This is a genomic window from Pseudomonas danubii (assembly GCF_042980055.1).
Lineage (GTDB): Bacteria > Pseudomonadota > Gammaproteobacteria > Pseudomonadales > Pseudomonadaceae > Aquipseudomonas > Aquipseudomonas danubii.
This window is the reverse complement of sequence record NZ_CP116502.1, coordinates 6341862-6569309: the sequence shown is the minus strand read 5'-3', so window position 1 is coordinate 6569309 and position 227448 is coordinate 6341862. Positions and strand designations below refer to the sequence as shown.

Genomic DNA, 227448 nt, shown 5'->3' with positions numbered 1-227448 from the left:
TTGGGCCTGAGCTACCTGGAAAAGCCCGATCGCCGTGGTGCCCACAATGGCTGGGCGATCACCACCCAGCATGTGCAGAAAGATTTTTTCGGCGGCAAGAACAAACTGGCCCTGCAATACGGTGAGGGCCCCGGTACCGGCCTGGGCTACACCGGCAATCCCTACCTGGATGACGGCAACAAGAGCTATCGCCTGGTGGAGTTCTTCGACTGGCAGGTCACCCCGCGCTTCGGCGGCCAGGTCGAGGCGGTCTATCAGAAGGACATACGCCCCGACGGCCAGGACCAGAACTGGATCTCCCTGGGCGTGCGCCCGGCCTATGCCATCACCGAGCAGTTCAAGCTGGTGGCCGAGTTTGGCCACGATCAGGTGGAAGCGCCCGGGGGCACCCGCAAGCTCAGTAAATTTACCTTCGCGCCCACCTGGTCACCCAAGGGACCTGAGTTCTGGGCCCGGCCGGAGGTGCGCCTGTACTACACCTATGCCAGCTGGAACGAGGCCGCCAAACGCGCGGCCAATGAGCTGGCGGCCGGTTCCGCGCTGTCCGACAGCGGTGTGTTCGGCAGCGCCCGGCACGGTGCGAACGTCGGTTTGCAGGTCGAGTACTGGTGGAAATAAGCGATGCTGTCGGGGCTCGCGCTCCATCGGCACTTCAAGGAATCATTAGCAGGTGACGTCATGGCCATAACCCAACCCTTGCAATTGCTCGCGCCCCTGTCCGGGGTGCTGCTGCCCCTGGATCAGGTCCCGGACCCGGTGTTTTCCAGCCGGGTGATCGGTGACGGGCTGTGCATCGACCCGACTTCCCAGATCCTCTGCGCGCCGCTGTCCGGGGTGGTCAGCAACCTGCAGCGTAGCGGCCATGCGCTGAGCATTACCGGCGAGCAGGGCCAGCAGGTGCTGATGCACATCGGGCTGGACACGGTGAACCTGGCGGGCAAGGGCTTCACCTGCCTGATCGAGGAAGGTCAGCAGGTCTCGGCTGGCCAGCCGCTGATCGAGTTCGACGCTGACTACCTGGCCCTGCATGCCCGCAGCCTGTTGACCCTGATGCTGGTGGTCAGTGGCGAAGCGGTGACGGGGCTGGTGTCCGACAGCCTGCTGGTGGAGCTGGGTCAGCCGGTGTTGCAGATCGAACCCGCCTCCGCAGAGGAAGGTGCCAAGGCCGAGGACGCTGAAGCTGAGGCGCTGTTTTCCAAACCGCTGATCCTCGGCAACCCCCAGGGCCTGCATGCGCGCCCGGCGGCTTTGCTGGCCCAGGCCGCCAAGGGCTTTGCCGCGAACATCTGCCTGCACCGGCGCCAGGACTCGGCCAATGCCAAGTCCCTGGTGTCGATCATGGCCTTGCAGACGGTGCAGGGCGATGTCTTGCAGGTCAGTGCCGCAGGTGCGGATGCCGAGCAGGCGATCCAGGTTCTGGTGGAACTGTTGGCCTCAGGTTGTGGCGAGAAAGTCAGTGCTGCGGCGCCGAGTCTTGCGCCGCTAGCGGCGCGGGATGAGTCGTTGGAGACGGTTCTGCGGGGAGTCTGTGCGTCACCGGGTTCGGCGGTCGGCCAGGTGCTGCAGGTGGCTGAACAGCGCCTGCAGATAAAGGAGTGGGCGGTGAACCCGCAGCAGGAGCGCGAAGTGCTTGAGCGCGCTTTGGGGGAGGCGGTCCGGGACCTGCAGCAGCTGCGGGACAATGCCCGGGGTGGCGCGCAGCAGGAAATCTTTCGGGCCCATCAGGAGCTCCTCGACGATCCGAGTCTGTTGCAGCAGGCCGAGGCCCTGATCGTCACCGGCAAGAGCGCTGCCTTTGCCTGGAACCGTGCCATCGAGGCCACCGCCGAGCTGTTCAAGGGCCTGGGCAGTACGCTGCTGGCTGAGCGCGCGGTGGATCTGGCGGACGTCGGCCAACGGGTGCTCAAGCGGATGCTCGGGGTGCAAGAGCATGCCCTGAGCTTGCCGGATCAGGCCATTCTGATTGCCGAACAACTGACCCCCTCGCAGACCGCCAGCCTGGACACGGCCAAGGTGCTGGGGTTTGCCACCGTTGGCGGCGGCGCCACCAGCCACGTGGCGATCCTCGCCCGGGCCCTGGGCCTGCCGGCGATCTGTGGCCTGTCGTCCCGGGTCCTGTCCCTGGCCAACGGCACCCGGGTTCTGCTGGATGCAGATCGCGGCGAACTGCATACGGACCCGGACCCTCAGCGTCTGCAGCAACTGGAGGCCCTGCGTCAGCAGCAACGCCTGCGCCAGCGTCAGGACCTGGCCCAGGCGGCGCAACCGGCGGTGACCCGCGATGGTCATCATCTGGAGGTCACGGCCAACATTGCCTCTCTGGCGGAGGCCGAGCAGGCAATGAGCCTGGGCGGCGAAGGCGTCGGCCTGTTGCGTTCGGAGTTCCTCTACCAGGACCGCAGCCACGCCCCGAGCGCCGAGGAGCAGGCCGAAACCTATCTGGCCATTGCCCAGGCCCTGGGGCCGACGCGCAATCTGGTGGTGCGGACCCTGGACGTGGGCGGCGACAAGCCTCTGGCCTATGTGCCCATGGACAGCGAAGCCAACCCCTTTCTCGGCCTGCGGGGCATCCGCCTGTGCCTGGAGCGTCCCGAACTGCTGCGGGAGCAGTTCCGGGCGATTCTCGCCAGCGCCGGGCAGGCCCGCCTGCACATCATGTTGCCGATGGTCAGCCAGCTGGTGGAGCTGCGTCAGGCGCGCCAATTGCTCGATGACGAGGTTCAGGCCCTGGGCCTGGCGGAGCGGCCCAAGTTGGGCATCATGATCGAGGTGCCTTCGGCGGCCCTGATGGCAGACCGCTTTGCTCCAGAGGTGGATTTCTTCTCCATCGGCACCAACGACCTGACCCAGTACACCCTGGCTATGGACCGTGATCATCCGCGCCTGGCCAGCCAGGCCGACAGCTTCCATCCGTCAGTGCTGCGCCTGATCGCGCGCACGGTGCAGGCCGCCCATGCCCACGGCAAGTGGGTCGGCGTCTGTGGTGCACTGGCTTCCGAGACCCTGGCGGTGCCGCTGTTGCTGGGCCTGGGAGTAGACGAGCTGTCGGTGAGCGTGCCGCTGATTCCCGCCATCAAGGCCCGGGTGCGGGAGTTGGATCTGAGCGAGTGCCAGGCCTTGGCAGCGCGGATCATCGATCTGGAAGACGCGGTTCAGGTACGTGAATGCCTGCAAAGGCAGCAAGTCGCCGCCGACTCACTGGTTCTGGAGAACTGAAGATGTTCGAGAAATTGCAACGGGCGTTCTGGAAGGCCCTGACTCCAGACCTGATCCCTGATCAGCCGAAGGCCCCCCAGGCCAAGGGCAGTGTTCTGAATGACGCGATGCTGGCGGCGCTGGGTGGCAGCGCCAACATCAAGAGCCAGCAACCATTGGCCCTGACCCGCCTGCGCCTGGAACTGCATGATCCGCAGTTGCTGGACCGCAGCGCCCTGCGCGTGGCAGGGGTGCCAGCAGTGATGCCCCTGGCCGGTGGTGTGGTGCATCTGCTGTTGGGATTGCAGGACTGAGGGGCTTGTTCGCTGGCAAGCCGGCTCCTGCAAGAGTAACGGGCTTGCCAGCGAGCGCACCCTCGAAAACACCCATCGTTTCCCCGTCCCGCCTGCGTCCGGTCGCCGCGCCGGCCTTACTGTTTCTCAACTGCGGGTGTATCGTATTCGCCTTTTGCGGGCCTGGGCCCGCCGCGGATACGTGAGGTAGTTGAGTCCATGTCCTTTACCCGTCGACAAATACTCGGTGGTCTGGCCGGTCTGGTAGTGGTGGGCGTGGGAGCGGGTGGCGCCTCGCGTTACTGGCTGGGGAAGATGGCCGACGCCGAGGCGGGCCACGACTACGAGCTGATCGCCGCGCCGCTGGATGTGGAACTGGTGCCAGGGCACAAGACTGAAGCCTGGGCTTTCGGGCCATCGGCACCGGGCACCGAACTGCGGGTACGCCAGGGCGAGTGGCTGCGGGTTCGCTTCATCAACCACCTGCCCGTGGCCACCACCATCCACTGGCACGGCATCCGCCTGCCCCTGGAAATGGACGGTGTGCCTTATGTCTCGCAACTGCCGGTGCTGCCCGGCGAATACTTTGACTACAAATTCCGCGTACCGGATGCCGGTAGCTACTGGTATCACCCCCATGTGAACAGCAGCGAAGAACTGGGCCGCGGCCTGGTGGGCCCGCTGATCATCGAAGAACGCGAACCCACCGGTTTCCAGTACGAGCGCACCCTGAGCCTGAAAAGCTGGCACGTGGACGAAGAGGGCGCGTTCGTCTCCTTCAGCATCCCCCGGGAAGCGGCGCGGGGCGGCACGGCCGGGCGCCTGTCCACCATCAATGGCGTGTCCCAGGCGGTGATCGACCTGCCGGCCGGGCAGATTACTCGGGTGCGTCTACTCAACCTGGACAACACCCTGACCTACCGCATCAACATCCCTGATGTCGAAGCGCAGATCTATGCACTGGATGGCAACCCCATCGAGCCGCGTCCTTTGGGCAAGGAATACTGGCTGGGGCCGGGCATGCGTATCTGCCTGGCGATCAAGGCGCCGGCGGCGGGGCAGGAACTGTCCCTGCGCAACGGTCCGGTGCGCCTGGGCACCTTGCGTTCGGTGGCCAACAACGATGCGCCGACCCAGTGGCCGCCAGCCCTGCCGGCCAACCCGGTGGCCGAGCCGGATCTCGACAACGCCGAGAAGCTCAACTTCAATTTCGAGTGGGTTGGCTCGGTCTCGGTGAACGTGGACAATGGCCAGCCGCCGAGCCTGTGGCAGATCAACGGCCAGGCCTGGGACATTACCGACAAGACCTGCGCCGACCGCCCGATTGCCACGTTGAAAAAGGGCAAGAGCTACATTTTCGAATTGAAGAACATGACTCAGTACCAACACCCGATCCACTTGCACGGCATGAGCTTCAAGGTCATCGCCTCGAACCGCAAGAAGATCACTCCCTACTTCACCGACACCTACCTGCTGGGCAAGAACGAGCGTGCCCGCGTGGCGCTGGTGGCGGATAACCCTGGGGTCTGGATGTTCCACTGCCACGTGATCGACCACATGGAAACCGGTCTGATGGCCGCCATCGAGGTGGCGTGATGCGTCAGATACGCCCGGCGCCGATCATCGACCGCAGCCGCGACCAGGACTTCATGCGCGAAGCCCTGGCCCTGGCCGCCCAAGGCGCAGCCCTGGGGGAAGTGCCGGTGGGCGCGGTGCTGGTATTGGATGGTGAGATTATCGGCCGCGGTTACAACTGCCCCATCAGCGGCAGCGACCCCAGCGCCCACGCCGAGATGGTGGCGATCCGCGCGGCGGCCCAGGCGGTGAGCAATTACCGGCTGCCCGGCAGCACCCTGTACGTGACCCTGGAGCCTTGCAGCATGTGCGCCGGGTTGATCGTCCATTCGCGCATTGCCCGCGTGGTGTACGGCGCGTTGGAACCCAAGGCGGGCATCGTGCAGAGCCAGGGTCAGTTCTTCACCCAGGGCTTTCTCAATCATCGAGTGCTGTACGAGGGCGGGGTGTTGGCCGAAGAGTGCGGCACGGTGCTGAGCGAGTTCTTCAAGGCGCGTCGAGCGCGCTGATCGCAAACCGGTTCGCGGCCTACACAAAACCGTAGGAGCCGGCTTGCCGGCGAACAGGCCCTTGAGCCTTGCGCCGCTCTGGCGGGCGCCTTCGCTGGCAAGCGGAACGCCGCCCGGCCAGCGCCTACAGGGGGAAGGCGGCGTTATTTTTTGGCGACAATCACCGCGCGCATCGGCGCCGGCAGGCCTTCGATGGTTTTGCTGTGGTCATTGGGGTCGAGGAAGTCGCTGAGGGACTGGTACTTCATCCACTCGGTGCCGCGCTGCTCCTCGATGCTGGTCACGCTCACATCCACGCAGCGCACGTCGCTGAACCCGGCGCGCCGCAGCCACAGCTCCAGAGCCGGCACCGAGGGCAGGAACCACACATTGCGCATCTGCGCGTAGCGGTCTTCCGGCACCAGCACCTGATGCTGATCGCCTTCCACCACCAGGGTTTCCAGCACCAGTTCGCCACCCTTGACCAGGCAGTCCTTGAGCGCCAGCAGATGCTCGATGGGCGAACGCCGGTGGTAGAACACCCCCATGGAAAACACCGTGTCGAAACCTTCCAGGTTGGCCGGCAGGTCTTCGAAAGGAAACGGCAAGTGCCACACCGAGGGCTCCGACAGGTAGCGCTGCACCGCCTGGAACTGGCAGAAGAACAGCCAGTTGGGGTCGACGCCAATCACGCTATGGGCGCCGGCGCCGAGCATGCGCCACATGTAGTAGCCATTGCCGCAGCCGACATCGAGGATGCGTTTGCCTTCAAGGTTCAGGTGCGGTGCGACCCGCGACCACTTCCAGTCCGAACGCCATTCGGTATCCACGTGCACGCCGAACAGGTCGAACGGGCCCTTGCGCCACGGTGACAGGCCCATCAGTGCGGTACGCATCTGCGCCCGGGTGGCGTCGTCGCAGTCGGTGTCCAGGCGCAGGCCGTTGATCAGGTCGACTTCGCTGGGCTGGATGTTCGGCAATGCGTCGAGGGCGCTCTGCCAGCGCTCCAGGTCGCCATGGCCCTTTTCCATCTTGGCATCGAGCTGGGCTTGCAGGCCGTTGGCCCATTCGGCCAGGGGCGTGCCCGCCAGACGGCGAGCGAGGGGAGACAGATCAATCATGGCAGGGCAATCAACGAGGCAAAATTAAGACACTGGAACCACGGCACGACTTTCGAGAACCCGGCGGCCAGCAGGCGTTCGCGGTGTTCTTCGAGGCTGTCGGGCTTCATGACGTTTTCGATGGCGCTGCGCTTCTGGGCAATTTCCAGTTCGCTGTAGCCGTTGGCGCGTTTGAAGGCGATGTGCAGGTCGGTGAGCAGGGCGTGTTCCTCGGTGTCGTTGAAGCGCAGCTTCTCCGAGAGGATCAGCGCGCCGCCGGGCAGCAGCGACTGGCGGATGCGCCCGAGCAGGGCCAGGCGCTGCTCGGGGGCGATGAACTGCAGGGTGAAGTTCAAGGCCACCACCGAGGCCGGCTGGAACTCCAGGGCCAGGATATCGCCTTCGATCACCTGCACCGGCAGCAACTCCTGGAACATCGAATCCTGGCCGTTGAGGTATTCCCGGCAACGCTCGACCATGGCCGCCGAATTGTCCACGGCGATCACCCGGCAACCGTCGCTGCGCACATGGCGGCGCAGGGCCTGGGTCACCGCGCCCAGGGATGAGCCCAGGTCGTAGAGCACGCTGTTGGGCTGAGCGAACTGCGCGGCCAGCACCCCGAGGTTCTCGACAATGGTCGGGTAACCCGGCACCGAGCGCTTGATCATGTCCGGGAACACCCGCACCACATCCTCGTTAAAGGCGAAGTCGGGCACCTGGGCCAGGGGCTGGGCGAATAGGCGGTCGGGTTCTTTGCTCACGGCATTTCCAGCGATGGAGATAAAAAGAGGGCGGCATTGTAGCCGCTGCCGCAGGCTGCGATAAGGCCCGCAGGGCCTTCAGGAGCGCAAGGGCGACGCAAGGTGTGATGCTGTTCGCCGGCAAGCCGGCTCCTACAGATTGTAGGGACCGGCCTGTCGGCGAAGGTAGGTCAGCGCGGCTTCTGGCTGAACGCCGAAGCGGCGATACCCCACTGGCCCAGCCAGTAGAAAATGATGATCAAGTAGGGCGCGGCATCGAAGGCCACCACGAAGCGGCTGATGCCAATCAGGCTGTCGGAGAAGGCAAAGCTCAAGGCGCCCACCGCGGCCAGGGCCGCCGAGCGCGCAGGCACTGTCGAGCCCAGGCGTGCCAGGGCGCGCCAGAGCATGGCGCTGATGGTCAGGGCGTAGACGATCACCGGGATCAGCAGCGGGCCCAGGCCGTGGGAAATCAGGATGCTCAACAGCCCCGCGCCAATGGCCAGTGCCACCACCAGCGGCAACAGCGCCAGGCGCCGACAGTCGCAGAGATAGGCCTTGAGGTAGGCCAGGTGCGCCACCAGAAACGCCCCGAGGCCGAACACGAACAGGTCCGAAGGCCAGGCCAACAGCACGTCCCCCAGCACTGAGAACAACAGGCCAATGGCGATCCAGCGGCGATAGTCCCCCGGCGGCGCATCGTGCAACCAGCCCAGCAGGGCCAGTACCGGCAACGGCTTGACCAACAGGCAGAGCAACGTGGCGTGCACGCTGATCCCGTAGATGAAGGTGGCGGCGCCCATTAGCGCAAGAATCAGCCAGCCCATGTCAGTTGACCGTGATCGAGCAGTCGAAGGCTTTTACCGGTGCTTCTTCCGGTGCCCAGGGTTGCTGATAGGTCAGCAGCAGTCGGCCCTGGCCGCTGGCGAACGCCTGGAAACGCCAGGTGGATTGACCACCGCTGCCCACCAGACCGGTGTTCTCGGGATTGCTGTAGACCTCGGGGCTGACCTTGCGCAGGATGCCGCCGGCCGAATCCTGGATTGCCCAGCGATAGCCCGTGGTGGGATTACTGGGCAGGGTCAGGGTCAGGGTTTGCCCGTTGTGCAATTGCAGGGGGCATTGGCTCTGGTTTTCCACGGTGACGTTTTGCTTGGGCTGGCTGGCGCAGGCGGCCAGCAGGGCGAGGCTGAGCAGGGCAAGCAGGCGAGGTGCGGACATGGGTCAGGAAGCTCCGATCATTCGTGACGAACGGCGAGCATAACTGAAGATGATGGGCGGTGTGGGCCGGGGGACGGAGGTTGGCGCTTATGGCCTGTTCGCCGGCAAGCCGGCTCCTACAAGGGACAACCTGTAGGAGCCGGCGTGCCGGCGAAGGGATTTAGAACAGTACCTTGGCCACGTCGGCAAAACGCTTGGCGAAATGCACGGTGATGCCTTCCTTGAGGTAGTCCGGCAGCTCCTCGAAATGCCCGCGGTTGGGCTCCGGCAGGATCAGCTCAAAGATCTTCTGGCGCCGCGCCGCGATGACTTTCTCCCGCACCCCGCCAATGGGCAGCACGTGGCCGGTGAGGGTCAGCTCGCCGGTCATGGCCACGCCTTTTTTCGGCGGCTGGTTGCGCGCCAGGGACAGCAGGGCGCTGGCCATGGTCACCCCGGCACTCGGGCCATCCTTGGGCGTGGCACCTTCAGGAACGTGCAGGTGGACGAAGGCTTCGTCGAAGAACTTGCTGTCGCCGCCGAACTGCTTGAGGTGCGAACTGACGTAACTGTAGGCGATCTCCGCCGACTCCTTCATCACATCCCCCAACTGACCGGTGAGCTTGAAACCACGGTTGTGGGTATGAATCCGCGTCGCCTCGATGGGCAGGGTCGCGCCGCCCATGCTGGTCCAGGCCAGGCCGGTGATGACCCCGGTGCCGCTCAGGACCTGCTCGTTGCGGAACACCGGCATGCCCAGGGAGGCCTCCAGGTCCTTGGGCCCGATCTTGATGTTTGCATCCGGCTCGTCCAGCAGCTTGACCACCGCTTTGCGCACCAGTTTGCCCAGTTGTTTCTCCAGTTGGCGCACCCCGGCTTCCCGGGCGTAACTGTCGATCACGGCGCGCAGGGCACTGTCGCTGATGCTCAGGCTGCTCTTGGCCACACCGGCTTTTGTCAACTGCTTGGGCCACAGGTGGCGCTTGGCGATGGCGAGTTTTTCCTCGGTGATGTAACCCGACAGGCGAATCACTTCCATGCGGTCGAGCAGCGGCCCGGGGATCGAGTCCAGGGTGTTGGCGGTGCACACGAACAGGACCTTGGACAGGTCCATGCGCAGGTCCAGGTAATGGTCGAGGAAGTCGACGTTCTGCTCCGGATCGAGGGTCTCCAGCAGGGCCGAGGCCGGGTCGCCCTGGTAGCTCTGGCCCATCTTGTCGATCTCGTCGAGCATGATCACCGGGTTCATCACCTCCACTTCCTTGAGGGCCTGCACCAGCTTGCCCGGCTGGGCGCCGATGTAGGTGCGGCGGTGCCCCTTGATCTCGGCTTCGTCGCGCATGCCGCCGACACTGAAGCGATAGAACGGCCGCCCCAGGGATTCGGCAATGGACTTGCCGACACTGGTCTTGCCCACGCCCGGCGGGCCCACCAGCAGTACGATGGAGCCGCTGATCTCGCCCTTGTAGGCGCCCACCGCGAGGAATTCGAGGATGCGGGTCTTGATGTCATCGAGCCCGGCGTGGTGCTGGTCGAGCACTTTGCGCGCGTGCTTGAGGTCGAGCTTGTCTTCGCCATAGACGCCCCAGGGCACAGCGGTGGCCCATTCCAGGTAGTTGCGGGTCACGGCGTATTCCGGCGAGCCGGTTTCGAGGATCGACAGCTTGTTCATTTCCTCGGTGATGCGCTTCTGCGCCTGGGCCGGCAGGACCTTGCCGCTCAGTCGCTGCTCGAACTGTTCCAGGTCGGCGCTGCGGTCATCCTTGGTCAGCCCCAGCTCCTGCTGGATCACCTTGAGCTGTTCCTTGAGGAAGAATTCGCGCTGGTGCTCGCCGATCTTGCGGTTGACCTCGGCGGAGATCTCTTTCTGCAGGCGCGCGACCTCGACTTCCTTGCGCAGCATCGGCAGGACTTTCTCCATGCGCTTGAGCATCGGCACGCAGTCCAGCACCTCCTGCAACTCGTTGCCGGTGGCGGAAGTCAGGGCGGCGGCGAAGTCGGTCAGGGGCGAAGGGTCGTTGGGGCTGAAGCGGTTGAGGTAGTTCTTCAGTTCTTCGCTGTACAGCGGATTGAGGGGCAGCAGCTCCTTGATCGCGTTGATCAGCGCCATGCCGTAGGCCTTGACCTCATCGGTGGGTTCGCTGGGCTGGTGCGGGTATTCGACTTCCACCAGGTAGGGCGGCCGGTGGTGTTTGAGCCAGGTGCGGATGCGTACCCGGGTCAGGCCCTGGGCGACGAATTGCAGCTTGCCGTTCTCGCGGCTGGCGTGGTGGACCTTGACCAGGGTGCCGTACTCCGGCAACGCGGATGTATCGAAGTGGCGCGGATCTTCCTGGGGGGTATCCATGAAAAACAGGGCCAGGGAGTGGTGGTCGGATTGGCTTACCAGCTCCAGGGTTTCGGCCCAGGGTTCTTCGTTGACAATCACCGGCAGCACCTGCGCCGGGAAGAAGGGACGATTGTGAATCGGCATGATGTAGACCTTGTCCGGCAGATTCTGCCCGGGCAGGGCCAGGCCGGTGCCATGGGCACTGGGCTGTTCGGTATTTTCCGGATCGAGGTACTCACGTGGATCTTCGGGAAATGCTTGCTGGTCGCTCATGAAGGCTCCTGCGCGATGGGCTATGCAGGTTAGATGGGGCAGGTCGAGACGGGTTTCAATGGGAAACTGGTTTCAGCTTTTTTCCGAGCGGCCCTCAACTGTCCGTTGAGGCTCTGTCCAGACGTGTGGTGTGGACGCTGTGGACGTATTGGACGGCGTTGACGGACATCAAATGTCAATAAAATGACTTGGATGTCACCTGTTTTATTGCGTGATCTTCTACAGTTTGAGGATTAATCTGAGTGTCCGGAATGTCGGAGTGAAATCGGCATTTATTTGACGCGCGCATTCAGCTTCTTAGAGGGATGGGTATGAAGAACGGATTTTTCAGCTCCCGGCGGCCGTCACCCGCGCAGGTGCTTTTCCGGCCCGGCGGGCGATCGGAGTGGATGAGAGCAGCCCTATGAAGTGGCGCCGAACCTTTCAGGCAAGGATTGTCGGGGTGCTGGCGCTGTTGCTGTTGGTGCTGATTGGCGCGGTGTACTTTGCGGTGAAGACCGCCACTACTCACGCAGTGGAGAAGCAGGCGCAATTGCAATTGAAGATCGGCACTCGCGTGTTCGAGCGCCTGCTCGACCTGCGGGGTCGCAATCTGCAATACGGTATCGACTGGCTGGTGGTGGATTCGGAGTTTCACCGCGCGGTGGTCAGCGGCAAGCCGGTGGACATCCTCGCGTCCCTGGCGCAGTACCGTGGGGGTATTCGTTCCAGCGAGATGTTCGTGCTCAGTCCCGAGGGACGGGTAATCGCCAGTACGCTGGCGGACATTGCCAGGGGGCAGCCGTTTCCCTATGACCGGGCGTTGCGCCGAGCGCAGCGGCACGACACTCACATGCTGTTCGTTGCGATCAAAGGCCGCCCCTATCTGTTGGTGCAAGGTGAAGTGCTGGATTCGCTGCCCGTTGCCCGGGTGGTGATGGGCTTTCCCATGGATGAGTTGTTCGCCCGGGAACTGCGTTCCATGAGCAACCTGGAAGTCTCATTCCTGACCGTTGACGGCGAGCACCCCGGAGAGTTGTTCAGCACCCAGCCGGAGTTCTTCTGGTCGCCGATCATCAATGTCCTGCGTGACTCGTTGTGGCAGTCCCTGCCGCAGATGAGCGAAACCCATGGCCAACGCTTTCTCAACCAGGCACTGCAACTGGCCAATACCGGGGATGCCCACGATCCACGGGTCATGGTCTTGTTGCAGAGCCCCCTGGAACAGGCACTGCAAGCCTTTGCGCCACTGGACCGGGAGTTCCTGTGGATCGCTATGGTGGCGCTGGTGATTTCCCTGGTCTTCGCCCTGTTGATGGCTCGGCGGGTTTCGCGGCCCCTGGAAGACCTGGCCCAGGCTGCCCGACGTATCGGTGCCGGCAACTATCAGGCCACGGTGGCCATCAAGCGCAGCGACGAGTTCGGTGTGCTGGCGGATGCCTTCAACGCCATGCAGAGCGCCATTGCCACCCGTGAGCGGCAACTGGCCCACAACGCCCTGCATGATCCCCTGACCGGGCTGCCCAATCGGGCCCTGGCCATCGAGCGCCTGAGCCAGGCCATCGCTGCCCGGCGCAACGTGGTGTTGCTGTACCTGGGGATCGACAACTATCGGGCGATCAACGAAGGCTTTGGCAATGAAGGGCTGGAGCAGATGATGGGGGAACTGAGCCGGCGGCTGCGTGATGTGCTGTCCCAGGGCGATACCGCGGCGCGGATCACCGCCAGCGAGTTCCTCCTGCTGCTGGAAAACACCGAGCTCGATGGCGCCATTGCCATGGCCGACCGCCTCCATGACCTGTTGAGCCGACCCCAGCTGATTCAGGGGGATGAGGTACGGCGCCAGATCTGCATGGGCATGGCGGTGTATCCCGCCGACGGCAAGTCCGCCGAAGAGCTGATCAGCCGTGCCGCGATCGCCCGCCACGATGCAGCGCTCAACCCCGGTTACCTGCAGGTCTACCAGCAAGACCGCGACCTGGCTCATCAGCGCCAGATCAGCCTGATCCGTGACCTGCGTCGCGCCGCCGCCGATGGCGAGCTGTTCCTGCTGTATCAGCCCAAGCTGGATCTGCGCCGGGATTACCTGCACCAGGCCGAAGCCCTGCTGCGCTGGCGGCATCCGGTATTTGGCGTGGTGTCGCCAGCGGAGTTCATTCCCCTGGCCGAGCGCACCGGCAGCATGCACAGCCTGACCTCCTGGGTCATCGAGGCTTGCATTCGCCAGTTGGCGGAGTGGAACCGCCGGGCTTTGCCCGTGCGCCTGTCGCTGAACATCTCCGCCAGCGACCTGGAGGACGACGGCCTGGAAGTCCGGGTCAGCCAGTGCCTGGAGCGCTATCAGGTGGCCGCTGAGCAACTGGTGTTCGAGATCACCGAGAGCGCGATCATGCGCCATCCGGAACAGTCGCTGGCGGTGCTGCAGCGCTTGCGTGGCTGCGGCATCAGTCTGTCGGTGGATGATTTTGGCACCGGCTATTCATCCCTGGCCCAGTTGCAGCGTCTACCGGTGCAGGAGTTGAAGATCGACCAGTCCTTTATCCGCAACCTGGACGAAACCAGCGGTGATGCGGTGATCGTGCGCTCAACCATCGAAATGAGTCACAAGCTGGGGCTCAAGGTGGTGGCCGAAGGGGTGGAGTACGAGCATTGCCTGAAACTGCTGGAAAGCTGGGGCTGCGACACGGTCCAGGGTTACCTGATCAGCCGGCCGTTGCCCGCCGAGGCCTTCGAGCATTGGATGTTGAAGTCTCGGGTGTCCAGCTGAAGGGGCTGGATGGCCGGCGGGGAGCCGGCATCCAGGGTTGGGGCTTTCAGAGGGTGGCCGACTCGGCCTTGGTCAGCAGGCTGTGCAGCTCCGGCTCGATGCCTTCTTCACTGAGGTTGTCCATGATTTCCAGGATACAGGGCGCATAGCGCTGCTCGATGGCAGCTTGCGCCCAGTCCAGCTCATAGACCGCCATGACCCGTACATCCAGGTAAGGCGAGTCTGCCAGCAGGCGTTTCAACAAGGCGATGGCCGGTGCCGTTCGCAACTCGCCCAGGGAGACGGCGCAGCGGTGCTGCCAGTACTCGGGCCGGGACAGCAGTGTCTCGCCGAGCCGTTGCCATTGCGCCGGGGTAAAGGCGTGAAGCACGCCCTTGGCCACCTGTTCGGTGGTGTATTCGTTCCAGTTGGTGGCTTCCGAGTCACCGAACCAGTGGTGCAACCGATCAAATAGTTCATCACGTTCATCCGTATTCATGATGTTTTTCTCCTGCGTGGGGCGGCCGCGCCAGCACGCTGTTCCTGGCGTGCCGCCCAATGCCATGGCGTTTATACAGGCGTGCCAGGACCGATGCTGCCTCATTTGCGCCAAGCTTCCCAGCGTTAAAGGTGCAACCGGGGCAAACAGCCGGTGCAGCGCCGGAGGCGACTCTCTGGCATGGGTGCGCGAGCCTGTCCCGGGTTACCAGGCCCCGGCGAACTTCACCGCAGCCGCTGCCCGTGAGGGCACTTTCAGGGTGTGCAGCAGGGACGAGACATGGATGCGTACGGTGAACGGCGAGATATCCAGCTCCCGGGCGATTTCCTTGTTGGTCTTGCCCTGGGCGATCAGGCGCAGCACTTCTTGCTGGCGGGTGGTTAGCTGGCTGATCTCGGCGCCGGCATCCAGGGGCAGCAGCAAGCCGGAAGGTGCGTACTTGACCACCACTTCGCCCTGGCGAATGGCCTGGATTGCCTGGCCGATCTCCTCCGGGCTGATGCTCTTGCCGATAAAACCGTCGGCACCGGCGGCCATGACTTCGCCGATCAGGTCCTGGTTGTCCACCATCGATACCACGATGAGCGAGGTTCGGGGCAGCTGTCGGCGCAGGTCGGCAATCAGGCTGACCGAGGTCAATCCGGGGAAACGCAGGTCCAGAATCAGCGAGTCCGGCTCCTCGCCGGTCAGGGCCAGGGCCAGTACCGCCGCCAGGTCGCCAGCCTCTTCGAGCAGGGCGTCGGGCAGCAGGCGCTGGAGGGTGCGCAGCATGCCCTCGCGGAATAGCGGGTGGTCGTCGGCGACGATAATCCGGCATGTCATGTCGTGAAACTCCTTGAAACATCCAGTCCTGCGCGCATGCTAACTTGACGCGCGGCGTTGTAACTGGCCGCTGGTCGTGTTCGATACGCGGTATTGCCGAGCGGCAAAAGACCACGGCAACACAGATTGCACAAGGAGGTGATTGCATGAACGTTGAGAAGGACAGCGAACTCGACCAGGCCACCCTGCGGATTATCGTGGCCGGGTGCGCCCTGGTCTGGTTTACCGTGATCGGCTTTCTCCCGGGGCAGCAGGTCGACCCTTATGTGCCGGTGATGATCTACATTGCCCTGTTCATGTTGGGTTCGATCCTGCTGCGCATGGCCATTGCCCGCTGGCCCGGGCATTACCCGGCGCGGCGCATCCTGGGCATGGTCTACGACTACACCGGCACCTGTTACGGCTTGGTGGTAGGCGGCGAGGGGGCGCTACCGATTTATGCGGTGATGGTCTGGGTGAACCTGGGCAATGGCATGCGTTTTGGCTCGCGCTACCTGGCCATTGCCACCGTGCTGGCGCTGTTTGCGCTGTTCATGGTCTATCTGCTGACCCCGTATTGGCAGGCCCAGCCCTACATGGTGCTGATGCTGATGATCACCAGCACGGTGATTCCGGTGTACGCCCACATCCTGCTCAAGCGCACCCGTCTGGCTTCGGAAGAGGCGATTGCCGCCAACCTGGAAAAGTCCCGGTTCCTGGCCCAGGCCAGCCACGACCTGCGCCAGCCGATCCATTCCATCGGCCTGTTCACTGCTTGCCTGCGCGAGGCCAACCTGGGGGGCGAAGAGCGGCGGCTGGTGGACAACATCGACCGTTCGCTGCTCAACGTGTCGCAGTTGTTCCGTTCGATCCTCGACCTTTACACCCTGGACAACGGACGCGTGCAGCCCAAGTACGAAACCGTGCACCTGGGGGAGTTACTGCGGGATCTGGTGCGCCAGAACGCCGAAGCGGCGCGCTGGGCGCGGGTCGAACTGCGCTTGCGCCCCTGCAGTTACTGGGTGCGGGTTGATCCGGGGCTGTTGGCGACCATGGTGCAGAACGTGCTGTCCAACTGCTTCAAGTACGCCGCAGAACGGCCGGTGCTGATCGGTGTGCGCCGTCGTGGACAGGGCCTGGCCATTGTCATTTATGACCAGGGCCGGGGCATCGCCGAGGAGCATCTGCCAAAGATCTTCGATGAGTTCTACCGGGTCCGCCAGGTGCGCGACAAGGACGTCGAAGGCGTTGGCCTGGGCCTGTCCATCGTCAAGCGCCTGGGGCAGATGACCGACCTGCAGGTGACGATTCGTTCGCGGGTCGATCACGGTACTACCGTCAGCCTGCATGGCTTGGTATTGGCTGCGCCGCAGCGTTTGCACAGCCGTGACGAAGCGGTGCAGAGCGGCTTGCTGACCGGGTTGCGAGTCTGTCTGGTGGAAGATGATCGTAACGTCCTGCTGGCCACCTCGGCGTTGCTGGAACGCTGGGGCTGTGTGGTCCAGGCCGAATCGAGCGGGGAGAATCTACTGACCGATTGCGACATTATCGTCGCCGACTATGACCTGGGCACCCGCGCCTCGGGTATCGAATGCATCGACAGCATCCGCCAACAACGGGGTTGGGAAGTACCAGCCTTGATCATCACCGGACACGACCTCGAGAAAATCCACGCCGCCCTGCACGACCGCAACATCGCCATCCTCTCCAAGCCGGTGCGTCCGGTGGAACTGCGGGGCACCTTGCGGGCCCTGCGCGAGACGCCGCTGGCGTCCAGTCACAGGGCCGTGACGCAAGGGGCTGCTACCAGGTCCGGCACGGGATAAGCAGGGGATAGTTGGTCATGGTCAGCTTCTTGTTCTCGCCACTGGCGAGTTCGACGAAGTCATCCAGCATGCCTGAGTACGAAGAGATCGAACTGCGCTCGGTGTAGTAGTGGGTGGTCACCGGCCCGTAGTTGGTGTTGCTCTGGCCGGTGCCCACGTACTCATTCCAGCGGCTGGTGCCGTACACCATGTCTTGGCCCTGGACGAAGTAGCGGCCCGGTTGCAGCCCCGTGAACTGGAAGATGCCGTTGCCGTCGGTCCGGGTCACCCGGTGCACGGCCACGGCCTCGGGGGCCATGCTCACCGGCGCGCCCTCGGGCTGGGACCTGCGCAAGTCATGCCAGGCCTGCAAGTGCGGGGTGACCGGGTAGAGATAGATCTCCACATTGCCGCTGTTCTCGATGCCGTCGTTGCCGACGATGCAGAACTTGCCGGTGAGCGTTGCGTTGCCGGGTTGCAGGGCGGCGCGCGCGGCCTGGGTATCGAAGGGGACGGTGGGGTACTGCACGGTGGGGATTTTTACCGGCGGGTATTCGTCCAGGGTTCGTCCCTGGCGCGGCGCGCAGGCACTCAAGGCACAGGCGAGCAGGACTGTGCCTGCCACCATGAATAAGCGGGAGTTCATGGGTTCAGAACCTTTGCAGAGGTTGCAGTGTTCGCGCGACACAGCCCTGCCATGGCGCAGAGGCCGGTGGTCGCCGCGAACCTGGGTAGTCAGGGACTGCCGGCTTACTGCTTGGTGCACTGGGCGGGGAGCGCTACTGCGCCGCCCATGGTGGCGAAGGCGACCATGCCGCCGCTGGGCAATACGCAGTCATATTCGCCGTTGCTGGTGCTGGCAGTGAAGTAGGTCTGGGACGCGTCGCTGCGTACGTTCGAGACCGTGCTCACGGGCTTGCCGAGGGTGGTCTGGGCGCGGTTCTTGAGGTCGTCGTTGCTCGGTTTGGCAATGGCGCAACCGCCCAGGGCGAGGGCCAGGACGCTGAGCAGGGTGAGAGGACGGACGCTGGAATGGAGTTTCATGATGAATCTTCCTTGGTGTTGTTGTGTTTTCAACGGCGCAGCCGCTCCCGACACCGCAGAACGGCAGTGTTGGGGGAGAGCGGGTGGTTGCTCGGCACTATAGCCCCGGCCTGGGGGAGGGTCGATTAGCACAAATGGGCTAATGTCGCTTTGCAATTACGGGGCGCAGGGGGCGGTTATCGGGGCGGCTTGATGGGCCCGGCGGGGCGCGCCGGGCCCGGATCAGGGGTCAGGTGAGCAGTTGTTCCTGCAGGCGCCGGCCCAGTACATCGAGCAGGTCGCAGCCGTCGCGCAGGGGGATGACGCACAGCTGGGCGAAGTCCTGGAGCAGGGCCGGGTTGCTCTGCAGGTTGTCGTGGCTGGCGATGTTTTCCAGCAACTGGGTGGCCGCGCGGATGCGGTGGGCGGCGGCTTCGTGGAGGGCGTCCAGCGGGGCCTGGGTGTCCACCAGCAGGGCGGGGATGTTGTAGTCGTTGCTGGTGAGGGGCATGTAGTGCTCCACGTTTTTATCCACTGTATCGATGGGTGGATCGGGTGTGATTTTCTTCATTGGTCTGCTTCCTAACGTATGAGTCGGAGTCGCCAAAAATCACTTCCACGTAATTAGGTGGCGGCTGTACGCAGGTGTGGAAGACCGGGACGTTAGGCACCCGGCGCACTCAAGAGTGCCCCGCGCACAGCCACCATAAAGTGCAGGCTACAAACATGCCTGACGGTTGCTGGTGCTTTGCGCGCCTAACGATATAGGGGCTTCCACACCCCTGTCACTGAATTTGCAATGACCCCCAGACCTTAAGGGCATCGCCTTGGAGGGACAAGGTGATGCAATTGGACGCGAGTTGTAGGAATTTTCGGTGATCGCGGTTTGAGGGGAAGGGGGGGAGGGTTTGGTCTTGAGCGGTGGGGAAGCTAGTCGTAAAACTGGGATCTTTTTGTGTACATATCCGTTGCTGCGGGTGTGGCTACTGGCGGTTTCGCCCTTACGGCGAGTCCCTTTTTACAAACGCCTAAAAAGGAACCAAAAACGCTTGCCCCTCCATGGGCCCCTCGCTGGGGCTCGGGGTTCCCTCACTTCGGCATTGCTCCGGGGGCCCGCCGCCAACCGGCCATCCATGGCCGGGTGGCGGCTAGCTCGGCATCCATGCCGAGCTGCCCCCTACGCAACGCCTACGCTCGGCCTGCTGGGAAGGGGCCTGAAGATCAAGATCAAAAGCCAAGCGCGTGTTACGCGCTGTTCGTAGGAGCCGGCTTGCCGGCGAAAGGGCTTGTGAGACATGCAGCACCTGGGCGGACGCCTTCGCTGGCAAGCCAGCTCCTACGGTGGCCCAAACACCGCATCTCGCTGTAGGAGCCGGCTTGCCGGCGAAGAGGCCCGTGAGACATGCATCGCCTGGGCTGACGCCTTCGCTGGCAAGCCAGCTCCTACACGGGAGGCGCTACACACCGCCCCATCTTCAGGCCGGCCGCAAGGCCGCCGTCGCGCTCTTGATTTTGATCTTGATCTGAACGCCCCGTTAACCACGATGGCCGAACGCAGGCATTGAGCCGTGGGTAACCCGGCAGGACGCCGGGTTAGCCGCCACCCGGCCATGGATGGCCGGTGGCGGCGGCCCACGGATCAATGCCGGAGTGAGGGCATGCCGAGCCTAGGCGAGGCACCGAGTGGAGGGGCAGAGCGTTTTGCTTACTTTTGCGCTCTTCAAAAGTGAGTCGCTGTAAGAGCGAAACCATAAGCCGCCACACCCGCAGCAACGGATATGTACCCAAACCCCCGCTGTAAAAGCGCAACCACAAATGGCCCCCCCCGTATCACCGGATATTCACACCATCCCCCTCTACCCTGAACACAAAAAAAGGCGGCTACCCCAAGGTAGCCGCCTTTTTCATGCCTGCCGGTAAAGCTTATTCCGCCAGTTTGTAGGCAATGATGTAGTCGCCCATCTTGGTGCCCAGAGAGCCGTGGCCGCCCACCACCACCAGGACGTACTGCTGGCCGTCCTTGCCGGTGTAGCTCATCGGCGTGGCCTGGCCGCCTGCTGGCAAGCGGGATTTCCACAGTTCCTTGCCGTTTTTCACGTCATAGGCGCGGATGTACTGGTCCAGGGTGCCGCTGAGGAAGCCCACGCCACCGCCAGTAACCATGGAGCCGCCCATGCTCGGTACGCCGATTGGCAGGCCGATGGGGATCGGCGAGCTGTCGCGGCTGGTGCCGTTCTTGTGCTTCCACACCACTTTATTGGTGGTCAGGTCGATACCGGCCACGTAGCCCCAGGCCGGTGCTTGGCAAGGTACGCCCAGAGGCGACATGAACGGGTGCATGATCACCGCGTAAGGCGCGCCGGTGTTGGGTTGCACGCCCGAGGTTTCGCTTTCGCGCTTGCTGCCGGCGGCGACTTCGGCGCGCGGCACCAGCTTGGAAACGAAGGCCATGTAGTTCGGGCTGGTGAACAGCAACTGGCGCACCGGGTCCAGCGAGACGCTGCCCCAGTTGAACACGCCGACGTTACCCGGGTAGATCAGGCTGCCCTGCACCGACGGCGGGGTGTACTGACCTTCATAGCGCAGTTCCTTGAACTGGATGCGGCACAGCATCTGGTCGAACGGCGTGGCGCCCCACATGGCTTTCTCGTCCAGTGGCGGCGGCAGCAGGTTCAGGTCCGAACGGGCCTGGGTCGGTGCGGTGTGGTCGCCTTCGACAGCGCCGGTCGGGGCCGGTACTTCACGGATCGGCACGATCGGGGTGCCGTCGCGACGGTCCAGTACGTACAGGCTGCCTTGCTTGGTCGGCTGGATCAGCGCCGGCTTGACGCCGTCCGCGGTCTTCATGTCCAGCAGGGTCGGCTGGCTGCCCACGTCCATGTCCCACAGGTCGTGGTGGGTGAACTGGTAGTTCCAGCGCAGCTTGCCGGTGTCGATGTCCAGGGCCACGGTGCCGGCGCTGAATTTCTCGGCGCCTGCGGTGCGGTTGCCGCCCCACTGGTCAGGCATCTGGTTGCCCAGTGGCAGGTAGACCATGCCCAGTTTCTCGTCGACGCTGGCCAGGGACCACATGTTCGGCGAGTTGCGGGTGTAGGTCTGGCCTTCTGGCAGGGGAGCGGTTTCGTCGGGGTTGCCCGAATCCCAGTTCCACACCAGGTGACCGTCGTGCGCGTCGAAGGCGCGGATCACGCCGGACGGCTCGTTGGTCGATTCGTTGTCGGTGACGTGGCCGCCGATGATCACCAGGTTGCGGGTGATGGCCGCTGGCGAGGTGGAGTAGTAGCCACCCGGAGTGAACGGGCCGATACCGGCCTTGAGGTCCACGGCGCCCTTGTTGCCGAAGTCTTCACAGACTTTGCCGGTGTCGGCGTTGATGGCAATCAGGCGCGCATCGGCGGTAGGCAGGAACAGGCGACGCGGGCAGCTGGCGGCGATGGCCTGGCCCGCTGGGGACAGGGTGGCCGGCTGGCTGATGGCGTCGGCGTTCTTGAAGTTGGCTTCGTCGTAGTACGACACGCCACGGCAGGTCATGTGCGCCCAGCCACGGAAGTCGTCGCCGTTGGGGCCCTGGATCTGCGGGTCGAAGCGCCAGATTTCCTTGCCGGTATCCGGGTCCAGAGCCAGCACCTGGCTGTGGGCGGTGCAGGCATAGAGCTTGCCGTTGACCTTCAGCGGGGTGTTCTGGTTGGTGATCTCCACCGGGTCCTTGGCGGTCGGCATGTCGCCAGTGCGGATGCGCCAGGCTTCCTGCAGCTTGCCGATGTTGGCCGGGGTGATCTGTTTCAGCGGCGAGTAGCGGTCGCCGAACTCGGTGCGACCGTAGGCCTGCCAGTCACCATCAGGCATGGCCGGTGCAGTGCTGGCCATGTCGGTGCTGTCGCGGCCCAGGTCGCCGGAGATTTCCCCAGGGTTGGTGAACTGGCTGCCAATGGCGGCGCCACCGGCCAGGACCACGGCCACGCTCAAGGCCGCGGTGCCGATCGGAGCCGGGCCATCGCGCAGCAGCGGACGACGGAACCAGGGCAGCAGCAGGACCACGCCCAGGGCGAACCACAGGGACAGACGTGGCACCAGTTGCCACCAGTCCAGGCCGATTTCCCACAGCGACCAGAGGGTACTGGCGAACAGTACCAAAGCATAAAGGCCTAGCGCGGCGCGTTTGCCGGCCAGCAGCAGAAGGCCGGTCAGCGTCAGGCCGATACCGGCCAGGACGTAGTACAGCGAGCCGCCGAGCATGCTCAGCTTGATCCCCCCGGCCAGCAAGGCCAGGCCCATTAGCAGCAGCAAGACTCCGAGCAGGCTTGGCAGCCGGCGGCTCGGACTTGAAGCACCCTCAGTGCTCATAGTGTGGTTCTCCGTGACGTTAAGAGTGTTCCCGCGCTTTTTCACTGTAGATGACGATCAGGCGCGGGCTTGGTTCAGCTGAAAACTGTGAATGGCGTCGTTTTTTGCCTCGCGGCTTTAGAACGAACTCTGGATCTTGATCCCGCCGATCAGCGCGTCGTCCACCTGGCTGACGCCACCGGGATGACGGATGTATTGCAGGTTGGGGCGCACGGTCAGCCAGTTGGCCAGGTGCACGCCGTAGTACAGCTCGGCGCTGTATTCGGTGTCCTGGGGCGGCAGGTAGCCGGGGTTGTCGTAGTCGTAGATCGCGCGGGCCTGGTTGCGGGCCTGGGCGTTCTTGCGGTACGCCGGGTTGACGTGGACCCGGGCCAGGGCAAAGCCGATGTCGTCCTTGGCCCGGGCATCGAACAGGCCCTTGTAGACCAGGCCGGCCTGGACGTAGTTGTCGATGGCGTTGGTCTTCTTGTCATGGGCGGTGACGTTGGCGAACAGGCTCAGGCCGCGGGAATGGTCGCTGGCCAGGCTGGTGACTTGCTGTTGCGCGCCGAACCACAGGCCGTGCTTGCTCGAGCTGCTGCGGTAGGCTTCGCCGCTCAGGGCCGCGCTCTGGCCGTTGCTGTCCTTGTACACGTCGCTGGCCTTGGCGCTGCTGTAGTAGTAGCCGGCGCGGTACTCACCGGCCAGGCCGTTGAGCTTGGGTGTCCACACCAGTTCCACCGGCAACAGGGTGCCCTGGGTGCCGCTGCCGCTGAGCTTGAAGCCGTTGTCGCGGTCCAGGTTCGACGGGTTCTGCTCATAGGCGCCGATCTGTGCGTAGACCTCTGGGGTCAGGTGATACTTGACCCGCAGCGCCCACTGGCTGACTGGCCAGTTGTACCAGACGCTGCCGGCCCAGTTGCCCACCTGGGAGCCGCAGAATGCCAGGTTCTGGAAGTCGCAGGGGAAGCTGTTGAAATCTTCGCCCTGGCCGAAGCGGCCGGCCTTGATGTCGAGCTTCTGGTCGAAGAATTTCTGCTGGTACCACATCTGCGTCAGGCGCCAGGTCTGGCCACGGCCCCAGACTTCCTGGGCCGAGGTGAAGCCGCCGACCCGTGGATCGTTGATCCGGTCGTTGCTGATGTTGTCGCCGTCGCGCTTGGTCACGGTCAGTTGGAACTCGGCGTCATCCCAGCCAAGGATCTTCTGCAGGTCCAGGTGGCTGCCGAAGGCGAACTGGTCGCTGTAGCGTGCGGTGCGGTCGTGGTCGTAGCCACCATGCAGGTTCGAACCCATTTCGCCGACGTAGTCGACCTTGAAGTCGTAGCCCTTGTTCGCCAGTTCCGTGCGCGTGCCGTTCCAGTCGCCGAGCATCCAGGGCGAGTCGCTGTCGAAGGCCGGGGCGGCCTGGGCGCAGGCGGCAAACCCCAGGGCGCCGAGCAGGCTCAGGGTCTTGGGCAGGGCAACGGGAGTCAGGACAGCGCTGTCTTTTAGGCGCTGAAAAGTAGGCATAGGCATTCGAGTCAGGTCTTTTTCTAGGAATAGGCAGAAGCAAGGGCGCGGCACGTGGCATCGATACGAGTTGATCGAGGACGGCAGGCCACTGATTTCAAGGGGAAAGATGAAACGGTTCAGCTTTATTAGGGGGCTAAGGATAAAGCGCCGTCTCATCAAGAGAAAGCGCTTTTATTGACATGAACCGTTTCGGATTCGGTAACAGTCACCGGGCCCGGGCAGGTTCAGCGCGGGGCGGTGGCCCCGGCGAGGGATTGTTTCTGCCGGGTGTAGCTCAGGGCGAAGTGCGCCACCAGGCCGAAGATCAACCCCCAGAACGCGGCGGCCAGGCCGAGAAAACTCATGCCCGAGGCGGTGACCAGGAAGGTGATCAGCGCGGCTTCACGCTGTTTCTCATCGGCCATGGCGCCGCTGAGCCCGGCGCTGATGGCGCCGAACAGGGCGAGGCCGGCCAGGGCCGCGATCAGCTCCTTGGGCAGGGCGGCGAACACCGAGGCCAGGGTCGCGCCGAAAATCCCCATGAGGATGTAGAACAGGCCGCAGGCGATCCCGGCGATGTAGCGTTTGTCCTTGTCTTCGTGGGCTTCGCGACCGGTGCAGATGGCGGCGGTGATGGCCGCGAGGTTGATGCCATGGGAACCGAAGGGGGCCAGCAGCGCCGAAGTGATGGCGGTCCAGGACACGATCGAGCGCGCCGGGGTGGTGTAGCCGGCGCTGCGCATCACCGCCATGCCCGGCACGTATTGCCCGGTGAGGGTCACCAGGGCCAGGGGCAGGCCGATGTTGACGATGGCGTGCCAGTTCCACTCGGGGGCGATGAAGATCGGTTCGGCCAGCGCCAGGGTGATGGAGCCGCGATTGAAATTGCCGAGGCCGGCGGCCATGGCGCAGCCCACCAGCAGCACCGCGAGAATGGCGTAGCGTGGCGAGAAACGTTTGCCCAGCAGATAGGCCGCGATCATCGCCAGCACCAGGGCCGGTTGCAGGGTGACCGAAGTGAACAGCTCGGCGCCGAAGCGGAACAGGATGCCCGCCAGCATGGCCGCGGCAATGGCCTTGGGCAGGCGGCTCATGAGCTTGTCGAAGGCCCCGGACAGCCCGACCACGGCAATGATCAGCGAGGCGACTATATAGGCGCCGATGGCCTGGGGCAGCGACACCGTGGGCAGCATCGACACCAGCAGCGCCGCGCCGGGCGTTGACCAGGCGGTGATCACCGGCACCTTCAGGCGCCAGCTCAGCAGCAGGCCGGTGAGGCCGCTGCCGATGGAGATGGCCCAGATCCAGGACGACACCTGGTCACTGGGCAAGTGGGCTTCGCGGGCAGCCTGGAACACGATGATCAAGGGGCCGGCGTAGGAAATGATCACGGCGATCAGGCCGGCGATCACGGCGGAGAGGGACAGGTCCTTGCTGAGACTGTGCATGGCATCTCGACTGGCGTGGGTGAGAGAAAAATTGAGTCGATTGGGTTGGTGCTGGCTGAGTGTATTTCAATGAATTGGATCGATTCAATTGTTTCTCAAGAAGGATTTGCCAGGGGCTTTTGGGTTTGTGTATAAATTATTGATTTATAAGTATTTATCTTGATCATGAATAAAGTGTTCGAGTCGCTTGCGGTTATTTCATTTGCCTGATGATCGAATCAATAGGTCGATTGAGTCGATGTTAAGGGGCCATGCTGGCCTGTGATATGCTCCGGCCCACTTCAATGCAGCCGATGGTGATCAGCCTCCATGTGGGTTCCCCAGTTAAGCGAGTTCAATCAGCCGGTCTACCTGTCCATTGCCGACGCCTTGGCGCGGGATATCAGCAGCGGCCTGTTGAACGACGGTGACCGCTTGCCGACCTTGCGCGAGCTGGCGGTGACCCTCAATGTCACCCCCGGCACCATCAGCCGCGCCTACAGCGAAGCTCAGCGGCGCGGGCTGGTGCAGGGCGAAGTCGGGCGCGGCACTTATGTGCTGGCGCAGCCGCCGCTGGTGTTGCCGGAAGGTTCCAGCGCACCGTCGCTGTCCCTGGGGCAGTCCGAAGCCCTGGATCTGTCGATCATCAAGCCTTACAGCGAAACCCTGGAGTACTGGTTGCGCGGCGCGTTGGTGGGCATGGCCCGCAGCAGCGATTTCGGTCGTGCCCTGGACTACGCCCCCGACGGTGGCCATCCGGCCCATCGTGAAGCCGGTGCCCAGTGGTTGCGGCACTCCTTGCCCGAAGCCCATTGGCAGCAGTTGGTGATGACTGCCGGTGCCCAGCACGGGTTGATGGTGGCCATCAGCGCCTTGAGCAATGCCGGCGATCTGCTGCTCTGCGAATCCTTGACCTACCCGGGCATCATCTCCGTGGCCCACGGCCTGGAGCGGCGCCTGCGGGGCGTGGCGATGGACGAGCAGGGGATGATTCCCGAGGCCTTGCGCGAGCAGTGCCTGCGGGAAAAACCGGCGCTGCTGGTGTGCGTCGCCAGCTGCCAGAACCCCACCACGGCGATCATGTCACCCCAGCGCCGGGCGCAGATTGCGGCGATTGCCGAAGAGTTCGACTTTTTGATCATCGACGACGATATCTACGGCTTTCTCGCCACCGATCCGTCGATCAAACCGCTTTCCAGCTATGCGCCGCAGCGTTCGGTGTACCTCACCAGCCTGTCCAAGGCGATCATGCCGGCGTTGCGCGTGGGCTATCTCTACAGCCCGCCGAAGTTGCTGTCGCGCCTGAGCTCGATGGTCCGCAGCAGTGTGTGGATGCCCTCGCCCCTGACCGCGCAATTGGCCAGCAACGTGATTGTCGAGGGATTGGACCGCAAGCTGGTGCAGACCCAGCGCAACGAAGCGGCGGCGCGTCAGGCGATTGCCCGGGAAGTGTTTGCCGGCTTGGAGATTCAGACTCAGCCCCACAGCTATCACCTGTGGCTGACCTTGCCGGAGCCCTGGACTGGCGATGAGTTCGCCACCCTGGCCCGAGCCAATGGCGTGCTGGTGATGAGCGGCAGCCAGTTCCAGGTGGAGCGTGGTGCCAGCTCCCGTTGTGTGCGGGTGGTGCTGATGTCGCCGACGACCCAGGACGAGTTGCGTTTTGCCCTGACGCAGTTGGCCAGTTTGATCGAGGCTGATCCGCGACGTTATTGCTGAGAACCGCTTTCGCCGGCAAGCCGGCTCCTACACAGATCTGTAGGAGCCGGCTTGCCGGCGAACGGTTTAAAAGGTGGTACGCAACCCCACTTCCACACTGCGCCCGGCGGCCGGGGCGATATCCCGCAGGATCGAGCTGGCGTAGCGCACGGTCTGGTTGGTCAGGTTCTCGCCCTTGACGAAGGCCAGCCACTGGCTACGGCCAATATCGAAGCGATAACCGGCACTGGCGCCAAAGGTGGTGTAGCCATCGGTGCTGCTTTCGTGGTCCGGCACTCGGCCCTGGCCGGCGGCATGCTGCACATCCAGGCGCGCCTGCCAGCGATCCAGTTCCCAGAGCAGGCCGCTGTTCAGGCGCAGCGGGGCAATGCGCGGCAGGTACTGGCCATTGTCGAGGTTCTTGGCCCGGGTGTAGTCGCCGGACAGATCCAGGGCGAACTTGCCGTAGGCGCTTTCTCCCAGGCTCCAGCGATCCTGGGCTTCGATCCCGGTGAAGCGTGCTCGTACTCCGCTGTAGGCGTATTCCGGAATCCCGCCTGCCTCTTCTTCGCCTTCATCGTTGAGGGTCCGGCCCGTGCCCAGCAGGCCGATGTAGTTGGAGAAGTGGCTGTAGAACACCCCGACGCTGCCTTTGTGGGTGCCGTTGTCAAAGCGCAGGGCCAGGTCGCTGGACACGGCCTTTTCCTTGGACAGCTTGGCGTTGCCCAGCTCATAGGTGCCGGTGGCGACGTGGGCGCCGTTGGCATATAGCTCATAGAAGGTCGGGGCGCGTTCGGTGTAGCCCAGGGTCGCGGCCAGGGACCAGACCGGCGTCAGGGTATAGACCGCGCCGGAGGACAGGCTGCCGGCAGTGAAGCTGCTGGACTTGTCGGCCTGGGCAAAACGCTCGTTGCCTTTGCCGTCCGGGTCCACGGTGGTGTGTTCCAGGCGTCCGCCGAGGCTGAGTTTCAGGCGCTCGGTGGCTTGCAGTTCTTCAAGAATGAACAGGGCGCCGCTGTTGGTATCGGTCTTCGGCACGAAGGCTTCTTCACCCAGGGCGGAAAACTCGTTGCGATTGACCTGGGCACCGATCACGCCTTCCAGCGGGCCGATGGGCAGGTGCCGGGCCTCGACCCGCGCCTCGTAGCCCTTGTTCTTGAAGGTGGTGCCGGTTTCACCGCCTTCGATCTCCCGGTGTTCATAGTCGGTGTAGCCGGCGTTGAACTTGAGCGAGCTGAACGGGCCCTGCAGGTTGCGCAGCTCCGAGGCAAAGGCGTAATGATCCTGCTTCATGCGGATACGCACGTCGTCTTCGGCGGGGGAGCCGTAGTTGGCGTCGTAGTTGCTGTAGGACAGGCCGGCATAACCGTCGTCCCAGGTGTAGGAACCGCCGATGGCGCCGCCGTCCTGGCGACCGTCGCTGTTGCCCAGGCGGCCTTTCTTGCCGTCGCCATCTTCGCTCGCTGGCGCGTGGCGGCTGCGGGCGTAGCCGGGAATCTTCAGGTCATTGAACTGCCGGGAGTTGGCGTCCAGGTGCAGGGCGAAGGTGCCGTCGCCGGCTTCCAGTTTGCCGGCGCTGCTGCGGGTGGTGTCGGCGCCGCCGTAGCGCAGTTCACCGGCCCCGTGAATGCCCTCGATGGCTTCGGTGGGAATGCGGTTGTCGAAGCTGTTGATGACTCCGCCAATGGCGTTACCGCCGTACAGCAAGGCCGCCGGGCCACGAACGATTTCGATGCGTTCAACGTTGACCGGGTCCAGAGGCACGGCGTGGTCGTAGGACAGCGACGAGGCATCCAGGGCGCCGACGCCATTTTGCAGGATGCGGATGCGGTCACCGTCCAGGCCACGAATCACCGGGCGGCTGGCACCGGGACCGAAGTAGGACGAAGACACACCCGGCTGCTTGTTCAGGGTTTCACCGAGGCTGCCTTTCTGTTGCAGGGTCAGTTGATCGCCTTCCAGCACGGTGGTGGGGGCGGCCAGCTCAGTGCTGCCCAGAGGATTGGCGGTGATGACTTGCTGGGGCAAATCCAGGGCCTGGGCCTGGGAGGCAATCAGCAAGGCGGCGGACAGCGGCGACAGGCGCCACAGTAAAGAGCGGGAAGGGCGAGGGACTGAAAGGGACATCGGTCATTCCTTGGCAAGCGTTGCGCAGCGCGCTTTGAGTCAGAAAACAGGCAGGACACGGGGGTGCCCAGGATGCGGGTGAGTTGTTATTGATTGATACAATATAACATCTCTTTTATCGCGAAAAGCCAGGAACTTTTTGCTTCTCATGCTCAATCGCCGTGGTTGTCTACGGCGGCTACAGTTAAAACAGCGCTCTGGCGCGGGCGCATGCCCTCGGCTAAGGTGCGCGGCTTTCCCTATTTTCTTCCCGCAAAGGCCTGGCATGACCGACACCCACACCGACCCGCTGCATGGCGTAACCCTGGAACAGATCCTCAAGGCGCTGGTGGAACACTACGAATGGTCGGGGTTGGCCGAGCGCATCGATATCCGTTGCTTCAAAAGTGACCCGAGCATCAAGTCGAGCCTGACCTTCCTGCGCAAGACGCCCTGGGCACGAGAAAAGGTCGAGAAGCTCTACGTGAAGTTGCAGCGCACCAAGCGTCCGCTCTGAGGAATTCCATGGCCGGTGTATCGCTGCAGGGGCTGCTCAGCCGACGCTGGCTGATTGCCATTGCCGCAGTGCTGGGTTGGCTGGGGCTGACGGTTCAGCTGTACCTGATTCTGTTGTTGCGCTGGGAGGCCGGGGCCAGCCTGCTGGGTGGGCTGGTGAACTTCTTCAGCTTCTTCACCGTACTCAGCAATACCTTGGTGGCCAGTGTGCTGACCTGTGCCCTGAATCTGCGGATTTCCCGGGGGCAGGCGTTCATGCTGCATCCGGCGGTCAGTGGCGCGGTAGCGGCGAGCATTGTCCTGGTGGGGTTGGCTTACAGCCTGCTGTTGCGTCATCTGTGGCATCCCCAGGGCTGGCAATGGCTGGCGGATGAGTTGCTGCATGACGTGATGCCGGTGCTGTTCCTGATCTACTGGTGGTGCTGTGTGCCCAAGGGGGGGCTGCGGCTGAGGCACGTCGGCTTATGGATGCTTTATCCGATACTGTATTTCGCCTATCTGCTCTTGCGCGGGAATGTGCTGGGGCTGTACCCCTATCCCTTTATCGCCGTGGACAAGCTCGGCTATCCCCAAGTACTGCTCAATGCCCTGGGCATATTGGCGGGATTCGTCCTGGTGTCGTTGTTGTTGCTGGGCCTGGATCGCTGGCTGGGCAAGCGCCCGGCGCCACCCCGGTAGGCCCCGGCTTGCCGGCGAAGGGGGCCTTGAGATCGCCTTCGCTGGTGTGCCAGTTCCTACCGTGAGGCGGAGTTATTCTGCTTCGCTGCCGTCCAGGCGCCAGTAACCGGCAGCCTTGACGAATTCGTCGTTGAGCCGGTGCTCATCCAGCAGCACTCGACGAACCTGGCGCGAAACCTTGCTCTCGGTGGCCACCCAGGCATACAGCTTGCCTTGCGGGACCTGCAACTGACGCACAGTGCTGATCAGGTCCTGCGCGCCGCCATCACGCTCCACCCAGATCACCTCGACCTCGGCGGCGCTATGCAGTGCCTGGCGCTCCGCTCGATCCTGAACCTCGATCACCGCCAATACCCGGCGTCCGGCCGGCAGTTCTTCCAGGCGTCGGGCTATGGCGGGCAGGGCCGTTTCATCGCCGATCAACAAGTAGCTGTCGAAGATGTCCGGCACGATCATCGACCCCCGCGGTCCGCCGATGTGCAGGTACTGCCCCGGCTTGGCCTGCTCGGCCCAGGTCGAAGCGGGGCCGTCGCCATGGAGCACGAAGTCGATGTCCAGTTCGCCCTGTTCCAGGTCGTAGCGGCGCGGGGTGTAGTCGCGCATGGCGGGCATCGGTCCGCTGTCCTTGCCCGGGCCCAGCACCAGGGTTTCCAGGGCGGCTTGCTGTTCGGCGTTCTGCGGGAACAGCAGCTTTACATGGTCGTCGCTGCCCAGGCTGATGAAACCGGCCAGCTCAGGCCCGCCGAGGGTGATGCGGCGCATGCGCGGGGTCAGGTCGACGACGCGCAAGACTTCCAGGCGCCGGCGCTTGATCTCGTGCATGACCCGGTGAATGGATGGCTCTGGGGTTGCAGTCATTCGGATTTCTCCTGGGCAGTGTGGCTGAAAGGACCATCGACAATGGCCTTGGCGGTGTTGTTCAGCAGGTCACGCACCCGGAGGATTTCTTCCGGGCTCCAGCGCCCATGGTGCATTTGCAGGGCGTGGCGCAGGTTGTGCACCGCCTCATGGATTTCTGCAGGGCGGTCGTGGCCGCGCAGGGAGCGCTTGCTGACCTCGATGCGCATGTGCACACCGTCCAGGGCAATGGCCTGCTCCTGAAGGGAAAGACGACCGGCGTCGGTGACGCTGTAGCGCTTTTTTCCGCCTTCGGCGTCGCCCTGGATCATTTCGCTTTCTTCCAGAAAGGTCAGGGTCGGGTAGATCACACCGGGGCTCGGGCTGTAGGCGCCGTCGAACATGCCTTCGATCTGGCGGATCAGGTCGTAGCCGTGGCAGGGCTGCTCGGCGATCAACGCCAGCAGCAGCAACTTCAAGTCGCCGGGGGCAAACACCCGGGGGCCGCGGCCGCCGCGTTCGCGAGCGGGACGGCGCTCGAAACTGTCGTGGCCGTCACCCTGTTCGCGGTGGTGAGGGGGCTCTCTCATTTTCTCTTTCTCCTGTTCGGTTCAGATATAACTTAAGATATATCTTAACGATTGCGCAAGCACTTCTACGCCATCCAAAGCTGCCGTTGGTCTGAGATGGAAAATCACAATGGGCGGGCGATCCACGCCATGGAGTGGCGTGGAGGGGCGGGTCAGCGGATGGATTCAGCGTTGGGCGAGGCTGCCCAGGCACAGGGTGCTGCTGCCGGGCTGCAGATAGGGCATGAGAATCGGCGCCATGCCCTTGAGCACCTGCACCGGCAAGGCCGAGGTGAACTTGAAGCCCTGGGCCGAAGCCCCCGGCACGTAGGCTGTGAGGGTGCCGAAGTGGTGGTCGCCGATGTAGAACACAAAGGTTGCGGTGCGGTTGATGGACTTGGAGCTCAGCACCCGGCCGCCGGCACCAGTGGCCTCGATGCGGTTGTCGCCAGTACCGGTTTTGCCGCCCATGGCCAGTGGCGTGCCGTCCGCCAGTTTGAAACTGCCGGATACCCGTTTCGCGGTACCGGCATCCACCACCTGTGACAGGGCCCCGCGCAGCGCCGTGGCGACCTCCGAAGGCATCACGCGCTTGCCCTTGCCAGGGTCGTTGCTCAGGCGGGTTTCGTAAGGCGTGCCGGCGGCAAAGTGCAGGCTGTCGATGCGCAGGGACGGCAGGCGCACGCCGTCGTTGAGGATGGTGCCCACCAGTTCGGCGAGCGCCGCCGGACGATCGCCGGAGCTGCCAATGGCGGTGGCCAGGGAGGGCACCAGGTGGTCGAACGGGTAACCGACGCTCTGCCAGCGCTGGTGAATATCCAGGAACGCTTCGACTTCCAGCATGGTGCGGATGCGGCTGTCCCGGGCGCTGCGATGGCGACTCTTGAACAGCCAGCTGTAGACCTCCTGGCGTTCGAATTCACTGGCCTTGACGATCTGGCTGAAGGTCGCGTCGGGGTTGTTCATCAGGTAGCCCAGTAGCCACAGGTCCAGGGGATGGACCTTGGCGATGTAGCCCTGGTCCGGCAGGTCATAGGCTCCCGGGCCATAGCCGGCATAGAGCTTGTCCAGGCGCTCGTCGGTGAGTTTTTCGGCGGTCTTGGCGTTTTTCATATGGGCCCGGACAAAGCGATTGAAACTGTCCTGGCTGGCGTCCGGCAGCAGGTAGCGGTGCACGGCAGCCAGGCGGATCGCCGTGGGGTGCATGCCGTCGAGAAAGGTGTCCAGGCGTGCCTGGGTGTCCTTGTTGCGGTACTTCTTCCAGAACCGCAGCAGGAACGAGGTGCCTTCGTGGTCGGCGAAGCGTGCCAGGTATTCCTGGCGCCGCGGGTTGGCGTCGTCCTTGAGCAACTCGGCACTGCTGCTGTCGCCGCCGTAGGTGCTGTAGCGCACCAGGTCACGCATCAGGCGAATGAACGGCAGGTTGATGGATTCGCGCAGGGCATCGCGCAGGGTCGGGCTGCGGCCGTTGTCCTCTTTGCGGAAGTTGTTGAAGTGATGCAACCCGCCGCCGGTGAAGAAGGCTTCGCCGGGGCTGGCGGAGTAGGTGCGGTCCAGGGCCGCGTCGAGCATTTTCGGCAAGCTGCGGTCGCTGTTCTGCATCAGGTAGTCGAGGGCCCAGCGGCTCAGTCGGTCCTGGTCGTTGACCACAAACTTCTTCAGCTCGGCCGGGGTTTTCCCAGCGTGCTTGTCGTGCAACTCGGCAATGATCTGCAGGTAGGTGGTCAGCACCCGCAGCTTGGCGGTGGAGCCCAATTCCAGCTTGCTGCCTTCGTTGATGTCGAAAGGCTGGTCGGTGCTGTCGGTCTGCACCCGCACCCGCGAGCCGTCGGGGGTGAGTTCGAACAGGGTGAAGCTGTAGCGCACTTGCGTGGTGCTGGTAGGGGTCAGCAGGCGCTCGCCAAGCACACCGATCTGCGCGGCGAAAGCCGGGTCGGCGAGCTGCTTGAGGTACTCGGTGGCCTGGCGCTGCAGGTCGCTCTGCAAGGTGCTGGTGGCCGACAGGTCAAGGCGGTCCAGGTCGTACAAGGGGCGGTTGAGCAGCGCTGCCAAACGGCGGCGGGCCACGCTGATGCCCTTGTTGGTTTCGATCGGCTGGATCGTCGGTTGCTGCTGCCAGTCGCGGTAGCTGACCTTGCTGGCCAGGGCCGCGGCGGTCAGGGCGGGATCGATGACATTGTTCTGCGCCAGCAGGCGGATATGGCTGTCGGTGAGGTCCGCCAGCTCGGCGTGCCCCTTGACCAGATAATAGGAAGGGCGGCGTTGCGCGATCATCAGCGACAGCACCTGGCGCAGGGCCAGGCCGCGCTGGGCCAGGCTCCTGGCATCGGTGGCGTTGCTGGACAGGGCCTGGTTGACCTGATCGAAATCGGCGCCGTACCAGACCCGCAGGCCCTCGGCCATGCCATGAACCTCGCCGTGGCCCGGAACCGCCGACAGCGGCACGCTGTTGAGGTAATCGCGGACGATCCGGCGTCGGGCCTCCAGGGTTTGCGGGCCATCCTGATAGGCGCGCACGCTGGCGGAAATCATCTGGCGGATCTTTTCGCCGCCGGACACCGTCAAGCCATCGGGGGAGTGGCGGTACTTTTCCAACTGGGTGGCCAGGGTGCTGCCGCCGGCGGTCTGCCCGGGCAGGTGCAGAAGCTTGGCCACCTGGGACCAGGCGGCCTTGGCGAAGCGCGGCCAGTCCACTGCCGGGTTGGCCTGGGCCAGCTTGGGGTCCAGCAGGTCGCGGTTTTCGATGAACAGCAGGCTGTGCACCATCAGGGGCGGGATATGGGTGAAGCTGGCATACAGCTGTTGTGGGTAATTGAATTGATACAGGGGCGCGGCGCGGCAATCGGTGATGGACAGGCCGGCCTGGATTTTTTCGGTATAGGGCACGAAAAAACCGTTTTTGCTGTAGTCCATCAATGCCGGGGAAAACCGTGTCTGAGCGTCGATCAGGTAGCCGCGCTTGAGCAGACGCGGCAGGAACTCGCCCAGGGCGCTATAGCCCAGACGCCGGTCGAAGGGGCCGGCGCCGGGATAGAGCATGGCGTCGCTGGGGCCTGGTTGCAGGGAATAGCTCAAGTCTTGAGCCAGCTTGCTGAATTCCCGGGCCTGGAGCTTGGAGGTGCGCATTTCCCGGGTGGCGGCGACACCCAGGGCGATCAGCGTGATCAGCAGTAGCAGCCAGAACAGGCGCCAGGCATAACGGTGGGCCCTGGGTTTTTTGGGTAAAGGCGCTTCGTCCTCGCTGTGGTTTGGCACTGCGTTTTTACGCGAATCGGTCTGCCACAGAGCGCCCATAGTCGATTGATCCATTCACGCAGATTGATCGGACTTGTCTGAAGCTTAGTCGGTGGTAGCCGCGGCAGAAGAAATTGTGAAAGCAATGGGGCCTGGAACCGGGCCGTGGCCGCAGGGCTGATCAGGAACCGGTGGGAAAGGGCTGTGATAGAGCCTTCTTCCAGGTAAATACGCCCTAGGTAGGGGCATGACGATGCACCAGGGCTGTGCAATACTCCGGGCCCTTTCCGAGTGAGGTTTAAGGGCAAAAAGCAGGTAATGCTTCTCCGCGAAAGCGGTATTTGCCGAGATTTCTCTCTGAATTTAGCTGCTTATAGAGTGAAAAGCCCTGTCGGGAGCTTTTTATACTGCGCACCCCGCTGATCTGGCAGGTCTTGTCCTACAGACGCGCCGCCCCACAAGGCCGGTACGGTTGAGCAAGCTGCGGCTATCCGCCATGGCTTCGCAGACTCGGTGGTTCATATCCAATAACAAAATGAGGTTGTATCTCTATGTCAGTTGGCAACCAACTGCCCCACGGCGAGACCGCTCAGGGCGGCCCGCTGAAACGCGAACTGGGCGAACGGCATATTCGCTTGATGGCCCTGGGCGCCTGTATCGGCGTCGGCCTGTTCCTGGGCTCGGCCAAGGCCATCGAAATGGCCGGTCCGGCCATCATGCTGTCCTACATCATCGGCGGCCTGGCGATCCTGGTGATTATGCGCGCCCTCGGCGAGATGGCGGTGCATAACCCGGTCGCCGGTTCCTTCAGCCGTTACGCACAAGACTACCTGGGCCCGTTGGCGGGTTTTCTGACCGGCTGGAACTACTGGTTCCTGTGGCTGGTGACTTGTGTCGCGGAGATCACGGCGGTGGCGGTGTACATGGGCATCTGGTTCCCCGATGTGCCGCGCTGGATCTGGGCCCTGGCGGCCCTGGTGAGCATGGGCTCGATCAACCTGATCGCGGTCAAGGCCTTCGGTGAGTTCGAGTTCTGGTTCGCCCTGATCAAGATCGTCACCATCATCGCCATGGTGATCGGCGGCGTCGGCATCATTGCCTTCGGCTTCGGCAACGACGGCGTGGCCCTGGGCATCTCCAACCTGTGGACCCATGGCGGCTTCATGCCCAATGGCGTGACCGGCGTGCTGATGTCGCTGCAGATGGTGATGTTCGCCTACCTGGGCGTAGAGATGATCGGCCTCACCGCCGGTGAAGCGCGCAACCCGCAGAAGACCATTCCCAACGCCATCGGCTCGGTGTTCTGGCGCATCCTGCTGTTCTACGTGGGCGCGCTGTTCGTGATCCTGTCGATCTACCCGTGGAATGAGATCGGCACCCAGGGCAGTCCGTTCGTGATGACCTTCGAGCGTCTGGGCATCAAGACCGCCGCCGGCATCATCAACTTCGTGGTGATCACTGCCGCGCTGTCCTCCTGCAACGGCGGCATCTTCAGCACCGGGCGCATGCTCTACAGCCTGGCGCAGAACGGCCAGGCCCCGGCCGGCTTCGCCAAGACCTCGAACAACGGCGTGCCGCGTCGCGCGCTGCTGCTGTCGATCTTCGCCTTGCTGCTGGGGGTACTGCTGAATTATCTGGTGCCGGAGAAAGTGTTCGTCTGGGTGACCTCGATCGCCACCTTCGGTGCGATCTGGACCTGGGTGATGATCCTGCTGGCCCAGCTCAAGTTCCGCAAAGGCCTGAGCCCGAGCGAGCGGGCTGCGCTGAAATACCGCATGTGGCTGTACCCGGTCAGTTCCTACTTCGCCCTGGCGTTCCTGGTACTGGTGGTGGGGCTGATGGCCTATTTCCCGGACACCCGCGTGGCGCTGTATGTCGGCCCGGCGTTCCTGGTGCTGCTGACTGTGCTGTTCTACCTGTTCAAGCTGCAACCGACCAATGTCCAGCAAGGGGCGGTGCGTTCGGCGTCGTGATCCCTCGCTCGGCAAGCTCTTGTCTTGAGCATCCCGGGCCAACGACCTGAACAGAAGAATCCGGCGTCCCGCCAGGGCCGCCGGATTTTTTTTGCCTCGGTTCAGCCTCCCAGGGTGCCGCTGGTATCGGCATCGAAAACTGCCTTGGCTTGTCGGGCCAAGGGGCTCAGCAGGCTCAACAGCGTCGCTGCGTCATAGAGCTGGTGGGCTGCCAGGTTCGCCGGGGTGGGGTCGATGGGAATCAGCACTTCGGCATCGGCTGCGTGCAGCCAGATCGCCGTCACCTGCAACGCCGGGATGAACAGCAACCTCAACTCGCAGGATTTCCCCTGCAGCAGGGGGGCCTGTTCCGCCAGGTTCAGGGCACTGATGGTGGACGCCGCCAGAGCGCCGTGATTGAGCGCCGCGAACTCGACCTTGCCGGCCACTTCCGTCAGTTGCGCGTCGGCGATGGATACACCGCCGGCGAACACCAGGTAATGCCAGTCCCCCGTCGTGGCCTGGTCCAGGCCCTTGCCGTTGGCCAGGTCCTCCAGGCTGAGGGCGTAGCCGCGAAATGCCTGGGACAGGCTCAGGGTGCCGGCATTGGCAAAGGCGCGGTTGACGCCGAAACCCTGGGTGCGCAGGGCTGCCTGCAGTGCCGGGTGCAAGGTCTGGACGCCGTGGGTGGGCGCCTTGGGGTAAGTCAGTTGCATGACGCCTCCTAGTTTTTCCGGGTGAAGTAGGTGTGGGTCCAATTGCCGCCGCCGTTGTAGGAACCGGGGAAGCTGTTAAGGGCACGGGTCGAGTAACCGAAGATGGAGTCGGCGACCAGGATGTAGCTGCCATCGGTGCCGTAGATCGTCAGGAAATGCGCGCCGCCGCCATACCAGGCGCAACGCAGGCCGACGGGACGGCCCATGCCGAGCTGGTTTTCGATGGCCGGCATCTGCATCCGGTTTTCCCGCATGCCGCCATAACTGCGGGTGGTTCTGAGGGCCGAGTCCAGGTAGCCGTAGACGTTGCACGGTCCGGGCTGGCTGCAGCAGGAGTTGCGGCCCAATTCGGCATTGGCCACCCCGCACTGGGTCCAGGAGCCGGTGCCGTAGTAGTTGCCGACCGATGCCGACAGTGCCGCCCAGCACCAGTTGCTCTGGGTTTGCGGCTGCACGCTGAAATTGAGTCGGGCGCCGGCCTGGGGTGCCGCCTCGGCGCGTGGGTCGATTTCAGCCAGTTGCGGATCGATCAGCGTACCGGCCAGGCATTGGGGCAGGGCCTGCGGGTTGCCGGTGGGAGTCAAGGTGGTGCTTAACATGTTCATCCTCCATGAGTGAAAACCAGCCTCCGGCTGGTGTCGCTGTGGCATCTGGGCTACAGCAAGTTGCCGGACCCGGCGCTGGGTGCTGCGCGGCGCCAGCCTCGATGGCGTGCGCTGGCCGGGTCTGCAAGCAACCTTAGATGAGATATGCGTCAATGCAATTTAATTATGCGTTTGTGCATTGTGGCGGGCGTGAATGTCCCTGATAAAGGGGGCGTCCACAGTCGGCCCCGGTTCGGGTTGTGAACCCTTGTCGAGTGCCGAGTGAGGCTAGACGTCGATGATCACCAGGGTGCCGTGGCTGCCGGGCAGTTGCTGGGACAGTTGCTCGAAAGACAGCAAGGGCATGCTGGAACTGCGAAAGGTCAGTGGTGGTTCGGTCTGCTTTCGGTGGTCCGGTCAAGCATCGGGAGGATGTCGGCTTCTAGAATTCGTCCATCAGCAGCACGCGGCATTCGCGGGCTTGAAAGGCGTTGATCTGTGGTACCAGGCGGGTGAAGTGTTCGGTGTTGCAATGAGCGTCGAGGGCGGCGCGGTCCGGCCACTGTTCGACGAAGATGAAGTGCCCGGGGTCTTTCTGATCGACGAACAGATCGTAGGCGATGCACAGCGGTTCCTGGCGGGTTTTTTCCACCAGTTCGGCGTACCACGGGCGCACGGTTTCCAGGTGTTCGGGCTTGATGAAATCTTCAGCGATAACCTTGAGCATTCCAATCTTCCTTGTGAGTCGCCAGGCTCCCCAGGTAGCCGGGGAGGCCTGGACAGACGTGCTTAAGCGGCGGCTTGGGTATTGGGTTCGAAGCTGTCGGCCCGGGCCAGTTGCCACATGCGCGAGTAGAACTCGCCGTTGACTTCGCCGGTGAGCAATTCGCCGGGCTTGAGGAACACATGCAGTTGGGAGAACAGCTTGATCTCGGTGGCCGACATGCGTCGCACCAGGTGCTTGGCTTCCAGTTGCGACGGGTGCTGCAGGCCGGCGGCGGCCAGCATCTCGGCCAGGGCCTTGAGGGTGTTGCGGTGGAAGCTGTACACCCGCTGGGCCTTGTCCGGCACCACCAGGGCACGCTGGCGCAGGTTGTCCTGGGTGGCGACACCGGTGGGACATTTGTTGGTGTGGCAGCTTTGTGACTGGATGCAGCCGATGGCGAACATGAAGCCGCGGGCCGAGTTGGCCCAGTCGGCGCCGATGGCCAGGACGCTGGCGATGTCGAAGGCACTGACGATCTTGCCGCTGGCACCGAGCTTGATCTTGTCCCGCAGGTTCAGGCCCACCAGGGTGTTGTGGACGAACAGCAGGCCTTCGCGCATGGGCGCGCCGATGTGGTCGGTGAACTCCACGGGGGCTGCGCCGGTGCCGCCTTCCTTGCCGTCGACCACGATGAAATCCGGGAGGATGCCGGTTTCCAGCATGGCCTTGGCAATGCCCATGAATTCCCACGGGTGGCCCAGGCAGAACTTGAAGCCGACCGGCTTGCCGCCGGACAGCTCACGCAGTTGCTGGATGAAATGCATCATTTCGATCGGGGTGGAAAATGCACTGTGGCTCGACGGCGAAATGCAGTCCTCGCCCATGCGGATGCCGCGGGTGTCGGCAATTTCCTGGGTCACCTTGTGCTTGGGCAGGATGCCGCCATGGCCCGGCTTGGCGCCCTGGCTCATCTTGATCTCGATCATCCGCACTTGCGGGTTCTGCGCCTGGGTGGCGAAGCGCTCGGGGTCGAAGCGACCGTCGGCGGTGCGGCAGCCAAAGTAGCCACTGCCCAGTTCCCAGGTCAGGTCGCCGCCGTGTTCACGGTGATAGGGGCTGATGCTGCCTTCACCGGTGTCGTGGGCGAAGTTGCCGAGCTTGGCACCCTGGTTCAGGGCACGGATGGCGTTGGCACTCAGGGAGCCGAAGCTCATCGCCGAGATGTTGAATACCGAGGCCGAATAGGGCTGGGTGCATTGCGGGCCGCCGACGGTGACCCGAAAGCTGCTGGGGTCGCTCAAGGGCGCCGGGCGCATGGAATGGCCGATGAACTCGAAGCCCGACTGGTAGACATCGATCAGGGTGCCGAAGGGTTTGTCGGCGCTTTCATTCTTGGCTCGCGAGTACACCAGGGAGCGCTGGGCGCGGGAAAAGGGCAGGGCGTCGCTGTCGGATTCCAGCAGGTATTGGCGGATCTCCGGACGGATGCCTTCCACCAGGTAACGGATGTTGCCCAGGATCGGGTAGTTGCGGCGTACCGCGTGGGGACTTTGCAGCAGATCGAAGATCCCCAGCAGGCTCAGCAGGCCGGTGACCAGGGTGAATGGCCAGAGCCAGTCGTGTTCGAGAAAGGGCAGGCTGGCGAGGGTGAATATCACGCAGGCAGCAAAGAAGGCGTAGCGGCTCAGAAGTGACAGGCTCATACGGTTTCCTTGGTTCGGACTCATCAGGTCAATCAGGCACCGGGTGCCTTGATAACGGGTAATCGACAGCGACACCGAACGGCTGGGACGGTGGGCTGCACAGGCATTTCTTATAGGAATTCACGGCTGTGTCAGAGCGTTGCAGCCCAGCATACTGGCCCGCTGGGGCCTTACGGGCAAGCCTGAATCGGGGGAACGAGGCAGGAGTCAGATCATTGTTGTAGAAGCTTATTGCGATAAGTTCTCGTTTAAAGAGGATTTTATTGTTACTGTATAACATTGTTTTTCACCCCCAGCCGCTGGAGACTCCGATGAAACCCAACATCCACCCTGACTACCGCCCCGTGCTGTTTCACGATACTGCCGCCGACGTGTTTTTCCTCATTGGCTCTACCGTCGATACCGACCGCACTTACCAGCACAGTGATGGCCAGACCTATCCCTACGTGACCCTGGATGTGTCCAGCGCTTCGCACCCGGTGTACACCGGCCAGCAACGCAAGACCCAGTCCGAAGGCCGTATCGCTGGCTTCAACAAACGTTTTGCCTCCTTCGGTTCCAGCGGTAAAGCCGCTGCCAAGTGAGGTCATTGGCCTCCATTCTCGCCGCCGTCCGTTGGAGCTCTTTCAGCGGACGGATGGTATTAAAAAGCCATCATTCCCCTCGGAAATGCTTCTACGCTTGAATCAGGCAACAAGGATCAGTGTTGCCAGTGAAAAGAATGAAGGACATGTGCATCGATGTTGACCCGAGGTGTCTCATGGGTGAGCTGAACGTTGCCACAGTCACACGCCAGCCCGAGGTTCTGTTGGTGGACAGCCAGGACGTGATCCTGCAACGCCTGCACCAACTGCTCAGTGCCCATTCCTACGTGCTGCACCTTGCCCACGACGCCAGCGAAGCCCTGAAGGTCATGGCCACCCGGGAGGTGGACCTGATAATCAGCGCCGCCCATCTGCCGCAGATGGATGGCCCGTCCCTGCTGGCGCGCATTCATCAGCACTATCCGGACACTACGCGCATCCTGCTGACCGGTGACCCGGACCTGAAACTGATCGCCAAGGCGATCAATGAAGGGGAAATCTACCGTTACCTGAGCAAGCCCTGGGATGATCAGGAACTGTTGCTGACCTTGCGCCAGGCGCTGGAGCATCAGCATTCCGTGCGTGAGCGACAGCGCCTGGAGGCTCTGGCGCAAGAGCAGAACACTCAGCTCAAGGCCCTCAATGCCGAGCTGGAAAAACGCGTCGCGTCGCGCACCGCGGAGCTGCAACAAACCGCTGACATGCTGGACCTGGCCTATGAGGAGCTCAAGCACAGCTATGCCACGGGCGCCGAGCTGTTCTCGCTGCTGGTGAACCAACGTCTGCCGAACGACAAGCAGACCAACCGCCGGATCATCGATTTGGTGCGTGCCTACTGCAAGATCCACGGCATCGACGCCGTGGCGCAGCGCGACCTGGCCATGGCCGCGGCCCTGCACAACATCGGCAAGCTGAGCTGGAGCGACAGCATGATGATCACCCCGGCCGATTGGTTGCACCACCATGAGCGTGAACGCTATCGGGCTTATCCGGCGCAAAGCGAATCGCTGCTGATGACCCTGGAACCGGTGCAGGATGCGGCGCGCCTGATCCGCCATCACCAGGAACACTGGGATGGCAGCGGCTTTCCCGATCACCTCAAGGGCGAGGCGATTCCCCTGGGCTCGCGGCTGCTCAAGCTGGCGGTGGATTTTATCGAACTGCAGTGCGGGCTGATTCTCGAACGGCACATGAACAGCGACGAGGCCCTGGTGTTCATCCGTAAATACGCCGGCCGGCTGTACGACCCCGAGTTGGTGGAGGGGTTTATCCAAGTGTGTTCTGTGTACCTCAGCGATGTGACCCTGGGCGACCCTTCGGTCAAGGTCCTGGGCACCCGGGAGCTGGCGGCGGGCATGCTGCTGGCGCGCAACCTGAATGCCGACAACGGCATGCTTCTGCTCAACGCCGGCAAGGTGCTGAGCCAGCCTCTGGTGGACAAACTGATCGCCTTTGAAACCATGGAAGGCGCCCGTTACAGCGTGTTCGTCAAGCTGGCGCGAGAGCCGCAGTCGGGCACCTGAGAAACGCCCTGGAACGACGGGAAATATACCGCTGGCGGATGACGACCCGCTGCCGGGCATGTGATCCTTGCGCCTTCGTTCTCAAGGTGTCCAGGTCCCCATGTCGCTGCCCTCCGCCGTTGCACCCTCCGTCATCCGTATCGCCGCCGCCCTGTTGCTGGGGGCCGATGGCCAGACCCTGCTGGTGCGCAAACGCGGCACCCAGGCCTTCATGCAGCCTGGCGGCAAGATCGAAGCCGGCGAGCCGCCGGTGCTGGCCCTGGCCCGAGAGTTGGAAGAGGAACTCGGCCTGCGCATCGATCCGAGCCAGGCCCGCTATCTGCAACAGTTTTGCGCACCGGCCGCCAACGAGCCCGGCCATGTGGTGCAGGCGGAGGTCTTTCTTGTTCGCATCGACACTGCGGTGACGCCGGCGGCGGAGATCGAGGAGGTGCGCTGGATCGATCCGGCCAGCGATGGTGATTTGTTTCTGGCGCCGTTGACACGGGATCTGATCTTGCCGTTTTATCGCAAGGCCCAGGCGAGCCTCGCCTGACCTCCCGTTGCCAAGGACTGCCATGATCCCACTTCACGACTACCTGATTTTCGCCGCGGCCTCGTTGCTGATGGTGCTGACCCCAGGCCCGAACATGATCTACCTGATTTCCCGTTCGATCTGCCAGGGGCGCAAGGCCGGGGTGACGTCGTTACTGGGCGTCGTGGCGGGCTTTTTCGTCCACCTGTTTGCCGCTGCACTGGGCCTGACCGCGATCTTCATGGCGGTGCCCATGGCCTATGAAGTGCTCAAGTGGGCCGGTGCCCTGTATCTGCTGTGGCTGGCCTGGCAGGCGCTCAAGCCTGGCGCGCGATCGCCGTTCGAAGCCCAGCAGTTGCCGGTGGACTCGCCCCGCAAGCTGGTGATCATGGGGTTTCTGACCAGCGCCCTGAACCCCAAGATCGCGGTGTTCTACCTGTCGATCTTTCCGCAGTTCATTCATCCCGAGCACGGTTCGGTGTTCTCCCAGAGCCTCATTCTCGGCCTGACCCAGATCAGCGTGAGCTTTTCGGTGAACCTGCTGATTGCCCTGTTCGCTGCAGGCATTGCCTCCTGGTTCGCCAGCAACCCCACCTGGCTTTCGGTCCAGCGTTACTTCATGGGGTTCGTGCTGGCGGGGCTGGCGGTGCGCTTGATGTTCGAACAACGCCGTACCAACTGAACATGACGGACTGACGATCTCGCATGAGCCTGCAGATCCAACACCTGACTCCTGACGATGCCGCGCAATACCGGGCCTTGATGCTCGAAGCCTATGAGCGCCATCCCCAGGCGTTCACTTCCAGCGTCAGGGAGCGGGAAAAGCTGCCACTGGCCTGGTGGGCCGCACGCCTGGATGGCGAACTGGACTTGCTGCTGGGGGCCTTTTCCGAGGGGCGTTTGCTGGGGATTGTCGGCCTGGCCTTTGAACTTCGCGAGAAAGCCCGGCACAAGGCGACCCTTTTCGGGCTCTACGTCACGGGCGAGCAGCGTAGCTGCGGCCTGGGTTATCAACTGGTGCAGAGGTTACTGGCAGAGGCGGCCGATTATGAAGGGCTGCGCCTGGTGCAACTGACGGTGACGGCGGGCAATGACGCAGCGCTGTCCGTGTACCAGCGCTGCGGCTTTGTCCAGTTCGGGCTCGAACCCCAGGCGGTGTGCGTGGGGGAGGACTATCTCGACAAGATCCACATGTGGCGCGAAGTGCCACGCTGATCCTGCTCGCTGGCCAGCCGGCGCCTGCGTGAGGGTGGCGCTCAGCGTACAGCGCTGACGCCGTCCAGGGTCGAGAACGAGGTGTCCTTGGCGGTCAGCAGGAAGTCACGCATGTAGGGCGCGTCCAGCATGTCGGCGCGAATCGCTGCGTACAGGGTGGCGAACAGTCCCTTTTCACCCAGTCGCTTGGCCTTCACATAACCCCGTGAGCTGTATTCATGCAGGGCCCAATGGGGCATGCCGCACACCCCGCGGCCACTGGCCACCAGCTGCATCATCATCACCGTCAGTTCCGAAGTGCGGACCTGCGCCGGTTCGATGTCCGCCGGTTCCAGGAAGCGGGTGAAGATGTCCAGACGATCCCGCTCCACCGGATAGGTGATCAGGGTTTCGTTCAGCAGATCTTCCGGAACTATGTAGGGCTTGCTTGCCAGGGGATGCTGGTTGGCCACTGCAAGCATGGCTTCGTAGGTGAACAGCGGCACATAGGTGATGCCGGCCAGTTCCAGGGGATCGGAGGTCACCACCAGGTCCAGGTCACCCCGGGCCAGCGCCGGCAGCGGTGCAAAGGAGAAGCCCGAGGCCAGGTCCAGCTCCACTTCCGGCCAGGCGTCGCGGAACTGGTCGATGGTGGGCATCAGCCACTGGAAGCAGCTATGGCACTCGATGGCCATGTGCAAGCGGCCGGCGGTGCCGCCGGCCAGGCGGGCAATGTCCCGTTCGGCGCCGCGCAGCAGCGGCAGGGTGGCATCGGCCAGTTGCAGCAGGCGCAGGCCGGCGCTGGTGAAGCGCACCGGCTTGGTCTTGCGCACGAACAGTGGCATGCCCAGGCGTTCTTCAAGTTCCTTGAACTGGTGGGACAGGGCGGACTGGGTCAGGTGCAGGCGTTCGGCGGCTTCAACCAGGCTGTCGGCTTCGCGCAGGGCGTGCAGGGTCTTCAGGTGACGGATTTCGAGCACCAGGATCTCCATGAGTAAATTTTGTGATCAACACGAAAAGGTTGAGTTTGTCTCATGTTGCCCGGGCTGTCGACAATAGCGCCATCTTTGACAAGGAGGCGCTTTCCCATGGCTCTGGCCCACACCCTCGGTTTTCCCCGCATCGGCGCTGACCGCGAACTGAAAAAAGCCCTCGAAGCCTACTGGAAGGGCGCCCTCGATCAGGCTGCATTGCAAGAGGTCGGTCGCGAGCTGCGGGCTCGGCACTGGCAAGTGCAAAAAGACGCCGGCATCGACCTGCTGCCAGTGGGCGACTTTGCCTGGTACGACCAGGTGCTCGGCCACTCCCTGACCTTCGGGGTGATTCCCGAGCGTTTCGACGGTCTTCGCGATGCCCAGGGCCGCCCGACCCTGGACACTCTGTTCGCCATGGCCCGTGGCGCCAGTGCTGGCTGCTGCGGTGAGCAGGGCCAGGCGCAATACGCCCAGGAACTGACCAAGTGGTTCGACACCAACTACCACTACCTGGTCCCCGAGTTCAGCGCCGACCAGCCGTTCCAACTGAGCTGGGAGCAACTGTTCGACGAAGTCGAGGAAGCCCATGCCCTGGGTCATCAGGTCAAGCCGGTGATCATCGGCCCCTTGACCTACCTGTGGCTGGGCAAGGCCAAGGGCAATGGATTCAACAAGCTCGACCTGCTGGAGCGCCTGCTGCCGCTGTACGGCGAGATCCTCAACCGGCTCAAGACCCAGGGCGTGGAGTGGGTGCAGATCGACGAGCCGATCCTGACCCTCGACCTGCCCCAGGAGTGGAAGAGCGCCTTCGAGCGGGCCTACCACATCCTCCAGTACTCGCCGCTGAAAAAACTGGTGGCCACTTACTTCAGCGGTTTGGAAGACAACCTTGGCCTGGCGGTGGGCCTGCCGGTGGACGGTTTGCACATCGATGCGGTGCGGGCTCCGGAACAACTGGGCCAGGTCCTGGACCGGCTGCCGACCTACAAGATTCTTTCCGTGGGCCTGGTCAATGGGCGCAACGTCTGGCGCTGCGAACTGGAACAGGCCCTGCAGCAGTTGCAGGTGGCCCAGGAGCGTTTCGGCGACAACCTTTGGGTCAGCAGCTCCTGCTCCCTGCTGCACAGCCCGGTGGACCTGTCCCGGGAAGACCAGCTGGATGCCGAACTGAAAAGCTGGCTGGCCTTTGCCGTGCAGAAGTGCGGCGAGATCTCGGTCCTGCGTGATGCCCTGAACGATCCCCAGGCCCCGGCGGTGCAAGCGGCCCTGGCGCAAAGCCGGAAGGTCCAGGCCAGTCGTGCCCAGTCCCCGCGGATTCACAAGGCCCAGGTCCAGGCCCGGATCAAGGCCATCAGCGCCGCCGACAGTCAGCGTCAGTCACCCTTTGCGCAACGTATCGAACAGCAGCGAGCGCGCCTGCAATTGCCGGTCTTTCCCACCACCACCATCGGCTCTTTCCCGCAGACTGCATCGATTCGCCTGGCGCGCCAGGCCTACCGGCAGGGCAAGCTGTCGCTCAACGACTACACCGATGCCATGCACAGCGAGATCCGCCACGCAGTGCAGATCCAGGAGAGCCTTGGCCTGGACGTGCTGGTCCACGGTGAAGCCGAGCGCAACGACATGGTGGAGTACTTTGCCGAGCAACTGGACGGCTACCTGTTCACCCGTTTTGGCTGGGTCCAGAGCTACGGCTCGCGCTGCGTCAAGCCGGCCATCATCTACGGCGACCTGAGCCGGCCCCGGGCCATGACCGTGGACTGGATCCAGTACGCCCAGAGCCTCACCGACAAGGTCATGAAAGGCATGCTGACTGGCCCTGTGACCATGCTCATGTGGTCCTTCCCGCGGGAAGACGTATCGCGCAAGGTCCAGGCCCAGCAACTGGCCCTGGCCCTGCGCGATGAAGTGCAGGACCTGGAACAGGCCGGGATCAAGATCGTGCAGATCGACGAGGCGGCGTTCCGCGAAGGCCTGCCCCTGCGCCGCGCGCAATGGCAGGAATACCTGGACTGGGCGGTGCAGGCCTTCCGCCTGAGCGCTTCGGGTGTGCGGGACGAAACCCAGATCCATACCCACATGTGCTACAGCGAGTTCAACGATGTGATCCAGTCCATCGCTGCCATGGATGCCGACGTGATCACCATCGAGACTTCCCGCTCGGACATGGAGTTGCTGCAAGCCTTCGAAGCCTTCGACTACCCCAACGACATCGGCCCGGGGGTGTATGACATCCACTCGCCACGGGTACCGGACACTGCCGAGATGGTCAAGTTGATGAGCAAGGCGGTCAAACGCATTCCCGCCGAGCGACTGTGGGTCAACCCCGACTGCGGCTTGAAGACCCGCGCCTGGCCGGAAACCGAAGCGGCCCTGGTGAACATGGTGGCCGCGGCCCGCCAGCTGCGCAGCCAGTTGGCCTGAAAGCCGGTAGAAACCTGCTTGCCGACGAAGGCGATCATCAGTTCCACCTCGTCGGCAAACGAGGCGCCGCTCGAGCGCCCCTAAGCGATGACCGCTGGGCGGGCTTCATCAAACTGTCACGCAACTGTGGCAGCGCGAAACATCGAAGTTCATCAGACTCGCGCTCTACTGGGGTTCTGCGTTTCGGTGTTTTCCATGCGGGCAAGATTGTTTTCCACTGTCATCCTGCTGGCCGGGCTTTTGCTCGGCCAGCTGTCTTTTGCGGCCTCGCGCTGCGATGTCAACGTACCCACGCAACGGGTCGACCTGGCGCAGGTGAGCCTGGCCTACCAAAGCATCGGTCGAAGTTCCGATCCGGCATTGCTGCTGGTCATGGGCCTGGGCGGACAATTGATCCACTGGCCGGACGAAGTGGTGGAGGCCTTGTGTCAGCAAGGGTTTCGGGTGATTCGATATGACAATCGCGACGTCGGCCTGTCCACCTGGCGCCAGGCTCCGGCCAGCGCCAACCTGACCTTCGAAGTACTGCGCTACAAGCTCGGCCTGCCCGTGGCTGCGCCTTATACCCTGAGCGACATGGCCGATGATGCCCTGGGGTTGATGGATGCCCTGCACATCGAGCAGTTCCATGTGCTGGGGGCGAGCATGGGCGGCATGATTGCCCAGCATCTGGCGGCCATGGCGCCACAACGAATCGAGAGCCTGACGCTGATCATGACCAGTTCCGGGGCCGAAGGCCTGCCGGCGCCGAACGAGGCGCTGGTGCAATTGCTGTCCCGGCGCAATGCGCCGAACCGTGAAGCGGCCCTGGAGCAGCAGGCGGATCTGCTGGCGGCCCTGGGCAGCCCGAAGATTACGGATGACCGTCAGGTCCTGCTGCATCAGGCTGCGTTGTCCTATGACCGGGCGTTCAACCCGGAGGGCGTCAAGCGTCAGATCATGGCGATCCTCGCCGAGCCGAGTCGGGTGGCCTTGCTCAAGCAACTGCGGGTGCCGGCCCTGGTGGTGCACGGCACCGCCGATCCGCTGTTGCCGGTGATGCATGGGGTGCACCTGGCGGCGCAGATCCAGGGCAGCCAGCTGAAGCTGATTCCGGGGTTGGCCCATCGTTTCCAGGACGCCTTCAAGGCGCCTTTGCTGGCGGCGGTGCTGCCATACCTGCAAAACCATCGCGAAGACACTTCCCACTGGGCGCAGATCGAGCCGGTGGATAGCGCGAATGTGCTGTGAGGTCATGCGCCAGTAGGAGCCGGCTTGCCGGCGAATGAGGCAACCCCCGCTCAACGAATGATCTTGTCTACCTGAATGCCGAGCTTTTTCAGGCGGTACCAGAAGCTGCGTTCGGAAATGCCGATCATCTGCGCCGCTGCCGCCTGGACGCCGTTGCTCTGGTGCAGGGCCGCGAGAATGTAGGCCCGCTCCACTTCGGCCAGGGCCGCGTCCAGGTCGCTGGGCACTTGTGGGCCGACGCTGAGGGCCACGCTGCCCTCGGTTCCTGCTGGTGGGGTGTCGAACAGATAGCCTGGCAGGTCACTTTCTTCGATGACCGATGCGCGGGCGACGATGGTGGCCCGCTCCACGCAGTTCTGCAGTTCGCGGATGTTCCCTGGCCAGGTGTAGGAGGCCATGGCCTGCAAGGCTTGGGGGCTGAAGCCCGTGATGCGCTTGCCGGCGGTGGCCCCCAGGCTGTGGGCGAAGTGGCGGGCCAGTGGAGCGATGTCCTCGACCCGCTCGCGCAGCGCCGGCAAGGGAATGGGGAAGACGTTGAGGCGGTAGTACAGGTCCTCGCGGAACTCCTTGTTGGCCACGGCTTCCAGCAGGTTCTTGTTGGTCGCGGCGATCACCCGCACATCGACCTTGCGCTCCCGGGGATCGCCCACCGGCTCGATCACGCGTTCCTGCAGGGCGCGGAGGATCTTGGCCTGCAAGGCCAGGGGCATGTCGCCCACTTCATCGAGAAACAGGGTGCCCTTGTCGGCCTGCTGGAAGCGTCCGACCCGGTCCGCCACGGCGCCGGTGAAGGCGCCCTTGCGGTGGCCGAACATCTCGCTTTCCAGCAAGCCTTCGGGAATGGCCGCGCAATTGACGGCGACAAAGGGTTTGTCCGCGCGATTGCCGTGCTTGTGGATGGCCCGGGCGACCATCTCCTTGCCGGTGCCGCTTTCTCCGGTCAGGAGAATGGTGGCGCTGCTCTCGCGTACCGAGTCCACCGCCTGCAGTACCTGGCGAAAGGCCGGGCTGTCGCCCACCAGGCTGTCGAACTGCTGGTGCTCGTCGAGCTCGGCGCGCATGCGCTGGTTGTCTTTGAGGATGTCGCGAAACTGCAGGGCCTTGCTGACGGTGATGTCCAGCTCATCGATATCGAAGGGCTTGGCAATGTAGTCGTAGGCGCCGTTGCGCATGGACTGCACAGCGTTCTTCACCGTGCTGTAGGCGGTCATCACGATCACCGGCAGGTTCGGGTAGCGCTGCTTGATTTCCGCCAGCAGTTGCGGCCCGTCCATGCCCGGCATGCGCCAGTCGCTGATCACCAGGTCGATGTCTTCCTGCTCCAGCACCTTGAGGGCGTGCAGGCCATTGCTTGCCGTGAACACCTGGATGTCGTTCTGGCTCAAGGCCGAAGACAGCAGGTCACAGAGTTTGGGTTCGTCATCGACCACTAGCAGGTTATGCGTCATCAGTGTCCTCGTCGTCCTCTTCACCGTTGGCCGGAATGTACAGGCTGAAGGTGGCGCCGGCATCTTTTTCGCTGACGCACTCGATGTGGCCGTCATGGCTTTCCATGATCGAAAAGACTTTCGCCAGGCCCAGGCCGGTGCCCGAGGCCTTGGTGGTGACGAAGGGGGTGAAGATGCGTTCCAGCATGTCCGGCTCGATGCCCTGGCCGGTATCGCTGACGCTGAGGATGGTTTCGTCTTCCTGCTGGGCGATGCCCAGGGTCAGGCGGCCGCCCTCGGGCATGGCGTCGATGGCGTTGAGGATCAGGTTCAGGCAGGCCTGCTTGAGCTGCCGGGCATCGGCATGGATGGTCGCACCCGGTGCCTGGTCGTCGATCCGCGCTTCGATATTGTGGGTCGCCAGTTCCGGGGTGCAGAAGCCCAGCAGTTCCTCGACCAGCGGGCGTGCCGCCTGGGTGGCACGAATGGGCGCGCTGGGCTTGGCGAAGTCGAGAAAGTCGGTGATCAGGTCGTTGATCCGGCTGACTTCACTGATCACGTATTCCAGGTGGCGCTTGTCGTTTTCCGGCAGGTTGGCCCGACGGTGCAGCAACTGGGTGGCGGTCTTGATGATGCCCAGCGGATTGCGGATTTCATGGGCCAGGCCCATGGCCACCTCGCCCAGGGCGTGCAGGCGATCGCGACGGCGCAACTGGCCCTCCAGGTGCTGCAGTTCTCCCAGGCGCTCGCTCATGTGGTTGAAGGTGCTGCTCAGCTCCGCCAGTTCGTCGCCACCGATCACCGGCACCCGCTGCCGGTAGTCGCCGGCGATCACCGCCTGGACGCCTTTGGACAGGCCCCGCAGCGGGCGCGTCAGGCGTTGCGACACCAGCCAGCCGACACACAGCGAGGCGGCCGAGCTGAGGAGGAAGATCAGGATGAACAGGTTGCTCTGGTTAACCAGGCCCACCAGGCTGCTGTGGCGCAGCAGGCCACTGAAAATCACCCCCACCAGGTCGCCGCTGTCGTTGAAGATCGGCCGGTACAGGCCGCTGTAGCGGCTGGTGAACTGCTCGGTGGGTTGGCGGGTGGCGCGCAGGATGTCTTCGATCTTGTGCGGCACTCGGGGGGGATGGTCCTCGAAGCGCTGCGTGGCGAAGATCTCCGAAAAATCATCGGCCTTGGCCAGGTACAGGCGCAGGTCCAGGGAGTGCACATCGGCCACGCTGGTGAGGAAGCTGGCGTCCAGGTAGGTGGCGATCAACAGCTGATAGTCGACCCCGTCGAGCTGGGTCTGGAAGGTCGAGACCACCGCCCCGGTGGCCACGCCACCCACCTGGATGGTCTGCAGGACGGCGTTGGAAGCGGTGCTGATCTGCCCTACCACGTCGTCCGCGGCGGTGGTGAACATCACCTTGTGGTCGCTCTTGCGGATCAGCGCCACCACGTCGATGCCCATGGAGTCGGCAATGTCGGCGGTGAGCTTGTCATGCTTGGCTGCATTGCGGTCCGTGGGCGGGCGCGTATAGCGCAGGAACAGCTGGGCGATCCGCGCGTTGTCATGGAGGATCTCGGTGATCTCGTCCTCGACGATCTTGGTGGATTCCTGCAGCCAGATGCGCACGTTGCTGTCGAAAATCTCCGACAACGTGGTGGCCGCCAGCTCCGCGGCAATCATGGTGGGAATCACACTGACCAGCCAGAACGCCAACACCAGCTTGCGCTGCAGGCTCCAGCGGGAGATGGCAAAAGGGCGGGGCGGGCGACGATCTTTTCTGGTCATGTACTTTCGCTTATTGCAGCAGCCATGGCGGGGTCGGAGCGATCCGGACGGACAAAGCGTTTTATCACCTTGAGCAGGGCATTGAGCAAGGGATTGCGATGTCGGAAAAACAACATGTTACCGGTGAACTGGCAACCCAGGCGCAACTTGCTGGCGTAACCGGCCTGACCACACTCGTACAGGGGAATGTGCTGCTGGATACAGTAGTCGACGTTGGCCAGCCAACTGCGGAAGTACAGATTGTGCTCACGGGTGACGTTCAAGTCGTGGGCGAAGAATTTGTCGATCAGCCGATGCTGGTCGATGAGTACCAGGTTGAAGGCCACCAGTTGGTCCTGGACCCAGTACAGGACGCAGGCGGCGCGCTGGTCCAGTTGTTCGAGAATGCCGGTGAAATAGGCCGCCGGCAGGCGCTCGAACTGCAGGTCGCTGCGTTCCAGGGTGGCTTCGTAGAGGCGCATGATCTCGGGCAGCACGTCGTCGATCTGCCGCCGCCACTCGATGCGCGGCGCCGGGGCGCGCAGCTTGCGCCGCAGGTCCTTGCGAGTGGACTTGCCCAGGGTGCCAAGATAGGCGTCGATCGAGGCGAAGGGCACCGGCAGCAGCGCGCTGGGCAGGCTCGGCATCGCCTGCAGGCCGGCGGCCCGGCAACTGGCGGCCCATTGCGGGTCGCTGCTGGGGGCATCCTTGACCGCCATCAGGCCGATGCCGAAGCGGTCGGCGTCGCGCCGGGCCAGTTGCAACAACTGCTCCAGCAACGCCTGACGACGTTCCAGGGGAACATGGCTGGCGGTGCCGGCACTGCACTGTTCGGCCACGGGCGAGCCGATGGCGTACAGGCGCAGCTCCAGGGCACCTGGCCACTGGCGTGCCAGGCGTTCGGTGAAGCGTTTGGCCAGGCCGGAGACCGTGGTGTCGAGCCGATACTGAGTCGTGAAGGCCGGCGCTACCGCCACCAGGGTCGAGCCCTCGTAGATCGCCAGGTAGCGCCACTGGAAGTCGGCGATGGCGGCTTTTTCCACGGCCAGGTAGTAGTCCCAATCCTCCAGGGCGTCTGGAAAACAGTCATTCCAGGCGCTGCGTTCAATGGCCTGGATGGTGGAAAAGGCTTGGGCGGTAATCACGTATCTTCCTTAAGTCATGCCAGCTGGCGATAGTCTTCGCGCACCGCAGGTGCAACCACTCGCTGCTGGATGAAGTCCACGCTCAACTCGATCACCCGCTGGTATTGCAGGTCCACGGTGATCATGTGATAGCAGTTGTCGAGGAGGATCTTGGTCACCGGGCCGCCGAGCTTGCGCTCCACGTAGTCGGCATTCCACGGACTGGTGATGTCGTCCTCGCTGGAGTGCAGTACCAGGGCCGGGGTCATGATCGAAGGCATGCGTTTCTTGACCACGGCGTTCATCCGGTGCAACTCGCGCACCGTCACGCCCTCCATGGTCAAGAGGCCTGCATCGCTGCTCTGGCCGGCCTTCATCTGTTTCTCGACAATGGCCCGCAGGCGTTCGTTCTTGATGCCGTAGGGCGGCTTTTCCTCGAAGCGGCAGATGTGCACGCCGAAGGGAATCTTCATCAGCAACGGGGTGAGGAACGCCAGCTTGTTGATGCTCCAACCGTCGTACTTGAGGGTGGTGGAATACATCAGCAGGCCGCTGATCTGCCCCGGATGCTCGGACGCCAGGTACATGGACATCACGGCGCCCATGGACAGACCGCCGACGAACACTTGCTCGTGACGCTGTTGCACGCCGACAAAGGTCTTGCGCACGCCCTCGTACCAGTCCTGCCAGCCGGTGGCCTGCAGGTCGCTGTTGTCCCCGCAGTGCCCGGGCAGGGTCGGAACGTACACCGTGCACGTTCCGTCCTTGGCCAGGCCCTGGGCCACCCGACGGAGTTCCGTCGGGGTGCCGGTCAGGCCGTGGATCAACAAGACCCCGACCGGACCCGTGCCGAGAACGAAGCCGGCGTCGCCTTCGCCCAGATCGATCTCAGCGGCGCTCATCGCTTCATGGCCCGATCCAGCAGGCGGTCCAGCAGTGCGATGCCCAGATCGATTTCCGCGTAGCTGATTTCCAGCGACGGGGCCAGGGTGATGACGTTCTTGTAGTAGCCGCCCACGTCGAGGATCAGGCCCAGGCGCTGGCCGTCGATCTCGATGTCGCCCTTCATGCCTTCCTCGACCATGAAGTCCAGGGTCGCCTTGTCCGGGGTGAAGCCGTCGGTGGTGCAGATTTCGCAGCGCAGCGCCAGGCCCAGGCCGTCGACATCGCCGATGATCGGGTAGCGCTTCTGCAGGTCTTGCAGGCCGGCCAGGAAGTACTTGCCCTTTTCCATGACCATCGCGCCGTAGTCGATCTCGCTGGTCATCTTGAACATTTCCAGGCCCACAGCGGTGCCCAGCGGGTTGGAGGCGAAGGTGGAGTGAGTCGAGCCTGGCGGGAACACGCCCGGGTTGATCAGCTCTTCACGGGCCCAGATGCCGCCCAGTGGGTTGAGGCCGTTGGTCAGCGCCTTGCCGAACACGATCACGTCGGGTTGGACGTCGAAGTGCTCGATGGACCACAGCTTGCCGGTGCGATAGAAGCCCATCTGGATTTCGTCCACCACCATCAGGATGCCGTGCTGGTCCAGCACCTGCTTGAGCTCGCTGTAGAAGTTCATCGGCGGGATCACGTAGCCGCCGGTGCCCTGGATCGGCTCGACGTAGAAGGCGGCGTATTCGCTCTGGCCGACTTTCGGGTCCCACACACCGTTGTATTCGGTCTCGAACAGGCGGGCGAACTGCTGCACGCAGTGGCTGCCGTACTCTTCCTTGGTCATGCCTTTAGGGCCGCGGAAGTGGTACGGGAACGGGATGAACTGCGCGCGCTCGCCGAAGTGGCCGTAGCGGCGACGGTAGCGGTAGCTGGAGGTGATCGACGAGGCGCCCAGGGTACGACCGTGGTAGCCGCCTTCGAAGGCGAACATCAGGCTCTTGCCGTTGGTGGCGTTACGCACCACTTTCAGCGAGTCCTCGACCGACTGCGAACCGCCGACGTTGAAGTGCACGCGACCGTCGAGGCCGAACTTCTTCTTGGCGTCCACGGCAATCATTTCCGACAGCTCGATCTTGCCTTTGTGCAGGTACTGGCTGGCAATCTGCGGCAGGGTGTCGATCTGTTGCTTGAGGGCATTGTTCAGGCGCGGGTTGGCGTAGCCGAAGTTCACCGCCGAGTACCACATCTGCAGGTCGAGGTAGGCCTGGTCGCTGGTGTCCCAGACGTAGGAACCTTCGCAGCGGCTGAAGATGCGCGGGGGTTCGATGTAGTGAACGGTATCGCCGTAGGAGCAGTACTTGGCTTCTTTTTCCAGAAGGATCTGGTCTTCGGCGGTAGCGATGCGGATATCAGACATGGTGGAAGAGTTCCTGGGTTTCAAGGGAGAAATGGGTGGCGTTGGCCGCGTTGTTCGGCAGTTTTGCCAACAGCGCCGGCAGTTCGGCGAAGGAGTCGAACCGAGCGTGAGGAATCTTGTTGCGTTCGCAGTAGTCGGCCAGGCGATCCTTGGCGAAGACGAAGTCGGCGGTGGTAGCCACGCACATGTCCGACTGGCCATCACCGATCACCAGCACCCGTTTGCCCCGTGGCGTGGATTTGCACTTGCAGTTGCCCGAGGCGGCGCGGCAGGCGTCGCTGGCGTAGGGAAAGTCGATGCGCCAGCTGTTGTGGTCGACCTGGCGCAGGCGGTTGGCGAGGATCGGCAGCAGGGTCACGTAGTTGCGTGCCAGGATGCGGGCGATGCCTTGCTCGATGCCGTCACTGACCACTTCAATGGAAGCGCCCAGGCCGATCACGTGATCGACGAAGTCGGGGAAGTCCGGGTCGATTTCGACACTGTCGAAGTAGCCCAGCAGTTCGGCGGGCGAAGCCTTGACCAGGGCCAGTTGGCGACTGAGGCATTCTCGGGAGCCGATGTGACCGTCCAGCCATTCCTGTTCTATGCCTTCCCAGCTCGGGTCGGCGAAGCGTTGGAGAACGTTATCGATCACGTCGGCGCGGGAGATGGTCCCGTCGAAGTCACATACGATATGCCAGTGCATCATCTGCTGTTACCTGTTGAATAAGAGCGCTGTTTGCGCTTGCGACAGGGGTAGAGCAGGGACTGTGCCAAGTTGCGAAAACCCAGCAGGGCTGGGCCTCTGGCGAGGGCGGCGGGAGATTTGTAGCGTTCTTGCTACAAATTTTGTAGGTCGCTACAAACAACATCAGTGCTTGCGTTCCAGGGGCGCTCTGATGATTGATGCGCGCATGTTCAGACAAGGAAACTCATTCATGCCTCGGCTTTCTTCCCCTGCTTTACTCGCCGGCCTGCTGTCGCTGACCGTTGCCTGTAGTGCCTTTGCCGATTCCGACATCACGGGCGAACTCGGTCTGGGCGTCGGCTATCAACCCCATGACCCCACGGGCAGCCGCTATGACACGGTGCCGCTGCCGTACCTGGATCTGGACTGGGGCGATGTCAGCCTCAGTACCGACGACGGCCTGACCTGGGATGCGTTCAAGGGCAATGGTTTCAGCGCCGGCCCCTATATCAACTACCTGCAGGGACGTAACGCCGATGGTGAGCTGCGCGGCTTGCGGGATGTGCGCGACATGGCCGATGTCGGGGCTTTCGTGCAATACGCCCCGGACGACTTCTGGCGGGTGTTCGCCGCCGTGGGCCAGGCCGTCGGCGGTGCCGGTGGCCAGGGCGGCATGCTGGGCAAGGTCGGAGGGGAGATCGGCTATCCCTTGGGCATGGGCATCATCGGCAGCAATAACCTGACCCTGCACTTTGCCGACGCCCGCCAGAGTCAGACCTTCTTTGGCGTCAACGCCAAGGAAGCCCTGGCTTCGGGTATCGATCGCTACAGTGCCGGCGGTGGCCTGCAGAACTTCAGCCTGAGCCAGAACATCCAGGTGCCGCTGGGCAACAATTGGTCGCTGGTGGCCAGCGCCAGTTGGATCCGTCTGGTCAACTCCGCAGCGAACAGCTCCATTGTTCGTCAGCGGGGCGAAGTCAACCAGGGCCAGGTGCAGACCGCCGTCAGCTACAAGTTCTGAGGCGCGTTGCTGCAGGTCGCCCCCCGGCCTGCGGCGCTTCCAGGGAAAACTGGTCTGGCCTTTGCAATGACGGCCATGCACTCAATTTCTTAGGAAGTTTTTCATGGCTCGACCTGCCTACCGTCTACTGGCCTATTCCCTTTGGGACCTGATTCCGATTGTCATGGCCGTGGCGCATTTCGCCTTCGTCCTGTGGCTGGTGCTGGATTTCCACGCCCTGTCCTGGTGGTTCATCGTCCCGGCAGCGCTGCTGTATTCAGTCAGCCTGTCGTGGAGCATCAACAGCATTTCCCACAACCAGATCCACAACGCCTATTTCACCCCCGGGTGGATGAACCGCGCCTTCGATCTGCTGCTGTCGGTGACCATAGGTTTCTCCCAGACCCTGTACCGCGATATCCACAACCGCCATCACCGGGGCAACTCCGACCTGCCGGACGCCCACGGCAAGACTGTGGACCCGCTATCGATCTACCTGCATGGCAAGAATGGCCAACCGGACAATCCCTGGGCCTACACTTTTCTGAGCTTTTTCCGTGACGATCCCAAGGAGATCTATCAGGAAATGCAGCGCAAACGGCCTGACGATGCTCGTTGGGTAAAAGTGGAAATCGGCGTCACAGTGGCGTTCTATCTGGCCCTGGCGCTGTATGACTGGCATGCGGTGCTGGTGCTGCTGCCGTTCTGGTACCTGGGGCAGTCGCTGTCTTCGCTCAATGGCTACTACGAGCACCTGGGGGGCAATCCGGACCTGCCGATTGCCTGGGGCGTGAGTTCCTACAGCCCGCTGTACAACCTGATCTGGATGAACAACGGCTATCACGCCGAGCACCATTACCGGCCGAAAATGCATTGGACCAAGGTCAAGGCCTTCCACCGTGAGATCCGCGAACAGCAGCGGGCGGCGGGGGTGAAAGTGATTCCCGTGTCCCACGGCCTGGGATTCCTGGTTGCCCACCGCAAGGCCTAAACCCCGTGGCTGTAGGAGCTGGCTTGCCAGCGAAGGGGTCGGCAAGATCGCCTTCGCCGGCAAGCCGGCTCCCACACAACATCCCTTCGCTGTAGCAAAGAGGCCCTCAGGCCTCCTCGCCCTCCGCCAAGAGGGCAATCCCGCCGATGATCACCAAGACCCCGACCCAGTGCAGCAGGCTGATCTGTTCGCCCAGGCCCAGCCAGGAGCCCAGCAGCACCACGACAAAGACCAGGGAGCTCAAGGGGAACGCCAGGGACAGGCTGCTGCGACGCAAGATCAGCATCCACACGAAAAACGCGCCGATATAGCAGGCAATTGCCAGCAACACGCCCGGATTGACCGCTACCGCCGCCAGCCATTGCAGGTTGAAATCCATCTGCCCCAATTGGTCGCCGCCAACTTTGGTAGCGATCTGGCCGGCGCTCTCGAAGCCGATCAGCAGGGCCCAGAGCACGATGGTGCCCAGACGCTCGTGCAGCCAGCCGTGGGAGGTGTTCGAACTCATGAAAGGTTTCCTTCTATTCGTTGAATAAGGCTCAGGTACTGGCCACGCACACCAGCATCACTCCGGCGGTGATCACCAGCGTGCCCATCCAGCGCCGACGGCTGACGGTCTCGCCCAGCACCAGCTTGCCCGCCAGTACCACGCCGCAATAGGCCAGGGCCGCAGCCGGAAACAGCAGGCTCAGAGGGGCCCGGGACAGGGCTTCGAGCCAGACGAAAAACTCGATCACATAGGCCCCGATACCGCACCACAGCAGGGGCGCGTTGAACACCTGGCCCCAGAAGGCATTCAGGCGAAAGCCGCCGTCCAGCTCCGGCAGGCGGTCCAGGCCGAGCTTGAAACAGAGCTGGCCGATGACGTCCAGCACAATGGAAAAAGCGACTAGCAGAACAACGGTCAAGGTCACGGGAACAGCTCCTCGAACAGCGAGATCAGGGCTTCATTGGTCACTGAGTTGCGCAGCAGGTCGTCCTGGCTCCAGCGCTCGGCCGGAGGTTGGTCCGACTTGGCTTCCCAGCGTTTGAAGGCATTGCTGAAGGCGGGTTTGGCGAACTCGCCGCAGACATCGATGCCCAGCACCCGCTTGCGCGCCGCCAGTTCGCGTATCGCTTGCAGCAAGTGGGTCAGGCGCATGCCGCCCTGGTCCCAGTTGGTGGCGGCGTCTTCGCTGGCCAGCACGTCCTTGTCGATGGTGATCCACACCGCTGCGGTGGGCAGGCTGTCGATCATTTGCGCGAGGAAGGCGGCCCAGTCCTGCTCCGCCAGATTGCGCCAGTGCAGGTGGTTTTCCTGTTGCTGGTGCCCGGCGCCATCGCCGACTCGGCCCCAGACCTTGGACGGCGCGTGCTGCCAGGGAAACAGCTGCAGCTTGCCGTGCTTCAGGGCGCCGAGGTTGCCGCCTCGCAGTTGCGGGTTGTGCAGGTCTTCACTGCACGGGCCCAGGGTGACAATGCGCTGGATATTGGGCAGCTGCAGCGCCCGGTTGACCCAGGAGCCGCAGTGCCGGCGGGGGGCGAAGCGTACCCAATCCGGGTGATTGTCGAAGTGGATCAGGCTGATCGGTTCGGGCAGATCGTAGAGAAAGGCCGGGGTCAGGTGGTGATAGTCGCCGGAGCCGACAAAGAAGATTTCCGGTTGCGGGCCGCTGTGCCGGGGGCGTTGGCCCAGGCGTTCGCGGAAATGACGGTAGGTGCGTTCGGTGGACCAGAGTCGCAGCTTGGGGCCCAGGTCCAGCAGGTCCAGGCGTCGCGCCTGGCCGCTTTTCAGGCGCCGGACTATGGGCTCCTGGGCGGTCAGGCTGTGGTCGAGATCTAAGATGTTCAAGGTGTTCTTTACCCATGGCAGCGCCCTCCAGAAAACTGCGTGATCAGGCGAAAACGCAGGCTGGGCGGGCTTTACAGGGTAAATGCAAGGGTCGGGCCAGGGTCGTGGCCGGGTTGCCGGCGAGAGACCGCGGCGCAGGCTTCGCGAGCAAGCTCGTTCCTACGGGAATGCTAGGGCTCAGGCGTGGAGGCGGACCCAGACGCTGACCAGCAGGGTGGCGGCAATCAACCAGGCCACGGCGGCCACCGCCAGGGAGGCTTCCAGGCGCAGGCGATCGACCATTACATAGAGCGTCGCCAGGTAGACGAAGTAGGGAATGATCGACCACATGCCGAACAGGATGGTGGTCTTCAGGTCATCCAGAGAACGGCCCTTGCCGACGATGTAGTGGGCAATCAGGGCAAAGGTCGGGAACAGCGGCACCAGGCCGGCGATGTAGTAGTTCCGGGTTTTGGCCAGGGCCGCCAGAATCACCACCACCGCCGCGCCCAGGGCGGCCTTCAATAATAGATCCATAAATGTTTGCGCCTTGGGTTAGGCTCTGTACGAAAAGCCTTGATACTCGGTGATGCTGCGTTGAAAACGGTCTCGGAATGCTCATTTACAACCCGTAAACTCCGCTTCCTCGACCGTTTTCGCCTTGCCTGACCTTCGTCTCAAAACTTTTCGTACAGAGCCTAGTGGCTCAGGCCGTATTTCTTGACCTTGTCGAACAGCGTGGTCTTGGCCATGCCCAGTTCCTGGCTGGCCTGGGTCAGGTTGCCACCGCTGCGCTGCAAGGCATCGTTCAGCAGGTTGCGTTCAAAGGCTTCCACCGCTTCGGCGAAACCCAGGCCCTGGGCGTTGCTGCTGCCGGACTTCTTGAACGCCGGCAGACCGAGGGCAAAGCGCTCGGCGACGTTGCGTAACTCGCGCACGTTGCCCGGCCAGTCGTGGCTCATGAGGGTCGACAGGGTCTGGTTGTCCAGCTCTGGCACGGTGCGGTCGAAACGCAGGGACGACTGCTGCAGGAAGTGTTCGAACAGTTGCAGGATGTCCTCGCGGCGTTCGCGCAGGGGCGGTAGTTCCAGGGTCACCACGTTGAGGCGGTAATACAGGTCGCTGCGAAATGCCTTGGCCCGGCTCAGTTCGTCCAGGTCCGACTTGGTGGCCGCGATCACCCGGCAATCCACGGCCACGCTCTGGTTCGATCCGAGGCGCTCCAGGGTCCGCTCCTGCAATACCCGCAACAGCTTGATCTGCAGATTGATCGGCATGCTTTCCACTTCATCAAGGAACAGCGTGCCTTGGTGGGCGTGCTCGATCTTGCCGATACGGCGCTTGCCGGCGCCGGTGAAGGCGTTGGCCTCATGGCCGAAGATTTCACTTTCGAAGAGGTTTTCCGGCAGGCCGCCGCAGTTCAGGGCGACGAACTGTTGTTGGTGGCGGCGGCTGAAGTCGTGCAGGCAGCGGGCGACCAGTTCCTTGCCGGTACCGGTTTCGCCCTCGATCAGCACGTTGGCCGAAGTGTCGGCGACATTGGCGATCAGCTCCCGCAGGTTCTGCATGGCCGGCGAGCGGCCGATGATCCGTCCCTCCAAGGAACTGCGTTCGGCCAATTGGCGGCGCAGGGAGGTCACTTCCCGGGCCAGTCCCCGTTGTTCCAGGGCGCGGCGGGCCACGTCCACCAGACGCTCGGGAGAAAAGGGTTTCTCCATGAAGTCGTAGGCGCCTTTCTGCATTGCCCCCACGGCCATGGAAATATCCCCGTGACCGGTGATCAGCACCACCGGCAGGCTGCGATCCCGGGCCTTGAGTTGGGTCAGCAGTTCCAGGCCATCGATGCCCGGCAGGCGGATATCACTGACCACGATGCCGGGAAAGTTCTCCCCGACCTGGGCCAGGGCTTCTTCGGCGCTGCCCACGCCGATGCAGGGAATGTCTTCCAGGGCCAGGGCCTGTTGGCAACCCAGCAGGACATGGGGGTCGTCTTCGACGATCAGCACGGTCAGCTCGTTGTTCATATCGGCTCGGCTTGATTGGGGCTTGCCAGGGGCAAGCTGAGGACAAAGGCGGTGCCGCCGCTTGCCGGATGTTCCACCCCCAGGCTGCCGCCGGTGGCGGCGGCGAGGCTGGCGGACAGGGTCAGGCCCAGGCCCAGGCCCTGCTCGCCGGGTTTGGTGGTGAAGAAGGGTTCGAACAGGTGCTTGCGCGCCTCAAGATCGATGCCATGGCCGTTGTCGCGGACCCGCAGGCGATACTTGCCGTCGCCGAGCTCGCCTTCCAGCCACAGCTCCGGCGCCGGTTGGGCCTGCATGGCGTCCAGGGCGTTGCCGATCAGGTTGACCAGGATCTGTTCCAGGCGGGTCTGGTCGATCTGCAGGGTCTGCTCGCTGAAGGCCCGGTGCAGTTGCAGGGGCAAGGGTTCGATGCGCGCGTTGAGGAGTTGCAGGGCGGCGTCCACAGCCTTGTCCAGGCTGGCCTGGCCCTGGTCGTCGCCGCGGCGGGCGAAGGAGCGCAGGCTGGCGGTGATGCGGCCCATGCGGTCGATCAGTTCATTGATGGTCTTGAGGTTGGCGCTGGCGGTGTCCAGGGCGCCGCGCTCAAGAAAGCGCACGGTGTTGCCGGACAAGGTGCGCAACGCCGCCAGCGGCTGGTTCAGCTCGTGGGCGATGCTGGTGGACATCTGGCCGATGGCCGCCAGCTTGCCGGCCTGGACCAGTTCGTCCTGGGCCCGGCGCAGGGTCTCTTCGGCCTGGCGGCGTTCGCGGATCTGCCCCTTGAGGCGCTCGTTGCTGGCCCGCAGGTCGGCGGTGCGTTCGGTGATCCGCCGCTCCAGCTGGCTGTTGGCTTCCTGCAGGGCTTCTCGGGCGGCCAGGCGGGTGGCGATGACCTTGCGCCGTTCATTCCAGGCGATCAGCAGGAAGGCCACCAGGGCAAAGGCCACGGCCACCAGGATGCCCTGGTTGATGGCTTCCCGGCGCAGGTCCTGCAACGGGGTGAGCAGGGTGAAGTTCCACGGGGTGTCGCTCAGCGGCCGGGTCTGGGACAGGTAGCTGATGGCCTTGTCGTCGGATACCAGTTCGGTATTGGCGGGAAAGGTCAGCTTCTCCACGCCTTCGGCCAGGCGTTCCCGGGCCAGGGGTTCCAGTTCGTTGAGGGGGAACCAGTAGTACTGCAGGCTGCGGGCCAGGCGTTCCTTGGTGTCGTCGCTGAGCGGGCGGACCGACTTGAGCCGTCGCGCCGGGTCGCTGGAGAGAATGATGATGCCGTTCTCGTCACTGACGAAGGCTTCCAGGCGGGCCCTTTGCCACCGTTCCTCCAGGGCCTCCAGGCGCACTTTGACTACCGCCACGCCAATGATCTTGCCGTGTTCTTCCAGGCCGTGGGCCAGGTAGTAGCCGGGCTCGCCGCTGGTGCTGCCGATGCCGTAGAAACGTCCGGGCTGGCCACGTACGGCGTTCTGGTAGTAGGCGCGGAAGGACAGGTCTTCACCCAGGTAGCTGTCGACATCGCGCCAGTTGCTGGTGGCCAGCACCCGGCCGGTGGTGTCCATGACATAGATGGCCCGGCTGCGGCTGCGCCGATTCAGGCCTTCGAGGTATTGGTTGACGGTTTGCCGGTGCTCCGGCGAGGGATCGGCCAGCAGCCTGGAGACACTGGACTCCAGTTCCAGGAGGCTGGGCAGATAGGTGTATTTGCTGATCTCGCTTTCTACGGCGCGGGCGTGCAGTTCCAGCTGGCGTTCGCCATTTTCACTGAGGCTGCGAATGCCATTGTGTTCGCTGATCCAGAAGCCGACGTAGCCCAGGCCGATCATCAGCAGGATGACCAGGGGCGGCAGGAACAGGTGACGGATCAGGCGGGGTTTCACGGCGAGTGATGGCGGCGCGGCGCGATAGAGAGTGGGGTCGCATTTCATCACAGATGCCTTGGGTCAACCACTGTGCGGTGTCCATAGGAGCCGGCTGGCCGGCAAAGCGGGCGAACCTGGCGATAGGGGAGCCCGGTGCGTCCCCTTCGCCGGCCAGCCGGCTCCTACAGAAGCACAGGTTTAGTGCTGCAGGATCTTCTCGAGGAAGTGCTGGGCACGTTCGGAGCGGGCGCTGATGTCACCGAAGAATTCCTCTTTCTGGCAGTCTTCGATGATCTGGCCCTTGTCCATGAAGATCACCCGGTTCGCCACTTTGCGGGCAAAGCCCATTTCGTGGGTCACGCACATCATGGTCATGCCTTCCTGGGCCAGTTGCACCATCACGTCCAGCACCTCGTTGACCATTTCCGGGTCCAGGGCCGAAGTGGGTTCGTCAAACAGCATGACGATCGGGTCCATGGCCAGGGCGCGGGCGATGGCCACACGCTGTTGCTGGCCGCCGGACAGCTGGCCCGGGTGCTTGTGGGCATGGGCGGAGAGGCCGACGCGATCCAGCAGTTGCAGGCCTTTCTTGGTGGCCTCTTCCTTGCTGCGGCCCAGGACCTTGATCTGCGCGATGGTCAGGTTCTCGGTGATGGTCAGGTGCGGGAACAGCTCGAAATGCTGGAACACCATGCCCACGCGAGAACGCAGTTTCGGCAGGTTGGTCTTCGGGTCGGCGATGGAGGTGCCATCGACCACGATGTCGCCCTTCTGGAAGGGTTCCAGGGCGTTGACGCATTTGATCAGGGTGGATTTACCCGAGCCGGACGGCCCGCAGACCACCACCACTTCACCTTTCTTGACCTCGGTGCTGCAATCAGTCAGCACCTGGAAGTCCCCATACCACTTGTTGATGTTCTTGATAGAGATCATACGGCGAACCTTTTTTGCAGACGCTTGACCAGCAGCGAGGCGGCAAAGCTGATTGTGAAATACACCAGACCGGCAACGATCAGGAATTCATTGGAGCGGCCGATGATGTCGCCGCTGGAACGCGAGGCGTTGAGGAAGTCCACCAGGCCCACGGTGTACACCAGGGAGGTGTCCTGGAACAGGATGATGCTCTGCTGCAGCAGCAGCGGAGTCATCTTGCGGAACGCCTGAGGCAGGATGATCAGGCGCATGGTCTGGCCGTAGCTCATGCCCAGTGCCTGGGCAGCGCCCATCTGGCCCTTGGGAATGGACTGCACGCCGGCACGGACGATTTCGCAGAAGTACGCCGCTTCGAACATCATGAAGGCCACGATGCAGGAGGTGAACGCACCGATCGGGGTGTCTTCGCCGGTGATCCAGCGCAGCACGAACGGCACCGCCAGGTAGAACCAGGTGATCACCAGCAGCAGCGGAATCGAGCGGAAGTAGTTGACGTAGGCACCGGCCAGGTTCGACAGCAGCTTGTTGTGGGACAAGCGCATCAGTGCCAGCAAGGTGCCGAGGATGATCCCGCCCACCACGCCCATGACCATCAGCTTGAGGGTCATCAGCATGCCGTTCCACAGGCCGGGAATGGCCGGGATGATGCCCGAGAAGTCGAATTCCATTATTTACCTCCCACGGAGATCAGGCCGGGGACCGATACTTTTTTCTCGACCAGGCGCATCAGCAGCATCAGGCTCATGTTCAAGGTGAAGTAGATCAGGGTAGCCAGGGTGAAGGCTTCGAACAGGTTGGCCGAGAATTCGGCGGTCTGTTTGGTCTGGGCCAGCAGTTCCATCAAGCCGATCAGCGACGCCACGGAGGAGTTCTTGAAGACGTTGAGGAATTCCGAGGTGAGCGGCGGAATGATGATCCGGTAGGCCTGGGGCAGCAGCACGTTCCAGTAGATCTGCGGCAGCGAGAAGCCCATGGCACGAGCAGCGGATTCCTGGCCACGTGGCAGCGCCTGGATGCCGGTACGCACCTGCTCGCAAACCCGTGCGGCGGTGAACAGGCCCAGGCACACGACAACGCTCAGGTAGGCCGAGGTGGTCGGGTTGAGGTCCTGCTTGTACCACTCCTGGAGGTTGGCCGGCAGCAGATCCGGCACCAGGAAGTACCAGATGAACAGCTGCACCAGCAGCGGCACGTTACGGAAAATCTCCACGTAGACCGTGGCAATGCCCGACACCAGACGGTTCGGTATGGTGCGCATGACGCCCAGGATCGACCCCAGCAGCAGCGCGATGATCCAGGCCACCACGGCGATGGCGATGGTCCAGCCCAAACCGCTGATGAACCAGTCGAGATAGGTCTCGCTGCCCACACCGGTGGACTTGAAGAATACGCCCCAGTCCCAGTTGTAATTCATTAGGGTTACCCCTCAGATCGTTCGATGTACAAGCACCCGCCTGGGGACGTCCGTTCCCGCCTGATCATGACGATCAGGCACACACGAGCGGCTCGACAACCACCGGTTCGAGTGTTTCCAAAAAATGCCAGCAGGTAGTGACAGGCTCCTGAAAGGGCAGGACCCCTTCAGGAGATAAGGTTAGTCAGGAATCAGGACTTCTTGTCGTCAGCCGCTTTGTCGGTCGGGTTGGCGATCAGGGCCTTGAGCTCGTCGCTCATCGGGAACATCAGGTTCAGGCCTTTTGGCGGGATCGGCGATTGGAACCATTTGTCGTAGATCTTGTTGATCTCGCCCGACTTGTAGGTGGCGACGATGGCGTCATCCACGGCTTTCTTGAACGGGGCATCGCCCTTGCGCACCATGCAGCCGTAGATTTCGTAGGACTGAGGAGTGCCGGTCACGGCCCAGTCGGCAGGCTTCTTGGCCTTGGCCATTTCACCGGCCAACAGCGCGTCGTCCATCATGAAGGCCACGGCGCGGCCCGATTCCAGCATCTGGAACGACTCACCGTGGTCCTTGGCGGAGATCACGTTCATGCCCATCTGCTTGTCGGCGTTCATCGCCTTGAGGATGCGCTCGGAAGTGGTGCCAGCGGTGGTCACCACGTTCTTGCCTTTGAGGTCAGCGAAATCTTTGTAGGTCGAGTCCTTTTTGGACAGCAGACGGGTACCGATTTCGAAGATGCCGACGGAGAAGTCGACCTGTTGCTGACGCTCGACGTTGTTGGTGGTGGAACCACACTCGACGTCTACGGTGCCGTTCTGCACCAGTGGGATACGGGTCTGGGAGGTGACCAGGTTGTACTTGACCTTGAGGTCAGGCATGTCGAGGTCTTTCTTGATCGCTTCGACGATTTTCAGCTGGATGTCGTGGGAGTAGCCCACTGGCACGCCGGAAGCGTCAGCGATGTAGGAAAACGGAATGGAAGCGTCGCGATGTCCGAGGGTGATGGTGCCGGATTCTTTGATTTTCTTCAGTGTGCCGGTGAGTTCGGCTGCGAAAACTGGAGTGCTAATCAGAGCGGCAGCGATAGCTGCGCCCAACAGATGGGGAACGATGCGCATCAATATTTCCTCGACATTTGTTTTTTTTATGAAGCCAGTTCGACGGCTCTTTTATACAGCGAATGCCTTGACGGCTCCTGTTGTGTTGGCACGACAGGCATTCGTCGCACAGTGTAGAGCATGAGTCGTGCCAGACCCATTGTTCATGGGCAACGCCTTGATTTTAAAGGCTATTAAATATTTGTTGCGAAGGTTTTTGCAGCAGATTATCCGGTTATCCGAATCATTTTCGGTGCTGCGTTCGGAAAACCGAATGCGCATCCGGCACCTGTAGGGGCCGGCGTGCTGGCGAAACGTTCAATGCGTCGCCCACAAAAAAGCCCCTGAACCTTAGGGCGCAGGGGCTTTGTCTATCCGAGCTACTCAGGCGGCCTTGATCTTGCCGCGGTTGTGCTCGACCTTCTGCAAGTAGTCTTCCAGTTGCTGCTGTTGCGCCACGGTGGTGAACAGGCCGAGTTTGCTCCGGCGCCAGAGGATGTCCTGGGCTTTCAGTGCCCATTCTTCCGCGCACAGATAATCCACTTCACGAGTATAGAGGCCGCCACCCAGGTGCTCGCCCAGGTCGCTGAGGCTGTGTACGCCCTCCAGCAGGCGCCAGGTGCGGCTGCCATAGGTGCTGGCCCAGCGCTGGGCGATCTGGCTGGGCACCCAGTCGAATTTCTTGCGGATGGCTTCTGCCAGGGCCTGTGGCGTGCTCATGTTCTCGCCGCCGGGCAGGGTGGCTGTGGCAGTCCAGCTGGGCTTGGCCTGCTTGAAGTAAGGCGCCAGTTGCGCCATGGCCGATTCCGCCAGCTTGCGATAGGTGGTCAGCTTGCCGCCGAACACCGAGAGCAGCGGAGCTTCCTCGCCAGTGCCGGAAAGGGCCAGGGTGTAGTCGCGAGTCACTGCTGAAGGGTTGTCGGATTCGTCGTTGCACAGTGGGCGAACCCCGGAGTAGCTGTGCTGGATGTCGCTGCGGCTCAGTTGCTTCTTGAAGTGCGCATTGACCACTTGCAGCAGGTAATCGGTTTCCGCTTCGGTAATCGCCACCTTGGCCGGATCACCGGTGTATTCGCGGTCGGTAGTGCCGATCAGGGTGAACTGGTCGAGGTAGGGGATGGTGAAGACGATGCGCTGGTCTTCGTTCTGCAGAATGTGCGCGTGATCGCCTTCGTACAGCTTGGGCACGATCAGGTGGCTGCCCTGGATCAGGCGGATGCCGTAAGGCGATTCCAGCTTCAGATCATCCTTGATGAACTTGGCGACCCAGGGGCCGGCTGCGTTCACCAGGGCTTTGGCGCTGATGGAGAACAGGCTGCCGTCGGCACGCTCCAGTTCCAGCTGCCACAGGCCCTTGCTGCGCCGGGCGCTGACGCAACGGGTCTGGGTATGCACGTGGGCGCCGTGCTCCCGGGCGGCCATGGCATTGAGCACCACCAGGCGGGCATCGTCGACCCAGCAATCGGAGTATTCGAAGCCTTTGGTGATCTCGGCCTTCAGGGCGCTGTCGGCGCCGAACTTCAGGCTGCGCGAGCCGGCGAGTTTTTCGCGCTTGCCCAGGTGGTCATACAGGAACAGGCCGGCACGAATCATCCAGGCCGGGCGCAGGTGCGGCCGGTGCGGCAGGACAAAACGCATGGGCTTGACGATGTGCGGGGCCTTGGCCAGCAGGACTTCACGTTCGGCCAGGGCTTCGCGCACCAGGCGAAACTCGTAATGTTCGAGGTAGCGCAGGCCGCCGTGGATCAGCTTGCTGCTGGCCGACGAGGTGTGGCTGGCCAGATCGTCTTTTTCGCAAAGGAACACGGACAAGCCGCGACCTGCCGCATCCGCGGCAATTCCAACACCATTGATCCCACCGCCGATGACGGCGATATCGTAAACCTCGGAGAGAGGGCGCGCGGGCAAGGTAGAAGTGGGCATCGACAGGCCTCGTGTTGCTTTGATATTTGAATTCGAACATTAATGTTCATTTTCGAAAATACTAGCGCATAAAGAAGGGCGTATCCAGCAAGTTTCGATTGAAAAAACTGATCGAAATGCCCTGAAAGGAAAGTTTACGAACATTAACGAGGGGTAACTGTAGTCGCTGCTGCGGGCTTTGACTGTGTGCGAGTGATCGGCCGTGTCGATTCCGAAAACGATGCAGCCCTTGCGGGGCGGCGTTCGGACACAGCCGGATCCGGGAGGGGAGGAGGGGATCAGACCACTTCGAGGCGGATCTTGTGCTGGTTGAGCAGTTGGGTCAGGGCCGGTACCGGTTGCTGGTCGGTGACCAGGCAATCGATCAGGCTGATGGGACCCAGGCGGATCATGGCGTTGCGCCCGAACTTGCTGGAGTCGGCGGCGAGGATCACTTGTCGGGCGTTGGCGATGATCGCCTGAGATACCCGTACTTCCTGATAATCGAAGTCCAGCAGGCTACCGTCTTCGTCGATACCGCTGATGCCCACCAGGGCGAAATCCACTTTGAACTGATTGATGAAGTCGACGCTGGCCTGGCCGACCACGCCGCCGTCACGGCGCACATTGCCGCCAGTGAGCAGCACATCGAAATCGTCCTTGGCGCTGAGCATCGAGGCCACGTGCAGGTTGTTGGTGATGATCTTCAGGTGGCTGTGGTTGAGCAGGGCGCGGGCGATGGACTCGGTGGTGGTGCCGATGTTGATGAACAACGAGGCGTGATCGGGGATCTGCGCGGCAACGGCTTCACCGATGCGTTGCTTTTCGTCGCGCATCTGATCGGCGCGCATGGCGTAGGCGGTGTTTTCGACGCTGGAATCATAGGCCGCGCCGCCGTGATAGCGGCGCAGCAGATTGGCTTCCGCCAGCTGGTTGATGTCGCGGCGGATGGTTTGCGGGGTAACAACGAACAGCTGGGCCAATTCCTCGATGCTGACGTACCCGCGTTCGCGGACCAGATCGAGGATTTGTTGCTGACGGGGAGGCAGATTCATGGGGCTTCCTTTGGGCTGCCGTGCAAAATTTGCCCATGATGCCGCAGGAATCCCCTCCCGACCAGTTACAAGCGGTTACCAATCCACGGCTTGGCTTATTTGGCCTCGTCGTGGGGTTCCCAGTCGCGGGTGCGGCTCACCGCTTTCTTCCAGCCTGCATACAGGCCTTCTTTTTCCTCTTGCGCCAGCTGTGGTTCGAACTCGCGCTCGATCACCGCTTTGCCTCGCAGCTCTTCCAGGCTGCCCCAGAAACCGCAGGCCAGGCCCGCCAGGTAGGCCGCGCCCAAGGCTGTGGTTTCGCGCATTTGCGGGCGCTCCACCTGAGTGCCGAGAATGTCCGCCTGGAACTGCATGAGGAAATTGTTGGCCACTGCGCCGCCGTCAACCCGCAGGGCTTTCAGGCGTTCGCCGGAATCCTGCTGCATGGCGTCGAGCACATCGCGGGTCTGATAGGCAATGGACTCCAGGGCGGCGCGGATGATGTGGTCCACGCGTACGCCACGGGTCAGGCCAAACAGCGCGCCGCGGGCGTAGGGGTCCCAGTAGGGAGCGCCCAGACCGGTAAAGGCGGGTACCAGGTACACGCCGTTGCTGTCCTTGACCTTGCCGGCGAAGTATTCGGTGTCATGGGCGTCGTTGATGATTTTCAGTTCATCACGCAGCCACTGCACAGTGGAGCCGCCGTTGAACACGGCGCCTTCCAGGGCATAGGCCACTTCGCCGCGGGGGCCACAGGCGATGGTGGTGAGCATGCCGTGCTGGGACTTCACCGCCTTGTCGCCGGTGTTCATCAGCAGGAAGCAACCCGTGCCGTAGGTGTTCTTGGCCTGGCCCGGCTCGACGCACATCTGGCCAAACAATGCAGCTTGCTGGTCGCCGGCGATGCCGCCGATGGCGATGCCACTCTTGGTACGGCCGTAGATTTCCGACGAGGACTTCACTTCCGGGAGCATCTCCCGCGGGATGTCCAGCACCTCCAGCATCTTCGCGTCCCACTCCAGAGTGTGGATGTTGAAGAGCATGGTGCGCGAGGCGTTGGTGTAGTCGGTGACGTGGGTCTTGCCGCCAGTGAATTTCCAGATCAGCCAGCTGTCGATGGTGCCGAACAGCAGTTCGCCGCTACGGGCGCGCTCACGGCTGCCTTCGACATTGTCGAGGATCCACTTGAGCTTGGTGCCGGAGAAGTAGGGGTCGGTGACCAGGCCGGTGGTGTCGCGGATGTAGTCTTCCAGGCCGTCGCGCTTGAGCTGCTGGCAGATCTCGGTGCTGCGGCGGCACTGCCAGACGATGGCGTTGTAGATCGGGCGGCCGGTGGTCTTGTCCCAGACCACTGTGGTTTCACGCTGGTTGGTGATGCCGATGGCCGCTACCTGATCGTGATGCAGGCCGGCCTGCGCCAGGGCCTCCACCATCACCGCGCTCTGGGTGGCGAAGATTTCCATCGGGTCATGTTCGACCCAGCCGGCCTGAGGGTAATGCTGGGCGAATTCACGCTGGGCAGTGCAGACCACGTTGGCATCGCGGTCGAAAATGATCGCCCGGGAGCTGGTCGTACCCTGATCAAGGGCAATGATGTAGTTCTTATTCTGAATGTCGGTCATGTCGATTGCCTTGGACGAAATAAGGGAGTGAGAACAGGCGCGTGATCGATTTGGGCAGGATCACGCGCCGCGAGAATCAAGAAACTTTGACCTTGCCCTCTATGGCCGGTTCGGCCTCGGAGGCGGCAACAGCGCTGGGCAGATGCCGGGCAATCAGCCCGCGATAGGCCGCAGCACCGAGGCAGGCCCCCAGAATCGGGGCAAAGATCGGTACCAGGAAATACGGAATGTCACGGCCGCCGGTGAAGGAGATTTCACCCCAGCCAGTCATGAACGTCATCAGTTTAGGGCCGAAGTCCCGTGCCGGGTTCATGGCGAAGCCGGTCAGGGGACCCATTGCGCTGCCGATCACGGCAATCAGCAGGCCGATCAGCAGCGGCGCCATCGGGCCGCGTGGCAGGCCGTTGTTGTCATCGGTCAGGGACATGATCACCCCCATGAGAATCGCTGTGATCACCACTTCCACCAGGAACGCCTGGGCAGTGGACAGTGCCGGGTTGGGGAAGGTGGAGAACACCGAGGCCAGTTCCAGGCTGGCCTGGGAGCCACGGATCATTTGGTGGGATTGTTCGAAATCGAAGAAAAGGTTGCTGTACAGCGTGTAAACCAACAGCGCCGCGCAGAAGGCGCCGGCGACCTGGGCCAGGATATAGAACGGCAGTTTGCGTTTATCAAAGTCGGCGAACAGCCACAGAGCGATACTCACGGCCGGATTCAGGTGTGCGCCGGAGACCCCGGCAGTCAGGTAGATCGCCATGCTCACGCCGATCCCCCAGATGATGCTGATTTCCCACAGACCGAAGCTGGCGCCCGCGACCTTGAGCGCGGCGACACAGCCGGTGCCGAAGAAGATCAATAGCGCAGTACCCAGGAACTCGGCCATGCATTGGCCCGATAGCGACGGTTGTTGCAGAGCAGTTGTCATTGTGAACCTCGATTTTTGTTGTTGTCTGGCGCTGCTGCAAAAGGCATGGAGCGCGACTTCCAACGAAGACAGAATCCCCATTCCGGCCTCGTCTTGCTACTGGGTGCAACCTTGGATCTACCGCAGGATATTCAGAAACGAAAAAATATAGACAAGAAACACCGCTGTCAAAGGTCGAAAGTGAACGATTGGTCATTTTATAGATATCAATCAGATGAATGATCCTGGGTGGCAGTCTCGGGAGTGACAGAGAACGTTGTGCTGGCAGCTCTCAGGGCGCGTTATCAAGGCTTGGAATAGAGCCTTTTGTTGATGAATGGCCTAAAATTCGTCCGCTCGGTTTTGCCTTTTCGTCCCCCTTGGAGCTGCCATGACCCCTGCACTGGACCTGCTGAAAAAAGTTCGCGCCGAACATCGCATCCACAGTTACGAACATGACCCCAAGGCAGCGTCCTACGGCCTGGAGGCGGCGGAGAAGCTCAATCTCGATCCGGCGCAAGTGTTCAAGACCCTGCTGGCCAGCAGTGAAAAGGGCGAATTGCTGGTGGCGGTGGTGCCGGTCGTCGGAAGTCTTGATCTGAAGGCCCTGGCCCATGCTGCGGGGGTGAAGAAGGCTGAGATGGCTGATCCGGCCGCTGCCCAGCGTGCCACCGGTTATCTGCTGGGGGGCATCAGTCCGCTGGGGCAGAAAAAACGACTGCGGACCTTTATCGACAACAGTGCCCAGCCGTTGGCCAGTATTTTCGTCAGTGCCGGTCGCCGTGGCCTGGAGGTGGAGTTGGCGGCGGCCGTGCTGGCCGAGCACACCCAGGCGAAGTTCGCCGACATCGGTCGCTCTTGAGCCCAGGCGTCGGCAGCGGCCCGGGCTGCTGCTGTATGCCGGAAAATCTTCCCTTCTGTGTCTGTCGGGTTCCTTGTTCCGGGCCTCATGCTGGCGGCCGACTATCCAAGGAGCACAGTTATGCCGCTTGAGTTCCAGCAGATCGATGCCTTCAGTGATCGCCCCTTCGCCGGCAATCCGGCCATGGTTTACCGGCTTGATGCGTGGCTTGACGAGGCGCTGATGCAGCAGATCGCCGCCGAGCACAACCTGGCGGAAACCGCTTTTGTGGTGCGCGAGGCGCAAGGCTGGCGAATCCGCTGGTTTACTCCGACCACTGAAGTACCCCTGTGCGGGCATGCCACCCTGGCCAGTGCTTATGTGTTGTTCGAGGTCTACGACGAGCCGACGCAACGCATCGATTTTCAGAGCCGTTCCGGGCCCTTGAGTGTCACCCGCGAAGACGGGCTGCTATGGCTTGATTTCCCTTTGCGCAGCCCCAGCAGCCAGGCTGGGCTGGAAGACGTGGCGCAGATACTGGGTGCTCGAGTCATCGAGCTGCTGGGCGCCAATGAGCTGTTGGCGGTGCTGGAGTCGGAGCAGGCGGTACGCGATTGCCAGCCGGATATGGCAGCGTTGGCGAATCTGCCCTGGCCTGGAGTGATTGTCACGGCGCGTGGAGACCGGCATGACTTTGTCTCGCGGTATTTTGCCCCGGCCATTGGCATCGACGAGGACCCGGTGACCGGTTCGACCCATTGCTGCCTGACGCCTTACTGGGCACGGCAATTGGATAAACAGCAGTTGAGCGCTTATCAGTGTTCGGCGCGAGGTGGAGCCTTGTTCTGTCGGTTGGAGGGAGAGCGGGTGAAGATCGGTGGCCATGCGCGGCTGATTGCCAGCGGACATTTGCACCTGGAATGACTGTGCCGGGTGTTTCGCCGTCAAGCCGGCTCCTACAGTTCGTTGCGATCTTGTAGGGGCCGGTTGGCCAGGGGAAGCGTTATCAGTGCGCGCTGCTGTAGCGGCGTACCCCTGATTCACTGTGTGGAATCTGCGCGGCGGTGCTGCCCGAGGCTTGGAACAGCACCAGGTGTTCTGCGGCGACCCGAATCCCCACGTCCGCTCCAACCTGATGATCGGCATGGCTGGGGAAGATCGACTCCAGCAGGCTGCCAGTCGGCAGTTGCAGGCGATACAGGGTCGAGGCACCGAGAAAGGTCTTGCCGACGATCCGCGCTTTCAGAGTGCTGTCCGGCGCATAAACGATATCGTCGGGGCGCAGCAGTACGTCCACCGCTCCACCGGACGGCCAGGTGTAGGCCCGGTTGCCCTGCAGCACACCCAGTTCGGTCTGCACCGATTCCGGGCTGCTCAACTGGCCACGAATGAAGTAGCCCTGGCCAATGAAACTGGCGACAAAGGGCGTCTGCGGTTCGTGATAGAGGTTGTAGGGGGTATCCCACTGCTCCAGGCGGCCTTCCTTGAATACCCCGACCTGATCGCTCACGGCAAAGGCTTCTTCCTGGTCGTGGGTGACCAGGATGGCACTGGTACCCCGAGCCTTGAGGATGTCACGCACCTCATGGCTGAGCTTGCGGCGCAATTCGCCATCGAGATTGGAGAAGGGCTCGTCCAGCAGCAGCAGTTGGGGTTCCGGTGCCAGGGCGCGGGCCAGAGCCACCCGTTGTTGTTGGCCGCCAGACAGTTCGTGGGGGAAGCGCTGACCGAGGTTCTTCAGGTTGACCAGTTCCAGCAATTCAGCGACCACACGGTCTTTCTGTGGGTGCTTGCGAATGCCGAAGGCAATGTTGTCCGCCACACACAGATGTGGGAACAGGGCGTAGTCCTGGAACACCATGCCGATCCGGCGTTTCTCCGGCGCCAGGGTGAAGCCGGCGCTGGAGATGGTTTCGCCGGCCAACTGGATCTCGCCCTCGTGTACGGGCTCGAATCCGGCGATGGCCCGCAGGGTGGTGGTCTTGCCGCAGCCGGATGAACCCAGCAGGCAACCGATATCACCGGCATTGAGGTGCAGATTGAGGTTCTGCACCACCCGTTGGTTCTGATAGCCGCATGCCAGATTGCGCAGGTTGAGCAGTAATGGCTGGCTCATGCGTGGTGGTACGCCGGTTCGACAAGAAACTCGAGCAGGGCCTTTTGCGCATGGAGACGGTTTTCCGCCTGGTCCCAAGCCACCGAACGTGGGTCGTCCAGCAGGTCGAGGCTGATTTCCTCACCGCGGTGGGCGGGCAGGCAATGCATGAACAGTACGTCCGGCGCGGCCAGGTCGAGCAGGGCGCGGTTTACCTGGAATGGCGCGAACAGCTTGAGGCGTTTGGCGGTTTCCTCTTCCTGGCCCATGGAGGTCCAGACGTCGGTGCTCACCAGGTGGGCGCCGGTTACCGCTTCGCGAGGATCGCGGACGATGGTCACGCGATCGCCGGCCAGAGCGACAAACTCCGGGTTGGGCTCGTAGCCTTCAGGGCAAGCGACGCGCAGTTGGAAATCGAACTGCATGGCCGCTTCTATATAGCTGTTGCACATGTTGTTGCCATCGCCGATCCAGGCCACGGTCTTGCCTTGGATCGAACCGCGATGTTCAAGGAAAGTCTGCATGTCCGCCAACAGTTGGCAGGGGTGCAGGTCATCGGACAGGCCGTTGATCACCGGTACCCGGGAGTTGGCCGCAAATTCGGTCAGGGTGCTATGGGCAAAGGTACGGATCATCACTGCGTCGAGCATGCGCGACATGACGATGGCGCAGTCGCCGATGGGCTCGCCGCGTCCCAGTTGGGTATCCCGTGGCGAAAGGAAGATGGCCTGGCCGCCCAGTTGGATCATGCCGGCTTCGAAAGACAGTCGGGTACGGGTCGACGACTTCTCGAAAATCATGCCGAGCACACGATTTTTCAAGGGCTCGAAGAGTACGCCGCGGTTACGCAGGTCCTTCAGCTCGATGCCTCGACGAATCACACTGACCAGCTCTTCGGGCGTGCAATCCATCAGGGAGAGAAAGTGCCTTGCGCTCATCATTAACTACCTTTTTGCAACGGACCGCAGATTCTCAAAGCCTTGTTTAATCGAACAACGGGCTGGACCTGCGGCGAAAGCCGCACGGGGCGACGAAATAGGGGAAGGCGCGATCTTATAATTAAATGTCGCGTCTTACCAATAGTGCTACGGCAATTACGGGCAAGAGAGGTCAGGACGCGATTGCGCTGACGCTTTTGAGACCAGTTTCCAGACAGCAGCCGGGCATTTGTACACTGCCCTGGCGCGCCTTGGCAATCCAGCGGGGCGCCGGCTGTTCGCTTGCAGTCGTTTTCTGACCTGTGGGCCGAGGTCGCTGCCATGGGCATGCCGAGGGGGTGTCAGTCTGAAACATTTCCTAATGCAAAGTACTGCGGTTACCAAGGCGAATCTGCGGCCGGGATAGATGCGCGATGGAATCCAAGGAGCAGCAACTGATGGCGCTTTTGGGGGAGGAGATGGCCCGGACGCTCACTGACATGACCGCCTCAGTGACAGCCCTTTTTTTGAATTGCTGCTCAATTGCTGCCGATGGCCTGCCGCGCTTGGCGCCGAACTGACAGCACTGATCATGGCTGGGGCTGATGGCCCTGAATTCATGGGGCGAACGTCGCTGGTGTCAGCAGCGGTCAGCCGCCATAGTTTTTGCTTCCAGCGGCCCCCTATGGGTTGCCTTCAAACAATAGAGACTGGCCATGACCAAGACTCTCCATCACCGTGCCTGCCACTTGTGCGAAGCGATCTGCGGCCTGACCCTGGAAGTCACCGAGGAAGAGGGTGGCGCTCCGCGCATTACCTCGATCAAGGGGGACGCTCAGGACAGCTTCAGTCGCGGCCACATCTGCCCCAAGGCTGTGGCCCTGCAGGATATTCAGAATGACCCCGATCGCCTGCGTCAGCCGGTGCGGCGCGTGGGCAATGAATGGCAGCCGATCGAGTGGGACGAGGCTTTCGCCCTGGTAGCCGAGAGGCTGGCGAGCATCCAGCAGCGTCATGGCAATAATGCGGTGGCGGTCTATCAGGGCAACCCCAGCGTTCACAACTACGGGCTGATGACTCACAGCAACTACTTCCTTGGCCAGCTCAAGACCCGTAACCGTTTCTCGGCCACGTCGGTCGACCAGTTGCCCCAGCACCTGACCGGCTACCTGATGTATGGCCACGGTCTGCTGCTGCCGATTCCGGACATCGACCACACCGACTTCATGCTGATCCTCGGCGGTAATCCCTTGGCGTCCAACGGCAGCATCATGACGGTGCCGGACGTGGAAAAGCGTTTGAGGGCAATCCAGGCTCGTGGTGGCAAGGTGGTGGTGGTCGATCCTCGGCGCAGTGAAACGGCGGCCATGGCCGATCAGCATCTGTTCGTCCGTCCTGGAGGCGATGTGGCCTTGCTGTTTGGCCTGTTGAACACGATTCTTGAGGAAGGGCTGATTCGCGACAGTCATCTGCAAGTCGATGGATTGGCAGAGGTGCGCCAGGCGATTTCCCGCTTCACCGCAGAGGCCATGAGCCCGCTGTGTGCGATTGCGGCGCCGCAGATTCGGCAGTTGGCCTGGGAGTTCGCCTCGGCGGAGCGAGCGGTCTGTTATGGACGCATGGGGGTTTCGACCCAAGCCTTCGGTACGTTGTGCCATTGGTTGCTGCAACTGCTCAATCTGATCACCGGCAACCTTGACCGGGTAGGTGGGGCCCTGTGTACCGAGCCGGCGGTGGATCTGGTAGCGGCGACTTCGGGGGGGCATTTCAACCTTTGGCAGAGTCGGGTTTCCGGGCTTCCGGAGTATGGCGGCGAGCTGCCTGTATCGGCCCTGGCCGAAGAGATGCTCACTGAGGGCGAGGGGCAGGTTCGGGCATTGATCACCGTGGCAGGCAACCCGGTGTTGTCCACACCCAATGGCCGGCAGTTGGAGCAGGCACTGGACGGGTTGGAGTTCATGCTCAGCATCGACTTGTACATCAATGAAACGACCCGTTATGCCGACTTGATCCTGCCGTCCACCTCGGCTCTGGAGAACGATCACTACGACACCACGTTCAATCTCCTTGCAGTACGCAATGTCAGTCGCTTCAACCGGGCGATCCTGCCCAAGCCTGCGGGTGCGCTGCACGACTGGGAGATCTTTGTCGGCCTGGCCAAAGCGTTTGCCGCGAAAACCGAACAACCGCTGAAGCCGACCATCCCCCCTGCGCAGATGATTGACATGGGTTTGCGAGCCGGTGCCTACGGCGATGCATCGCCGCTCAAACTGTCCTTGGCAACACTGGACCAGTATCCCCACGGTATTGATCTGGGGGCGCTGCAGCCGAATCTGGCGGCACGCTTGAAAACCGAGAATCGGCGGATTCAGGCGGCGCCAGCGCCGATCATGGCGGATCTGGCGCGATTTGCCGCCTTGAGCGTGCCGCCGTTGGATGAGTTGCTGCTGATTGGCCGTCGCCATGTACGCAGTAACAACTCGTGGATGCACAACTATCACCGCCTGGTGAAGGGCAAGCCCCGTCACCAGTTGCTGATGCATCCGGATGACCTGGCCAGCCGCGGGCTGAATGACGGTCAGCGGGTGCGAATCAGCTCTCGGGTTGGTGCGGTGGAGGTAGAGGTGCTGGCCAGCACTGAAATGATGCCGGGGGTGGTGAGCTTGCCTCATGGTTGGGGGCACGGGCGCCCAGGGGTGCAACTGAGCATTGCCATGGCGCAGCCCGGTTGCAGCGCCAATGACCTGACCGATGAGCGTCAGCTTGATGCGTTGTCTGGGAATGCGGCGTTGAACGGGGTGCCAGTCAAGGTGGAAGCGGCCTGAGATGTCTGTCGGAGAGGCCGAGCAGGGCGCTCAGGTTTCCGTTACAATGCGCCACCGTGCCGACAACAGCGTCGGAAAGTTCAGCCGAGGTGTTCCATGGATATCATCGAAACTATTAAAGAGCAGATTGCCAACAACACCATTCTGCTTTACATGAAAGGCTCGCCGAATGCCCCGCAGTGTGGCTTCTCCGCGAAAGCCGCCCAGGCCGTAATGGGCTGTGGTGAGAAGTTCGCTTATGTGGACATCCTGCAGAACCCGGAAATTCGCGCCAACCTGCCTAAGTACGCCAACTGGCCGACCTTCCCACAGCTGTGGGTGGCAGGTGAGCTGGTCGGTGGTAGCGACATCATGGCTGAGATGTTTGCCAACGGTGAATTGCAGACTCTGATCAAGGACGCAGCCGAAAAAGCCGCGGCCAAGACTGAAGCCTGACGCGAATATATCCGCGTAATAAAAAGCCCCGCCTCTCTTTCGAGGGCGGGGCTTTTTATTGCTTGAGTATTACGAGTTAAGTTACTCGTCACCCATTTGCGATTGCAGATAGTTCTCGATGCCGACTTTATCGATCAGGCCCAATTGGGTTTCCAGCCAGTCGATGTGTTCTTCTTCGGATTCAAGAATATCTTCCAGCAGTTCACGGCTGCCGAAGTCGCTCACCGACTCACAATGGGCGATGGCTGCCTTGAGGTCTGCATGGCCGGTGCGTTCGATACGCAGGTCGCACTCGAGCATTTCCTTGGTGTGTTCGCCGATGTGCAGCTTGCCCAGGTCCTGAACGTTCGGCAGGCCTTCGAGGAAGAGAATGCGCTTGATTAGCTTGTCCGCATGCTTCATCTCGTCGATGGACTCGTGGTACTCGTGCTTGCCCAGCTTGTTCAGGCCCCAATCTTCATACATGCGTGCATGCAAGAAGTACTGATTGATCGCGACCAGTTCATTGGCAAGGATTTTATTGAGATGCTGGATGACTGTAATGTCGCCTTTCATGATGGGGTCCTGCCCTTTAATTAGTGGAATAAGGACAGAGTCTGAGCCGCGCAAACATTACTGTCAAACCTAAGTTATTGAATAATATATGAAAATTAATCGGAATAAGAATGTTTGTGTTCCGCGTTTTGACCCTAAGCGATTGAATTACAGGCATAAAAAAACCGGACGCTAGGTCCGGTTGTTTAAAACAGTGCTATTTATCCGAGAAATCAGGCGACATTAAATTCTACTGGATAGGGAATTGCTGCCTGGCTGCTCTGCAGTTCGGTCAGGGTCTCGCGGACCACTTGCTTGGCCAGGCATGCGCATTTACCACATTGGCTGGCGACGCCGGTTGCCTGACGCACATCGCGGTAGCTGCAACAACCTTCATAGATGGCTTCGCGAATTTGTCCGTCGGTGACACCGGTGCAGAGGCAGACATACATAGGATGAGAACCGTCGCTGGTTAGGGCTCAATTGCGATGGATCTTAATGTTAACGAGAATGATTGTCAAAGTGGTTTCGGCGACCTTTGTTGCAGTTTCCTACCAGGGTGACGAACGGTTTTGTTCGCGATAGTGACAGATGATTCGCATTTTTCGCTTTGTGAGCCGGGCTGATGAAAAACCGTTAAGGACAGCTCAAAGACGCGGTGTATGATGGCCGGTCCTTGCGAAGCGGGGTCAGGTCACGGAGCTGTCGCATCCGCGTGGCAGACTCAAGGCCAATCCCCTTCTTCATTACTACGTCCACACCAGGAGATATCCAATGAGCGTACTCGTAGGCAAACAAGCCCCTGACTTCACCGTACCGGCCGTTCTCGGCAATGGCGAAATCGTTGACAGCTTCACCCTGTCCTCGGCCATCAAAGGCAAATACGGCCTGGTGTTCTTCTATCCACTGGACTTCACCTTCGTTTGCCCGTCCGAGCTGATCGCCCTGGACCACCGCATGGCTGACTTCAAGGCACGTAACGTGGAAGTGATCGCTGTTTCGATCGACTCGCACTTCACCCACAACGCCTGGCGTAACACCCCGATCAATGCCGGTGGCATCGGTCAGGTTCAATACATCATGGCGGCTGACATGAAGCACGACATCGCCAAGGCCTACGACGTTGAGTCCGAAGGCGGCGTGGCTTTCCGTGGCGCGTTCCTGATCGACGACAAAGGCGTTGTTCGTTCGCAGATCGTCAACGACCTGCCACTGGGCCGTAACATGGAAGAGCTGATCCGTCTGGTTGACGCTCTGCAATTCCACGAAGAGCACGGCGAAGTCTGCCCTGCCAACTGGAAAAAAGGTGACAAAGGCATGACCGCTTCGCCAGAAGGCGTTGCTGCTTACCTGAGCGAGAACGCTGGCAAGCTGTAAGCCAGGCGTCACGCATAAAAAAAACCGGCCTCAGGGCCGGTTTTTTTATGCAGGCAATTCAACCCGACGATGAATTGATCAGTCGTCGAAATCCTGCCAGCCGCCCATTTGTTTCCAGCGGTTGACGATGCCGCAGAACAGCTCGGCAGTCTTCTCGGTGTCGTAGCGGGCCGAGTGAGCCTCGCGACCGTCGAAGTCGATATCCGCGCTCTGACAGGCCTTGGCCAAAACGGTCTGTCCATAAGCCAGGCCAGCCAGGGTGGCGGTGTCGAAGCTGGAGAACGGGTGGAACGGATTGCGCTTCATATCCAGGCGCGCCACAGCGGCGTTGAGGAAGCCCAGGTCGAAACTGCTGTTGTGGCCCACCAGGATGGCGCGTTTGCAACCATTGGCTTTCAGCGCCTTGCGCACCCCACGGAAAATATCGGTCAGTGCAGTTTCCTCGCTGACGGCCATGCGCAGCGGGTGGTCGAGCTTGATCCCGGTGAACTCCAGGGCCGCGGCTTCGATGTTCGCGCCTTCAAAAGGCTCGACCCGGAAGAAATAGGTGTGTTCCGGGAACACGAAGCCTTTTTCATCCATGCCGATAGTGGTGGCGGCAATCTCCAGCAGGGCGTCGGTGGCCGAGTTGAAGCCGCCGGTTTCAACGTCGACGACTACCGGCAGGTAACCGCGAAAACGAGCTGCCATCGGGTGTCGAGGGCCGCCGCCGTTACCTTCTTGTTCGTCGTCGAAATGGTCGTCACTCACGAGTGATCCTCCAGCAGGCGCCAGCGCAGTTTTTCACCGGCGCGCAGCGGAATGACAGTCAGCTCACCGAACGGCAGGCTGGCGGGGGCGGTCCATTCTTCACGAACCAGGGTGATGTGATCGGTGTTGGTCGGCAGGCCGTAGAAGCGCGGGCCGTTGAGGCTGGCAAAGGCTTCCAGTTTGTCCAGGGCATTGCGCTGTTCGAACGCTTCAGCGTACAGCTCGATCGCGGCATAGGCGCTGTAGCAGCCGGCGCAACCGCAAGCGGCTTCCTTGGCGTGCTGGGCATGAGGCGCCGAGTCGGTGCCGAGGAAGAACTTCTCGCTGCCACTGGTGGCCGCATCCAGCAGAGCTTCCTGGTGGGTGTTGCGCTTGAGAATCGGCAGGCAATAGAAGTGCGGGCGAATACCGCCCACCAGCATGTGGTTGCGGTTGTACAGCAGGTGGTGCGCGGTGATGGTTGCGCCGACGTTGGCCGAAGCCTCCTTGACGAACTGCACGGCTTCACCGGTGGTGATGTGTTCGAACACCACTTTCAGACTGGGGAAGCGCTCGACCACGCGACGCATATGCTCGTCGATGAAGATTTTCTCGCGGTCGAAGACGTCGACGTCGCCGCGGGTCACTTCACCGTGAATCAGCAGCGGCAGGCCGACTTCGGCCATCGCTTCGAGCACCGGGAAGATCTTGTCGATGCTGGTCACGCCCGAGTCCGAGTTGGTGGTCGCGCCGGCCGGGTACAGCTTGGCGGCGTGCACGAAACCGCTGGCCTTGGCTGCGCGGATCTCGTCCGGCTGGGTGCGGTCGGTCAGGTAGAGCACCATCAGCGGCTCGAAGCGGCTGCCGGCCGGGCGCGCAGCTAGAATACGCTGGCGATAGGCGTCGGCTTCCGCGGCGTTGCGCACCGGAGGTACCAGGTTGGGCATGATGATGGCGCGGCCAAAGGTGCGCGCGACATCTGCGACTGTATTGGGCAACACGGCACCATCGCGAAGATGAATATGCCAGTCGTCGGGACGCAGCAGGGTCAGGCGGTCGGACATTGGAGGTTCCAGGCGGGTAAAACTCGGGGGGAATGCTACCGGAAAAGACTCTTCCAGGCACTCGCTATCAAGTTTTGCGACGAGCAACCGATATCCCGAAGGTATGGCGTATTAACGCCTGTCGATTTTTCTGTTGTACACGTCAGTGGAGCCTCCCGTGCGCCAGCGTTATCTAGCCTTGCTCAGTGTGTTTGCCAGCCTGCCCGCGATGGCTCTCACTTTCCAGACCCGTCTGGAGAGCATTGAGTGGACGGTCGAAGGTGACAAATTCGAGTGCCGCTTGATCCAGCCCGTCACCGATTTCGGTTCCGGCGAATTCGTTCGCCGCGCCGGTGAGCAGGCGATTTTTCGCCTCAAGAGTTTCAACCCGATGCAGGCAGGTGGCTCGGCGACGCTGCTTGCGGCCGCGGCGCCCTGGCAGCCGGGGCGTGGCGACATCAACCTCGGGGCGGTCAAGGCCGGCACGGATGGGGTGCTGTACAACAGCAATCAGATGCAGGCCGGTCGCCTGATCATCGGTTTGCTGGAGGGGCGTAGTCCGGTGGTCCGGCATTTTTCCCGCGAGGGTGGGGTTTCCGAGGTGCGCCTGCTTCCGGTGAAATTCAGCAAGGCCTACAGCGACTATCAAAGCTGCATGACCAAACTGCTGCCGATGAACTACGAACAGGTGAAACAGGGCGAGATCGGGTTCCCGGGCGGCGGTATCGAACTCGATGCTCGAGCCAAGGCGAAGTTGCAGGTGATGGTGGACTTCATCAAGGCCGATCCGACGGTCAATCACGTCGAACTGGATGGCCACTCTGACAACAGCGGCAATCGCTTGACCAACCGCGACCTGTCCCGCCGCCGGGCCTTGGCGGTGATGGAGTTCTTCAAGGCCAACGGTTTGGCGGAAAACCAGATTGTGGTGCGCTTCCATGGTGAGCGTTATCCCCTGGCTCCCAACACCAATCCTGCCAACCGAGCGAAGAATCGCCGGGTCAATGTGCATCTGGAACGGGTCGCCCCCACCGAAAAACCGGCTCCGGCGCCTCAGGCCACCTCCGGTTCCAGCGCTGCGGCGACTTCCTGATACGGCTGTCGTCGTCGCGCGCTCGACATAATCTGTCGCTTGGTCGTCATAAGCTGTCGCGCCTCTGTAAATTATCCTCGTGGATCGGTAGACTCGACGGCTTTCCGTACAACCCCGTGGAGTGATGGCATGGCGGACGTAAACAAGGTCGTTCTGGCGTATTCGGGCGGCCTGGACACTTCGGTGATCCTCAAGTGGCTGCAGGATACTTACAACTGTGAAGTAGTGACTTTCACTGCTGACCTGGGCCAAGGCGAAGAGGTCGAGCCGGCCCGCGCCAAGGCGCAAGCCATGGGCGTCAAAGAGATCTACATCGACGATCTGCGCGAAGAGTTCGTGCGTGATTTCGTTTTCCCGATGTTCCGCGCCAACACCGTCTACGAAGGCGAGTACCTGCTGGGTACTTCCATCGCTCGTCCGTTGATCGCCAAGCGTTTGATCGAAATCGCCAACGAGACTGGCGCGGATGCCATTTCCCATGGCGCCACCGGCAAGGGCAACGATCAGGTGCGTTTCGAGCTGGGCGCCTATGCCCTCAAGCCAGGGGTCAAAGTGATCGCCCCTTGGCGTGAGTGGGACCTGCTGTCCCGCGAGAAACTGATGGACTACGCCGAGAAGCACGGTATCCCGATCGAGCGTCACGGCAAGAAGAAGTCGCCGTACTCGATGGATGCCAACCTGCTGCACATTTCCTATGAAGGCGGCGTGCTGGAAGACACCTGGACCGAGCACGAAGAAGACATGTGGCGCTGGACCGTCTCCCCGGAGAAGGCTCCTGACACCCCGCAATACCTGGAGCTGACCTACCGCAACGGTGACATCGTCGCCATCGACGGCGTGGAAATGACTCCGGCTACCGTGCTGGCGACCCTGAACCGCATCGGTGGTGAACACGGCATCGGTCGTCTGGACATCGTCGAGAACCGTTACGTGGGCATGAAGTCCCGTGGCTGCTACGAGACCCCGGGTGGCACCATCATGCTGCGCGCCCACCGCGCCATCGAGTCCATTACCCTGGACCGCGAAGTGGCTCACCTCAAAGACGAGTTGATGCCCAAGTACGCCAGCCTGATCTACACCGGCTACTGGTGGAGCCCTGAGCGTCTGATGCTGCAACAGATGATCGACGCCTCCCAGGCCCACGTGAACGGTGTAGTGCGCCTGAAGCTGTACAAGGGCAACGTGATCGTTACCGGTCGCAAGTCCGATGAGTCGCTGTTCGACGCCAACATCGCCACCTTCGAAGAAGACGGTGGTGCTTACAACCAGGCGGACGCAGCAGGCTTTATCAAGCTCAACGCATTGCGCATGCGCATCGCTGCAAACAAGGGCCGGACCCTGGTCTGATACCTTGAGTTGCTAAAAGAACCCCGCGATAAGCGGGGTTTTTTTTGCTTCTGATTAATGGTGCCTACGGGCAGAGGCTGAGTAGGGCAGTTGATTGAACGAAGAAGTGCTATTGAGTGCAGTTTGTTAATCACCCTCCCGCTGCTGAAAGTGCTGCCTGATGATGTGGCTTTTAGTACGAAAAGTAGCTGCTCTAGCGATTAATCTTAAGCGCTTTTCCAGTTAAGTGACCTTTATCTAAATTTTTTTGTAAGGTAAATCGGTATTGTTTGTAAGGATCGTCCTCGTAGGGTCGTAGCCCCTGGTAGCACGGTGTCAGAGTCAATTCTCTGGGGTATTGTGCGGGCTCTAAAAAACTCTAAGGACTTGGATGGACCTATGAAAAGAGTATTGATCGTGGATGATCATCCTGTTATTCGCCTGGCTGTGCGCATGTTGATGGAACGCCATGGTTTTGAAGTAGTAGCAGAAGCAGATAACGGCACGGACGCTTTAAAGTTGGCTCTTGAATATGTTCCCGATATTTTGATTTTGGATATTGGTATCCCACAACTTGATGGGCTTGAAGTTATAACCCGCCTGATGTCCAGAGGCATGCCGATCAAAATTCTAGTGTTGACCCTGCAAGTTCCCGGACCCTTTTCCATGCGTTGCATGCAGGCCGGGGCCGCCGGCTACGTGTGCAAGCAGCAGGACATTACCGAACTGATCAGTGCGGTGCGGGCGGTGCTGGCAGGTTACAGCTACTTTCCCAACGAGGCGTTGCACACCTTTCGTTCCAGTCAGGGCATCAGCAGCGAGGAAGAAATGATCGAGCTTCTTTCAGGGCGTGAGTTGATCGTATTGAAGCAGCTCACCAATGGCATGAGTAACAAGGAAATCGCCGAGGGCTTGTGTTTGAGCAACAAGACCGTCAGCACTTACAAGCGGCGGTTGTTGGCCAAGCTCAATGCTCGTTCATTGGTTGACCTGATCGAATTTGCCCAGCGCCATCAGTTGGTATGAGTGTGGGTGACTGAAGCGACAGCCTTGAGTGGAGCAATCTGCTAATTCGGAACGGACCGGTCATGCCGAGGGGCTGACCGGTCGAGTTTCAGGGCGAGAGAGTCACAAAAAAACCTCCGTCTGGAGGTTCTTTTGTGACTAGAGGTCAAAGTCGTAATCGGCCAGTTGTTTCTGCAGCCGTCGTTCTTCCAGAAGATTGTCGATGGTTCTGCGCTTGCTCAGATTGGTTTTCGCCACCTCGACCACCGGTTCAGCATCGTCTGTGTCTGCTGCGATGAAGTCTTCTTCCACGTCCAGTTGTTCTTTGCCAGTGCTCATAAGGTCAACTCCAGGCTAAGACTGCCATTGGCGCTCCTTATATCGATATTCTCCTGGCGGGTAAAAAAGATTTTTTCAATCGACTCATCAACAAAATCAATGCTGCCTCAATCGTCAGAAGTCTTTTGCTTGTACTCGCACAGGTCTTCGATTCGACAGCTACCGCAACGTGGCTTACGGGCCAGGCAGACGTAGCGACCGTGAAGGATCAGCCAGTGATGGGAGTCCAGCAGAAACTCCTTGGGTACAAACTTCAGCAGTTTTTTTTCCACTTCTACTACATTCTTGCCCGGGGCCAGCCCGGTGCGGTTGCTGACCCGGAAGATGTGGGTGTCCACGGCCATGGTCAATTGCCGGAAAGCGGTGTTGAGGACCACATTGGCGGTCTTGCGGCCGACGCCGGGCAAGGCTTCCAGCTCCTCCCGGGTCTGTGGCACTTCACTGTTGTGGCGTTCCACCAGCAGGCGGCAGGTCTCGATGACGTTCTTGGCCTTGCTGTTGTACAGGCCAATGGTCTTGATGTATTCGGACAGGCCCTCGACCCCCAGTGCATGGATAGCTGCCGGTGTATTGGCCACGGGGAAGAGTTTGGCGGTCGCCTTGTTGACCCCGACGTCGGTCGATTGCGCCGAAAGAATCACCGCGATCAGCAACTCGAACGGCGAGGAGTAGGCCAGTTCGGTTTTTGGTTCGGGGTTGTCTTCGTGAAGTCGGCGAAATATTTCCAGGCGTTTGGCGGCATTCATCGGTGGTTCATTTCCTCGAAGGCGGTCGGTTGAAGGATGAAGAGGTGGTCCAGGCCCGCTTTGCCGCCAGCAGCAGGCCAAGCAGGATAAAACCCCCAGGGGCCAGAGTCAGCAGGCGCAATCCGCCTTGGGGCAGCAACACCCAACCGGCGCTATCACCGGGCAGGCCGGCGAGCCAGCCCAGATGGCTGCCCAGGGCGCCGGTGCCCAGCAATTCGCGCAGCGCGCCCACCAGCACCAGCGCGCCACAGAAACCTGCAGTTAGGCGTAGCCGGTCGCGGTGCTGGAAGAAGCCCGCCTGTTCCAATATCACGCATTGCAGGGGCAGCAGGCCCAGGTACAGGCTCAACTGCTGGTGCAACTCATAACTCCAGGCTTGCACCGCCAGCCACAGCCAACTGCCGAGAGTGGCGGCGAGCAACAGGCTGGCCAGCCACTGCTGACGGCTTTGCAAATGTGGCCGCAGCAGGCCCATGCCGGCCCCGAAGGTCCCGATCAGCAGCGTGGACGCCAGAGCCAGGCCCAGGGCCTTGACCCAGGAATCCGTGGCCCCGATCAACGGCGTCAGCATCAGCAGGCCCGGAAATGACAGTGGCTTACTCATCGGCGGCTCCCGAAAGCAGTTGCTGACGATGCTCATCGAAGTAGCGCAGGGCATCGTGCAGGGCGCTGATCACCGCGCGGGAGGTGATGGTGGCGCCGGCGATCTGATCGAACTGGCCATTGTCCTTTTTCAGGGCCCAGGCAGCATCGTCCGGGGACGTGCGGGATTTGCCGGAAAACCCCTGCAGCCAGGCGTTGGGCTGTTCGGCGATGCGGCCTCCCAGGCCTGGGGTTTCATCCTGCTTGAGCGTCTTGCTGCCCTGCAGGCGGCCATGGCTGTCGATGGCGATCAGCAGCTCGATGGGGCCAGCGTAACCGTTCACTCGAGTGCGTAGCAGCACGGCACTGGGCTGACCCGCGCGGGTGGCCAGGTAGCCATCCAGCAAGCGGCTGTTGTCCAGTTGCACATCCCTCAAGGGCAGTGGTTGCTCCAGTGGCTGGTTGTCGTAGCTTGCCGCAGGCAGCAGGTCGAGTAACTTGCGGGCCTGCAACGCCCGTTGCTCGGCGGCGATGCGCGGTGCGCCAGCGTATTGCAGCCACAGGGTGGCGCCCACGCCGAGAACGCCGAGCAGCACCAGCAGGAGCAGACCTCGCGTTCTCTTCATGCTCAAGCTTTCTCCTGTTCCGAGAGGCACAGGCGTTCCAGCCCCGGTACCGCCAGATTCATCAGTAGTACGGCGAAGGCAACGCCGTCGGGGTAGCCGCCCCAGGTGCGGATCAGGTAGGTCAGCAGGCCGACGCCGACGCCGAACAGCAGCCTGGCTTTCGCTGCCTTGGGGCCGGATACCGGTTCGGTGACGATAAAGAATGCGCCCAGCATGCTGGCGCCGCTGAGCAGGTGAAACAGCGGTGAGCCATGGGAGTCGGAGCCCGAGCCGTTCCAGCACAGCAGGCTGATGACAAAGAGGCTGCCCAGCATGCCCACGGGCGCCTGCCAACTGATGACCCGCTGCTGCAGCAGAAACAGCCCCCCGGCAAGAAATCCCAGGCTGATCCATTCGGCGCCACGGCCGCCGAAGTGCCCGAAGGCGGGGTTGCCGGCAAAGAGTTCGTCGAGGGTCAGGCTCTTGTTGATCCGCAGGCTGTCCAGTGCCGTGGCTTGAGCCCAGGCGTCCGCATGCAGGCCGTCCGCGACACCGAATACCTGTTGCAGGCCACCGAGCAGGTCCATGGCGTGGGGCGCAGGCCAATGGGTCATCGACTGGGGAAAACACAACAAGGCCAGGGCGTAGCCGAGCATGGCCGGATTGAACGGGTTCTGGCCCACACCGCCGTACAAGTGCTTGCCCAGGACAATGGCGGCGGCGGCCGCGCTCAGCGGCAGCCACCAGGGGCAGTAAGCTGGCAAGGCCAGGGCCAGTAGCGTGGCGCTGACCAAGGCACTGCCATCGCCTAGGTTGGGCGGCAGCGGGCGTCTTCTGAGGTACAGGACCAGGGCTTCCATGGCCAGGGCGCCGCTGACGGTCAGCAGCAGATTGAGCAGCACGCCCCATCCGTACAGCCACAGCATCACCAACAGGCCCGGCAGCGTGGCCAGCAGCACTCGCTGCATGGCCTGGCGCAGGCGCTGGTCGACGCCGTCAGCTATCAGCATGGGCCTTCACCTGGCGCTCGGCCTCGTACAAGCGTGCCTGAGCCTGGGCCAGCTGTTCTGCTCGGGTGTCGGGCTGGCGCTGTAGTTTGTTCAGATCGGCGCGGGCGTAGGCCAGTTCGGTTTTCAGTTGCCGCAGCTGTGGATCGATCGGGCGTTTTTCGATACGAGTCAGTGTCGGCGCCGGTTTCGCACTGGCGTCCTCGGCGGCATGCAGGGCCTGTTCGGCCGCCGCCAGGGCTGCGCTCAGGGTTTCCAGTTCAGCACTGGACGCTTCAGCCGCCTGAGCTTTCTTCAGTTCGGCGCGGCGCGTCGCCAACTGGATCTTCGCGCGCTTGAGATCAGCATCCTTGCCCACTGGCGGCGGAGCAGGTGGCGCCTGGGACTCCAGCTGGGCCAAGGCCTGCTCGGCGGTTTCGAACTGACGCTGCAGGACGATCAATTGCATTTGCTGCTCGAAGGTCGGTGGATGGCCGAAAGCCTTGAGCGACTTGTGCAACTGGGCCCGGCTCATGGCCAGCTCGATCTTGGCTTTCTTCAGTGCTGCATCGGCCGCCGCGGCCTTCTGCGCACGGACTCGTTCGATGGCGGCCTGCACCGGGTTCTGGCTGTCGTCAGTGTTTTGCGCGGCTCGTTGTGCGCGGGCCTGGCGCTCGGCCAGGCGCCGGGCGTCTTCCCGTTGCAAGCGTTCGTTGCGTTGTTCGAAGCGTCGTCGCGCCTGCTCGCGCTTGCTGCTGCGGGCTTGCAGCTGCTCGGGGCTGGTGGCCAGGCCGCCGACGATCGGTACCACCTTGCTCTCGTGCAGCGGCAGCATATCGATACAGTCCACCGGACAGGGCGCCACGCACAGGTCGCAGCCGGTGCACTCGTCCACAAGCACGGTATGCATCAATTTGGCCGCGCCGACGATGGCGTCCACTGGACAGGCCTGGATGCATTTGGTGCAGCCGATGCATTCGGCCTCGCGAATATAAGCGATCTGGGCCGGAGCTTCGCCGCGGCTGCGATCCAGCTCCAGCACCGGTAACTGCAGGAGTTGCGCCAGGCCGGCGATGGTTTCCTCGCCGCCGGGTGGACACTTGTTGATGGCCTCGCCGTTGGCGATGCCCTGGGCGTAGGGTTTGCATCCGGGGTGGCCGCACTTGCCGCACTGGGTCTGGGGCAGGAGGGCATCGATGCGTTGAATCAGACTCATGTTTTGATCAGTCCGTTGAAGCCGAAAAACGCTACTGCCAGCAGGCCGGCGCTGATCAGGTCGATCGGCAGGCCGCGCCAGGGCAGGGGAATATCGTTGTTGGAGATACGCTGGCGCAGATCGCTGAACAGGCTCAGTACCAGCCAGAAGCCCAGTCCGGCCCCCAGGCTCATGGCGCTGAGGGTCGCGAGCCCGAGGTTTTCCCCAGTGGCGATCAGCAGCAGGCCGAGCGCACTGGCATTGCCCAGCAGCAGCGGCCAAAGGCCGTCGAATGGAACATTGGGCAAGGCCCGGGATAGCAACTGCAACAGCGGTTTGATCAGCAGCACGCTCAGGGGCAGCCAGAGAAACAACTGCAAGGATTCCAGCCCCCAAGGCAGCAGCGCGCCACGATAAAGGACATGGCCGAGCACGCAACTGACCAGCATCAGGACCGTGGTCGCCAGGCCCAGCGCGTGAATCCGCTGCCGAGCGCTATCGGTTGGGGCCTGCAGCAGTGGATCGACGCCCAGCGGCCACTGCAACACGAAGTTGTTGATCAGGGCAGTGCTGACAAGGGCGAGGAGGAAGTGGGTCATGGTTGGGCCGGTACGGGCAGGCGGTCTCTCAAGAGTAGGCAAACTCCGGCGCGGGCGCAGGGCCGCCAGATATGCAAATCCCCCCGTTGCGCCGGGCACAACGGGGGGACGGGGTCCAGCCTGCAGCCTTACTTGATCCGCTGGCCCGGCTTGGCGCCGCTGTCCGGGCTCAGCAGGTAGATCTCTTCACCGCCAGGGCCGGCGGCCATCACCATGCCCTCGGAGATGCCGAATTTCATTTTTCGCGGCTTGAGGTTGGCGATCATCATGGTCAGGCGACCATCGAGCTTGGACGGATCCGGGTAGGCACTCTTGATTCCGGAGAACACGTTGCGCTGCTCATCACCGATATCCAGGGTCAGGCGCAGCAGCTTGTCGGCACCTTCCACGGCTTCGGCCTTGACGATCAAGGCGACGCGCAGGTCGATGGCGGCGAAGGTGTCGAAGTCGATTTCCGGCGACAGCGGATCCTTGGCCAGTTCGCCGTTGCCTGCTGGCGCGGCTGCGCCGGTGTCGGTCTGGCTGGCGGTCAGGTCTTCTTTCGAGGCGTCGGTCATGGCTTGTACTTTTACCGGGTCGATCCGCGTCATCAGCGGCTTGAATTCGTTGAGTTGATGGTTGGCCAGCAGGTGCAGGTGATCGTTCCAGGTCAGCGGTGCAACGTTGAGGAACGCCTCGGCATCGGCGGCCAGCAGCGGTAGCACCGGCTTGAGGAAAATCACCAGCTGGCGGAACAGGTTGATACCGGTGGCGCAGATGGCCTGCACCTCGGCTTGCTTGCCTTCCTGCTTGTTCAGCGACCATGGGGCCTTGTCGGCGATCCAGGCGTTGGCGCGGTCGGCCAGGGCCATGATCTCGCGCATGGCACGGGCAAAGTCGCGGGCTTCATAGGCGTCGGCGATGCTTGGCGCGGCCGCCAGGAAGGCCTCGGTCAGCTCGGGAGCGGCATTGCTGTCGACCATCAGCCCGGCATTGCCCTTGTGGATGAAGCCGGCGCAACGGCTGGCGATGTTCACCACCTTGCCCACCAGGTCGGAGTTGACCTTCTGTACGAAGTCTTCGAGGTTCAGGTCCAGATCGTCGACACCACGGCCCAGCTTGGAGGCGTAGTAGTAGCGCAGGTATTCCGGCGACAGGTGCTCCAGGTAGGTGCGGGCCTTGATGAAGGTGCCCCGGGACTTGGACATCTTCTGGCCATTGACCGTCAGGTAGCCGTGGACGTTGATGCCGCTCGGCTTGCGGTAGCCGGCGCCTTCGAGCATGGCGGGCCAGAACAGGGCGTGGAAGTTGACGATGTCCTTGCCGATGAAGTGGTACAGCTCGGCGGTGGAGTCCTTGCCCCAGAACGCGTCGAAATCCAGCTCCGGACGACGGGCGCAGAGGTTCTTGAAGCTGGCCATGTAGCCGATTGGCGCGTCCAGCCACACGTAGAAGTACTTGCCCGGCTCGTCCGGGATCTCGAAGCCGAAGTACGGCGCGTCGCGGGAGATGTCCCACTGCTGCAGGCCGGCATCCAGCCACTCGGCGATCTTGTTGGCCACGGCGTCTTGCAGGGTGCCGCTGCGGGTCCAGCTTTGCAGCATCTGCTGGAAGTCCGGCAGCTTGAAGAAGAAGTGCTGGGAATCCTTGAGCACCGGGGTGGCGCCGGAGATCGCCGACTTTGGATCTTTCAGGTCGGTCGGGGCATAGGTGGCGCCGCATTTTTCGCAGTTGTCGCCGTACTGGTCCTCAGTGCCGCACTTCGGGCAGGTGCCCTTGATGAAGCGGTCGGCCAGGAACATTTTCTTTTCCGGGTCGAAATACTGCGTGATGGAGCGCGTGGCGATGTGCCCGGCGTCCCGCAGCTTGAGGTAGATCTGGCTCGACAGCTCACGGTTTTCTTCGGCGTGGGTCGAGTGGAAGTTGTCGAAGTCCACCAGGAAGTCGGCAAAGTCGGCGCTGTGTTCGGCCTGGACGTTGGCGATCAGTTGTTCCGGGGTGATGCCTTCCTTTTCCGCGCGCAGCATGATGGCCGAGCCGTGTGCGTCGTCGGCGCAAACATAGATGCATTGGTTGCCGCGATGCTTCTGGAAGCGCACCCACATGTCGGTCTGGATGTACTCAAGCATGTGGCCAAGGTGAATGGAACCATTGGCATAGGGCAGGGCGCTGGTGACGAGGATCTTGCGTGGCTCGGACATGGGGCTCGGCTACTTGATGAAACGGAGGTCGGCCACTATAAAGCGCCAGCGCGGATTTTTCACCCTTCCGGGCACATTGTGCACAGCAAGCTTTCTCGCCACGAAGGAGTCGGCGGCGTAGGATAGCCGCCTGATTTTCCAGTCTTGTTATCGGAGTTGCCCATGAGCGCCGTCAATCGCGCAGCGGTGGAAGCCGTCCTTCGCCAATACACCGACCCTTACCTGAACCAGGACCCGGTCAGCGCCGGCTGCGTGCGCGACATCGACGTCCAGGGCGACCGGGTCACGGTCCGCATGGAACTGGGTTATGCCGCCGGCCTGTTCAAGAGCGGCTGGGCGCAGATGCTGCAACTGGCCATCGAGGGCCTGGACGGCGTGAGCTCGGCCAAGGTCGAGATCACCAGCGTGATCGCCGCGCACAAGGCCCAGGCGCAGATTCCGGGCCTGGCCAACGTCAAGAATGTGGTGGCGGTGGCGTCCGGCAAGGGCGGCGTGGGCAAGTCCACCACTGCGGCCAACCTGGCCCTGGCCCTGGCCCGGGAAGGCGCCAAGGTGGGGATTCTCGACGCTGATATCTATGGTCCGAGCCAGGGCATCATGTTTGGCATTGCCGAAGGCACCCGGCCGAAGATCAAGGACCAGAAGTGGTTCGTGCCCATCGAGTCCCATGGGGTCGAGGTCATGTCCATGGCCTTCCTTACCGACGACAACACGCCGATGGTCTGGCGCGGCCCGATGGTCTCCGGCGCCTTGCTGCAACTGGTGACCCAGACCGACTGGGGCAATCTCGATTACCTGGTGATCGACATGCCGCCGGGCACTGGCGATATCCAACTGACCCTGGCGCAGAAAGTCCCGGTGGCCGGTGCGGTGATCGTCACCACGCCGCAGGACCTGGCGTTGCTGGATGCGCGCAAGGGCGTCGAGATGTTCCGCAAGGTCAACATCCCGGTGCTGGGCGTGGTGGAGAACATGGCGGTGCACATCTGCTCGAACTGTGGCCATGCCGAGCATCTGTTTGGCGAAGGCGGTGGCGAGAAGCTGGCCAGTCAATACGATGTTGAACTGCTGGCTTCGTTGCCGTTGTCGATGCTGATCCGCGAACAGGCCGATGGTGGCAAGCCGACGGTGATCGCCGAGCCGGAAAGCCAGATCGCCATGGTCTATCAGGAACTGGCGCGGCATGTCGGCGCGCGCATCGTCTTGCAGGAAGCCAGCGCTCCGGCGATGCCCAGCATCACTGTCAGCGATGACTGATTCGCCGTACTTCTAGGTGCCGGCACCCCGCAAGAAAAAGCCCGATGTGCAAACACCGGGCTTTTTCTTGGGGGCTCAGACTCGCAGGCCGCCGTCCATTTCCAGGATGCGTCCGGTGTAGTAGTCGTTCTCGAAGATGTACGCCGCTGAATGGGCGATCTCTTCCGGTTTGCCCATGCGCTTGAGCGGAATGCCGGAAGTCATCTTCTCCAGGGCCTCAGGCTTCATGCCCAGGGTCATCTCGGTTTCGATAAAGCCCGGGGCAATGCCGGCCACGCGGATGCCATAGCGCGCCAGTTCCTTGGCCCAGGTCACGGTAGCTGCCGCTACGCCGGCCTTGGCCGCGGAATAGTTGGTCTGGCCGATATTGCCTGCGCGCGAGATTGACGAGATGTTGATGATCGCGCCGCTGTTGTTCAGCTCGATCATTTTCGCCGCCACCTCACGGGTGCAGAGGAAGACACCGGTCAGGTTGACGTCGATCACTGCCTGCCACTGGGCCAGGCTCATCTTGGTCATCTCGCCGTCCTTGACCTTGACCAGCAGGCCGTCGCGCAGGATCCCGGCATTGTTGATCAGGCCGTGGATGGCACCGAAGTCCTCGGCGACCTGGGCCACCATGTGGTTGACCTGTTCTTCATTGGCGACGTTGCACAGATAGGCTCGGGCTTCTACGCCGTGGGCCTTGCAGGCCGCGACCGCCTGGTCGAGTTTTTCCTGGTTCAGGTCCACCAGGGCCAGCCGTGCGCCCTTGGCGGCGAAATACTCGGCCATGGAGCGGCCCAGACCTTGGCAACCGCCGGTGATAATGATTACTTTGTCAGTGAGTTGCATTCGCATGTCCCGCTAGCAGGTCTTGAGGGGTGGTCCTTTTGGGGGAACCTCGGCTGGCTGCCGGACCTGGCCTGGCTGCAGAAGAGAATTGCCCCGTTGGCGTAGCTGGAACAATGCTCCAGGCGCCCGTCCGTTTTCGACGGATTCTAAAGAAGGAGTCATAAAGTGAGCGTTGAAGCTGCCAAGAATGCACGAGAATTGCTGCTCAAGGAATACCGCGGCGTGTTGTCGACGCACTCCAAGGCCATGCCGGGTTTTCCCTTTGGGTCCGTAGTGCCTTATTGCCTGGATGCCGAGGGGCGACCGCTGATTCTTATCAGCCGCATTGCCCAGCACACCCACAATCTGCAGAAGGATTCCAAGTGTTCGCTGCTGGTGGGCGAGCGCGATGCCGACGACGTGCAAGCAGTGGGGCGCCTGACCTACCTGGCCGAAGCCGAGAAGCTTGAGGACCAGGACGCCATCGAGGCCGCCGCCGAGCGCTACTACCGCTATTTCCCGGAATCCCAGAACTACCATAAGGCCCATGACTTCGATTTCTGGGTGCTCAAGCCCGTGCGTCACCGCTATATCGGCGGTTTCGGCGCCATTCACTGGGTGGATCAAGTGGCCCTGGCCAACCCGTTCGCCGGCAAGGCTGAGCTGAGCATGGTGGAACATATGAACAGCGACCACGCCAAAGCTATTGCCCACTATGTGGAGTTGGCCGGACTGCCGCACAGCGAGCCCGCGCAACTGGCCGGAATCGACAGTGAAGGCATGCACCTGCGCATTGGCCAGGCTCTTTACTGGCTGCCCTTTCCAAGCCTTTGCAACACGCCGACACAAGTGCGCGAAGCCCTGGTTTTTCTGGCCCACGCCGATCAATGGCCGAAAAATCCGGCACCGGGTGCTTGAATTCACGAATTGGCGACGTCATTTACGGTCTACTGGAAGGCATTCTTCCGCAGAGGAAACCATTTGATGCGCCCTTTTCTGTTGCTCTTTTTACTGTTCCCGGTGCTGGAGCTGTTCGTCTTCGTCAAGGTCAGCGCGGCCATCGGGTTTTTCCCGGCACTGCTGCTGATCATTCTCGGTTCGATGCTCGGTGTGCTGGTGTTGCGCGTGGCCGGTCTGGCCACGGCACTGCGTGCTCGTGAAAGTCTCAATCGCGGCGAGCTGCCGGCCCAGCAAATGCTCGAAGGGCTGATGCTGGCCCTGGGTGGCGGCCTGTTGATCCTGCCGGGTTTCATCAGTGATGTGTTCGGTCTGCTGATGCTGTTGCCGATCAGTCGTCGCTTGCTGGCCAATAAGATGCGCCAGCGCGCCGAGGAGCAGGCCCTGCGCCAACGTGCCTTCGCCGATGACATGCGTGCGGCCCGTGGCGGCCCGGCGCCGCAACAGCCGTTGGGCCGTGAGCCCAATGTCATTGAAGGTGAGTTCGAGCACCGAGATTCTTGATAACTGGCCTCAAACACACGGCACCTTCGGGTGCCGTGTTCGTTTTAACCCGGGTGATGTAAAAAATTTCATCAGCCAGCCCTTGTAATAACCTTATGCGCCCTTATGTAACGGTCACCGCAAGGTTTCTGGTGCTGACACCAGACAGACTTCCGCGGCTCGCTCGTCGAGCCGCACCCGGCAAAGCCGGATTTGCTAACCCGCCGGTATCGACACCGGCCGTTGAAAACCACAATTAGGAGAGATCGACAATGAAGCTTCGTCCTCTGCATGACCGCGTCGTCATCCGTCGCAGCGAAGAAGAATCGAAAACTGCTGGCGGCATCGTTCTGCCTGGTTCGGCTGCTGAAAAACCTAACCGTGGCGAAATCGTCGCTGTAGGTACCGGCCGTGTGCTGGACAACGGTGAAGTACGTGCGCTGGCCGTGAAAGTGGGTGACAAAGTGGTGTTTGGCCCGTACTCCGGCAGCAACACCGTGAAAGTCGATGGCGAAGATCTGCTGGTAATGGCTGAGAACGAGATTCTCGCCGTTATCGAAGGCTGATTTCCCACGTATTTCCCCGCTACTACACAGTATTTAAGGAATATCGATCATGGCTGCTAAAGAAGTTAAATTCGGCGATTCCGCCCGCAAGAAAATGCTCACTGGTGTCAACGTTCTGGCTGACGCAGTAAAAGCGACCCTGGGCCCGAAAGGCCGTAACGTGATCATCGAGAAGAGCTTCGGCGCTCCGACCATCACCAAGGACGGCGTTTCCGTAGCCAAAGAAATCGAGCTGAAAGATCGCTTCGAAAACATGGGCGCGCAGCTGGTCAAAGACGTTGCCTCCCGTGCCAACGATGACGCTGGCGACGGCACCACCACCGCCACCGTTCTGGCTCAGTCGATTGTCAACGAAGGCCTGAAAGCCGTCGCTGCCGGCATGAACCCGATGGACCTGAAACGCGGTATCGACAAGGCCACCATCGCCATCGTCAAAGAGCTGAAAGGTCTGTCCAAGCCATGCGCTGACTCCAAAGCCATCGCTCAGGTCGGCACCATCTCCGCCAACTCCGACAACTCCATCGGCGACATCATTGCCGAAGCCATGGAAAAAGTCGGTAAAGAAGGCGTGATCACCGTTGAAGAAGGCTCGGGCCTGGAAAACGAACTGTCGGTTGTAGAAGGCATGCAGTTCGACCGTGGCTACCTGTCCCCTTACTTCATCAACAAGCCGGACACCATGGTCGCCGAACTCGACGGCCCGCTGATCCTGCTGGTGGACAAGAAGATCTCCAACATTCGCGAAATGCTGCCAGTGCTGGAAGCCGTTGCCAAAGCCGGCCGCCCACTGCTGATCGTGGCTGAAGACGTTGAAGGCGAAGCCCTGGCGACTCTGGTTGTGAACAACATGCGTGGCATCGTCAAAGTCGCTGCCGTCAAGGCACCGGGCTTCGGCGACCGTCGCAAGGCCATGCTGCAGGACATCGCCGTTCTGACCGGCGGTACCGTGATCTCCGAAGAGATCGGCCTGAGCCTGGAAAGCACCACTCTGGAGCACCTGGGTAACGCCAAGCGCGTGATCCTGTCCAAAGAAAACACCACCATCATCGACGGTGCTGGCGTTGAAGCGGACATCCAGGCTCGTGTGACTCAGATCCGTCAACAAGTGGCCGACACTTCGTCCGACTACGACCGTGAAAAACTGCAAGAGCGTCTGGCCAAGCTGTCCGGCGGCGTTGCAGTGATCAAGGTTGGCGCTGGCTCCGAAGTTGAAATGAAAGAGAAGAAAGCCCGCGTTGAAGACGCCCTGCACGCGACCCGTGCAGCCGTTGAAGAAGGCGTGGTACCTGGCGGTGGCGTAGCCCTGATCCGTGCTCTGCAAGGCATCAAGGACCTCAAAGGCGACAACGCCGATCAGGACGTGGGTATCGCTGTTCTGCGTCGCGCGATCGAAGCCCCACTGCGTCAGATCGTTGCCAACTCCGGCGACGAGCCAAGCGTGGTGGTGGACAAGGTCAAGCAGGGCGCTGGTAACTTCGGTTACAACGCTGCCACCAGCGAATACGGCGACATGATCGAAATGGGCATCCTGGACCCAACCAAGGTGACCCGTTCCGCGCTGCAAGCTGCATCGTCCATCGGCGGTCTGATTCTGACCACCGAAGCCGCTGTTGCTGAAATCGTGGAAGACAAGCCTGCAGCTGGCGGCATGCCAGACATGGGCGGCATGGGTGGCATGGGCGGCATGATGTAAGCCAGCCTTACCCCCGTACTGAAAAAGCCCCGCCGGTGAAAACCGGCGGGGCTTTTTTGTGCCTGAAATTGAGGGGCGCCTGTCGGTGCCGCCTTTGGCATGGACTGAGAATGGCCAGGCCCTTGCCGTCGAACAGTCCCAGGTGTTGGTGGTTGCCCACCAGGACCGCAGTGGCCGTGGGGTGTCTTGCAACAGTTCCAGGACGCTCGATTCGTCGTTCAGGTTCAACAACCCAACAGCGCTTGCCCGGCGAACATCCATTGAGTTCTGGCCAATGAAACGCATTGGCTCATTCTGCTCGGCGGGCAAGCCAGGAAGTGGCTGTTCCGGTCTGTTTCTTGTCGGCAAACGGTCGGCAGTCTGGGCTTGCCCCTGTAGTCAGGTTGTGAGCCAGCGGTGAAAAATTTGTTAAGCCATTGAAGGGGTGAAAAGTGCCCCAGGAGCGGTCAGACAAGGCTGGCGGCGAGTCGGACTTGGCCTTAAGCTGCGCGAGCCAAGACGGCCCTAACTGTGTGCGGAGAGAGTGCCGATGCGAATTCTACTGGTCGAAGACAACCGCGATATTCTCGCCAACCTGGCGGATTACTTGGGACTCAAGGGCTATACCGTGGACTGCGCCCAGGATGGTCTGTCGGGGTTGCACCTGGCTGCCACCGAGCATTACGACCTGATCGTGCTCGACATCATGCTGCCAGGGATCGACGGCTACACCCTGTGCAAGCGCCTGCGCGAAGATGCCCGGCGCGATACCCCAGTGATCATGCTCACGGCCCGCGACCAGTTGGATGACCGGCTTCAGGGCTTCAAGTCCGGGGCCGACGACTATCTGCTCAAGCCATTTGCCCTGTCCGAACTGGCCGCGAGGATCGAGGCGGTGATGCGCCGTACCCAGGGCGGTGGTCGTCGAGCGCTGCAGGTCGGTGACCTCAGCTATGACCTCGATACCCTGGAAGTCACCCGCGAAGGGCGTCTGCTCAAGCTCAACCCGGTGGGCCTCAAGCTGCTGGCAGTGTTGATGCAGAAGAGCCCCCATGTGTTGCGCCGGGAAATCCTCGAAGAGGCCCTGTGGGGCGATGACTGTCCGGACAGTGACAGCCTGCGCAGCCATGTCCACCAACTGCGCCAGGTGATCGACAAGCCGTTCGCCAAGCCGTTGCTGCACACCGTGCACGGTGTCGGCTACCGGTTGGCCGAGGGTCGTGATGGAGTTTAAGCAGAGCCTTGCCCAGCGCATCATCATCGCCTTTGCCTTGATGAGCGCACTGGTGGCGGGGGCTTTCGCCATGGGCATCGTGGCGACCGTGCATCTGGTGGAGGAGAAACTCATCTCCGCCGGCCTTGGCGGCGATCTGCAACGCCTGTTGCTGATGGATAACGTTGCCGACTGGAATCACCGCCCCGAGCCCGACCAGCTGTTCTACTACAGTGGCGGGCGCGGCGACTTCGAGTTGCCCAAGGACCTGAGGCATCTGGACCCAGGCTTCCATGAAGTGTTTCGCGAGCAGCTGTCCTATCACGCCATGGTTGAAGTGGTGGATGGCCGGCGTTATGTGCTGCTGCAGGATCAGAGTGATTTCGAAGAGCGCGAGCGGGTGCTGTTCGCGGTGGTGCTGGTGGGCTTTGTCCTCAGCCTGGCGCTGGCGGTGTTCCTGGGTTGGGTCTTGGCGCGTAGGGTGATGGCACCGGTGGTTCGTCTGGCTCGCCAGGTCCGTCACCGCGATCAATTGCTGGGCCTGGCCCCGCCCCTGGCGCCGGATTATGCGGCGGATGAGGTGGGCGAGTTGGCGATCGCCTTCGATGCGACGCTGGGACGTCTGCGCCAAGCTTTGAGCCGTGAGCGCCTGTTCACCAGTGACGTCAGCCATGAACTGCGAACGCCGCTGATGGTCCTGGCTACGTCCTGCGAGCTGCTCCTGGAAAACCCTGGGCTTGATCCCCGTGGACGATCCCAGGTCGAACGTATTGCCCGGGCCTGCGACGAAATGCGTGAGCTGGTGCAGACGTTCCTGATGCTGGCCCGGGCCCAGCGAGAAGATGCCAGCATGTCGCCGCAACTGACGTTGACCCAGGCTGCCAAGGACCTGATCGGGGTGTGGCGCGAATTCATCGAAGCCAAGGGTATCGAGCTGATCTTCGAGCCGGGGCAACCGGGTGAAACTCGCTACAACGCCACCTTCCTGCATGCGGTGATGGGCAACCTGTTGCGCAATGCCTTGCACTACACCGAACAGGGATTCATTCGCTTGAGCCTGGTGGCGGATGGATTTGTCGTCGAGGACAGCGGCGTGGGCATTCCCGAGGAAAAACGCGAGGCGATGTTCCAGCCCTTTGTCCGTGGCGATGAAAAACGCGGTGAGGGCCTGGGGCTGGGCCTGTCCCTGGTCCAGCGCATCTGCGAGAACCAGGGCTGGAGCGTCGCTCTCAGTACCATGACCCCCAATGGCTGTCGTTTTCACGTTCAGCTCCCCCCTTCCAAGGCTTGAATACTCTTGCCAGGCCCTGTTTTGCAGGGCCACTCGCTTGTCGATTTTTCTTCTGAAGTGGCCCCAGGCCATTGCCTGCTGCCTGTAAAACTCTGAAATATTTCATCGTTGGACGGTACGAAGTTTTCACAAGGGGATGACCTGTCGCTGACACGTCGCTGCCTAAGGTGGCGCCATCAGTTGCAGGAGACTTTGATGATGGCGACACCGATCAAGCTGGAATTTTCCGACAAGTACGATGCCCAACATGCGCAGCAATACCTGCTCAAGCACCAGCAAGGACTGGCACGACAGTTGTCCCACAAGCGTGATGAACAATTGGCTCGCGCTGCGCTGGCCCTGGCGGGAGAGCCGGGCCTGGTGCTGGACCTGCCGTGTGGCGCGGGCCGTTTCTGGCCGCTGCTGACCGAAAAGGCCAATCGAGTCATTGTTGGCGCTGACAATTCAGCGGCTATGCTCAGCACCGCTACGGTGGCGCAACCGGCCGACGTGGTGAAACGGGTACGAGCCTTGCAGACGTCTGCGTTTGCCATCGATTTACCGGACAACGCTGTGGACTGCATTTTTTCCATGCGGTTGCTGCACCACATCGGCGAGGTCGAGCATCGGATGGCGCTGCTACGGGAGTTTCAGCGGGTTACCCGTGACAGCGTGATTATCTCGCTATGGGTCGATGGCAATTTCAAGGCCTGGAAGCGCAAGCGTATGGAGCGCAAGCGGCTGTCCGAAGGTGGGCAGGAGGGTTACCAGAATCGTTTCGTGTTACCGGCGGCTACGGTCGAAGAAGAGTTCAGGCAAGCCGGTTTTCGTGTCCAGGAGCATCTGGACTTCTTTCCGCTCTACGCCATGTGGCGAGTCTACGTATTACGCAAGAGGTAAGAGGATGGCTGTTGAATGTGCTTCGGAAATGGATGCCGTGCCCACAGATTGCTTCGAATACTTCTGGGACCAACAAGGTGAATGGGTCGAGCAACCCAATAAGCGTCGAGGCGGTGAGAGCGGCGTGCAGCGCCTGATCAGCGGCGGTCGTTTGCTCTATGCCAAGCGGCAGATCGGGCATATTCATCGCAGTTTTCTGCATCCTTTTGGCCGTCCGACTGTCCTGCGTGAGCGGGATGCCCTGCAAAGCTTGCGTTCGCTGGATATAGAGGTGCCGGAACTGGTGTTCTGCGGCGCCCGGCGCGGCCCCGAGCACCAGTGGCAGGCCCTACTGGTGACCGCTGCGCTCGACGGCTTCGTGGAAATCGACAACTGGTATGCCGCAGGTGAGCGTGAACGCCACGGCGAAGCGTTGCACGAACGAGTGTTGCAGACACTGGCGCAGACCCTGGCGCGCATGCACAAGGGCCGTTGGCAGCATGGCTGCCTGTATTCCAAACATGTTTTCGTGCGAGTAGATGGCGAGGGCGAGCAGGCCCAGGTGAGGATTGCATTGCTGGATTTCGAGAAGTGCCGCCAGCGCCTGAGCAGCCGCCGGGCGGCGGCCCACGACCTTAAGCAACTGCGCCGCCATTCGTCGTGGAATGACACCGACTGGCAAAAGCTCTACTACCTTTATAGAACGGTGTTTGGCAGCCCCATCAAAGGTTTATAGCTATGAAGCTAGAAATTGCACGAGGTTTGTTCCTGGCAGGAGCCTTGGCAGTTGCTTCCTTGGCGATGGTTGTCTGGGAGCAGCCGCGAACGCAGGTTCTCAGCGCCGCTCAGGGTGAACATTGCCCATTGCCACGGGGGGCCAAGAGCTCGGTGGCGGTCAAGCCGGATCATGAACTGCTGCTGTTCATGTTCGGCATGAGCCAGGCGTTGAAGCCCCAGAGTTGAAGACCTGAAACTGCCACCTGAAGGCCTCGCATTGCGAGGCCTTTTGTTTGTCCCCGGCTCAGGCGTCCGGCTTGGCTAGCAGGGTGTAGATGCAGGGCAGGACGAAGAGGGTGAACAGGGTGCCGATGGACATGCCTGTGGCAATCACCGTGCCGATATCGAAGCGGCTGACTGCTCCGGCACCGCTGGCCAGGATCAGTGGCACCATGCCGAACACCATCGCCGCTGTGGTCATCAGCACTGGGCGCAGGCGAATGGACGCGGCTTGCTCCACCGCCTGTCGGGCGCTGAGTCCCTGGTCCCGGCGCAGTTGGTTGGCGAATTCGACAATCAGGATCCCATGCTTGCTGATCAGGCCGATCAGCGTCACCAGGCCGACCTGGGTGTAGATGTTCATGCTCGACCAGCCGAGAAACAGCGGGATCAGGGCGCCGCAGATCGACAGCGGCACGGTCACCAGAATCACCACCGGGTCGCGGAAGCTTTCGAACTGCGCCGCCAGTACCAGGAAAATGATCGCCAGGGCCAGGCCGAAGGTGACCCAGAGCGCGCTGCCTTCCTGGACGTACTGGCGGGCGGCGCTGGCATAGTCGAACGCATAGCCGGCGGGGGCCTCTTGCGTGGCGATCTGGCGCATGGTGTCGATGGCTTCGCCCATGCTGACCACGGGCACACCGGAAATGGTCGCGGCATTGAGTTGCTGGAACTGGTTCAACTGCCGAGGGCGGGCGCGGTCGCTGACTTTGATCAGGGTCGACAGCGGCAAGGCCTCACCCTTGCTGTTCTTCACGTAGTAGTTGTTCAGCCAGTCAGGGTTGTCCCGATAGGCGCGCTCCACTTGGGCGATCACTTTATAGCTGCGTCCGTCGATGGTGAAACGGTTGATTTCCGCCTCGCCGAGCAAGGTCGCCAGCGTACCCCCCAGGTCCTGCATGGTAACGCCCATCTGCGCCGCCTTGGCCCGATCGATGTCGACCACTACCTCGGGCTTGTCGAAGGCCAGGTCAATGTCGACAAAGGCGAATTTCCCCGACTCCATGGCACGTTTCTTTACCCGGTTGGCCACCTCCAACAGGGACTCGTAATCGTTGGGGGTGTTGATCACGAAGGCAAAGGGCAGGCCCTCGCCGGTGCCGGGCAAGGCTGGCAGGTTGAAACCGAAGACTTGCAGGCCGGCAATGCCTGCCAGTTTCTCCTGGACCTGAGGCAGGATTTGCATCTGGGTCTGTTGGCGCTGGTCCCAGGGCTTGAGCAGAAAGCCGCCGATCCCTGACTGCACTCCGTTGAAACCGTTGATCTGGAATGAGGAGTAGTACTCGGGGAACTCCTTGAAGATCGCCAGGAACTCATCGGTGTAGGCATTGAGGTACTCCAGGTTGGCCGGTTGCGGCGCCGTGGCCAGCATGAAAATGATGCCCTGGTCTTCGTCCGGAGCCAGCTCCGCCTTGGTGAACTTGAGCAGCAGGGGAATCAGGCACAGCACGATCAGTGCGAACACCAGTACGACGGGGCGGGTATCAAGGGTGCCGTGGAGCAGGCGCTGGTAGCGCTGCTTCAGGCTGTCGAAAATCCGGTCCAGGCGATGGGACAGGCCGCTGGGGTTTTCCTCGCGGCGCAGCAACAGTGCACACATCATCGGTGACAGGGTCAGGGCGACGACCCCGGAAATCACCACGGCCCCGGCCAGCGTCAGGGCGAACTCCTTGAACAGGGCCCCGGTGAGTCCCTGGAGAAAACCAATGGGGGCGTAAACCGCCGCCAGGGTGATGGTCATCGATACCACCGGCATGGCGATTTCCCGCGCTCCTTCGATGGCCGCGTCCAGGGGGGACTTGCCCTCTTCGATGTGCCGATGGATGTTCTCCACCACCACGATGGCGTCGTCCACCACCAGGCCAATGGCCAGGACCATGGCCAGCAAGGTCAGCAGGTTGATCGAGTAGCCCATCAACTGCATGAAGAACATCACGCCGATCATCGACAGTGGAATGGTCACTACCGGGATCACCACCGAACGCAAGGCGCCAAGAAACAGGAACACCACCACAATCACGATCAATACTGCCTCGAACAGGGTCTTGAGCACCTCGTCGATGGAGGCTTGGATAAACAGCGTGGCGTCGTAGGCAATGTCTAATTTGAGGGTCGGGGGTAGTTGCGCTTCCAGTTCCGGGAGCAGCTTGCGCACCTCCTTGATCACGTCCAGAGGGTTGGCTCCGGGGGTGGCCTTGATGCCGATGTAGACCGAGGGGACGCCGCCGAAGGAACTGATTGCGTTGTAGTTTTCCGCACCCATTTCCACCCGCGCCACATCCTTGAGCAGGACCCGGCTGTCGCCATCGGTTTTCAACGGGATAGCGGCGAACGCCTCGGCGGATTTCAGTTCGGTGTTGGCATTGATACTGGTGACGACGTACTCGCCCTTGACCTCGCCGGCGGCGGACAGAAAGTTGTATTGGCGCACGGCATTGCTCACGTCGCTGGCCGCCAGGCCATAGGCCGCCAGCTTCACCGGGTCCAGCCACAGGCGCATGGCGAACACCTGATTACCGAGGATCTCCGCCTCGGCCATGCCCGGCAGGGTCGCCAGCTTGGGCTGGATCACGCGCGACAGGTAGTCGGTGATCTGTGGGTTGTTCAGTTGCGGGCTGGAGAAGCTGATGTACATCAGCACCGAGGCGTCGGCTGCTTCTTTGCTCAGCACCGGGTCTTCGGCTTGCTGGGGCAGCTTGTTCTTGACCTCGTTGGCCTTGGCCAGCAGTTCGGTGAACAGGCGGTCGCTGTTGGAGCCGATCCGGGCGTAGATCGAGATCACCGAGAAGTTCTGCCGGCTCACCGAGGTCATGTAGTCGATGCCTTCGGCGCTAGCCAGGCTCTGCTGCATGGGCTGGGTGATATAGCCCTGGATGGTTTCGGCATTGGCCCCGGGGTAGGCGGTGGTCACCGTGATCAGGGCGTTCTCCATCTGCGGGTACTGGCGCAAGGGCAGCTTGCTCCAGGCCTGGAACCCCAACAGCACAATCAGCAGGCTGACCACGGTCGCGAGCACCGGGCGGCGAATGAACGGATCGGTAAAGGCCATGGGGATTCCTTGATCAGTCGGCGCGGGGCTGGCTGTTCGGCTGTTCCGGTTGCAGCTTGTCCGGAGTGATGCTGATGTCGGCGCCGTTATCCAGTTTGATCTGACCGGCACTGACCACCTGTTCGCCCTTTTTCACGCCCTTGTTGATCATCACCAGGCCGCCGCGATGCTCGCCCGTGTCGACGAAGCGCCGCTCGGCGACCAGCAGCGGCTGGCCCTTGGGGTCTTTCTCCAGGCTGCCGTCGGCGGCTTTCTTTTGCGTTACCACATACACCGAGTTGCCGTAGAGGGAGTAGGTGAGGGTGCTTTCCGGCACCACGACCTTGAGCTGCGGATCGGGGAGCAATACTTGCAGGTCGGCGAACATGCCTGGCAGCAAGCGGCCTCCGGGGTTGGCCAGGGTGGCGCGTACCAGCACGTTGCGGGTGCTGTTCTCGACCTTGGGGTTGATGGCGCTGATGCTGCCGGGGAACGACTCTCCGGGGAACGCCGCAACGCTGAGTTCCACGGTCTGGCCCAGGCGGATCTTGGGCACCGATTGTTCCGGGATGTAGAAGTCCACGTACAGGCTGCTCAGGTCCTGCAGGGTGGCGATCACTGTGCCGCTGGCCAGGAAGTCGCCGATATCCACCTGGCGGATGCCGATCGTGCCAGCAAAGGGGGCGAGAATGCGTTTCTTGGCCAGGGCGGCCTTGAGCTGGTTGACCGTGGCCTTGTTTTTTTGCAGCTGTGCCGAGAGTCGGTCGTACTCGCCCTTGGAAATCGCCTGGCTGCCCACCAGTTGGCTGCCGCGTCCGAAATCCAGCTGGGCCAGGCCGAGGTCGGCCTGGGCGGTTTCCAGCAGGGCGCTTTCCACCGCGCTGTCCAGGGTCAGCAACGGCTGGCCGGCCTTGACCTGCTGCCCGGATTCGAACTGCAGGTCCTTGACCGTACCGGCGACTTCCAGGCTGAGGTTGACCCCTTGCAGGGCCTTGAGGCTGCCGACACTGGGCAGCCGGCTTTGCCAGGGGCGCTCGTCGGCGGTAATCACCGCCACGCTGATGGGCGGCTTGGGGGCCGAGTAGACCTGGACCATCTTGTAGATCGAAAACGCCTTGTAGCCGGCCAGCAACAGCACGACCAACAGGACCACACCTAGCATGATCAGCATGCGGCGACGCAGCATATTCCGCTTCCTTGGAAAGCCCGGTAAACAAGCCCGGTAGACATTACTCCGAGTCGCGTGTGGGTTCCAGATGAGCGTCCTGTCGTTCAGCGAAGCTCCCGGCGCCAAGGCCGGGGAGGTTTTTTCAGATCAGATGCAGATGGTTGTCCCAGAGCCCTGCGGGCAGATCCAGCGGCTTTGCCACAATCTGTGTCTGACGACAGTCGTAGAAGCGGCAACGGCCTTGTCCCGACGTCACCACGAAGCCGTCGGCCACGGCGCCGACGCCGGCACAGTCTGGCAGGGGCGCATCGACCCGCACTGCGCCGCTGTCCAGGTCCCAGATGAAGAAGCGGTTGCCCCGGGGGGCGGTCAGGGCCACCAGGCGCAGGTCGCTGTGCACCGCGACGCTGGCGGTGTAGTGCCCCATGGCTTGCAGCTGCTGTTCGGGCACCGGGAAGGCCGCGAAGGGCTGGCCCGGACGCTTGATTGCCAGGAGTTCCGAGGGCTCGTGGGCGGCGCCCATGAACTGCTGGCCGGTGACGATGGTGCCGTCGCTGGCGATGCCCATGTGGCGCACGCTGTTCATCTGCTGGGCCAGGGTTTCCTTGCTCAACAGGGTGCCGTCGCGCTGCATCAGCACCAGGCTGGGCTCCATGGCATCGAGGTTCATCTCCACCCGGCTCTCGGCTTCAGTGCGGATGCCGCCATTGGCTACCACCAGGGTTTCACCGTCGGGCATCCACGACACCTGGTGCGGGCCGATACCGTGGGTGGACAGCTCAGCGCTGTGCACCAGGCGCTCGCCTTCGAAGCGATACACCCCGAGCAGGCCGCGGCCGGGGTCCCGGGTGTCGTTCTCGGTGGCGTACAACCACTGGCCATCCTTGTGGATCACCGCGTGACCGTAGAAGTGCCGGTCAGGTTGCGAGGTCACGGTCTGCAGCAGCGCGCCGTTGCGCAGGTCGATCAGGTAACTCTCGGTGCCCGGGCGCCGGGCCACGAACAGGGCGATCGGCAACTGCGGGTGATTGATGATGTCATGGCAACGCTGGCCGACCTGGGTGGCAAACACCTGTTTACCGTCCAGCTGATAACCGACGGCGTAATGCTTGCCGTCACCATCGTCCCTGGCCGAAAGCAGCAAGGGCTGTTTGCCCTTTTGCTTGAACAGCGTCCAGCCGCCCAAGGTCACCGCACTGAGCAGCAGGCTGCCCAGAACCAAAGCCTGACGTCGCAGCATCATCAGTCACCGTCGTTGGCGTTGAAGCCCAGTTGGATACCCAGCGCCTTGGCCAGTTCGCCTTCGTGCAGGCGGTGGACCACGTTGAGGCTGTCGTACAGATCATTGAGCTGCTGGCGCCCGGCGTCGTCACCGAGCATTTCGGTCAGCGAGCGCTGGGTGCTGGCGAAGAGTTTCAGCGAGGCGGCGTATGCAGCGTCGATCTTGTCGGCCAGGGGCTTCTGATCGGCTGGCAACAGGCCGCGCAGGCCCTTGTTGTCGACTCCGGCCCAGACCGTCTGAGCAGCGCTGAGGCTGGCCTCAAGGCCTTGCAGGGACGACTGGCTGCGCCAGGCGTCGGCCTGGAACGGCTGGGGAATGCCCTTTGTCTGGCGGCCCATCGGCGTGCCGAGTTTCTTCTTCAGGGTATCCAGGGCAGTGACCTGGACCCGCAGCAAATCAGCGATGGCTTCATGGGAGTCGGCGTAGCGCTGGTTGGGGAACTTGCTCATCTGCGCGAGCATGCCGTCGTTGGTATTCCAGCCCGCCAGGATTTCTTCCGCCAGTTGTTTCTGACGTTCACCGATGGCGGTCAACAGTGGGCAGTAGCGAGCTTTCTGTGCGCTGTCGGCCATGTCGATCTTGCTGTCGAACAGGATGTACTCGTAGGCCGATAGGCCTTGCACCACCACACTGGACTTGGCCAGGGCCGCGGCATCGATCTGCGTATTGGCGCTGACCAGTTGTTCGACCTGGCGGCCTACCAGGTTTTTCTTGTCCGGCCAGAACTGCACTTGCCAGGCGCGGTTGCCCTCGGCCAGCGGGCCGATCAGCAGCGGTTGTAGCTCGGCCCAGGCCTTTTGTGCGTGGAGGAAGTCGGCACGGGCGGTGTCCAGGCTTTCCTTGCCTTCGCAGAAGGCCAGGGCGCTGATGGCCAGCTGGCGGTCAGCGTCGACCCAACGGCTGTAGGTCGGCAGGATCACCTGCTTGGCGATAGCGGCCGAGGTCACGGCTTGTGGGTCCTGGGGCGAGCAGGCGCCCAGGGCGAGTGCGGCAAGGCTGGTGAACAGCAGTTTGGGGCGGAACATGTTCGGGCTCCCTTTATTGTGGAGAAAGCAGATAAGACGAATGTTTATAGCGAATTCAAAAAGGCCAGCAGCGCGGCACGCTGCTCGGCATTGAAGGCGAGAACCTGTTGCTTCGCGCCCTCGGCTTCGCCGCCATGCCACAGCACCGCCTCCATCAGGTTGCGGGCGCGGCCGTCATGCAGGAACTGGGTGTGGCCACTGACGGTTTCCGTCAGGCCGATGCCCCACAGGGGCGCAGTGCGCCAGTCGCGGCCACTGGCCTTGAACTCAGTGCGGTGGTCCGCCAGGCCCTCCCCCATGTCGTGCAGCAGCAGGTCGCTGTAGGGGCGTATCACCTGATTGGCCAGTTCGGGCTCGGCGGCGTTGGCCGCGGTGGTGAAACTTGGGGTGTGGCAAGACTGGCAGCGGGCCTGGAAGAACAGGTTCTTGCCGGCCAGGACCTGGGGCGAATCGACATCGCGGCGCGCCGGTACCGCCAGGTTGCGAGTGTAGAACAGCACCAGGCGCAGGATGTTGTCGCTGACTTCTGGCTCACCGTCCGGACCATTGCCGTTGGGGGCCTGCTTGCAGGCGGTTTGCGCGTCGGTGCAGTCATCGAAGGGCCTCAGGCGGGTGGTCAGGCCCATATCACCAGAGAACGCGTGAACATTTTGTTGATTGAGGTTGGGTTGGCCGGCTTTCCAGCCAAAACGCCCGAGTACGGTCTTTTGCTGGGCGTCATCCCAGACCCAGTTGGGTCGTCCGGCAATGGCCTTATTGCCGGCAGCGGGCCGAGCGTTGGCCAGGATTGCCGCTTCGGGAATGGCCTCCAGCAACCCCAGGCCGATCATCGGCGGCGCCACTCGGGCGGAGAACTGCGTCTCGGGGTGCATTGGGCCGTAGCCCAGGTCCGTGATCTGCAGCCTGGGTTTGCGCAACTCCACCTGGGTGCCGTCCTTGAACCGTACGGGCAGCGGATCGTATTCGACCCGTACTCGGCCTTCGGGGGCGACTCCGGGAATCGCCATGTCTTGCAACTGGCCGCCATACACCGGTTCCGGCACTACGCCGACCTGCTCAATGACCTTGGCGTAGGCCGGTGTATCCGGAATCGACAGGCGCACCAGCATCGACACCGCGTTCAGCGCATCCGGCGCGGGCGGATGGCCGCGGCCGTCCTTGACGTGGCAGTTCTGGCAGGCATTGGTGTTGAACAGCGGGCCGAGGCCGTCACGGGCGGTGGTGGTGGAAGGGGCGATCACCCAGGGGTTGCGGAAAAAACTGTTGCCGACGCTGAAGTCCAGGCGTCGGGTCGGTGGCAGGTTGGCCGATGGCAGGGAGAAGGCATTGCGATCGGCCTTGTTGACCGTGGTCGCGCCGCCGGCCCGGGCTTCCCCTGGTTCGGCCTGGGTAAAGCGCGGAGCGTCATCGCAGGCACTCAGGCTCAAGGCCATGAGTAGAGCGGACCAGCGAAGCAGCGACGGGGGCATCGGACATCCTGCAAGACGAGCAAAACAAGGGCGCAAAGTCTAACAGGGCCGCCTGGATTGAATAAGAGGAATTATCGTTTGGTTTGACCCAGGACAAGCTTGCCGGGAAGCGTCCAGGCGCCTGAAACGGAGCGCCACGGGCACAAAAAAGGCGACCCGCAGGTCGCCTTTTGGCTGAAGCCGCGCTGATCAGAACTCGTGATCGGCGTTATCCGGGTTCAGGTCGCTGATGCCCAGCTTGCCCGCAGCCTGTTCGATCGAACCGGTCTGCTTGACCAGGGCGGCGATGGCGTCGCGCACGATCTGGTTGCCGGACTCGTTGCCCGCCGCGATCAGTTGGTCGTAGTGCTCACCCTTGTTGGCGTGGTCGACCATGACCTGGATCTTGGCTTCGGTGGCGGCCAGGTCGGCTTTCAGGGCGGCGTCGGCTGCCGGGTCGGCCTTGGCCACCAGGGACGACAGACTGGCGCCGGTCATCTTGCTGCCGTCGACACGGGTGTACTCGCCCAGATAGACGTTGCGGATGCCCTTGGCATCGTAGAAGTGCGAGTTGTGGGTGTTGTCGCTGAAGCAATCCTGCTCATCTTCAGGGGAGTTGGCTTCCAGGGATACCTTCATCCGCTCGCCCGCCAGTTCGCCCAGCGACAGGCTGCCCATGCCGAACAGCATCTTGCGCAGGCCGGTCTCGGCCGGTTCGGCTTCCAGGGTGGCGCGGTAGTTGTCGGCCACATCCGGCTTCCAGTTGCCGACCATTTCTTCCAGGTCGTTGACCAGCAGTTGGGTCACGGCCTTCAGGTAGGCGCGACGACGCTCGTTGTGGCCGCCGGTGGCACCGGCACCTTCCAGGTAGTCGGAAGCAGGGCGGGCGCCGGCGCCAGGGCCGGTGCCGTTCAGGTCCTGGCCCCAGAGCAGGAATTCGATGGCGTGGTAGCCGGTGGCGACGTTGGCCTCGGCACCACCCAGCTCGTTCAGGCTGGCGAGGGTTTCCGGGGTGATGTCCTTCACGTCGACCTTGTCTTCGCCGACCTGGATCTGGGTGTTGGCGATGATGTTGGCGGTGGCGCCCGGGTTGCCCAGTGCGTGCTCGTAACTCTTGTCGACGTAGTCGATCAGGCCTTCGTCCAGTGGCCAGGCGTTCACCTGACCTTCCCAGTCATCGATGATGGTGTTGCCGAAGCGGAACACTTCGCTCTGCAGGTAAGGCACACGAGCGGCAACCCAGGCAGCCTTGGCGGCTTTCAGGGTGTCGTCGTTGGGCTTGGCGAGGAAGGCATCGATGGCGGTTTGCAGGGTTTTCGCGGTGGATTCGGAGTCGCTGTAAACGGCGAATACCATGTCGGCGTAATGCGCGACTACAGCCTTGGCTGCGGCTTCGTCGACCTTGCCGGCAGCGTCAGTGGCTGGGGTGGCAGTGCTGGCGGCCGGGGTCGGCGCTTGAGCGGCAGCCTTGTCGTCTTTGCCTTCGCCGCAGCCGGCGAGGGAAATAGCGATGGCCAACAGACTGGCGGTAGCCAGAGGCATACGAATCATGGCGAACATCCTGCTTCGAGAGGGGGAGTGGACGGCGCTGGGGGCGCGCAAAACTGCAACATAATGCGAAAGATTTGCATTATGTGTAAAGAGTCGCGCTTGTAAATATTTCTTATTCAGAAGGGGACTGCGCCAGGTCAAGCCGGCCAGTGCTCTGTTTAGGTCAGAGGATCACCGCGTTGCTGCGCTGCGCCTGTTTCAGGTAGGCGCTCAACTCCCGCGCCGGCAGGGGTTTGCTGTAGTGATAGCCCTGACCTTCATGGCAGCCTTCGGAGATGATGTAAGCCTCCTGTTCGGCCGTTTCCACGCCCTCGGCGATCACCTGCATGCCCAGGCTTTTACCCAGCTGGATAATGGCGCGCACGATGGTCGCATCGTCGTCGTCATCCAGCAGATCCTGGACGAAGCTCTTGTCGATCTTGATCTTGTCCAGGGGCAGGCTTTTCAGGTAACTCAGGGACGAATAACCGGTGCCGAAATCGTCGATGGCGATCAGCGCTCCGGAGCGTCGCAGGCTCAGCAGGTGCTGGGCGGCGGTGCTGATGTCTTCCATCAGGCCGGTTTCGGTGACTTCCAGTTCCAGGCTGCGCGGTGGCAGGCGGTAGATCTGCAGCAGGTTGTTGACCACCCGTGGCAGTTCGGCGTGGTGCAGTTGCACCGTGGACAGGTTGACCGCCATACGCAGGTCGCTGAAGCCCATGTCGTGCCATTCGCGCAGTTGGCGGCAGGCCTGATCCAGGACCCATTCGCCGATGGCGATGATGGTGCCGTTCTGCTCCGCCAGGGGAATGAACAGGTCCGGCGGCACCAGGCCGTGTTCCGGGTGTTGCCAGCGAATCAGCGCCTCGACCCCCACCACCCGGTGGTCGCGATAGCTGATCTGTGGCTGATAGACGAGGAAGAACTGCTCCCGGGTCAGGCCTTCACGCAGGTCCTTTTCCAACTCCCGGCGCCGGCGCATTTCGCTGTCGACGCTGGCGATATAGAACTGATAGCGATTGCGTGACCGGCTCTTGGCCAGGGTCATGGTCTGTTCGGCTTTTTGCAGGAGTTTTTCCGTGCTGTCGCCGTCTTCCGGGAACAGGGTGATGCCGATGGTGGCGCGCAGGCGGATTTCCTGATGATCGAGGGCGAAGGTGGCCTCCAGGTCGTCGAGGATGCTTTGTGCCAGTTCTGCGGCTTCATAGGGTTGTTCGATATCGGCCTGGACCAGGGCGAACTGATCGCCACCCAGGCGAGCCAGGGCGCCGAGGCGGCCACTGTGGCCGCGCAGGCGATCGGCCAGGGCCAGCAGCAGTTGGTCGCCGGTCTGGTAGCTGAACTGTTCGTTGATGCCCTTGAAGTCATCCAGGCCGACACACAGTACTGCCACCCGGCGTTGCAGGCGTCCGGCGTCCACCAGGATCTTGTCCAGTTGCTGCTGCAGTTGCTGACGGTTCGGCAGGCCGGTCAGGAAGTCGTACTGGGCCATGCGCAGCAGGCTGTTTTCCGCTTCGTGGCGCAAGTGGGTGTTGCGCTCGATGGAGGCCAGCAACTGGTTGGCGGTGATGATCCAGATTCCCAGTTCGTTTTTTTCGTGCCCCTTGAGCAGTGGCAACTGGTGTTCGCTGGGGCGGTCGGGATTGATGGTAGTCAGGTGCTCGATGATTCGCGACAGCGGTTTGGTCAGCAACCAGTGATAGACCAGGTACAGCACTAGGCCCATGGCCAGGGCGCGCAGGACGCCGGAGATGAAGATGATCACCGAGCTGATGATGAAGCCCTGGCCGTAGGTAGCGGTGTCGAGGGTGATGCTCAGGTCGCCGTAATACTCGCTGTAGGGGCCGCGGCCCACCAACTGGGTGGTGAAGGTGCGTTCCTGGCCAAGAATCAGATCAGTGAGCCAGCGACTGGAAGAATGCTGCAGCTCGCGGGATTTTTCCGCGAGCATGGTTTCATTGGGGTGGCCAATGGAGGCCATGCGTACCGCATCATCCTGGAACAGGCCTTCAATGACTTGCATGCCCATTTCCCGGTCCAGGCTGTAGACCGCCTGTGTCGATGGGTCGCGAAACATGTCGAGAATGCGCTGGGCGTCGTTAGCGACCGCCTGCCGAGTCTTGTAGGCATCGAAGACGATCTGGGCACAGCTCAGGACTACGCCCACTATGAGTGCCGACAGCAGCACAACCCGGAGCAACTTCACCGACAAGCTGTTTTTGAGTTCCAGCTTCAAAGGGCTATTCCTTGTTCCGTGCGCGTAGCGTCAAGTTGCCATGAGTATTGGCAATCCCGTGTTGGCCGTCAAAGTGACATTAAGGCCGAGAACAGGACGTCTGCGGGCCAGGCCCGGGTGATCAGATTCAGGATTGCTCTTGCTGTGGATAGTGTGTCGGTAGCGACGCCTTGCAACTTGAGGGGCGGCGTTGATTTTTACATCAGATGAATCTTAGCGTCTCGGCTGGGCGGGACAAGATGCCGGCTTTGTCAGAGGCAAAAAAAACCCGGCCAGGCCGGGTTTTTTGCACTGCAAACGGACTTAAGCGACGAAGTTCTTGCCTTCGAACTGCTCAGCCACGAATTTCCAGTTGACCAGGTTCCAGAACGCTTCGACGTATTTAGGACGAACGTTGCGGTAGTCGATGTAGTAGGCGTGTTCCCAGACGTCGCAGGTCAGCAGCGGAGTGTCGCCGCTGGTCAGCGGGTTGCCGGCGCCGATGGTGCTGGCCAGGGCCAGGGAACCGTCAGCCTTCTTCACCAGCCAGCCCCAGCCGGAACCGAAGGTGCCAACGGAAGTCTTGGTGAATTCTTCTTTGAACTTGTCGAACGAACCGAAGGCTGCGTTGATGGCCTCGGCCAGAGCGCCAGTAGGTTGGCCGCCGGCGTTTGGCGCCAGGCAGTTCCAGTAGAAAGTGTGGTTCCAGACCTGGGCTGCGTTGTTGAAGATGCCGCCCGAAGAGGTTTTGACGATCTCTTCCAGAGTCTTGCCTTCGAACTCGGTGCCTGGCACCAGGTTGTTCAGGTTCACGACATAGGTGTTGTGGTGCTTGTCGTGGTGGTATTCCAGGGTTTCCTTGGAAATGTGCGGCTGCAGGGCGTCGTGTGCATAGGGCAGCGGCGGCAATTCGAAAGCCATGATGATTCTCCTAATCAGGTCAGTTGCGGTGAGCGCAAGGCCGATCACGGGCGGCCAGACAAGCGCCGGGGAGTTTGTACTCTTTGCGGCGCAGGGTTCGGATCATAGCACCGGGGGTGCGGCTTAACCACGCAACAACTGTGTGGGATAGAGGTTCCAGAGCCTTTTGGAATAAGTCACGCAGCGCTGATCAGCTGGAACGCCACGCTGAACATCATCACCGCCACCAGCAGGTCGAGAATCCTCCAGGTACTGGGGCGAGCCAGCCACGGAGCCAGCCAGGCGGCGCCCAGGGCCAGGGTGAAGAACCACAGCAACGAGGCGCTGGCGGCCCCCACCACGTAAGCGCCGGGCTCGGTTTGTTGCGCCCCCAGTGAACCGATCAGCAACACCGTATCCAGGTAGACGTGGGGGTTGAGCAGGGTGACCGCCAGGGCACTGAGCATGACAGCCCGCAGCGAACGCACGGTCTGGCCTTCGCCCTGTTGCAGGCTTTGTTTCGAGCAGGCCCGGCGCAGGGCCTGGGCGCCGTACCAGATCAGGAACGCCGCGCCGCCCCAGCGCGCCACGGCCAGCAGCATCGGGCTCTGGGTCAGGACGGTGGCCAGGCCGAACACCCCGGCGGCCACCAACAGGGCATCGCAGGTCACGCACAGTGCCGCCACCGGCAAGTGGTGTTCACGGCGCAGGCTCTGAGCCAGGACGAAGGCGTTTTGCGTGCCGATGGCCATGATCAGGCCGGCGGCCACCAAGAGACCGTTTACATAGCTTTGCCACATGATTACTGCTCCTCGCCGGCGGCCAGTTTTTGCAGAACCTGCATGGCTCGCTGGGCATCCGCCTGACCGACAAACAAGTGATCGTGGTAGTAGCCGGCGATCACGTTGCAACTGATTCCGGCCTGGCCCAGGGCGCCAGCGAAGGCCGCTGTCAGGCCCACGGCTTCAAGGGCCGAATGCACGTTGAGGGTGATCCAGGCCGCCACGTAATCGAAGGCCAGGCCCAGGCGCTCGGCCTGTTGGCGCGGGAGGATAACCGTCAGTCCCTCGCGTTCGCGAAAGCTGCCCAGCACTTCGCAGTCCTGCAGCAGGCTGGGGTCAGTGAGGGAACAGAACACGTACTCGCCGTCGTTGAGCTGTGGGCTCATGCTGCGTAGCAGGGTAGCGAGGGAGGTTTCACCAGCCATGAACAAAATCCTTGAGCGAAGAAGCATTACAGAGGCTTTACGCTGGCTATTTTCTCGCCTCAGGCGGTATAAGAAAAACCAATAGTGCTGATCACTCATTAGGAAAACTGATGTTCGACTACAAGTTGCTCTCTGCCCTGGCTGCGGTGATCGAACAGGCAGGATTCGAACGGGCGGCCCAGGTGCTGGGATTGTCGCAGTCGGCAATTTCCCAGCGCATCAAGCTACTGGAGGCCCGGGTCGGGCAGCCGGTGCTGGTGCGGGTGACGCCACCTTCGCCCACGGAAATCGGTCGCCGCCTGCTCAACCATGTGCAGCAGGTACGCCTTCTGGAGCGGGACCTGCAAAGCCTGGTGCCGGCCCTGGACGAAGAAGGCTTGCCGGAGCGCCTGCGCATTGCCCTCAACGCCGACAGCCTGGCCACCTGGTGGGCCGAAGCGGTGGCTGACTTTTGCGCCGAACATCACTTGCTCCTGGACCTGGTGGTGGAGGACCAGACGGTGGGCCTCAAGCGCATGCGTGCCGGCGAAGTAGCGGCGTGTGTCTGCGCCAGCGAGCGTCCGGTGGCCGGGGCCCGCAGCCTGCTGCTGGGCGCCATGCGTTACCGCGCCCTGGCCAGCCCGGCGTTCATCGCCCGGCATTTTCCCCAGGGCGTGCGCGCCGAGCAGTTGGCTCGGACCCCGGCGTTGGTGTTCGGCCCTGACGATTTCCTGCAGCATCGCTATTTGGCGTCCCTGGGGGTCGATGGCGGCTTCGAACATCATTTATGCCCGTCTTCCGAGGGCTTCATCCGTCTTGCCGAAGCCGGCCTGGGTTGGGGACTGGTGCCCGAACTGCAGGTTCGCGAGCAACTGCAGCGAGGCTTGCTGGTGGAGCTTTTACCGGATAAACCCATCGATGTGCCGCTGTACTGGCATCATTGGCGCAACGGCGGACAATTGCTGGGCTTGTTGACCGAGCACCTGGCACGTTTATCTGCACAATGGCTGGTGCCTTGGGAGCAGCCGTAAGCGTCAAGCGACAAGCTGCGAGTGCACAGCTTGCGCTTCGACTTTCAATGTGCGGCTTGTAGTTCGTAGCTCGTCACTGCTTTGTTTAGGAATATTCATGAAAATTCTGGTTACCGGCGCAAGCGGCTTCATCGGCGGGCGCTTTGCTCGTTTTGCCCTTGAGCAGGGCCTGGAGGTCCGGGTCAACGGCCGTCGCGCCGAAGCGGTGGATCATCTGGTGCGCCGTGGCGCCGAGTTCGTCCAGGGCGATTTGAACGATGCCGGCCTGGTGCGCGAACTCTGTCGCGATGTCGAGACCGTGGTGCACTGCGCCGGCGCGGTGGGCTTGTGGGGGCGTTATCAGGATTTCCATCAGGGCAACGTGCTGGTCACTGAGAATGTGGTCGAAGCCTGCCTCAAGCAACGGGTCCAGCGCCTGGTGCACCTGTCCTCGCCGTCGATCTATTTCGATGGCCGTGATCACCTGGGGCTGACCGAAGAGCAAGTGCCCAAGCGTTTCAAGCACCCCTACGCAGCCACCAAGTACCTGGCCGAGCAGAAGGTTTTCGGTGCCCAGGAGTTCGGGCTGGAGGTCATTGCGTTGCGGCCGCGATTTGTCACCGGTGCCGGCGACATGAGCATCTTCCCGCGGTTGTTGAAGATGCAGCGCAAAGGTCGCCTGGCCATTGTCGGCAACGGCCTGAACAAAGTCGACTTCACCAGTGTGCACAACCTCAACGAGGCCCTGTTCAGCAGCCTGCACGCCAGTGGTTCGGCCCTGGGCAAGGTCTACAACATCAGCAACGGTGCGCCGGTGCCGCTGTGGGACGTGGTCAACTATGTGATGCGCCAGATGCAGGTGCCGCAAGTCACCCGCTATCGCTCTTTTGGCCTGGCCTATAGCGTGGCGGCGCTCAACGAGGGGTTCTGCAAGCTCTGGCCCGGCCGTCCTGAACCGACCTTGTCGCGCCTGGGGATGCAGGTCATGAACAAGAACTTCACCCTGGATATCAGCCGGGCCCGGCATTACCTCGGCTATGAGCCCAAGGTCAGCTTGTGGGCCGCTCTGGATGAGTTCTGCAGTTGGTGGAAGGCTCAGGACATAAGCTGAAATCAAAGACTGAACCCGGTTTGCCCGGGCCGGTCCATTGGCCGGGTGAATTAGCGGTTTATACTCGCCGCATTCAGCCATCACCGCGGTTCACAAAGGTTGCCCCATGCGTAACGATGCACACGATGACTTCGATGACGTTCCAAGTCTGCGCGCCGATCCCCTCGATGACGATGTCTTTCCTACCACCAGCGCTGTCCGTGAGCGCACCACCGTGCATTCGCGCAGCGCTCCGGTGGCCAAGGCCAAGGGGCCCAGTACCGGGCCATTGTGGGCATTGGTGGGGGCGTTGTTCTTTGCCTTCATCGGTCTTGCCTGGTGGAGCTTCCAGCAGATTTCGCTGATGGAGCAGCAACTGGTGGCGACCCAGGAAAGCTTCGCCAGGATCAGTGAAGAGGCCGCCGGCCGTCTGCAGGACATCTCCGGCAAGGTAGTGGCCAGTCAGACCAATGTCACCACTGACAGCGAAGCCTTGAAGCTGCAGATTAAACAGTTGGAAAGCCGGCTGCAGGATCAGAGCCGACAACAGCAGGGCGTGGCCGGGCAGGCGACTGACCTGGACAAGCGCCTGGCGCAGATGACAGCCCAGACTGCCGAGCAGCAGGCGGCCAACGCCCAGTTGCAGACCCAGGTGAAAGTCCTGAGCACTGAACTGGCGAGCCTCAAAGGTGCCCAGGCGGACGCCGGCAAGCTCGATACCCAGCTCAAGAGTCTGAGTGCCGACCTTGCCGCATTGAAGAAACAGGGCAACCCGAGCGCTGCTATCGAGCGACTGGAGCAGGAGCTGGTGGTACTCAAGAGTGAGCAGGACAATCGTCCCGCTGCCCAGAACGGAGCCAGCACCGCCGAGTTCGATGCGTTCCGTGGCCAAGTCACCCGCAACATCAATACCCTGCAAAGCCAGATCCAGAACCTGCAGCAGCAGATCAATACCCGTCCTTGAAGGGGCGGCCCCACCCGCGCATGGCGTGGGTGGGCTGTTCGGCCAAAGTGCGCTGAATGTTCACCCATATTGCGCAGCCGTCTACGCTCTTCAAACGCCATCAGGAACGAGGAGCGAGCGATGAGGCTGTTGCAGAAAAATACCTGGCTGGGATGGTTGTTATTGCTGTGCATGGGGTCGTTGCATGCGGCGGTACCGGCGGCCGATGACGGTGTGGCGGCCCGGGCGCTGCTGGAAAAAGCCCTGCGCTATTACCACGACCAGGGTGACAAGGCGTTTGCGGCCTTCAGCCGCCAGGGGGAGTTTGTCGACCGCGATCGTTATGTGTTCGTGGTGGACACCCGGGGCGTGATGCTGGCCAGTGGCGGTCCTTCGTCGGCACTGATTGGCCGAGATGTTTCCGAAGTCCTGGGACCGGATCTGCGCAAGGCGTTCAAGGACGCCCTGAAGATTCCCGAGGCCAATGGCATCCAGCAAGCCGAATACCGCTGGCAGAACTGGGCCGACGGCAAGATCGAACGCAAGCATGTGTACTTCCAGCGTATCGGCGAACGCATCCTGGCGGTGGGGTATTACCTGCCTCGGGCCTCGGCCGAGCAGGCCAAGGCGCTGCTGGATCGAGCGGCCACGGCCTTGGGCGGCGATCAGCCGGGTACGCTCAAAGCCATCAATGACTTGCGTGGCGGGTTTCTCGAAGACGATCTGTATGTGTTCGTGGTGGACCTCGACAGCCACCGCTATCTGGCCCATGGCACCAACCTGCGCCTGCTCAATACCGATTTTGGCAAGATCAAGGACCCAGAGGGCAAGCCGGTGGGGGAGCCGATCCTGGCGCTGATGGCAGGCCAGGATCAGGGGGAATACGAGTACCGCTGGAAGAACCCGGTGACGGGCAAGGTCGAGGACAAGCATGCCTACTTGCGCAAGGTCGGGAAGCTGCTGGTTGCCGTGGGTTACTACAGCCCCTGAGTCCTGAACGCTGGCCCCTGCCAGCATCAGGATCAATGCGCCTTGTCTTCACGGCCCCGTAGCAGGCGATTGGGCATGGCAATCGCCGCCGCCAGCCCCAGTAGGGAGACTGCGGCACTGACCAGCAGCAGATGTCGGAAGGTCAGCAGCAACTCGTTGCGCAATGCGTCGCGGGCGGGTCCAGGCGCGGCGTCCAGGCCTTGCAGCAAGGCATTGCCGGAGTGCCCCTCGTTCATCAGCCCTGTGCCACTCAGATGCGCCAGGCTGGAATCCTGCAACAAGGCCAACAGCAAGGCCGACATCAGCGCCACTCCCACCGCGCCGCCCAGGGCGCGAAACAGGTTGGTGGTGCTGGTGGCGACACCGATATCCCGTTGCTCCACCGAGTTCTGGGTGCCCACCAGGGAGGTAGGGAACTGCATGCCGCCGGCGATCCCGCAGAGCAACATGAACAGGCTGCTCAGCAGGACCTCCTGGGGCGGCACCAGGGCCATGCCGAGAATCGACACCGGCATCAATAGCGCGCCGCCCAGGATCATCGGCTTGTAGCGTCCGGTCACCGAGGTCAGGCGTCCTGCGCAATAGGCGCCCATGGGCAGGCCCATGGCCAAGGGCAGCAAGTGCAGGGCGGCACTGTCGGCCCCGGCCCCGGTGATGCTTTGGAAACGCAAGGGCATCAGCACGATCAGCGAGATGGCCTGGAAACTGGTGAAGAAAATCGTGCACCAGCACAGCAGCGCATTGCGGTTGGCAAACAGGTGCATCGGCAGCAGGGGTTCCCTAGCCCGGCGCTCATGCCAGACGAACAGAGCCAGGACGATGCAGCCGATGGCCAGCAGGTCGAGCACTTCGGCGCTGCGCCAGGAGTGGCCCTGGCCCACTTGGGTGATGCCCAGCAGCAGGGCGCTCAGGCCGATGATCAGTAGCAGAGTGCCGAGGTAGTCGATGATCGGTTTGCGCTGGGGCACCGGCAGCCCTACCAGGGTGCGGTGGGCCACCCACCAGGCACCCAGTCCCAGGGGCAGGTTGATCAGGAACACCCAGCGCCACGACAGAAACTCGGTCATGTAGCCGCCCAGCACCGGGCCGGCGACACTGGCCACCGCGTACATGCTGCTGAAGTAGCCCTGATAGCGGCCGCGCTCCCTGGGCGGGACTATGTCGCCGATGATGGCCTGGCTCACCGAGATCATGCCGCCGGCGCCGATGCCCTGAAAGATTCGCGCCAGCACCAGTTGTTCCATGTTCTGGGCCAGGCCGCAGAACAGCGAGGCCAGGGTGAACAATCCCATGCCGAACAGCATCAGCCGACGCCGGCCATACAGATCACCGAGCTTGCCGTAGATCGGCACTGCCACGGTCATCGCCACCATGTAGCCGGAGATGACCCAGGCCAGCAGGCTGACATCCTTGAACTGAGCGGAAATGGCCGGCATGGAGACCGCGACGATGGTCTGGTCCAGGGCGCCGAGAAAGATCGCCAGCATCAGGGCGATCAGCACGCTGCGGATGGCCGGTTTGGGCGGGCCAGGTTGTTGGAGGTGAGTCACGAAAAAACCTGCGGGCAGTGATTGATCCGTAGCGGCAAGGCTGGCGGGAATGGGCGTCAGTGTACTCGATAGGGTGCTATCGGATAGCGCTACAAGGAAGAGCACGGCGTTTTTTCATGAAGGTTTCCAAGGGGGGAGGTTGTGCCAAAGCGCCTTGGATTCACCGCTCTCGAAAAGCTTTGTGGCACTTGGTGTTGATGTGTAATGGGACGCATTCTGTATAGTGTGCGCTCGGTGCCGGCTTCCTGAATCCTGGCTGTACGAATGTTTATTTGTGTTGCCGGTGCTTGCGTTTTTCCTGGCTGAACCCGTCAATGGGCCGATGAAACCTGGCGGTTACCTGAGCTTTTTTTCAGCGGTGCAATTCTCCCCCCCCCGTTACTCTGAGGCCTGGACTGTAGTGATGAACAAGCCTGCCCTTGCTGCCATTCCCGTGTTCAAACTCTATGGCGAGAGCCTGGAGTGGCCCACCCCGGATCTGCTCCATTGCGAGTCCATCAGTCAACGCAGCCGTGAGCACCAGTGGGAAATAAAACCCCATCGGCATGCCGATCTCGGCCAATTGCTGTTCGTCTTCCGAGGGCAGGCCGAACTGGAGGTCGAAGGCCAGCGGACCTTGTTGGATGAACCGATGATCCAGGTGTTGCCGCCGTTATCGGTCCATGGCTTTCGATTTTCCGAGGATGTCGAAGGTTATGTCGTGACTCTGGCGGCGCCGCTGTTGAGCCATTTGCAAGCTCAGTTGGGGCGTTCGGAAAATACCCTGGCTACGTCTTGCAGCTACCCGGCCCGGGAGGATGCGCAGTACCTGAACGGTTTGTTCAGTGCCTTGCAGAATGAGTATCAAGGGCAGCAGCCGGCTCGGGAAATGATCATGCACGCCCTGGTGAGCATGATTGTGGTCTGGATTGGTCGCCAGGCACTGCAGCGCAGCAGTTCCAGTCAGCGTCCTCAGCGGGCCCGGGAGTATTTCAACGGTTTTATCCAGTTGGTGGAGGCCCATTACCGCGAGCATGTGAAGGTCGAGGACCTGGCTCACAAGCTAGGCATCTCCGTATCGCACCTCAACGGCACCTGCCGCGAGCTGGCCGGGCAACCGGCGCTGCAGATCATGCACGAGCGTCAACTGCTGGAGGCCAAGCGCCTGCTGACCTACACCGGGATGACCATTTACGAGATTTCCGATGACCTGGGCTTTTCCGATCCCACCAATTTCACCCGGCTGTTCCGACGCCGCGAGGGGATTTCGCCCAAGGTGTTCCGCGACCGGCTCAAGGCCGATCAGGCGGGGGAGCCTGGGGCGTTGCCGCTCACCTGAGGGCGTTCAAGGTGGCGTTGTGGGGAATGCAGCGTTCCAGGTTGCAACTGGCGTAGTTGCGCTGTTGCATGCGGGCCTGCTCGACGCGATAAGCGGCGGTACCGTATAGCGCCAGGGTCATGGTGCAGGTCATGAAGATGGCCAGGTACCTTCTTGTCTTGACGTTCATGGCAACGACCTCTGAACCAATACCCCGTGTTTTCAGGGGCACTGATATCAGCATAGGTCAGTTGCGGGGGCTTGCCAGGCTGCTGCCCAGCCTGTTTGGCGAGGTATTGAACCGCTGGATCGTGTCTACAGCCCCACATCCCAGAGCGGTTCCTGGGGAAACCTGAGCACCAGGAAATCCAGCATGCTGCGCAAGGTCGCCGGCATGTGCTTGCGCGAGGCGTAGACCGCATACATGTTCATCTTGCGGGGTTCGGCATGGGTCAGCAGGCGCACCAGTTCTCCCCGCTTGATGTACTCCCCGGCCTGGTAGCTGGGCAGCATGGCGATGCCGGCGCCGGCTACTGTGGTGCGCAACAGGGTACTGGCTTCGTTGGCGCTGATATTGCCCTGTACCGGTACTGACACCTGCTCGCCGTCTTGTTCGAAATGCCACAAGCTTTTGCCGAAGTAGGAGTGGGTCAGGCAGTTGTGTTGGCTCAATTCCTCCACCCGTTGTGGCGCCGGGTGCTCCTGGAGGTAGATCGGTGAGGCGCAGATCACCGAGCGACAGACGGTCAGGCGTCGGGCGATCAGGTTCGGGTCCAGGTCGTTGCTGGTGCGGATCGCCAAGTCGATACGCTCGTCCACCAGGTTCACTGTGCGGTCGAGCATCTGCAGATCGATGCTCACACCGGGATAACGTTTGACGTAGTCGGCCACCGCCTCCGCCAGTTGTGACTGGCCAAACGAGGTGCTGACGCTGATGCGCAGCAGCCCGCGGGGCGCATCGTCAGGCTCGCCCACCGCAGCCTGCATATCGTTGGACAGCTCCAGCATCTGCCGGCAGCGGGGCAGGATCTCGCCGCCGGCCGCGGTCAGGCTGAGTTTGCGCGTGGTGCGGTGCATCAACCGGGCGCCGACCCAATCCTCCAGCTCCGCCAGATAACGTGAAACCACCGGCCGTGAAAGGTCCAGGTGGTCAGCGGCGGCCGACTGGCTGCCCAGGTCCACAACGGTGACAAAGACCCGCATTGCTTGGAGACGATCCATGATTTGCCCGCTTTCAGAAACAAACTATGTTCAAGCATCGCATTTTTTGTAACGAGTCTGGCAACTAAGCTTTGTCCACTTCTCACCAAGCCAACAGATGCTGGAGCTGCCCTCATGATCGGATTCACCTCTCTTAAACGCCTGCTGCTGGCCACCGCCACCCTGGGTTTTGCCGCCCATGCCGCAGCCGCCGAGCCCAGCCTGAAGCTGGATGTCTACAACCCGGGGGCCAATGCCATCTTCCCGGTGACCTCGGTACTGGTCAGCGGCAAGAAGGACGCGATCCTGGTGGATGCCCAGTTCGGCAAATCCCAGGCCCAGCAACTGGTGGAAAAGATTCGTGCCAGTGGCAAGCACTTGACCACCATCTACATCAGCCACGGTGATCCGGATTACTACTTCGGCCTCGACACCCTGACCAAGGCTTTCCCTGATGCCAAGGTTGTTGCCTCACAACCCACAGTGGATCACATCAAGGCCACGGTGGATGGCAAGCTGGCGTTCTGGGGCCCGAAAATGGGCGCTGACGTTCCGGCCAAGACCATCGTGCCCGGCGTACTCAAGGGCCACAGCCTGACCCTGGAAGGGCAGAAGCTCGAAGTCATCGGCCTGGACGGCAAGCAACCGGATCGCAGCTTTGTCTGGATTCCGTCGATCAAGGCGGTAGTCGGTGGTGTGGTGGTCGCGGAAAACATCCACGTATGGATGGCCGATACCCAGACCCCGCAGTCTCACCAGGACTGGCTGAGCACCCTGAAGACCATTGAGGGCCTGAACCCCAAGACCGTGATTCCCGGGCACTTCCTCGGCGACAGCGCACGCTCCCTGGCCCCGGTGCACTTCACCGCGGACTACATCAAGGCCTTCGATGAAGAGACGGCCAAGGCCAAGGACTCTGCTGCGCTTATCGCGGCCATGAAAAAGCGTTACCCGGACCTGGGCGAAGACAGTTCCCTGGAACTGAGCGCCAAGGTTGCCAAGGGCGAAATGAAGTGGTGAAACCGGTTTGACCCGCTCCCCTCGGGGAGCGGATGCCCCTGTACTCTTTCAGAACCCAGCCAACTGGAGACATGTCATGAGCAAAATCGCAATCATTGGTGCAACCGGCCGTGCCGGCAGCCAACTGTTGGAAGAGGCCCTGCGTCGTGGTCACAGCGTCACCGCCATCGCCCGCAACACGGCGAAGATCGGCCAGCGTGCCGGCGTGCTCACCCGCGAAGTGGATGTGGCCGACAGTGCTGCATTGCAAGCGGCGGTAGCCGGCCACGATGTGGTGATCAGTGCCGCGCATTTTTCCACCATCCCGGCCGATGCCATCATCGATCCGGTGAAAAAGGCCGGGGTCAAGCGTCTGCTGGTGGTGGGCGGTGCCGGTTCGCTGTTGCTGCCCGGTGGTGGCAAGGTCATCGACAGCCCCGGTTTTCCGGAGGAGTACAAGGCCGAGGCCAGCGCCGGTGGCGTGTACCTGGACACCTTGCGCAAGGAGCAGGATCTGGACTGGACGTTCCTCTCGCCATCGGCGGAGTTCGTTGAGGGTGAGCGCACCGGGCAGTTCCGCCTGGGCCAGGACGATCTGCTGGTCAATGCCCAGGGGCGCAGTTGGATCAGCTTCGCCGACTACGCCATCGCCATGCTCGATGAAGTGGAGAAGCCGGCCCACCGCCGCCAGCGCTTCACCGTCGGTTACTGATGAGCGGCCGATTGCCCCGGTAGCCGCCTGCCGTTGGCGGTTATCGGGGAGTTCCGATCAGTGTTGAAGGCCCTCGCGGGCCTTTTTGCTGTCTGCCGGCATCAGGGTTTTCTCATTCAGCGCTGTTTGGCCTGCTCCACCAGCCAGTCCAGCAGTTCCTGCAAGGCCGCCGCAGGCCCAGGGTGCTCCGGGTAGACCAGATAGTACGCCTGGCCCGTCGGGATCTTCAGTTCAAAAGGCATGACCAGCCGTCCGGCACTCAGGTCGTCGCCAATCAACGCCCAGTCGCCAATCGCCACGCCCGTTCCCTGGGACGCCACGGACATCGCCAGGTCCAGGGTCTCGAAATGCTGACCCTTGCCCAGGGTATTGAGTGGCGTGCCGGCGGCTTTCAGCCAACTTTGCCAGTCCCGTTGATCGTGGGAGGGATGCAGCAGCAAGTGCTGTTGCAGGTCTGCCGGTTTCTTGAGGGGCACCGGGCCCTCCAGCAGCGGTCGCGAGCAGACCGGCGTCAGTTGTTCATTGAACAGGTGACGCGAACCCAGGGTCGGGGACGGCGGGGCTCCGTACATGACGGCGGCATCGAAGGGTTCGCGGCTGAAATCCACGCCGTGCTGAATGGTGGTGGTCAGTTGCACCGGTACATCCGGGCGTTCCCTCTGCCACTGCAGCAGCCGTGGCAGCAGCCAGCGCATCACACAAGTCGGCGCCTTGAGGCGCAGGTTGCGGCTCTGCCCACCGATGTCATCCACCGCGCCATTGATCAGTTCGAATACCTGCTGCACCCGCGGCAACCATTGCGCCCCTTCGTTAGTGAGGCTCAAGCCCCGGGCATGGCGCTGGAACAACGGATAACCCAGATGGCTTTCCAGGCCGGCAATTTGTCGGCTCACCGCTCCTTGGGTGATGTGCAACTGCTCGGCAGCGCGCGTGAAATTGCAGCACTGGGCGGTGACCAGAAAGGTGTGCAGTGCGGGCAGGGGAGGCAAGCGTTTCATGGGCAGCCAAGGCATGACGTGAGGACATGGCTAGTATGACTTTTTATCCATTGTTGCGGCTACAGCCTCACCGTTCCAATAGCCCTCCCGACGTCTGCTGAGTTTTTCAGTCGGCAGTCAGTCGGGTATTCCACCAATAAGAAGGGCGATGAGATGGCGACGTGCGGCGAAGTACTGGTCAAGTTACTTGAAGGTTATGGGGTTGAGCAGGTGTTCGGCATTCCTGGGGTGCATACCGTCGAGTTGTATCGCGGCCTGGCCCGCTCGCCCATCCAGCATGTCACCCCGCGCCATGAGCAAGGTGCCGGTTTCATGGCCGACGGCTACGCCCGCACCAGCGGCAAGCCCGGTGTGTGTTTCATCATCACCGGCCCCGGCATGACCAACATCACCACCGCCATGGGCCAGGCTTATGCGGACTCGATTCCCATGCTGGTGATCTCCAGCGTGCAGACCCGCAGCCAGCTGGGTGGCGGGCGCGGCAAGCTCCATGAGTTGCCGAACCAGAGTGCGCTGGTCAGCGGCGTGGCGGCGTTTTCCCATACCCTGATGAGCGCCGATGAATTGCCAGTGGTGCTGGCCCGGGCTTTCGCCCTGTTCCAGGCTGGACGTCCACGTCCGGTGCATATCGAGATTCCTCTCGATGTACTGGTTCAGGATGCCGATCATCTGCTGGCCAGCGAGCCGGTAACCATTGCCCGTGCCGGTGCCGCCCCGGACGCTGTCGCCCGGATGAGTCAGCTGCTGGCGATGGCCAAGCGCCCGCTGATCCTGGCCGGTGGCGGCGCCATTGATGCGGCCGCTCCCCTGACCCGTTTGGCGGAACTGCTGCAGGCTCCGGTGGCCCTGACGATCAACGCCAAGGGCATGTTGCCGTCGGCCCACCCGCTGCTGATTGGCTCCACCCAGTCATTGGTGGCAACCCGTGCCCTGGTGGCCGAGGCCGACGTGGTGCTGGCCATCGGCACCGAACTGGCGGAAACCGATTACGACGTGACCTTTGCCGGCGGCTTTGAAATTCCCGGGGCCTTGCTGCGGATCGATATCGATGCCGATCAAACGGTGCGCAACTACCCACCGAAAGTGGCACTGGTGGCCGATGCCGGGAACGCAGCCCAAGCCCTGCTGGCAGAGCTGTCCCGGCAAACCTTGAGCGAGCGCAGCAGCGATTGGGGCCAGGCCCGCGCCGCGGCCTTGCGCAGCGAACTCGAGAACCTGTGGGATACGCCGACCCGGGCCCAGACCCTGTTTCTGGAAACCGTGGTCCAGGAGTTGCCGGAGATCGTCCTGGTGGGCGATTCCACTCAGCCGGTGTACAGCGGCAACCTGACGTTCAATCCTGAGCAGCCGCGGCGCTGGTTCAACTCGTCCACCGGCTACGGCACCCTGGGTTATGCCTTGCCGGCCGCCATCGGCGCCTGGCTCGGGGGCGCTTCCCAGTCCAGTCAGCGGCGACCGGTGGCTTGCCTGATCGGCGACGGCGGCTTGCAGTTCACCCTGGCGGAGCTGGCCTGCGCCGTGGAAGCCCGCACGCCGATCATCGTCCTGCTGTGGAACAACCAGGGTTATGAAGAGATCAAGAAGTACATGGTCAATCGTGCCATCGAGCCAGTCGGCGTCGACATCTACACCCCGGATTTCATTGCCGTGGCCAAGGGCCTCGGGTGCGCAGCCGAGCGCATCGACAGTGTCGAACAACTGCGTGCGGCCCTGCGCATGGCCGTTGACCGCCAGGGACCGACCTTGATTGAAGTTGACCAGAATCGCTGGACTCAAGGAGTACAGGCATGAGTTCGCCGCACCTGTTGAACGGTGTGTACATCGACGGCCAATGGTCGGCAGGCAGCGAGCACCTGCAGGTGATCAACCCGTCCACCGAGGCGCCCTTGGCCTGGGTGGCAGGCGCCGGGCCGCAAGCCGTGGATCAGGCGCTGCGGGCCGCTACGGCGGGGCTTGCCCGCTGGGCGCAAAGCAGTGGCAGCGAGCGTGCCGCCGTGCTGCGCAAGATCGCTGCCGGCGTGGCCGAACGCCGGGAGCGGCTGATGCACCTGCAGTCGAGCAACAACGGCAAGCCGCAGTTCGAGGCGGCCATGGATGTGGACGATGTCATCGCCACCTTTGAGTACTACGCCGGGCTGGCCGAGGAGCTGGAGGCGACCCAGGATGCGAATGTGCCGCTGCCCAGTGAGGATTTCAGCGCGCGCCTGCGTCGTGAGCCCTGTGGCGTGGTCGGGCTGATCGTGCCGTGGAATTTCCCCATGGTCACCACGGCCTGGAAGTTGGCGCCCGCCCTGGCCGCCGGCTGCAGCGTGGTGCTCAAGCCCTCGGAAGTCACCCCGCTGCCGGAGCTGGAGCTGGCGGCGATCATCGCCGAAAGCGGCTTGCCCAACGGGGTGTTCAACCTGGTCTGCGGGACGGGCCTGGCGGTCGGTGCGCCTTTGGCGGCGGACCCGCGAGTGGCGAAGATTTCCTTCACCGGCAGTAATGCGGTGGGCGTCCAGGTCATGCAGCGGGCGGCGGAAACCGTCAAGGGCGTGAGCCTGGAACTGGGGGGCAAGTCATCCTTGCTGGTGCTGGCGGATGCCGACCTGGACCTGGCGGTGGAGCTGGCCTGTGGCGGTGGCTTCTTCAATGCCGGGCAGATGTGCTCCGCCACCAGCCGGGTACTGGTCGCCGACGAGCTGGCCGATGAATTCCTCTTGCGGCTCAAGGCCCGGGCCGAAGGCATTCGGGTGGCCGACCCGTTCGACCCCGAGGTGGTCATGGGCGCCCTGGTGAACCAGGCGCAATACCACAGAGTACTGGCGCACATCGATCGTGGCCTGAATGTCGGTGCCAAGCTGGTGTGTGGCGGCGGCCGCCCGGCCGGGTTGCAGCAGGGCTTTTTCATCCAGCCCACGGTGTTCACCGAGGTGCCGCTGGACAGTGCCCTGTGGCGTGACGAAATCTTTGGCCCGGTGCTCTGTGTGCGCAGTTTCAGCAGCGAGCAAGAGGCGATCGAACTGGCCAATGACAGCGAGTTCGGCCTGGTGGCCAGTGTGGTGGGGGCGGACGTGGACAATACCGAGCGGGTGGCCAATGCCCTGCAGGCCGGCCTGGTGTGGATCAACGCCCCCCAGGTGATCTTTCCCCAGACTGCCTGGGGCGGCTACAAGCAGAGCAGCATCGGCCGTGAACTGGGCCCCTGGGGCCTGCAAGCCTTCCAGGAGCTCAAGCACGTAATCCGCGCGCTGTAGGCGCCGGCTTGCCGGTGAACCCGGGTTACCCGCCAACCCGCAGGCGCGCCATGTCCCGCAAGGGCGGCGCGCCAAACAGTCGGCTGTACTCACGGCTGAACTGAGACGGGCTTTCATAGCCGACTCGATACCCCGCCGCCGAAGCTTCCAGACCTTCGGCCAGCATCAAGCGCCGGGCTTCCTGCAGACGCAGCTGTTTCTGGTACTGCAAGGGACTCATGGCGGTCATCGCCTTGAAGCGGTGGTGCAGGGTCGACACGCTCAGGTTCACTTCCCGGGCCAGGTCATCGATGCGCAACGGCTGCACGAAATTGCCGTTGAGCCACTTGATGGCCTGGTTGACTCGGTGACCCTGGCTGTTGGCGGTGGCGATCTCGTACAGACGGTGGCCCTGGGGGCTGCGCAGCAGGCGATAGAGAATTTCCCGACGCACCAGCGGCGCGAGCATGGCGATGTCTTTCGGGGTGTCCAGCAGGCGGGTCAGGCGCAGCACGGCGTCCAGCATCGCCGGGTCCAGGCGCTCTACGTACAGGCCCCGTCCGGTGGGCCGGGCGGGCACGCCCAGAGGGCCGGCGTCGGCGATCAGTGCATTGATTTCCCCAGGGTCGATGTCCAGGCGCAGGGCCAGGATCGGCTCTTGCGGCGAAACGATCGCCACCTTGCCGCTCAGTGGCACGGAAACCGACACCACCAGGTAATTCAGCGGGTCGTAGTTGTAGCTTTCATCGGCCAGGCGCACTTCCTTGCGGCCCTGGGCCATGATGCACAGCGCCGGTTGCGCCAGCACCGAGCCGAAGTGATGGGAAGTGCTGTGGCGCGAGACAAACAGCGAGTCGATGGCAGTGGCATAGCTGCCATCTTCAGTGGTGTTGCGCGCAATGATCGCGGCCAGTTCTACGCGCTGGCGTTCCATCTCCGGAGCCAGGGGCGGCGGCAGGGTATCCAGTGATGACATGGGGCGCCTCGGGGTGTTTGCAGTCGACACAGCTTAAGTTTGTGCAAGAGTCGCGGGTAGGCGAATTCTGCGTAAAACTTGCCTGATCCTGCTGCTTGCGCGCGAGATAGACAAGATGAGCCGATGCTCGGGGGCTTCACTTGCTTGAAACACCGTTGTAACGCTTCTGTGCCCTGTCGCCGCCCATGCGCTGCAGCAGCGGGCTTGTCGCAGGATTGGGCAAATCAACGGCAGAAATCGACTAACGCGCAAGTGGGCCCGCCCCGTATCGTTGATTCTGTCGCAGCCCGTCCCCGGCTGCCTCGACAACACCCTGGGAGGGTTCCACATGTCCACGCATATTCCCGTCAGTCACATGGCTTTTGTTCGGGCCCGAGCCGGGCGCTCCACGGAGTTGGGTGCGCGCTTGAGTAGCCTGATCGAACCATCGCGCCAGGCCAGCGGTTGCCTGCACTTTGCTCTGCAGCATTCGCAGTGCGATGCCGACCTGTGGCTGGTGTCCGGCTTCTGGAGCAGTCAGCAGAGCATGACCGCCTATTTCAACTCGCCAACCATGGCCATCTTCGCCGAGCTGGTGCAGGACCTGGTGGTCAACAGCCTGGACTTCCACACCTTCAGCACGGTGTCGGCGCTTGAGGCTCATGGAGAGTACGCGCAGCTACAGCGTGCGCCACTGCACAAGCTGGCCAGTTGAAGGTTTAGAATGGCCGACTTTCCATTGGCCAGGATCAGCAACATGGCACGTAAAGAGTTTGCACACTACGAAGCAGTTTCCGCTGTGGTTCCAGGGGAGGGGGGATACAGCGCAGCGATCGCCGTCAAAGCCCTGGGCGCTTCAGGGGCTCCACGTTTTCATAAGGTTCTGGTTGAGCAGACATTCAAGACCGCTCACGAAGCCGACCAGGCTGCCGCGCAACAACTCGAACAGCTGGCCGACGTCGATCAAGACGGCGAACTGAGCTTTCACCGTCACTGAGTCGCCGAACTACCTGACCGCTCCCGGGCGGTGCATCTTGAACAGGGCTTCTGGTCCCAGCTGGAAGTAGTCCGCCGGTCCGCCGCCGCGCAGAATGGGTTCTGCCGCGGCGGTATCGTAGATCCCGTCCTTGAGCAGCCACTTGGCGATATGCACGGCGACCACTTCGCCGAGGATCAGCCAGCTCGGCACCGGCTCCTTGTCCGCACGCTGCAACTGAATGATCTGGGTGACCTTGCATTCGAAGGACACCGGGCTCTGGGCAACCCGGGGCACGCTGATGATCTTCGAGGCCACGGTCTTCAACCCGGCCAGTTCGAACTCGTCGACCTCGGCGGGGACCGTGGCGCAGCTCTGGTTCATCTGCTCGGCCAGGGGCCGGGTGGCCAGGTTCCAGGCGAACTCTCCGGTGGCCTCGATGTTATTCAGGCTGTCTTTGCGCCCGACGCTGGAGAACCCGATGATCGGCGGAATGTAGTTGAAGGCATTGAAGAAACTGTAAGGCGCCAGGTTCAGCCGGCCTTGTGCATCCTGGGAAGAAATCCAGCCAATGGGACGCGGGCCGACGATGGCATTGAACGGGTCATGGGGCAGGCCGTGGCCTAGGGCAGGTTGGTAAAAGTGGATATCGTCGGACATGGCTCAAGGTTCCTGCTGTGGGGCGAGTGAAGGGCGCCATAGTGCAGTGCGCTCTGGTCGAATTCCAGCGTCCCGGCCTCGGTTGATCCAGGGGTCGAAAGATTTTCCTCGGCCAGAAAAGACTAAGCCCGGCCGAAGCCGGGCTGTGGTGTCAGGTGAATCGATCAACTGATGGTGGCGGAACCGGTGCGGTCGTAGCCATCGGCGGCGAAGGTAGCGGAGCCGGTGCGGTCGTAGCCGTCTTCAGCAAGGGTGGCGGAACCGGTGCGGTCATAGCCATCGGCAGCGAAGGTGGCTGAGCCGGTGCGGTCGTAGCCGTCGGCAGCGAAGGTAGCGGAGCCGGTGCGGTCGTAGCCGTCTTCAGCGAGGGTGGCGGAACCGGTGCGGTCGTAACCGTCGGCAGCGAGGGTGGCGGAACCGGTGCGGTCGTAACCGTCGGCAGCGAGGGTGGCGGAACCGGTGCGGTCGTAACCGTCGGCAGCGAAGGTAGCGGAACCGGTGCAGTCGTAACCGTCGGCAGCGAAGGTGGCGGAACCGGTGCGATCGAAACCGTCAGCGGCGAAGGTATTGGCAGTCAGTACCGACAGGGTCAGGGCGAGGATCAGTTTGCTTTTCATGGTGGTGACTCCAGGTTTGTTGAGGTGTTTGCGTTGGGCTTGGAATGAATCCTACTCCTGTAAATTTGATTAAAAAGCGCAAATTAATGCTAATTAAAATCGAATTTACCGATATGTAGGCCGTCATTACTGACCACCGGTTACCGCACCCAGGCCTCACTACAGATACGTGCCAAGTCGCAACTTGGATTCACTGTCAGACTGCGCATGCGCCATTAACTGATCATTAATTGTTCAGGTAGCGGATAAAACAGCACAAAAAACCTTCAGCGGTTATCTCAGCCAGCCCCATGACAGACCCACTCGAAGGCACCGCCGTGAGTTTCCTTGCCCGTGAACAAACTCCCCCAGACCACCCAGGCCTTCTGGGTCATGAACATCGGCGCGACGATCCCGGATAACACCGCTGGTGATCTGTCGTTGATGGTCCGGCCGTTTGGCGCGAATGTGCGCGACTTCCTCAGCAAGCCCCATGAAAAGGGCGGCCTTGACTTCGGCATCATCGGCTCGTTGGCGGGATTGACGGGGATTGTGCTGGTGATGATCGTGGGGGCGACCTGGGCCCAGAACCGCTATGGGCGCCAGGGCACCGCCGCACTTGCCTGATCTGTTGATCATCTGTAGGAGCCGGCTGGCCGGCGAAAGCCTCCCCACAGATCGCGAAAAAATCGCCCGGGCCTTGCACCCGGGCGCCGTTTTTCTATCAGTCGGTCTCGATCCGCGAATGCTTGCGGGTGTCCTTCATGGTCGCGTAGACCAGCAACGAACAGGCAATACAGGCGGTGACGTACCAGTAGTAGCCGGTTTCCATACCGATGCTCTTGAACCACAGGGCGATGTATTCCGCGGTGCCGCCAAAGATCGATACGGTCAGCGCGTAGGGCAGGCCCACGCCCAGGGCACGGATTTCAGTGGGGAACAGCTCGGCCTTCACCACCGCGTTGATCGAGGTGTAGCCACTGACGATGATCAGTGCCGCCATGATCAGGAAGAACGCGCCCCACCAGGTCTGGATGGTGTGCAGGGTGGTGAGGATCGGCACGGTGAACAGGGTGCCGAGGATGCCGAAGGCAATCAGGATCGGCCGCCGGCCCACCTTGTCCGAGAGTGCACCGATCACCGGCTGCAGGCACATGAACAGGAACAGCGTGGCGGCAGAAATGGTGGTGGAGTCGGAAATGCTCATGCCGACGGTGTTCACCAGGTATTTCTGCATGTAGGTGGTGTAGGTGTAGAAGGCCAGGGTGCCGCCCATGGTCAGGCCGACCACGGTCATCAGTTCCTTGGGATGACGCATCAGGGTGCGCATCAGGCTTTCTTTTGGCTTCTCTTTCTTCTTGGTGAAGGACTCGGTTTCCTCCATGCCGCGACGCAGGTACAGGGCCACGACCGCACACAGGGCACCGATGCCGAACGGAATCCGCCAGCCCCAGGATTGCAGCTCCTCGGTGGTCAGAATGTTCTGCAGCACGATCAGTACTCCCAGGGCGATGAGCTGACCGGAGATCAGGGTCACGTACTGGAAGCTGGAGAAGAAGCCACGACGTTCCTTGGTCGCCATCTCGCTGAGGTAGGTGGCCGAGGTGCCGTATTCACCGCCCACCGACAGGCCCTGCATCAGGCGCGCCAGCACCAGCAGGATGGGGGCGCCGACGCCGATGGTTTCGTAACCCGGGGTCAGGGCGATGATCAGCGAGCCGAAGCACATCAGCAGCACCGAAGCCATCAGCGCGGCTTTACGGCCTTTGCGGTCGGCGTACAGGCCCATCAGCCAGCCACCGATCGGGCGCATCAGGAAGCCCACGGCGAAGATCGCGGCGGTGTTCAGCAGTTGCGCGGTGGTGTCGCCCTTGGGGAAGAAGACTTTGGCGAAGTACAGCGAGAATGCCGCGTAGACGTACCAGTCGTACCACTCGACCATGTTGCCCACGGAACCGCTGAAGATCGACTTCAGGCGGCTGGCGGTGGTCTTTTCGGTGGCGGATGCAGCCGCCGACCCGGCAGGCAGGGTATTAGAGATATCCATGACGGACCCTTCTATTCATTGTTTTTGTGGAGCGCGCGCAAGCGCAGCCTGCTGGGGCTATAGCAGGACCTGTGCCAAGGACAAGAAGCCCGGGCTAGAGGGGTTTGATCGCTGGTGATGAGCGGAAATCCGCCTATGGATGCCTGCGGGGTAGGCGGGAAATTGCCGAAAGGTGCGCGGCACCTGGGAGGCGCGTTCGGGCGGCTTGCCGTTTGCAGGTGTGGGTGGGGCTGCACCTGGCTTGAGGGCTTGTTCGCCGGCAAGCCGGCTCCTACAGGCGGGGGTTATGGGTCTTTGAGGAACATTTCCCGGGTCAGGCCGTGACGCTGCATTTTTTCATTCAGGGTCCGGCGCGGCAGTTGCAGTTCGTTGAGCACGGCCTTGATCTCGCCCTTGTGGCGAGTCAGGGCAGCGCGCAGGCACTGGGCTTCGAAGGCTTCTTGCTGCGCGGCCAGGGATTGGCCGGCTTCGAGGACTTCGGCTTCCGGCTCCCCGAGGCCCAGCACCTGACGCTCGGCGGCGTTGGCCAGTTCGCGCACGTTGCCCGGCCAGTCGTGACTGAGCAGGCGGCTCAACTGGGCGCCACTCAAGGGCGCGACGCTGCGCCCCAGGCGCTCGGCGGCGGCCTGGGCGAAGTGTTCGTAGAGCTGTGGAATATCCTCGCGGCGCTCACGCAGTGGCGGCAGGCGCAGTTCGGCGACGGTCAGGCGATAGGCCAGGTCTTCGCGAAAGCGTCCGGCCCGGGCCTCCTCCAGCAGGTCGGGCTTGGTGGCGGCGATCACCCGCAGGTCGACCTTGATGCTCTGGTTGGAGCCCAGGCGTTCCAGTTTCTGCTCCTGCAGCACCCGCAGCAGCTTGACCTGCTGGGCAAGGGGCATGCTTTCGATCTCGTCGAGAAACAGCGTGCCGCCATGGGCGTACTCCAGCTTGCCGATGCGCTTGCCCTGGGCGCCGGTGAAGGCGCCGCTTTCATGGCCGAACAACTCGGCCTCGAACAGCTGCTCGGGGATCGCTGCGCAGTTCAGGGCGACAAAGGGCTTGCCGGCCCGGGGACCGAAGTCGTGCAGGCAGCGGGCGATCAATTCCTTGCCGCTGCCGGTTTCACCTCGGATCAGCACATTCACGGGCAAGGCGGCCAGATCCAGTACCTGGCGGCGCAGGGTCTGCAGGGCCCGGGACATGCCGAGCAGGGTGGCGTCGAGCTTGGCCCGGCTGTCAGCCTGCTGGTGCAGGCGACGGTTTTCCAGGACCAGGCGGCGTTTGTCCAGGGCCCGGCGCAGGCTGCTGAGCAGGGTGTCGGGGCTGAAGGGTTTTTCCAGGAAGTCATAGGCACCGTCGCGCATGGCCTCGACCGCCATGGGCACGTCACCGTGACCGGTCAGCAGGATGATCGGCAGGTCGGGGTCCAGGCGCTGGACCTGGGCCAGCAGCTCCAGGCCGCTGATACCGGGCATGCGCACATCGCTGAGGATCACCCCGGGGAAGTTCTTCGGCAGTTGCGCCAGGCAATCCTCGGCGCGGCTGAACAGCTGGACCTCGAACCCCGACAGGCTCAGCCATTGTTCGACGGCGGTACGGATGCTGGCCTCGTCATCCACCACGATTACCGAGTTCAGCATTGGATGTGCGCCTCCAGATCGATGGGCAGGCTGAGAGTGAACACCGCGCCCTGATCCTGGTTGGCGGCGCTCAAGCGTCCCCCCAGTTCATGGACGATGGCGTAGGACACGGCCAGCCCCAGGCCCAGGCCATCGCCCACCGGCTTGGTGGTAAAGAACGGGTCGAACACGCTCAGCAGGTGCTCTTCGGCGATCCCGCCGCCGTTATCGGCGACCCGCAGTTGCCACAATTGGTCCTCGGCTTCGAGGCTGATCTGCAGGTGCTTTTCAGGCTTGTTCTGCATGGCGTCGAGGGCATTGCGCAGCAGGTTGATCAGCACCTGCTCCAGGCGGATGGCATCACCGCGAACCCAGGCCGGGCGGGTCAGGTGCAGCTCGATCTGGATGTTTTCGGCACGCAGCCGGGTTTCCAGCAACTGCAGCGACTGGTCCACCACCGCAGCCAGATCCAGGCGTTCGCGCAGGCCGCTGGGGCTCTTGCGGGCGAAGGTCTTGAGGTGGCTGGTAAGGGCGGCCATGCGGGTCAGCATGTCGTCCAATGGTCGCAGGGCTTTGTAAGCCTCATCCACCCGGCCGTGATCCAGCAGCAGCCGCAGCGTGGCAAGCTGCATGCGCTGGGCGGTCAGGGGTTGGTTGATTTCATGGGCCAGGGCCGCGGACATCTGCCCCAGGGCGGCCAGCTTGGCCGATTGCACCAGGCCTTCCTGGGCGGTGCGCAGATCTCGAGTGCGTTCCTGGACCAATTGCTCCAGCTCTTCACGGTTGCGCTGACGGATTTTCCCCAAGCGCCAGCGTTGGCTGAGGAACAGCAACAGGAACACCAGGGTCAGCCAGGCACCGGCGGCCGCCAGCCCGGCATTGCGGCTTTCCTCGAAAGCGCTGGCCGGCTTGCGCAGCAGGTGCAGGGTCCAGCCTTCGGCGGTCAGCGGCAGGGATTCCCAGAGATAGTTGGCCACGCCCTCGGGGCCTTCGACCTGGACCAGTCTGCTGTTGTCGTCGAATGTTTGCAGGGTCGTATGTTGCAGCGCCGTCAGCGGTTGCTTGTCGTACTGACGGGTCAGCTTGATCTCCGCCAGGTCGTTTGCGGACAGCGGTTGCAACTGCCGGTAACGCCAGCCGGGCTGGTTGGCGATAAAGATGATGCCCCGGGCGTCGCTCACCAGCAGGGTGTCGTTGCCCTGGCTCCATTCATGCTCCAGTTCGGGGAACTCCAGCTTGACCACCATGGCCCCGAGGAAGTCCTCGTTGTCGGCCTTGACCGCGCTGGAGAGGAAATACCCCGGAATGCCGCTGGTGACGCCCACGGCGTAGAAACGCCCGCTGCCCTGGCTGCGGGTCTGCTTGAAGTAGGGGCGAAAACCATAGTTGTGGCCGACATAGCTGCTGGGCAGTCGCCAGTTGCTGGCCGCCACGGCCAGGCCTTCATGATTCAGCAGTTCCAGGGTCGAGGAGCGGGCGGCGCCGTTGATCTTTTCCAGTTTGCGGTTCAGTGCATCCTGGGTGTCTGCCGTCACCGGGCCCTGAAGTGCCGAACGCAGTTCCGGGTCCAGGGCCAGCACCGCTGGCAGGGCGCGATAGCGTTCAATCAGGGTGTGCAGCGAGTTGGCATACAGCCCTAGCTGTTCATTGGCTCGGGCGGCATCCTCCACCAGCGTCTGGCGTTCGGCGTGGCGCATGGCCAGGCCGGCGCTGATGACGGTGCCAGCGAGAATAACCAGGATATAGAACGTCAAGCGGAGAGGGCGAGAGATCTGGGCCATGAGTCGGGGCAGGCTGCAATGGGGGCGGGAACGATAGCATGAGCGACGGGTGGAACGTTGATCGCCGACAGTGTCGCGAAAGTACGCGGCATAAAAAAAGCGACGGGCTGTTGTCTCAACAGCACCGCCGCTTTGGCCAAACGTGAGAAGGGCTTACTGCACTTCTACCGCCAGGCTGTCACTGATCTTTTTCTGCCAGATGGCAGGACCTGTGATGTGGACCGACTCGCCCTTGCTGTCGACGGCGACGGTCACTGGCATGTCCTTGACCTCGAACTCGTAGATCGCTTCCATGCCCAGTTCGGCGAAGGCCAGGACCTTGGACTTCTTGATCGCCTGGGCCACCAGGTAGGCGGCGCCGCCGACGGCCATCAGGTACACGGCCTTGTTGTCCTTGATCGCGTCGATGGCGGTCGGGCCACGCTCGGACTTGCCGATCATGCCCAGAAGGCCGGTCTGCTCGAGGATCTGCCGGGTGAACTTGTCCATCCGCGTGGCAGTGGTCGGGCCGGCCGGGCCCACCACTTCGTCGCCCACCGGATCAACCGGGCCGACGTAGTAGATGAAGCGACCCTTGAGGTCTACCGGCAGGGTTTCACCCTTGTTCAGCATCTCCACCATGCGCTTGTGCGCCGCGTCGCGACCGGTGAGCATCTTGCCGTTGAGCAGTACGGTCTCGCCCGGCTTCCAGCTTTGCACGTCTTCCGGGGTCAGGGTGTCGAGGTTGACCCGACGTGCCGACGGACCGGCTTCCCAGACGATTTCCGGGTAGGCGTCCAGAGGTGGCGCTTCCAGTGCGGCCGGGCCCGAGCCGTCGAGCACGAAGTGCGCGTGACGGGTGGCGGCGCAGTTGGGGATCATGCACACCGGCAGGGAGGCGGCGTGGGTCGGGTAGTCCATGATCTTCACGTCGAGCACCGTGGTCAGGCCACCCAGGCCCTGGGCGCCGATGCCCAGTTGGTTGACCTTCTCGAACAGCTCCAGGCGCATTTCTTCAATGCGGTTGGACGGGCCGCGAGCCTTGAGCTCGTGGATGTCGATGGATTCCATCAACACTTCCTTGGCCATCACCGCAGCCTTCTCGGCGGTGCCGCCGATGCCGATGCCCAGCATGCCCGGTGGGCACCAGCCGGCACCCATGGTCGGTACGGTCTTGAGGACCCAGTCGACGATAGAGTCGGACGGGTTGAGCATGGCCATCTTCGATTTGTTCTCGGAGCCGCCGCCCTTGGCCGCCACGTCCACTTCCACGGTGTTGCCGGGAACGATGGAGTAGTGGATCACCGCCGGGGTGTTGTCCTTGGTGTTTTTCCGGGCGCCTGCCGGGTCGGCCAGGATGGAAGCGCGCAGGACGTTTTCCGGCAGGTTGTAGGCGCGACGCACGCCTTCGTTGATCATGTCGTCCAGGCTCATGGTGGCGCCGTCCCAGCGCACGTCCATGCCCACGCGAACGAACACGGTGACGATCCCGGTGTCCTGGCAGATCGGCCGGTGGCCGGTGGCGCACATGCGCGAGTTGATCAGGATCTGTGCCATGGAGTCACGAGCGGCCGGCGATTCCTCGCGCAGGTAGGCCTCGTGCATCGCCTGGATGAAGTCCACGGGGTGGTAGTAGGAAATGAACTGCAGGGCGTCGGCAACGCTCTGAATCAGGTCGTCTTGCTTGATCACGGTCATGAGTCGCGCTCCTCTAAAAGACGGGAACATTTAATAAGGTGGCTGCAGCAGGGTGTATCGGTCGGTTGCAGACACCTTCTAAGGCACGCCGGACAGACAACTGGCGCGACGCTAAAAAGGCGCGGCAGTATACCGCGCCTGGGAGTCCGGCACACCCGCCAGCCGGGCAAACGAAAGTCGCCCATCGGATGGGCACTGTTCTTGCCTGAATCAGCGGCAAAACCGCAGAACACGGCTTAAAATTTGGATAGTCATTTGTCGGGCGCAGCACTAAAGTTGCAACTGGCCAGCAGGGTAGGAAACTCTTTAAGCCTCCTTTCTCACGGTGAGTCAACGATTGACCCATAAAGCCATCCAGAGCTTGTTACTCAAGCGCTTCACCATTGCTGCGGGCACCTACGGACTGATCCTGCTGCTGTTCTGGCTGGCGGTTCTCGCGGGGCACTATCGCGCCTCCACCAGCAGTGCGCTGTTGGCCTCGGGGTTGGTGTTGGCCACTCAGGGCCTGCTGTGCTGGGTGTTCATCAGCGGGCGCAACCTGCGCTTTGCCGATCCCAGCCTGACTGAAGTCCAAGTGGTCCTGGGCATTGCCTGGCAGACTTGGCTGATCGCCCACCTGGATCAGGCCCGGGGCGCTTTCCTGGTGTTCTATATCCTGCCGCTGCTGTTCGGCCTGTTCCATTTATCCCGCCGGGCCTACCTGCGTTGCGCGGCGCTGATCTTCTTCTGTTTTGCCGGGGTCAACCTGTGGGACGGCTATCGCTTTGTCCTCGACGATCCCCAGCTGGCGGCGCTGCAAGTCTGTGTGCTGCTGGTGATACTGGTGTGGATGTGCCTGTACGCTGCCTATGTCCAGGCGTCGCGTTCGCGCATGCGGCAGCGGCGTTTTGCCTTGCAGGCCCATCAGGACACCTTGCGGGGGATGATGCGGCAACTGGAAGATCTGGTGGCTACCGATGAGTTGACCGGGCTGTTCAATCGCCGGCACTTCCTGCGTATCGCCAGCCGTGAGTTGCAGGCCATGGACCAGGAACAGATGCATGGGCTGGCGCTGATCGACCTGGATCATTTCAAGCGCATCAACGATCTTCACGGCCATGCGGCAGGAGATCAGGTGCTGCAGGCGTTCGCCGCGGTGGCCACGGCCTGCCTGCGGGACGGTGATGTACTGGCCCGCTACGGCGGTGAGGAGTTTGTGGTGCTCCTGCCCGACTGTGATGCCGAGCGCCTGACCTCCTGTTGCGAGCGTCTGCGCCTGGCCTTCATGGAGGTGCAACTGGTGGGCCTGAATGTGCGTGACCTGAGCCTGTCGGCAGGGATGACCCTGCTGCAGGCCGGTGATGATCTGGATAATGCCCTGCAACGCGCCGATCAGGCGCTGTACCGGGCCAAGCGCGACGGCCGCAATCGTTGTTCCGCCGCCTGGGAAAACCTCGATGCCTGAATTGACCGTGGGCAGCCGGCGCTGGTCGGTGGCACCGGCAAGCAACCTGCTGGATGCCTTGAATCAGGCCGGTGTGGCGGTGCCCTACAGTTGTCGCGCCGGCAGTTGTCATGCCTGCCTGGTGCATTGCGTCCAGGGCCTGCCCAACGACAGTCGGCCGGATGCCCTGAGCGATGAACAGCGCCGCCGCGGCTGGCGCCTGGCCTGCCAGTGCCAGGTGGTGGAGGACCTGCAGGTCGAGACTTTCGATCCGTTGCGCGATGGCCGGCCGGCCCAAGTGGTCGGGCTCGACTGGTTATCGCCCACAGTCCTGCGCTTGCGTCTGCAACCTGAGCGGCCATTGCGTTATCGCGCCGGCCAGCACCTGGTGCTGTGGACCACCAGCCAGATCGCCCGGCCGTATTCCCTGGCCAGCCTGCCGGAAGAGGACCGCTTCCTGGAGTTTCATCTGGACTGCCGGCATCCGGGACAATTCAGCGACGCCGCACGCCAGTTGCAACTGGGCGACCCGATCCGCCTGGGCGAGTTGCGCGGTGGCGCCTTGCACTACGATCCGGACTGGCAGCAGCGACCGCTCTGGCTGCTGGCCTCGGGAACCGGCCTGGCGCCCTTGTTCGGGGTGTTGCGCGAAGCCTTGCGTCAGGATCACCAAGGCCCTATCCGCATCATTCACCTGGCCCATGACGCCACCGAGCATTACCTGGCCAAACCCTTGGCAGCCCTGGCAGCGAACCGTCCCCAGCTGAGTGTGGAGCTGTGGCAGGGGGCGCAGCTGACGACGGCCCTGGCGCAACTGCGACTTGTTTCCCGGCAAACCCAGGCCTTACTCTGCGGGCACCCCGACAGTGTCGATGCCTTTGCCCGACGCCTGTACCTGGCGGGGCTGCCGCGCAATCAACTGCTGGCCGATGTGTTCCTGCCCCGTGGTTGAGCGCTGATTTTTCCAGAGCGAGATCTTCATGACCGATGCCATCGAGCTGCAACGCGAGGGCGGGCTGCTGACCCTGCGCCTGAACCGCCCCGACAAGAAAAACGCCTTGACCCGTGCCATGTACAGTCGTCTGGCGCAAGCCCTGGCCGAGGCGGACGCCGATCCGCAAATCAATGCCCTGCTGATCTGCGGTAGCAGCGAATGCTTTACCGCCGGCAACGACATCGCCGACTTCCTGCAACAGCCGCCCAGGGACCTCGACAGCCCGGTGTTCCAGTTCATGCGCAACCTGCTCGATTGCCGCAAGCCGGTGGTGGCTGCGGTGGCCGGCGCGGCCGTGGGAATTGGCACCACCTTGTTGCTGCATTGCGATCTGGTCTATGTCAGCCGTGATGCACGGTTGCGCATGCCGTTCGTCAACCTCGGGCTGTGCCCGGAATTTGGCTCGAGCCTGATCCTGCCGCGCTTGCTGGGACAGGCCAAGGCCGCTGAGTTGTTGCTGCTCGGCGAAGGCTTCAGTGGTGAACAGGCGGCGGCCTGGGGCATTGCCACTGCGGCCCTGGGAGATGGCGCGGCAGCCCTGGCCAAAGCCAGGGAGGCGGCATTGCGTTTCAGCCAACTGGCGCCGGAGGCGGTGCAAGTGAGCAAGCGCCTGATGAAGGCTCCCTACCGTGAGCAACTGCGCCAGGTAATAGAAGAAGAGGGCGCGCAGTTCACTCAGCGCCTGCGTTCACCAGAAGCCATCGCCGCCTTGTCGGGTTTTTTCGCCAAAGGCTGACACCTGTCGCTACAGGGAAGGACGGACATAAAAAAGCCCCGGGGTTTCCACCACCGGGGCTTTTGCGTTCAGCGAGCCAGGGCTCAGACCATCGGGTCGCCAACGTGCAGGATCTTCATGCCATTGGTGCCGCCGGTGGTGTGGTAGCTGTCGCCCTTGGTGAGAATCACCCAGTCGCCTTTCTCTACTACGCCGCGCTTGAGCAACTCGTCGATCGCAGCCTGGCTGACCTGCTCAGGCGGCAGGGAAGCCGGATCGAACGGGATGGTGTAGACGCCGCGGAACATGGCTGCACGCGCCTGGGTTTCACGGTGCGGGGAGTAGGCATAGATCGGCACCGAGGAACGGATGCGCGACATGATCAGCGGGGTGTAGCCGCTTTCGGTCAGGGCGATGATGGCCTTCACGCCCGGGAAGTGGTTGGCGGTGTACATGGCGGCCAGGGCGATGCTCTGGTCGCAGCTTTCGAACACCTTGCCCATGCGGTGGCTGGAGGTCTTGCTGGTGGGGTGTTTTTCCGCACCGACACAGATCCGCGCCATGGCCTGGACCGCTTCCAGCGGGTAGGCACCGGCGGCGCTTTCTGCCGAGAGCATGACCGCGTCGGTGTAGTCGAGCACGGCGTTGGCCACGTCGGACACTTCGGCACGGGTCGGCATCGGGTTCTGGATCATCGACTCCATCATCTGGGTCGCGACGATCACTGCCTTGTTGTGGCGGCGCGCGTGAAGAATGATTTTCTTCTGGATGCCCACCAGCTCGGCGTCGCCGATTTCCACACCCAGGTCGCCACGGGCCACCATCACGGCGTCACTGGCGTTGATCAGGCCGTCGAGGGTTTCGTCGTCGGCCACGGCTTCGGCGCGTTCGATCTTGGCCACCAGCCAGGCCGTACCACCGGATTCATCACGCAGTTTGCGCGCGTATTCCATATCGGCAGCGTCGCGAGGGAAGGACACGGCCAGGTAGTCGACTTGCATTTCGGCGGCCAGCTTGATGTCGGCCTTGTCTTTCTCGGTCAGGGCCGGAGCGGTCAGGCCGCCGCCACGACGGTTGATGCCTTTGTGGTCGGACAGCGGGCCGCCGACGGTCACCACGCAGTGCAGCTCGGTGGCGGTGGCGGTTTCCACGCGCATCACCACACGGCCGTCGTCCAGCAGCAGCTCGTCATTGACGCCGCAGTCCTTGACCAGATCCGGGTAGTCGATGCCGACGATGTCCTGGTTGCCTTCGGTCAGCGGGTGCACGGTGGAGAACGTGAACTTGTCACCGATCTTCAGTTCGATACGCTTGTTGGCGAATTTGGCGATGCGGATTTTCGGGCCTTGCAGGTCGCCGAGGATGGCCACGAAGCGGCCGTGCTTGGCGGCCAGGTCGCGGACCAGTTGGGCGCGAGCCTTGTGCTCGTCCGGAGTGCCGTGGGAGAAGTTCAGACGGGCAACATCCAAGCCCGCGAGAATCAACTGTTCGAGAACTTCCGGCGAGTTACTGGCTGGGCCAAGGGTGGCAACGATTTTGGTACGACGAACGGACATGCACGGACTCCTGAGTTCAAGCGCAACGAGAGGCTACTATGCTCCGAAGTTGTAGTCATTGTTCGTTTGCACTACTTATTGCTTTGTTTGTTTACCGCAACAACCTTGAAGATTTTTGCCGATGAGTCGATACACTGCACAAGACAGGAGATACCCCATGCGATTCGTACTCATTGCTATCTTGGCCGTCAGTGTTGTCGGCTGCACCCGCTGGTCCATGAACCATCATTTGAATAACGCCTACCGCGCTTATGACCGCGGCAACTGCGAGAGCGTGATGCTCGAGTTGAGCCAGGTCGACCGCAACAGCCGTGCGCGGCCTTACATCCAGCCGGAAGTGTCGATGCTGCGCGGGCAATGCCTGGAGCGGCAGAAGTTGTTCGTCGATGCGGCGCAGACTTATCAGTTCATCATTACCCAGTACCCCAGCAGCGAATACGCCTACCGTGCTCGCGCCCGCCTGGACACCCTGCAGCAACTGGGGCATTACCCGGCAAACGGTGCAGCACAAGTTCGCCGTACAGCGTTGTAAGCGATACCGGTCAGGGGCAGTGTAATTGCCCCTCGCGCTTGAGCTAACATTTGTACAGGTTGTTCGAACACTGCACGGTTCCTGCCTGGCGCAGTGGCGTTGAAATCCTTGTGAAGATTTTCCTCGCACCTCGAATCCGGGAGAACGAGCCGCTACTCAAGGCCCGTTCCGAAGCACTAGTGCGGTCATGCTTAATGACCTTTCATAGCGATACCCAGCATGTTCACGGAACCTCGGATCGAGCGGCATCAACTGCCGTCCTACTTGAAAGTCTTCAACCGGTTTACCGACAAGCCTGTCGGTTACCTGGGCAATATTTCCGCTGACGGGCTGATGTTGATCAGCCAGTTGCCGATGCTGATCGGTGCCGAGTTCGAGCTGCGGGTGAAAGTCCCCGGCAGTGATGGACAGACGCAGTTCATCGATTTCAGCGCCTGTTGCCTGTGGTGCCATGAGGACCTGACCCCTCACCAGTACGACAGCGGTTTCAGCCTGCTGCGGGCGACCGCCGAATTCGCTGAACTGGAGCAGGCCTTGCGGCACTACTTCAGCTTCCATCCGTTGCAGACATCGGCCTGAATGTCGCGGCAGCCACTACAGGCTGCCGGCTTTCTTCCAGCTCAGATACCGGCTGACCAGCTCCGCCCCCAGCTCGCCTGGACGGGCGTCGAGCAGGGCGATGCCGTGGGCGCTCAGGCGTTCATGCAGTTCGGCCCGGCTATTGAGGTAGTTCACGGCGGCGCTGTAGATCAGCGCCTCGGGCAAGGTCTGTACTGGGCTTTGGCGCAACTGATCGAGCACTTCCTCGCGCAGGCTGGCCACCAGTACCCGATGCTGGCGGCTGATGCGTTTGACCGCAGTCAGCAACTCCTGGTCGTCTTCATCCCGCAGGTTGGTGACCAGTACCACCAGCGCCCGACGCTTCTGCCGCGCCAGCAATTCACTGGCAGCAGCCTGGTAGTCGGCTGGACGCTGGCTGGTGTCCAGGTCGTAGACGCCGTTGAGCAGCACACTCAGTTGGGCCGAGCCCTTGACTGGCGCAAGGTAGCGCGAGCGTTCTCCGGCAAAACTGTAGAGGCCTACTGCATCCCCCTGGCGCAGCGCGACATAGCTGAGTAGCAGGCAAGCGTTGAGGGCATGGTCGAAGTGCGCCAGCTCGCCGTCCTGGCTGCGCATGCGGCGTCCGCAGTCGAGCATGAAGATGATCTGCTGGTCGCGTTCGTCCTGATATTCCCGGGCGATGGGCGTGCGCTGGCGGGCGGTGGCTTTCCAGTCGATCTGCCGCAGGCTGTCGCCTTCGCGAAACTCCCGCAGTTGATTGAATTCCAGGCCCAGCCCGCGGCGTTGCAACTGGCGCACCCCGAGTTGGCTGAGCCAGTTGTCCACTGCCAGCAACTGCGCGCCATAGAGGCGGGCGAAGTCCGGGTAGACCCGCGAGCTGTCGTGGACTTTCAATCGTCGTCTGGCGCTCCACAGGCCCAAGGGGCTGGGCAGGCTGACTTCACACTGGTGGAAGTTGAAATGCCCTCGTTGCAGCGGTCGCACGCTATACCCCACTCGGCTGACCTGGCCCGGCTCCAGGCTCACCGATTGTGGCAGGTGCTCAAAGCTCAAGCCCTGGGGCGGATGGTCGAACAGTTGCACCTCAAGCGCTTGCCGATAAGGGTGGCGGATCTCCAGTTGCACTTCGCTCCAGCGTCCCAGGGGCAGGCTGCCGGGCAACTGACGCTGTATTTCGGGCGACGCTAGGCGCGACAAGCGCAGGGCATCCAGCAGCGCCAGCAGCAACAGCGCCAGCAACAGGCCCCAGGCGATCGAGTCCAGGCGCGGCACCGCCTCGATACCCAGGGCACGCACCGTTCCCAGAAGGATGTACAGGCCGGTCAGGGTGCCCAGCCAGATCAGCAACAGACGAGTCGGCTTCATCAGTGTGGGCGGCTCACAGGCGCGGTGCCGGAATCTGCTCGAGCATCTGCTTGAGCACCTGTTCCACCGACAGCCCTTCGATATCCAGCTCCGGAGCGACCCGTACCCGATGCCGTAGCACGGCCAGGGCGCAGCCCTTGATGTCATCCGGGATCACGAATTCGCCGCCCCGCAGCAGGGCCCGGGCCCGGGCTCCGCGCACCAGGGCAATGGAGGCACGCGGGCCAGCGCCCAGCGTCAGTCCCGGCCAGCTGCGGGTGGCCCGGGCCAGGCGCACGGCATAGTCGAGCACCTGTTCGTCCAGGGGCAGTTCACTGGCGATGCGCTGCAGGGCCAGCACGTCCTTGGCCTGGAGCACGGTACGCAGGGGCTGTACATCAAGCATGTCGGCGCGGGTCGAGCGAGCCACCTGGCGAACCATGTTCAGCTCCTCCTCGGCGTCCGGGTAGTCCATCCGCAACTTGAGCATGAAACGGTCCAGTTCGGCTTCCGGCAGCGGGTAGGTGCCTTCCTGCTCGATGGGGTTTTGGGTCGCCAGGACCATGAATGGCTGGGCGATGGGCAGGGCCCGGCCTTCCAGGGTCACTTGGCGTTCCTGCATGGCTTCCAGCAGCGCGGCCTGGGTCTTGGCCGGGGCGCGGTTGATTTCGTCCGCCAACAGCAGATTGGTGAACAGCGGACCCTTGCGCAGTTTGAACTGCTCGGTCTGCAGGTCGTACACCGCGTGGCCGGTGACATCGCTGGGCATCAGGTCCGGGGTGAACTGGATGCGTGCAAACTCTCCGCCAAAGCAGCGGGCCAGGGCCCGTACCAACAGTGTTTTGCCCAGACCTGGGACGCCTTCGAGCAACACGTGGCCACCGGCGATCAGGGCCGTCAGCACATCATCGATCACGGCCTCCTGGCCGATCACCACCTTCTGCAGTTCCTGGCGCACCGCCTGCGCCAGCTGGCTGGCCCGTTGCCGCTGCTGGGCCGCATGGACCTGGGGCTGAGGCGCCTCGGAGGAGTCAAGGGATTCGACGGGTTGTTCGCTCACAACTTCCGGAACCTTATTAACCGTTAGATGTATTTTTTCGTCCATAAATCAAGTGTTTACCTAATCTAACTTTTTTCGTTTTTCAACGTGCGGAACGGCTGAATAAAGGGGGCTGCTGTTTCAGGCCAATCGACTGATCATTTTTTGCCCTGAGCACGCAATTCACTTCCATTAGTGGCTCATTTTGGTGAAAAGTCGGGTAGGCTCAGCTTTTGACACTGGTTAAGTGTCCCTCTGCATGCATCGCTCTGGCATTTAGGTGCGAGCCTACAGCAATTGTCCGTTCGGGATCATTCAAGCATGGAAGAAAAAACATACGAATTTGGCAACGTGATCCATAGTGAGCGTGGCTCTGAATGGCATCGGTGGGATCCACACATACATACGCCTGGCACGGTTCTGAATGATCAATACAAAGGAGGGGATCCTTGGGAGGCTTTTCTTTCCAAATTGGAGGCTTCCGACCCGACGATTGAAGCATTGGGCATTACCGATTACTTCGGTATCGATCCCTACGAAAAGGTGCTTGAATTTAAGCGTCAGGGACGTCTGCCGAACGTTGGACTCATTTTTGCCAACGTCGAGCTTCGTCTAAACATCGAGACGAACCGTGGAGCCGCGCTCAACTTGCATCTGCTCTTCCCGCCTGATGATCCTGATCACGTCGGTCGAATCAAACGCTTCCTATTGGAGTTCGAGTTTCCATACCAGGGGGAGAATTTCCGCTGTCATCGTGAGGATCTGATCCGCTTAGGTAAGAAGCACAAGCCGGAACAGACGGATCCTGAGGCCGCCCGCTCCATCGGTGCCAACCAGTTCAAGGTTAGCCTGGAACAGTTGAAAGCTGCTCTGGGCAAGCATGAATGGGTTAAGCAAAATGCCCTGATCGCGGTTGCAGGGGGCCAAAAGGATGGTACTTCCGGTCTGCGAGACTCAGGGGATTCTTGGGCGGCGCAGCGCAAAAACATCGAGCAGTTGGCCCATATCATTTTCGACTCCAATCCCAAGCAGATAAGCTTCTGGCTTGGCCAAGGTGCACTTTCAGTAGAAGACCTGGATGTGCAATACAACGGCCGAAAGCCTTGTCTTCATGGGTCAGATGCGCATACCGCTGATATGGTGGGTGTGCCAGACAAGCAGCGCTACTGCTGGATCAAAGGCGATCTGGCTTTTGAATCCCTCCGTCAGACCTGCTTGGAGCCCGAGGAGCGGGTGCTCATTGGATCAGAACCACGACGCGGCTCCCTGCAGAGCCATACCATCGAGTCTTTGAAGGTCAGCGGTGCAGCATGGCTGACGAAGGCAATGATTCCGCTAAACTCCGGTTTGGTTGCTGTTATCGGTGCACGTGGCTCGGGGAAAACTGCACTGGCCGACTTAGTCGCTGCAGGGGGATATGGGCTGTCATCGCATGTCAACACCGAGTCATTTGTTTTCCGGGCCAAACAGCACCTGGATGACTGTAGGGTGGAGCTCACTTGGGAGAACGGTGAGGTAACCGGCAGCGAAGTAATAAATGCTGATCTTGACGACCTTCTATACAGCTCCCACGTCCAGTACCTTTCCCAGCAGTTTGTGAACAAATTGTGCTCTGCAGAAGACACGAGTAACCCGTTGAATGCGGAGATAGAGCGAGTCATCTTCAATGCGCACCCGCGAAATGACCGTATGGGCACTTCCGTCTTTCAGGAGTTGCTTGAGCTGAGGCTCGAGGGCACACATCAGAAGCGCCGGCGCCATCAGGAAACGTTGCGCAAGGCATCCAATGACCTGACAGAGGAGCGTACTCGAAAAGCAAGTTTGGCAGGCCTGCGGAAAGACCGGGATGAGAAGTCCAAGGCGATCGATCAGGACAAGCGTGATCGAACATCACTGATCCCCAAAGGTAATGAGGAGCGTGCGAAGCGTTTAGAAGATGTCTCGCAGGCCGCTGAACAGAAACGTCTGCAGGTCGAGCGGGCGAAGCGCCGGCACCAGACATTGCTTAACCTGAAAGGGGATGTCGAAGATTTCCGCAGTCGTCGAGCGCCAGAGCTTCTAAACGAAATGCAGCAAGAGCGTCCTGATACGGGCTTGTCGGAGGCCGACTGGGAAGCGTTCAAAGTGGACTTTGTGGGTGATGTCGACACGCTGTTAGCGGAACGGCTTCGCCAAGTGAAGGCTCAGGCGGCGAAATTGCAAGGGCCATCCGAACTTGATCCTCCAGTGAATGAGGAGGCTGACCCCACGATCTCACTCATTCCAGAAGGAGCGGAACTTCAACTACAGACTCTGGCATTGCTTGATCGGGAGGTTGTCCGCCTAAACCTGTTGGTTGGTGCCGATAAGTCAAAGATTAAGCGTTATTCAGCTCTAAGCGATAAAATCACCAAGGCGGAAAACGCTCTAACCAAACTTGATGAACAGATCAATCGGGCGCAAGAGGCTGATGCCAAAATACAGGACCTGATCCATCTGCGTCGTACTTCCTATGAGGGGGTATTTGAGGCCATTGTGGAGGAGGAGCAGGAACTCAAAGCGCTTTATGCACCGATCCAACAGCGCATTGAAGCTGATACTGGTTCTATGGCTCGGTTAGCCTTCACCGTTAAGCGCAATATTGACATTGAAAGTTGGGCTACAACCGGCGAAAACTTGCTCGACCTTCGCACCGGGCCATTCCGTGGGCGTGGCCAGGTTCTGCTGGCTGCTAAGGGAGTGTTGATGTCTGCCTGGCAGACAGGTACATCCGCCGAAGCTGCCGCTGCGCTGCTTGAGTTCGTCAAGACCAATGAGGAAAACCTACGAGCGCATAAACCGGACAACGTCGATTTCCGCGAGTGGGCCCGTCAAATCTCGGACTGGCTCTACAGTACGGAACACATAACAGTTGGGTACACCATACAGTATGACGGAGTGGAGATTGAGCAGCTTTCGCCAGGAACACGAGGGATAGTGCTCTTGTTGCTATATCTGTCAATCGATGCGGAAGATGATCGGCCGCTCATCATTGACCAGCCCGAAGAGAATCTGGATCCACAGTCTGTATTTGAGGAACTGGTTGCACGGTTCCGCGAAGCTAAGCTACGACGTCAGATCATCATCGTGACCCACAATGCCAACCTAGTGGTGAATACTGATGCCGACCAAGTGATCGTGGCGTCTTGCGGTCGCCATAGATTGGGACAATTGCCCGAAATCACTTACGAATGTGGCAGTTTAGAGAACCCCGGTATACGGCGGCGAGTCTGCGAGATTCTGGAAGGGGGAGAGCGAGCATTCAAGGAACGTGCCCGGCGTTTGCGCGTAGCATTCTAGCTGAATATCAGGTCGCGATAGGGGCTCCCTATCGCGGGCGAGCGAGATTGGACCGTTGTTGCCGCATCGGCGGGCCTGCGGCTGATTTCCGCAAGGCCTGATGGCGGTACGCTTACTCAGGTCGGCCGCTAGTGCGATTTTTAGCCAGGAGGTTGCGAGTTCGAAAACCTTCAGTGGAGCTGCTGGCTTTGAAGAGCCAGACTCTGCTGTACAGGGAGCAAAATTCCGCCTTGGCTCTGTATTAGATTATCCGTCACCTCCAATGTGATGGCCTCAACAACGTTCTGATCCATATTTCCACCGCTCCGATGCAGCATGCTCAGGTAATAACTGTATTGATCAACATCGTACTGATCGAGGCCCAGCTGATCAGGATGTGCCAACCGGGTTACGACACTACGATAATCATCGCCGGTGATTTCCCCGCTTCGCTGTAGAGCCGCCAATATTCTCATGCACACATCGTGGCTGTGCTCTCCAGAGGAGTGCCTTAGAAGTGTGAGCACGTGCCGATAGCGGTTTTGCAGCATGAGATCGATGATCTCTGAACGTTCGTTGCCGGTAATCGCTTTGACCTGAATGCCGGCTGTTGTACCGCTCTTAACCAGCGTCGCAAGCTCAGCATCACCATTTTCATTGATCCTGTAGAACTGGACATCAAAAGGGCTCGCCGTATTGTACAGCCATGCGGTAGACACCTGATTCATGAGGCTTTTGTCGGCTGTCACAAACGCGGTGTACTGGTTTAGTAGGGAGTCCGAGACTCGCCCCGGCTGACGCTCGGTGCACCAGGCGAATACTTTGCGGCCGATGGTGGCTGAGTAGTCGCGACACATCCTGGCGAGATAAGCCTCAAACACCATCCCTTTGAAGGATGCCTCGGGCCGTGTGGTGTGCATTAGGAGTACACCGTTAGCGTCCAAGAAAGCATTACCACTCACCATTGCGTCCTGGTAGGTGACGCTGCGGTACTGCATCGTAAGCAGCTGTTGACGGTCTTCCTCGGAGAACGAAGGGTGAAGTGCATTCACCGCCGCAGCCGGCACCTTTATCAACGCTTGCATTGGAAGCTGCAGGATGGGGGTGGGCATGATTAAGCCGGAGGACGTATTTTCGTGCATGCAAGGTATCCTGAGTGGCGTGTGCCCTGTTGTGTAGAGTGCGAGCAAACCGAGATGCACACTGATTTCGACAGATGACTGAGCTGATTAAGGCTCTTACCTAAGGCCAGATGGGCGCGGGCTTTTGGCCTTGTTCCCATTTTTCGGCCAGTGCCTCGGCCTTAAAAAACCAGTGCTTCTGAAAACTGTCGATATCGCCCAGGCCGGTGAGAAAGCCTCTGTCCTCAGTCACAACTAAGGCCGGTAATTGCAAAAAGCGGTAGAGATCGGCATCGATCCCGTCGTTGCGCTTTTTCTTCGACGTTGGATTATAGGCGTCTTCTGCTTTTTGCATGCGGATGAACTGTCGGCACAGGTATCGGCTCTGCAGGTGTAGACGTACCGACATTGGTGGCACTAACGAGGTCCATTTATCCTGGGCGCTTGCCATTCCCTCAAGCATCCCAGTGCTCATCGCTTCCAGATCGAGAGGGGTTGATGGATCCTCAGCGTTGATTTTGTCGATGATCTGCTGCCATCCGCTGAAAAACTCGATCCAGTCATCCCGCTCCTCTTGCAGTACCCATTCCGGCGACTGTTGCTCATCACCACTGTCCGCGTAGCGTTTCAGTCTGCTCCAGCCAGAAAGCGACATCTGCCGGCATTCGTCCTCACTCCACAAATTATCATTCACTTGCAGCATGCCCATTAGGTCACGCTTTCCCAGCAGCACGGGTAGCTGAGGGTTCAGAAAACGCTCCAACCTTTGGCATATCCGGTGGCACTCCTCTGCTGTTAATGCATCCCGGCGACGCTGGGCCAGCAGTTCGGCGAGCGTGCCGTCAGCTAGAGAGAACGAATAGCCCTGTACCGACATTTTGGCGAACGTATCGACCCATTGAGGTGATTGCTCGGGATAAGCGAGGTTGCGTGCTGAGGCAGTATCTAACACAACAATCACCTGATCTTCAGGCACCAGCAAACGATCAGTTTTTTTATCAATCATGCCAAGCTCCGATAGGTTCATGTATGTAGTGTGCATGATCTAGGGGCGTGTGAGCTATTTCGGCTGTTACCTTCCTTGGGAGAGGGCGAAGTGTGCTCACCGCTCACGAGTTACTGTAAAAAAGTCGTTTCAGAATGGGATGGGTGGCAATGCCGATTCGACGCCAACGGGGTGTCTCTGAGATTTCTGCTGTCGGGCAGCCAAATTCAGACTCCCCGTTTTTCGCAGTGCCTGACAATGCTCGGGTTTCACGCACTGCGTTGGATTCGATCATCCAGGTGTTCAATTAAATAGGTGGACACCATCGCCTTAGCAATGGTGTCGGGAAGGCGTGTTTGCCGGACGCTTGCGAAACTCTTGCTCGCTGATCTGTAGATCACGCACAGAATGTGGATGTGTGTGATCTGCCGCAGTGCTATTGCTACCTATTGTTGTGATTTCCTCAAGTTCAGATCGACCACCTTACGGTCATTCAACTTGGTCTTTAACACCCCATTTTCGTTCAACAGAACTTCGTTGATGGAAGCGAGGTTGGCGACCTTGGCACGCAACTCCTCGATCACCTGACGGTATGCTTCGGACTTCTTGCGCTCGGCAATCAAGCCTTGGTGCTTCACATCACGCATGGCACGACTCGAGCGCCCCTGAGTCTCGCGTATAGCCTCGGCAACGCCCGGGTAGTGGTTGTGGATCAGCGCCGTCGATACGCCTGCTTCGCGGGCTACTGCGGCGATGGTAACCTTGGTTTCCCCTGTGTGGGCGCGTCCCTTCTGGATGCGGTAAAGCGCGAGCCGCAGATCTTTATCGCGATCCTCAGCCGGCTTGTAGTTGGTTGATTTGTCTCTTGGCTTCATGCGATCAGTGTCTCCGGATCCATGCCTAACTGGGCCAATACGTCACGGCAGCGATTCAGGTCGCGCTCAACGCGTTGGCGGCCGCCCTCGCCAATGTCCGAGTAATGCAGCAGACCTTTCAGATCATCGTAAAGTCGTTGGTAAATGGGAGCATGGCCGCGACCGATCACGGCATTGTTGCAGTTGCCGCAGCGGGTACGCTCAAGGGTATTCCCGACGCAACCGTCATCGTCCGCCGTGCACCAAGCATGGCCGTTACTGCGAATCGCGGTGCTTTCGGCAATGGACTTCAGCATCGAGCTGTGATCCTTGAAGATCAGTAGGTTTTGCGGTTCTCGCTTCCACTGCTTTATCGAGCGGCCATAGCCGCCGGCCAGGGGGGCGTCACCCAGCCAGTTATCGACGACACCGAGCTTGATGTCTTCCAACTCCGCCTGAATATCGTCGTACAGTTCAAGGTCAAAATGCTGCCCCCAACTGTCGTCCATGGCGTAGCCTAAAGTCATGTCCAGCGACCAGTGTGCGTAATGCTCCTTGAGGTAGCGCAGATCGCCGAACCGGCTGTGTGCGGCGTAGTTGGCGAATTTTCGGCGAAACTGGTGGCTGCTGAGATCCCAATTCAGTCCGCAGTCTTTGGCGAACTTCTTGAGTGTAGAATCCCAACCTGTGTTGGAAAGTGTGCGCACTTGGTTGCAATCTTTCGGATCTACGCCGACAAAGATTGCATGGCGGTGCTTGTGTGCCTCCGCGATTTGCGGATCATGCGGGTTCGCGCAACGCCGCTTCGCGATCTCGGCGGTGATCAGTGCCTGATAGGGCTTGCTCCAGCGCTCCATCAGTCGCAAGGTACGTACGGCAGCCTCGGGGATCATCCAACTATGAGGACCAACATCGGTCTTCTCTGACCGCGAGCGCATCCAGTGATAGACGGTGCCTTCATCGTCCTGGGTGCGATGATGTGCGCCCGACTGCAAATTGGCCAGCTCATGGTTGCGACAGCCGGATGTGCTGGCCAGAACAATGTAGCAGGCGGTACGCAGATTTATCAGTGCCTTGGTGAACTCCCTCAACCCAGTCTCCCAGCCAAGAGCCTCCAAGCGGCGGTTCTTAGCATTATTTACACTTCTGCTGCTCAACCTATTACGTTGCACCGCAACGACAGCCAACTCATCGCGCAGGTCAAGCAGTTGTTGGCCGCATTCAACCTGCCGATATGCCTGCTCGAACAGAGTGCAGAACACATCATCGGGCATTAGCGGTGTTTTGCCGCCTCGGACGCCGCCGATTAGCCCCGCCATCGAGCGTGCGGACGTTCCTGCCCAAGGGTGCTGTGGCATTCGGTCTTCGGTATATTGGCTGAGTTCATGGAGCGCTTCGACTGCCCCGAAACGGCCTTGTAGTCCTTCCTGCGTCAATGGCCTCCCGCCAGATTGGCTGGTCCGGCGATGAGCTTTGCAGGCTGTCACATAGGTGCTACAGATCAGAGGGGTCACCGCCCCCAAACGGTCAAGCTTGAGCATTTCCAAGTGACGTAAAAATGGCAACGCATCTTTGAAGCATTTTCGAAGAGTAGCGCCTTTAGGCTGCCCCCTCTCGCTGCGTCCTCTTCTTAGGTGTCGGTAGAACATCGCTTTCATCACCGCCCTAAAAGCTGGTGGCACTTTATCGAAGTCCAGCCGTTTCTTGCTGGCGGGTATGTTGCTAGCAAAACCGTCGAGTTGCCAGGCGTCATCGCCGTAGCGGCTGAGGATGACCCATTGCCCATCTACCTGAGCTGCGCTGATTATGAGGGCGTCGCGTTCGGATTTCGGGAGCCCACGCGTATCGCCCGGCTGTACATCAAGGAGTTCCCAGGGTAGGGCCGTCAGTGTGTTGACGCGCATGCAAAGATCTCCAGGCTGTCGATCAGATCAACCGACCAGAATGGGTGCGGTAAAATGCGAGCACGCTCACGAGCGGCTTCCACGGTTGCATCCTTGAAGGTGCCGCGCCGCAGCCCCTCGGCAATGATGTAGTAGTCGATCAAGCGGGGGATGTGGGCGTACTCCCGTGTCCATCGTCGTTTGTCCATACGTGAGCGCTCTGCCAGTACGCGGAAGTAGAAGCTGAAAAGCTTGTACAGATCCTCTGCGGTCACCGCGTAGTGCTTACAGCGTAGGCAGTTCAGGAAGTTCATGCAGGTCGCGCCCTCGCGCTTCGGAGCATACTGGCCGTTTACCAAGTCGGCGCAGCGGCCCATGGGAGTGTCGCTGTATGTTGCACCGATGCTCTGAGTCAGCAACTCCTGCACCAATACCTCGCCCATGAAACTCCAGTTACGACGGGCACCCTCGCCGGGCGACAGGTAATTTTGGTCGGCCACCCGCGGGGTATTACCGAGAGCCGTAGCGGTGATCACCAAATCTCCGTCGGTTAGCTCGAAAATTCGGTTCGCGAAAGTTTTCCGGAGACGCGAGATGTTGATGCGCAGAGGTTCTCCGTTGCTGTTGATCAGACCATATTGATGTACAAGGAGCCGTATCGCTTTGCCCAACACTTGTGCATCTAGTGCCGTGACTTGATCGAAATTCATGAAATCTCGACTGCGATACAGCCATACGCGCCCCCTGAAGTTGACCGGAGCCTCTGCATCTAGTGGTGCGGATAAGGTCATTATGCGGCGGATCAGTCGCTCCACATTGATTCTCACACTCGGCGTGGACTCCAGACGGCGCTTGGCGTCCGACTCTGCGCGCAGCACCACCTTGTTGGTGTTGTGGCCGCGTCGCTTCCATAGCGTAAGGAATACGGTGTTGTCCTTGGGGTGTGGGCGCAAGCAGTCGCGGCTCATCTCCAGAAGTGACGTGGTATTCCGTCCGGTGTGCAGTGCCACGATCAGAAGGGCGTAGGACAGCAGCTCGCTGGTGACAGGTGGGTCATCGGTCCAGATCGGTTTGATGGCTTGCCGCAGCGCCGTCGAAAACGCTTGTCGCTCGCGTTTTGACAGCGCTGTCTCGCCTTTGGCCTTGCGGTTGATGTTTGGGAATGGATTACGAGGGAAGGTGGCCGCGTCGCCTGAGGCGACCAAGTGAATTAGCCCACGTTGCCCCAAACTGTGCAGTACGGCTTTGGTCTTCGAGTAGCGGCTCTTCTGAGAGGTAGTCGCCACGCCCGACCCTTTCAAATGTTTGAGATAACCGTCTATCAAATCCCGGTTTATATCGGATAGGCTCAGGTCAAGGCCCAAAGCTTTCGCGCGCAGTACGCAAAAATCGAAAAAATGGCGTAGCCCATTTGTGCAGTAACTAATCACTGTGATGATTTCTACCGCACCATCCTGCCCGGCGAGGTAGCGCTCAATTTGTCGTTGGCAGGCGTATGTAAAGGGGTCGATGCCAACTCCGTACCAGCGAGCAAAGTCAAAGCTACGGCTGGTAGAGCTATTGCGCCTGAACTTGATCATGGTGTTAGTCGGAGGAATGGCCTCGGGCAGAATGACCACATTGCCTACTGCGTCGTGGGTGTGCTCAATTTGCGGGACGCCAAGGTCGGTCTTGGCAAATATCTTGCGTTTGCCCATCAGGCCGCTCCCGCAAGTGCATTCAACTCGTCGTCATAGGTCAGTACCGCCTCGTCGGCCATTTCGTTGATCAGATGCAGGTACACCATGGTCGTTTGAATGGAGCTGTGACCTAGTTGCCGCTGAACGAACATCAGGGGCTCCAGTCCGCTCGCAGGGTTGCGCTGAAGGCTGACCAGGGTATGGGTGGCATAGGTATGCCGGAGCATATGCGTATGGACCTTAATTCCGGCCCGCTTGCCGACCTCTCTGATGATCCGGTTGATACTCTTACCGTTCTCGCCATAGGGTTCCCCAGACTGGTTGAGGAGCAGCGTCCTTTGCAAGGTCTTACTGAGCAAGGCACGCTCGCCGCGTACCTTCGTCACATAGCGATAGAGTTCGGCCATGAACTGGCGGCTGACGTAAACCTCTCGCGGCTTGCTGCCCTTAGTCACCATGCCGCTGCCATCGAAGGGATCGAGGCGAATGCGGAGGTTGCGATCAGTTCGCACCGCCTTGTTCGGGTCGAAGGCATAGGACAGCGGGAAGGTGGCTATTTCCTCGCGGCGCAGTCCCGTATGAAGTGCCAAGCGCATCATCATCCGGTGATGGGGGTTCTCCGTTGCTGCCAGGAGCGCCTTGATCTCGGTCATGCTCAGGAACTTGGGCAGGGCCTTGTGGCTACGCGGCATAACATTATTTGCCATGGCCTTGCCGCCACTAGCATCGATATGCGCAAGGAAGCTTGTTTCGCGCTTTACGGTGCGTTCTTCATAGACGAAGGGCAGGCGCTTCACCCACCCCTCCTTCAGCGCGAACTCATAGAACTTGCAGATGTAAGTCAGGCGCTGGCGAGTGGTGTTTGGTGCCAGTTCGCACGCCACTAGGCAGTAGTCCCGATAGGCCGCCACAAGGCTCTTGGCCTCGCCACGATCTACGTCACGCCAGTCGAGCTCATGAGCCTGTAGGAAGCTGAAGAAGTCGTACAGTGCGCGTCCAGTACTGGGCCAGGAACGCTTAGAGCCAATGACCCCGCGAAGCAGGTAGTGGCGAAAGAACTGATTGACCGGGACGCAACTCTCCATCGAGTCCAAAAGCAGAATGGGAAACCCAGGATAGGGTTGCCCGGCGATCACGAAATCTTCAGTCGCCCACACAAGCTCCATCTGCGGTCCCCTTGCACCGACCTGGCACCCAATTCCCTCTTCTGCTCTGACAGAGTCAGGGCTATTAGATTGCCCCATCAAGTCCCATCTCAGGGCCATGCCTATGAGCTTGTAAGGGGCTATTTCTAATATAGTAGGTATCTAACACCTGCAAGGTGCCAGATCATAGGGCATTCCTGAGAGTTTGCAGGTGGGCGACCTGGTGGCTGAAATCAGCACCGGAAAGGCGCTGCCCGGACACCGGTTGCAGGGCTTGGCGCACAGCATCGACAGGCTGCTGGCTGAGCAGGGCGAGGACGTCCCACTGGGCTTCGGGTTCCAGTTGTTCGAAACCCGGATGGCGACGTCGTGCCCGGCGCCGGATATCCAGTTGCAGGGCCTGCAGCAGTGGGCCCTGGCCGCCATGGCGCAGGATGAAATCGGCACTGGCGCGCAGGTGTTCACGCAGTTGACGCCGGGCCTTGGGGGCCGGCGCCAGCAAAGGCCCCTGGCGGCTACCGGCCTGCCACAGCCACAGGCCGATCAACAGCGCCAGGGCTACCAACGCCTGGGGAAAATAGCGCCAGAGCAATTGCCACAGGCTCGGGTGGTCGGTGTTGAACAGCAGGGTCACGGCCGTATCGGTATTGAGGTACCACAGCAGCCAGGCGTTGTCGTACAGGCCGATGGCCGGGGTTTTCCAGATGTCGGCGTCGGTCAGCACGGTGACCGAGCCCTGGCCGTAGTCGAGCTGGATCATGTGGGTGGCCACGCCGCTGTTGGCCCAGGACTGGGCCAGGCTGTCAGGGTCGTCCAGGTGGAAGGCGGTGTCGAAGCCGATGTAGGCCGGGGCCTGTTCGTCTTCCAGATAGACTTTGGTCAGCTTTGGAAAGGCGTCGTTGGCTTCCTGTTCCGGCGGCTCCTCGAGGTCTTCACTGAGCTGTTGATGGATCTGCACCCGATCCAGCAGCAAGTCACCGCTTTGCTGGGTGTCATCGTCCCACAGGGCTTCGGCGACAAAAATCAGCCGGCCACCGGCACGGGCCCAATCCAGCACCTGGTCGGCCTGGCGCGGGCTCATGTTCGAGCGCTCCCCCAGCAACAGCAGGCTGTTGCCGGCGGGCTTCAAGGTGGCCAGTACTTCCAGGCCGTTGGCGTGATCGACCTTGAGGCCGCGTTCGCGCATAAACATCTCGGCGGCCAGGTAGGGATTGGCGCGGGCTTCGGGCGACGGGCCGTGATCGACGAGTTCCTGATAGGGCGTGGCGTGGCGGTACAGGTAGTAGCCGGCGGCTCCCAGTACCAGGATCAGCAACAGGGCCAGGCTGCCCCAAAGATAGCGCTTCATGCTGGCGCTCCTGGGCCGAACAGACTGCGCCAGGCGTCGCACAGTTGCGGTTGCAGATCGGCGCCGGGAATCCGGTGACCGTAGGCCATGTTCTGCCAATGCTCCGTCAGCTCGCGGCTGAAGGCTTCCAGGGGCGGTTGTTGCAAGGCCTTGATCCGCTCCAGTACCTGGCCTTCGGTATCGGCCACGCTCAGGGGCAGATGAAAGTCTTCCAGCAGGCGACTGAGCAGTGCCCTGTAAAGCAGGCCCAGGGCTTCCCGGGGCTGACTGGACCAGAGTTCCTCGGCGCGGGCTGCCACATCGGCGGGCAAGGTTTCGCTGCTGACGTCCAGGCCGAACAGTTGCTGGGGGATCGCGGCGGGGCGTTTCTTGCGCGGTAGCGGACGGCGGCTGACAAAGGCTCGCAGCCAATCGCGGTAGCGCCAGATCAGCCAGCCCAGGGCCCCTAGCAGCAAGGCCCAGAGGAGGATTTCCAGGCCCTTGGCGAGGCTGCCGAAACTGTTGTTGTCGAGGTTCTCAAGCAGGCTCTTGAGCCAGCCCGGCGGCTTGTCCTTGGCGTCTTTCTTCTGTGCCTGCTCTTCGCCGAAGCGGTAGCGGGTGACCGACTCCTGGTTCTTGAACGGCGGCTTTTCCAGGATGCCCTGGATGCTGTCCTTCGAGGCTTTGCTGGTCAGCGGTTGCTGCAGCAGTCGTGGCGCTTCGGGGCCAGCCACGGAACTGCTGGGAGTGGCTGCCCAGATCGATGCGCCCGGCATTGCCAGCATCAGGCCGGTCACCAGCAGCAGCGCCGTGACGCCCGCCAGACGCTGGCGCAGGCGGCGGAAAACCAGTTCGATGTCCCAGGCCTCTAGCTCGGTGCGGCGGTTGAGGTACAGGCTGAAGCCACAGGCCACGTAGATGGGCTCCCAGATCACCAGGACCAGAGCGTAGAAGGCGTTGGTCAGGTGTTCCAGCCAGAACCAGTCCTGCTGGGCGGCGATGACCAGGCTCTGCCAGCTCCAGTCCAGTTCGATCTGTTGCGGCAGCAGCAGGTAGAACAGCACCATCAACCCGATCCACAAGGCGCCTTCCAGGTGCATGCCGATCAGGGTCAACCAGCGTGCGGCCCCGGCATTGCGCTGCAGCAGGACCGCCAGGCGTTGTTGCCGGGCATCGCCACTCAGGCCTTCAAGCTGCACCACCGGCATGACAAAGCTGCGGCTCATGCTGAAGCGGCGCCAGGTCAGGCTGGCCAGCAATTGTGGCTTGAGCAGGCGTGGCCACTGCCTCAGCGCCTCTGCCAGGCTTGGGGTTTCACCGAACAGGGCTTTGGAGAGGATGAACAGTGGCAGGCGTTCGAAGGCCGGTTTCAGCCACCAGAACAACAGCACTGCCAAGGATGGGGATTGCCACAGCAGCAGGCTCAGCAGGGCAAACACCGGCAGGCTGACGATGGCCCAGCTGGTCATCAGCAGGCGCCGGTGACGCTGGCTCAGCAGTATCCCCAGGTCCATGGCTTCCCAGGGGTTGCGTGGGCGGATCGTCACGCTGGCGTCACTCAGGCGCATGGGATTCACGTCCGGCCAGGGTCAGGTACGCCACCACCAGGCTCCACAGGGCGGCGCCGACGCTGTATTTGATCCAGGGCGCGGGCCAGGTCATGGAGGACCAGTAGGCTTCGATAAAGGCCGCGATCAGCAGGAATACGATAACCCCGTAGACCAATTGCACGCTTATCCGCGCAGCCTGCAACAGGGCTTCGCCGCGGCTCAGGCGACCGGGGGCGATCAGTGCCCAGCCCAGTTTCAACCCGGCCGCACCGGACAGGGCAATGGCGCTCAGCTCGAAGGCGCCATGGCCGATGACGAAGGGCCAGAAGGTCTGGCCGAAGCCGATCTGGGTCAGGTGGCCGGCGATGGCGCCGATCATCAGGCCGTTGAAAAACAGGAAGAACACGCTACCGAGGCCAAACAGCAGGCCGCTGGCGAAGGTCTGAAAGGCGATGCCGATGTTGTGCATGATGTAGTAGCCGAACATTACCCAGTCCTGGCTTGAGGCGCGTTCGGCGACCCGTCCCAGGCGTCCGTCGGTGGGCTCGTACATGCTCTGCATTTCCGACACCTGCTCCGGGCTCACCAGGCTATAGACCAGTTCGGGGTAGAGGTACACCAACAGGCCGATACCCAGCAGGCTGCCGAAGAACAGCAGGCTGGCAATCAGTACCAGGCGCCACTCCTGGCGCACCAGACGCGGAAAACCGGCCAGTATGAAGCCCAGGACGTTGGCGCTGATGGCGGTGCGTTGCCGGTACAACTGCTGATGGCCGCGCAATGCCAACTGCTGCAATGGATCGATCAGGTAACTGCTGTAACCGCGCTCCTGGGCCAGGGCCAGGTGCTGGCACAGGCGGCGGTAGTCCTGGACGAAGTTCTGGCAGTCCTCGGCTTTGACCCGGCGTCGCTCCAACTGGTCAAGCAGATGCTCGAACTGTTGCCATTGCGCCTGATGACGGTTCTCAAAAAGGCTTTGTTTCATGTCGTTCCCAGAAAACCGCGGGCGATGCCGTTGAGTTCGGCAGTGGCCTGGGCGGTGGGTACATGCAGCGGTTGTGCGAGGATCGCCGCCAGTTCCCGGGTGCGCTCGGCCGACAGTTGATTCTGACGTTCGGCAAACCCGAGAATCGCCCGTTGTTCGTTCAGGCTCAGGGCAAAAGGTGCGGAGCGGGGGACGGCGGGTGGCAGTTCCGGGCGCTTGACCGACTGCTCGCGATAGATCACCAGGGTGCCGGCGGCCAGGTCGCCCAGGCGCTTGAAGGTCGGATGCTGCAGGCAACTGATCGCGCCAAGGAAGTAGCCGAACGGCAACATGTCGGCAAAGCGCAGCAGGTTGCGGGTCAGGGAGGCGCTCCAGCCAATGGGGGTGCCATCGTCCTGAACCACTCGCAGTCCCATTATTTGCTTGCCGGGAGAGCGGCCCTGGTTCAGCACCTCGAACAGCACCATGTACCACCAGCTGATCAGAAATAGCAGGATCGAACCGAGACCGATGCCGATCTCGCCGAAAAAGCCCAGCACAATGAACAGCAGGCCCAACACCAGCCCGCGGACGCCCAGATCGAGGGCAAACGCCAGGGTACGCACCAGCAATCCCGCCGGTCGCAGCGGCAGATCGATGCCCTCGGGGGTTTCGACCTGATACCGCGTATCCAGTGGCGGGTGCAGCGATGCGTTCCTTGGCGTTGCTGTCGTCTCAAGCATGGGCAACTTTGGGGCTTGGCCTGGTAGAGAAAAATCCAGCGCAGATGCTAGCAGTGTCCGAGGGGCAAACGACATCATTAACTGCGAATTCAACGTGGCGCTCTGCGTGCCGCCGGTTCGCGCGGCTGGCCCTGGGGATGCTTGAGCGCCTAGACTGCGGCGGTCTTTCAGTTCAGGAACAGGCCGTGACTTCCCTCTTTTGGTACGACTACGAAACCACCGGCATCAATCCTCGCAGCGATCGCCCGTTGCAAGTGGCCGGTATTCGCACCGATCTGGCGCTCAATGAGATCGACGAGCCGGTCAACCTATACTGCCAGCCCAGCGACGATATCCTGCCGCACCCGGTGGCCTGCATGATCACCGGCATCACCCCGAGCCGGCTGGCGGCGCAGGGCTTGAGCGAGGCGGATTTCATGACCCGGGTGCACGGGCAACTGGCGCGCCCTGGGACTTGCGGCGTTGGCTACAACACCTTGCGTTTCGACGATGAAGTGACCCGCTACAGCCTGTACCGCAATTTCTTCGATCCCTATGCCCGTGAATGGCAGGGTGGCAACAGCCGCTGGGACCTGATCGATGTGGTGCGTACGGCCTACGCTCTGCGTCCCGAGGGGATCGTCTGGCCGCAGGAGCAGGGGCAGGTGACCCTCAAGCTGGAGCGCCTGACCGCCGCCAATGGTATCGACCACGGCCAGGCCCACGATGCACTGTCCGATGTCCGCGCCACCATTGCCTTGGCGCGTCTGATTCGCGACAAGCAACCCAAGCTCTATGACTGGCTGTTTCAACTGCGCAGCAAGCAGCGGGTGATGGATCAGATCCGCCTGCTGCAGCCTCTGGTGCATATTTCCGGGCGTTTCTCTGCGGCCCGGCACTACATCGGGGTGGTGCTGCCCCTGGCCTGGCACCCACGCAACCGCAATGCGCTGATCGTTTGTGATCTGCATCTGGATCCGCAGGGGCTGCTGGATCTGGATGCCGAAACCTTGCGTCAGCGTTTATATACGCGGCGCGAAGATCTTCTGGACGGTGAGCTGCCAGTGCCGTTGAAACTCATCCATATCAATCGCTGCCCGGTAGTGGCGCCCTTGAATGTCTTGCGCGTGGAGGATCAACAACGGCTGCACTTGGACATGGAGCAGTACCAGCGCCGTGGCTTGCTTTTGACTGAGGCCCAGGAAGTTTGGCGGGATAAACTTTCGGTGATTTATGGTCCTGACGAGTTCGCGGCCAGCGAAGACCCGGAGCAACAGTTGTACGACGGCTTTATTGGTGATCGCGACCGGCGTTTGTGTGAGCAAGTGCGTGAGGCTGATCCGTTGCATTTGGCTCAGCAACAGTGGCCATTTGATGATGAGCGCTTGCCTGAATTGCTCTTTCGCTACCGTGCCCGCAACTTTCCAGAGACATTGGATAAAACTGAGCAAGAGCGTTGGCGCGGGTTCTGTCAGCAGCGTTTGCTTGACCCGAAACTCGGCGCGCCCAATACCCTGGAAAGTTTTGCTCAGGGACTTGAGCAATCGTTGTTAAGTGCTGATCCGAAGCAGCGCCAGGTGCTGGATGAGTGGCGCGAGCATGTTCGGGCCTTGGCTGGGCGCCTGGCTCTTTGAACGATGGCCCCGGCTCTGGAACAGGTTGCCGGGGCATAAAAAAACGCCAGCGGGCTGGCGTTTTTCAATCGGACTGCAGGAGCCCGGGCGCTCACTGGCAAGGCTTAGCCCAGCAGGGTTGCCCAGCCTTCAACCACATCGCCGCCCCACTTGGCTTTCCACTCTTTCAGAGTCTTGTGGTTGCCACCTTTGGTTTCGATGACTTCACCGTTGTGCGGGTTTTTGTACTGTTTAACTTTACGAGCACGCTTGGTGCCGGTGGTTTTTACTGCGGCGCGTGGTGCTTTAACTTTCGAGTCCGGATCCAGCAGGGCGATGATGTCGCGCAGGGACTTGGAGTACTCGCCCATCAGGCTGCGCAGTTTGCCTTCGAATTCCAGTTCGGTTTTCAGTTTGTCGTCTTGGGACAGGTTTTTCAAACGTGCTTGCAGTTCTTTAATGGCTTCTTCTGTAGCACGGTATTCGTTGATCAGGGACATGTGGACTACCTTATTGAGCGCTGAGTGGCTGGGTGACAATGTCGCAATAATAGTCAGAGAGTATGTGCAAGTAAACATAATACCGCTGTTTTATTTGTCTCTCTTAGTGTGTTTAGACGTAAAAATCATTTCGGTATTTAATAGGTCGAAGGGTTCAACTGCGCTATTCACAAACTAGTTGTGCGCTATTGGCAAGTGTCGGTATCTGTCGTTGCAGTGGCTGTGGATTAGGCGTTTCAAGCGGCGATTGCCAATCTAATCAAGGCCCGGCGCGCAATGGATACTGCAGTTTTTTCGCGCAGTGGCTAGAATGGCGACCTTTGCGAAGTTCTGGAGTTTCCCCCTCATGCGCACCTTTCGGTTGGTGATTTCTTGCCCTGACCGCGTTGGCATCGTTGCCAAAGTCAGTAACTTTCTGGCCTCCCATAACGGTTGGATCACCGAAGCGAGCCACCACTCGGACAACCTCAGTGGCTGGTTCTTCATGCGCCACGAGATTCGTGCCGATTCCCTGCCTTTTGGCCTGGAGGCTTTTCGCGAGGCATTTGCGCCGATCGCCGAAGAGTTCTCGATGGACTGGCGAATCACTGATACCGCCGAGAAAAAGCGTGTGGTGCTCATGGCCAGTCGCGAGTCCCATTGCCTGGCCGACTTGTTGCACCGCTGGCACAGCGATGAGCTGGACTGTGAGATCGTCTGTGTGATCTCCAACCACGATGACCTGCGCAGCATGGTCGAGTGGCACGGTATTCCTTATTACCACGTACCGGTCAATCCCCAGGACAAGGAGCCGGCTTTCGCCGAGGTCTCGCGTCTGGTCAAACAGCACGACGCCGAAGTGGTGGTGCTGGCGCGCTACATGCAAATCCTGCCGCCGGCGTTGTGCAGCGAATATGCGCACAAGGTGATCAACATCCACCACAGCTTCCTGCCGTCCTTCGTCGGTGCCAAGCCTTACCACCAGGCTTCTCTGCGTGGGGTGAAGCTGATTGGCGCCACCTGCCACTACGTCACCGAAGAGCTGGACGCCGGTCCGATCATCGAGCAGGACGTGGTACGGGTCAGCCACAGCGACAGCATCGAGGACATGGTGCGTTTCGGTCGTGATGTGGAGAAGATGGTCCTGGCCCGCGGCCTGCGCTACCACCTGGAAGACCGTGTGCTGGTGCACGGCAACAAGACCGTGGTGTTCTGATTGAAAAAAAACCAGGAGCGGGGGTTCAATATCCCGCTCCTGGTTCTGTAAATCACGAGGTCAGCCCGATGACCGATCCACTGGATAAAGCCACTTCCCAGGCCCCCGCGACCCTCGGCGAGGGGTGCTTGAGCCGCTATGACCCCGATGAACTTGATGCTGATGACGGCACCGAGTTTCCGGGGGCTGCTCAACTGTGGGAGCAGCTGCAGAAGGAACCACCGCCGGAGCCGCAGTGAGTGGTTTGCCGGTCATTGTTGGCAATCGGCTCCTCCTGTAGAAGCCGGCTTGCCGACTAAAGGGCCCTGAGGCCCTCCCTTCAAATTCTGAAACTGCCTACCAGATGCTTCAAGCGCGCTGCTTGCTGTTCCAGATCGGAGCAGGCCCGCAGTGTCGCCTGGAGGTTTTCCACGCCTTCCTGGTTCAGCGTATTGATTTCGGTGATGTCCATGTTGATGGACTCCACCACCGAAGTCTGTTCCTCGGTGGCGGTGGCCACCGACTGATTCATGCCGTCGATTTCACCAATGCGCTGGGTCACGCTGTTCAGGCGTTCTCCTGCCTGGTTGGCGATCTCCACGCTGTCCTGGCTGTGACGCTGGCTGTTGCTCATGGTGCTCACCGACTCGCGGGCGCCCACTTGCAGTTCCTCGATCATGGTCTGTACCTGCTGCGCCGACTCTTGGGTGCGGTGCGCCAGGTTGCGCACTTCGTCGGCAACCACGGCAAATCCGCGGCCGGCTTCACCTGCACGGGCGGCTTCAATGGCGGCGTTGAGTGCCAGCAAGTTGGTCTGTTGGGAAATGCTGGTGATGACTTCGAGAATCTGCCCGATGTTCACGGTCTTGCTGTTCAGGGTCTCGATGTTGCTGCTGGAGGCGCTGATCATATCCGACAGCTGGTTCATCGCCTGGATGCTGCGATCCACCACCTGCTGGCCGTCTTCAGCCAGGTTGCGGGCGTCGCTGGCCTGCTGCGAGGCCTGGGCGGCATTACGGGCGATTTCCTGGGCCGCGGCCCCCAGTTGATTGATGGCAGCGGCGACACTGTTGGTGCGACTGGCCTGCTCATCGGAGTTGAGCATCGATGAGTTGGAGGCGCTGACCACCCGCAGGGCTACTTCGTTGACATGCTCGGTGGCCGAGGAGACTTCGCGGATCGAACCGTGGATACGTTCGACAAAACGGTTGAAGGCGGTACCGAGGATGCCGAATTCGTCCTGGTTGTGGATGTTCAGGCGGCGGGTCAGGTCGCCTTCGCCATCGGCAATGTCTTGCATGGCGCGGGTCATCACATGCAGGGGCTGCATGAGCAGGCGAATCAGCAGGCCCAGCAGGGCGATGGTCAGGGCCACGGCGGTCAGGGTGGCGATCAGGGCCGAGGTACGGAACTCGCTGAGCATGGCGAAGGCCTTGTCCTTGTCCACCGACAGGCCGATGTACCAGTTCACCGAAGACAGGCCCTTGATCGGGGTGAAGGTGACGATGCGGGTTTTGCCGTCGACGCTGACCTCACTGAGCTCGCTGCTGATGCGCGGGGTGTCCTGGGGATAGACGTCCTTGAGATTCTTCATCACCAGGTTCTTGTCCGGGTGCACCAGGATCTTGCCGTCGGCGCTGATCAGGAAGGCGTAGCCCATGCCGTCGAAGTCCAGGGCATTGATGCTGTCGGCAATCACCTGCAGGCTGAGGTCGCCGCCCACTACACCAACACGCTGGCCGGCCTTGATCACGCTGTCGACAATGGAAATCACCAGTTGGCCGGAGGCCAGGTCGATATAGGGTTCGGTCAGGGCCGAGCCATTGGTGCTCTCCGCACTCTTGTACCAAGGACGTGCGCGAGGGTCGTAGCCGTCGGGCATCTTGCTGTTCGGGCGGATGATGAAGGTGCCATCCTTGTTACCCAGGTAAGCCCCCATGAAGGTTGAGCTCACGGACTTCTGTTCCAGCAGATTGCTGACATTGGTCGGGTCGGGGTTCAGCGCTACCGATTGCGAGATGTTCTCGATCAGCAAGGCGCGACCGGCGAGCCAGGTCTGAATATTTTTTGCCGTAACGTCGCCCATTTCCTGAAGATAGTTGTCCAGATCATCACGAATGGCGTTGCGTTGCAGGTAATCGTTGTAGAGCGTGAATAGCGCAAATGCAGCTATGACGATCAGCGAGGCGGCAAGCAGGATCTTGTGGCTGAAGCGCAGATTTTTGTTCATGGCTTGGTGTGTCCGCTAAGGTCTTTGAGTCCAGGGCATCGGGTTGGAAAAGCGCGCAGAATGGGCGGTGTTATAAGTAAGCTGATATCTCCATCTATCCCAAAGGAATTACCTGACCTTTATTTCAGATACTTCTGATCCATCATTTCTTCATATCGACCGTGTAAGGCCAAAGCTTAACCAGGGGTGACAAAATGCCTGATTCATCGCAACTCGTTATCGGTGCCGACCTTGGTGGTCAGCCGATCGCTCAGGCCATGCGCCTGGCCAACCGCCATGGCCTGGTGGCGGGCGCCACCGGCACTGGCAAGACCGTGACCTTGCAACGCCTGGCCGAGGCCTTCAGTGACGCCGGGGTGGCGGTGTTCGCCGCGGATATCAAAGGCGATTTGTGCGGGCTGGGGGCGGCGGGCAATCCGCAGGGCAAGATCGCCGAACGGATCGCCGGCATGTCGTGGCTTGAGCATAAGCCTCAGGCGTATCCGGTAACGCTGTGGGATATCCAGGGCCAGTCCGGTCATCCCTTGCGCACCACCTTGAGCGAAATGGGCCCATTGTTGCTGGGCAGCCTGCTTGAACTCACCGACAGCCAGCAGTCTGCGCTGTATGCCGCGTTCAAGGTGGCGGACCGTGAAGGGCTTTTGTTGCTGGATTTGAAGGATCTAAAGGCGCTGCTCAATCACCTCAAGGACAACCCTCAACTGCTGGGAGATGACGCGGCGCTGATGACCACAGGTTCCAGTCAGGCGCTGTTGCGGCGCTTGGCGACCCTGGAGCAGCAAGGGGCGGAAGCTCTGTTCGGTGAGCCTGCGTTGCAACTGGAAGATATTCTGCAACCGGCGGCCGATGGCCGTGGGCGGATTCATCTGCTCGATGCCAGCCGTCTGGTGCATGAGGCGCCGAAAGTCTATGCGACCTTCCTTTTATGGCTGCTGGCTGAGTTGTTCGAGCAATTGCCGGAACGCGGTGATGCGGACAAGCCTGTGCTGGCCCTGTTTTTCGATGAGGCCCACTTGCTGTTTGCGGGCACTCCCAAGGCTTTACAGGATCGACTGGAGCAGGTGGTACGGCTGATTCGTTCCAAGGGGGTGGGGGTGTATTTCGTGACCCAATCGCCAGGGGATTTGCCGGACGATGTGCTGGCTCAACTGGGCTTGCGTATTCAGCATGGCTTGCGGGCGTTCACCGCCAAGGAGCAGAAGTCGTTGCGGGCTGTCGCCGATGGTTTCCGTCCAAACCCGGACTTTGATGCGCTGGCGGTGCTCACTGAGCTGGGTATCGGCGAGGCGCTGGTGGGTACTCTGCAAGATAAGGGCACGCCGGAGATGGTCCAGCGCGTGTTGGTGGCGCCTCCGCAATCGCGAGTCGGACCTTTGACCGAGGCTGAGCGCAAGGCCCTGATCGCCAGTTCGCCGTTACAGGGGCGTTATGACAAGCCTATCGATCGTGAGTCTGCCTATGAGGTGTTGATGGGGCGCAAGGACCTGGCGCCTGAAGCGCAGGCGACGCCCGACAAGCCCGGCACTGAAGAACCGAGCCTGGCTGATCGGGCGGGTGAGTTCCTCGGCACGGCGGCCGGGCAGGCGTTGAAGTCAGCCATGCGTCAGGCGGCCAATCAGTTGGGCCGGCAATTGGTCAGGGGGCTGATGGGGTCGTTGCTGGGTGGCAGCAAGCGGCGCTGAAGCCTGGCGTCTGGGTCAGCCCCGTGGTTTGGCGTGGCTGGCCAGGCGCTCCAGGGCGGCACGCAGATTGGGATCGGTGATGCCTTCGGCTGTGGCCTGGATGGTTTCGGCGGCGTTGTTCGACAGATCCATGGTGTGCCCCACTGCGCCCTGTTGGACCGTGGGTGGCTGGACCTTGAACAGGATGCGCGTGAGGTTGCTGAACTCGTTGAACTCCTGCAATTGGCGCTGCAGGCGTTTTTGCTGATAGCGCAGGCGCGTAGCCCAGTGGCCATCGGTGACGATCAGCAGCAAGCTGCCTTCTCGCCAGGAGGCGACGTGGCAATGTTCGCGAGCAGCCGGTTGCAACTGGCTCTCCAGCAGGCGCTGCAGATGCGCCAGGCGCTGGGCGTGGCCGAGTATGGCTTTGAGTGGCTTGGCTTCGCGAAGAAGAACGGCAGGCGCGCGTGCCGTAAGGGGGCGAAATGCCATGATCAGAAACCTGAAGTTACAGAGGCGCCATGGTAGCAGAAAGCGCCCGGGGCACCGCCCTCATTGCTTTTTCGTACTTTGACTACTTTCTGGTGCTTTGCTGATCGTAATCATTAAGTTCTGTGGTCAATGGGCTTGAAGTTCGGCAAAAAGCCCTTATTTTAGGTGAGCCCCGTCACAGCGCTGTGCCAGCATCGTGGAATAACGCCACTTTCCTCACCATCGTTTCCGGGTAGAATGCTCGTTCGCATGCGGCCATGAGGGCTGCTCGGGCGACTCACGGGGCCGCCCTCCAACCCTATGTGTGGAAGATCCTGCCGATATGTTTGCGCCTTTGTTAAAGAAACTTTTTGGAAGCAAGAACGAGCGTGAAGTCAAACGCATGCTCAAGACGGTACAAATCGTCAATGCCTTCGAAGAGCAAATGGTGGCCCTTTCGGACGATCAATTGCGTGCCAAGACTGCCGAGTTCAAGGCCCGTATCGCCAAGGGTGAAACCCTCGACAAATTGCTTCCCGAAGCCTTCGCGGTCGCCCGTGAAGCCGGTAAGCGCGTCATGGGGATGCGTCACTTCGACGTGCAGTTGATCGGTGGCATGACCTTGCATGAAGGCAAGATCGCCGAGATGCGTACCGGTGAAGGCAAGACCCTGGTGGCAACCCTGGGCGTCTACCTCAACGCACTGTCCGGCAAGGGCGTGCACGTAGTGACGGTGAACGACTACCTGGCTCGCCGTGACGCCAACTGGATGCGTCCGCTTTATGAATTCCTCGGCCTGACTGTTGGCGTGGTCACGCCGTTCCAGCCGCCGGAAGAGAAGCGCGCCGCCTACGCCGCCGACATCACCTACGGCACCAACAACGAATTCGGTTTCGACTACTTGCGCGACAACATGGCTTTCAGCATGGAAGACAAGTTCCAGCGCGAGCTCAATTTTGCCGTGATCGACGAAGTCGACTCGATCCTTATCGACGAAGCCCGTACCCCGTTGATCATCTCTGGTCAGGCTGAAGACAGTTCCCGCCTGTACACCGAAATCAACAAGCTGATCCCGCGTCTCGAGCAGCACATCGAGGAAGTGGAAGGCCAGGTCACCAAGGCTGGTCACTTTACTGTCGACGAGAAGACCCGTCAGGTCGAACTCAACGAAGCCGGTCACCAGTTCATCGAAGAAATGCTGACCCAGGTCGGCCTGCTGGCGGAAGGCGAAAGCCTGTACTCGGCCCACAACCTGGGCTTGTTGACTCACGTCTATGCCGGCCTGCGTGCCCACAAGCTGTTCAATCGCAACGTCGAATACATCGTCCAGGATGGCCAAGTGGTCCTGGTGGACGAGCACACCGGCCGGACCATGCCGGGGCGTCGCCTGTCCGAAGGCCTGCACCAGGCCATCGAAGCCAAGGAAAACCTCAACATCCAGGCCGAGAGCCAGACCCTGGCCTCGACCACTTTCCAGAACTACTTCCGTCTGTACACCAAGCTGTCCGGCATGACCGGCACCGCCGACACCGAAGCCTTCGAGTTCCATCAGATCTACGGCCTGCAGGTGATGGTGATTCCGCCGAACAAGCCGCTGGCTCGTAAGGACTACAACGACCTGGTGTTCCTGACCGCGGACGAGAAATACGCCGCGATCATCAATGACATCAAGGAGTGCATGGCCCAGGGCCGTCCGGTACTGGTAGGTACTGCGACCATCGAAACCTCCGAGCACATGTCCAACCTGCTCAACAAGGAAGGCATCGAGCACAAGGTCCTGAACGCCAAGTTCCACGAGAAGGAAGCGGAAATCATCGCCCAGGCCGGTCGCCCGGGGGCCTTGACCATCGCCACCAACATGGCCGGTCGTGGTACCGACATCCTGCTGGGTGGTAACTGGGAAGTGGAGGTCGCCTCTCTGGAGAACCCGACGCCTGAGCAGATCGCCCAGATCAAGGCCGACTGGCAGAAGCGTCACCAGCAAGTGCTGGAGTCCGGTGGCCTGCAGGTAATCGCTTCCGAGCGTCACGAGTCGCGCCGTATCGACAACCAGCTGCGTGGTCGTGCTGGTCGTCAGGGTGACGCCGGTTCCAGCCGTTTCTACCTGTCCCTGGAAGACAGCCTGATGCGCATCTTTGCCTCTGACCGGGTGAAGAACTTCATGAAAGCGTTGGGCATGCAGTCCGGCGAGGCTATCGAGCATCGCATGGTGACCAACGCCATCGAGAAGGCTCAGCGCAAGGTGGAAGGCCGCAACTTCGACATCCGTAAGCAATTGCTGGAGTTCGACGACGTCAACAACGAGCAGCGTAAAGTGATCTATCACATGCGCAACACCTTGTTGGCTGCGGACAACATTGGCGAAACCATCGCCGATTTCCGCCAGGACGTTCTCAACGCCACCGTCAGCGCGCATATTCCGCCGCAATCGCTGCCCGAGCAGTGGGACGTGGCCGGTCTGGAAGAGTCGATCCAGAGCGGTTTCGGTGTAAGCCTGCCGATCCAGCAGTGGCTCGACGAAGACGATCACCTGTACGAAGAAACCCTGCGCGAGAAGCTACTCAACGAGTTGATCGCCGCGTACAACGAGAAAGAAGACCAGGCCGGTGCCGAAGCGCTGCGTTCTTTCGAGAAGCAGATCGTACTGCGGGTACTGGATGACTTGTGGAAAGACCACCTGTCCACCATGGACCACCTGCGCCACGGTATTCACCTGCGCGGTTATGCGCAGAAGAACCCGAAGCAGGAGTACAAGCGCGAGTCCTTCACCCTGTTCTCCGAGTTGCTGGATTCCATCAAGCGCGACTCGATCCGCGTCCTGTCCCATGTGCAGGTCCGCCGCGAAGATCCGGCTGAGGAAGAGGCACGCCTGCGTCAGGAAGCCGAGGCACTGGCTCAGCGCCTGCAGTTCGAACACGCCGAGGCTCCGGGTCTGGATCAGCCGCAAGCGCAGGAAGAAGGGGTGGATGTCGATGTCGCCCTGGCTACCGCGCCGGTGCGCAACGAACAGAAACTGGGACGCAACGAACTGTGCTACTGCGGTTCGGGCAAGAAGTACAAACACTGTCACGGCCAGATCAACTAAGATCCTCGCCAGACACTGAAACACCCGCGCCGTGACGGCATCCGCCGTCGCGGCGTTTTTCCATTTGCAACACCGTCTTTTGAGACGACGGTGCAGACACCTGATAAGAGGAGCGCATTCATGGCTGTTGGTCTTGGTCCTTTGCCTACGTTGCACCCGGTTGCCGGTTTTGAGCTCGGTATCGCTTCGGCCGGCATCAAGCGCCCCGGGCGCAAGGATGTGGTGGTCATGCGCTGTGCCGAAGGCTCCACCGTAGCCGGTGTGTTCACGCTCAACGCGTTCTGCGCCGCGCCGGTGATCCTGGCCAAGCAGCGTGTGCAGGGGGCGGTGCGTTATCTGCTGACCAACACCGGTAATGCCAACGCCGGTACCGGCGAACCGGGCCTGGCTGCTGCCACCCGCACTTGCGCCAAGCTGGCGGAGCTGACCGGCGTCGATGCCAGCGCTGTGCTGCCGTACTCCACTGGGGTGATTGGCGAACCGCTGCCGGTAGAGAAAATCGAGGGGGCTCTGCAAGCCGCACTGGATGACCTGTCCGTGGACAACTGGGCGGCTGCGGCCACCGGGATCATGACCACTGACACCTTGCCCAAGGGCGCCAGCCGCCAGTTCCAGCACGATGGCGTGACCATCACCGTGACCGGCATCAGCAAGGGGGCGGGGATGATCCGTCCGAACATGGCCACCATGCTCGGCTACATCGCCACCGATGCCAAAGTCTCCCGGGAAGTGCTGCAGAACCTGTTGCTGGACGGTGCCAACAAGTCGTTCAACCGCATCACCATCGACGGCGATACCTCCACCAACGATTGCTGCATGCTGATCGCTACCGGTCAGGCCAAGCTGCCGGAAATCACTAAGGCCGAGGGCCCGCTGTTCGCTGCCCTGAAGCAGGCGGTGTTCGAGGTGTGCATGGACGTGGCCCAGGCCATCGTCCGTGATGGCGAAGGTGCAACCAAGTTCGTCACCGTTGAAGTCAACGGCGGTGGCACTCACCAGGAATGCCTGGACGTGGGCTACACCGTGGCTCACTCGCCGCTGATCAAGACCGCCCTGTTCGCCTCCGATCCGAACTGGGGCCGCATTCTCGCCGCCGTCGGCCGTGCTGGCGTAGCGGATCTGGATGTCAGCAAGATCGATGTGTTCCTCGGTGAAGTCTGCATTGCCAGCCGTGGTGCGCGTGCTGCCAGCTACACCGAGGCCCAGGGCGCGGCCGTGATGCAGCAGGAAGAAATCACCATTCGCATCGAATTGGGGCGTGGTGCTTGCAGCGAAACCATCTGGACCACTGATCTGTCTCACGAGTACGTGAAGATCAACGCGGAATACCGCACTTAAGCACCTCTCCGGCAACGCTGCTCCAGCCACTGCGGGAGCCGGCTTGCCGGCGAAGCGCGCATCTCAACGCCTGGCCCGTGAGGGCCAGGCCCAATGCCTGATCAGAGGAAACAGTGCGGTGAAACGAGTACATGTGGCTGCGGCCGTCATCCGGGATGCCAGCGGCAAGATCCTGATTGCCCGGCGTGCCGATACTCAGCATCAAGGTGGCCTGTGGGAGTTTCCCGGAGGCAAGGTCGAGGCTGGAGAAGCGGTACAAACCGCGCTGGCCCGCGAGCTGCAGGAAGAGTTGGGTATCGTCGTACAGACGGCGCGCCCGCTGATCAAGGTGCAGCACGATTACCCGGATAAACAGGTGTTGCTGGATGTCTGGGAGGTTTCGGCATTCAGCGGCGAGCCTCACGGCGCCGAAGGCCAGCCCCTGGCCTGGGTCAGCCCTCGTGAGCTGGCCGATTATGAATTCCCCGCGGCCAATCAGCCGATTGTCGCTGCAGCGCGTTTACCCGCTCACTACCTGATTACCCCAGAAGGTCTGGAAACTCCGACCTTGCTGCGAGGCATGCAGAAGGCCATTGCCCAGGGCAGCAAGCTGATTCAGTTGCGCGCCCCTGGTGGCTACGATCCGCAGTACCGCGATCTGGCGGTGGACGCAGTGGGCCTGTGTGCGGGCAAGGCGCAGTTGATGCTCAAGGGGCCTTTCGAGTGGCTGGGGGATTTTCCCTCCGCCGGCTGGCACATTACTGCGGCGCAATTGCGCAAGTACGCCAGCGCTGGGCGGCCTTTTGGCAAGGATCGCTGGTTGGCCGCCTCCTGCCATAACGCCGAGGAACTGTCCCTGGCGCAGCAGATGGATGTGGATTTCGTGACCTTGTCCCCGGTGCAGCCGACCCAGACTCACCCCGACGCCCAACCCCTGGGCTGGGAGCAGGCGCAGCAGTTGCTCAGTGGTTTCAACAGGCCTGCCTATCTGCTGGGAGGCGTGGGGCCTGCCGAGTGCCAGCAAGCCTGGGAAGCCGGTGCTCAAGGTGTTGCCGGTATCCGTGCCTTCTGGCCCCAGGACTGAAGGCATCCTCTGTGGCAGTGCTGGCTAGCGGCTGTCTATGGAGCTGGCTTGCCAGCGCATCGTCGGCCGTTGCCCAAGGCTCGTGGGCCCGATCGCCGGCAAGCCCGCTCCTACGCGGAGGGTTTGGCGGCGGCCTGCCAGAGGATTTCGGCGATGCCCTGGCGCTTGGCAATCAGGCGCGCCGCGACAAACAGCAAGTCCGACAGGCGATTGATGTAGGCCAGTCCCACTCCCTGCAAGGGTTCCACGGCATTCAGGTGTTGGCAGCGACGCTCGGCGCTGCGAGCCAGGCTGCGGCAAACGTGGGCCTGGGCGATCAGTGACGAACCACCGGGGAGGATGAAGTTCTCCAGGGGGCCCAGCTCTTCATTCCAGACATCGATGGCCGCCTCAAGACGTTCCACCTCGGCCTCATTGAGGGCTTGATACACCGGCATTGCCAGTTCGCCCCCCAGATCGAACAGCCGGTGCTGACAGGGGGCCAATACCTCGATGATTTCCTTGAAGCCCTGGCAGGTATCAACCTGCTCTTCCAGGCCGGCCAGGAGCAGTCCCAACTGGCTGTTCAAGGTGTCGACCTCACCGATGGCTTCCACTCGAGGATGATCCTTGGCAACCCGGCGGCCGTCTCCGAGTCCGGTTTCGCCTTTGTCGCCGGTGCGGGTGTAAATCTTCGACAAGCGAAAACCCATGCTTAGTTCTCCAGTGGTAGGGGTTCTTGAATCTGGGGCTGGCTGCTGGCCAGGGGCAGGCGCAAGGTAAAGCAGGTGCCTTGGCCCCGGGTCGATTGCACTTCCATTTGCCCCTTGTGGTTGTTGGTGATGATGAAGTACGACACCGACAGTCCGAGTCCGGTGCCCTGGCCGATCTCCTTGGTGGTGAAGAAGGGCTCGAAGGTGCGTTTGCGCACGCTTTCGCTCATGCCGACGCCGTTGTCTTCCACCTGGATTTCCGCCCAGGGCGGATTCAGCTTGGTGCGCAGGATGATACGACCGGGTTCGCTGTCGTCCTCACGCTGGTGAATGGCCTGGGCGGCGTTCTTCAGCAGGTTGAGCAACACTTGCTCCAGCTCGTTGGCGGTGCCGGGCACGGGCCCCAGGTTCGGGTCGAACTGACGGATAATCGCCTGCCCCTTGAAGTCGAAGCCTATGGCCAGGTCAAAGTCATTGCTGGCGATCTCCACCGCTTGATCAATCAGTGCCGGCAGATCGCAGGGAGCCATCTGGCGATTGCTGCGCCGGCTGAAACTGAGCATGTGGGTGACGATCTTGGCGGCGCGGGCCCCGGCTTGTTGAATACCATCGAGCAACTGCGGCACTTCGCGGCTTTCCAGATAGTGGTTGACGGTTTGCAGTTCGACGCCGATCTGCTGCGCGTGTTCAAGGTTCTTGGGCAGATCGGGAGACAGCCGGCGACGAATGTTCTGCACGTTGTGCAGGATTGCTCCCAAAGGGTTGTTGATCTCGTGGGCCATGCCGGCCGCAAGACCGCCCACCGACAGCATCTTCTCTGATTGCACCATCATTTCTTCCAGGGACAGGCGCTGGGTGATGTCGTCGATCCGAATCACCACGCCGCGACCGGCGCCGCCCATCAGTGGGTAGAAGGTCAGGGCGTAGTGCTTGGCTTCCTCATCCTTGAACCAGGTCACCCGCTCGACCTTGGTGACGGTGTGCTGCTCGACGGTTTCCTTGAGTTGCGGCAGGAACGGCTTGAGGGGTTCGAAGGCGAGGAAGATCGGCTGGTTCAGGGCTTCGTCCAGGCGGGTACCGGACAGGGCGCTGGCCTCCTGGTTCCATTGGGTGACGTACAACTGCTCGTCCAGGGCGATCAGCGCCGAGGGCATGGAGTCGATGATGCTGTTGAGGTAGTTCTGGAAGCCGGTGAGCTTTTTCTCGATCTTGCTGCGCACCTGGACTTCCAGTTCCAGCTTGCGGTTGGTATGGCGGGTTTCCTCCGCCAGCCCCTGGGCCTGATCGTAGGCGGCCTGGGAGTCGTCCCGGGCACGCTTGAGCTGTTGTTCCCGGGCTTCGATACGCGACAGCATGGTGTTGAAGGCTTCCGCCAGGCTGCCGATTTCATCGTGGTTGCCTCGGGAGGCGCGCAGGGAGTAGTTCTCCTCGCGAGTCACCTGGCGCGAAAGCACCTCGAGCTGGTGAATGGGCTGGGTGATCAGGCGCTTGATCTGCCGGGCGATGATCAGCCACAGCAACACGCTGAAAATCAGGATCCCCAGGCTTGCGGTGAGGGTGCCGGTGTAGAACGCCATCGGCAGTTCGCTGGTGGCCACCAGCAGCAGGTGGCCAGGCGCCTGGCCCGGGCGGGGCAGGGCAATCACTTGGTTGCTGCGAAACTCGGTCAGTTGCCAGGCTTCGATGTGTCGGTAACGTTCGGGCAGCTTGAGGTGTTCACCGTGTTGCAGTTGGGCCAGGCGCATGCCCTTGCCGTCATAGAGAGCGGCCGCCCGCAGGGGGGTATAGCTGTCCAGCTCGCTGAGCAGCTTTTGCGCATCCTCGGGAGAGTTCAGGGCCTGTGCCGCCAGGGCTGGGTTGGACACCAGCCGACCGATGGTCTGTAGCGCCTGGGGCGCCATGCTTTCCTGGGATATCCAGTAAGCGGCGCTGATAAAGGTCAGGTTGGCGACCAGCAGCACGGTGGTCAGCAGGACAAGCAGGGCAGCCAGGAGCTTTTGGCCCACGGGCAGGTTTTCAAGACGCTGGCGCAATGGCATCGGCTGTATCGCTGGAAATGAGCAAGTGGGCAGCGTAGCCGCTGCTCAGTCGCTGGGCAATCCGAGTAAACGCAGGTGACTCACCAGGCGTTGCTGCAACTGTTGCAGATGAGGCAGTTGCAAGCGGTGACGGGCGGCAGCCTGGCAGGCGTAGCCCAGTAAATAACTGATTTCGGTCCGCCGTTGACTGGCCACATCCTGATGCATCGAGGAGTAGTTGGCAGCGGTGGCCTGGATGACCCGCTCCACCTCCTGCTGCAGGTTCTGCGCCGCAGTAGGTTGGCCGCAGCATTGCAGCAACTCGCTCAGCTCGGCGCACAAGGTTGCCACTTCGCATTGGTGTTGCTGCAGGCCGCCGTTGCGACAGTCGTGCAGCACCGTCAAAGGATTGATCGCACAATTGAGCGCCAGCTTGCGCCAGAGTCGGGTCAGTATCTGGGTGCTCCATTCGTGGGGGATGCCACTGCTGCTCAACTCATCCAGCCAGATCGGCGGGGTAGGGTGGCCTGAGTCGCCCAGCCAGGTGTAGCCATGGCCGGCGAAGACTACTCGCCAGTCACCGTCGCGAAATGCGCCTTCGGTGCTGGAGGCGGCGATGCAGCGCGCTTGGGGCACTCTGGCGGCCACTGCGTCCTGGCTGCCCAGGCCATTTTGCAGCAGGATCAATTCGGCTCCCTTGGCCAGGCGGGGGGAGATGCTTGCTACCGCGGCTTCGGCGTCGTAGGCCTTGCACGCCAGCAGCAGGCGATGGATGGGGGCGGTGCTATCGCAGGTTTCCCCGGGTATGGCCTGCAAGCTGCTTTGGCCCTGCTCCACCAGGGTCAGGCCGCCTGCCGCCTGATAGGCCTGCAGGCGTGACTGATCGCGCAGGATCAGGCGCACGGGCAAGCCGGCGCGGGCCAGGCGGGTGGCCCATAAGGTGCCGAGGCTGCCGGCGCCGAGAACATGCCAGGTCGTGGACATCAAGTTTTCGCTCTGTTTCGCAGCCCCGCAAAGGGCGCGCGGTGAAGGAGTGGAAAGACCCGTTATAATGAGCGCGGATTTTAACCGCAAGCCGGGCGTGTTCGATGTTTTGAACAGCGCCCCTTTTTATTTGGAGAGAGTACATGCCGTCGTTTGACGTGGTATCCGAACTGGACAAGCACGAAGTCACCAACGCGGTGGAAAACGCCGTCAAGGAACTGGATCGTCGCTATGACCTCAAGGGCAAGGGCAGCTTCGAGTTCAAGGACAAGGAACTGACCGTCAACCTGACCGCCGAAGCTGAATTCCAGCTCGAGGCCATGATCGAGATCCTCAAGCTGGCCCTGGTCAAGCGCAAGATCGACGTGCAGTGCCTGGAGGTCAAGGACGCTTTTGCCTCGGGCAAGGTGATGAAGCAGGAAGCCGTATTAAAGGAAGGCATCGATAAAGAGCTGGCGAAGAAGATCGTCGCCCATATCAAGGATGCCAAGCTGAAAGTGCAGGCGGCGATTCAAGGCGAGCAGGTACGGGTTACCGGCAAGAAGCGCGACGACCTGCAAGAGGCCATCGCTGCTCTGCGTGCCAAGGAATTCGGCATGCCGCTGCAGTTCAACAACTTCCGCGACTGACCCACTTCTCCGGGAACCTCTAGAGCTTTTTGGCGTCCGAGGCCGGAGCAATGGCAGAAACGATTGAGCTCCAGGTGAGCCGGTCGTTCTGCCGGTCAGTCATGCACGCCGCAACCCCGGGAATCTGGAGAGATAGATGGATTTGAACGCTGAAGTAGACAACCTGGTCCGGGCTTCCCAAGCCTGGATTCCCATGATCATGGAATACGGCAGCCGGGTGCTGCTGGCGGTAATCACCCTGGCCATCGGCTGGTGGCTGATCAACAAACTGACTCATAAAGTGGGCAAGCTGCTGGCGCTGCGCAATGCCGACCTGGCGTTGCAGGGTTTTATCAGCAGCTTGGCCAACATCATTCTCAAAGTGCTGCTGATCGTCAGCGTGGCCTCGATGATTGGTGTCGAAACCACCTCTTTCGTCGCCGCGATCGGTGCTGCCGGTCTGGCCATTGGCCTGGCCTTGCAAGGCAGCCTGGCGAACTTCGCCGGCGGGGTGCTGATCCTGCTGTTCCGCCCATTTCGTATTGGCGACTTCATTGAGGCCCAGGGCATCAGCGGTAGCGTGGACAGCATTCAGATCTTCCACACTGTGTTGCGTACCGGTGACAACAAGACGGTGATCGTGCCTAACGGCAACCTGTCCAACGGCATTATTACCAACTACAACCGTCAGCCGACCCGCAAGGTGGTGTTCGACGTGGGTGTGGACTACGACGCGGATCTGCAGAAAGCCCGCGAGGTGCTGCTGGAGTTGGCGAAAGACGAACGTGTGCTGGCCGATCCTGCACCGGTAGCTGTGGTGTCCACTCTTGGAGACAGCGCGATTACTCTGTCGCTGCGGGTTTGGGTCAAGACTGAGGACTACTGGGACGTAATGTTCCAGTTCAATGAACTGTCCCGTGATCGCTTGAAGGCAGCGGGAATCGATATTCCCTTCCCGCAGCGAGTGATTCGTGTGGTTCAGGAAGCCGCAGTGTAGTAAGTCAGTTTCAAAAGTTGGCCGTACAGTCAACTAATGCTGTTCAAGACAAGGGGCTATCGGCCCCTTGTTTGTTTTTGAGGTTCCACCAAGAGCTAGTAGTGGGGGGCAGATTTTGCAGACTGTTATATAGCAACTGTCGTTGATCACTATGTTAGTTAGCTTGCTATTTTATTTTGTCTTCCGCCTGATACTTTTAATGATCAAAAAAAAGCCGCCGCCCTGATTAAGGGCGGCGGCTTCTATAGATATTGCGTGTTAGCAATCTGCTGGGCAGCGTTATTACAAGATGCTCAGCGGATACTCTACGATGATACGAACGTCGTTGTTATCTGCGGTGTAATCAGTGTTGTAAGCACCGTTTGCACGGTACACAGCACTACGCAGGCGGAACGACAGGTCTTTGGCTGGACCTTCTTGCATCACGTACTTGGTTTCGAAGTTGAACTCGTTTTCCTTGCCTTCGGTGTTCGACGAAGTGGTGATGTTGTCACCCTTCACGTAACGGGCCATGAAGCTCAGGCCAGGAACACCCAGAGTCGCCATGTTCAGGTCGTAGCGAGCCTGCCAGGAGCGCTCGTCTTCGCCGATGAAGTCGGAGATCTGGATGGAGTTGGCTACGTAAACAGTGCCGTTGCCGTCAACACCGTACTGGTAGTTGGTATCACCGGTAGAGCGTTGGTGGGCGATGGTGAATTTGTTCGGGCCGATGCTGTAGGCTGCTGCCAGGCTCCACAGTTTGTTGTCCAGCTTGCCGTACAGTTTCTTGCCATCGTCCGTGGTGCGATAGCCGTTGAAGTCGAGGTTCAGCGACTGGCTATCGGCGATCGGGAAGGTGTAGTTCAGGTTGATGTACTGCTTCTTGAAGTAGTCATCGACCTTGGACGTTGCAACGCCACCGACGAAGTTATCGGTGAACTGGTAGGTAGCGCCAGCGAAGTCAGCGGAAGTCAGACCTGGGTTTTTCAGGCCAGTGTCGCCGTTACGGCCGTTGATGCTGTCGTTGTACTGACCGGTCTGCGAGCGCAGGGCGGTGAAGTGACCCGCATTCAGCTCCAGGCCTTTGATCTCGTTACTGGTGATCAAGGTACCGGTGGCGACTTCTGGCAGGAGACGGCTGTCGTCGGTGGAGAATACTGGGCTGGCAACCATTTGATTACCGTACTTGAGTACGGTATCGGAGATGCGGAACTTGACTGCGCCACCTACAGCGGACGAGTCTTTTTCAGGCTCGCCCAGGCGGTTGTTGGCTGCCATGCCGTTACCGGAACGACCAGCACCACCATCCAGCTTGATCACACCCATGGCGAAAGCGTCAACGCCTACACCTACGGTGCCTTGAGTGAAGCCGGAGCTGTACTGCAGCAGTTCACTCAGGCCGGTGTCTTGGCGATAGCCGCTTTTGAAAGTGCCATCGTCGCGCTGACGGTTACCTGCACCGTTCTTGAAGTCACGGTTCATGTACTCAAGACGGGTTTTCGCGGTCAGGGTGCTGTCTTCGATAAAGCCCTTTGCGTCGTCCTGGGAGGACGCGATTGCGAACTGCGAGGTGCCTGCTGATACAGCCAGGGCGATCATGCTCCACTTCATCACGCGCATCGTGATTTGCTCCTTTGGTTTTAGAAGAGTACTGCCGTCCCACCTGTTTTATTATCTGGGCGGCTCTTTCTTTTTGTGTCGGCGCAAACTTATATCACGCTGACAATGTTGGCGATACTTGCCTATCTATCCTTTCAGCTTCTTTACGACCCTGTCGCAAATTGCTCGATTGGTGTCGCAATTCTGCAGCCAGTCTGTATCCGGACCAACAACTTATGCAGTGTTCTTCGAAGCAATATCACGAGGAATTGAGCCCCCCATGTACACACTCTACAAAGCACCGCGGGGCAACCCTGCCACTATTATTATGAGTCTGTGACGGGCCACTTCGGGTGGTCCGCCGCAGACAATGTCGGGTTGAATGCAACAAGCGTGCACAAACCGATTTTGCCCCGTATTTTTTCTGCTGGGCGGCATGCTGACCTGTAAAAACCGCATAAAATCGCTCTTTCAAGCGTCTTTTTGTTTGGCTTGACGCCATGCTCTTCCTGGTGCAGGGCTGTGCAATAAGTTGCACAGCGTGCCAAAACGTTACCGCCGCACACTGCAAAGTGAGTAGACGGCGGATGCTTGAGGATTCCAGCGTAGACCGTCTGTACGATTCTGGTGCAAAACTTTTGCAACGCTGTGCACGGTTCATACAGTCATGGGCAAGTAGGGTGAGGAACATCAATGGCTTGGCCGGTCACTTTTCGGGTGTTTCCTGTGCCTTGTACGCAAATGGTGCGAAGCGCCGGAAAGTGTCCTGCTGTGGGGCGTGGCTCTTGCATTGAGGTGGCTCCTTGCCAAGTGGTGCGAGGGCGCTATCTGGGCTCAGGCTCATTGATCATGAAGCCCGATGCATTCGCAGGTATGCTGCGCGTCTGTCGCCTGGCCAGTGCCGTTGATACTGAAAACCAGGCTGGAATGAGTTGAGCGGGAGTAAGCGCGGTGTTCACTTTAGATTCACGGCTGCAACAAGACACATTGCCCATTGGGGATTTCCCCCTCTGCCGGTTGTTGCTGTCCAATGATGCAAACTATCCCTGGTTCATCCTGGTGCCACGTCGGGAAGATATCAGTGAGTTGTTTCAGCTGGATGTCACCGACCAGCAGCAACTGTGGCGGGAAACCACGGCTTTGGCTGAAGTGCTCAAGGACTCCTTCGACGCCGACAAGATGAATGTGGCGACCCTGGGTAATGTGGTCAGCCAGTTGCATATGCATGTGATCGTGCGTAAGCGTGATGATGCCGCCTGGCCCGCGCCGGTTTGGGGCAAGCATCCGGCCAAGCCTTATAGTGCGCAGCAGGTTGAGGCGATCCGTGATCGGTTGCGGGTGGTGTTGGCCGATGATTTCCAGTTTCTGGAGGATTGAACTATGAGCCTGGAAGAGCGTGTAACCGATCTGGAGAGCCGTCTGGCGTTCCAGGATGACACCATTCAAGCCTTGAACGATGTGCTGGTATCGCAACAGAAGGTTGTGGAACGCCTGCAGTTGCAGATGAGTGCCTTGCTCAAGCGTCAGGAAGAAATGGTCGGGCAGTTCGAATCTTTCGAGGAGGAGGCGCCGCCGCCACATTATTGAGGGAGAGCAGATGTCTTTGATGCATAAAAAACCGCGCCTTGGCGCGGTTTTTTTGTGGGCGTGGATCAGCGGCGTGGCAGTGCGGCAATGACATCTTCGGCTTGCAGGCCCTTGTCGCGGTTCATCACCGAAAACTCTACGCGCTGGCCTTCTACCAGGACACGGTGGCCTTCTCCGCGAATGGCGCGAAAGTGCACGAAGATATCGTCGCCGGAGTCCCGGGAGATAAAGCCGAAACCCTTGGAGGTGTTGAACCACTTCACGGTACCGGTATCGCGATTGCTCATGTCGTAAGTAGGCGCAGTGGAGGCCGCCGGTGAGGACTTGTAAAAGCTGATGGCCAGATGCAGGGCCACGGCGAGCACAGCGATCAACAAACTGGCCAGGACTGCCGGTTGGCCGCCAATGACAGGCATGGGTGCCAGCAGGGTGAGGGTTTGCAGGACCACAACCAGCACCAGCAGGGCACTGACCAGGTTCTGCAGATGATGGCGCGAGCCTTTGTTCCAGTAAGGGATAACTGGAGCGAGGATCAGGTTGAGCAGGCCGAAAAGGGCCAGGTAAATAGCATCGGGTTGTTGCAGGTAGGGAATTGCGTCGGATCTAAGGCTCGGAATCAAGGACAGCAGCAGAGCTGCAATGCCTGTCAGCAGGTGGACGATTTTCAACATTTTGATTAACTCACGTTAAGAAGGAAGCACAAGGAAGAGCTGATCACGCACGGTTCGCTTCTGAACAAATAGGTGAGGCGGTGGTTACGTACGCGGTGTCAGCCTATGCGCGCTGGCCGAAGAAATAGGCAACAGCGACACGGGCTCTATTTAACAGCAAAGCCCAGGCCTTCTCAAATCAGCAGCGGCCCGTTGGCGGGGGGCGCAAATGCCGTGGCTCAGGCGGTGGGTTCGCAGTATTGGGCAAAGGCCTGTTCTAGACAGATGGCAGAGGGTTTTCCAAGGAACGTCGGTTTTTCCCTGCTGTCAAAATCGGCTCGAACTCAAGGCTTAAACGCCTTGGCTGGGCCGCGAGACAATCCACCGCAGGCTGATCGACGATCCTGGTCGGCGAGGGAGCAGTACTCTTGCTAGAGTGGTCCGGTAGCTGATTGGGTGAATCCATCCCGTTAACGGAGAGAAACATGGCAATTGATATCGGTATCAGCGAAGAAGATCGTAAATCCATCGTCGACGGCCTTTCCCGTCTGCTTTCGGATACCTACGTGTTGTACCTGAAAACCCATAACTTCCATTGGAACGTCACCGGTCCACAGTTTCGTACTCTGCACCTGATGTTCGAAGAGCAATACAACGAACTGGCCCTGGCCGTCGACCTGATTGCCGAACGTATCCGTGCCTTGGGCTTTCCGGCTCCGGGCGCTTATTCCATTTATGCCCGACTGTCCTCGATCAAGGAGGAGGAGGGCGTGCCGGCGGCTGAAGAAATGATCAAGCAGCTGGTGGCCGGTCAGGAAGCGGTAACCCGCACCGCCCGCGGCATCTTTCCGTTGCTGGACAAGGTCAGCGATGAACCGACGGCGGATCTGCTGACCCAACGTATGCAGGTGCATGAAAAAACCGCATGGATGCTGCGTTCTCTGCTGGAAAATCGTTAAGCCTGTAATCGCGAATGGCGCCCTGGGCGTCATTCGCGCCTTTTCACAGCGCCCGCTATCTATATGGTCATACGGCTGCACAGGGCCGATTTAATGGATATAATCCCGCTCTTTGCTAAGTAGCCCGAGCTTTGGCGTGGGCTCTGGCTGTAGTTCAAGCAGTAATCTGGATCGCCGAGACGCCCCCCATGCCCATGTACGACTACCAATGCGCTTCCTGTGGTCATCAGTTGGAAGCCATTCAAAAGATCAGCGCCGCGCCGCTGGTCGACTGCCCTGCCTGCCAGGCGCCTGAACTGAAAAAGATGCTGTCCATGCCTGGTTTCCGCCTCAGCGGTACCGGCTGGTATGAAACCGACTTCAAGACCGGCTCCAAGAAGAATCTGGCCGGTGGCGACAAAGCTGACTAAGTTGAACGACACGCGCGAGTTCTTGCACTATCCGGCACCTTGAGGTGCGCAAGGCCTCCATCGAATTTCGAATTACGAGAAGTGAAACCACTACCATGATGCGCAGCCATTATTGCGGCCAACTGAACGAAAGCCTGGAAGGTCAGGAAGTAACCCTTTGCGGATGGGTCCACCGTCGCCGTGACCACGGCGGGGTGATTTTCCTCGATATCCGTGATCGTGAAGGTCTGGCCCAGGTGGTGTTCGACCCGGACCGCGCTGAAACCTTCGCCGCCGCCGACCGCGTGCGCAGTGAATACGTAGTCAAGATCACTGGCAAGGTGCGTCTGCGCCCGGCCGGTGCCGGCAACGCCAACATGGCGTCCGGCATGATCGAAGTCCTGGGCTACGAGCTGGAAGTGCTGAACGAAGCGGAAACCCCGCCGTTCCCGCTCAACGAATACTCCGACGTGGGTGAAGAAACCCGTCTGCGCTATCGCTTTATCGACCTGCGCCGTCCGGAAATGGCCGAGAAGCTGCGTCTGCGTTCGCGCATGACCACCAGCATCCGTCGCTACCTGGACGAGAACGGTTTCCTTGACGTCGAAACCCCGATCCTCACTCGCGCCACCCCTGAAGGTGCTCGCGACTATCTGGTGCCGAGCCGTACCCACGCCGGCAGCTTCTTCGCCCTGCCGCAATCGCCACAGCTGTTCAAACAGTTGCTGATGGTGGCCGGCTTCGACCGCTACTACCAGATCGCCAAGTGCTTCCGCGACGAAGACCTGCGTGCCGACCGTCAGCCTGAGTTCACTCAGATCGACATCGAGACCAGCTTCCTCGACGAAAAAGACATCATGGGCCTGACCGAAGGTATGATCCGCAACCTGTTCAAGGAAGTGCTGGGTCTGGAGTTCGGCGAATTCCCGCACATGACCTTTGAAGAAGCCATGCGTCGCTACGGTTCCGACAAGCCGGATCTGCGTAACCCGCTGGAACTGGTGGACGTTGCCGATCAGCTCAAGGAAGTGGAATTCAAGGTCTTCAGCGGCCCGGCCAACGATCCGAAATGCCGTATCGCCGCCCTGCGCGTTCCTGGCGGGGCGAGCATGCCGCGCAAGCAGATCGATGATTATACCAAGTTTGTCGGCATCTACGGTGCCAAGGGCCTGGCGTACATCAAGGTCAACGAGCGCGCCAAGGGTGTTGAAGGCCTGCAATCGCCGATCGTGAAAAACATTCCGGAAGCCAACCTGAACGTGATCCTGGATCGCGTGGGTGCGGTCGACGGCGATATCGTGTTCTTTGGTGCCGACAAGGCCAAGATCGTCAGCGAAGCCCTGGGCGCCCTGCGCATCAAGCTCGGTCACGACCTGAACCTGCTGACCTGCGAATGGGCTCCGATGTGGGTAGTCGACTTCCCTATGTTCGAAGAGAACGACGACGGTAGCTTCACCGCCTTGCACCACCCGTTCACCGCACCGAAATGCTCGCCTGAAGAGCTGGAAGCCAACCCGGCTACCGCTCTGTCGCGCGCTTACGACATGGTTCTGAACGGCACCGAGCTGGGTGGCGGTTCGATCCGTATCCACCGCAAGGAAATGCAGCAAGCGGTGTTCCGCCTGCTGGGTATCAGCGAAGCCGAACAGGAAGAGAAGTTCGGCTTCCTGCTGGACGCCCTCAAATACGGCGCGCCGCCGCACGGTGGCCTGGCCTTCGGTCTGGACCGTCTGGTCATGCTGATGACCGGCGCCCAGTCGATCCGTGAAGTGATCGCCTTCCCGAAAACCCAGAGCGCGGCCTGTGTCATGACTCAGGCACCGGGTCTGGTGGATGCCAAGGCTCTGCGCGAGCTGCACATCCGTCTGCGTGAACAGCCTAAGGCTGAATAAGCCGGCCCGATAAGGCGCACCTTCGGGTGCGCTTTTTCTATGGGTCGAGTTTTTGTTGTCCGTACCCGCCAAGTGGCGCGGGCAATGTTTCAAAGAGAATTTGGAGCAAGTTATGGCAGGTCATTCCAAGTGGGCGAACATCAAGCACCGCAAAGAGCGTCAGGATGCCAAGAGAGGCAAGATCTTCACCAAGTGGATTCGTGAGCTGACTGTTGCCGCCCGCCAGGGCGGTGGCGATCCGAACTCCAATCCACGCCTGCGCCTGGCCCTGGACAAGGCCCTGGGCGCCAACATGAGTCGCGACATCATCGATCGTGCCATCGCCCGTGGCACCGGCGCTGCCGGCAGCGACGACGTGGTCGAGCTGACTTATGAAGGTTACGGCCCCAACGGCGTGGCGGTGATGGTCGAATGCATGACCGACAACCGCAACCGTACAGCGGCTGCTGTTCGTCATGCCTTCAGCAAGTGCGGTGGCAATCTGGGCACCGACGGTTCGGTGGCCTATCTGTTCGAGCGCAAGGGGCAGATCACCTTCGCCGAAGGTGTCGATGAAGACGCGCTGATGGAAGCGGCGATGGAAGCCGATGCCGACGACGTGGTCACCAATGAAGACGGTTCCATCGACGTGTTCACCTCGTTCGCCGGTTTCTATGGCGTGCGCAATGCCCTGGAAGCGGCAGGTTTCACTGCTGCGGACGCAGAAATCGTCATGCTGCCCACCACCAGTGCCGAACTGGATCTGGAAGGCGCGGAAAAGGTTCTCAAGCTGATCGATATGCTGGAAGACCTGGATGACGTGCAGAACGTCTATTCCAACGCCGATATTCCTGAGTCGGTCGCCGAGCAGCTCGGCTGATTCAACTGCACTAACCTTGAGGCCGGATGTGCGAAGCCGTGAGTGTTACGCGGCGGGGTGCCTCCGGCTTCTGCCTTTTCGCTGTTCCGGTCGTGGCCGGCAAGCCTCTTTACTCAAGCAGCAGGCGTTATGACTCTTATTCTTGGCATCGACCCCGGTTCGCGCATTACCGGCTATGGCGTGGTTCGAGACACGGGGCGCGGCTGTGTATACGTGGCCTCCGGTTGCATCCGTACCGGCGCCGGCGAATTGCCAGAACGGCTGCAGATCGTCTATCGCGGTGTTCGTGAGGTCATCCAGACCTACGGTCCGGTGACCATGGGGATCGAGAAGGTGTTCATGGCGCGCAATGCCGACTCGGCGCTGAAGCTCGGTCAGGCACGTGGCGCAGCGATTGTCGCCGGCGCCGAAGAAGGACTGGAGATTGCCGAGTACACCGCCACCCAGGTCAAGCAGGCCGTGGCCGGTACCGGTGGCGCCAATAAGGAACAGGTGCAAATGATGGTCATGCACCTGCTCAAATTGACCACCAAGCCGCAGATCGATGCCTCGGACGCCCTGGCCATCGCCATCTGTCACGCCCACACCCGTTCCAGTCTGCTGCCTCATGGGCTGGGAACGGCACGCAGTCGTGGCGGTCGCTTGCGTCTCTGATAGCATCAGCGCAGTCATTTTAGGAGTGGAGCGTTGCGCGGCCGAGTCCCCGGCCCGCACGCTTGCTCTGTGAGTCGCCAGCTGCGGGCTGGCCATCGCCTAAGGATCTGAAACGTGATTGGACGCTTGCGCGGCACTCTGGCTGAGAAACAGCCGCCGCACCTGATTCTTGATGTAAATGGGCTGGGGTATGAGGTCGAAGTGCCGATGACCACCCTGTATCGCCTGCCGTCGGTCGGCGAACCCCTGACCTTGCACACCCATTTGGTCGTCCGCGAGGATGCGCAGTTACTCTACGGCTTCGCCAGCAAGCGCGAGCGAGACTTTTTCCGCGAGTTGATCCGTCTCAACGGTGTGGGCCCGAAACTGGCCCTGGCCTTGATGTCCAGCCTTGAGGTGGATGAGCTGGTGCGTTGCGTGCAGGCCCAGGACACCTCGGCCTTGACCAAGGTGCCCGGGGTCGGCAAGAAAACCGCCGAGCGCTTGCTGGTGGAGCTCAAGGACCGCTTCAAAGCCTGGGAAACCGTACCTAGCATGTTTGCCCTGGTGCCGAACCAGCCGGATGCGCCGATGCCGGTGGCCAGCGCCGAGTCGGATGCGGTCAGTGCGCTGATCTCCCTGGGCTACAAGCCGCAGGAAGCCAGCAAGGCGGTTTCCGCGATCAAAGACAAAGGCTTGAGCAGTGAAGACATGATCCGCCGAGCCCTGAAGGGAATGATTTAAGTGATTGAAGCTGACCGTCTGATCGCCGCCACGGGCCCCCGTGAGCGCGAGGAAATCCAGGACCGGGCGATTCGTCCAGTCAGTCTGGCCGACTATATTGGCCAGCCTAGCGTGCGCGAGCAGATGGAGCTGTTCATCCAGGCGGCCCGCGGGCGCAACGAATCTTTGGATCACACCTTGATCTTCGGCCCTCCGGGACTGGGCAAGACCACCCTGGCCAACATCATCGCCGAGGAAATGGGGGTATCGATCAAGAGCACTTCCGGCCCGGTGCTGGAGCGCCCCGGTGATCTGGCGGCGCTGCTGACCAATCTTGAACCCCATGACGTACTGTTTATCGACGAGATTCATCGGCTGTCGCCGATCGTCGAGGAAGTGCTGTACCCGGCCATGGAGGACTTCCAGCTCGACATCATGATCGGCGAAGGCCCTGCGGCGCGCTCGATCAAACTGGACCTGCCGCCGTTCACTCTGGTGGGGGCGACCACGCGTGCGGGGATGCTGACCAACCCGTTGCGCGATCGTTTCGGTATCGTCCAGCGCCTGGAGTTCTACAGCACGGCGGATCTGGCGACTATTGTCAGTCGTTCCGCCGGCATTCTCGGCTTGCCGTTGGACCCGGAGGGCGCCTTCGAGGTGGCTCGGCGTGCCCGGGGTACTCCGCGGATCGCCAATCGGCTATTGCGCCGGGTGCGGGATTTTGCCGAAGTGCGAGCCAAGGGCCATATCACCAAGCCGATCGCTGATCTGGCACTGAACCTGCTGGACGTTGATGAGCGTGGCTTCGACCACCAGGACCGGCGTCTACTGCTGACCATGATCGAGAAGTTCGACGGTGGCCCGGTAGGGGTCGACAGCCTGGCTGCGGCCATCAGCGAAGAGCGTCATACCATCGAGGATGTGCTGGAACCGTACCTGATCCAGCAGGGCTACATCATGCGTACCCCTCGTGGTCGTGTGGTGACCCGGCATGCGTACCTGCACTTCGGTCTAAACATTCCGTCACGAATGGGTGACATGCCCGTGGTAGACGAATTCCTCGATGCCGTGGACGATTAGTAACCCGCGCCTTGTCGATTTATTCGGGGTTTGTGCTGTCCTAGGGACTGGCGTCGTTAAAACTTCACGAAAAGTCGTTCAAGAATGAAAAAACAGTTGCCTGGCCGGATTGGCAACCTGAGGAGTAAGCACTAGAGTATGCGCGCGCAAAACGGGCTTGAGCCGTTCGCACATCGTTGTCGCGTTTATTACGAGGACACCGATGCTGGCGGCATCGTGTATTACGTTAATTACCTTAAGTTTATGGAGCGGGCTCGAACCGAGCGGCTACGACACTTGGGCTTTGCCCAATCGCAGCTGGCAGGGGAGAACCTGTTATTCGTCGTGCATTCCAGCGAAGCGCGTTATCACGCGCCGGCGCGACTGGACGACGAGCTTCTGGTCAGTGCCCAAGTCACCGAATTGAACCGGGTCAGCCTGCGCTTCACTCAGCAGGTCAGGCGATCCACGGATAATGCGCTGCTCTGTGAAGGGCAGTTTTTGGTGGCCTGTGTGCGCGCCGACACTTTCAAACCCCGCGCCATTCCAGACGCTCTGCGTACGGCCTTTGCCGACGAGAGCAGCGCGGGTACACACTCAGAGCAGGAGATAAAGCGTGGAAGCTAACGTCGTCGACCATTCCTCCATGTGGAGCCTGGTCAGCAATGCCAGCGTTGTAGTGCAGTTGGTAATGCTGACCCTGGTTGCCGCATCGGTGACTTCATGGATCATGATCTTTCAGCGCAGCAACCTGCTGCGCGCCGGTCGACGTGCCCTGGAGAGCTTCGAAGAGCGCTTCTGGTCCGGTATCGACCTGTCCAAGCTGTACCGTCAGGCGGGCAGCAACCCTGACCCGGATTCGGGCGTAGAGCAGATCTTCCGTGCCGGTTTCAAGGAGTTCTCCCGTCTGCGCCAGCAACCGGGCGTCGATCCTGAAGCGGTCATGGAAGGCGTTGCTCGCGCCATGCGTGTAGCGATTTCCCGCGAAGAAGAAAAGCTCGAACAGAGCCTGCCGTTCCTCGCCACCGTCGGTTCGGTCAGCCCGTACATCGGTCTGTTCGGTACTGTCTGGGGGATCATGAACTCCTTCCGCGGCCTGGCTCAGGCACAGCAAGCGACCCTGGCCACTGTGGCCCCGGGTATCGCCGAAGCCCTGATCGCTACGGCCATCGGCCTGTTCGCGGCCATCCCGGCGGTGATCGCCTACAACCGTTTCGCCGCTCGTGGCGAGACGCTGATCAGCCGCTACTACACCTTCGCCGACGAGTTCCAGGCGATCCTGCACCGTAAAGTGCACACCAGCGAAGAGTGAGCAGGTAAACCCAATGGCCCGAGTTCGCCACAAACGCAAGCCGGTTGCCGAGATGAACGTGGTGCCCTACATCGACGTGATGTTGGTACTGCTGGTTATCTTCATGGTGACCGCGCCGATGCTCAACCAGGGCGTGAAAGTTGATCTGCCCAAGGTTTCCAGTGAAGCCTTGCCCCAGGACAACAACACCCAGGTACTGACCATTTCGATCAAGGCTGACAAGACCTACTACTGGAACCTTGGCAGTGAAGTCGACACCGAAAAGCAACAGGACAAGGCGATGACCTTGCCGCAGATGACCGACGCGGTGACCAAGATCATCCGTGCCGGCAACGAAGGCGGCAAACACACCCAGGTGTTCATTCGCGGTGATAAATCCGTCGACTACGGCGCCGTGATGGGTGCCATGGGCGGCCTGCAGAAAGCCGGAGTCGGTAACGTTGGCTTGATTACCGAGGCGCCCTGATGCACCAACAGCGAGAGCCGTCCGCCTCGGAAAGCTACTTCTGGCCTAGTGTCTGGGCAATCGCCCTGCACGTGCTGGTGTTTGGCATGCTGTTCGTCAGCTTCGCTATGACCCCGGAATTGCCCCCGGCCAAGCCGATCGTCCAGGCGACCCTGTATCAGCTGAAATCCAAGAGCCCGGCGACCACCCAGACCAATCAAAAAATTGCGGGTGAGGCGAAGAAATCCGCCGCGCGTCAGACCGAAGCCGAGCAGTTGGAGCAGAAGAAGGTCGAGCAGGAAGAGATCAAGGCTGCGGAACAAAAGAAAGAAGAGGCTGCTCAAAAGGCCGCGGAAGCGAAAAAGGCCGATGAAGCCAAGAAAGCTGACGAGGCGAAGAAGGCTGATGAAGCCAAGAAAGCTGCGGAAGCCAAGAAGGCTGAAGAGAAGCAATTGGCTGATGTAGCCAAGAAGAAAGCCGAAGAAGAAGCCAAGAAAGCCGCTGAAGAAGAGGCCAAGAAAAAGGCCGCTGAAGAAGCGAAGAAGAAAATCGTCGAAGACGCGAAGAAGAAAGCCGCGGAAGACGCGAAGAAGAAAGCTGAAGCTGACGAGGCGAAGAAAAAGATCGCTGAGGATGCGAAGAAAAAAGCTGCTGCCGACGCCGCGAAGAAAAAGGCCCAGGAAGCAGCGCGCAAATCTGCCGAAGAGAAAAAGGCTCAGGCCCTGGCAGACTTGCTATCCGATACGCCGGAGCGTGAAGCCACGAAGTCGGATGAGGTGGGGGACAGTGTCGCGGGCAGTTTCGATGACCTGATTCGTATCCGTGCAGCGGAAGGCTGGGCTCGTCCTCCTTCGGCGCGCAAGGGCATGACGGTGGAACTGCGGATCGGCATGTTGCCTGATGGCACGGTGACTACGGTTAGCGTGATCAAGTCCAGTGGTGATGGTCCGTTCGACGCCTCGGCGGTGGCGGCAGTCAAGAACATTGGGCGTTTGACAGAAATGCAGGGTTTGAGTCCGAAGGACTTCGCTCCCTATCGTTCATTCAAGATGACATTCACACCTGAGGATCTAGCCTTGTGAGAAACCTTCTTCGAGGAATGCTTGTCGTTATTTGCTGTATGGCAGGGATAGCGGCAGCGGATGAAAAAAACATTCTGGTCACCAGCGGCAGTGATCGGGCCACTCCGATCGCGGTAGTGCCGTTTGGCTGGCAGGGCGGTAGCGTGCTGCCGGACGACATGGCGCAGATCATCGGTGACGACCTGCGCAACTCGGGTTACTACGCACCTATCCCCAAGCAGAACATGATCAGCCTGCCGACCCAGGCCAGCGAAGTCATCTTCCGTGACTGGAAAGCCCTGGGCGCGCAGTACGTGATGGTCGGCAGCATTGTTCCAGCGGGCGGTCGCCTGCAGGTGCAATACGCACTGTTCAACGTCGCCACCGAGCAGCAAGTGCTGACCGGTAGCGTGTCGGGCAGCGTCGATCAGTTGCGTGACATGTCGCACTACATTTCCGACCAGTCCTTTGAAAAGCTCACCGGCATCAAGGGCGCGTTCTCGACGCGCCTGCTGTATGTGACGGCTGAGCGCTTTTCGGTGAACAACACCCGTTACACCCTGCAGCGTTCGGACTACGACGGTGCGCGGGCCGTGACTCTGTTGCAGTCCCGCGAGCCGATTCTGTCGCCGCGTTTTGCACCGGATGGCAAGCGCATTGCGTACGTGTCGTTCGAGCAGAAGCGTCCGCGCATCTTCGTCCAGCACATCGACACCGGGCGCCGTGAGCAGATCACCAACTTCGAAGGCTTGAACGGTGCACCTGCCTGGTCGCCTGATGGCAGCCGCCTGGCATTCGTGCTGTCCAAGGATGGCAACCCGGATATCTATGTGATGAACATGGCATCCCGGCAAATCAGTCGTGTCACCAGTGGCCCGGGCATCAATACCGAGCCGTTCTGGGGCAAGGATGGTTCCACCATCTATTTCACATCCGACCGTGGCGGCAAGCCGCAGGTCTATAAAAGCAATATCAACGGTGGTGGCGCCGAGCGTGTGACCTTTATTGGTAACTACAACGCCAACCCGAAACTTTCTGCTGACGAAAAGACCCTGGTAATGATTCACCGCCAGGATGGTTTCACCAACTTCCGGGTGGCGGCTCAGGATTTGCAGCGCGGTAGCGTAAAAATCCTTACAGACACCAACCTTGATGAGTCAGCTACTGTTGCGCCCAACGGCACCATGGTAATCTACGCCACCCGCCAGCAGGGCCGGGGAGTCTTGATGCTCGTGTCCATTAATGGACGTGTGAGGCTCCCGCTTCCTACCGCTCAAGGCGAAGTCAGAGAACCGTCCTGGTCCCCTTACCTGAACTGACGCGGCGCTACAATGTTTCACTTAACACACTGGGGTTCATTAGGAGTTTCACGATGGAAATGTTGAAGTTTGGTAAGTTTGCTGCGCTGGCTCTGGCCATGGCTGTGGCTGTAGGTTGCTCCTCCAAAGGTGGCGACAACGCCGGCGAAGGCGCTGTTGATCCAAACGCTGGTTACGGCGCTAACACTGGTGCTGTTGATGGCTCCCTGAGCGAAGAAGCTGCTCTGCGCGCAATCACCACCTTCTACTTCGAATACGACAGCTCGGACCTGAAGCCAGAAGCCATGCGCGCTCTGGACGTTCACGCCAAAGACCTGAAAGCAAACGGCGCTCGCGTTGTTCTGGAAGGCAACACCGACGAACGTGGTACTCGTGAGTACAACATGGCTCTGGGCGAGCGTCGTGCGAAAGCCGTTCAGCGCTACCTGGTTCTGCAGGGCGTTTCCCCTGCACAGCTGGAGCTGGTTTCCTACGGTAAAGAGCGTCCAGTTGCTACTGGCCACGACGAGCAGTCCTGGGCTCAAAACCGTCGCGTCGAACTGCGTAAGTAATTCGTCATGCGAACGTGCCGTCGTGCTGTAACTATTTTGGCTCTCAGTCTCACGCCGCTTGCGGCGTGGTCTGCGGTTCCTGTGGTCGATAACAACTCCGGCTATAACAATAGCGGGAGCAGTTATCCGCCAGCGGGTTATGGCACGAACGGCGCCTATGCCGGGGGAGGGGTTTCGACCCCTGTCTCGGCACAGGGCGAGCTGTTCCAGCAACTGCAGCAAATGCAGGAGCAGATTGCACGCCAACAAGGCGTGATCGAAGTTCTGCAAAATGATGTAGCGCGCATGAAGCAAGAAAGCCTGGAGCGATACCAGGATCTTGATCGGCGAATAGGAAGCGGTGTTGCACCTGCCGCGACTCCTGAGAATTCTTCTACCGGTGGCGATAGCAATGCCGCCGGTGCCGCCGGCGCTGCTGCCCAGGCACCAGCTGCCAGCAGCGAACCCGGTGATCCGGCCAAGGAAAAGCTCTATTACGATGCTGCCTTCGACCTGATCAAAGCCAAGGATTTCGACAAAGCCAGCCAGGCTTTCTCGGCATTCCTGCGCAAGTACCCCAACAGTCAGTACGCCGGCAACGCCCAGTACTGGCTGGGTGAAGTGAACCTGGCCAAGGGCGATCTGCAAGGCGCAGGTCAGGCGTTCGCCAAGGTTTCCCAGCTGTATCCCAAGCACGCCAAGGTGCCGGACTCGCTGTACAAGCTGGCTGATGTAGAGCGCCGCCTGGGTCATACCGACCGGGTCAAAGGCATTCTGCAGCAGGTGGTAGCCCAGTATCCGGGCACTTCCGCCGCTCAGTTGGCACAACGGGATCTCCAACGCATGTAAATGCGTTGGCGGCCGTTACAAGAAACCCGCACTTGCCGCGGGTTTTTTCGTTAGAATCCATGCCCTTTTTTCTGAAACACGCTTCCTGGGATCTGCGCGATGGCGGGGTTCCTTGAAGTGCCTGACGGAGGCGGACAGCCTGTTTAGCTGTTACGCCCGTGGCGACTATGCAAGACACATTGAGAATCACCGAAGTTTTCTACTCGTTGCAGGGGGAAACTCGGACTGCCGGGCTGCCCACGGTTTTTGTGCGCCTGACCGGTTGTCCGTTGCGTTGCCAGTACTGCGACAGTGCCTACGCCTTCAGCGGCGGCACCCTGCGTACTCTCGACAGCCTGCTGGAGCAGGTTGCCGATTTCCGTCCGCGTTACGTCTGCGTCACCGGCGGCGAGCCGCTGGCCCAACCCAATGCCATTCCCTTGCTCAAGCAGCTGTGCGATGCCGGTTATGAAGTGTCGCTGGAAACCAGCGGCGCCCTGGATATTTCGGCCGTGGATCAGCGCGTCAGTCGGATCCTTGATCTGAAGACGCCGGGCTCCAAGGAAGCTCATCGCAATCGCTACGAGAACATCGAGCTGCTGACCGCCAACGATCAGGTCAAGTTTGTCATCTGTTCCCGCGAGGACTATGACTGGGCCGTGTCCAAGCTGATCCAGTACGGCCTTGAGCGACGTGCCGGCGAAGTGCTGTTTTCGCCGAGCCACCACGACCTGAATGCACGGGACCTGGCGGACTGGATCGTCGCTGACAACCTGCCGGTACGCCTGCAATTGCAGCTGCACAAATACCTTTGGAATGATGAGCCGGGGCGCTGACATGACTGAGCAAGCACAGAACCAAACCTTGACCGAAAAACGTGCAGTGATCCTGCTCTCCGGTGGCCTGGACTCGGCGACCGTGGTGGCTATGGCCCGCGCCGAAGGCTACCGCTGCTACACCATGAGTTTCGATTACGGCCAGCGCCATCGTGCCGAGTTGCACGCTGCCGAGCGCGTGGCGCGGGATCTGGGCGTGGTGGAGCACAAGGTGATTGGCCTGAACCTCAACGGTATCGGCGGCTCGGCACTGACCGACAGTTCCATCGATGTGCCGGAAACTCCCGGTGAAGGTATTCCGGTGACTTATGTGCCGGCACGTAACACCGTATTCCTGTCCCTGGCCCTGGGCTGGGCGGAAGTCCTGGAGGCGCGGGATATCTTCATTGGCGTCAACGCCGTGGATTACTCCGGCTATCCGGATTGCCGTCCCGAGTTTGTCGAGGCGTTCGAGCGCATGGCCAATCTGGCGACCAAGGCCGGTGTCGAAGGGCAGGGCTTCCGTATCCAGGCGCCTCTGCAGAACCTCAGCAAGGCCGAGATCATCAAGGCCGGGGTGCGCCTGGGAGTGGATTACGGGCTGACGGTTTCCTGCTACCAGGCGGACGACAGTGGGCATGCGTGCGGTAAATGTGACAGCTGCCGTCTGCGTGCGGAGGGCTTCAATGCAGCCGGTATCAGCGATCCAACACCTTATTTTTGATTTTTTTCACATAGGGTGTTGAATTCCCGTTAGAAATCAGTATTATACGCGCCACCACACAGCGGGTCGTTAGCTCAGTTGGTAGAGCAGTTGGCTTTTAACCAATTGGTCGTAGGTTCGAATCCCACACGACCCACCATATTTGGCGGTTTAGAAAATCCGGAAGGCCCACGAAAGTGAGGATTTCCGGGTTTTTTTTTGCCTTGCAAAAACGTCCCTGCCGCGCTGCGATGGTTCAACTCACCAGCTCCCCCCACGACTCAAAGCCCCGTGTTTCTGTAACGACTGGCCTTTTGCCGGTAGCCCGACTCCTCCCTAAAAACCTTGATAAATTCAGGGGCTTTATCTGAATTCCCACTTTTTTTCAGTGGTTATCGCTTTAAATTCGAAATAATTGCGGGTCTCGTTGACAGTGCAAATGCCTCCCGCGTAAATCTTGCCGCCATTGCCGACAGGGGTTGCGTCCCTGGCAAGGAGAACACGTACCAGGGTCGGTAACTTCGCAACCAGCAGGGCTTTGCCCTGCCTGCACGAATCTGTCCCTGAGTATGTGCGTGAGTCACAAGCCCGGCTTACTCAAGGTGACAGGATGTTCACAGAAGCGGTTGCAATATCCGTTAAGCGCAGCGCCCCCTCCAGCCCTTCCGTTGTTCGTGGCAAGGGATGCTTTCTTTACGATGAGCAGGGCAAATCCTTTCTCGACATGTCCGGTGGCAGCGGCGCCGCCAACCTGGGTTATCAGCGCGATGACCTGGTCGAGGTCCTCAAACGTCAATCCGAACTGCTGATTCATACCGGCTGGAACATCGACAACCCGCAGCGCCATGAAGTGGTGGCCAAACTGGAGGGCCTGGTGCCCTACGCGCAAGCTTCGGTGTTTGCCGCGGTCACCGGTGCCGAGGCGATCGAGGTAGCGCTGAAAATCGCCCGCGCCGCGACCGGACGCCAGGGCGTGATGTATTTCCACAACGCTTTCCATGGCAAGACCCAGGGCGCGTTGTCGGTGACTTCCAATCGCAGTTTTCGCAAGCACCTGGCCGGTAGCGACAGCCTGCAACTGACCGCCCTGGCCCTGGATTATGATGCCGACCAGGACCCGGCCAGAGCCGCCTTGTGGCGCGAGCAACTGGCCGAGGATCTGCGCCAGGCGCATCAGGCCAATCGCTTGCCGGCGGCGCTGATCATCGAACCGATCCAGGCGGCGGAAGGCATGTACCCGGTGCCCCTGGCGTTGCTCGAAGCGATTGTCGAACTGGGCAAGACCTTCGGCGTGATCACCATCTTCGATGAGATCTACACCGGTTTCGGTCGCACCGGGACCCCATTTTTCAGCAACCCGCAGCTACTGCCGGACTTGCTGGTCCTGGGCAAGGCCCTGGGCAACGGCCTGCCGATTTCTGCAGTGGTGGGCCGCCCGGAGTTGGTGGACTGCCTGGGGTATGCCGAGCACTCCTCCACCTTCACCTTGATGCCCCTGGCCTGCGCCGTGGCCTCCAAGGTGCTGGACATCTACCACCAGGAGCAACCTTGGGAGTGGGCGGCGAGCAACGGCGCCTATCTGCGCCAGGCCCTTGAGGAACAGGGGGGGCAGGATGCACGGGTGGTCAATGTGCGCGGTCGCGGCCTGATGCTCGCCTTCGATTTCGAGGGCCAGGGTCAGGGCGGTGATGTACTGGCCCTGCGCAACCGCCTGCTGGAGCACGGCGTGATCGTGCGCACCGGCGGACGCAATCCGGCGACGGTCAAGCTGACCCCGCCACTGAGCATCTCCCGGCAGGAAATCCAGGCATTCATGCAGACGCTGCAGGGCGTTTGCCGCTCCCTCTAATAACAACAAGGCAGGGATATCATGTTGCAGGCTTTTGCTCGCATGGCGGGTACCGATGTTGCAGGAATCATTGATGTCCAGGGCAGCCTTGGTTTTGCCGAGCTAGACCAGTTGCGCGAGGCCTTCAGTGCCGAATTGGAAGGGTTGCAGCAGCCGGTGGTGGCGTTGTATGCCAGCCATGGCCGGGCCCTGTATGCGGCGCTGATCGCGGCCCTGTCCAGCGCCCGGCGCGTGGTGTTCATTGACCCGGCGAGCAACCTGGACGAACTGGCGCCGGTGCTTGAGCGCCTGGGCGTGAACCTGATCCTCAATGGCACAACCCGGCCCGGCGCGCAACTGAGCGCCCCCTTGCCGGTACTCGACCTGCTGCAGCTGCAGCCCCGGCCCGCAGCCCCTGGCCGTGCATACCCGCTGCGCTGCCAGGAGTACGTGATCTTCACCAGCGGCTCCACCGGCGAGCCCAAGGCCATAGTGCAGCGCATCGAGGCCCTGGGTCGGCACATCGACAACTACATCGGCTATGTCGGTATCGGCCCCGGGCAGCGTGTCCTGCAACTGGCTTCCGCTGGCTGGGACGCCGGCCTGATGGACATCTTTGCCAGCCTGAAGACCGGCGCCACCCTATGCAGCCTCAATCCTCGGGAACATGACTTCGCCGCCGTCGAGGCAATGATCGCCGAGCACGACATCGACGTGCTGCACATGACCGTGCCCTACCTGCGAGCCTTCTACAGCGACGCCAGCGCCACTTACGCCCGGCCCAAGCGGTTGGTGATCGGTGGCGAGATCATCCACCCCTCGGACATCCAGCGTTTCAACCAGGCCTTTGCGCCAGGTTCGCAATTGTTCAACGCCTACGGGCCGACCGAGTGCACCACCGCGCTCTACGCCAGGATCGATCAGGGACAGACTCTGCAGGACCCGACCTGGGCCCTGGATCGCCCGGTGGAGGGTGTAACCCTGGAGATTGCCCAGGAGCCGGGGCAGCCCTATGGCGAGGGCGTGGGTGAATTGCTGCTCTATTCCTCCCTGATTGCCCGGCGCCTGGACCCGGCCAGCGGGCTGATCGTCGAGCTGACCCAGCCCAGCCCCATGGACCCGCAGCGCCCGTGCTATGCCACCGGCGATCTGGCGTGCCGCCTGCCTGATGGCGCCATTCGCCTGCTGGGGCGCAAGGACTCCATCGTCAAGGTCAACGGGCAGAAGGTCAGCCTGGTTCAGGTGGAGTCGGAGCTCAAGGCCCTGGCCCAGGTGCAGGAAGCCTGCGTGATTGCCCATCAGGCGGGGGATAACGTGGCCCTGGTGGCCTTTGTCATTGCCCGCGACGCCAGCCTCGACGAAGACCTGCTGCGTCAGGCCGCCAGGGCCGCGCTACCCGCGCACAGGGTGCCGGCGCGGTTCATGCTGGTGGAGCGTTTCGCCCTGAACCGCAATAACAAGATCGACCGGCAAGCGCTCGCGCAACTGGCCGCCAGTGCCATGGCACCAACGTCAACAGAGGCCGCATCGGAGCCTTTGTGGCAGGCCATCGGCCAGGTGCTCGGCGGGCAGAGTGCGGACCCGGCCAGGAGTTTTATCGACAATGGCGGTGATTCGCTGCGGGCCTTGCAGGTGGTCGCCACGCTGAAGAGAAAAGGTCTGGTGCTGGACCTGGAAGAGCTGCTGTCGGATCAGGCGCTGGGGCAGTTGCAGCTTCTGCCAGCGAAGGCCAAGGCCCGTCCCGGAGTTTCCCGAGCACAGGCCATTGGCTTGCCCAATCGGCGTTTTCTGCTCAGTCGCGGGATCAGCGACCTGGACCACTGGAACCAGGCCCTGGTGCTGGATATCGCCGAAGGCGAGGAGCCAGGGCGGGTCAGCCAGGCGTTGCGGGCGATATTCAGCCATCACTTCATCGAGCACGGCGTGCAGGACCTCGGCTTGCTGCCCGCCACGACGGACCTGCAACAAGCCGTGGCCCAGACCTGCGCGACCATCTCCCTGAGTCAGGGGCAGCACTTGTGTTTCAGTCAGCAACAGGACGCCGATGGCCACCACCTGATCATTGCCGGGCATCAGTTCCACGTCGATCGGTACTCCTGGATGCTATTGGTTTCCGAGCTGGACGAATGCTTGGTACGGGGCCTGGAGTGCATGCAGCGCTGGGCTCGGCCAACGGCTTTCGAAGAGTGGCAGCAGACCTACCAGCGTGAGCATGCCGCTGCTACCCATGAGGCGTTCTGGGAGGCGCTGCCGTGGAGCCGCTGCGGGGCGTTGACGGAGCAGCCGCCCGAGTTTCCCCGGCGCGAGGCTTTTCGTCGTGTCGAGCTGTCGCTGGGGCCGGTCGGCGACCTGCCGCAGTGGGCCCAGGGCGTTGCCGAGACCAGCCAGCTGTTGCTGGCGGCGATTCTCCGTGCCATGAGCCAGGGCGACGACAACCCGTTCCAGAAAGTCCATGTGCTGGATCACGGCCGGGCCCTGGACAAGAGTGGCGCCGAGCTCAACAGCGTGTTCGGCTGGCTGACAGTGATCTACCCCCTGGTGTTGCAGATCACCAGCCTGGACCTGCAGGCGATTGCCGGCGCAATCAAGGCCAGCCAGCAGGCCAGCCAGGGGATCGCCCACAGTTTCGGCAACCGCTATTTCGCCACGCCCGAGGCCGAGCGGCTCAAGGGCCTGTTCGATTGTGGCTACAGCTACAACTTCCTCGGCGCCGTGGAGAACCAACCCGGGGCCCGGGTCGGCGTGCATCCCTTGAGCCTGCAGTTGATGCAGGGCAGCCCCAGCCATCACCTGGAGTTCACCGGCTACCTGGCTGCGGGCGAGCTGTTGCTGAAAATCGATTACGACCCGCAGGTCTTCGGCGCCGAGCGCCTGGAGTCGTTGCTGAGCGGAATCGTCACTGCCTTGAACTAGAGAAACCTCCATGAACGCCATGCCCGATAACAACAAGAAACCTCGTTCACTGGTTGCCGTGCTGATGTTTCTCGGTTGCCTGCTGATCTGGTCCACCAACTGGATCGCCATCTCCCTGCAGGTGGAGCGCAGCGACGTCGGCTCGTCGCTGATGCTGCGCTTCCTGATCGCCTATGGCGTGCTGTGGTTGTGGCAACGGCTGTTCGCTGGCCCCCGGCAACCGGTGGCACGCAAGGCCTACCTGCTGATGGCCACGGTGGGGGCGGTGTACTTCTATGCCGGCATTGGCCTGGCCTACCTGGCCACTGCCTACCTGGGCGCTGCGCAGATGGCCTGCCTCAGCGCCTTCGTTATTTTCTTCATCATCGGTCTCAAGCGGGTGTTCCTGCATGTGCCGGTGGCCTTGCACAACCTGCTCGGCGCAGTGGTGTGCATTGCCGGGCTGGGGGTGTTCATGCTTGGCGATCCGGGACGGCCGCTGTCGCTGGCTGGGGTGGCTCTGGGGCTGACGTCCTTTCTGGCGGTGGCCATCGCCTCGGTGCTTTCCGAACATATCCAGAAGACCTTCCAGCTCGGCACCCTGCACATCAACAAGGTCGCGTCCGGCTGGGCCTGCGCCCTGTACGCCATCAGCCTGCTGCTCAGCGGCCAGGGGCTGCAACTGCCCGCAACCCTGGCCGACCTCGGCATCCTGCTGTACCTGGGGGTGGTGTGTTCGGCATTGGTGTTCGTGCTGTTCATCGACCTGATCAAACGCATGGGCGCCGAAAACGCCGGCTACGTCGGCGTGCTGTACCCGATTGGTGCCAGCTACCTGTCGGCGTGGCTGGGGGAGACGCCCCTGAGCCTGCACCTGATGCTCGGCAGCGCCCTGGTGATGCTGGGCAGCCTGATCAACTTCAAGTTTCGCTACCACCCCGCCCCCAAGAAAGTGGAGTTCAGCTGAATGAGCAATGTACGGATACGCCAGGCAACCACGGACGATCTGATCGGTATTTTCGAGGCCCACCGCAACTCGGTAGAGCGCCTGTGCACCTCTGAATACAGCGATCAGCAGATCCGCATGTGGCTCGATGGGCGCTCGCCGGAAACCTACCGCGAAGCCGTGGAAAAGGGCTTGTTGTGGCTGGCCGAGGGCGAGCAGATCGAAGGTTTCGTCGAGCTCGACGGCAACGAGATCAGCAAGTTGTTCATGCGTGGCGACGGTGCCAGGCGCGGTATCGGCAGCCGCTTGCTGGAGGTGGCACTCGCTCGACTGCGGGCCAGCGGTGCCCGCTCCGCCTACCTGGAGGCGACCCTGACGGCCGAAGGCTTCTATGCCCATCACGGCTTCCAGAAGATCGGCGAAGGTACTTTCAGCCGAGGCAACAGCCCGGTCTCCATCGAAATCATCAAGATGGAACGCCCGCTTTGAGCTGACCGTCAGCGGCCACTTCAGCACTGCAGGTTCTGCCCGCTCCTGATTCGCAGGGGCGCGGCCGGCTGCACCCGGAAACGGCACACGAGGCTTGTCCAAGATGACAGGGATGTTATTGAAACTAACGGTGCTCGATCAGAATCTGTGTGCCGGTTGCGGCGCCTGTGCCCTGGTGTGTCCAGAGCAACTGATCAGCTTCGACCCGGATCGGGTGGTGCCTTTGCTGGAGGGCATCGGCGACAGTTGCGGGAGTTGCACCGAGTGCCTGGCGGTGTGTCCGGGGTTGCAGCCGGATACCGATCGCGCCGAGCTGGAGTTGTTCGGTCGTACCCGCCGTGCCGATGAGCGCTGGCTGGGAATCAGCCGCCACGCCATCGGCGCGCGCTCCACCGATCCGCAGATTGTCCGGCGCTCGGCCAGTGGCGGCACCGCCACCACCTTGTTGCTGACTGCTCGGGACCACTTCGCCGTGGACCTGACCCTGACCATGGGCCGTCACCCCGAGCAGGGCTGGCGCAGTGCCCCGCAGCTGGGCAGCGCCGCACAGGCGATCATCAACAATGCCCAGTCCACCTACCAGTTGGCGCCTTACCTGAATGCCCTGCGTGAAGTTTACGAACAGCAGCCCAAGGCACGCATCGCCCTGGTGGGGCTGGCTTGCCACGTGCAGGCGATCCGCAAGTTGCAGCGTCGGGACACGGCCATCGGCCACTGGGCTCGCAGTCAGATCGTTTGTGTGATCGAGACCGCCTGTTCCTCCAACACCTTGCCGGCCGGCACCCGCAGCATCATCAGCGAAGTGCTGGGGCAGGACCCGCAACAGGTCCGCGGCATCAAGTACCGCGAAGGCGATTACCCCGGGCGCCTGCAAGTCACCCTGCTGGACAGCCAGACCTTCGGCATCGATTTCTGGGAAATCCTCGGCAAGCTCAAGGACAACAAGACCTTTCGCTGCCTCAGTTGCGGTGACTGGATGAGCGGGCTGGCCGACGTCAGCGTCTGTGACGGCGACCCGAACATTTTTGAAGCCAGCCTCAACGGCTCCCAGGAGCAGAAACACGGCCGTGCGCTGATCCGTACCGACACGGGCCAGGCCCTGGTGGACAGTGCCATCGCCCACGGCCGGCTGGAAAGCTGGGGCGTCGACCTGAGTGGCTTCAACCTCGGCCTTGAACGCAAGAAGAACCGCCGGCGCTTCTACGAAACCCAGCCGCTGGTGCTGCCCGCCGGCCCCGGCGTGGGCGACTCCTTCGACGACGAAGCGCTGGTGGACGACGCCGAACTGATCAACCCCGCCAAGTACAGGAGTACCCCATGATCGATTATCCGGACCGGCCCATCGATTTCACCCTGGACCGTGAACATCAGGTCTGGGCCAACATCGACGACTACTTGCCGTCGGACAAGTCCATCAGCCACCGGATGATCCTGTTCGCTGCGCTGGCTCGGCACCCGGTGCGCCTGCGGGACTTGAACCGGGGCAAGGCGGTGACCCTGTTGCTCGATGCCCTGCAGCAACTGGGCCTTGAGGTCACGCCGGGGCAAGCGCCACAGACCCTGGAGATCAGCGGTGAGTTCGCCCAGGCAACCCATGATCGGCGGGTCGACCTGGGGCCCTCCAGCGCTGCGGCGCGGCTGTTGATCGGGATGCTGGTGGGGCTCAATGTGCCGTGCATCGTCGACGGCGACGAGACCCTGCGCAATCGTCCCTTCGACTGGATCGTCGAGCCCTTGAACCAGATGGGCGCCCACCTGGAGTACCTGGGCCGACCGGGAGCGCTGCCAATCCGCATTCATCAAGCGTCGTTTCAGGGCGGTGCGGCGCAGATCCGGATTGGCAGCGCCCAGGCCATCAGTACCTTGCTGTTCGCCGGGGTCGCGGCACGCAAGCCGATGTCGATCCGTTACCCGGTGGTGGCCCGGGATCACACCCAGCGCATCATCAACAGTTTTGGCGACTGGCTGCAGGACGAACAGCTGCAGATCCACTATCAGCCCCGCGACTGTGCAATCCCCGCCGAGATCAGCGTTCCCCGCGACCCGTCGGCCATTGCCTATCCTGCGGCGTTGTTCCTGCTGTGCAACCGCCACCAGGAGCAGCAATGCCTGAGTTTCGACAACCTGTGCCTGAACCCGACGCGCCTGGGCTTCTTCAACTGGCTGCTGGCCTGCGGCTTCAACCTGACACTGGAAGTGGACAGCATTCGCCATGGCGAGCCGGTGGGGCGTCTGCTACTGCGCGGTGGTGGCCAGCCCAGGGCTCACGACTTGCGCGACAAGCACCAGTTCCACGCGATGATCGACGAGGTGCCGCTGGCCCTGGCCATCAGCTGCGTGCTGCCGGGAAGTGCGACCTTCAGTGACCTTTACGAACTGACCTTCAAGGAGTCGGACCGGATCGCCGCCACCCGCAGCATGCTCAATGCCCTGGACCTGGACTATCGGGTCGAGGGCTACGACGTACAGGTGTCGGGTGGGCAGACACCGCGCGTGCAGGGGGCGATCCCGACCTTCGGCGACCATCGCCTGTCGATGACCGCCCATGTGCTACTGCTGGCCCACGGGCTCAAGGCCACCATCCTCGAAGGGCATTGCTACCAGACTTCCTTTCCAGGGTTCGCCCAATGCCTGGATCGCCTGACCGGACGGGAGGCCTGATGCGCGCCGATCGCTACACACTCACAGCCTGTGGCGCCGATGGCGTGATCGCCGTTGAGGCGCCGCTCGCCGCACTGGCGGCCACCGAAGTGCGGGTGGCGGTGGACTATTCCATGGTCAGCCCGGGGACCGAGCGCCACTACCTGCAGCAGGTCCGCGAGATGGGCGAGCAGTTGCCGCTGGGCTATTGCGCGGTCGGGGTGGTTCACGCAGTGGGGGCCAAGGTTGCAGGCTTGCAACCGGGGGACCGGGTGGTGGCCATGGGCTGGAAGATCGCCACCCATTCCAACTGGATTCAGGTGCCGCAGCGCCTGGTGTGCAAGGTGCCGCCATCACTGACTCAGGACCAGGCGATTCTCGCCACCCTGGGCGCCACGGCCGTGCATGCGGTGGACCGTGTGCAATTGCAGGCGGGGGAACAGATCCTGGTGGTGGGCATGGGCCTGGTGGGCAAGATGCTCGGCCTGGTGGCGGCCTGTCATGACGCGCAGATCTGGGTGGCCGACCTGAACCCGGCCGCCATCGATCCGGGCCTGCCGGTGCGGGTGCTCGACCTGCTGGCCGAGCCTGGGGCGATGGCCGGGCGCTTCACCCGGATCTTCCTGTGCATCGATGGCGATATCAGCGCCTTGTTTCCGCGCTTGCTGGCCCTGCTCAATCCGGAGGGTAACGGGCAGACCCGTTCGCGGCTGGTGAATGTCGGGCGAGTCAGCCTGACCCTGGAGCTCTCGCCGCAAATGGGCAACATCGACATCGTCAACGTTTCCCGCTGCGGCAACGGTTATCGCGACGACGCTTACCATCATGGCCTCAAGAACGTGCAGTGCCCGGTGGGGGAAGCCAGTGTGGAGCGCAACATCACGCGCTGCCTCGACTATCTGGTGGCCGGCAAGGCCTGGCTGGAGCACTTGCAGCGAGTCGAGATGAATCTGGACAAGGCGTTGCAGACCTACAACTCAGAGGCGTTCTTCGCCCCTGGAATCAACCTGATCAAGCACAGGGACGATTAACGGCATGGGCCATCTATCTATTGCTTCGCGCCTGGATGAAGTCTTCGCTCGCCACGCCACGGACACCGCGCTGAGCTGCAACGGCGCACGGCTCAGCTACCGAGAGCTGGAGCAGCGCTCGGCCGCTGTGGCGGCGCGGCTGCTGGGCCTCGGCCTGTCGCCGGGCAGCACCCTGGGTCTGGAGGTGGAGCGTTCGATCGAGCAACTGGTGCTGCTGGTGGGCATGGTCCGGGCAGGCCTGTCGTACTGCTATCTGGACCGCAGCAATCCGCCCCAGTGGAACCAGTCGGTCTGTGAGCGCAGCGGCGTGCATTGGCGCATCACTCAGGAGGCTGCCGGTGGCCCCGGGTATCTGGCACTGGAGCCATTGCTGGCGCCGACGGACGAGCGGCCGTGCTGGCCGCACCTAACCGGTGCCGAGCCGGTGTACGTGAACTTTTCCAGCGGCACTACTGGCGCACCGAAGATCATTCCCTGCACCCATCGCGGGGTGTTGGGCTTTTGCGACCGCCCGCGACACTTTCCGTTGCAGCCGGGTTTTCGCATGCTCTATGCCTCGAACCTGACCTTCGATGCCTCGCAGTTCGAGATCTGGACCGCGCTGCTCAATGGCGGCGAGCTGCATATCCATGTCCCCGGTCCACTGACCCTCGGGCACCTGCGGCGTTACATCCATGACGCCGGGGTCGACAGCCTGTGGCTGACCTCGACTCTGTTCAACACCTTCATCGACATCGATCGCGACTGGCTGCGGGGTGTCCAGCGGCTGATGGTCGGCGGCGAGGTGCTGTCCGCGGGGCATATCCAGCAGGCCTATGCCGCCGCCGACGGGCTGACGCTGTACAACGGTTATGGCCCCACGGAAAACACCATGGGCACTTGCGTCTATGCCATTCCCCGGGACTTTGACAGCACCCGGGAGATTCCCATCGGCCATGGCGTGGACGATGCTGTCTTGCTGCTGGTGCGGGCCGACGGGCAGGAATGCGATGTGGATGAGCCCGGTGAATTGCTGATTGCCGGAGATGGGCTGTCCCCCGGTTATCTTGGGGACGCGGCGCTGACCCGGGAGCGCTTCATCGAACGGCCGTGGCAGGGCCAGACGCTGCGTTGCTACCGCAGCGGTGATCTGGTTTCCCGCGATGGCCAGGGGCTGTATCACTTTCACGGCCGCAGCGATGACCAGATCAAGTTGCGTGGCCAGCGCCTGTCGTTGACTGAGGTGGCTGCGGCCTTCAAGCGTTATCCGGGAATGCTCGACTGTGCGGTGCTGCTGGATGATCGGGGGAGCGAGGCGCAGTTGCTGCTGGTGTACCTGGAAGCCCCCGGTGTCGAGCCTGGGGCGCTGGCCGAGTATGGTCGGCAACGCCTGCCGCCGTTCATGCTGCCGCAGCGCTTTGTCGGGCTTGAACGCTTTCCCCTGCGGGCGTCCGGCAAGCTGGATATCGCTGAACTGAAGCAGCGCCTGTGCGGCGAGCAGCGGCCCCGGGACGTGGACGATTCGGCAGCGGGGCGTTTTCTCGCGCGCTTTGGCGTGTTGGCTCATGACCGTCAGCGCAGTTTCTTCGACAACGGAGGCAACTCACTGGGGGCAATCAAGCTGGTGGATACGGTGAACCGGCACCTGGGCCGGGAGGGCCTGGGCCTGGAGCAGTTCTACCGCATGAGCAGCCTGCAGCAGTTGCTGGACTGGCTGCAGGCGCAGCCCGTTTTGGCGCCGTTGCTGGAAAGGGGCACCGAGCAGTACTACGTCACGCCGCTGCAGCAGGAGTCGCTGTCCGAAGCCCATGCAGGGTTTTCGATCAACAGCCACCTAGGGCGTTTTGCCGTGGTCCGCGCCACCTCCGCCAGCCAGGCCCGGGAGGTGTTGCGCAACGTTCCCGAGCCGTTGCAGGCGGCTGGCGACAGTCGCTGGATCGGCCTGAACAAGAGCCAGCTGTCGATGGTGTATGCCGAGCTGTTGCACAAGGACCTGCGGGCCAACAACGTGCTCTATCTGTTCCGGCCCGAGCAGTTGCCGGCCGCCGGGCTGGACCTGGCGACGCTGGCCCAGGGGCTGAAGCAGCGTTATCCGCTAGCGGGCTGTCGAGTGGCCCGGGTCGAGGGCGAGTACTGTTTCGACCTGGCTCCCGAGCCGCCGGCGCGCCTGTGGCTGGACGCCGTGGCGGAGTTCCCCAGCCAGGAGGCCTGCGTGGAACACTTCCTCCAGCGGCCGCTGTCGTTGTTCGAACAGGACCTGTGCAGCCTGTTCAAGGTGCGCATCGACGGCGTCCTGCACTTGGGGCTGTGGCTGCATCACATTCTCGGCAACCACGTTGGACAACTGAGCCTGCTGCGCAGCGTTGAGCAGTTGGCGCAGGACCCGCAGTTGATAGCGGAGGGGGCGGATTTTTCCTTTATCGGTAACAACCTGATGCAGGTCGAGGACTATGAGCGCCTGGCAGATGGCGGCACCGAGGCCTGGGAGCAGGAGGCCGAGGAGTATGCGCCGCTGGCCGATGTCGTAGCGCCAGTGGCCACCGCCCAGCCGGTACAGATGCGGACGCGGTTGGCCATGGACCCGCTGAAGCTGGCCTCGCCACAACGTCTGTTCCACCTGTTGCAGGCGTTTCGCCAGGGCTGCGTCGGGGGACTGGGAATTGAGGCGCCGATTGTCAATCTGCTGTTCGCCTGGGCCGAGCAGGCGGTGATCAGCGGTTTCTCCACTTACACCGTGCCGGTGCCGCTGACACCGGAGCGATTTGCCCAGGGTTGCGAGCCGCAAGCCACCATGGACTACCTGAATGCCAAGCTGGCCCGAGCGGCGCTCGGCTATGAGGAGATACTCGCTGCGCTGGGCTTGTATGGCTTTGCCCCGGCGTTCCTGTGCAACTTCGTCGAGCTGCCGGCCAGTGATGCACAGTGGCTGCAAACCCGGATCGCCAACCCGGTCACTGAGTGGCCCAAGACCCTGCTTGACCTGACGGTGGTCAAGTCGCCCCAGGGCTGCGAGGTGCTGCTCAACAGCTATTTGCCAGAGCCGCAGGCCCGGGCCTTCCTTGAGTCTTTTGTTGCGGCGGGGGAACGGCGATGAAACTGATCTGCTTTCCCGACTTTGTCGGCCATCCGATCTGTTTTTCCGCCCTGGGGCGGGCGCTCAAGGGGCGGGTGTCGCTGGTGCAGGTCAACTACAGCGACTACTGGCCCTATTCCAGTGTCGGCGCCCTGGCCCGAAACATTGCCCAGGAGCACGACCTGAATACAGTGGACGCGGTGCTGGGTTACTCATTCGGCGCCTATGTGGCCGCTTGTTGCGTGGCACAGCGGGGCCCGGCGAGTGCGCCGCAGCCCGTATTGCTGGTGGACCCGCCACGGCTGTCCGAGCTACGAGGACTGGCCCCGGCCGCCATTGCCCAGCGCCTGGAAGCCGACCCGCAGTACGCCTATATCGACGACCTGGTGGATGCACAGTTGGTCAGCCGCGACTGTGTCCACGGCAATATCCTGCTGCTCTCTGAGTGGCAGGCCGTGTCGCTGAAGGGGCGCGCGGTGGATGTGCTGCTATCTGCTGGCCGCAGCGCCGAGGCGCTGGCCCAAGGCTTGGGCCTCGATCCGGCCCAGGACAATCGCTACTGGCGGGATGAGCGGAGTCACCATGCTTCAGTGATCAACAGCCCTGATGTGGCGACCTGGCTTCTGGATCGCACTGCCCTGCCGCGAATCGCTTGGTGAGCGGTTGTGGGTTGTTCGAGGCGGGTGAAGTTCCCGTCGGGTCCTTCCTTGCATCTCCTGGTGGTGCATGCCGGACCGGGGTTGGGTAGTGTTCGGCCCGACCGACGGTCCAGGCGCGTCTTGAACGCGCCCCGGGGCAGATACGGAGCCGGCGGGGCAGGGCGTGGCTGTTGGGCAGAATAGGCTTTTGAATACCCTGGATATTCTGTAGCCTTGCGCGGCTCCAATGCTGTCCGTACCTGATGAACTCACTCTCCCGGCGGGGCCCTAAGCGGTCCGGAGCCGGTGGTATACTCGACTTTCGCGCCCAAGCGCCTGCAGGTCTTGCGAACATGACGCAAATTTCTGAACGCCTTCTGGTTCAAGCCCACCTCGACGCCAAGCAGCCCAAACCCTTGAGCGCTGAGCAAGAGGCCCATCTGCGTACCGCCATCGCTGCCGAGCTCAAGGCTCAGGATGCGGTGCTGGTTGCACATTTCTATTGTGATCCGGTGATTCAGGCCCTGGCCGAAGAAACCGGTGGCTGTGTTTCCGACTCCCTGGAAATGGCGCGCTTCGGCAATGCCCATCCGGCCAAGACCGTCGTGGTTGCCGGTGTCCGCTTCATGGGGGAAACGGCGAAGATTCTCAATCCTGAAAAACGCGTGCTGATGCCGACGCTGGAAGCCACTTGCTCTCTCGATCTGGGTTGCCCGGTGGATGAGTTCTCGGCTTTTTGCGATCAGCACCCCGAGCGTACCGTGGTGGTGTATGCCAACACCTCGGCAGCGGTCAAAGCCCGCGCCGATTGGGTGGTCACCTCCAGCTGCGCCCTGGAGATCGTCGAAAGCCTGATGGATAACGGCGAGAAGATCATCTGGGGGCCGGACAAGCACCTGGGTACTTACATCCAGCGCCAGACCGGTGCCGACATGCTGCTCTGGGACGGTGCATGCATCGTTCATGAAGAGTTCAAGTCCAAGCAACTGGAAGACATGAAGGCGCTGTACCCAGAGGCGGCGATCCTGGTGCACCCGGAGTCCCCCAGTTCGGTGATCGATCTGGCTGACGCGGTTGGCTCCACCAGCCAGTTGATCGCGGCCGCGCAGCGCTTGCCGAACAAGACCTTCATCGTCGCTACCGACCGCGGCATCTTCTACAAGATGCAGCAGCTGTGCCCGGACAAGGTGTTCATCGAGGCGCCTACTGCCGGTAACGGCGCGGCGTGCCGCAGTTGTGCCCATTGCCCGTGGATGGCCATGAATACCCTTGAGCGCACCTTGCAGTGCCTGCAGCAGGGCAGCAACGAGATCCATGTGGACCCGGCGCTGATCCCTAATGCGGTTCGGCCGCTTAAGCGCATGCTGGACTTTACCCAGGCGGCGCGGATGAAACTGGCGGGTAACGCCTGATCGGTTTTCTCCCGTGGTCATGAAAACGCCCCGATCTGTCGGGGCGTTTTTGTGAGTGGCGGGCTATTTCTTTTTCTTGGGGATACGCACCAGCTGGGTATTGGAATAGATGTCGTGCCAGCTGCGTTTCTGCTTGTCCACCAGCACCCAGAAGAAGCCCAGGCCGGCGCACAGCCAGGACGCGATGGACACCATGAAACGCAACAGCGCCTGCCACAGGCTGATGCGGCTGCCATCGGCGTTCTGCACCCGAATGCCCCAGACTTGCATGCCCAGGGTCTGTCCGGAATGGGTCCAGAACTTGGCGAAGAAACCGAACAGCACGAACAGCAGTACGGTTGAGTACAGTGGATCGCCGTCCAGGGCTCCAGACTCGGTCAGGGCGCGCATCCGCGTTTCGCCGATGATTTGCATCTGGATCAGTTTGTAGAGGCCGCCCGTGACAATCAGCAGGGCGACGCAGAGTAGAAAATCATAGAACATCGCTGCCAGGCGACGACCCAGACCGGCGGCGGGGAATTCGCCTTGGGGGCTTAGCAGATGTTTCGACATGACAGGCTCTCGACTGAAAAAAGAAGCCATTTTACGGAATTGCGCGCACAAAAAAGCCCCTGATGTCAGCATCAGGGGCTTTTTCGTTACAGACGATTAAGCTTCTGCTTGTACTTCGTCAGCCTGCATGCCTTTCTGGCCTTGCACAGCGATGAAGGTCACTTTTTGGCCTTCTTTCAGGCTCTTGAAGCCGTTGCCCTGAATGGCGCGGAAGTGTACGAACAGATCCGGACCGCTTTCTGGAGTGATAAAACCAAAACCTTTCTCGTCGTTAAACCACTTGACGGTACCGCTCTGACGTTGGGACATTTCTTATTTCCTTTGACGCTAAAAAATTAATGACAGTCTCTTCCTCATGAAAGAGTACTGGGCTGGGTTGCAGGAAAGTAAGAGACGTCGAACGGGTTGTAGCAAACTTGTTAGCTACTGCCCAGGTCACGATTCCAAGCGACCCATGCAAACACAGTGGGGAAACTCTACGCCAACTATGGGAGAAAAAACAAGCCCCGCGAAGCCCCGGTTTTACTCAGCTTTCCGAGGTTTGGCGGAACTAGCGTGCAGGGCTTATTCGATAGAGTTGTTCAATTGTTTTCGGGCGTTATAAGTAGCGTTCAGTATCGAAAATATGCACTGTTTTATGGCGGTTGCGTTACAGATTAGTGCACTTCTAACGCAACCGCGTTACTTATAGAAACAGTCCTTTAGCCACGGTAGTAGCGTTGTGGCACGAATGGCATTTTGCTTACAAGCATTGGCACCTTTTTCCCACGAACTATCGCAGCAACCGGCGTATCAAGTGCACTGTGCTTCACGTCGAGGTAACCCATGGCCAATGGACCGCCCAAGGTGGGGCCGAAGCCGCCGCTGCAGACGCTACCGATGATGTTGCCTTCGGCGTCGACGATTTCCGCGCCTTCTCGTACCGGTGTCCGTTCCTGGGGCAGCAGGCCGACGCGTTTGCGACTGACGCCATCTTGCTGTTGGGCAAAGATCGCCTGGGCGCCTGGGAAACCGCCAGCCCTGGCACCATCGGCACGGCGGACCTTGGAGATAGCCCACAGCAGGCTGGCCTGGATCGGCGTGGTGTCGCTGTTCATATCGTGGCCATACAGGCACAGGCCGGCTTCCAGGCGCAGGGAGTCACGGGCGCCCAGCCCAATGGCCGCCACTTCCGGCTCGGCCAACAGCGCCCGGGCAAGTTTTTCCGCCTGATCAGCCGGTACCGAGATTTCGAAGCCGTCCTCTCCGGTGTAACCCGAACGGCTGACAAAACAGTCGGCGCCCAGCACCTGCACCGGCTTGAACTGCATGAAGGTCATCTGCGCCACTTCCTGCGCCAGGCGTGCCAGTACGGTGACTGCTGCCGGTCCTTGCAGTGCCAGCAGGGCGCGTTCTTCGAACAGGGGTTGGATGTCGCATTGATCGCCGATGTGCTGGCGCAGATGGGCCAGGTCCTGCTCCTTGCACGCGGCGTTGACCACCAGGAACAGTTGCCCGTCGCCCAGGTTGGCGACCATCAGGTCATCGAGGATACCGCCCTGTTCGTTGGTGAACATGGCGTAGCGCTGCATGCCCACCGGCAAGTCGATGATGTCTACCGGCACCAGGGTTTCCAGGGCCTGGGCGGCATTGGCGCCGCTCAAGCGGATCTGCCCCATGTGGGACACATCGAACAGACCGGCGTGCTCACGGGTGTGCTGATGCTCTTTCATTACCCCAAGCGGGTACTGCACCGGCATGTCGTAGCCGGCGAACGGCACCATGCGGGCGCCGAGTTCCAGGTGCAGGCTGTGCAATGGGGTTTTCAACAGTGTTTCGGTGGACATGGGCAACTCCTGAAAAATGTGCGGATGCGTCGCTTGGGCATCAGCACTCGATAATGTTCACGGCCAGACCGCCACGGGCGGTTTCCTTGTATTTGCTTTTCATGTCGGCGCCGGTCTGGCGCATGGTGCGAATGACTTTATCCAGGGAGACGAAATGCTGCCCGTCGCCGCGCAGGGCCATGCGCACCGCGTTGATGGCTTTGACCGAACCCATGGCGTTGCGCTCGATGCAGGGCACTTGGACCAGGCCGCCAATCGGGTCGCAGGTCAATCCCAGATTGTGTTCCATGCCGATTTCCGCGGCGTTCTCCACCTGCTGCACGCTACCCCCGAGCACCTCGCACAGGGCTCCGGCCGCCATCGAACAGGCCACGCCCACTTCGCCCTGGCAGCCGACTTCGGCGCCGGAGATCGAGGCGTTTTCCTTGTACAGAATGCCAATGGCCGCAGCCGTGAGGAGAAAACGCACCACCCCGTCTTCGTTGGCCCCGGGGATGAAACGCATGTAGTAATGCAGCACCGCCGGAATGATTCCGGCCGCGCCATTGGTAGGGGCGGTGACCACTCGCCCGCCGTTGGCGTTTTCTTCATTCACCGCCAGGGCGTAGAGGTTGACCCAGTCCAGTACTGACAGGGCATCGCGCAGTGCCGCTTCCGGGTGTTTGCACAGTTGGCGATGCAAGGCGGCGGCGCGGCGCTTGACCTTGAGCCCGCCGGGCAGAATCCCTTCATTGCGACAACCGGCGTCCACGCAGTCCTGCATCACTTGCCAGATCTTCAGCAGTCCGGCACGGGTTTCCGCTTCCGGGCGCCAGGCGCTTTCGTTGGTCAGCATCACCTGGCTGATGGACAAACCGTAGGTGCTGCAGTGCTGCAGCAGCTCCTTGGCGTTCCTGAAAGGAAAGGTCAAACGGGTGGTGTCTTCGACGATACGGTCGGCGCCGGCGGCGTCTTCATCGACCACGAAACCGCCGCCAACGGAGTAGTACTCACGGCTGCGGATCTGCAGACCGGCGCTATCGAAGGCACGGAAAATCATGCCATTGGGGTGATAGGCCAGGGGTTTGCGGATCATTGCCAGGTGTTCTTTCTCGTTGAACGCAATGCTGTGTTCGCCGAGCAGATCGATACGTCCGCTGCTGCGTATTTGCTGCAGGCGTGCGGCGATGTTTTCGGTGTTCACGGTGTCCGGGTGTTCACCTTCCAGGCCCAGCAGCACCGCCTTGTCGCTGCCATGGCCTTTACCGGTGGCGCCCAGCGAGCCGTACAGCTCGACTTTGACGCAGGTGGTGCTGGCCAGCAGTTGATCGCGCCGCAGGCCTTCGACAAAACGCGCGGCTGCGCGCATCGGGCCGACGGTGTGGGAACTGGAGGGGCCGATGCCAATCTTGAACAGGTCGAACACGCTCAGGGACATGTTGGTTCTCCGGTTTCTTATTGTATTGATCGGCAAGCAGGCACTTGCAGGAGCGGGCTTGCCCGCGATTCAGGCGCCGCTGCTCTACCCGATTGATGCGTTATTGCTCATCGCCGGCGAGCCGGCTCCTACAGGTATACGCGGTATCTGCAGGGGCACGGCTCTCCTGTGATGGACGGCTTAGGCGTCCTGGTAGCTTTCGATCGACGGGCAGGCGCACACCAGGTTGCGGTCGCCAAACACGTTGTCGACCCGACCAACCGGCGGCCAGTACTTGCCTTCGATCAGCGAGGCCACTGGGTACACGGCCTGCTCGCGGCTGTACGGATGGGACCATTCGCCCACCAGTTCTGCTGCCGTGTGCGGAGCGTTCTTCAGCGGGTTGTCGTCCTTGTCCAGAGTGCCGTTTTCCACGGCGCGGATTTCCTCGCGGATGCGGATCATGGCGTCGCAGAAGCGGTCCAGTTCTTCCTTGGATTCGCTTTCGGTCGGTTCGATCATCAGGGTACCGGCCACCGGGAACGACATGGTCGGCGCGTGGAAGCCAAAATCGATCAGGCGCTTGGCCACGTCATCGACGCTGATGCCGCTGCTGTCTTTCAAAGGACGCAGGTCGAGGATGCATTCGTGGGCCACCAGGCCGTTGCTGCCGGTGTAGAGCACGGGGTAGTGCTCTTCCAGGCGCCGGGAAATGTAGTTGGCATTGAGGATCGCCAGCTGCGATGCGCGCTTGAGGCCGGCGCCGCCCATCATGCGGATGTACATCCAGGTGATCGGCAGGATGCTGGCGCTGCCGAACGGTGCGGCACACACCGCGCCTGTCTTGTTTTCCAGCGCCGCGTGGCCCGGCAGGAAAGGCGCCAGGTGCGATTTGACGCCGATCGGGCCAACGCCCGGACCGCCACCACCGTGGGGAATGCAGAAGGTCTTGTGCAGGTTCAGGTGGGACACATCGCCACCGAATTTGCCCGGCGCGCAGAGGCCGACCATGGCGTTCATGTTGGCGCCGTCGATGTACACCTGGCCGCCGTTGTCATGAATGATGCCGCAGATTTCGCGGATGCCTTCTTCGAACACACCGTGGGTCGACGGGTAAGTGATCATCAGCGCGGCGAGGTGTTCGCGGTGCTCGATGGCCTTGGCCCGCAGGTCTTCAATATCGACGTTGCCGCGGGCGTCGCAGGCGGTGACCACCACGCGCATGCCGGCCATGTTGGCGGTGGCCGGGTTGGTGCCGTGGGCCGATGAAGGAATCAGGCAGATGTCGCGACGGTCATCGCCACGGCTCTGGTGATAGGCGCGGATGGCCAGGAGACCGGCGTACTCGCCCTGGGAGCCGGCGTTGGGCTGCAGGGAGACGGCGTCGTAGCCGGTGGCGGCGCAGAGCATGGCTTCCAGCTCGGTGGTCAGTTGCTGGTAGCCAGCACTCTGCTCGGCCGGAGCGAAAGGGTGCAGAGCACCGAACTCGGCCCAGGTGATCGGGATCATCTCGCTGGCGGCGTTGAGCTTCATGGTGCAGGAGCCCAGCGGGATCATGGTGCGATCCAGGGCCAGGTCCTTGTCCGCCAATTTGCGCAGGTAGCGCATCAGCTCGGTTTCCGAGTGATAGCGGTTGAACACCGGGTGGCTGAGGATCGCCGACTGACGGACCAGGGCGGCGGGGATGCTGCTGGTGACCGCAGCCGCAAGGGCGGCGAAGTCCGGCGCGGCCTTGCCTTCGCCCAGCAGGTTCCACAGGCCTTCAACGTCGGCCTGGGTGGTGGTTTCGTCCAGGGACAGGCCCAGGCGCTCGGCGTCGATCACCCGCAGGTTGATGCCTCGGGCATGAGCCTTGTCGTGCAGCGCGGCGGTGTCGGCACCGGTGCGCAGGCTCAGGGTGTCGAAGAAGTTGTCCTGCTCCACGGCCAGCCCCAGATCCTTCAGGCCCTTGGCCAGGATCGCGGTCAGTTGGTGGGTGCGCTGGGCAATCTGGATCAGGCCCTTGGGACCGTGATACACGGCATACATGCTGGCGATATTGGCCAGCAGGACCTGGGCGGTGCAGATGTTACTGGTGGCCTTTTCACGGCGGATATGCTGCTCGCGGGTCTGCATGGCCAGGCGCAGGGCCGGCTTGCCGAAACGGTCTACAGAGACACCGACCAGACGGCCCGGCATGTCGCGCTTGAAGGCATCGCGAGTGGAGAAGTAAGCCGCGTGCGGACCACCGAAGCCCAACGGCACGCCGAAGCGCTGGGCGCTGCCGATGGCCACGTCGGCACCGAACTCGCCCGGCGGGGTCAGCAGGGTCAGGGCCAGCAGGTCGGCGGCCACGGCCACCAGGGCGTTGGCAGCGTGGAAGCGCTCGGCCAGTTCGCGGTAGTCGAACAGGTCGCCGTTGCTTGCCGGGTATTGCAGCAGAGCACCGAAGAACGGGCTGACATCGGTCAGTTTGCGCTCATCGCCAACCACCACGTTGATCCCCAGGGGCTCGGCACGAGTGCGCAGTACGTCCAGGGTTTGCGGGTGGCAATGCACGGAAGCGAAGAAGGCGTGGCTGCCCTTGTTCTTGCTCAGGCGCTTGCAGAAAGTCATGGCTTCGGCGGCGGCAGTGCCTTCGTCCAGCAGCGAGGCGTTGGCGATCGGCAGGCCGGTCAGGTCGCTGATCAGGGTCTGGAAGTTCAGCAGGGCTTCCAGGCGACCTTGGGAGATTTCTGGCTGGTAGGGGGTGTAGGCGGTGTACCAGGCCGGGTTTTCCAGCAGGTTGCGCAGGATTGGCGAGGGCGTGTGACAGCTGTAGTAGCCCTGGCCGATGTAGGTCTTGAACAGTTGGTTCTTGGCGGCGATGGCCTTGATCGAGGCCAGGGCCTGGGCTTCGCTCTGGCCCTGACCCAGGTCCAGCACGCTGGTGCCCTTGATGCTGTCGGGAATCACGCTGGCGCTCAGGGCTTCCAGGGAGTCGAAGCCCAGGCTGTTGAGCATGGCTTGCTCATCGCCCTGGCGCGGGCCGATGTGGCGCGCGATGAATTCGTTGGCGGTAGTCAGGTTGACGGTCATGACGGGCTCCTCAGGCTTCGGCGCTGGCTTTGATCAGGCGGTCGTAGGCGTCCTGATCCAGCAGTTGGCCGACAGCGGCGGCATCGGCGGGAATGAAGCGGAAGAACCAGCCTTCACCCAGCGGATCTTCGTTGACCAGTTCCGGGCTGTCTTCCAGGGCCGGGTTGGTGGCGACCACTTCACCGTCCAGGGGCATGTACACGCCGCTGGCGGCCTTTACCGATTCCACGGTGGCGGCTTCGGCGCCCTTGTCGTAGCTCTGCAGCTCCGGCAGTTGCACAAACACCACATCACCCAGAGCGTTCTGTGCGAAAGCCGTGATGCCGACGGTGACACTGCCATCCGCTTCGCTACGCAGCCATTCGTGATCTTCAGTAAAACGCAACTCGCTCATGGAAACTCCTCAAGGGCCAGACTCGTCTGGTGGACGCGGTTGAATGCTCGTGCAGGGCCGAGCCGAATGGCAATGTCCAAAGCAAGAACACGGCCAATAAATACTTAATCCTTTAAAAACAATGGCTTGAGTGTTTTTCTCTTTGGCCTGAAATTTTCGCGTGTAGCGAAATCGCTACACCTGATGCTGTAGAAAAAAGGCTTTGAGGATCAAAGCCTTGCACGGCAGCGATTACAAGGCTGTGTAGCGAAATCGTTCCGCTGTAGCGCTTTCAGTACAGTTGCAGGTCGTTTCTAGAACGGTAGACGCGGCGGGGAGGTAGGAGCTGGCTTGCCAGCGAAAGCACCCTTAAGAGCGACACAGGGCTTGAGGGCCTCTTCGCCGGCGAGCCGGCTCCTACGGGTGAGGGCGCAGGTCAGGCCTTGCTGGGGATGCCGTATTTGCGCAGGCGATGGGCGATGGCGGTATGGGAGGTCTGCAGGCGGTTGGCCAGTTGCCGGGTCGAAGGGTAGTTGCTGTAGAGGTTTTCCAGCAGTTCCTTCTCGAAGGCTTCCACTGCCTGTTCCAGGCTCTCGACTTCGGTATCGTTCTGTCGTGCCACCGAGGTGCCGGCGATGTCCAGGTCGCCGATATCCACCAGGTTGCTTTCGCAGATCGCAGCGGCGCGAAAGATTACGTTTTGCAACTGCCGCACGTTGCCCGGCCAGCGGTTGCCCAGCAGGGCGGGGTAGGTGCCCGGGGTCAGGCGACACACCGGGCGCTGGATCTGCGCGCAGGCCTGCTGCATGAAGTAGCGGGCCAGCAGCAGGATGTCCTGGCCACGTTCGCGCAGCGGCGGCACTTCGACATTCAATACGTTGAGGCGGTAGAACAGGTCTTCGCGGAAGCTGCCTTCGCCGACCATCTTTTCCAGGTCACGATGGGTGGCGCTGAGGATGCGCACATTGACCTTGATCTCGCGATCGCCACCGACCCGGCGAAAGCTGCCGTCATTGAGAAAACGCAGCAGCTTGGCTTGCAGGTAAGGCGACATCTCGCCGATCTCATCGAGAAACACCGTGCCCTGGTTGGCCAGCTCCATCAGGCCCGGCTTGCCGCCGCGCTGGGCCCCGGTAAAGGCCCCGGGGGCGTAGCCGAACAGTTCGCTCTCGGCGAGGTTTTCCGGCAGTGCTGCGCAGTTCAAGGCCAGGAAGGGCGCACTGTGCCGAGCGCTGATGGCGTGGCAGGCGCGGGCCACCAGCTCTTTGCCGGTGCCGGTTTCCCCTTGGATCAACAGCGGTGCATCCAGGGCCGCGACCCGTTGGGCCCGGGCCTTGAGCGTGCGAATTGCCGGGGATTCGCCGAGCAGGGCATCGAAGCCTTCGGCGTGATCATGGTGCAGGGCCGAGAGTCGCTCGCCGATGCGGTTGGGTTGATACAGGGTCAGCAGCGCGCCGGCATCGGTAATGGGCGTGGCGTCCAGCAGCAGCGTCTGTCCGTTGACCATGATTTCCCGCAGCGGCAGGCGAAAGCCGTTTTCCAGCAGGGCCTCCAGCAGTGCGGCATCGGCAAACAGTTCGGCGACGCTTTCTCCCGCCGGTTCACGGCCATACAGGGCAATCAGCGCCGGGTTGGCCAGCAATACCTTGCCGGCACTATCCAGGGCCAGTACCGGATCGGTCATGGCCGCCAGCAAGGCGTCCAACTGCAAGTGGCGACGCTGGCCGGGCAGGATATCGACCACCGTTACCGCCTGCACGCCCTGTACGTTGAACAGCGCATCACGCAACTCTTCCAGTACCTGGGGGCTCAGGGTCGGGGCGTCGATATAGACGTTGGGCGGCACCATCTCCACCGCATCCAGGTTGAGATTGCGTCCGCCCAGCAGGGCCAGGACTTCCTGGGTAATGCCGACGCGGTCGATGAAACTGACGTGGATACGCATGGGATGGCAGAAGATTCTGGGACACTGAAGTGCGCCAGTATGCCTTGGGCGAGGGCCTTAGTCGAAATCGGTGGGGGCGTTGTAGGAGCCGGCGTGCCGGCAAGCCGGCTCCTACAGAAGGGGGGTCATGCCAGGTGTTCGGGGTTGATCGGGTCGCCGGGCTTGACGTTCAGTTGCTTGCGTACGTCTTCGAACATCTCGTCGTAGTACTTGTGCATGGATGCAATGCTGGCGCTCTTGGGCAAGCCGTACTGCTGGGCGATGCGGGTGGCGTGACGGGCGAAGTCAAAGGCCAGGTCCTTGGCCAGGAAGAACTGCTCTTTCAAGGATTTGTCTTCAATGGTGCCGTGCAGGGTGAACAGCATGCCATGACCCTCCTTGGGGTCCTGGGCCAGTTCGTAGTCGATGCACAGGTTGTAGCTGAAGTCGTCCTTGCTCAGCGCATGGCGCTCTATATGCAGGTGACCGGGCTCAAACATGGCCATAGGCGTCTCTCCTCCAGGGCTTTGAATGAGGGCAGGCAGCGGGCCTGCCCCGTGTTCTCACAGCAAGCGTCTTACAGGTAGCTGATGCCGGTTTTCGCTGTGCTGATGCGGGTGCCGGCCTTGCCCTGGACGATCGCTTCGATGTCCGAGAGTGAACCGATCACCGCGACTTTGCCAGTGTGGCGGGCAAATTCGCAGGCGGCCTGGACCTTGGGCCCCATGGAGCCGGCGGCAAAGCCCAGCTTGTCCATTTCATCCGGGTGGGCCTGGGCGATGGCCTTCTGGGTCGGCTTGCCGAAGTCGATGAATGCCGCGTTGACGTCGGTGGCGATCACCAGCAGATCGGCTTCGAGTTGCTCGGCCAGCAGCGCCGAACACAGGTCCTTGTCGATCACCGCCTCGATGCCCTTGAGCTTGCCGTCCTCGCCGTACATCGTCGGAATGCCGCCACCGCCGGCGCAGATCACGATGCTGCTCTTTTCCAGCAGCCACTTGATCGGGCGGATCTCGAAGATGCGCTTGGGTTTCGGGCTGGCCACCACCCGGCGGTACTTGTCGCCGTCCGGGGCGATGGCCCAGCCTTTCTCCTTGGCCAGCTTCTCGGCCTCTTCCTGGCTGTAGACCGGGCCGATGGGCTTGGTCGGGTTCTTGAAGGCCGGGTCCTTGGCGTCCACTTCCACCTGGGTCAGCAAGGTGGCGAAGGGCACCTCGAAGTCCAGCAGGTTGCCCAGTTCCTGTTCGATGATGTAGCCGATCATGCCTTCTGTCTCGGCACCGAGCACGTCCAGCGGGTAGGGCGAAACCTGGGTGTAGGCGGCTGCCTGCAGCGACAGCAGGCCCACTTGCGGGCCATTGCCGTGAGCAATCACCAACTGGTTGCCGGGATGGATCTTGGCGATTTGTTCGGTGGCGATGCGGATATTGGCGCG

The 227448-nt window shown here is 61.5% G+C and carries 201 protein-coding genes, 1 tRNA gene and 2 pseudogenes (2 of these 204 running past the window's edge); 95 read left to right on the top strand and 109 right to left on the bottom strand.

Annotation, left to right across the window (positions count from 1 at the left end):
• The 5 genes from PFZ56_RS29540 to tadA all read left to right on the top strand — a co-directional run.
• Positions 1-618, top strand: the 3' portion of a protein-coding gene (locus tag PFZ56_RS29540) for a carbohydrate porin (protein WP_170001440.1). It extends 606 nt beyond the left edge of the window; only the last 618 of its 1224 coding nucleotides appear in the window; its start codon lies off the left edge, out of view; its stop codon occupies positions 616-618.
• 60 nt (positions 619-678) lie between these two features.
• A complete protein-coding gene (gene ptsP / locus PFZ56_RS29535) occupies positions 679-3216 on the top strand; it encodes a phosphoenolpyruvate--protein phosphotransferase (RefSeq protein WP_170001439.1) in 2538 nt (845 codons plus the stop codon).
• Positions 3217-3218: 2 nt separating this feature from the next.
• Complete coding sequence (locus PFZ56_RS29530) at positions 3219-3509, top strand: PTS transporter subunit EIIB (RefSeq protein ID WP_170001438.1); 291 nt, start codon at positions 3219-3221, stop codon at positions 3507-3509.
• A 198-nt stretch (positions 3510-3707) separates the two neighbouring features.
• A complete protein-coding gene (locus tag PFZ56_RS29525; protein WP_170001437.1) occupies positions 3708-5084 on the top strand; it encodes a multicopper oxidase family protein in 1377 nt (458 codons plus the stop codon).
• Complete coding sequence (tadA, locus tag PFZ56_RS29520; protein ID WP_110597123.1) at positions 5084-5572, top strand: tRNA adenosine(34) deaminase TadA; 489 nt, start codon at positions 5084-5086, stop codon at positions 5570-5572. The genes PFZ56_RS29525 and tadA overlap by 1 nt, the downstream gene beginning before the upstream one ends.
• 143 nt (positions 5573-5715) lie before the next feature.
• Here tadA and cmoB read toward each other — a convergent pair whose 3' ends face one another.
• From cmoB to lon, 5 genes are all read right to left on the bottom strand, one after another.
• Entirely contained in the window at positions 5716-6672 is a 957-nt protein-coding gene (gene cmoB, locus PFZ56_RS29515) for a tRNA 5-methoxyuridine(34)/uridine 5-oxyacetic acid(34) synthase CmoB (RefSeq protein ID WP_170001436.1), read from the bottom strand.
• Positions 6669-7412 (bottom strand): carboxy-S-adenosyl-L-methionine synthase CmoA, encoded by a 744-nt coding sequence (gene cmoA, locus PFZ56_RS29510; RefSeq protein ID WP_102880789.1) that lies wholly within the window; start codon positions 7410-7412, stop codon positions 6669-6671. The genes cmoB and cmoA overlap by 4 nt, the downstream gene beginning before the upstream one ends.
• A 170-nt stretch (positions 7413-7582) precedes the next feature.
• Positions 7583-8218 carry a lysoplasmalogenase gene (locus PFZ56_RS29505; protein WP_110597121.1) on the bottom strand — a complete coding sequence of 212 codons (636 nt, stop codon included), beginning with the start codon at positions 8216-8218 and terminating at the stop codon, positions 7583-7585.
• A 1-nt stretch (position 8219) separates the two neighbouring features.
• Positions 8220-8612 (bottom strand): protease inhibitor I42 family protein, encoded by a 393-nt coding sequence (locus PFZ56_RS29500; protein ID WP_102860427.1) that lies wholly within the window; start codon positions 8610-8612, stop codon positions 8220-8222.
• A gap of 160 nt (positions 8613-8772) precedes the next feature.
• The gene (lon, locus tag PFZ56_RS29495) at positions 8773-11193 is read right to left on the bottom strand and encodes an endopeptidase La (protein ID WP_102880787.1); all 2421 of its coding nucleotides are present in this window, start codon (positions 11191-11193) and stop codon (positions 8773-8775) included.
• Between the two features lie 403 nt (positions 11194-11596).
• Between lon and PFZ56_RS29490 the strand changes: the two genes are divergently transcribed.
• Positions 11597-13939 (top strand): bifunctional diguanylate cyclase/phosphodiesterase, encoded by a 2343-nt coding sequence (locus PFZ56_RS29490; protein WP_110597120.1) that lies wholly within the window; start codon positions 11597-11599, stop codon positions 13937-13939.
• A gap of 46 nt (positions 13940-13985) precedes the next feature.
• On the opposite strand, the gene PFZ56_RS29485 is transcribed toward PFZ56_RS29490, so the two are convergent.
• Complete coding sequence (locus PFZ56_RS29485) at positions 13986-14417, bottom strand: hypothetical protein (protein WP_102880785.1); 432 nt, start codon at positions 14415-14417, stop codon at positions 13986-13988.
• A gap of 204 nt (positions 14418-14621) precedes the next feature.
• Complete coding sequence (locus tag PFZ56_RS29480) at positions 14622-15239, bottom strand: response regulator transcription factor (protein ID WP_102860431.1); 618 nt, start codon at positions 15237-15239, stop codon at positions 14622-14624.
• A gap of 146 nt (positions 15240-15385) precedes the next feature.
• Between PFZ56_RS29480 and PFZ56_RS29475 the strand changes: the two genes are divergently transcribed.
• On the top strand, positions 15386-17044 hold the full coding sequence (locus PFZ56_RS29475) for a hybrid sensor histidine kinase/response regulator (protein ID WP_170001435.1): 1659 nt from the start codon (positions 15386-15388) through the stop codon (positions 17042-17044).
• On the opposite strand, the gene PFZ56_RS29470 is transcribed toward PFZ56_RS29475, so the two are convergent.
• From PFZ56_RS29470 to PFZ56_RS29445, 6 genes are all read right to left on the bottom strand, one after another.
• Positions 17022-17669, bottom strand: a complete 648-nt coding sequence (locus PFZ56_RS29470; RefSeq protein ID WP_123394042.1) for a carboxypeptidase-like regulatory domain-containing protein — start codon at positions 17667-17669, stop codon at positions 17022-17024. The two genes, PFZ56_RS29475 and PFZ56_RS29470, sit on opposite strands and share 23 nt — an antisense overlap.
• A 104-nt stretch (positions 17670-17773) precedes the next feature.
• Complete coding sequence (locus tag PFZ56_RS29465) at positions 17774-18067, bottom strand: hypothetical protein (protein WP_102860434.1); 294 nt, start codon at positions 18065-18067, stop codon at positions 17774-17776.
• Between the two features lie 229 nt (positions 18068-18296).
• Positions 18297-18617, bottom strand: a complete 321-nt coding sequence (locus PFZ56_RS29460; protein WP_102880781.1) for a hypothetical protein — start codon at positions 18615-18617, stop codon at positions 18297-18299.
• 1352 nt (positions 18618-19969) lie between these two features.
• Complete coding sequence (locus tag PFZ56_RS29455) at positions 19970-22390, bottom strand: glucose/quinate/shikimate family membrane-bound PQQ-dependent dehydrogenase (RefSeq protein WP_170004720.1); 2421 nt, start codon at positions 22388-22390, stop codon at positions 19970-19972.
• Between the two features lie 117 nt (positions 22391-22507).
• Positions 22508-23881, bottom strand: coding sequence for a carbohydrate porin (locus tag PFZ56_RS29450; protein WP_110594929.1), 1374 nt, complete (start codon positions 23879-23881; stop codon positions 22508-22510).
• 227 nt (positions 23882-24108) lie between these two features.
• Entirely contained in the window at positions 24109-25311 is a 1203-nt protein-coding gene (locus PFZ56_RS29445) for a benzoate/H(+) symporter BenE family transporter (protein WP_170004722.1), read from the bottom strand.
• A 309-nt stretch (positions 25312-25620) separates the two neighbouring features.
• Between PFZ56_RS29445 and PFZ56_RS29440 the strand changes: the two genes are divergently transcribed.
• A complete protein-coding gene (locus PFZ56_RS29440; protein WP_170004724.1) occupies positions 25621-27009 on the top strand; it encodes a PLP-dependent aminotransferase family protein in 1389 nt (462 codons plus the stop codon).
• Positions 27010-27075: 66 nt separating this feature from the next.
• On the opposite strand, the gene PFZ56_RS29435 is transcribed toward PFZ56_RS29440, so the two are convergent.
• A complete protein-coding gene (locus tag PFZ56_RS29435; RefSeq protein ID WP_110594926.1) occupies positions 27076-29115 on the bottom strand; it encodes a TonB-dependent receptor in 2040 nt (679 codons plus the stop codon).
• Between the two features lie 265 nt (positions 29116-29380).
• Between PFZ56_RS29435 and PFZ56_RS29430 the strand changes: the two genes are divergently transcribed.
• Together PFZ56_RS29430 and PFZ56_RS29425 are read left to right on the top strand one after the other, a co-directional pair.
• On the top strand, positions 29381-29611 hold the full coding sequence (locus PFZ56_RS29430; RefSeq protein ID WP_019093117.1) for a VF530 family DNA-binding protein: 231 nt from the start codon (positions 29381-29383) through the stop codon (positions 29609-29611).
• Positions 29612-29619: 8 nt separating this feature from the next.
• Complete coding sequence (locus tag PFZ56_RS29425) at positions 29620-30288, top strand: Pr6Pr family membrane protein (protein ID WP_170004726.1); 669 nt, start codon at positions 29620-29622, stop codon at positions 30286-30288.
• 72 nt (positions 30289-30360) lie between these two features.
• Here PFZ56_RS29425 and PFZ56_RS29420 read toward each other — a convergent pair whose 3' ends face one another.
• The 3 genes from PFZ56_RS29420 to PFZ56_RS29410 form a co-directional block, all read right to left on the bottom strand.
• Positions 30361-31146: a siderophore-interacting protein gene (locus PFZ56_RS29420; RefSeq protein WP_102880774.1), complete on the bottom strand. Its 786-nt coding sequence runs from the start codon at positions 31144-31146 to the stop codon at positions 30361-30363.
• Positions 31143-31715 carry a PadR family transcriptional regulator gene (locus tag PFZ56_RS29415; RefSeq protein ID WP_170004728.1) on the bottom strand — a complete coding sequence of 191 codons (573 nt, stop codon included), beginning with the start codon at positions 31713-31715 and terminating at the stop codon, positions 31143-31145. The genes PFZ56_RS29420 and PFZ56_RS29415 overlap by 4 nt, the downstream gene beginning before the upstream one ends.
• 165 nt (positions 31716-31880) lie before the next feature.
• Complete coding sequence (locus PFZ56_RS29410) at positions 31881-34988, bottom strand: biosynthetic peptidoglycan transglycosylase (RefSeq protein WP_170004730.1); 3108 nt, start codon at positions 34986-34988, stop codon at positions 31881-31883.
• A 491-nt stretch (positions 34989-35479) separates the two neighbouring features.
• Between PFZ56_RS29410 and PFZ56_RS29405 the strand changes: the two genes are divergently transcribed.
• Positions 35480-36901 (top strand): amino acid permease, encoded by a 1422-nt coding sequence (locus PFZ56_RS29405; protein ID WP_170004732.1) that lies wholly within the window; start codon positions 35480-35482, stop codon positions 36899-36901.
• Between the two features lie 101 nt (positions 36902-37002).
• Here PFZ56_RS29405 and PFZ56_RS29400 read toward each other — a convergent pair whose 3' ends face one another.
• The 4 genes from PFZ56_RS29400 to PFZ56_RS29385 form a co-directional block, all read right to left on the bottom strand.
• Positions 37003-37596 carry a hypothetical protein gene (locus tag PFZ56_RS29400; RefSeq protein ID WP_170004734.1) on the bottom strand — a complete coding sequence of 198 codons (594 nt, stop codon included), beginning with the start codon at positions 37594-37596 and terminating at the stop codon, positions 37003-37005.
• A gap of 8 nt (positions 37597-37604) precedes the next feature.
• Positions 37605-38195, bottom strand: a complete 591-nt coding sequence (locus PFZ56_RS29395) for a papain-like cysteine protease family protein (protein WP_102860448.1) — start codon at positions 38193-38195, stop codon at positions 37605-37607.
• A 427-nt stretch (positions 38196-38622) separates the two neighbouring features.
• Positions 38623-38907 carry a putative quinol monooxygenase gene (locus PFZ56_RS29390; RefSeq protein ID WP_102860450.1) on the bottom strand — a complete coding sequence of 95 codons (285 nt, stop codon included), beginning with the start codon at positions 38905-38907 and terminating at the stop codon, positions 38623-38625.
• A gap of 62 nt (positions 38908-38969) precedes the next feature.
• The gene (locus PFZ56_RS29385; RefSeq protein WP_102860451.1) at positions 38970-40589 is read right to left on the bottom strand and encodes an FMN-binding glutamate synthase family protein; all 1620 of its coding nucleotides are present in this window, start codon (positions 40587-40589) and stop codon (positions 38970-38972) included.
• A 311-nt stretch (positions 40590-40900) separates the two neighbouring features.
• Here PFZ56_RS29385 and PFZ56_RS29380 point away from each other — a divergent pair, with 311 nt between their 5' ends.
• The 5 genes from PFZ56_RS29380 (at position 40901) to PFZ56_RS29360 (ending at position 44425) form a co-directional block, all read left to right on the top strand.
• Positions 40901-41173, top strand: coding sequence for a type B 50S ribosomal protein L31 (locus PFZ56_RS29380; RefSeq protein ID WP_102860452.1), 273 nt, complete (start codon positions 40901-40903; stop codon positions 41171-41173).
• Between the two features lie 176 nt (positions 41174-41349).
• Positions 41350-42696, top strand: coding sequence for an HD domain-containing phosphohydrolase (locus PFZ56_RS29375; RefSeq protein WP_170004736.1), 1347 nt, complete (start codon positions 41350-41352; stop codon positions 42694-42696).
• A 100-nt stretch (positions 42697-42796) separates the two neighbouring features.
• Positions 42797-43231, top strand: a complete 435-nt coding sequence (locus PFZ56_RS29370) for an NUDIX domain-containing protein (RefSeq protein WP_102880768.1) — start codon at positions 42797-42799, stop codon at positions 43229-43231.
• Positions 43232-43253: 22 nt separating this feature from the next.
• The gene (locus PFZ56_RS29365; protein ID WP_110594917.1) at positions 43254-43892 is read left to right on the top strand and encodes a LysE family translocator; all 639 of its coding nucleotides are present in this window, start codon (positions 43254-43256) and stop codon (positions 43890-43892) included.
• A gap of 29 nt (positions 43893-43921) precedes the next feature.
• Positions 43922-44425, top strand: a complete 504-nt coding sequence (locus tag PFZ56_RS29360) for a GNAT family N-acetyltransferase (RefSeq protein ID WP_102880995.1) — start codon at positions 43922-43924, stop codon at positions 44423-44425.
• Between the two features lie 41 nt (positions 44426-44466).
• On the opposite strand, the gene metR is transcribed toward PFZ56_RS29360, so the two are convergent.
• Positions 44467-45384, bottom strand: a complete 918-nt coding sequence (gene metR, locus PFZ56_RS29355) for a transcriptional regulator MetR (RefSeq protein ID WP_102860993.1) — start codon at positions 45382-45384, stop codon at positions 44467-44469.
• 108 nt (positions 45385-45492) lie between these two features.
• On the opposite strand from metR, the gene metE reads away from it, so the two are divergent.
• Together metE and PFZ56_RS29345 are read left to right on the top strand one after the other, a co-directional pair.
• Positions 45493-47802, top strand: a complete 2310-nt coding sequence (gene metE, locus PFZ56_RS29350) for a 5-methyltetrahydropteroyltriglutamate--homocysteine S-methyltransferase (RefSeq protein WP_394304565.1) — start codon at positions 45493-45495, stop codon at positions 47800-47802.
• 195 nt (positions 47803-47997) lie between these two features.
• Positions 47998-49032, top strand: a complete 1035-nt coding sequence (locus PFZ56_RS29345) for an alpha/beta fold hydrolase (protein WP_170001624.1) — start codon at positions 47998-48000, stop codon at positions 49030-49032.
• Between the two features lie 50 nt (positions 49033-49082).
• Here PFZ56_RS29345 and PFZ56_RS29340 read toward each other — a convergent pair whose 3' ends face one another.
• From PFZ56_RS29340 to PFZ56_RS29315, 6 genes are read right to left on the bottom strand one after another with little or no spacing between them, the layout of a single operon-like run.
• On the bottom strand, positions 49083-50480 hold the full coding sequence (locus PFZ56_RS29340; RefSeq protein ID WP_170001626.1) for a sigma-54 dependent transcriptional regulator: 1398 nt from the start codon (positions 50478-50480) through the stop codon (positions 49083-49085).
• A complete protein-coding gene (locus PFZ56_RS29335) occupies positions 50470-52242 on the bottom strand; it encodes a HAMP domain-containing sensor histidine kinase (protein ID WP_110594913.1) in 1773 nt (590 codons plus the stop codon). The genes PFZ56_RS29340 and PFZ56_RS29335 overlap by 11 nt, the downstream gene beginning before the upstream one ends.
• Entirely contained in the window at positions 52239-53366 is a 1128-nt protein-coding gene (locus tag PFZ56_RS29330) for a GNAT family N-acetyltransferase (protein ID WP_170001628.1), read from the bottom strand. Before PFZ56_RS29330 ends, PFZ56_RS29335 begins: the two co-directional genes overlap by 4 nt.
• 14 nt (positions 53367-53380) lie before the next feature.
• A complete protein-coding gene (locus PFZ56_RS29325; RefSeq protein WP_102880761.1) occupies positions 53381-54247 on the bottom strand; it encodes a carboxylesterase in 867 nt (288 codons plus the stop codon).
• The gene (locus tag PFZ56_RS29320; protein WP_102860462.1) at positions 54244-55638 is read right to left on the bottom strand and encodes an aspartate aminotransferase family protein; all 1395 of its coding nucleotides are present in this window, start codon (positions 55636-55638) and stop codon (positions 54244-54246) included. Before PFZ56_RS29320 ends, PFZ56_RS29325 begins: the two co-directional genes overlap by 4 nt.
• Positions 55631-56326: an HAD-IB family phosphatase gene (locus tag PFZ56_RS29315; protein ID WP_102860463.1), complete on the bottom strand. Its 696-nt coding sequence runs from the start codon at positions 56324-56326 to the stop codon at positions 55631-55633. The genes PFZ56_RS29320 and PFZ56_RS29315 overlap by 8 nt, the downstream gene beginning before the upstream one ends.
• A gap of 229 nt (positions 56327-56555) precedes the next feature.
• Between PFZ56_RS29315 and PFZ56_RS29310 the strand changes: the two genes are divergently transcribed.
• On the top strand, positions 56556-57326 hold the full coding sequence (locus PFZ56_RS29310; protein WP_249735707.1) for a MipA/OmpV family protein: 771 nt from the start codon (positions 56556-56558) through the stop codon (positions 57324-57326).
• Between the two features lie 103 nt (positions 57327-57429).
• Positions 57430-58296, top strand: coding sequence for a fatty acid desaturase (locus PFZ56_RS29305; RefSeq protein WP_110651373.1), 867 nt, complete (start codon positions 57430-57432; stop codon positions 58294-58296).
• Positions 58297-58402: 106 nt separating this feature from the next.
• Here PFZ56_RS29305 and PFZ56_RS29300 read toward each other — a convergent pair whose 3' ends face one another.
• From PFZ56_RS29300 to PFZ56_RS29235, 14 genes are all read right to left on the bottom strand, one after another.
• Positions 58403-58804, bottom strand: a complete 402-nt coding sequence (locus PFZ56_RS29300) for an EamA family transporter (protein ID WP_025129629.1) — start codon at positions 58802-58804, stop codon at positions 58403-58405.
• A gap of 31 nt (positions 58805-58835) precedes the next feature.
• Entirely contained in the window at positions 58836-59210 is a 375-nt protein-coding gene (locus PFZ56_RS29295; RefSeq protein WP_102880758.1) for an EamA family transporter, read from the bottom strand.
• The gene (locus tag PFZ56_RS29290) at positions 59207-60127 is read right to left on the bottom strand and encodes an arginase family protein (RefSeq protein WP_110651374.1); all 921 of its coding nucleotides are present in this window, start codon (positions 60125-60127) and stop codon (positions 59207-59209) included. The genes PFZ56_RS29295 and PFZ56_RS29290 overlap by 4 nt, the downstream gene beginning before the upstream one ends.
• 177 nt (positions 60128-60304) lie before the next feature.
• Positions 60305-60643 carry a GlpM family protein gene (locus PFZ56_RS29285; protein ID WP_102860467.1) on the bottom strand — a complete coding sequence of 113 codons (339 nt, stop codon included), beginning with the start codon at positions 60641-60643 and terminating at the stop codon, positions 60305-60307.
• Between the two features lie 161 nt (positions 60644-60804).
• Positions 60805-62082, bottom strand: a complete 1278-nt coding sequence (locus PFZ56_RS29280) for a sigma-54 dependent transcriptional regulator (protein WP_249735797.1) — start codon at positions 62080-62082, stop codon at positions 60805-60807.
• 44 nt (positions 62083-62126) lie between these two features.
• Positions 62127-64028: a sensor histidine kinase gene (locus PFZ56_RS29275; RefSeq protein ID WP_102880755.1), complete on the bottom strand. Its 1902-nt coding sequence runs from the start codon at positions 64026-64028 to the stop codon at positions 62127-62129.
• Positions 64029-64160: 132 nt separating this feature from the next.
• Positions 64161-64895: an amino acid ABC transporter ATP-binding protein gene (locus tag PFZ56_RS29270; RefSeq protein WP_102860470.1), complete on the bottom strand. Its 735-nt coding sequence runs from the start codon at positions 64893-64895 to the stop codon at positions 64161-64163.
• Positions 64892-65563, bottom strand: coding sequence for an amino acid ABC transporter permease (locus PFZ56_RS29265; RefSeq protein ID WP_025129635.1), 672 nt, complete (start codon positions 65561-65563; stop codon positions 64892-64894). Before PFZ56_RS29265 ends, PFZ56_RS29270 begins: the two co-directional genes overlap by 4 nt.
• Positions 65563-66309 carry an amino acid ABC transporter permease gene (locus PFZ56_RS29260; RefSeq protein WP_102860471.1) on the bottom strand — a complete coding sequence of 249 codons (747 nt, stop codon included), beginning with the start codon at positions 66307-66309 and terminating at the stop codon, positions 65563-65565. Before PFZ56_RS29260 ends, PFZ56_RS29265 begins: the two co-directional genes overlap by 1 nt.
• Before the next feature lie 191 nt (positions 66310-66500).
• Positions 66501-67415 carry a glutamate/aspartate ABC transporter substrate-binding protein gene (locus PFZ56_RS29255; protein WP_102860472.1) on the bottom strand — a complete coding sequence of 305 codons (915 nt, stop codon included), beginning with the start codon at positions 67413-67415 and terminating at the stop codon, positions 66501-66503.
• Positions 67416-67778: 363 nt separating this feature from the next.
• On the bottom strand, positions 67779-69317 hold the full coding sequence (glpD, locus tag PFZ56_RS29250) for a glycerol-3-phosphate dehydrogenase (RefSeq protein ID WP_170001630.1): 1539 nt from the start codon (positions 69315-69317) through the stop codon (positions 67779-67781).
• 278 nt (positions 69318-69595) lie between these two features.
• Positions 69596-70351 carry a DeoR/GlpR family transcriptional regulator gene (locus PFZ56_RS29245; protein WP_011063123.1) on the bottom strand — a complete coding sequence of 252 codons (756 nt, stop codon included), beginning with the start codon at positions 70349-70351 and terminating at the stop codon, positions 69596-69598.
• A 95-nt stretch (positions 70352-70446) separates the two neighbouring features.
• The gene (glpK, locus tag PFZ56_RS29240) at positions 70447-71952 is read right to left on the bottom strand and encodes a glycerol kinase GlpK (RefSeq protein WP_102860474.1); all 1506 of its coding nucleotides are present in this window, start codon (positions 71950-71952) and stop codon (positions 70447-70449) included.
• Positions 71953-72028: 76 nt separating this feature from the next.
• Positions 72029-72877 (bottom strand): MIP/aquaporin family protein, encoded by an 849-nt coding sequence (locus tag PFZ56_RS29235; RefSeq protein WP_102860475.1) that lies wholly within the window; start codon positions 72875-72877, stop codon positions 72029-72031.
• Positions 72878-73247: 370 nt separating this feature from the next.
• On the opposite strand from PFZ56_RS29235, the gene ybaK reads away from it, so the two are divergent.
• Together ybaK and PFZ56_RS29225 are read left to right on the top strand one after the other, a co-directional pair.
• Positions 73248-73718: a Cys-tRNA(Pro) deacylase gene (ybaK, locus tag PFZ56_RS29230; RefSeq protein WP_102860476.1), complete on the top strand. Its 471-nt coding sequence runs from the start codon at positions 73248-73250 to the stop codon at positions 73716-73718.
• A gap of 120 nt (positions 73719-73838) precedes the next feature.
• Entirely contained in the window at positions 73839-74621 is a 783-nt protein-coding gene (locus PFZ56_RS29225) for a PhzF family phenazine biosynthesis protein (RefSeq protein WP_170001632.1), read from the top strand.
• Between the two features lie 82 nt (positions 74622-74703).
• On the opposite strand, the gene PFZ56_RS29220 is transcribed toward PFZ56_RS29225, so the two are convergent.
• Together PFZ56_RS29220 and argF are read right to left on the bottom strand one after the other, a co-directional pair.
• Positions 74704-75813, bottom strand: coding sequence for an ABC transporter ATP-binding protein (locus tag PFZ56_RS29220; RefSeq protein ID WP_170001634.1), 1110 nt, complete (start codon positions 75811-75813; stop codon positions 74704-74706).
• Positions 75810-76730, bottom strand: coding sequence for an ornithine carbamoyltransferase (gene argF, locus PFZ56_RS29215; RefSeq protein ID WP_102860479.1), 921 nt, complete (start codon positions 76728-76730; stop codon positions 75810-75812). Before argF ends, PFZ56_RS29220 begins: the two co-directional genes overlap by 4 nt.
• Before the next feature lie 413 nt (positions 76731-77143).
• On the opposite strand from argF, the gene PFZ56_RS29210 reads away from it, so the two are divergent.
• The 3 genes from PFZ56_RS29210 to grxD all read left to right on the top strand — a co-directional run bounded on the left by PFZ56_RS29210 (position 77144) and on the right by grxD (position 79969).
• Positions 77144-77290, top strand: a complete 147-nt coding sequence (locus PFZ56_RS29210) for a hypothetical protein (RefSeq protein WP_170001620.1) — start codon at positions 77144-77146, stop codon at positions 77288-77290.
• A 135-nt stretch (positions 77291-77425) separates the two neighbouring features.
• Positions 77426-79534, top strand: a complete 2109-nt coding sequence (locus PFZ56_RS29205; protein WP_170001636.1) for a molybdopterin oxidoreductase family protein — start codon at positions 77426-77428, stop codon at positions 79532-79534.
• Between the two features lie 96 nt (positions 79535-79630).
• Complete coding sequence (grxD, locus tag PFZ56_RS29200; protein ID WP_075121425.1) at positions 79631-79969, top strand: Grx4 family monothiol glutaredoxin; 339 nt, start codon at positions 79631-79633, stop codon at positions 79967-79969.
• Positions 79970-80050: 81 nt separating this feature from the next.
• On the opposite strand, the gene bfr is transcribed toward grxD, so the two are convergent.
• Positions 80051-80524, bottom strand: a complete 474-nt coding sequence (gene bfr, locus PFZ56_RS29195) for a bacterioferritin (RefSeq protein ID WP_025129649.1) — start codon at positions 80522-80524, stop codon at positions 80051-80053.
• Between the two features lie 212 nt (positions 80525-80736).
• Entirely contained in the window at positions 80737-80955 is a 219-nt protein-coding gene (locus PFZ56_RS29190) for a bacterioferritin-associated ferredoxin (protein ID WP_102860481.1), read from the bottom strand.
• Positions 80956-81277: 322 nt separating this feature from the next.
• On the opposite strand from PFZ56_RS29190, the gene PFZ56_RS29185 reads away from it, so the two are divergent.
• The gene (locus PFZ56_RS29185) at positions 81278-81880 is read left to right on the top strand and encodes a peroxiredoxin (protein ID WP_007922432.1); all 603 of its coding nucleotides are present in this window, start codon (positions 81278-81280) and stop codon (positions 81878-81880) included.
• A 78-nt stretch (positions 81881-81958) separates the two neighbouring features.
• Here the strand turns inward: PFZ56_RS29185 and rnt are convergent, their stop codons facing one another.
• Together rnt and pyrC are read right to left on the bottom strand one after the other, a co-directional pair.
• The gene (gene rnt, locus PFZ56_RS29180; RefSeq protein ID WP_102860482.1) at positions 81959-82630 is read right to left on the bottom strand and encodes a ribonuclease T; all 672 of its coding nucleotides are present in this window, start codon (positions 82628-82630) and stop codon (positions 81959-81961) included.
• Positions 82627-83673 carry a dihydroorotase gene (gene pyrC, locus PFZ56_RS29175; RefSeq protein WP_170001638.1) on the bottom strand — a complete coding sequence of 349 codons (1047 nt, stop codon included), beginning with the start codon at positions 83671-83673 and terminating at the stop codon, positions 82627-82629. The genes rnt and pyrC overlap by 4 nt, the downstream gene beginning before the upstream one ends.
• A 157-nt stretch (positions 83674-83830) precedes the next feature.
• On the opposite strand from pyrC, the gene PFZ56_RS29170 reads away from it, so the two are divergent.
• The 3 genes from PFZ56_RS29170 (at position 83831) to PFZ56_RS29160 (ending at position 87097) form a co-directional block, all read left to right on the top strand.
• Positions 83831-84745: an OmpA family protein gene (locus PFZ56_RS29170; RefSeq protein WP_102860484.1), complete on the top strand. Its 915-nt coding sequence runs from the start codon at positions 83831-83833 to the stop codon at positions 84743-84745.
• A 129-nt stretch (positions 84746-84874) separates the two neighbouring features.
• Positions 84875-86092, top strand: a complete 1218-nt coding sequence (locus PFZ56_RS29165; RefSeq protein WP_102880745.1) for an argininosuccinate synthase — start codon at positions 84875-84877, stop codon at positions 86090-86092.
• Between the two features lie 378 nt (positions 86093-86470).
• Positions 86471-87097 carry a response regulator transcription factor gene (locus PFZ56_RS29160; RefSeq protein WP_102860486.1) on the top strand — a complete coding sequence of 209 codons (627 nt, stop codon included), beginning with the start codon at positions 86471-86473 and terminating at the stop codon, positions 87095-87097.
• 138 nt (positions 87098-87235) lie between these two features.
• On the opposite strand, the gene PFZ56_RS29155 is transcribed toward PFZ56_RS29160, so the two are convergent.
• From PFZ56_RS29155 to metG, 8 genes are all read right to left on the bottom strand, one after another.
• Positions 87236-87415 carry a PA3496 family putative envelope integrity protein gene (locus PFZ56_RS29155; protein WP_102860487.1) on the bottom strand — a complete coding sequence of 60 codons (180 nt, stop codon included), beginning with the start codon at positions 87413-87415 and terminating at the stop codon, positions 87236-87238.
• Positions 87416-87522: 107 nt separating this feature from the next.
• Positions 87523-88161 (bottom strand): endonuclease III, encoded by a 639-nt coding sequence (gene nth, locus PFZ56_RS29150; protein WP_060840796.1) that lies wholly within the window; start codon positions 88159-88161, stop codon positions 87523-87525.
• Between the two features lie 7 nt (positions 88162-88168).
• A complete protein-coding gene (locus tag PFZ56_RS29145; protein WP_170001640.1) occupies positions 88169-88765 on the bottom strand; it encodes an Rnf-Nqr domain containing protein in 597 nt (198 codons plus the stop codon).
• Entirely contained in the window at positions 88758-89369 is a 612-nt protein-coding gene (locus PFZ56_RS29140; RefSeq protein WP_123394065.1) for an RnfABCDGE type electron transport complex subunit G, read from the bottom strand. Before PFZ56_RS29140 ends, PFZ56_RS29145 begins: the two co-directional genes overlap by 8 nt.
• A 2-nt stretch (positions 89370-89371) precedes the next feature.
• Positions 89372-90358: an RnfABCDGE type electron transport complex subunit D gene (locus PFZ56_RS29135; RefSeq protein WP_102880742.1), complete on the bottom strand. Its 987-nt coding sequence runs from the start codon at positions 90356-90358 to the stop codon at positions 89372-89374.
• On the bottom strand, positions 90345-91550 hold the full coding sequence (gene rsxB, locus PFZ56_RS29130) for an electron transport complex subunit RsxB (protein WP_170001642.1): 1206 nt from the start codon (positions 91548-91550) through the stop codon (positions 90345-90347). Before rsxB ends, PFZ56_RS29135 begins: the two co-directional genes overlap by 14 nt.
• Complete coding sequence (locus PFZ56_RS29125) at positions 91547-92128, bottom strand: Rnf-Nqr domain containing protein (protein ID WP_102880740.1); 582 nt, start codon at positions 92126-92128, stop codon at positions 91547-91549. The genes rsxB and PFZ56_RS29125 overlap by 4 nt, the downstream gene beginning before the upstream one ends.
• 128 nt (positions 92129-92256) lie before the next feature.
• Complete coding sequence (gene metG, locus PFZ56_RS29120; RefSeq protein WP_115580784.1) at positions 92257-94308, bottom strand: methionine--tRNA ligase; 2052 nt, start codon at positions 94306-94308, stop codon at positions 92257-92259.
• Between the two features lie 162 nt (positions 94309-94470).
• Between metG and apbC the strand changes: the two genes are divergently transcribed.
• A complete protein-coding gene (apbC, locus tag PFZ56_RS29115) occupies positions 94471-95565 on the top strand; it encodes an iron-sulfur cluster carrier protein ApbC (RefSeq protein ID WP_102880738.1) in 1095 nt (364 codons plus the stop codon).
• A 75-nt stretch (positions 95566-95640) separates the two neighbouring features.
• Here apbC and PFZ56_RS29110 read toward each other — a convergent pair whose 3' ends face one another.
• Positions 95641-96399 carry an SDR family oxidoreductase gene (locus PFZ56_RS29110; RefSeq protein ID WP_102860494.1) on the bottom strand — a complete coding sequence of 253 codons (759 nt, stop codon included), beginning with the start codon at positions 96397-96399 and terminating at the stop codon, positions 95641-95643.
• A gap of 165 nt (positions 96400-96564) precedes the next feature.
• Between PFZ56_RS29110 and PFZ56_RS29105 the strand changes: the two genes are divergently transcribed.
• From PFZ56_RS29105 to PFZ56_RS29065, 9 genes are all read left to right on the top strand, one after another.
• A complete protein-coding gene (locus tag PFZ56_RS29105; RefSeq protein ID WP_102860495.1) occupies positions 96565-97296 on the top strand; it encodes a HugZ family protein in 732 nt (243 codons plus the stop codon).
• Between the two features lie 66 nt (positions 97297-97362).
• Positions 97363-97839, top strand: a complete 477-nt coding sequence (locus tag PFZ56_RS29100) for an FxsA family protein (RefSeq protein WP_011063094.1) — start codon at positions 97363-97365, stop codon at positions 97837-97839.
• Between the two features lie 251 nt (positions 97840-98090).
• The gene (locus PFZ56_RS29095; RefSeq protein ID WP_011063093.1) at positions 98091-98384 is read left to right on the top strand and encodes a co-chaperone GroES; all 294 of its coding nucleotides are present in this window, start codon (positions 98091-98093) and stop codon (positions 98382-98384) included.
• 49 nt (positions 98385-98433) lie between these two features.
• Positions 98434-100077, top strand: a complete 1644-nt coding sequence (groL, locus tag PFZ56_RS29090; protein WP_047288866.1) for a chaperonin GroEL — start codon at positions 98434-98436, stop codon at positions 100075-100077.
• Positions 100078-100606: 529 nt separating this feature from the next.
• The gene (gene colR, locus PFZ56_RS29085; protein ID WP_047305857.1) at positions 100607-101290 is read left to right on the top strand and encodes a two-component system response regulator ColR; all 684 of its coding nucleotides are present in this window, start codon (positions 100607-100609) and stop codon (positions 101288-101290) included.
• Positions 101280-102560 (top strand): HAMP domain-containing sensor histidine kinase, encoded by a 1281-nt coding sequence (locus tag PFZ56_RS29080; protein ID WP_170001644.1) that lies wholly within the window; start codon positions 101280-101282, stop codon positions 102558-102560. The genes colR and PFZ56_RS29080 overlap by 11 nt, the downstream gene beginning before the upstream one ends.
• Positions 102561-102758: 198 nt before the next feature.
• The gene (locus PFZ56_RS29075; RefSeq protein WP_102860994.1) at positions 102759-103439 is read left to right on the top strand and encodes a class I SAM-dependent methyltransferase; all 681 of its coding nucleotides are present in this window, start codon (positions 102759-102761) and stop codon (positions 103437-103439) included.
• Positions 103440-103443: 4 nt separating this feature from the next.
• Positions 103444-104154: a lipopolysaccharide kinase InaA family protein gene (locus tag PFZ56_RS29070; protein WP_170001646.1), complete on the top strand. Its 711-nt coding sequence runs from the start codon at positions 103444-103446 to the stop codon at positions 104152-104154.
• 2 nt (positions 104155-104156) lie between these two features.
• The gene (locus PFZ56_RS29065; protein WP_102880734.1) at positions 104157-104381 is read left to right on the top strand and encodes a hypothetical protein; all 225 of its coding nucleotides are present in this window, start codon (positions 104157-104159) and stop codon (positions 104379-104381) included.
• A 58-nt stretch (positions 104382-104439) separates the two neighbouring features.
• Here the strand turns inward: PFZ56_RS29065 and PFZ56_RS29060 are convergent, their stop codons facing one another.
• From PFZ56_RS29060 to PFZ56_RS29015, 10 genes are all read right to left on the bottom strand, one after another.
• On the bottom strand, positions 104440-107463 hold the full coding sequence (locus tag PFZ56_RS29060) for a multidrug efflux RND transporter permease subunit (RefSeq protein ID WP_170001648.1): 3024 nt from the start codon (positions 107461-107463) through the stop codon (positions 104440-104442).
• A 13-nt stretch (positions 107464-107476) separates the two neighbouring features.
• Entirely contained in the window at positions 107477-108628 is a 1152-nt protein-coding gene (locus tag PFZ56_RS29055) for an efflux RND transporter periplasmic adaptor subunit (RefSeq protein WP_102880732.1), read from the bottom strand.
• A 124-nt stretch (positions 108629-108752) separates the two neighbouring features.
• Positions 108753-109850: a DUF1513 domain-containing protein gene (locus PFZ56_RS29050; protein ID WP_102860995.1), complete on the bottom strand. Its 1098-nt coding sequence runs from the start codon at positions 109848-109850 to the stop codon at positions 108753-108755.
• Positions 109851-109852: 2 nt separating this feature from the next.
• A complete protein-coding gene (locus PFZ56_RS29045) occupies positions 109853-110917 on the bottom strand; it encodes an imelysin family protein (RefSeq protein ID WP_102880731.1) in 1065 nt (354 codons plus the stop codon).
• A 44-nt stretch (positions 110918-110961) separates the two neighbouring features.
• Complete coding sequence (locus tag PFZ56_RS29040; protein ID WP_170001650.1) at positions 110962-112386, bottom strand: di-heme oxidoredictase family protein; 1425 nt, start codon at positions 112384-112386, stop codon at positions 110962-110964.
• Positions 112387-112575: 189 nt separating this feature from the next.
• Positions 112576-113916 (bottom strand): imelysin family protein, encoded by a 1341-nt coding sequence (locus PFZ56_RS29035; protein WP_102880729.1) that lies wholly within the window; start codon positions 113914-113916, stop codon positions 112576-112578.
• Between the two features lie 163 nt (positions 113917-114079).
• Positions 114080-116131, bottom strand: a complete 2052-nt coding sequence (locus tag PFZ56_RS29030; protein ID WP_110594897.1) for a bifunctional diguanylate cyclase/phosphodiesterase — start codon at positions 116129-116131, stop codon at positions 114080-114082.
• A gap of 303 nt (positions 116132-116434) precedes the next feature.
• Complete coding sequence (locus tag PFZ56_RS29025) at positions 116435-117031, bottom strand: superoxide dismutase (RefSeq protein WP_011063080.1); 597 nt, start codon at positions 117029-117031, stop codon at positions 116435-116437.
• A gap of 176 nt (positions 117032-117207) precedes the next feature.
• Entirely contained in the window at positions 117208-117810 is a 603-nt protein-coding gene (locus tag PFZ56_RS29020; RefSeq protein WP_102880727.1) for a LysE/ArgO family amino acid transporter, read from the bottom strand.
• Between the two features lie 2 nt (positions 117811-117812).
• A complete protein-coding gene (locus tag PFZ56_RS29015; RefSeq protein WP_170001652.1) occupies positions 117813-118217 on the bottom strand; it encodes an ACT domain-containing protein in 405 nt (134 codons plus the stop codon).
• A 110-nt stretch (positions 118218-118327) separates the two neighbouring features.
• Here PFZ56_RS29015 and PFZ56_RS29010 point away from each other — a divergent pair, with 110 nt between their 5' ends.
• From PFZ56_RS29010 to PFZ56_RS28995, 4 genes are all read left to right on the top strand, one after another.
• A complete protein-coding gene (locus tag PFZ56_RS29010) occupies positions 118328-119227 on the top strand; it encodes a LysR family transcriptional regulator ArgP (protein WP_110594895.1) in 900 nt (299 codons plus the stop codon).
• Between the two features lie 97 nt (positions 119228-119324).
• On the top strand, positions 119325-120317 hold the full coding sequence (locus tag PFZ56_RS29005; RefSeq protein WP_110594894.1) for an NAD(P)-dependent oxidoreductase: 993 nt from the start codon (positions 119325-119327) through the stop codon (positions 120315-120317).
• Between the two features lie 106 nt (positions 120318-120423).
• Positions 120424-121260, top strand: a complete 837-nt coding sequence (locus tag PFZ56_RS29000) for an ATPase (protein ID WP_170001654.1) — start codon at positions 120424-120426, stop codon at positions 121258-121260.
• A gap of 120 nt (positions 121261-121380) precedes the next feature.
• On the top strand, positions 121381-122229 hold the full coding sequence (locus PFZ56_RS28995; RefSeq protein WP_102860511.1) for a cache domain-containing protein: 849 nt from the start codon (positions 121381-121383) through the stop codon (positions 122227-122229).
• A gap of 32 nt (positions 122230-122261) precedes the next feature.
• Here PFZ56_RS28995 and PFZ56_RS28990 read toward each other — a convergent pair whose 3' ends face one another.
• The gene (locus tag PFZ56_RS28990) at positions 122262-123779 is read right to left on the bottom strand and encodes an MDR family MFS transporter (RefSeq protein WP_170001656.1); all 1518 of its coding nucleotides are present in this window, start codon (positions 123777-123779) and stop codon (positions 122262-122264) included.
• Positions 123780-124182: 403 nt separating this feature from the next.
• Between PFZ56_RS28990 and PFZ56_RS28985 the strand changes: the two genes are divergently transcribed.
• Positions 124183-125097, top strand: a complete 915-nt coding sequence (locus PFZ56_RS28985; RefSeq protein WP_110651386.1) for a helix-turn-helix domain-containing protein — start codon at positions 124183-124185, stop codon at positions 125095-125097.
• Here the strand turns inward: PFZ56_RS28985 and PFZ56_RS28980 are convergent.
• Complete coding sequence (locus PFZ56_RS28980) at positions 125090-125266, bottom strand: hypothetical protein (protein ID WP_162884084.1); 177 nt, start codon at positions 125264-125266, stop codon at positions 125090-125092. The two genes, PFZ56_RS28985 and PFZ56_RS28980, sit on opposite strands and share 8 nt — an antisense overlap.
• Before the next feature lie 125 nt (positions 125267-125391).
• On the bottom strand, positions 125392-126297 hold the full coding sequence (locus PFZ56_RS28975) for a LysR family transcriptional regulator (RefSeq protein ID WP_170001658.1): 906 nt from the start codon (positions 126295-126297) through the stop codon (positions 125392-125394).
• 114 nt (positions 126298-126411) lie between these two features.
• Here PFZ56_RS28975 and PFZ56_RS28970 point away from each other — a divergent pair, with 114 nt between their 5' ends.
• A complete protein-coding gene (locus PFZ56_RS28970) occupies positions 126412-127296 on the top strand; it encodes an MBL fold metallo-hydrolase (protein WP_102880719.1) in 885 nt (294 codons plus the stop codon).
• A 76-nt stretch (positions 127297-127372) separates the two neighbouring features.
• Complete coding sequence (locus PFZ56_RS28965) at positions 127373-127987, top strand: NAD(P)-dependent oxidoreductase (RefSeq protein WP_110651388.1); 615 nt, start codon at positions 127373-127375, stop codon at positions 127985-127987.
• Between the two features lie 116 nt (positions 127988-128103).
• On the opposite strand, the gene PFZ56_RS28960 is transcribed toward PFZ56_RS28965, so the two are convergent.
• Entirely contained in the window at positions 128104-128985 is an 882-nt protein-coding gene (locus tag PFZ56_RS28960; RefSeq protein ID WP_110594969.1) for a LysR substrate-binding domain-containing protein, read from the bottom strand.
• Positions 128986-129138: 153 nt separating this feature from the next.
• Here PFZ56_RS28960 and PFZ56_RS28955 point away from each other — a divergent pair, with 153 nt between their 5' ends.
• Positions 129139-130776: a 5-guanidino-2-oxopentanoate decarboxylase gene (locus tag PFZ56_RS28955; RefSeq protein WP_170001660.1), complete on the top strand. Its 1638-nt coding sequence runs from the start codon at positions 129139-129141 to the stop codon at positions 130774-130776.
• Positions 130773-132221 (top strand): aldehyde dehydrogenase family protein, encoded by a 1449-nt coding sequence (locus PFZ56_RS28950; protein ID WP_170001662.1) that lies wholly within the window; start codon positions 130773-130775, stop codon positions 132219-132221. The genes PFZ56_RS28955 and PFZ56_RS28950 overlap by 4 nt, the downstream gene beginning before the upstream one ends.
• 25 nt (positions 132222-132246) lie before the next feature.
• Here the strand turns inward: PFZ56_RS28950 and PFZ56_RS28945 are convergent, their stop codons facing one another.
• The gene (locus PFZ56_RS28945; RefSeq protein ID WP_102860520.1) at positions 132247-133176 is read right to left on the bottom strand and encodes an AraC family transcriptional regulator; all 930 of its coding nucleotides are present in this window, start codon (positions 133174-133176) and stop codon (positions 132247-132249) included.
• Positions 133177-133504: 328 nt separating this feature from the next.
• Between PFZ56_RS28945 and PFZ56_RS28940 the strand changes: the two genes are divergently transcribed.
• A complete protein-coding gene (locus PFZ56_RS28940; protein ID WP_102880714.1) occupies positions 133505-133870 on the top strand; it encodes a putative quinol monooxygenase in 366 nt (121 codons plus the stop codon).
• A 9-nt stretch (positions 133871-133879) separates the two neighbouring features.
• The gene (locus PFZ56_RS28935; protein WP_102880713.1) at positions 133880-134152 is read left to right on the top strand and encodes a hypothetical protein; all 273 of its coding nucleotides are present in this window, start codon (positions 133880-133882) and stop codon (positions 134150-134152) included.
• A gap of 9 nt (positions 134153-134161) precedes the next feature.
• Here PFZ56_RS28935 and PFZ56_RS28930 read toward each other — a convergent pair whose 3' ends face one another.
• The gene (locus PFZ56_RS28930) at positions 134162-134791 is read right to left on the bottom strand and encodes a flavin reductase family protein (RefSeq protein ID WP_170001664.1); all 630 of its coding nucleotides are present in this window, start codon (positions 134789-134791) and stop codon (positions 134162-134164) included.
• A 164-nt stretch (positions 134792-134955) separates the two neighbouring features.
• Positions 134956-135408, bottom strand: coding sequence for a heme utilization protein (locus PFZ56_RS28925; protein WP_170001666.1), 453 nt, complete (start codon positions 135406-135408; stop codon positions 134956-134958).
• Between the two features lie 420 nt (positions 135409-135828).
• On the opposite strand from PFZ56_RS28925, the pseudogene PFZ56_RS28920 reads away from it, so the two are divergent.
• A pseudogene (locus PFZ56_RS28920) lies at positions 135829-136014 on the top strand (hypothetical protein); the annotation flags it as partial.
• 97 nt (positions 136015-136111) lie between these two features.
• Here the strand turns inward: PFZ56_RS28920 and PFZ56_RS28915 are convergent.
• From PFZ56_RS28915 to PFZ56_RS28900, 4 genes are all read right to left on the bottom strand, one after another.
• Positions 136112-137434: an MFS transporter gene (locus PFZ56_RS28915; protein WP_047305837.1), complete on the bottom strand. Its 1323-nt coding sequence runs from the start codon at positions 137432-137434 to the stop codon at positions 136112-136114.
• A gap of 284 nt (positions 137435-137718) precedes the next feature.
• Positions 137719-139053 carry a sigma-54 dependent transcriptional regulator gene (locus tag PFZ56_RS28910; RefSeq protein WP_110651394.1) on the bottom strand — a complete coding sequence of 445 codons (1335 nt, stop codon included), beginning with the start codon at positions 139051-139053 and terminating at the stop codon, positions 137719-137721.
• Positions 139047-140813: an ATP-binding protein gene (locus tag PFZ56_RS28905; protein WP_102880709.1), complete on the bottom strand. Its 1767-nt coding sequence runs from the start codon at positions 140811-140813 to the stop codon at positions 139047-139049. Before PFZ56_RS28905 ends, PFZ56_RS28910 begins: the two co-directional genes overlap by 7 nt.
• A gap of 153 nt (positions 140814-140966) precedes the next feature.
• A complete protein-coding gene (locus tag PFZ56_RS28900; RefSeq protein ID WP_102860526.1) occupies positions 140967-142490 on the bottom strand; it encodes a fumarate hydratase in 1524 nt (507 codons plus the stop codon).
• 337 nt (positions 142491-142827) lie between these two features.
• Here PFZ56_RS28900 and PFZ56_RS28895 point away from each other — a divergent pair, with 337 nt between their 5' ends.
• Genes PFZ56_RS28895 through PFZ56_RS28885 form a run of 3 tightly spaced genes read left to right on the top strand, consistent with a single transcriptional unit; the run spans position 142828 to position 145643 of the window.
• Complete coding sequence (locus PFZ56_RS28895) at positions 142828-143934, top strand: diguanylate cyclase (RefSeq protein ID WP_102880707.1); 1107 nt, start codon at positions 142828-142830, stop codon at positions 143932-143934.
• Complete coding sequence (locus PFZ56_RS28890; RefSeq protein ID WP_102880706.1) at positions 143927-144865, top strand: iron-sulfur-binding ferredoxin reductase; 939 nt, start codon at positions 143927-143929, stop codon at positions 144863-144865. Before PFZ56_RS28895 ends, PFZ56_RS28890 begins: the two co-directional genes overlap by 8 nt.
• A gap of 28 nt (positions 144866-144893) precedes the next feature.
• A complete protein-coding gene (locus tag PFZ56_RS28885) occupies positions 144894-145643 on the top strand; it encodes an enoyl-CoA hydratase-related protein (RefSeq protein WP_102880705.1) in 750 nt (249 codons plus the stop codon).
• 83 nt (positions 145644-145726) lie between these two features.
• Here PFZ56_RS28885 and pyk read toward each other — a convergent pair whose 3' ends face one another.
• Complete coding sequence (gene pyk, locus PFZ56_RS28880; RefSeq protein ID WP_016963242.1) at positions 145727-147178, bottom strand: pyruvate kinase; 1452 nt, start codon at positions 147176-147178, stop codon at positions 145727-145729.
• Between the two features lie 157 nt (positions 147179-147335).
• Here pyk and PFZ56_RS28875 point away from each other — a divergent pair, with 157 nt between their 5' ends.
• Both PFZ56_RS28875 and PFZ56_RS28870 read left to right on the top strand, forming a co-directional pair.
• Positions 147336-147710 (top strand): hypothetical protein, encoded by a 375-nt coding sequence (locus PFZ56_RS28875; protein WP_102860530.1) that lies wholly within the window; start codon positions 147336-147338, stop codon positions 147708-147710.
• Between the two features lie 219 nt (positions 147711-147929).
• Complete coding sequence (locus PFZ56_RS28870; protein WP_102860531.1) at positions 147930-148289, top strand: PilZ domain-containing protein; 360 nt, start codon at positions 147930-147932, stop codon at positions 148287-148289.
• A gap of 15 nt (positions 148290-148304) precedes the next feature.
• Here the strand turns inward: PFZ56_RS28870 and PFZ56_RS28865 are convergent, their stop codons facing one another.
• Together PFZ56_RS28865 and PFZ56_RS28860 are read right to left on the bottom strand one after the other, a co-directional pair.
• Entirely contained in the window at positions 148305-149636 is a 1332-nt protein-coding gene (locus PFZ56_RS28865; protein ID WP_102880704.1) for a DUF58 domain-containing protein, read from the bottom strand.
• Between the two features lie 13 nt (positions 149637-149649).
• Entirely contained in the window at positions 149650-150675 is a 1026-nt protein-coding gene (locus PFZ56_RS28860) for a MoxR family ATPase (protein ID WP_102860533.1), read from the bottom strand.
• Positions 150676-150975: 300 nt separating this feature from the next.
• Here PFZ56_RS28860 and PFZ56_RS28855 point away from each other — a divergent pair, with 300 nt between their 5' ends.
• Positions 150976-153972 carry a TrlF family AAA-like ATPase gene (locus tag PFZ56_RS28855; RefSeq protein WP_394304551.1) on the top strand — a complete coding sequence of 999 codons (2997 nt, stop codon included), beginning with the start codon at positions 150976-150978 and terminating at the stop codon, positions 153970-153972.
• 170 nt (positions 153973-154142) lie between these two features.
• Here the strand turns inward: PFZ56_RS28855 and PFZ56_RS28850 are convergent, their stop codons facing one another.
• From PFZ56_RS28850 to PFZ56_RS28805, 10 genes are all read right to left on the bottom strand, one after another.
• Entirely contained in the window at positions 154143-155093 is a 951-nt protein-coding gene (locus tag PFZ56_RS28850) for a hypothetical protein (RefSeq protein WP_394304550.1), read from the bottom strand.
• A 100-nt stretch (positions 155094-155193) separates the two neighbouring features.
• Entirely contained in the window at positions 155194-156078 is an 885-nt protein-coding gene (locus PFZ56_RS28845; RefSeq protein WP_394304549.1) for a hypothetical protein, read from the bottom strand.
• Positions 156079-156503: 425 nt separating this feature from the next.
• Positions 156504-156932 carry a TetR family transcriptional regulator gene (locus PFZ56_RS28840; protein ID WP_394304547.1) on the bottom strand — a complete coding sequence of 143 codons (429 nt, stop codon included), beginning with the start codon at positions 156930-156932 and terminating at the stop codon, positions 156504-156506.
• On the bottom strand, positions 156929-158815 hold the full coding sequence (locus PFZ56_RS28835) for an integrase (RefSeq protein ID WP_394304546.1): 1887 nt from the start codon (positions 158813-158815) through the stop codon (positions 156929-156931). Before PFZ56_RS28835 ends, PFZ56_RS28840 begins: the two co-directional genes overlap by 4 nt.
• Positions 158797-160491: a hypothetical protein gene (locus PFZ56_RS28830; RefSeq protein ID WP_394304545.1), complete on the bottom strand. Its 1695-nt coding sequence runs from the start codon at positions 160489-160491 to the stop codon at positions 158797-158799. Before PFZ56_RS28830 ends, PFZ56_RS28835 begins: the two co-directional genes overlap by 19 nt.
• On the bottom strand, positions 160491-161639 hold the full coding sequence (locus PFZ56_RS28825) for a tyrosine-type recombinase/integrase (RefSeq protein WP_394304544.1): 1149 nt from the start codon (positions 161637-161639) through the stop codon (positions 160491-160493). Before PFZ56_RS28825 ends, PFZ56_RS28830 begins: the two co-directional genes overlap by 1 nt.
• Positions 161640-161802: 163 nt before the next feature.
• Positions 161803-162966, bottom strand: a complete 1164-nt coding sequence (locus PFZ56_RS28820; protein WP_110594886.1) for a DUF4350 domain-containing protein — start codon at positions 162964-162966, stop codon at positions 161803-161805.
• Positions 162963-164513 (bottom strand): DUF4129 domain-containing protein, encoded by a 1551-nt coding sequence (locus tag PFZ56_RS28815; protein ID WP_102880702.1) that lies wholly within the window; start codon positions 164511-164513, stop codon positions 162963-162965. Before PFZ56_RS28815 ends, PFZ56_RS28820 begins: the two co-directional genes overlap by 4 nt.
• Complete coding sequence (locus tag PFZ56_RS28810) at positions 164500-165480, bottom strand: stage II sporulation protein M (RefSeq protein WP_102880701.1); 981 nt, start codon at positions 165478-165480, stop codon at positions 164500-164502. Before PFZ56_RS28810 ends, PFZ56_RS28815 begins: the two co-directional genes overlap by 14 nt.
• Entirely contained in the window at positions 165477-166202 is a 726-nt protein-coding gene (locus tag PFZ56_RS28805; protein ID WP_123394085.1) for an RDD family protein, read from the bottom strand. The genes PFZ56_RS28810 and PFZ56_RS28805 overlap by 4 nt, the downstream gene beginning before the upstream one ends.
• Positions 166203-166387: 185 nt before the next feature.
• Between PFZ56_RS28805 and sbcB the strand changes: the two genes are divergently transcribed.
• Complete coding sequence (gene sbcB / locus PFZ56_RS28800; protein ID WP_110651400.1) at positions 166388-167815, top strand: exodeoxyribonuclease I; 1428 nt, start codon at positions 166388-166390, stop codon at positions 167813-167815.
• A 104-nt stretch (positions 167816-167919) separates the two neighbouring features.
• Here sbcB and mvaT read toward each other — a convergent pair whose 3' ends face one another.
• On the bottom strand, positions 167920-168294 hold the full coding sequence (mvaT, locus tag PFZ56_RS28795) for a histone-like nucleoid-structuring protein MvaT (protein WP_102860539.1): 375 nt from the start codon (positions 168292-168294) through the stop codon (positions 167920-167922).
• Positions 168295-168640: 346 nt separating this feature from the next.
• On the opposite strand from mvaT, the gene purU reads away from it, so the two are divergent.
• Both purU and PFZ56_RS28785 read left to right on the top strand, forming a co-directional pair.
• On the top strand, positions 168641-169489 hold the full coding sequence (gene purU / locus PFZ56_RS28790) for a formyltetrahydrofolate deformylase (RefSeq protein ID WP_102880993.1): 849 nt from the start codon (positions 168641-168643) through the stop codon (positions 169487-169489).
• Positions 169490-169557: 68 nt separating this feature from the next.
• Positions 169558-169728, top strand: a complete 171-nt coding sequence (locus PFZ56_RS28785; protein ID WP_170001668.1) for a hypothetical protein — start codon at positions 169558-169560, stop codon at positions 169726-169728.
• Positions 169729-169808: 80 nt separating this feature from the next.
• Here the strand turns inward: PFZ56_RS28785 and PFZ56_RS28780 are convergent, their stop codons facing one another.
• Both PFZ56_RS28780 and PFZ56_RS28775 read right to left on the bottom strand, forming a co-directional pair.
• On the bottom strand, positions 169809-170573 hold the full coding sequence (locus tag PFZ56_RS28780; protein ID WP_371826169.1) for a methyl-accepting chemotaxis protein: 765 nt from the start codon (positions 170571-170573) through the stop codon (positions 169809-169811).
• 141 nt (positions 170574-170714) lie between these two features.
• Positions 170715-171554, bottom strand: a pseudogene (locus tag PFZ56_RS28775) (cache domain-containing protein); the annotation flags it as partial.
• Positions 171555-171892: 338 nt separating this feature from the next.
• Between PFZ56_RS28775 and PFZ56_RS28770 the strand changes: the two are divergent.
• Positions 171893-173380 carry a helicase HerA-like domain-containing protein gene (locus PFZ56_RS28770; RefSeq protein ID WP_170001670.1) on the top strand — a complete coding sequence of 496 codons (1488 nt, stop codon included), beginning with the start codon at positions 171893-171895 and terminating at the stop codon, positions 173378-173380.
• A 15-nt stretch (positions 173381-173395) separates the two neighbouring features.
• On the opposite strand, the gene PFZ56_RS28765 is transcribed toward PFZ56_RS28770, so the two are convergent.
• Positions 173396-173851, bottom strand: a complete 456-nt coding sequence (locus PFZ56_RS28765; protein WP_102860543.1) for a DUF721 domain-containing protein — start codon at positions 173849-173851, stop codon at positions 173396-173398.
• A gap of 322 nt (positions 173852-174173) precedes the next feature.
• On the opposite strand from PFZ56_RS28765, the gene secA reads away from it, so the two are divergent.
• From secA to PFZ56_RS28750, 3 genes are all read left to right on the top strand, one after another.
• On the top strand, positions 174174-176915 hold the full coding sequence (gene secA / locus PFZ56_RS28760) for a preprotein translocase subunit SecA (RefSeq protein ID WP_102860544.1): 2742 nt from the start codon (positions 174174-174176) through the stop codon (positions 176913-176915).
• A gap of 120 nt (positions 176916-177035) precedes the next feature.
• On the top strand, positions 177036-178253 hold the full coding sequence (argJ, locus tag PFZ56_RS28755; RefSeq protein WP_102880697.1) for a bifunctional glutamate N-acetyltransferase/amino-acid acetyltransferase ArgJ: 1218 nt from the start codon (positions 177036-177038) through the stop codon (positions 178251-178253).
• A 118-nt stretch (positions 178254-178371) separates the two neighbouring features.
• Positions 178372-179316, top strand: a complete 945-nt coding sequence (locus tag PFZ56_RS28750) for a Nudix family hydrolase (protein ID WP_110594881.1) — start codon at positions 178372-178374, stop codon at positions 179314-179316.
• 110 nt (positions 179317-179426) lie between these two features.
• On the opposite strand, the gene PFZ56_RS28745 is transcribed toward PFZ56_RS28750, so the two are convergent.
• The 3 genes from PFZ56_RS28745 to PFZ56_RS28735 are packed head-to-tail and all read right to left on the bottom strand — an operon-like array spanning position 179427 to position 183010.
• Positions 179427-180008, bottom strand: coding sequence for a cob(I)yrinic acid a,c-diamide adenosyltransferase (locus tag PFZ56_RS28745; protein ID WP_170001672.1), 582 nt, complete (start codon positions 180006-180008; stop codon positions 179427-179429).
• A 2-nt stretch (positions 180009-180010) separates the two neighbouring features.
• Complete coding sequence (locus PFZ56_RS28740) at positions 180011-182047, bottom strand: ATP-binding protein (protein ID WP_102860548.1); 2037 nt, start codon at positions 182045-182047, stop codon at positions 180011-180013.
• Between the two features lie 45 nt (positions 182048-182092).
• Positions 182093-183010 carry a putative 2-dehydropantoate 2-reductase gene (locus PFZ56_RS28735; protein ID WP_170001674.1) on the bottom strand — a complete coding sequence of 306 codons (918 nt, stop codon included), beginning with the start codon at positions 183008-183010 and terminating at the stop codon, positions 182093-182095.
• 143 nt (positions 183011-183153) lie between these two features.
• On the opposite strand from PFZ56_RS28735, the gene PFZ56_RS28730 reads away from it, so the two are divergent.
• Positions 183154-183639 carry a YajQ family cyclic di-GMP-binding protein gene (locus PFZ56_RS28730; protein ID WP_102860550.1) on the top strand — a complete coding sequence of 162 codons (486 nt, stop codon included), beginning with the start codon at positions 183154-183156 and terminating at the stop codon, positions 183637-183639.
• Positions 183640-183775: 136 nt separating this feature from the next.
• Positions 183776-184615, top strand: coding sequence for a mechanosensitive ion channel family protein (locus PFZ56_RS28725; RefSeq protein ID WP_102860551.1), 840 nt, complete (start codon positions 183776-183778; stop codon positions 184613-184615).
• Positions 184616-184897: 282 nt separating this feature from the next.
• On the opposite strand, the gene PFZ56_RS28720 is transcribed toward PFZ56_RS28725, so the two are convergent.
• Positions 184898-186214 carry an OprD family porin gene (locus tag PFZ56_RS28720; protein ID WP_102880692.1) on the bottom strand — a complete coding sequence of 439 codons (1317 nt, stop codon included), beginning with the start codon at positions 186212-186214 and terminating at the stop codon, positions 184898-184900.
• Between the two features lie 930 nt (positions 186215-187144).
• Between PFZ56_RS28720 and PFZ56_RS28715 the strand changes: the two genes are divergently transcribed.
• Positions 187145-187570, top strand: a complete 426-nt coding sequence (locus PFZ56_RS28715) for an HIT domain-containing protein (protein WP_102880691.1) — start codon at positions 187145-187147, stop codon at positions 187568-187570.
• A 3-nt stretch (positions 187571-187573) separates the two neighbouring features.
• Positions 187574-187780, top strand: coding sequence for a SlyX family protein (locus PFZ56_RS28710; protein ID WP_102860554.1), 207 nt, complete (start codon positions 187574-187576; stop codon positions 187778-187780).
• 65 nt (positions 187781-187845) lie between these two features.
• On the opposite strand, the gene PFZ56_RS28705 is transcribed toward PFZ56_RS28710, so the two are convergent.
• Positions 187846-188451, bottom strand: a complete 606-nt coding sequence (locus PFZ56_RS28705) for a cold-shock protein (RefSeq protein WP_102860555.1) — start codon at positions 188449-188451, stop codon at positions 187846-187848.
• A gap of 464 nt (positions 188452-188915) precedes the next feature.
• Here PFZ56_RS28705 and PFZ56_RS28700 point away from each other — a divergent pair, with 464 nt between their 5' ends.
• The 27 genes from PFZ56_RS28700 (at position 188916) to nadA (ending at position 216885) form a co-directional block, all read left to right on the top strand.
• Positions 188916-189389, top strand: a complete 474-nt coding sequence (locus PFZ56_RS28700; protein WP_011063023.1) for a Dps family protein — start codon at positions 188916-188918, stop codon at positions 189387-189389.
• Between the two features lie 188 nt (positions 189390-189577).
• Positions 189578-189799, top strand: coding sequence for an FmdB family zinc ribbon protein (locus PFZ56_RS28695; protein WP_010457489.1), 222 nt, complete (start codon positions 189578-189580; stop codon positions 189797-189799).
• A 95-nt stretch (positions 189800-189894) separates the two neighbouring features.
• Entirely contained in the window at positions 189895-191670 is a 1776-nt protein-coding gene (gene aspS / locus PFZ56_RS28690; protein ID WP_011063022.1) for an aspartate--tRNA ligase, read from the top strand.
• Positions 191671-191782: 112 nt separating this feature from the next.
• A complete protein-coding gene (locus PFZ56_RS28685; protein WP_102860556.1) occupies positions 191783-192529 on the top strand; it encodes a YebC/PmpR family DNA-binding transcriptional regulator in 747 nt (248 codons plus the stop codon).
• 129 nt (positions 192530-192658) lie between these two features.
• Positions 192659-193183: a crossover junction endodeoxyribonuclease RuvC gene (gene ruvC, locus PFZ56_RS28680; RefSeq protein WP_016963215.1), complete on the top strand. Its 525-nt coding sequence runs from the start codon at positions 192659-192661 to the stop codon at positions 193181-193183.
• 114 nt (positions 193184-193297) lie between these two features.
• Positions 193298-193906: a Holliday junction branch migration protein RuvA gene (gene ruvA / locus PFZ56_RS28675; RefSeq protein WP_102880689.1), complete on the top strand. Its 609-nt coding sequence runs from the start codon at positions 193298-193300 to the stop codon at positions 193904-193906.
• Positions 193907-194965 (top strand): Holliday junction branch migration DNA helicase RuvB, encoded by a 1059-nt coding sequence (gene ruvB, locus PFZ56_RS28670; protein ID WP_011063018.1) that lies wholly within the window; start codon positions 193907-193909, stop codon positions 194963-194965. It abuts the gene before it with no gap.
• A gap of 138 nt (positions 194966-195103) precedes the next feature.
• Positions 195104-195571 carry a tol-pal system-associated acyl-CoA thioesterase gene (ybgC, locus tag PFZ56_RS28665; RefSeq protein WP_102860558.1) on the top strand — a complete coding sequence of 156 codons (468 nt, stop codon included), beginning with the start codon at positions 195104-195106 and terminating at the stop codon, positions 195569-195571.
• Positions 195561-196256: a protein TolQ gene (tolQ, locus tag PFZ56_RS28660; RefSeq protein WP_011063016.1), complete on the top strand. Its 696-nt coding sequence runs from the start codon at positions 195561-195563 to the stop codon at positions 196254-196256. The genes ybgC and tolQ overlap by 11 nt, the downstream gene beginning before the upstream one ends.
• 13 nt (positions 196257-196269) lie before the next feature.
• Positions 196270-196722: a protein TolR gene (gene tolR, locus PFZ56_RS28655; protein WP_011063015.1), complete on the top strand. Its 453-nt coding sequence runs from the start codon at positions 196270-196272 to the stop codon at positions 196720-196722.
• Positions 196722-197783 carry a cell envelope integrity protein TolA gene (gene tolA, locus PFZ56_RS28650; protein ID WP_102860559.1) on the top strand — a complete coding sequence of 354 codons (1062 nt, stop codon included), beginning with the start codon at positions 196722-196724 and terminating at the stop codon, positions 197781-197783. The genes tolR and tolA overlap by 1 nt, the downstream gene beginning before the upstream one ends.
• Before the next feature lie 17 nt (positions 197784-197800).
• Positions 197801-199081, top strand: a complete 1281-nt coding sequence (gene tolB / locus PFZ56_RS28645) for a Tol-Pal system beta propeller repeat protein TolB (RefSeq protein ID WP_170001676.1) — start codon at positions 197801-197803, stop codon at positions 199079-199081.
• A gap of 53 nt (positions 199082-199134) precedes the next feature.
• A complete protein-coding gene (pal, locus tag PFZ56_RS28640; RefSeq protein WP_003227510.1) occupies positions 199135-199632 on the top strand; it encodes a peptidoglycan-associated lipoprotein Pal in 498 nt (165 codons plus the stop codon).
• Between the two features lie 6 nt (positions 199633-199638).
• The gene (gene ybgF / locus PFZ56_RS28635; protein ID WP_102880688.1) at positions 199639-200460 is read left to right on the top strand and encodes a tol-pal system protein YbgF; all 822 of its coding nucleotides are present in this window, start codon (positions 199639-199641) and stop codon (positions 200458-200460) included.
• Positions 200461-200627: 167 nt separating this feature from the next.
• Positions 200628-201275: a 7-carboxy-7-deazaguanine synthase QueE gene (queE, locus tag PFZ56_RS28630; protein WP_102860562.1), complete on the top strand. Its 648-nt coding sequence runs from the start codon at positions 200628-200630 to the stop codon at positions 201273-201275.
• A 28-nt stretch (positions 201276-201303) separates the two neighbouring features.
• Complete coding sequence (gene queC, locus PFZ56_RS28625; RefSeq protein ID WP_170001732.1) at positions 201304-201978, top strand: 7-cyano-7-deazaguanine synthase QueC; 675 nt, start codon at positions 201304-201306, stop codon at positions 201976-201978.
• Between the two features lie 63 nt (positions 201979-202041).
• Positions 202042-202117: transfer RNA gene (locus PFZ56_RS28620), tRNA-Lys, on the top strand.
• A gap of 450 nt (positions 202118-202567) precedes the next feature.
• Positions 202568-203806, top strand: a complete 1239-nt coding sequence (locus tag PFZ56_RS28615) for an aspartate aminotransferase family protein (RefSeq protein ID WP_170001678.1) — start codon at positions 202568-202570, stop codon at positions 203804-203806.
• 21 nt (positions 203807-203827) lie between these two features.
• Positions 203828-206698 (top strand): AMP-binding protein, encoded by a 2871-nt coding sequence (locus PFZ56_RS28610; protein WP_170001680.1) that lies wholly within the window; start codon positions 203828-203830, stop codon positions 206696-206698.
• Between the two features lie 10 nt (positions 206699-206708).
• A complete protein-coding gene (locus PFZ56_RS28605) occupies positions 206709-207644 on the top strand; it encodes a DMT family transporter (RefSeq protein ID WP_102880684.1) in 936 nt (311 codons plus the stop codon).
• Positions 207645-208112, top strand: coding sequence for a GNAT family N-acetyltransferase (locus PFZ56_RS28600; protein ID WP_102860567.1), 468 nt, complete (start codon positions 207645-207647; stop codon positions 208110-208112).
• A 112-nt stretch (positions 208113-208224) separates the two neighbouring features.
• Positions 208225-209433, top strand: a complete 1209-nt coding sequence (locus PFZ56_RS28595) for a Coenzyme F420 hydrogenase/dehydrogenase, beta subunit C-terminal domain (protein WP_262379331.1) — start codon at positions 208225-208227, stop codon at positions 209431-209433.
• Complete coding sequence (locus PFZ56_RS28590; protein WP_170001686.1) at positions 209430-210773, top strand: 3-phosphoshikimate 1-carboxyvinyltransferase; 1344 nt, start codon at positions 209430-209432, stop codon at positions 210771-210773. The genes PFZ56_RS28595 and PFZ56_RS28590 overlap by 4 nt, the downstream gene beginning before the upstream one ends.
• Positions 210773-211783 (top strand): zinc-binding alcohol dehydrogenase, encoded by a 1011-nt coding sequence (locus PFZ56_RS28585; RefSeq protein ID WP_170001688.1) that lies wholly within the window; start codon positions 210773-210775, stop codon positions 211781-211783. The genes PFZ56_RS28590 and PFZ56_RS28585 overlap by 1 nt, the downstream gene beginning before the upstream one ends.
• Before the next feature lie 4 nt (positions 211784-211787).
• The gene (locus PFZ56_RS28580) at positions 211788-214856 is read left to right on the top strand and encodes an AMP-binding protein (RefSeq protein WP_170001690.1); all 3069 of its coding nucleotides are present in this window, start codon (positions 211788-211790) and stop codon (positions 214854-214856) included.
• Positions 214853-215494, top strand: a complete 642-nt coding sequence (locus PFZ56_RS28575; RefSeq protein WP_170001692.1) for a thioesterase domain-containing protein — start codon at positions 214853-214855, stop codon at positions 215492-215494. Before PFZ56_RS28580 ends, PFZ56_RS28575 begins: the two co-directional genes overlap by 4 nt.
• Positions 215495-215826: 332 nt before the next feature.
• Entirely contained in the window at positions 215827-216885 is a 1059-nt protein-coding gene (gene nadA, locus PFZ56_RS28570; protein WP_102860573.1) for a quinolinate synthase NadA, read from the top strand.
• A gap of 63 nt (positions 216886-216948) precedes the next feature.
• Here nadA and PFZ56_RS28565 read toward each other — a convergent pair whose 3' ends face one another.
• The 9 genes from PFZ56_RS28565 to arcC all read right to left on the bottom strand — a co-directional run.
• Entirely contained in the window at positions 216949-217437 is a 489-nt protein-coding gene (locus PFZ56_RS28565; protein ID WP_102880677.1) for an RDD family protein, read from the bottom strand.
• A gap of 96 nt (positions 217438-217533) precedes the next feature.
• A complete protein-coding gene (locus PFZ56_RS28560; RefSeq protein WP_007977299.1) occupies positions 217534-217746 on the bottom strand; it encodes a cold-shock protein in 213 nt (70 codons plus the stop codon).
• 392 nt (positions 217747-218138) lie between these two features.
• Entirely contained in the window at positions 218139-219263 is a 1125-nt protein-coding gene (gene gcvT / locus PFZ56_RS28555) for a glycine cleavage system aminomethyltransferase GcvT (RefSeq protein ID WP_170001694.1), read from the bottom strand.
• A 40-nt stretch (positions 219264-219303) separates the two neighbouring features.
• Positions 219304-220680, bottom strand: a complete 1377-nt coding sequence (locus PFZ56_RS28550) for an L-serine ammonia-lyase (protein ID WP_102880676.1) — start codon at positions 220678-220680, stop codon at positions 219304-219306.
• A 180-nt stretch (positions 220681-220860) separates the two neighbouring features.
• Positions 220861-223716 carry an aminomethyl-transferring glycine dehydrogenase gene (gcvP, locus tag PFZ56_RS28545; RefSeq protein WP_170001696.1) on the bottom strand — a complete coding sequence of 952 codons (2856 nt, stop codon included), beginning with the start codon at positions 223714-223716 and terminating at the stop codon, positions 220861-220863.
• A 10-nt stretch (positions 223717-223726) separates the two neighbouring features.
• The gene (gene gcvH / locus PFZ56_RS28540) at positions 223727-224110 is read right to left on the bottom strand and encodes a glycine cleavage system protein GcvH (protein ID WP_102860578.1); all 384 of its coding nucleotides are present in this window, start codon (positions 224108-224110) and stop codon (positions 223727-223729) included.
• A 415-nt stretch (positions 224111-224525) separates the two neighbouring features.
• Positions 224526-226034, bottom strand: coding sequence for a sigma-54-dependent transcriptional regulator (locus PFZ56_RS28535; protein WP_102880674.1), 1509 nt, complete (start codon positions 226032-226034; stop codon positions 224526-224528).
• Positions 226035-226159: 125 nt separating this feature from the next.
• Positions 226160-226519 (bottom strand): DUF5064 family protein, encoded by a 360-nt coding sequence (locus PFZ56_RS28530; RefSeq protein ID WP_102860580.1) that lies wholly within the window; start codon positions 226517-226519, stop codon positions 226160-226162.
• Positions 226520-226590: 71 nt separating this feature from the next.
• A protein-coding gene (gene arcC, locus PFZ56_RS28525) for a carbamate kinase (RefSeq protein ID WP_102860581.1) crosses the window boundary here: on the bottom strand, positions 226591-227448 show its 3' portion. 72 nt of this gene lie beyond the right edge of the window; 858 of the gene's 930 nt are visible here — the last part of the coding sequence; its start codon lies beyond the right edge, outside the window; the stop codon is at positions 226591-226593.

What these genes read in the sequence shown, in the direction of transcription:
- PFZ56_RS28810 (WP_102880701.1), bottom strand. Translation starts at nt 165,480, where the DNA reads ATGAAACAAAGCCTTTTTGAGAACCGTCATCAGGCGCAATGGCAACAG.
- PFZ56_RS29220 (WP_170001634.1), bottom strand. Translation starts at nt 75,813, where the DNA reads ATGAGCCAGCCATTACTGCTCAACCTGCGCAATCTGGCATGCGGCTAT.
- PFZ56_RS28995 (WP_102860511.1), top strand. Translation starts at nt 121,381, where the DNA reads ATGAGGCTGTTGCAGAAAAATACCTGGCTGGGATGGTTGTTATTGCTG.
- PFZ56_RS29005 (WP_110594894.1), top strand. Translation starts at nt 119,325, where the DNA reads ATGAAAATTCTGGTTACCGGCGCAAGCGGCTTCATCGGCGGGCGCTTT.
- PFZ56_RS29465 (WP_102860434.1), bottom strand. Translation starts at nt 18,067, where the DNA reads ATGAAACTCCATTCCAGCGTCCGTCCTCTCACCCTGCTCAGCGTCCTG.
- PFZ56_RS28940 (WP_102880714.1), top strand. Translation starts at nt 133,505, where the DNA reads ATGTCCACGCATATTCCCGTCAGTCACATGGCTTTTGTTCGGGCCCGA.
- PFZ56_RS29490 (WP_110597120.1), top strand. Translation starts at nt 11,597, where the DNA reads ATGAAGTGGCGCCGAACCTTTCAGGCAAGGATTGTCGGGGTGCTGGCG.
- ybaK (WP_102860476.1), top strand. Translation starts at nt 73,248, where the DNA reads ATGACCCCTGCACTGGACCTGCTGAAAAAAGTTCGCGCCGAACATCGC.
- PFZ56_RS28615 (WP_170001678.1), top strand. Translation starts at nt 202,568, where the DNA reads ATGTTCACAGAAGCGGTTGCAATATCCGTTAAGCGCAGCGCCCCCTCC.
- PFZ56_RS29210 (WP_170001620.1), top strand. Translation starts at nt 77,144, where the DNA reads ATGGAATCCAAGGAGCAGCAACTGATGGCGCTTTTGGGGGAGGAGATG.
- PFZ56_RS29055 (WP_102880732.1), bottom strand. Translation starts at nt 108,628, where the DNA reads ATGCTGCGTCGCCGCATGCTGATCATGCTAGGTGTGGTCCTGTTGGTC.
- PFZ56_RS29525 (WP_170001437.1), top strand. Translation starts at nt 3,708, where the DNA reads ATGTCCTTTACCCGTCGACAAATACTCGGTGGTCTGGCCGGTCTGGTA.
- tolA (WP_102860559.1), top strand. Translation starts at nt 196,722, where the DNA reads ATGCACCAACAGCGAGAGCCGTCCGCCTCGGAAAGCTACTTCTGGCCT.
- PFZ56_RS29080 (WP_170001644.1), top strand. Translation starts at nt 101,280, where the DNA reads ATGGAGTTTAAGCAGAGCCTTGCCCAGCGCATCATCATCGCCTTTGCC.
- glpK (WP_102860474.1), bottom strand. Translation starts at nt 71,952, where the DNA reads ATGACCGACATTCAGAATAAGAACTACATCATTGCCCTTGATCAGGGT.
- PFZ56_RS29020 (WP_102880727.1), bottom strand. Translation starts at nt 117,810, where the DNA reads ATGTGGCAAAGCTATGTAAACGGTCTCTTGGTGGCCGCCGGCCTGATC.
- PFZ56_RS29185 (WP_007922432.1), top strand. Translation starts at nt 81,278, where the DNA reads ATGAGCGTACTCGTAGGCAAACAAGCCCCTGACTTCACCGTACCGGCC.
- PFZ56_RS29165 (WP_102880745.1), top strand. Translation starts at nt 84,875, where the DNA reads ATGGCGGACGTAAACAAGGTCGTTCTGGCGTATTCGGGCGGCCTGGAC.
- PFZ56_RS29380 (WP_102860452.1), top strand. Translation starts at nt 40,901, where the DNA reads ATGAAACCCAACATCCACCCTGACTACCGCCCCGTGCTGTTTCACGAT.
- PFZ56_RS29040 (WP_170001650.1), bottom strand. Translation starts at nt 112,386, where the DNA reads ATGCCCCCGTCGCTGCTTCGCTGGTCCGCTCTACTCATGGCCTTGAGC.
- PFZ56_RS29070 (WP_170001646.1), top strand. Translation starts at nt 103,444, where the DNA reads ATGGCTGTTGAATGTGCTTCGGAAATGGATGCCGTGCCCACAGATTGC.
- argJ (WP_102880697.1), top strand. Translation starts at nt 177,036, where the DNA reads ATGGCTGTTGGTCTTGGTCCTTTGCCTACGTTGCACCCGGTTGCCGGT.
- PFZ56_RS28875 (WP_102860530.1), top strand. Translation starts at nt 147,336, where the DNA reads ATGCGATTCGTACTCATTGCTATCTTGGCCGTCAGTGTTGTCGGCTGC.
- PFZ56_RS28925 (WP_170001666.1), bottom strand. Translation starts at nt 135,408, where the DNA reads ATGAAAAGCAAACTGATCCTCGCCCTGACCCTGTCGGTACTGACTGCC.
- PFZ56_RS29530 (WP_170001438.1), top strand. Translation starts at nt 3,219, where the DNA reads ATGTTCGAGAAATTGCAACGGGCGTTCTGGAAGGCCCTGACTCCAGAC.
- PFZ56_RS29135 (WP_102880742.1), bottom strand. Translation starts at nt 90,358, where the DNA reads ATGCTGATAGCTGACGGCGTCGACCAGCGCCTGCGCCAGGCCATGCAG.
- PFZ56_RS28820 (WP_110594886.1), bottom strand. Translation starts at nt 162,966, where the DNA reads ATGAAGCGCTATCTTTGGGGCAGCCTGGCCCTGTTGCTGATCCTGGTA.
- PFZ56_RS29425 (WP_170004726.1), top strand. Translation starts at nt 29,620, where the DNA reads ATGGCCGGTGTATCGCTGCAGGGGCTGCTCAGCCGACGCTGGCTGATT.
- gcvH (WP_102860578.1), bottom strand. Translation starts at nt 224,110, where the DNA reads ATGAGCGAGTTGCGTTTTACTGAAGATCACGAATGGCTGCGTAGCGAA.
- PFZ56_RS29420 (WP_102880774.1), bottom strand. Translation starts at nt 31,146, where the DNA reads ATGACTGCAACCCCAGAGCCATCCATTCACCGGGTCATGCACGAGATC.
- PFZ56_RS29340 (WP_170001626.1), bottom strand. Translation starts at nt 50,480, where the DNA reads ATGACGCATAACCTGCTAGTGGTCGATGACGAACCCAAACTCTGTGAC.
- PFZ56_RS28835 (WP_394304546.1), bottom strand. Translation starts at nt 158,815, where the DNA reads ATGCGCGTCAACACACTGACGGCCCTACCCTGGGAACTCCTTGATGTA.
- tolB (WP_170001676.1), top strand. Translation starts at nt 197,801, where the DNA reads ATGCTTGTCGTTATTTGCTGTATGGCAGGGATAGCGGCAGCGGATGAA.
- PFZ56_RS28560 (WP_007977299.1), bottom strand. Translation starts at nt 217,746, where the DNA reads ATGTCCCAACGTCAGAGCGGTACCGTCAAGTGGTTTAACGACGAGAAA.
- PFZ56_RS28610 (WP_170001680.1), top strand. Translation starts at nt 203,828, where the DNA reads ATGTTGCAGGCTTTTGCTCGCATGGCGGGTACCGATGTTGCAGGAATC.
- PFZ56_RS29045 (WP_102880731.1), bottom strand. Translation starts at nt 110,917, where the DNA reads ATGTTCCGCCCCAAACTGCTGTTCACCAGCCTTGCCGCACTCGCCCTG.
- PFZ56_RS28815 (WP_102880702.1), bottom strand. Translation starts at nt 164,513, where the DNA reads ATGCGCCTGAGTGACGCCAGCGTGACGATCCGCCCACGCAACCCCTGG.
- PFZ56_RS28945 (WP_102860520.1), bottom strand. Translation starts at nt 133,176, where the DNA reads ATGTCATCACTGGATACCCTGCCGCCGCCCCTGGCTCCGGAGATGGAA.
- PFZ56_RS29485 (WP_102880785.1), bottom strand. Translation starts at nt 14,417, where the DNA reads ATGAATACGGATGAACGTGATGAACTATTTGATCGGTTGCACCACTGG.
- PFZ56_RS29375 (WP_170004736.1), top strand. Translation starts at nt 41,350, where the DNA reads ATGGGTGAGCTGAACGTTGCCACAGTCACACGCCAGCCCGAGGTTCTG.
- PFZ56_RS28850 (WP_394304550.1), bottom strand. Translation starts at nt 155,093, where the DNA reads ATGCACGAAAATACGTCCTCCGGCTTAATCATGCCCACCCCCATCCTG.
- PFZ56_RS29455 (WP_170004720.1), bottom strand. Translation starts at nt 22,390, where the DNA reads ATGAGCACTGAGGGTGCTTCAAGTCCGAGCCGCCGGCTGCCAAGCCTG.
- colR (WP_047305857.1), top strand. Translation starts at nt 100,607, where the DNA reads ATGCGAATTCTACTGGTCGAAGACAACCGCGATATTCTCGCCAACCTG.
- PFZ56_RS28975 (WP_170001658.1), bottom strand. Translation starts at nt 126,297, where the DNA reads ATGGATCGTCTCCAAGCAATGCGGGTCTTTGTCACCGTTGTGGACCTG.
- mvaT (WP_102860539.1), bottom strand. Translation starts at nt 168,294, where the DNA reads ATGTCCCTGATCAACGAATACCGTGCTACAGAAGAAGCCATTAAAGAA.
- PFZ56_RS28830 (WP_394304545.1), bottom strand. Translation starts at nt 160,491, where the DNA reads ATGGGCAAACGCAAGATATTTGCCAAGACCGACCTTGGCGTCCCGCAA.
- PFZ56_RS28580 (WP_170001690.1), top strand. Translation starts at nt 211,788, where the DNA reads ATGGGCCATCTATCTATTGCTTCGCGCCTGGATGAAGTCTTCGCTCGC.
- PFZ56_RS29365 (WP_110594917.1), top strand. Translation starts at nt 43,254, where the DNA reads ATGATCCCACTTCACGACTACCTGATTTTCGCCGCGGCCTCGTTGCTG.
- ybgF (WP_102880688.1), top strand. Translation starts at nt 199,639, where the DNA reads ATGCGAACGTGCCGTCGTGCTGTAACTATTTTGGCTCTCAGTCTCACG.
- PFZ56_RS28950 (WP_170001662.1), top strand. Translation starts at nt 130,773, where the DNA reads ATGAGTTCGCCGCACCTGTTGAACGGTGTGTACATCGACGGCCAATGG.
- metG (WP_115580784.1), bottom strand. Translation starts at nt 94,308, where the DNA reads ATGTCCGAGCCACGCAAGATCCTCGTCACCAGCGCCCTGCCCTATGCC.
- PFZ56_RS28700 (WP_011063023.1), top strand. Translation starts at nt 188,916, where the DNA reads ATGGCAATTGATATCGGTATCAGCGAAGAAGATCGTAAATCCATCGTC.
- ruvC (WP_016963215.1), top strand. Translation starts at nt 192,659, where the DNA reads ATGACTCTTATTCTTGGCATCGACCCCGGTTCGCGCATTACCGGCTAT.
- PFZ56_RS29060 (WP_170001648.1), bottom strand. Translation starts at nt 107,463, where the DNA reads ATGGCCTTTACCGATCCGTTCATTCGCCGCCCGGTGCTCGCGACCGTG.
- PFZ56_RS28720 (WP_102880692.1), bottom strand. Translation starts at nt 186,214, where the DNA reads ATGCGCGTGATGAAGTGGAGCATGATCGCCCTGGCTGTATCAGCAGGC.
- PFZ56_RS28980 (WP_162884084.1), bottom strand. Translation starts at nt 125,266, where the DNA reads ATGAACGTCAAGACAAGAAGGTACCTGGCCATCTTCATGACCTGCACC.
- PFZ56_RS28765 (WP_102860543.1), bottom strand. Translation starts at nt 173,851, where the DNA reads ATGGCATTTCGCCCCCTTACGGCACGCGCGCCTGCCGTTCTTCTTCGC.
- secA (WP_102860544.1), top strand. Translation starts at nt 174,174, where the DNA reads ATGTTTGCGCCTTTGTTAAAGAAACTTTTTGGAAGCAAGAACGAGCGT.
- PFZ56_RS29505 (WP_110597121.1), bottom strand. Translation starts at nt 8,218, where the DNA reads ATGGGCTGGCTGATTCTTGCGCTAATGGGCGCCGCCACCTTCATCTAC.
- PFZ56_RS29140 (WP_123394065.1), bottom strand. Translation starts at nt 89,369, where the DNA reads ATGAAGAGAACGCGAGGTCTGCTCCTGCTGGTGCTGCTCGGCGTTCTC.
- metE (WP_394304565.1), top strand. Translation starts at nt 45,493, where the DNA reads ATGGCTCTGGCCCACACCCTCGGTTTTCCCCGCATCGGCGCTGACCGC.
- PFZ56_RS28935 (WP_102880713.1), top strand. Translation starts at nt 133,880, where the DNA reads ATGGCCGACTTTCCATTGGCCAGGATCAGCAACATGGCACGTAAAGAG.
- PFZ56_RS28710 (WP_102860554.1), top strand. Translation starts at nt 187,574, where the DNA reads ATGAGCCTGGAAGAGCGTGTAACCGATCTGGAGAGCCGTCTGGCGTTC.
- gcvP (WP_170001696.1), bottom strand. Translation starts at nt 223,716, where the DNA reads ATGACCGTCAACCTGACTACCGCCAACGAATTCATCGCGCGCCACATC.
- PFZ56_RS28780 (WP_371826169.1), bottom strand. Translation starts at nt 170,573, where the DNA reads ATGCTCAACTCCGATGAGCAGGCCAGTCGCACCAACAGTGTCGCCGCT.
- PFZ56_RS29450 (WP_110594929.1), bottom strand. Translation starts at nt 23,881, where the DNA reads ATGCCTACTTTTCAGCGCCTAAAAGACAGCGCTGTCCTGACTCCCGTT.
- PFZ56_RS29010 (WP_110594895.1), top strand. Translation starts at nt 118,328, where the DNA reads ATGTTCGACTACAAGTTGCTCTCTGCCCTGGCTGCGGTGATCGAACAG.
- tolR (WP_011063015.1), top strand. Translation starts at nt 196,270, where the DNA reads ATGGCCCGAGTTCGCCACAAACGCAAGCCGGTTGCCGAGATGAACGTG.
- PFZ56_RS29205 (WP_170001636.1), top strand. Translation starts at nt 77,426, where the DNA reads ATGACCAAGACTCTCCATCACCGTGCCTGCCACTTGTGCGAAGCGATC.
- PFZ56_RS28840 (WP_394304547.1), bottom strand. Translation starts at nt 156,932, where the DNA reads ATGAAGCCAAGAGACAAATCAACCAACTACAAGCCGGCTGAGGATCGC.
- PFZ56_RS29015 (WP_170001652.1), bottom strand. Translation starts at nt 118,217, where the DNA reads ATGGCTGGTGAAACCTCCCTCGCTACCCTGCTACGCAGCATGAGCCCA.
- PFZ56_RS28960 (WP_110594969.1), bottom strand. Translation starts at nt 128,985, where the DNA reads ATGAAACGCTTGCCTCCCCTGCCCGCACTGCACACCTTTCTGGTCACC.
- nth (WP_060840796.1), bottom strand. Translation starts at nt 88,161, where the DNA reads ATGAATGCCGCCAAACGCCTGGAAATATTTCGCCGACTTCACGAAGAC.
- PFZ56_RS29400 (WP_170004734.1), bottom strand. Translation starts at nt 37,596, where the DNA reads ATGCAACTGACTTACCCCAAGGCGCCCACCCACGGCGTCCAGACCTTG.
- PFZ56_RS28685 (WP_102860556.1), top strand. Translation starts at nt 191,783, where the DNA reads ATGGCAGGTCATTCCAAGTGGGCGAACATCAAGCACCGCAAAGAGCGT.
- PFZ56_RS28730 (WP_102860550.1), top strand. Translation starts at nt 183,154, where the DNA reads ATGCCGTCGTTTGACGTGGTATCCGAACTGGACAAGCACGAAGTCACC.
- PFZ56_RS28705 (WP_102860555.1), bottom strand. Translation starts at nt 188,451, where the DNA reads ATGTTGAAAATCGTCCACCTGCTGACAGGCATTGCAGCTCTGCTGCTG.
- PFZ56_RS29320 (WP_102860462.1), bottom strand. Translation starts at nt 55,638, where the DNA reads ATGTCTGATATCCGCATCGCTACCGCCGAAGACCAGATCCTTCTGGAA.
- PFZ56_RS29275 (WP_102880755.1), bottom strand. Translation starts at nt 64,028, where the DNA reads ATGAAATGCGACCCCACTCTCTATCGCGCCGCGCCGCCATCACTCGCC.
- pal (WP_003227510.1), top strand. Translation starts at nt 199,135, where the DNA reads ATGGAAATGTTGAAGTTTGGTAAGTTTGCTGCGCTGGCTCTGGCCATG.
- PFZ56_RS29305 (WP_110651373.1), top strand. Translation starts at nt 57,430, where the DNA reads ATGGCTCGACCTGCCTACCGTCTACTGGCCTATTCCCTTTGGGACCTG.
- PFZ56_RS28595 (WP_262379331.1), top strand. Translation starts at nt 208,225, where the DNA reads ATGTTATTGAAACTAACGGTGCTCGATCAGAATCTGTGTGCCGGTTGC.
- PFZ56_RS29190 (WP_102860481.1), bottom strand. Translation starts at nt 80,955, where the DNA reads ATGTATGTCTGCCTCTGCACCGGTGTCACCGACGGACAAATTCGCGAA.
- PFZ56_RS29500 (WP_102860427.1), bottom strand. Translation starts at nt 8,612, where the DNA reads ATGTCCGCACCTCGCCTGCTTGCCCTGCTCAGCCTCGCCCTGCTGGCC.
- PFZ56_RS29345 (WP_170001624.1), top strand. Translation starts at nt 47,998, where the DNA reads ATGCGGGCAAGATTGTTTTCCACTGTCATCCTGCTGGCCGGGCTTTTG.
- PFZ56_RS28930 (WP_170001664.1), bottom strand. Translation starts at nt 134,791, where the DNA reads ATGTCCGACGATATCCACTTTTACCAACCTGCCCTAGGCCACGGCCTG.
- PFZ56_RS28735 (WP_170001674.1), bottom strand. Translation starts at nt 183,010, where the DNA reads ATGTCCACGACCTGGCATGTTCTCGGCGCCGGCAGCCTCGGCACCTTA.
- PFZ56_RS28575 (WP_170001692.1), top strand. Translation starts at nt 214,853, where the DNA reads ATGAAACTGATCTGCTTTCCCGACTTTGTCGGCCATCCGATCTGTTTT.
- PFZ56_RS29390 (WP_102860450.1), bottom strand. Translation starts at nt 38,907, where the DNA reads ATGCTCAAGGTTATCGCTGAAGATTTCATCAAGCCCGAACACCTGGAA.
- PFZ56_RS28915 (WP_047305837.1), bottom strand. Translation starts at nt 137,434, where the DNA reads ATGGATATCTCTAATACCCTGCCTGCCGGGTCGGCGGCTGCATCCGCC.
- PFZ56_RS28600 (WP_102860567.1), top strand. Translation starts at nt 207,645, where the DNA reads ATGAGCAATGTACGGATACGCCAGGCAACCACGGACGATCTGATCGGT.
- PFZ56_RS29445 (WP_170004722.1), bottom strand. Translation starts at nt 25,311, where the DNA reads ATGCACAGTCTCAGCAAGGACCTGTCCCTCTCCGCCGTGATCGCCGGC.
- PFZ56_RS29145 (WP_170001640.1), bottom strand. Translation starts at nt 88,765, where the DNA reads ATGAGTAAGCCACTGTCATTTCCGGGCCTGCTGATGCTGACGCCGTTG.
- PFZ56_RS29335 (WP_110594913.1), bottom strand. Translation starts at nt 52,242, where the DNA reads ATGACCAGAAAAGATCGTCGCCCGCCCCGCCCTTTTGCCATCTCCCGC.
- tadA (WP_110597123.1), top strand. Translation starts at nt 5,084, where the DNA reads ATGCGTCAGATACGCCCGGCGCCGATCATCGACCGCAGCCGCGACCAG.
- PFZ56_RS29430 (WP_019093117.1), top strand. Translation starts at nt 29,381, where the DNA reads ATGACCGACACCCACACCGACCCGCTGCATGGCGTAACCCTGGAACAG.
- PFZ56_RS28845 (WP_394304549.1), bottom strand. Translation starts at nt 156,078, where the DNA reads ATGATTGATAAAAAAACTGATCGTTTGCTGGTGCCTGAAGATCAGGTG.
- PFZ56_RS29370 (WP_102880768.1), top strand. Translation starts at nt 42,797, where the DNA reads ATGTCGCTGCCCTCCGCCGTTGCACCCTCCGTCATCCGTATCGCCGCC.
- PFZ56_RS29245 (WP_011063123.1), bottom strand. Translation starts at nt 70,351, where the DNA reads ATGAATCTGCCTCCCCGTCAGCAACAAATCCTCGATCTGGTCCGCGAA.
- PFZ56_RS29475 (WP_170001435.1), top strand. Translation starts at nt 15,386, where the DNA reads ATGAACGTTGAGAAGGACAGCGAACTCGACCAGGCCACCCTGCGGATT.
- groL (WP_047288866.1), top strand. Translation starts at nt 98,434, where the DNA reads ATGGCTGCTAAAGAAGTTAAATTCGGCGATTCCGCCCGCAAGAAAATG.
- PFZ56_RS28565 (WP_102880677.1), bottom strand. Translation starts at nt 217,437, where the DNA reads ATGTCGAAACATCTGCTAAGCCCCCAAGGCGAATTCCCCGCCGCCGGT.
- PFZ56_RS28585 (WP_170001688.1), top strand. Translation starts at nt 210,773, where the DNA reads ATGCGCGCCGATCGCTACACACTCACAGCCTGTGGCGCCGATGGCGTG.
- PFZ56_RS28885 (WP_102880705.1), top strand. Translation starts at nt 144,894, where the DNA reads ATGACCGATGCCATCGAGCTGCAACGCGAGGGCGGGCTGCTGACCCTG.
- PFZ56_RS28770 (WP_170001670.1), top strand. Translation starts at nt 171,893, where the DNA reads ATGCCTGATTCATCGCAACTCGTTATCGGTGCCGACCTTGGTGGTCAG.
- PFZ56_RS28855 (WP_394304551.1), top strand. Translation starts at nt 150,976, where the DNA reads ATGGAAGAAAAAACATACGAATTTGGCAACGTGATCCATAGTGAGCGT.
- PFZ56_RS29460 (WP_102880781.1), bottom strand. Translation starts at nt 18,617, where the DNA reads ATGAAGAAAATCACACCCGATCCACCCATCGATACAGTGGATAAAAAC.
- PFZ56_RS29225 (WP_170001632.1), top strand. Translation starts at nt 73,839, where the DNA reads ATGCCGCTTGAGTTCCAGCAGATCGATGCCTTCAGTGATCGCCCCTTC.
- PFZ56_RS28745 (WP_170001672.1), bottom strand. Translation starts at nt 180,008, where the DNA reads ATGGGTTTTCGCTTGTCGAAGATTTACACCCGCACCGGCGACAAAGGC.
- PFZ56_RS29435 (WP_110594926.1), bottom strand. Translation starts at nt 29,115, where the DNA reads ATGTCCCTTTCAGTCCCTCGCCCTTCCCGCTCTTTACTGTGGCGCCTG.
- PFZ56_RS29095 (WP_011063093.1), top strand. Translation starts at nt 98,091, where the DNA reads ATGAAGCTTCGTCCTCTGCATGACCGCGTCGTCATCCGTCGCAGCGAA.
- PFZ56_RS29405 (WP_170004732.1), top strand. Translation starts at nt 35,480, where the DNA reads ATGTCAGTTGGCAACCAACTGCCCCACGGCGAGACCGCTCAGGGCGGC.
- PFZ56_RS29155 (WP_102860487.1), bottom strand. Translation starts at nt 87,415, where the DNA reads ATGAGCACTGGCAAAGAACAACTGGACGTGGAAGAAGACTTCATCGCA.
- PFZ56_RS29310 (WP_249735707.1), top strand. Translation starts at nt 56,556, where the DNA reads ATGCCTCGGCTTTCTTCCCCTGCTTTACTCGCCGGCCTGCTGTCGCTG.
- PFZ56_RS29325 (WP_102880761.1), bottom strand. Translation starts at nt 54,247, where the DNA reads ATGAGCGCCGCTGAGATCGATCTGGGCGAAGGCGACGCCGGCTTCGTT.
- glpD (WP_170001630.1), bottom strand. Translation starts at nt 69,317, where the DNA reads ATGCCCACTTCTACCTTGCCCGCGCGCCCTCTCTCCGAGGTTTACGAT.
- argF (WP_102860479.1), bottom strand. Translation starts at nt 76,730, where the DNA reads ATGAGCGCAAGGCACTTTCTCTCCCTGATGGATTGCACGCCCGAAGAG.
- PFZ56_RS28865 (WP_102880704.1), bottom strand. Translation starts at nt 149,636, where the DNA reads ATGAAGCCGACTCGTCTGTTGCTGATCTGGCTGGGCACCCTGACCGGC.
- grxD (WP_075121425.1), top strand. Translation starts at nt 79,631, where the DNA reads ATGGATATCATCGAAACTATTAAAGAGCAGATTGCCAACAACACCATT.
- purU (WP_102880993.1), top strand. Translation starts at nt 168,641, where the DNA reads ATGCGCACCTTTCGGTTGGTGATTTCTTGCCCTGACCGCGTTGGCATC.
- PFZ56_RS29160 (WP_102860486.1), top strand. Translation starts at nt 86,471, where the DNA reads ATGAAAAGAGTATTGATCGTGGATGATCATCCTGTTATTCGCCTGGCT.
- aspS (WP_011063022.1), top strand. Translation starts at nt 189,895, where the DNA reads ATGATGCGCAGCCATTATTGCGGCCAACTGAACGAAAGCCTGGAAGGT.
- PFZ56_RS28740 (WP_102860548.1), bottom strand. Translation starts at nt 182,047, where the DNA reads ATGCCATTGCGCCAGCGTCTTGAAAACCTGCCCGTGGGCCAAAAGCTC.
- PFZ56_RS28910 (WP_110651394.1), bottom strand. Translation starts at nt 139,053, where the DNA reads ATGCTGAACTCGGTAATCGTGGTGGATGACGAGGCCAGCATCCGTACC.
- PFZ56_RS29285 (WP_102860467.1), bottom strand. Translation starts at nt 60,643, where the DNA reads ATGGATCTATTATTGAAGGCCGCCCTGGGCGCGGCGGTGGTGGTGATT.
- PFZ56_RS29440 (WP_170004724.1), top strand. Translation starts at nt 25,621, where the DNA reads ATGTGGGTTCCCCAGTTAAGCGAGTTCAATCAGCCGGTCTACCTGTCC.
- PFZ56_RS29075 (WP_102860994.1), top strand. Translation starts at nt 102,759, where the DNA reads ATGGCGACACCGATCAAGCTGGAATTTTCCGACAAGTACGATGCCCAA.
- PFZ56_RS29415 (WP_170004728.1), bottom strand. Translation starts at nt 31,715, where the DNA reads ATGAGAGAGCCCCCTCACCACCGCGAACAGGGTGACGGCCACGACAGT.
- PFZ56_RS28550 (WP_102880676.1), bottom strand. Translation starts at nt 220,680, where the DNA reads ATGTCCCTGAGCGTGTTCGACCTGTTCAAGATTGGCATCGGCCCCTCC.
- PFZ56_RS28805 (WP_123394085.1), bottom strand. Translation starts at nt 166,202, where the DNA reads ATGCTTGAGACGACAGCAACGCCAAGGAACGCATCGCTGCACCCGCCA.
- PFZ56_RS29270 (WP_102860470.1), bottom strand. Translation starts at nt 64,895, where the DNA reads ATGATCTCTATCAAGAACATCAACAAGTGGTATGGGGACTTCCAGGTG.
- PFZ56_RS29065 (WP_102880734.1), top strand. Translation starts at nt 104,157, where the DNA reads ATGAAGCTAGAAATTGCACGAGGTTTGTTCCTGGCAGGAGCCTTGGCA.
- rsxB (WP_170001642.1), bottom strand. Translation starts at nt 91,550, where the DNA reads ATGAGTCTGATTCAACGCATCGATGCCCTCCTGCCCCAGACCCAGTGC.
- lon (WP_102880787.1), bottom strand. Translation starts at nt 11,193, where the DNA reads ATGAGCGACCAGCAAGCATTTCCCGAAGATCCACGTGAGTACCTCGAT.
- PFZ56_RS28890 (WP_102880706.1), top strand. Translation starts at nt 143,927, where the DNA reads ATGCCTGAATTGACCGTGGGCAGCCGGCGCTGGTCGGTGGCACCGGCA.
- PFZ56_RS29100 (WP_011063094.1), top strand. Translation starts at nt 97,363, where the DNA reads ATGCGCCCTTTTCTGTTGCTCTTTTTACTGTTCCCGGTGCTGGAGCTG.
- ptsP (WP_170001439.1), top strand. Translation starts at nt 679, where the DNA reads ATGGCCATAACCCAACCCTTGCAATTGCTCGCGCCCCTGTCCGGGGTG.
- queE (WP_102860562.1), top strand. Translation starts at nt 200,628, where the DNA reads ATGCAAGACACATTGAGAATCACCGAAGTTTTCTACTCGTTGCAGGGG.
- PFZ56_RS29260 (WP_102860471.1), bottom strand. Translation starts at nt 66,309, where the DNA reads ATGAATTACAACTGGGACTGGGGCGTATTCTTCAAGTCCACCGGTGTG.
- PFZ56_RS28970 (WP_102880719.1), top strand. Translation starts at nt 126,412, where the DNA reads ATGATCGGATTCACCTCTCTTAAACGCCTGCTGCTGGCCACCGCCACC.
- PFZ56_RS29235 (WP_102860475.1), bottom strand. Translation starts at nt 72,877, where the DNA reads ATGACAACTGCTCTGCAACAACCGTCGCTATCGGGCCAATGCATGGCC.
- PFZ56_RS29410 (WP_170004730.1), bottom strand. Translation starts at nt 34,988, where the DNA reads ATGGGCGCTCTGTGGCAGACCGATTCGCGTAAAAACGCAGTGCCAAAC.
- PFZ56_RS28965 (WP_110651388.1), top strand. Translation starts at nt 127,373, where the DNA reads ATGAGCAAAATCGCAATCATTGGTGCAACCGGCCGTGCCGGCAGCCAA.
- PFZ56_RS29125 (WP_102880740.1), bottom strand. Translation starts at nt 92,128, where the DNA reads ATGACCCACTTCCTCCTCGCCCTTGTCAGCACTGCCCTGATCAACAAC.
- PFZ56_RS29000 (WP_170001654.1), top strand. Translation starts at nt 120,424, where the DNA reads ATGCGTAACGATGCACACGATGACTTCGATGACGTTCCAAGTCTGCGC.
- PFZ56_RS28695 (WP_010457489.1), top strand. Translation starts at nt 189,578, where the DNA reads ATGCCCATGTACGACTACCAATGCGCTTCCTGTGGTCATCAGTTGGAA.
- PFZ56_RS29265 (WP_025129635.1), bottom strand. Translation starts at nt 65,563, where the DNA reads ATGGAATTCGACTTCTCGGGCATCATCCCGGCCATTCCCGGCCTGTGG.
- ybgC (WP_102860558.1), top strand. Translation starts at nt 195,104, where the DNA reads ATGCGCGCGCAAAACGGGCTTGAGCCGTTCGCACATCGTTGTCGCGTT.
- PFZ56_RS29110 (WP_102860494.1), bottom strand. Translation starts at nt 96,399, where the DNA reads ATGCAACTCACTGACAAAGTAATCATTATCACCGGCGGTTGCCAAGGT.
- apbC (WP_102880738.1), top strand. Translation starts at nt 94,471, where the DNA reads ATGAGCGCCGTCAATCGCGCAGCGGTGGAAGCCGTCCTTCGCCAATAC.
- PFZ56_RS29470 (WP_123394042.1), bottom strand. Translation starts at nt 17,669, where the DNA reads ATGAACTCCCGCTTATTCATGGTGGCAGGCACAGTCCTGCTCGCCTGT.
- PFZ56_RS29300 (WP_025129629.1), bottom strand. Translation starts at nt 58,804, where the DNA reads ATGAGTTCGAACACCTCCCACGGCTGGCTGCACGAGCGTCTGGGCACC.
- nadA (WP_102860573.1), top strand. Translation starts at nt 215,827, where the DNA reads ATGACGCAAATTTCTGAACGCCTTCTGGTTCAAGCCCACCTCGACGCC.
- PFZ56_RS28535 (WP_102880674.1), bottom strand. Translation starts at nt 226,034, where the DNA reads ATGCGTATCCACGTCAGTTTCATCGACCGCGTCGGCATTACCCAGGAA.
- pyk (WP_016963242.1), bottom strand. Translation starts at nt 147,178, where the DNA reads ATGTCCGTTCGTCGTACCAAAATCGTTGCCACCCTTGGCCCAGCCAGT.
- PFZ56_RS28605 (WP_102880684.1), top strand. Translation starts at nt 206,709, where the DNA reads ATGAACGCCATGCCCGATAACAACAAGAAACCTCGTTCACTGGTTGCC.
- PFZ56_RS28955 (WP_170001660.1), top strand. Translation starts at nt 129,139, where the DNA reads ATGGCGACGTGCGGCGAAGTACTGGTCAAGTTACTTGAAGGTTATGGG.
- PFZ56_RS29385 (WP_102860451.1), bottom strand. Translation starts at nt 40,589, where the DNA reads ATGAGCCTGTCACTTCTGAGCCGCTACGCCTTCTTTGCTGCCTGCGTG.
- gcvT (WP_170001694.1), bottom strand. Translation starts at nt 219,263, where the DNA reads ATGTCCACCGAAACACTGTTGAAAACCCCATTGCACAGCCTGCACCTG.
- PFZ56_RS28825 (WP_394304544.1), bottom strand. Translation starts at nt 161,639, where the DNA reads ATGGAGCTTGTGTGGGCGACTGAAGATTTCGTGATCGCCGGGCAACCC.
- PFZ56_RS28785 (WP_170001668.1), top strand. Translation starts at nt 169,558, where the DNA reads ATGACCGATCCACTGGATAAAGCCACTTCCCAGGCCCCCGCGACCCTC.
- PFZ56_RS28900 (WP_102860526.1), bottom strand. Translation starts at nt 142,490, where the DNA reads ATGACCGTGATCAAGCAAGACGACCTGATTCAGAGCGTTGCCGACGCC.
- PFZ56_RS28590 (WP_170001686.1), top strand. Translation starts at nt 209,430, where the DNA reads ATGATCGATTATCCGGACCGGCCCATCGATTTCACCCTGGACCGTGAA.
- cmoB (WP_170001436.1), bottom strand. Translation starts at nt 6,672, where the DNA reads ATGATTGATCTGTCTCCCCTCGCTCGCCGTCTGGCGGGCACGCCCCTG.
- PFZ56_RS28985 (WP_110651386.1), top strand. Translation starts at nt 124,183, where the DNA reads ATGAACAAGCCTGCCCTTGCTGCCATTCCCGTGTTCAAACTCTATGGC.
- PFZ56_RS29050 (WP_102860995.1), bottom strand. Translation starts at nt 109,850, where the DNA reads ATGCTGCGACGTCAGGCTTTGGTTCTGGGCAGCCTGCTGCTCAGTGCG.
- PFZ56_RS29255 (WP_102860472.1), bottom strand. Translation starts at nt 67,415, where the DNA reads ATGCGCATCGTTCCCCATCTGTTGGGCGCAGCTATCGCTGCCGCTCTG.
- PFZ56_RS29315 (WP_102860463.1), bottom strand. Translation starts at nt 56,326, where the DNA reads ATGATGCACTGGCATATCGTATGTGACTTCGACGGGACCATCTCCCGC.
- pyrC (WP_170001638.1), bottom strand. Translation starts at nt 83,673, where the DNA reads ATGTCCGACCGCCTGACCCTGCTGCGTCCCGACGACTGGCATATTCAT.
- PFZ56_RS28530 (WP_102860580.1), bottom strand. Translation starts at nt 226,519, where the DNA reads ATGGCCATGTTTGAGCCCGGTCACCTGCATATAGAGCGCCATGCGCTG.
- PFZ56_RS29025 (WP_011063080.1), bottom strand. Translation starts at nt 117,031, where the DNA reads ATGGCTTTCGAATTGCCGCCGCTGCCCTATGCACACGACGCCCTGCAG.
- bfr (WP_025129649.1), bottom strand. Translation starts at nt 80,524, where the DNA reads ATGAAAGGCGACATTACAGTCATCCAGCATCTCAATAAAATCCTTGCC.
- PFZ56_RS28725 (WP_102860551.1), top strand. Translation starts at nt 183,776, where the DNA reads ATGGATTTGAACGCTGAAGTAGACAACCTGGTCCGGGCTTCCCAAGCC.
- PFZ56_RS28870 (WP_102860531.1), top strand. Translation starts at nt 147,930, where the DNA reads ATGTTCACGGAACCTCGGATCGAGCGGCATCAACTGCCGTCCTACTTG.
- PFZ56_RS29480 (WP_102860431.1), bottom strand. Translation starts at nt 15,239, where the DNA reads ATGACATGCCGGATTATCGTCGCCGACGACCACCCGCTATTCCGCGAG.
- PFZ56_RS29035 (WP_102880729.1), bottom strand. Translation starts at nt 113,916, where the DNA reads ATGATTCGTATGCCTCTGGCTACCGCCAGTCTGTTGGCCATCGCTATT.
- PFZ56_RS29395 (WP_102860448.1), bottom strand. Translation starts at nt 38,195, where the DNA reads ATGTTAAGCACCACCTTGACTCCCACCGGCAACCCGCAGGCCCTGCCC.
- PFZ56_RS28905 (WP_102880709.1), bottom strand. Translation starts at nt 140,813, where the DNA reads ATGGCCCAGATCTCTCGCCCTCTCCGCTTGACGTTCTATATCCTGGTT.